201 protein-coding genes, 4 tRNA genes, 1 other RNA gene and 1 pseudogene (1 of these 207 cut by a window edge) are annotated in these 228,505 nt (G+C 67.8%); 76 read left to right on the top strand and 131 right to left on the bottom strand.

Going from position 1 to position 228,505, the window contains the following annotated elements:
- The 3 genes from thrS to ACHAA4_RS01025 all read right to left on the bottom strand — a co-directional run.
- Positions 1-539 carry the beginning of a threonine--tRNA ligase gene (gene thrS, locus ACHAA4_RS01035; protein WP_435772346.1) on the bottom strand. It extends 1,528 nt beyond the left edge of the window, so 539 of the gene's 2,067 nt are visible here — the first part of the coding sequence; the start codon lies at positions 537-539; its stop codon lies off the left edge, out of view.
- A gap of 74 nt (positions 540-613) precedes the next feature.
- Complete coding sequence (locus ACHAA4_RS01030; protein WP_435772345.1) at positions 614-1,543, bottom strand: Fpg/Nei family DNA glycosylase; 930 nt, start codon at positions 1,541-1,543, stop codon at positions 614-616.
- A 3-nt stretch (positions 1,544-1,546) separates the two neighbouring features.
- Complete coding sequence (locus tag ACHAA4_RS01025; RefSeq protein WP_435772963.1) at positions 1,547-2,020, bottom strand: ribose-5-phosphate isomerase; 474 nt, start codon at positions 2,018-2,020, stop codon at positions 1,547-1,549.
- 369 nt (positions 2,021-2,389) lie between these two features.
- Between ACHAA4_RS01025 and ACHAA4_RS01020 the strand changes: the two genes are divergently transcribed.
- Positions 2,390-2,833, top strand: a complete 444-nt coding sequence (locus tag ACHAA4_RS01020) for a globin (protein ID WP_435772962.1) — start codon at positions 2,390-2,392, stop codon at positions 2,831-2,833.
- 82 nt (positions 2,834-2,915) lie between these two features.
- Here ACHAA4_RS01020 and ACHAA4_RS01015 read toward each other — a convergent pair whose 3' ends face one another.
- Both ACHAA4_RS01015 and ACHAA4_RS01010 read right to left on the bottom strand, forming a co-directional pair.
- Positions 2,916-3,638, bottom strand: coding sequence for a DUF8185 domain-containing protein (locus ACHAA4_RS01015; protein WP_435772344.1), 723 nt, complete (start codon positions 3,636-3,638; stop codon positions 2,916-2,918).
- Positions 3,639-3,643: 5 nt separating this feature from the next.
- Positions 3,644-4,342, bottom strand: coding sequence for a FadR/GntR family transcriptional regulator (locus ACHAA4_RS01010; RefSeq protein WP_435772343.1), 699 nt, complete (start codon positions 4,340-4,342; stop codon positions 3,644-3,646).
- 187 nt (positions 4,343-4,529) lie between these two features.
- On the opposite strand from ACHAA4_RS01010, the gene ACHAA4_RS01005 reads away from it, so the two are divergent.
- Positions 4,530-5,045 carry a gluconokinase gene (locus ACHAA4_RS01005; RefSeq protein ID WP_435772342.1) on the top strand — a complete coding sequence of 172 codons (516 nt, stop codon included), beginning with the start codon at positions 4,530-4,532 and terminating at the stop codon, positions 5,043-5,045.
- Positions 5,046-5,151: 106 nt separating this feature from the next.
- The gene (locus ACHAA4_RS01000; protein WP_435772341.1) at positions 5,152-6,189 is read left to right on the top strand and encodes an acyl-CoA thioesterase; all 1,038 of its coding nucleotides are present in this window, start codon (positions 5,152-5,154) and stop codon (positions 6,187-6,189) included.
- Positions 6,190-6,217: 28 nt separating this feature from the next.
- On the opposite strand, the gene ACHAA4_RS00995 is transcribed toward ACHAA4_RS01000, so the two are convergent.
- From ACHAA4_RS00995 to ACHAA4_RS00985, 3 genes are all read right to left on the bottom strand, one after another.
- Positions 6,218-7,504, bottom strand: coding sequence for a glycosyltransferase (locus ACHAA4_RS00995; RefSeq protein WP_435772340.1), 1,287 nt, complete (start codon positions 7,502-7,504; stop codon positions 6,218-6,220).
- 78 nt (positions 7,505-7,582) lie between these two features.
- On the bottom strand, positions 7,583-9,004 hold the full coding sequence (locus ACHAA4_RS00990) for a DUF2079 domain-containing protein (RefSeq protein WP_435772339.1): 1,422 nt from the start codon (positions 9,002-9,004) through the stop codon (positions 7,583-7,585).
- A 37-nt stretch (positions 9,005-9,041) separates the two neighbouring features.
- Positions 9,042-9,114 (bottom strand) — tRNA-Arg (locus ACHAA4_RS00985).
- A gap of 253 nt (positions 9,115-9,367) precedes the next feature.
- Between ACHAA4_RS00985 and ACHAA4_RS00980 the strand changes: the two genes are divergently transcribed.
- Positions 9,368-9,898, top strand: a complete 531-nt coding sequence (locus tag ACHAA4_RS00980; protein ID WP_435772338.1) for a single-stranded DNA-binding protein — start codon at positions 9,368-9,370, stop codon at positions 9,896-9,898.
- Positions 9,899-10,095: 197 nt separating this feature from the next.
- On the opposite strand, the gene ettA is transcribed toward ACHAA4_RS00980, so the two are convergent.
- Entirely contained in the window at positions 10,096-11,778 is a 1,683-nt protein-coding gene (ettA, locus tag ACHAA4_RS00975; RefSeq protein ID WP_435772337.1) for an energy-dependent translational throttle protein EttA, read from the bottom strand.
- A 70-nt stretch (positions 11,779-11,848) separates the two neighbouring features.
- Positions 11,849-12,658, bottom strand: coding sequence for a YaaA family protein (locus tag ACHAA4_RS00970; RefSeq protein ID WP_435772336.1), 810 nt, complete (start codon positions 12,656-12,658; stop codon positions 11,849-11,851).
- 77 nt (positions 12,659-12,735) lie between these two features.
- Here ACHAA4_RS00970 and rnpB point away from each other — a divergent pair.
- The 3 genes from rnpB (at position 12,736) to ACHAA4_RS00955 (ending at position 16,177) form a co-directional block, all read left to right on the top strand.
- An RNA gene (gene rnpB / locus ACHAA4_RS00965) (RNase P RNA component class A) lies at positions 12,736-13,141 on the top strand.
- A gap of 179 nt (positions 13,142-13,320) precedes the next feature.
- On the top strand, positions 13,321-14,850 hold the full coding sequence (locus tag ACHAA4_RS00960; protein WP_435772335.1) for a glyceraldehyde-3-phosphate dehydrogenase: 1,530 nt from the start codon (positions 13,321-13,323) through the stop codon (positions 14,848-14,850).
- Positions 14,851-15,226: 376 nt separating this feature from the next.
- A complete protein-coding gene (locus ACHAA4_RS00955) occupies positions 15,227-16,177 on the top strand; it encodes a hypothetical protein (RefSeq protein WP_435772334.1) in 951 nt (316 codons plus the stop codon).
- An 84-nt stretch (positions 16,178-16,261) separates the two neighbouring features.
- On the opposite strand, the gene ACHAA4_RS00950 is transcribed toward ACHAA4_RS00955, so the two are convergent.
- From ACHAA4_RS00950 to ACHAA4_RS00940, 3 genes are all read right to left on the bottom strand, one after another.
- Positions 16,262-17,515, bottom strand: coding sequence for an amidohydrolase family protein (locus ACHAA4_RS00950; protein ID WP_435772333.1), 1,254 nt, complete (start codon positions 17,513-17,515; stop codon positions 16,262-16,264).
- A gap of 279 nt (positions 17,516-17,794) precedes the next feature.
- The gene (locus ACHAA4_RS00945) at positions 17,795-18,247 is read right to left on the bottom strand and encodes a reverse transcriptase-like protein (protein WP_435772332.1); all 453 of its coding nucleotides are present in this window, start codon (positions 18,245-18,247) and stop codon (positions 17,795-17,797) included.
- 63 nt (positions 18,248-18,310) lie between these two features.
- Positions 18,311-19,198: a Nif3-like dinuclear metal center hexameric protein gene (locus ACHAA4_RS00940; protein ID WP_435772331.1), complete on the bottom strand. Its 888-nt coding sequence runs from the start codon at positions 19,196-19,198 to the stop codon at positions 18,311-18,313.
- Positions 19,199-19,260: 62 nt separating this feature from the next.
- Here ACHAA4_RS00940 and msrA point away from each other — a divergent pair, with 62 nt between their 5' ends.
- The 3 genes from msrA (at position 19,261) to epsC (ending at position 21,483) form a co-directional block, all read left to right on the top strand.
- Positions 19,261-19,815, top strand: a complete 555-nt coding sequence (msrA, locus tag ACHAA4_RS00935; protein WP_435772330.1) for a peptide-methionine (S)-S-oxide reductase MsrA — start codon at positions 19,261-19,263, stop codon at positions 19,813-19,815.
- Position 19,816: 1 nt separating this feature from the next.
- Positions 19,817-20,752 (top strand): cysteine synthase A, encoded by a 936-nt coding sequence (gene cysK / locus ACHAA4_RS00930; protein ID WP_435772329.1) that lies wholly within the window; start codon positions 19,817-19,819, stop codon positions 20,750-20,752.
- Positions 20,753-20,895: 143 nt separating this feature from the next.
- Entirely contained in the window at positions 20,896-21,483 is a 588-nt protein-coding gene (gene epsC / locus ACHAA4_RS00925; RefSeq protein WP_435772328.1) for a serine O-acetyltransferase EpsC, read from the top strand.
- A 64-nt stretch (positions 21,484-21,547) separates the two neighbouring features.
- On the opposite strand, the gene ACHAA4_RS00920 is transcribed toward epsC, so the two are convergent.
- From ACHAA4_RS00920 to zapE, 4 genes are all read right to left on the bottom strand, one after another.
- On the bottom strand, positions 21,548-22,687 hold the full coding sequence (locus ACHAA4_RS00920; protein ID WP_435772327.1) for an NAD(P)H-dependent flavin oxidoreductase: 1,140 nt from the start codon (positions 22,685-22,687) through the stop codon (positions 21,548-21,550).
- Positions 22,688-22,732: 45 nt separating this feature from the next.
- Positions 22,733-24,193, bottom strand: coding sequence for an NADP-dependent phosphogluconate dehydrogenase (gene gnd / locus ACHAA4_RS00915; RefSeq protein WP_435772326.1), 1,461 nt, complete (start codon positions 24,191-24,193; stop codon positions 22,733-22,735).
- A gap of 234 nt (positions 24,194-24,427) precedes the next feature.
- Entirely contained in the window at positions 24,428-25,351 is a 924-nt protein-coding gene (gene ppk2, locus ACHAA4_RS00910; protein WP_435772325.1) for a polyphosphate kinase 2, read from the bottom strand.
- Between the two features lie 108 nt (positions 25,352-25,459).
- Positions 25,460-26,515, bottom strand: coding sequence for a cell division protein ZapE (gene zapE / locus ACHAA4_RS00905; RefSeq protein WP_435772324.1), 1,056 nt, complete (start codon positions 26,513-26,515; stop codon positions 25,460-25,462).
- Positions 26,516-26,603: 88 nt separating this feature from the next.
- Here zapE and ACHAA4_RS00900 point away from each other — a divergent pair, with 88 nt between their 5' ends.
- Positions 26,604-27,494: a sulfurtransferase gene (locus ACHAA4_RS00900; protein ID WP_435772323.1), complete on the top strand. Its 891-nt coding sequence runs from the start codon at positions 26,604-26,606 to the stop codon at positions 27,492-27,494.
- Positions 27,491-27,964: a SufE family protein gene (locus ACHAA4_RS00895; protein WP_435772322.1), complete on the top strand. Its 474-nt coding sequence runs from the start codon at positions 27,491-27,493 to the stop codon at positions 27,962-27,964. The genes ACHAA4_RS00900 and ACHAA4_RS00895 overlap by 4 nt, the downstream gene beginning before the upstream one ends.
- Here the strand turns inward: ACHAA4_RS00895 and ACHAA4_RS00890 are convergent.
- Positions 27,909-29,279 carry an alpha/beta hydrolase family protein gene (locus ACHAA4_RS00890; RefSeq protein WP_435772321.1) on the bottom strand — a complete coding sequence of 457 codons (1,371 nt, stop codon included), beginning with the start codon at positions 29,277-29,279 and terminating at the stop codon, positions 27,909-27,911. The two genes, ACHAA4_RS00895 and ACHAA4_RS00890, sit on opposite strands and share 56 nt — an antisense overlap.
- Positions 29,280-29,324: 45 nt before the next feature.
- Between ACHAA4_RS00890 and msrB the strand changes: the two genes are divergently transcribed.
- The 6 genes from msrB (at position 29,325) to ACHAA4_RS00860 (ending at position 35,667) form a co-directional block, all read left to right on the top strand.
- Positions 29,325-29,741, top strand: coding sequence for a peptide-methionine (R)-S-oxide reductase MsrB (gene msrB / locus ACHAA4_RS00885; protein ID WP_435772320.1), 417 nt, complete (start codon positions 29,325-29,327; stop codon positions 29,739-29,741).
- 3 nt (positions 29,742-29,744) lie between these two features.
- The gene (locus tag ACHAA4_RS00880) at positions 29,745-30,803 is read left to right on the top strand and encodes a threonine aldolase family protein (RefSeq protein WP_435772319.1); all 1,059 of its coding nucleotides are present in this window, start codon (positions 29,745-29,747) and stop codon (positions 30,801-30,803) included.
- 35 nt (positions 30,804-30,838) lie between these two features.
- Positions 30,839-31,540, top strand: coding sequence for a DUF3000 domain-containing protein (locus ACHAA4_RS00875; RefSeq protein ID WP_435772318.1), 702 nt, complete (start codon positions 30,839-30,841; stop codon positions 31,538-31,540).
- A 19-nt stretch (positions 31,541-31,559) separates the two neighbouring features.
- Positions 31,560-32,789, top strand: a complete 1,230-nt coding sequence (locus tag ACHAA4_RS00870) for a ribonuclease D (RefSeq protein ID WP_435772961.1) — start codon at positions 31,560-31,562, stop codon at positions 32,787-32,789.
- A gap of 109 nt (positions 32,790-32,898) precedes the next feature.
- Positions 32,899-35,076 (top strand): 3-hydroxyacyl-CoA dehydrogenase NAD-binding domain-containing protein, encoded by a 2,178-nt coding sequence (locus ACHAA4_RS00865; RefSeq protein WP_435772317.1) that lies wholly within the window; start codon positions 32,899-32,901, stop codon positions 35,074-35,076.
- A gap of 159 nt (positions 35,077-35,235) precedes the next feature.
- Positions 35,236-35,667, top strand: a complete 432-nt coding sequence (locus ACHAA4_RS00860; RefSeq protein WP_435772316.1) for a Rieske (2Fe-2S) protein — start codon at positions 35,236-35,238, stop codon at positions 35,665-35,667.
- Positions 35,668-35,760: 93 nt separating this feature from the next.
- On the opposite strand, the gene ACHAA4_RS00855 is transcribed toward ACHAA4_RS00860, so the two are convergent.
- The 7 genes from ACHAA4_RS00855 to dut form a co-directional block, all read right to left on the bottom strand.
- Complete coding sequence (locus tag ACHAA4_RS00855; protein WP_435772315.1) at positions 35,761-36,252, bottom strand: hypothetical protein; 492 nt, start codon at positions 36,250-36,252, stop codon at positions 35,761-35,763.
- A 2-nt stretch (positions 36,253-36,254) separates the two neighbouring features.
- Positions 36,255-38,270: a 1-deoxy-D-xylulose-5-phosphate synthase gene (gene dxs / locus ACHAA4_RS00850; RefSeq protein WP_435772314.1), complete on the bottom strand. Its 2,016-nt coding sequence runs from the start codon at positions 38,268-38,270 to the stop codon at positions 36,255-36,257.
- A gap of 212 nt (positions 38,271-38,482) precedes the next feature.
- Positions 38,483-41,302, bottom strand: coding sequence for an aconitate hydratase (locus tag ACHAA4_RS00845; RefSeq protein ID WP_435772313.1), 2,820 nt, complete (start codon positions 41,300-41,302; stop codon positions 38,483-38,485).
- Between the two features lie 126 nt (positions 41,303-41,428).
- Positions 41,429-42,964, bottom strand: a complete 1,536-nt coding sequence (locus tag ACHAA4_RS00840) for a class I SAM-dependent RNA methyltransferase (protein WP_435772312.1) — start codon at positions 42,962-42,964, stop codon at positions 41,429-41,431.
- Between the two features lie 7 nt (positions 42,965-42,971).
- Positions 42,972-43,796 (bottom strand): DUF3159 domain-containing protein, encoded by an 825-nt coding sequence (locus tag ACHAA4_RS00835; RefSeq protein WP_435772311.1) that lies wholly within the window; start codon positions 43,794-43,796, stop codon positions 42,972-42,974.
- On the bottom strand, positions 43,786-44,655 hold the full coding sequence (locus ACHAA4_RS00830; RefSeq protein WP_435772310.1) for a DUF3710 domain-containing protein: 870 nt from the start codon (positions 44,653-44,655) through the stop codon (positions 43,786-43,788). Before ACHAA4_RS00830 ends, ACHAA4_RS00835 begins: the two co-directional genes overlap by 11 nt.
- A gap of 31 nt (positions 44,656-44,686) precedes the next feature.
- Positions 44,687-45,127: a dUTP diphosphatase gene (dut, locus tag ACHAA4_RS00825; RefSeq protein ID WP_435772309.1), complete on the bottom strand. Its 441-nt coding sequence runs from the start codon at positions 45,125-45,127 to the stop codon at positions 44,687-44,689.
- Between the two features lie 60 nt (positions 45,128-45,187).
- Between dut and ACHAA4_RS00820 the strand changes: the two genes are divergently transcribed.
- Positions 45,188-45,706: a DUF3093 domain-containing protein gene (locus ACHAA4_RS00820; RefSeq protein ID WP_435772308.1), complete on the top strand. Its 519-nt coding sequence runs from the start codon at positions 45,188-45,190 to the stop codon at positions 45,704-45,706.
- Positions 45,707-45,783: 77 nt separating this feature from the next.
- On the opposite strand, the gene ACHAA4_RS00815 is transcribed toward ACHAA4_RS00820, so the two are convergent.
- On the bottom strand, positions 45,784-46,083 hold the full coding sequence (locus ACHAA4_RS00815) for a DUF4193 domain-containing protein (protein WP_435772307.1): 300 nt from the start codon (positions 46,081-46,083) through the stop codon (positions 45,784-45,786).
- Positions 46,084-46,468: 385 nt separating this feature from the next.
- On the opposite strand from ACHAA4_RS00815, the gene sepH reads away from it, so the two are divergent.
- On the top strand, positions 46,469-48,001 hold the full coding sequence (gene sepH / locus ACHAA4_RS00810; RefSeq protein WP_435772306.1) for a septation protein SepH: 1,533 nt from the start codon (positions 46,469-46,471) through the stop codon (positions 47,999-48,001).
- A 58-nt stretch (positions 48,002-48,059) separates the two neighbouring features.
- On the opposite strand, the gene ACHAA4_RS00805 is transcribed toward sepH, so the two are convergent.
- The gene (locus ACHAA4_RS00805) at positions 48,060-49,268 is read right to left on the bottom strand and encodes an alkaline phosphatase family protein (protein ID WP_435772305.1); all 1,209 of its coding nucleotides are present in this window, start codon (positions 49,266-49,268) and stop codon (positions 48,060-48,062) included.
- A 13-nt stretch (positions 49,269-49,281) separates the two neighbouring features.
- Positions 49,282-49,938 (bottom strand): DUF5998 family protein, encoded by a 657-nt coding sequence (locus ACHAA4_RS00800; protein WP_435772304.1) that lies wholly within the window; start codon positions 49,936-49,938, stop codon positions 49,282-49,284.
- A 62-nt stretch (positions 49,939-50,000) separates the two neighbouring features.
- On the opposite strand from ACHAA4_RS00800, the gene ACHAA4_RS00795 reads away from it, so the two are divergent.
- The 5 genes from ACHAA4_RS00795 to ACHAA4_RS00775 all read left to right on the top strand — a co-directional run bounded on the left by ACHAA4_RS00795 (position 50,001) and on the right by ACHAA4_RS00775 (position 56,012).
- Complete coding sequence (locus tag ACHAA4_RS00795) at positions 50,001-51,029, top strand: 3-oxoacyl-ACP synthase III (protein ID WP_435772303.1); 1,029 nt, start codon at positions 50,001-50,003, stop codon at positions 51,027-51,029.
- Positions 51,026-53,812 (top strand): alpha/beta fold hydrolase, encoded by a 2,787-nt coding sequence (locus tag ACHAA4_RS00790; protein ID WP_435772302.1) that lies wholly within the window; start codon positions 51,026-51,028, stop codon positions 53,810-53,812. The genes ACHAA4_RS00795 and ACHAA4_RS00790 overlap by 4 nt, the downstream gene beginning before the upstream one ends.
- Positions 53,809-54,831, top strand: coding sequence for an NAD-dependent epimerase/dehydratase family protein (locus ACHAA4_RS00785; RefSeq protein WP_435772301.1), 1,023 nt, complete (start codon positions 53,809-53,811; stop codon positions 54,829-54,831). Before ACHAA4_RS00790 ends, ACHAA4_RS00785 begins: the two co-directional genes overlap by 4 nt.
- 132 nt (positions 54,832-54,963) lie before the next feature.
- Positions 54,964-55,641 carry a hypothetical protein gene (locus ACHAA4_RS00780; RefSeq protein ID WP_435772300.1) on the top strand — a complete coding sequence of 226 codons (678 nt, stop codon included), beginning with the start codon at positions 54,964-54,966 and terminating at the stop codon, positions 55,639-55,641.
- The gene (locus tag ACHAA4_RS00775) at positions 55,638-56,012 is read left to right on the top strand and encodes a hypothetical protein (RefSeq protein ID WP_435772299.1); all 375 of its coding nucleotides are present in this window, start codon (positions 55,638-55,640) and stop codon (positions 56,010-56,012) included. The genes ACHAA4_RS00780 and ACHAA4_RS00775 overlap by 4 nt, the downstream gene beginning before the upstream one ends.
- On the opposite strand, the gene ACHAA4_RS00770 is transcribed toward ACHAA4_RS00775, so the two are convergent.
- A complete protein-coding gene (locus ACHAA4_RS00770; protein WP_435772298.1) occupies positions 55,999-58,734 on the bottom strand; it encodes a GNAT family N-acetyltransferase in 2,736 nt (911 codons plus the stop codon). The two genes, ACHAA4_RS00775 and ACHAA4_RS00770, sit on opposite strands and share 14 nt — an antisense overlap.
- A gap of 128 nt (positions 58,735-58,862) precedes the next feature.
- On the opposite strand from ACHAA4_RS00770, the gene ACHAA4_RS00765 reads away from it, so the two are divergent.
- The 3 genes from ACHAA4_RS00765 (at position 58,863) to ACHAA4_RS00755 (ending at position 63,044) form a co-directional block, all read left to right on the top strand.
- Positions 58,863-61,436 (top strand): DNA gyrase/topoisomerase IV subunit A, encoded by a 2,574-nt coding sequence (locus ACHAA4_RS00765; RefSeq protein ID WP_435772297.1) that lies wholly within the window; start codon positions 58,863-58,865, stop codon positions 61,434-61,436.
- A 138-nt stretch (positions 61,437-61,574) separates the two neighbouring features.
- The gene (locus ACHAA4_RS00760; RefSeq protein ID WP_435772296.1) at positions 61,575-61,916 is read left to right on the top strand and encodes a BlaI/MecI/CopY family transcriptional regulator; all 342 of its coding nucleotides are present in this window, start codon (positions 61,575-61,577) and stop codon (positions 61,914-61,916) included.
- A gap of 48 nt (positions 61,917-61,964) precedes the next feature.
- Positions 61,965-63,044 carry a M56 family metallopeptidase gene (locus tag ACHAA4_RS00755; protein ID WP_435772295.1) on the top strand — a complete coding sequence of 360 codons (1,080 nt, stop codon included), beginning with the start codon at positions 61,965-61,967 and terminating at the stop codon, positions 63,042-63,044.
- Positions 63,045-63,099: 55 nt separating this feature from the next.
- Here the strand turns inward: ACHAA4_RS00755 and ACHAA4_RS00750 are convergent, their stop codons facing one another.
- Together ACHAA4_RS00750 and fabG are read right to left on the bottom strand one after the other, a co-directional pair.
- Positions 63,100-63,861 carry an SDR family oxidoreductase gene (locus ACHAA4_RS00750; RefSeq protein ID WP_435772294.1) on the bottom strand — a complete coding sequence of 254 codons (762 nt, stop codon included), beginning with the start codon at positions 63,859-63,861 and terminating at the stop codon, positions 63,100-63,102.
- 78 nt (positions 63,862-63,939) lie between these two features.
- Positions 63,940-64,647: a 3-oxoacyl-ACP reductase FabG gene (gene fabG, locus ACHAA4_RS00745; protein ID WP_435772293.1), complete on the bottom strand. Its 708-nt coding sequence runs from the start codon at positions 64,645-64,647 to the stop codon at positions 63,940-63,942.
- Positions 64,648-64,803: 156 nt separating this feature from the next.
- Between fabG and ACHAA4_RS00740 the strand changes: the two genes are divergently transcribed.
- From ACHAA4_RS00740 to ACHAA4_RS00730, 3 genes are read left to right on the top strand one after another with little or no spacing between them, the layout of a single operon-like run.
- Entirely contained in the window at positions 64,804-65,361 is a 558-nt protein-coding gene (locus ACHAA4_RS00740) for a DUF3099 domain-containing protein (RefSeq protein ID WP_435772292.1), read from the top strand.
- Positions 65,361-65,630: an acetone carboxylase gene (locus ACHAA4_RS00735; protein WP_435772291.1), complete on the top strand. Its 270-nt coding sequence runs from the start codon at positions 65,361-65,363 to the stop codon at positions 65,628-65,630. The genes ACHAA4_RS00740 and ACHAA4_RS00735 overlap by 1 nt, the downstream gene beginning before the upstream one ends.
- Complete coding sequence (locus ACHAA4_RS00730; protein ID WP_435772290.1) at positions 65,627-66,559, top strand: SURF1 family cytochrome oxidase biogenesis protein; 933 nt, start codon at positions 65,627-65,629, stop codon at positions 66,557-66,559. The genes ACHAA4_RS00735 and ACHAA4_RS00730 overlap by 4 nt, the downstream gene beginning before the upstream one ends.
- 43 nt (positions 66,560-66,602) lie before the next feature.
- On the opposite strand, the gene ACHAA4_RS00725 is transcribed toward ACHAA4_RS00730, so the two are convergent.
- Positions 66,603-68,201 carry an ABC-F family ATP-binding cassette domain-containing protein gene (locus ACHAA4_RS00725; RefSeq protein WP_106121551.1) on the bottom strand — a complete coding sequence of 533 codons (1,599 nt, stop codon included), beginning with the start codon at positions 68,199-68,201 and terminating at the stop codon, positions 66,603-66,605.
- A 65-nt stretch (positions 68,202-68,266) separates the two neighbouring features.
- Here ACHAA4_RS00725 and ACHAA4_RS00720 point away from each other — a divergent pair, with 65 nt between their 5' ends.
- Complete coding sequence (locus tag ACHAA4_RS00720; RefSeq protein ID WP_435772289.1) at positions 68,267-68,956, top strand: energy-coupling factor ABC transporter ATP-binding protein; 690 nt, start codon at positions 68,267-68,269, stop codon at positions 68,954-68,956.
- A 24-nt stretch (positions 68,957-68,980) separates the two neighbouring features.
- Here ACHAA4_RS00720 and ACHAA4_RS00715 read toward each other — a convergent pair whose 3' ends face one another.
- From ACHAA4_RS00715 to ACHAA4_RS00645, 15 genes are all read right to left on the bottom strand, one after another.
- Entirely contained in the window at positions 68,981-70,441 is a 1,461-nt protein-coding gene (locus ACHAA4_RS00715; protein ID WP_435772288.1) for a sugar transferase, read from the bottom strand.
- On the bottom strand, positions 70,438-71,583 hold the full coding sequence (locus ACHAA4_RS00710; RefSeq protein WP_435772287.1) for an ATP-grasp fold amidoligase family protein: 1,146 nt from the start codon (positions 71,581-71,583) through the stop codon (positions 70,438-70,440). Before ACHAA4_RS00710 ends, ACHAA4_RS00715 begins: the two co-directional genes overlap by 4 nt.
- Positions 71,584-71,588: 5 nt before the next feature.
- Positions 71,589-72,578, bottom strand: a complete 990-nt coding sequence (locus ACHAA4_RS00705; protein ID WP_435772286.1) for an ATP-grasp fold amidoligase family protein — start codon at positions 72,576-72,578, stop codon at positions 71,589-71,591.
- Positions 72,579-72,583: 5 nt separating this feature from the next.
- Positions 72,584-74,071 carry a polysaccharide biosynthesis protein gene (locus tag ACHAA4_RS00700; RefSeq protein ID WP_435772285.1) on the bottom strand — a complete coding sequence of 496 codons (1,488 nt, stop codon included), beginning with the start codon at positions 74,069-74,071 and terminating at the stop codon, positions 72,584-72,586.
- Entirely contained in the window at positions 74,064-75,029 is a 966-nt protein-coding gene (locus tag ACHAA4_RS00695) for a glycosyltransferase family 2 protein (protein ID WP_435772284.1), read from the bottom strand. Before ACHAA4_RS00695 ends, ACHAA4_RS00700 begins: the two co-directional genes overlap by 8 nt.
- On the bottom strand, positions 75,029-75,772 hold the full coding sequence (locus tag ACHAA4_RS00690) for a WecB/TagA/CpsF family glycosyltransferase (RefSeq protein ID WP_435772283.1): 744 nt from the start codon (positions 75,770-75,772) through the stop codon (positions 75,029-75,031). The genes ACHAA4_RS00695 and ACHAA4_RS00690 overlap by 1 nt, the downstream gene beginning before the upstream one ends.
- 187 nt (positions 75,773-75,959) lie before the next feature.
- Complete coding sequence (locus tag ACHAA4_RS00685; RefSeq protein WP_435772282.1) at positions 75,960-77,528, bottom strand: tyrosine-protein kinase domain-containing protein; 1,569 nt, start codon at positions 77,526-77,528, stop codon at positions 75,960-75,962.
- Between the two features lie 332 nt (positions 77,529-77,860).
- Positions 77,861-80,797, bottom strand: a complete 2,937-nt coding sequence (locus tag ACHAA4_RS00680; RefSeq protein ID WP_435772281.1) for a helix-turn-helix transcriptional regulator — start codon at positions 80,795-80,797, stop codon at positions 77,861-77,863.
- Positions 80,798-80,923: 126 nt separating this feature from the next.
- Complete coding sequence (locus ACHAA4_RS00675; RefSeq protein WP_106121711.1) at positions 80,924-81,256, bottom strand: metal-sulfur cluster assembly factor; 333 nt, start codon at positions 81,254-81,256, stop codon at positions 80,924-80,926.
- Positions 81,257-81,343: 87 nt separating this feature from the next.
- Positions 81,344-81,802, bottom strand: coding sequence for a Fe-S cluster assembly sulfur transfer protein SufU (gene sufU / locus ACHAA4_RS00670; RefSeq protein ID WP_435772280.1), 459 nt, complete (start codon positions 81,800-81,802; stop codon positions 81,344-81,346).
- Positions 81,802-83,154 carry a SufS family cysteine desulfurase gene (locus tag ACHAA4_RS00665; protein ID WP_435772279.1) on the bottom strand — a complete coding sequence of 451 codons (1,353 nt, stop codon included), beginning with the start codon at positions 83,152-83,154 and terminating at the stop codon, positions 81,802-81,804. Before ACHAA4_RS00665 ends, sufU begins: the two co-directional genes overlap by 1 nt.
- Before the next feature lie 7 nt (positions 83,155-83,161).
- A complete protein-coding gene (sufC, locus tag ACHAA4_RS00660) occupies positions 83,162-83,923 on the bottom strand; it encodes a Fe-S cluster assembly ATPase SufC (protein ID WP_435772278.1) in 762 nt (253 codons plus the stop codon).
- A gap of 102 nt (positions 83,924-84,025) precedes the next feature.
- On the bottom strand, positions 84,026-85,315 hold the full coding sequence (gene sufD / locus ACHAA4_RS00655) for a Fe-S cluster assembly protein SufD (protein WP_435772277.1): 1,290 nt from the start codon (positions 85,313-85,315) through the stop codon (positions 84,026-84,028).
- Positions 85,316-85,452: 137 nt separating this feature from the next.
- The gene (gene sufB / locus ACHAA4_RS00650) at positions 85,453-86,910 is read right to left on the bottom strand and encodes a Fe-S cluster assembly protein SufB (RefSeq protein WP_435772276.1); all 1,458 of its coding nucleotides are present in this window, start codon (positions 86,908-86,910) and stop codon (positions 85,453-85,455) included.
- Positions 86,907-87,833 (bottom strand): helix-turn-helix transcriptional regulator, encoded by a 927-nt coding sequence (locus ACHAA4_RS00645; protein ID WP_435772275.1) that lies wholly within the window; start codon positions 87,831-87,833, stop codon positions 86,907-86,909. Before ACHAA4_RS00645 ends, sufB begins: the two co-directional genes overlap by 4 nt.
- A 199-nt stretch (positions 87,834-88,032) precedes the next feature.
- Between ACHAA4_RS00645 and ACHAA4_RS00640 the strand changes: the two genes are divergently transcribed.
- Genes ACHAA4_RS00640 through ACHAA4_RS00630 form a run of 3 tightly spaced genes read left to right on the top strand, consistent with a single transcriptional unit; the run spans position 88,033 to position 90,790 of the window.
- On the top strand, positions 88,033-89,004 hold the full coding sequence (locus ACHAA4_RS00640; protein WP_435772274.1) for an ABC transporter ATP-binding protein: 972 nt from the start codon (positions 88,033-88,035) through the stop codon (positions 89,002-89,004).
- The gene (locus ACHAA4_RS00635) at positions 89,001-89,762 is read left to right on the top strand and encodes an ABC transporter permease (RefSeq protein WP_435772273.1); all 762 of its coding nucleotides are present in this window, start codon (positions 89,001-89,003) and stop codon (positions 89,760-89,762) included. The genes ACHAA4_RS00640 and ACHAA4_RS00635 overlap by 4 nt, the downstream gene beginning before the upstream one ends.
- Before the next feature lie 8 nt (positions 89,763-89,770).
- On the top strand, positions 89,771-90,790 hold the full coding sequence (locus tag ACHAA4_RS00630; RefSeq protein ID WP_435772272.1) for a COX15/CtaA family protein: 1,020 nt from the start codon (positions 89,771-89,773) through the stop codon (positions 90,788-90,790).
- A 12-nt stretch (positions 90,791-90,802) separates the two neighbouring features.
- Here the strand turns inward: ACHAA4_RS00630 and ACHAA4_RS00625 are convergent, their stop codons facing one another.
- Positions 90,803-91,327, bottom strand: coding sequence for a redoxin domain-containing protein (locus ACHAA4_RS00625; protein ID WP_435772271.1), 525 nt, complete (start codon positions 91,325-91,327; stop codon positions 90,803-90,805).
- Positions 91,324-91,800 (bottom strand): DUF3052 family protein, encoded by a 477-nt coding sequence (locus ACHAA4_RS00620; RefSeq protein ID WP_435772270.1) that lies wholly within the window; start codon positions 91,798-91,800, stop codon positions 91,324-91,326. Before ACHAA4_RS00620 ends, ACHAA4_RS00625 begins: the two co-directional genes overlap by 4 nt.
- A gap of 245 nt (positions 91,801-92,045) precedes the next feature.
- On the opposite strand from ACHAA4_RS00620, the gene aceE reads away from it, so the two are divergent.
- The 6 genes from aceE (at position 92,046) to fabF (ending at position 99,988) form a co-directional block, all read left to right on the top strand.
- Entirely contained in the window at positions 92,046-94,787 is a 2,742-nt protein-coding gene (aceE, locus tag ACHAA4_RS00615) for a pyruvate dehydrogenase (acetyl-transferring), homodimeric type (protein WP_435772269.1), read from the top strand.
- A gap of 179 nt (positions 94,788-94,966) precedes the next feature.
- Positions 94,967-96,142: a PucR family transcriptional regulator gene (locus tag ACHAA4_RS00610; RefSeq protein WP_435772268.1), complete on the top strand. Its 1,176-nt coding sequence runs from the start codon at positions 94,967-94,969 to the stop codon at positions 96,140-96,142.
- Between the two features lie 91 nt (positions 96,143-96,233).
- Positions 96,234-97,157 carry an ACP S-malonyltransferase gene (locus tag ACHAA4_RS00605; RefSeq protein WP_435772267.1) on the top strand — a complete coding sequence of 308 codons (924 nt, stop codon included), beginning with the start codon at positions 96,234-96,236 and terminating at the stop codon, positions 97,155-97,157.
- 143 nt (positions 97,158-97,300) lie between these two features.
- Positions 97,301-98,305 carry a beta-ketoacyl-ACP synthase III gene (locus ACHAA4_RS00600; RefSeq protein WP_435772960.1) on the top strand — a complete coding sequence of 335 codons (1,005 nt, stop codon included), beginning with the start codon at positions 97,301-97,303 and terminating at the stop codon, positions 98,303-98,305.
- A gap of 83 nt (positions 98,306-98,388) precedes the next feature.
- Positions 98,389-98,634, top strand: coding sequence for an acyl carrier protein (locus ACHAA4_RS00595; protein ID WP_192594854.1), 246 nt, complete (start codon positions 98,389-98,391; stop codon positions 98,632-98,634).
- Positions 98,635-98,728: 94 nt separating this feature from the next.
- A complete protein-coding gene (fabF, locus tag ACHAA4_RS00590; RefSeq protein WP_435772266.1) occupies positions 98,729-99,988 on the top strand; it encodes a beta-ketoacyl-ACP synthase II in 1,260 nt (419 codons plus the stop codon).
- Between the two features lie 247 nt (positions 99,989-100,235).
- Here fabF and ACHAA4_RS00585 read toward each other — a convergent pair whose 3' ends face one another.
- The 15 genes from ACHAA4_RS00585 to ffh all read right to left on the bottom strand — a co-directional run bounded on the left by ACHAA4_RS00585 (position 100,236) and on the right by ffh (position 112,260).
- Complete coding sequence (locus tag ACHAA4_RS00585) at positions 100,236-100,742, bottom strand: DUF3145 domain-containing protein (protein WP_435772265.1); 507 nt, start codon at positions 100,740-100,742, stop codon at positions 100,236-100,238.
- A 147-nt stretch (positions 100,743-100,889) separates the two neighbouring features.
- A complete protein-coding gene (locus ACHAA4_RS00580; protein ID WP_435772264.1) occupies positions 100,890-101,849 on the bottom strand; it encodes a tyrosine recombinase XerC in 960 nt (319 codons plus the stop codon).
- A gap of 47 nt (positions 101,850-101,896) precedes the next feature.
- Positions 101,897-103,369: a DNA-processing protein DprA gene (locus ACHAA4_RS00575; RefSeq protein ID WP_435772263.1), complete on the bottom strand. Its 1,473-nt coding sequence runs from the start codon at positions 103,367-103,369 to the stop codon at positions 101,897-101,899.
- 14 nt (positions 103,370-103,383) lie between these two features.
- Positions 103,384-105,048 carry a YifB family Mg chelatase-like AAA ATPase gene (locus ACHAA4_RS00570; RefSeq protein WP_435772262.1) on the bottom strand — a complete coding sequence of 555 codons (1,665 nt, stop codon included), beginning with the start codon at positions 105,046-105,048 and terminating at the stop codon, positions 103,384-103,386.
- On the bottom strand, positions 105,048-105,203 hold the full coding sequence (locus ACHAA4_RS00565; RefSeq protein WP_435772261.1) for a hypothetical protein: 156 nt from the start codon (positions 105,201-105,203) through the stop codon (positions 105,048-105,050). Before ACHAA4_RS00565 ends, ACHAA4_RS00570 begins: the two co-directional genes overlap by 1 nt.
- A gap of 27 nt (positions 105,204-105,230) precedes the next feature.
- Complete coding sequence (locus ACHAA4_RS00560; protein WP_435772260.1) at positions 105,231-105,428, bottom strand: YraN family protein; 198 nt, start codon at positions 105,426-105,428, stop codon at positions 105,231-105,233.
- Positions 105,429-105,609: 181 nt separating this feature from the next.
- The gene (gene rnhB / locus ACHAA4_RS00555; RefSeq protein ID WP_435772259.1) at positions 105,610-106,278 is read right to left on the bottom strand and encodes a ribonuclease HII; all 669 of its coding nucleotides are present in this window, start codon (positions 106,276-106,278) and stop codon (positions 105,610-105,612) included.
- A gap of 28 nt (positions 106,279-106,306) precedes the next feature.
- Positions 106,307-106,957, bottom strand: coding sequence for a signal peptidase I (gene lepB / locus ACHAA4_RS00550; RefSeq protein ID WP_435772258.1), 651 nt, complete (start codon positions 106,955-106,957; stop codon positions 106,307-106,309).
- Between the two features lie 70 nt (positions 106,958-107,027).
- Positions 107,028-107,762 carry a signal peptidase I gene (gene lepB, locus ACHAA4_RS00545; protein WP_435772257.1) on the bottom strand — a complete coding sequence of 245 codons (735 nt, stop codon included), beginning with the start codon at positions 107,760-107,762 and terminating at the stop codon, positions 107,028-107,030.
- 44 nt (positions 107,763-107,806) lie between these two features.
- Complete coding sequence (gene rplS, locus ACHAA4_RS00540) at positions 107,807-108,202, bottom strand: 50S ribosomal protein L19 (protein ID WP_435772256.1); 396 nt, start codon at positions 108,200-108,202, stop codon at positions 107,807-107,809.
- 205 nt (positions 108,203-108,407) lie between these two features.
- Positions 108,408-109,139: a tRNA (guanosine(37)-N1)-methyltransferase TrmD gene (gene trmD / locus ACHAA4_RS00535; RefSeq protein ID WP_435772255.1), complete on the bottom strand. Its 732-nt coding sequence runs from the start codon at positions 109,137-109,139 to the stop codon at positions 108,408-108,410.
- A 14-nt stretch (positions 109,140-109,153) separates the two neighbouring features.
- Entirely contained in the window at positions 109,154-109,738 is a 585-nt protein-coding gene (gene rimM / locus ACHAA4_RS00530) for a ribosome maturation factor RimM (protein ID WP_435772254.1), read from the bottom strand.
- Positions 109,739-109,757: 19 nt separating this feature from the next.
- Positions 109,758-110,000, bottom strand: coding sequence for an RNA-binding protein (locus tag ACHAA4_RS00525; RefSeq protein WP_036476533.1), 243 nt, complete (start codon positions 109,998-110,000; stop codon positions 109,758-109,760).
- Between the two features lie 17 nt (positions 110,001-110,017).
- Positions 110,018-110,425 (bottom strand): 30S ribosomal protein S16, encoded by a 408-nt coding sequence (rpsP, locus tag ACHAA4_RS00520; RefSeq protein ID WP_435772253.1) that lies wholly within the window; start codon positions 110,423-110,425, stop codon positions 110,018-110,020.
- Between the two features lie 230 nt (positions 110,426-110,655).
- A complete protein-coding gene (gene ffh / locus ACHAA4_RS00515; RefSeq protein WP_435772252.1) occupies positions 110,656-112,260 on the bottom strand; it encodes a signal recognition particle protein in 1,605 nt (534 codons plus the stop codon).
- A gap of 97 nt (positions 112,261-112,357) precedes the next feature.
- On the opposite strand from ffh, the gene ACHAA4_RS00510 reads away from it, so the two are divergent.
- From ACHAA4_RS00510 to ACHAA4_RS00490, 5 genes are all read left to right on the top strand, one after another.
- The gene (locus ACHAA4_RS00510) at positions 112,358-115,249 is read left to right on the top strand and encodes a glycosyltransferase (RefSeq protein ID WP_435772251.1); all 2,892 of its coding nucleotides are present in this window, start codon (positions 112,358-112,360) and stop codon (positions 115,247-115,249) included.
- Positions 115,250-115,387: 138 nt separating this feature from the next.
- Positions 115,388-116,620 carry a UDP-N-acetyl-D-mannosamine dehydrogenase gene (gene wecC, locus ACHAA4_RS00505; protein WP_435772959.1) on the top strand — a complete coding sequence of 411 codons (1,233 nt, stop codon included), beginning with the start codon at positions 115,388-115,390 and terminating at the stop codon, positions 116,618-116,620.
- 105 nt (positions 116,621-116,725) lie between these two features.
- A complete protein-coding gene (locus ACHAA4_RS00500) occupies positions 116,726-117,139 on the top strand; it encodes a hypothetical protein (RefSeq protein ID WP_435772250.1) in 414 nt (137 codons plus the stop codon).
- The gene (locus ACHAA4_RS00495; RefSeq protein ID WP_435772249.1) at positions 117,136-119,829 is read left to right on the top strand and encodes a glycosyltransferase; all 2,694 of its coding nucleotides are present in this window, start codon (positions 117,136-117,138) and stop codon (positions 119,827-119,829) included. The genes ACHAA4_RS00500 and ACHAA4_RS00495 overlap by 4 nt, the downstream gene beginning before the upstream one ends.
- 114 nt (positions 119,830-119,943) lie before the next feature.
- Positions 119,944-121,290 carry an ATP-grasp fold amidoligase family protein gene (locus tag ACHAA4_RS00490; RefSeq protein WP_435772248.1) on the top strand — a complete coding sequence of 449 codons (1,347 nt, stop codon included), beginning with the start codon at positions 119,944-119,946 and terminating at the stop codon, positions 121,288-121,290.
- Positions 121,291-121,320: 30 nt separating this feature from the next.
- Here the strand turns inward: ACHAA4_RS00490 and ACHAA4_RS00485 are convergent, their stop codons facing one another.
- Positions 121,321-123,492, bottom strand: coding sequence for an acyltransferase family protein (locus tag ACHAA4_RS00485; RefSeq protein WP_435772247.1), 2,172 nt, complete (start codon positions 123,490-123,492; stop codon positions 121,321-121,323).
- 208 nt (positions 123,493-123,700) lie between these two features.
- Here ACHAA4_RS00485 and ftsY point away from each other — a divergent pair, with 208 nt between their 5' ends.
- Positions 123,701-124,900: a signal recognition particle-docking protein FtsY gene (gene ftsY / locus ACHAA4_RS00480; RefSeq protein WP_435772246.1), complete on the top strand. Its 1,200-nt coding sequence runs from the start codon at positions 123,701-123,703 to the stop codon at positions 124,898-124,900.
- A gap of 64 nt (positions 124,901-124,964) precedes the next feature.
- Here the strand turns inward: ftsY and ACHAA4_RS00475 are convergent, their stop codons facing one another.
- The gene (locus ACHAA4_RS00475; RefSeq protein ID WP_435772245.1) at positions 124,965-125,681 is read right to left on the bottom strand and encodes a FadR/GntR family transcriptional regulator; all 717 of its coding nucleotides are present in this window, start codon (positions 125,679-125,681) and stop codon (positions 124,965-124,967) included.
- Between the two features lie 230 nt (positions 125,682-125,911).
- Between ACHAA4_RS00475 and eat the strand changes: the two genes are divergently transcribed.
- The 6 genes from eat (at position 125,912) to ACHAA4_RS00445 (ending at position 133,237) form a co-directional block, all read left to right on the top strand.
- Positions 125,912-127,345 carry an ethanolamine permease gene (gene eat / locus ACHAA4_RS00470; RefSeq protein WP_435772244.1) on the top strand — a complete coding sequence of 478 codons (1,434 nt, stop codon included), beginning with the start codon at positions 125,912-125,914 and terminating at the stop codon, positions 127,343-127,345.
- Between the two features lie 121 nt (positions 127,346-127,466).
- Entirely contained in the window at positions 127,467-128,813 is a 1,347-nt protein-coding gene (locus tag ACHAA4_RS00465; RefSeq protein ID WP_435772958.1) for a glutamine synthetase family protein, read from the top strand.
- The gene (locus ACHAA4_RS00460; protein ID WP_435772243.1) at positions 128,794-129,615 is read left to right on the top strand and encodes a gamma-glutamyl-gamma-aminobutyrate hydrolase family protein; all 822 of its coding nucleotides are present in this window, start codon (positions 128,794-128,796) and stop codon (positions 129,613-129,615) included. The genes ACHAA4_RS00465 and ACHAA4_RS00460 overlap by 20 nt, the downstream gene beginning before the upstream one ends.
- Complete coding sequence (locus ACHAA4_RS00455; RefSeq protein ID WP_435772242.1) at positions 129,612-130,970, top strand: aldehyde dehydrogenase family protein; 1,359 nt, start codon at positions 129,612-129,614, stop codon at positions 130,968-130,970. The genes ACHAA4_RS00460 and ACHAA4_RS00455 overlap by 4 nt, the downstream gene beginning before the upstream one ends.
- 49 nt (positions 130,971-131,019) lie before the next feature.
- Complete coding sequence (locus ACHAA4_RS00450; RefSeq protein ID WP_435772241.1) at positions 131,020-131,796, top strand: 3-oxoacyl-ACP reductase; 777 nt, start codon at positions 131,020-131,022, stop codon at positions 131,794-131,796.
- A 160-nt stretch (positions 131,797-131,956) separates the two neighbouring features.
- Positions 131,957-133,237, top strand: a complete 1,281-nt coding sequence (locus tag ACHAA4_RS00445) for an ammonium transporter (protein WP_435772240.1) — start codon at positions 131,957-131,959, stop codon at positions 133,235-133,237.
- 187 nt (positions 133,238-133,424) lie between these two features.
- On the opposite strand, the gene ACHAA4_RS00440 is transcribed toward ACHAA4_RS00445, so the two are convergent.
- The gene (locus ACHAA4_RS00440) at positions 133,425-134,657 is read right to left on the bottom strand and encodes an MFS transporter (RefSeq protein ID WP_435772239.1); all 1,233 of its coding nucleotides are present in this window, start codon (positions 134,655-134,657) and stop codon (positions 133,425-133,427) included.
- Between the two features lie 129 nt (positions 134,658-134,786).
- Between ACHAA4_RS00440 and ACHAA4_RS00435 the strand changes: the two genes are divergently transcribed.
- On the top strand, positions 134,787-135,179 hold the full coding sequence (locus ACHAA4_RS00435; protein WP_435772238.1) for a DUF1801 domain-containing protein: 393 nt from the start codon (positions 134,787-134,789) through the stop codon (positions 135,177-135,179).
- A gap of 1 nt (position 135,180) precedes the next feature.
- On the opposite strand, the gene smc is transcribed toward ACHAA4_RS00435, so the two are convergent.
- Together smc and wecB are read right to left on the bottom strand one after the other, a co-directional pair.
- The gene (gene smc, locus ACHAA4_RS00430; RefSeq protein WP_435772237.1) at positions 135,181-138,855 is read right to left on the bottom strand and encodes a chromosome segregation protein SMC; all 3,675 of its coding nucleotides are present in this window, start codon (positions 138,853-138,855) and stop codon (positions 135,181-135,183) included.
- Between the two features lie 9 nt (positions 138,856-138,864).
- A complete protein-coding gene (gene wecB / locus ACHAA4_RS00425) occupies positions 138,865-140,037 on the bottom strand; it encodes a non-hydrolyzing UDP-N-acetylglucosamine 2-epimerase (protein ID WP_435772236.1) in 1,173 nt (390 codons plus the stop codon).
- Between the two features lie 203 nt (positions 140,038-140,240).
- Between wecB and ACHAA4_RS00420 the strand changes: the two genes are divergently transcribed.
- The 4 genes from ACHAA4_RS00420 (at position 140,241) to ACHAA4_RS00405 (ending at position 145,728) form a co-directional block, all read left to right on the top strand.
- Positions 140,241-141,368 (top strand): hypothetical protein, encoded by a 1,128-nt coding sequence (locus ACHAA4_RS00420; RefSeq protein ID WP_435772235.1) that lies wholly within the window; start codon positions 140,241-140,243, stop codon positions 141,366-141,368.
- Between the two features lie 140 nt (positions 141,369-141,508).
- Positions 141,509-143,629: an acyltransferase family protein gene (locus ACHAA4_RS00415; RefSeq protein ID WP_435772234.1), complete on the top strand. Its 2,121-nt coding sequence runs from the start codon at positions 141,509-141,511 to the stop codon at positions 143,627-143,629.
- A 147-nt stretch (positions 143,630-143,776) separates the two neighbouring features.
- Positions 143,777-144,715 carry an ABC transporter permease gene (locus tag ACHAA4_RS00410; RefSeq protein WP_435772233.1) on the top strand — a complete coding sequence of 313 codons (939 nt, stop codon included), beginning with the start codon at positions 143,777-143,779 and terminating at the stop codon, positions 144,713-144,715.
- Entirely contained in the window at positions 144,712-145,728 is a 1,017-nt protein-coding gene (locus ACHAA4_RS00405; RefSeq protein ID WP_435772232.1) for an ABC transporter ATP-binding protein, read from the top strand. Before ACHAA4_RS00410 ends, ACHAA4_RS00405 begins: the two co-directional genes overlap by 4 nt.
- Before the next feature lie 73 nt (positions 145,729-145,801).
- On the opposite strand, the gene ndk is transcribed toward ACHAA4_RS00405, so the two are convergent.
- From ndk to ileS, 4 genes are all read right to left on the bottom strand, one after another.
- Positions 145,802-146,215, bottom strand: a complete 414-nt coding sequence (gene ndk, locus ACHAA4_RS00400; RefSeq protein ID WP_435772231.1) for a nucleoside-diphosphate kinase — start codon at positions 146,213-146,215, stop codon at positions 145,802-145,804.
- Positions 146,208-146,687, bottom strand: coding sequence for a DUF4233 domain-containing protein (locus ACHAA4_RS00395; RefSeq protein WP_435772230.1), 480 nt, complete (start codon positions 146,685-146,687; stop codon positions 146,208-146,210). The genes ndk and ACHAA4_RS00395 overlap by 8 nt, the downstream gene beginning before the upstream one ends.
- An 86-nt stretch (positions 146,688-146,773) precedes the next feature.
- Positions 146,774-148,150, bottom strand: a complete 1,377-nt coding sequence (locus ACHAA4_RS00390; RefSeq protein ID WP_435772229.1) for a bifunctional folylpolyglutamate synthase/dihydrofolate synthase — start codon at positions 148,148-148,150, stop codon at positions 146,774-146,776.
- Positions 148,147-151,509, bottom strand: coding sequence for an isoleucine--tRNA ligase (gene ileS, locus ACHAA4_RS00385; protein ID WP_435772228.1), 3,363 nt, complete (start codon positions 151,507-151,509; stop codon positions 148,147-148,149). Before ileS ends, ACHAA4_RS00390 begins: the two co-directional genes overlap by 4 nt.
- Positions 151,510-152,154: 645 nt before the next feature.
- On the opposite strand from ileS, the gene ACHAA4_RS00380 reads away from it, so the two are divergent.
- The 3 genes from ACHAA4_RS00380 (at position 152,155) to ACHAA4_RS00370 (ending at position 154,801) form a co-directional block, all read left to right on the top strand.
- The gene (locus tag ACHAA4_RS00380) at positions 152,155-153,879 is read left to right on the top strand and encodes a sodium:solute symporter family protein (protein WP_435772227.1); all 1,725 of its coding nucleotides are present in this window, start codon (positions 152,155-152,157) and stop codon (positions 153,877-153,879) included.
- On the top strand, positions 153,876-154,007 hold the full coding sequence (locus ACHAA4_RS00375; protein WP_435772226.1) for a putative transporter small subunit: 132 nt from the start codon (positions 153,876-153,878) through the stop codon (positions 154,005-154,007). The genes ACHAA4_RS00380 and ACHAA4_RS00375 overlap by 4 nt, the downstream gene beginning before the upstream one ends.
- A gap of 86 nt (positions 154,008-154,093) precedes the next feature.
- Positions 154,094-154,801 (top strand): MgtC/SapB family protein, encoded by a 708-nt coding sequence (locus ACHAA4_RS00370; RefSeq protein ID WP_435772225.1) that lies wholly within the window; start codon positions 154,094-154,096, stop codon positions 154,799-154,801.
- Between the two features lie 123 nt (positions 154,802-154,924).
- On the opposite strand, the gene ACHAA4_RS00365 is transcribed toward ACHAA4_RS00370, so the two are convergent.
- Both ACHAA4_RS00365 and valS read right to left on the bottom strand, forming a co-directional pair.
- A complete protein-coding gene (locus tag ACHAA4_RS00365; protein WP_435772224.1) occupies positions 154,925-156,079 on the bottom strand; it encodes a thermonuclease family protein in 1,155 nt (384 codons plus the stop codon).
- Between the two features lie 201 nt (positions 156,080-156,280).
- Positions 156,281-158,968: a valine--tRNA ligase gene (gene valS, locus ACHAA4_RS00360; protein WP_435772223.1), complete on the bottom strand. Its 2,688-nt coding sequence runs from the start codon at positions 158,966-158,968 to the stop codon at positions 156,281-156,283.
- An 81-nt stretch (positions 158,969-159,049) separates the two neighbouring features.
- Here valS and ACHAA4_RS00355 point away from each other — a divergent pair, with 81 nt between their 5' ends.
- Positions 159,050-159,814, top strand: a complete 765-nt coding sequence (locus tag ACHAA4_RS00355) for an SDR family oxidoreductase (protein WP_435772222.1) — start codon at positions 159,050-159,052, stop codon at positions 159,812-159,814.
- A gap of 95 nt (positions 159,815-159,909) precedes the next feature.
- On the opposite strand, the gene ACHAA4_RS00350 is transcribed toward ACHAA4_RS00355, so the two are convergent.
- Together ACHAA4_RS00350 and ACHAA4_RS00345 are read right to left on the bottom strand one after the other, a co-directional pair.
- A complete protein-coding gene (locus ACHAA4_RS00350; protein ID WP_435772221.1) occupies positions 159,910-160,512 on the bottom strand; it encodes a mycothiol-dependent nitroreductase Rv2466c family protein in 603 nt (200 codons plus the stop codon).
- A gap of 146 nt (positions 160,513-160,658) precedes the next feature.
- Positions 160,659-162,107, bottom strand: a complete 1,449-nt coding sequence (locus tag ACHAA4_RS00345) for a mycothione reductase (protein WP_435772220.1) — start codon at positions 162,105-162,107, stop codon at positions 160,659-160,661.
- A gap of 162 nt (positions 162,108-162,269) precedes the next feature.
- Between ACHAA4_RS00345 and ACHAA4_RS00340 the strand changes: the two genes are divergently transcribed.
- Both ACHAA4_RS00340 and ACHAA4_RS00335 read left to right on the top strand, forming a co-directional pair.
- Positions 162,270-162,599: a putative quinol monooxygenase gene (locus ACHAA4_RS00340; RefSeq protein WP_435772219.1), complete on the top strand. Its 330-nt coding sequence runs from the start codon at positions 162,270-162,272 to the stop codon at positions 162,597-162,599.
- A gap of 65 nt (positions 162,600-162,664) precedes the next feature.
- Positions 162,665-163,450: a ParA family protein gene (locus ACHAA4_RS00335; protein ID WP_435772218.1), complete on the top strand. Its 786-nt coding sequence runs from the start codon at positions 162,665-162,667 to the stop codon at positions 163,448-163,450.
- Between the two features lie 108 nt (positions 163,451-163,558).
- Here the strand turns inward: ACHAA4_RS00335 and ACHAA4_RS00330 are convergent, their stop codons facing one another.
- The 14 genes from ACHAA4_RS00330 to ACHAA4_RS00265 form a co-directional block, all read right to left on the bottom strand.
- Complete coding sequence (locus ACHAA4_RS00330) at positions 163,559-164,167, bottom strand: MerR family transcriptional regulator (protein WP_435772217.1); 609 nt, start codon at positions 164,165-164,167, stop codon at positions 163,559-163,561.
- 193 nt (positions 164,168-164,360) lie between these two features.
- Positions 164,361-164,864, bottom strand: a complete 504-nt coding sequence (locus ACHAA4_RS00325; RefSeq protein ID WP_435772216.1) for a bifunctional nuclease family protein — start codon at positions 164,862-164,864, stop codon at positions 164,361-164,363.
- A gap of 14 nt (positions 164,865-164,878) precedes the next feature.
- Positions 164,879-165,643: a transcriptional regulator FtsR gene (gene ftsR, locus ACHAA4_RS00320; protein WP_435772215.1), complete on the bottom strand. Its 765-nt coding sequence runs from the start codon at positions 165,641-165,643 to the stop codon at positions 164,879-164,881.
- A 91-nt stretch (positions 165,644-165,734) separates the two neighbouring features.
- Positions 165,735-166,178 (bottom strand): FHA domain-containing protein, encoded by a 444-nt coding sequence (locus ACHAA4_RS00315; RefSeq protein WP_435772214.1) that lies wholly within the window; start codon positions 166,176-166,178, stop codon positions 165,735-165,737.
- Between the two features lie 36 nt (positions 166,179-166,214).
- Complete coding sequence (gene gcvH / locus ACHAA4_RS00310) at positions 166,215-166,601, bottom strand: glycine cleavage system protein GcvH (protein WP_435772213.1); 387 nt, start codon at positions 166,599-166,601, stop codon at positions 166,215-166,217.
- 179 nt (positions 166,602-166,780) lie between these two features.
- Positions 166,781-168,028: an ABC transporter ATP-binding protein gene (locus ACHAA4_RS00305; protein WP_435772212.1), complete on the bottom strand. Its 1,248-nt coding sequence runs from the start codon at positions 168,026-168,028 to the stop codon at positions 166,781-166,783.
- Between the two features lie 21 nt (positions 168,029-168,049).
- The gene (locus ACHAA4_RS00300; RefSeq protein ID WP_435772211.1) at positions 168,050-168,901 is read right to left on the bottom strand and encodes a carbohydrate ABC transporter permease; all 852 of its coding nucleotides are present in this window, start codon (positions 168,899-168,901) and stop codon (positions 168,050-168,052) included.
- A gap of 2 nt (positions 168,902-168,903) precedes the next feature.
- On the bottom strand, positions 168,904-169,914 hold the full coding sequence (locus tag ACHAA4_RS00295; protein ID WP_435772210.1) for a carbohydrate ABC transporter permease: 1,011 nt from the start codon (positions 169,912-169,914) through the stop codon (positions 168,904-168,906).
- Positions 169,911-171,221, bottom strand: coding sequence for an extracellular solute-binding protein (locus tag ACHAA4_RS00290; RefSeq protein ID WP_435772209.1), 1,311 nt, complete (start codon positions 171,219-171,221; stop codon positions 169,911-169,913). The genes ACHAA4_RS00295 and ACHAA4_RS00290 overlap by 4 nt, the downstream gene beginning before the upstream one ends.
- 136 nt (positions 171,222-171,357) lie before the next feature.
- Positions 171,358-172,650, bottom strand: coding sequence for an ATP-dependent Clp protease ATP-binding subunit ClpX (clpX, locus tag ACHAA4_RS00285; protein ID WP_435772208.1), 1,293 nt, complete (start codon positions 172,648-172,650; stop codon positions 171,358-171,360).
- 125 nt (positions 172,651-172,775) lie between these two features.
- Positions 172,776-173,444, bottom strand: a complete 669-nt coding sequence (locus ACHAA4_RS00280) for an ATP-dependent Clp protease proteolytic subunit (protein WP_435772207.1) — start codon at positions 173,442-173,444, stop codon at positions 172,776-172,778.
- A 65-nt stretch (positions 173,445-173,509) separates the two neighbouring features.
- Entirely contained in the window at positions 173,510-174,118 is a 609-nt protein-coding gene (locus ACHAA4_RS00275) for an ATP-dependent Clp protease proteolytic subunit (RefSeq protein WP_058889456.1), read from the bottom strand.
- 203 nt (positions 174,119-174,321) lie between these two features.
- A complete protein-coding gene (tig, locus tag ACHAA4_RS00270) occupies positions 174,322-175,737 on the bottom strand; it encodes a trigger factor (RefSeq protein WP_435772206.1) in 1,416 nt (471 codons plus the stop codon).
- Positions 175,738-175,777: 40 nt separating this feature from the next.
- Positions 175,778-175,851, bottom strand: a tRNA-Pro gene (locus ACHAA4_RS00265).
- 293 nt (positions 175,852-176,144) lie between these two features.
- Here ACHAA4_RS00265 and ACHAA4_RS00260 point away from each other — a divergent pair.
- Positions 176,145-176,217 (top strand) — tRNA-Lys (locus ACHAA4_RS00260).
- A 134-nt stretch (positions 176,218-176,351) separates the two neighbouring features.
- On the opposite strand, the gene ACHAA4_RS00255 is transcribed toward ACHAA4_RS00260, so the two are convergent.
- Positions 176,352-176,870, bottom strand: a complete 519-nt coding sequence (locus ACHAA4_RS00255) for a hypothetical protein (RefSeq protein ID WP_435772205.1) — start codon at positions 176,868-176,870, stop codon at positions 176,352-176,354.
- Between the two features lie 89 nt (positions 176,871-176,959).
- On the opposite strand from ACHAA4_RS00255, the gene bcp reads away from it, so the two are divergent.
- A complete protein-coding gene (gene bcp / locus ACHAA4_RS00250) occupies positions 176,960-177,427 on the top strand; it encodes a thioredoxin-dependent thiol peroxidase (RefSeq protein ID WP_435772204.1) in 468 nt (155 codons plus the stop codon).
- A gap of 130 nt (positions 177,428-177,557) precedes the next feature.
- Positions 177,558-177,641 (top strand) — tRNA-Leu (locus ACHAA4_RS00245).
- Here ACHAA4_RS00245 and ACHAA4_RS00240 read toward each other — a convergent pair.
- Both ACHAA4_RS00240 and ACHAA4_RS00235 read right to left on the bottom strand, forming a co-directional pair.
- The gene (locus ACHAA4_RS00240) at positions 177,606-177,818 is read right to left on the bottom strand and encodes a hypothetical protein (RefSeq protein ID WP_435772203.1); all 213 of its coding nucleotides are present in this window, start codon (positions 177,816-177,818) and stop codon (positions 177,606-177,608) included. The genes ACHAA4_RS00245 and ACHAA4_RS00240 overlap by 36 nt on opposite strands.
- 249 nt (positions 177,819-178,067) lie before the next feature.
- The gene (locus ACHAA4_RS00235) at positions 178,068-178,460 is read right to left on the bottom strand and encodes a Rossmann-fold NAD(P)-binding domain-containing protein (protein ID WP_435772202.1); all 393 of its coding nucleotides are present in this window, start codon (positions 178,458-178,460) and stop codon (positions 178,068-178,070) included.
- A gap of 112 nt (positions 178,461-178,572) precedes the next feature.
- Between ACHAA4_RS00235 and ACHAA4_RS00230 the strand changes: the two genes are divergently transcribed.
- The 3 genes from ACHAA4_RS00230 (at position 178,573) to ACHAA4_RS00220 (ending at position 182,641) form a co-directional block, all read left to right on the top strand.
- The gene (locus tag ACHAA4_RS00230) at positions 178,573-180,219 is read left to right on the top strand and encodes an ABC transporter substrate-binding protein (protein WP_435772201.1); all 1,647 of its coding nucleotides are present in this window, start codon (positions 178,573-178,575) and stop codon (positions 180,217-180,219) included.
- A gap of 118 nt (positions 180,220-180,337) precedes the next feature.
- Positions 180,338-181,849: a malate:quinone oxidoreductase gene (locus tag ACHAA4_RS00225; protein WP_435772200.1), complete on the top strand. Its 1,512-nt coding sequence runs from the start codon at positions 180,338-180,340 to the stop codon at positions 181,847-181,849.
- Between the two features lie 3 nt (positions 181,850-181,852).
- On the top strand, positions 181,853-182,641 hold the full coding sequence (locus ACHAA4_RS00220; RefSeq protein ID WP_435772199.1) for an alpha/beta fold hydrolase: 789 nt from the start codon (positions 181,853-181,855) through the stop codon (positions 182,639-182,641).
- A 9-nt stretch (positions 182,642-182,650) separates the two neighbouring features.
- On the opposite strand, the gene ACHAA4_RS00215 is transcribed toward ACHAA4_RS00220, so the two are convergent.
- From ACHAA4_RS00215 to ACHAA4_RS00205, 3 genes are read right to left on the bottom strand one after another with little or no spacing between them, the layout of a single operon-like run.
- A complete protein-coding gene (locus tag ACHAA4_RS00215) occupies positions 182,651-183,955 on the bottom strand; it encodes a hypothetical protein (RefSeq protein WP_435772198.1) in 1,305 nt (434 codons plus the stop codon).
- Positions 183,952-187,179: an AAA family ATPase gene (locus ACHAA4_RS00210; protein ID WP_435772197.1), complete on the bottom strand. Its 3,228-nt coding sequence runs from the start codon at positions 187,177-187,179 to the stop codon at positions 183,952-183,954. The genes ACHAA4_RS00215 and ACHAA4_RS00210 overlap by 4 nt, the downstream gene beginning before the upstream one ends.
- Complete coding sequence (locus ACHAA4_RS00205; protein WP_435772196.1) at positions 187,176-188,363, bottom strand: exonuclease SbcCD subunit D; 1,188 nt, start codon at positions 188,361-188,363, stop codon at positions 187,176-187,178. The genes ACHAA4_RS00210 and ACHAA4_RS00205 overlap by 4 nt, the downstream gene beginning before the upstream one ends.
- Positions 188,364-188,430: 67 nt before the next feature.
- Between ACHAA4_RS00205 and ACHAA4_RS00200 the strand changes: the two genes are divergently transcribed.
- Positions 188,431-189,315, top strand: coding sequence for an ADP-ribosylglycohydrolase family protein (locus ACHAA4_RS00200; RefSeq protein WP_435772195.1), 885 nt, complete (start codon positions 188,431-188,433; stop codon positions 189,313-189,315).
- On the opposite strand, the gene ACHAA4_RS00195 is transcribed toward ACHAA4_RS00200, so the two are convergent.
- The 7 genes from ACHAA4_RS00195 to clpS are packed head-to-tail and all read right to left on the bottom strand — an operon-like array spanning position 189,299 to position 194,616.
- Complete coding sequence (locus ACHAA4_RS00195) at positions 189,299-190,411, bottom strand: 3'-5' exonuclease (RefSeq protein ID WP_435772194.1); 1,113 nt, start codon at positions 190,409-190,411, stop codon at positions 189,299-189,301. The two genes, ACHAA4_RS00200 and ACHAA4_RS00195, sit on opposite strands and share 17 nt — an antisense overlap.
- A complete protein-coding gene (gene rdgB, locus ACHAA4_RS00190) occupies positions 190,408-191,046 on the bottom strand; it encodes an RdgB/HAM1 family non-canonical purine NTP pyrophosphatase (RefSeq protein ID WP_435772193.1) in 639 nt (212 codons plus the stop codon). The genes ACHAA4_RS00195 and rdgB overlap by 4 nt, the downstream gene beginning before the upstream one ends.
- Positions 191,043-191,783: a ribonuclease PH gene (rph, locus tag ACHAA4_RS00185; RefSeq protein ID WP_435772192.1), complete on the bottom strand. Its 741-nt coding sequence runs from the start codon at positions 191,781-191,783 to the stop codon at positions 191,043-191,045. Before rph ends, rdgB begins: the two co-directional genes overlap by 4 nt.
- The gene (locus tag ACHAA4_RS00180) at positions 191,780-192,613 is read right to left on the bottom strand and encodes an MBL fold metallo-hydrolase (protein WP_435772191.1); all 834 of its coding nucleotides are present in this window, start codon (positions 192,611-192,613) and stop codon (positions 191,780-191,782) included. The genes rph and ACHAA4_RS00180 overlap by 4 nt, the downstream gene beginning before the upstream one ends.
- Positions 192,614-192,631: 18 nt before the next feature.
- Positions 192,632-193,528 (bottom strand): glutamate racemase, encoded by an 897-nt coding sequence (gene murI / locus ACHAA4_RS00175; RefSeq protein ID WP_435772190.1) that lies wholly within the window; start codon positions 193,526-193,528, stop codon positions 192,632-192,634.
- Positions 193,525-194,301, bottom strand: coding sequence for a DUF2017 family protein (locus ACHAA4_RS00170; protein WP_435772189.1), 777 nt, complete (start codon positions 194,299-194,301; stop codon positions 193,525-193,527). The genes murI and ACHAA4_RS00170 overlap by 4 nt, the downstream gene beginning before the upstream one ends.
- Before the next feature lie 3 nt (positions 194,302-194,304).
- Positions 194,305-194,616, bottom strand: coding sequence for an ATP-dependent Clp protease adapter ClpS (gene clpS / locus ACHAA4_RS00165; RefSeq protein WP_435772188.1), 312 nt, complete (start codon positions 194,614-194,616; stop codon positions 194,305-194,307).
- Positions 194,617-194,768: 152 nt separating this feature from the next.
- Here clpS and ACHAA4_RS00160 point away from each other — a divergent pair, with 152 nt between their 5' ends.
- Complete coding sequence (locus ACHAA4_RS00160) at positions 194,769-196,028, top strand: nicotinate phosphoribosyltransferase (protein ID WP_435772957.1); 1,260 nt, start codon at positions 194,769-194,771, stop codon at positions 196,026-196,028.
- On the opposite strand, the gene ACHAA4_RS00155 is transcribed toward ACHAA4_RS00160, so the two are convergent.
- On the bottom strand, positions 196,021-196,644 hold the full coding sequence (locus ACHAA4_RS00155; RefSeq protein WP_435772187.1) for a helix-turn-helix domain-containing protein: 624 nt from the start codon (positions 196,642-196,644) through the stop codon (positions 196,021-196,023). The two genes, ACHAA4_RS00160 and ACHAA4_RS00155, sit on opposite strands and share 8 nt — an antisense overlap.
- Before the next feature lie 76 nt (positions 196,645-196,720).
- Between ACHAA4_RS00155 and ACHAA4_RS00150 the strand changes: the two genes are divergently transcribed.
- Both ACHAA4_RS00150 and ACHAA4_RS00145 read left to right on the top strand, forming a co-directional pair.
- The gene (locus ACHAA4_RS00150) at positions 196,721-197,701 is read left to right on the top strand and encodes an NAD(P)/FAD-dependent oxidoreductase (RefSeq protein ID WP_435772186.1); all 981 of its coding nucleotides are present in this window, start codon (positions 196,721-196,723) and stop codon (positions 197,699-197,701) included.
- Between the two features lie 73 nt (positions 197,702-197,774).
- Positions 197,775-198,419 carry an isochorismatase family protein gene (locus ACHAA4_RS00145; RefSeq protein WP_435772956.1) on the top strand — a complete coding sequence of 215 codons (645 nt, stop codon included), beginning with the start codon at positions 197,775-197,777 and terminating at the stop codon, positions 198,417-198,419.
- A gap of 109 nt (positions 198,420-198,528) precedes the next feature.
- Here the strand turns inward: ACHAA4_RS00145 and ACHAA4_RS00140 are convergent, their stop codons facing one another.
- The 6 genes from ACHAA4_RS00140 to ACHAA4_RS00115 form a co-directional block, all read right to left on the bottom strand.
- Positions 198,529-200,316: a DEAD/DEAH box helicase gene (locus ACHAA4_RS00140; protein WP_435772185.1), complete on the bottom strand. Its 1,788-nt coding sequence runs from the start codon at positions 200,314-200,316 to the stop codon at positions 198,529-198,531.
- A 23-nt stretch (positions 200,317-200,339) separates the two neighbouring features.
- Positions 200,340-200,678 carry a DUF3039 domain-containing protein gene (locus ACHAA4_RS00135; protein ID WP_435772955.1) on the bottom strand — a complete coding sequence of 113 codons (339 nt, stop codon included), beginning with the start codon at positions 200,676-200,678 and terminating at the stop codon, positions 200,340-200,342.
- Positions 200,679-200,855: 177 nt separating this feature from the next.
- Positions 200,856-202,436 (bottom strand): transporter, encoded by a 1,581-nt coding sequence (locus ACHAA4_RS00130; RefSeq protein WP_435772184.1) that lies wholly within the window; start codon positions 202,434-202,436, stop codon positions 200,856-200,858.
- Positions 202,421-203,206, bottom strand: a complete 786-nt coding sequence (locus ACHAA4_RS00125) for an ABC transporter ATP-binding protein (protein WP_435772183.1) — start codon at positions 203,204-203,206, stop codon at positions 202,421-202,423. The genes ACHAA4_RS00130 and ACHAA4_RS00125 overlap by 16 nt, the downstream gene beginning before the upstream one ends.
- Positions 203,207-203,295: 89 nt before the next feature.
- A complete protein-coding gene (locus tag ACHAA4_RS00120; protein WP_435772182.1) occupies positions 203,296-204,294 on the bottom strand; it encodes a co-chaperone YbbN in 999 nt (332 codons plus the stop codon).
- A 67-nt stretch (positions 204,295-204,361) separates the two neighbouring features.
- Positions 204,362-206,329 (bottom strand): hypothetical protein, encoded by a 1,968-nt coding sequence (locus tag ACHAA4_RS00115; protein ID WP_435772181.1) that lies wholly within the window; start codon positions 206,327-206,329, stop codon positions 204,362-204,364.
- Between the two features lie 146 nt (positions 206,330-206,475).
- Here ACHAA4_RS00115 and ACHAA4_RS00110 point away from each other — a divergent pair, with 146 nt between their 5' ends.
- Positions 206,476-207,777, top strand: coding sequence for an AI-2E family transporter (locus ACHAA4_RS00110; RefSeq protein ID WP_435772180.1), 1,302 nt, complete (start codon positions 206,476-206,478; stop codon positions 207,775-207,777).
- Between the two features lie 124 nt (positions 207,778-207,901).
- On the opposite strand, the pseudogene ACHAA4_RS00105 reads toward ACHAA4_RS00110, so the two are convergent.
- Together ACHAA4_RS00105 and ACHAA4_RS00100 are read right to left on the bottom strand one after the other, a co-directional pair.
- Positions 207,902-208,156: pseudogene (locus ACHAA4_RS00105) on the bottom strand (alpha/beta hydrolase); the annotation flags it as partial.
- Positions 208,157-208,205: 49 nt separating this feature from the next.
- Complete coding sequence (locus ACHAA4_RS00100; RefSeq protein ID WP_435772179.1) at positions 208,206-208,517, bottom strand: Rv1322 family protein; 312 nt, start codon at positions 208,515-208,517, stop codon at positions 208,206-208,208.
- 80 nt (positions 208,518-208,597) lie between these two features.
- Between ACHAA4_RS00100 and nucS the strand changes: the two genes are divergently transcribed.
- Positions 208,598-209,290, top strand: a complete 693-nt coding sequence (nucS, locus tag ACHAA4_RS00095; protein WP_435772178.1) for an endonuclease NucS — start codon at positions 208,598-208,600, stop codon at positions 209,288-209,290.
- On the opposite strand, the gene ACHAA4_RS00090 is transcribed toward nucS, so the two are convergent.
- From ACHAA4_RS00090 to ACHAA4_RS00005, 18 genes are all read right to left on the bottom strand, one after another.
- Positions 209,287-209,868 carry a dihydrofolate reductase family protein gene (locus ACHAA4_RS00090; RefSeq protein ID WP_435772177.1) on the bottom strand — a complete coding sequence of 194 codons (582 nt, stop codon included), beginning with the start codon at positions 209,866-209,868 and terminating at the stop codon, positions 209,287-209,289. The genes nucS and ACHAA4_RS00090 overlap by 4 nt on opposite strands.
- 182 nt (positions 209,869-210,050) lie before the next feature.
- A complete protein-coding gene (locus tag ACHAA4_RS00085; RefSeq protein ID WP_435772176.1) occupies positions 210,051-210,314 on the bottom strand; it encodes a F0F1 ATP synthase subunit epsilon in 264 nt (87 codons plus the stop codon).
- Positions 210,315-210,316: 2 nt separating this feature from the next.
- The gene (gene atpD / locus ACHAA4_RS00080) at positions 210,317-211,777 is read right to left on the bottom strand and encodes a F0F1 ATP synthase subunit beta (protein WP_435772175.1); all 1,461 of its coding nucleotides are present in this window, start codon (positions 211,775-211,777) and stop codon (positions 210,317-210,319) included.
- A 69-nt stretch (positions 211,778-211,846) separates the two neighbouring features.
- Entirely contained in the window at positions 211,847-212,740 is an 894-nt protein-coding gene (locus ACHAA4_RS00075) for a F0F1 ATP synthase subunit gamma (protein WP_435772174.1), read from the bottom strand.
- 57 nt (positions 212,741-212,797) lie between these two features.
- Positions 212,798-214,426 (bottom strand): F0F1 ATP synthase subunit alpha, encoded by a 1,629-nt coding sequence (gene atpA / locus ACHAA4_RS00070; RefSeq protein ID WP_435772173.1) that lies wholly within the window; start codon positions 214,424-214,426, stop codon positions 212,798-212,800.
- A gap of 89 nt (positions 214,427-214,515) precedes the next feature.
- Positions 214,516-215,325 carry a F0F1 ATP synthase subunit delta gene (locus ACHAA4_RS00065; RefSeq protein ID WP_435772172.1) on the bottom strand — a complete coding sequence of 270 codons (810 nt, stop codon included), beginning with the start codon at positions 215,323-215,325 and terminating at the stop codon, positions 214,516-214,518.
- Complete coding sequence (locus tag ACHAA4_RS00060; RefSeq protein WP_435772171.1) at positions 215,325-215,894, bottom strand: F0F1 ATP synthase subunit B; 570 nt, start codon at positions 215,892-215,894, stop codon at positions 215,325-215,327. Before ACHAA4_RS00060 ends, ACHAA4_RS00065 begins: the two co-directional genes overlap by 1 nt.
- A gap of 81 nt (positions 215,895-215,975) precedes the next feature.
- A complete protein-coding gene (locus tag ACHAA4_RS00055; RefSeq protein WP_036476452.1) occupies positions 215,976-216,179 on the bottom strand; it encodes an ATP synthase F0 subunit C in 204 nt (67 codons plus the stop codon).
- 135 nt (positions 216,180-216,314) lie between these two features.
- Complete coding sequence (atpB, locus tag ACHAA4_RS00050; protein ID WP_435772170.1) at positions 216,315-217,106, bottom strand: F0F1 ATP synthase subunit A; 792 nt, start codon at positions 217,104-217,106, stop codon at positions 216,315-216,317.
- Positions 217,107-217,392: 286 nt separating this feature from the next.
- Entirely contained in the window at positions 217,393-218,541 is a 1,149-nt protein-coding gene (locus tag ACHAA4_RS00045; protein ID WP_435772169.1) for an MraY family glycosyltransferase, read from the bottom strand.
- Complete coding sequence (locus tag ACHAA4_RS00040; protein ID WP_435772168.1) at positions 218,538-219,245, bottom strand: L-threonylcarbamoyladenylate synthase; 708 nt, start codon at positions 219,243-219,245, stop codon at positions 218,538-218,540. The genes ACHAA4_RS00045 and ACHAA4_RS00040 overlap by 4 nt, the downstream gene beginning before the upstream one ends.
- The gene (gene prmC, locus ACHAA4_RS00035; protein ID WP_435772167.1) at positions 219,233-220,138 is read right to left on the bottom strand and encodes a peptide chain release factor N(5)-glutamine methyltransferase; all 906 of its coding nucleotides are present in this window, start codon (positions 220,136-220,138) and stop codon (positions 219,233-219,235) included. Before prmC ends, ACHAA4_RS00040 begins: the two co-directional genes overlap by 13 nt.
- 4 nt (positions 220,139-220,142) lie before the next feature.
- Positions 220,143-221,225, bottom strand: coding sequence for a peptide chain release factor 1 (gene prfA / locus ACHAA4_RS00030; RefSeq protein ID WP_435772954.1), 1,083 nt, complete (start codon positions 221,223-221,225; stop codon positions 220,143-220,145).
- A gap of 143 nt (positions 221,226-221,368) precedes the next feature.
- On the bottom strand, positions 221,369-223,720 hold the full coding sequence (gene rho / locus ACHAA4_RS00025; RefSeq protein WP_435772166.1) for a transcription termination factor Rho: 2,352 nt from the start codon (positions 223,718-223,720) through the stop codon (positions 221,369-221,371).
- A gap of 310 nt (positions 223,721-224,030) precedes the next feature.
- Positions 224,031-225,134, bottom strand: coding sequence for a homoserine kinase (gene thrB, locus ACHAA4_RS00020; RefSeq protein ID WP_435772165.1), 1,104 nt, complete (start codon positions 225,132-225,134; stop codon positions 224,031-224,033).
- Positions 225,135-225,157: 23 nt separating this feature from the next.
- Positions 225,158-226,267, bottom strand: a complete 1,110-nt coding sequence (gene thrC, locus ACHAA4_RS00015) for a threonine synthase (RefSeq protein WP_435772164.1) — start codon at positions 226,265-226,267, stop codon at positions 225,158-225,160.
- Positions 226,268-226,340: 73 nt separating this feature from the next.
- Positions 226,341-227,690, bottom strand: a complete 1,350-nt coding sequence (locus ACHAA4_RS00010; protein ID WP_435772163.1) for a homoserine dehydrogenase — start codon at positions 227,688-227,690, stop codon at positions 226,341-226,343.
- A 56-nt stretch (positions 227,691-227,746) separates the two neighbouring features.
- Positions 227,747-228,505: diaminopimelate decarboxylase family protein (locus ACHAA4_RS00005; protein ID WP_435772162.1), on the bottom strand; the 759-nt coding region annotated here is incomplete at its 5' end.

The raw sequence follows: 228,505 nt of genomic DNA, 5'->3' as shown, positions 1-228,505 counted from the left end.
CCGCCGCTCGTGGCATCGCTGGCGACGCCGAGCAGCTCGAGCTTGTACGGCTCGTCTGCCATCGCGGCCTTCGCCTGGTCTTCGCTGACCACCTCGCGCTCGAACTGCTGGGTCTGGTTGATCAGCTTCTGCATGGCCTTCTCGATCTTCTTCAGATCGTCCGGCGTGAAGGGCTCGGCAACGTCGAAGTCGAAGTAGAACCCGTCGGTGATGTACGGGCCGATGCCGAGCTTGGCCTCGGGGTAGAGCTGCTGGACAGCCTGGGCCATGACATGGGCGGTGGAGTGGCGCAGCACGTTGAGCCCGTCCGGGCTGGAGATGTCCACAGCCTCGACGACGGCGCCGGCCGGAATCTCCCGGGAGAGGTCCCAGAGCTCTCCGTCGACCCGCATGACGACGGTGGTCTTGTCCGCGGCGAAGAGCGTGGTGCCGGTGGTGCCGCGCTCGATGCTCGCCGTCTCGCCGTCGCGGGTGATGCTGATGTCTTCAGCCGGCGCTGCGGCCGGGGACGGGGCTTCCGATGCTGCGTTTTCGGACACTTGGGATGTACTCCTCATGGATGTTCTGCGGACCCAGGTGATTCTACGGGAACCCCGGCGGAACTGGTGCGGGCTCAGTCGCGCTGGCACCCGGGACACCAGTAGAGTCGCCGGCCCACCAGCTCGGCCGCTTCGATGACCGCTCCGCACCGCTTGCACGGTGTGCCCTGATGCTTATAGACCCAGTGCCGACGCGAGCCGCGGGTGCGCACGGTGCGGATCCGACCCTCGGCGACGCCGTCGCGCAGCTGCTCGGTGAGCCGGTCCCAGAGCGCGGAGGCCCGTTCCGGGGCCACCTGGTTGCTGGGGGTGTGCGGGTCGAGACGCTCGAGGAAGAGCGATTCGGCGCGGTAGATGTTGCCCACCCCGGCGATGACCGCCTGGTCCATGAGGGCGGCGGCGATGCTGATCCGGCGTCGGGTGAGGTTGTGCAGGAAGGCGCCGCGCAGGTCTGCCTCGGTTCGGCCACGAAGCCCCTGACCCGGCAGCCCCGCCGGAGTTTCCTGGCTCGGCATGTCCTGACCCGGGGGTCCCTGGCGGAGCGGATCCGGCCCCAACCGGCCGATGACGGCCTGGTACTCCGCCAGATCCAGCACCGCGCAGGTGGTGGGACCGCGGAGATCCGCCCAGCCATGCCGTCCGCTGACCCGGGCGCGAACCGCCCCCTTGGGCGGTTCGGGGATCAGCCAGCCGCCGTCGTCGTAGGCCGGCTCGAAGGTCACTGCGGCGGCGCGAGGCGCGCCGATGGTGGCCTCGGCGGCGAAGTCCGCGTCGCCGCGGAAGCTGAACGCGCCGTAGAGCCCCAGGTGGACCTGCCAGACCGCGGGCCCCAGGTGCACGAACAGGTGCTTGCCCCAGGCTTCGGCGTGCTGCGGCACCTGCCCGTCCAACCGTTCCGCGCCGGCGCTGAACCGTCCCTGCGGGGAGCTGACCCGCCAGAGGTGACCGGCAAAGACCGTGTTGATCTGCGCGGCGAGCCGGTGGAGGGTGTGGCCTTCAGGCATGGATCAGTCGAGGATCTCGCCGGTGAGCTCATAGTGGGAGATCTTCCCGATCCGGCGCGCGTGGCGCTCGTCCCCGCTGAAATCAGCACCCAGGAAGGCCTCCACGATCGTGGTGGCATCCTCGAGGCTGTGCTGGCGACCGCCGAGCGCGACGACGTTGGCGTCGTTGTGCTCCCGGGCAAGGACCGCGGTGTCATGGTTCCAGGCCAGTGCGGCACGGACGCCGGCGACCTTGTTCGCGGCGATCTGCTCGCCGTTGCCGGATCCACCCAGCACGATCCCGAGCGCGTTCTTCCCGGCGCCGCGGGCGGCGACCACGGCCTCGGCGGCGCGGATGCAGAAGGCCGGATAGTCGTCCAGCGCGTCATACTCCTGGGGCCCGTGGTCGACGAGGGTGTGGCCGAGGCCGCGCAGGTGATCCACCAGGTGGGCGGAGAGCTCCATCCCGGCGTGATCGGTGGCGATGTGGACTTCCATGCTGTCTACCATGATCTCTTCTCAGACCTTTCGGGGCGAGGACGCTGGCGGCCCGGGGGCCGGGTCAATCCTACGTGGCGCGGGCCAGCATCAGCGCGATCCCGGCCGCCGACGGGAACAGGGCCTGAGCGAGTATCGTTGCACCCTGCACCGCGCAAGAGGAGGAACATGTCTGACGAAGAGTCCCAGCCCGCCCGCGAGCTCCCGAAGTTCTCGAACCGCCTGGGGGCGCCGATCGCCACCGTGCGTCCCGTGGGTCGGCCGCCGTCCCAGGTCTCGGGCCTGCCCGGCCGCCCTGCTGCGGACCAGCCGACACAGCCCGCCGGTGACGGGCCCAGCCCGGCAGACGCGGTGCCGCTCAGCCCTGCGCTGCCGCATCCCGCGCAGCCAACGGCCGGACAGCCGGGCCCCGGACAGTCAGGCGCCGAACAGTCAGGCGCCGAGCAGCAGAGCTTCTACGACGCAGTGGGTGGACGCAAGACCTTCGAGACCATCGTCGAGGTCTTCTACAGCCACGTCTCCGAGGATGAGGACTTCCGAGCGATGTACCCCGAGTCGGATCTGGAACCGGCGAAGGAGCGTCTGCTCACGTTCCTGGAGCAGTATTGGGGCGGCCCGCGCACCTACCAGGAGCAGCGCGGACACCCCCGGCTGCGGATGCGGCACATGCCCTTCACGGTGGACGCCGAGGCCCGCGACAAATGGCTGAGCTTCATGCGCGCCGGCGTCGACGCCGCCGAGCTCTCCCCCTTGCACGAACAGATCCTGTGGGACTACCTGGAGCGCGCAGCGCACTCGATGGTCAACAGCTGAGCCTCATCGGCCCGGTTCACCGCAGCCTCGGTCTACCAGAGTCTTGGTTCACCACTGCCTCGGTCCACCACAGCCCCGTTCCTCAGAGGCTCGCGGGCTCCCGGGTACTGCGACACAGGATGTAGCCGCCCTGAGAGCTGAGCCGGACCCAGCGACCCCGCCGGTGTACAGCGGTGGTGCCCCCGGCACCTTCGGCGGCGAGGAAGTTCAGCGCGTGGGCCCCGAAGGCCGCGCCCGCCGGGATGGCGGCATCGCGCAACGGCTGTGCGCCGTCGGCGTCTGCACCCTCCACCGGGTCGGCACTCGCCGCCTCCAGGTCACGGCCCCAGACCTGTTCCCTGACCTGTTCGACGACGGCGGCGCCCGCCGTCGTGGGCACGGCTTCGGTGATCTGGGCGATGCCTGAGGCGGCCTGGGCGCGCAGGTGGTCATCGGAGACGCTTCCCAGCGGCTCCCAGCCCGAGCGCGGTGGTGTCACCGCGGCCCAGGGCACGCTGAGTCGGCTCGGTGGCAGCGAGAGCTCGGTCTCGGCCGGGTTCATCCGGGCGATCCGCTCGCTGATCGAACTCAGCTCGGTGGTGACATCTGCCCGAGACTCCTCGGCGAGGGCGACGGTGCGCAGGCCAAGCACCGCCGGCAGCTGGCTCAGCAGCGATCCCGGGGTCATCACCGGCACCCAGGCGGCGAGCACCTGACCCACGGCCTGCAGCCGGATGCCCTGCTCCTGGATGCGGCGAGCTCGTTTGATGTAGGTGGAGAGGTCCTGGAGCGAGACGGCTTCAGCGAATCGCAGCGAGTCAGTCATGCGGCTCATTCTTCCAGAGCAGAGCGCACCTCATCGACCAGGATCTCCATGTAGCGCCGGGCTTCGCGCGGGTCCTTGTCCGCGATCGCCCTGGCGACGCCGTCGTGGGCGTCCAGGGCCTCTGGCATCGGTCGGGTCGGCATCAGCCCGTGCTTGGTCCGTCCGGTGAGGACCTCGGCGACGACGTCGGCCAGGGCCGCGAACATCGAGTTTCCTCCAGCCTCGAGCATCAGCCGGTGGAAGACGATGTCTGCCTCGATGAACTCGCTGAGCTGCTCGGACTCGCCGAGTCGGCGCATGGTGGCGGCCAGATCCAGCATCTGGTGGGCCTGGACCTCGGTGCGTCGGGCTGCGGCCAGAGCCGCGGCCTCGGTCTCCACCGCGATGCGCAGCTGGGTCAGCTCGATGAAGGCTCCGCGGGCGTCCGCCGAAGCAAGCCGCCAGCCGATCACCGACGGAGACATCACGTCCCAGTGCTCGGCGGCGGTCACCACCAGCCCGATGCGTCGCTTCGAGTAGAGCAGGCCGTGGGACTCCAGCACCTTCACACTGTCGCGGGCCACCGTGCGTGAGACGCCGAAGCGCTGCTGCAGCGACTCCAAGGTCAGCACAGCTCCAGCTCGATGCGCCCCGTCCACGATCTCTCGCCCGAGGGTCTCCGAGATCGTGTCCCGGCCCACGCGGGCTACGGAAGAGTTCGCCACAGAGCCTCCTTGATCCACACGGACATAAACATCACACCTTTCTGTCTGAAAGGTGCTATCTTAGCTGGGACGTGGTCCCCGTCACAGGGGACGCCGGAATTGTCCCCCAGCTCGAAAGAATTCGATGACGAATCCTCCACCTCAGCCTAGCCCGAAGGATCACGCTCTCCCTTGTCACCTCGTGGTGATGGGGGTCTCGGGCTCCGGGAAGTCCACCCTGGCCGCGGCTCTGGCTGCCGAGCTGAATCTGCCGATGGCCGAAGCGGACGAGTTCCACCCGCCCGAGAACATCGCGAAGATGGCGTCCCAGACACCGCTCACCGACGAGGATCGCTGGCCGTGGCTCGACGCCCTGCGCGACTGGATGTCCTCCCAGGCCGAGACCGGCAGCGTGATCACCTGTTCCGCGCTGCGCCGCAGCTACCGCGACGTCCTGCGCACCGCCGCCGGACGGGTGGTGTTCCTCCATGTCGATGTGGAGATTCCGCGGCTGAACACCCGACTGGCACATCGCAGCGGGCACTTCATGCCCCCCTCGCTGCTGGAGTCCCAGCTGAACACGCTGGAAGCACTCGACCCGGACGAGGACGGAGTGGTGCTCGCCAATGACAGCACGATCGAGGACCTCCTGGATTCGGCGCGCGCCTGGCTGCGCACCACCACCTCCGCTCCCGCAAGCGCTGATGAGCCGGATCCTGCCTGAGGAGCGGGCGCGCGGCATGCTGATCTGATCCGGCTCCCCCGCTCTGGGGCTGAGGGGCCGTTAGAGTGGAGGCACCTGACCCTGTCCACGCCCGAAAGGACGTCGCATGCCTGATCGCCGTTATGAGGTGCCCGCCGCCGCAGAGTCGGTGCAGCAGCTCGTGGACATGCTGCAGCTGAAGCATCTGGACCCCAGTGGCGCCGAAGCCGCGGCAGGACGCGGCGGTGAGGATCACTTCCTCGGGCCGGTGTTCAAGCAGGCCTACTGGCGGGTCTTCGGCGGGCAGGTGCTGGCCCAGGCCGCCACCGCGGCGATGGCCACCGTGGAGCCTGACCGGCTGATCCACTCCGTGCACGGCTACTTCCTGCGCCCCGGTGACGCGAACAAGCCGATCCAGGTCTCGGTGGAGCGGCTGCGTGACGGCGGCTCCTTCTCGGCGCGGCGCAGCCAGGCCTACCAGGACGGGACGCCGATCCTCTCCATGATCGCCTCGTTCCAGCGCCCCTCCCCCGGGGTGGCACATCAGCGTCGGATGCCTGAAGGGGTCCCGGATCCGGAGGATCTGGCACCGCCTCAGGAGCTGGTGGGACATGTGAAGCATCCGATCGTGCATGAGTGGGCTCACGGGCGTCCCTTCGACATCCGTCACGTGGACCGCCCGATCTACCTCGAGGCCGATCAGGACGCGCATGCGACCAGCGCCGTGTGGCTCAAGACCAAGGCCGCGCTGCCCGATGACGCGAACATCCACCGCGCGGCGATCCTCTACGCCTCCGACTACACGTTGCTGGAACCGGTGCTGCGCCGGCACGGGCTGTACTGGGCCAAGCCTGAGATGAAGGTCGCCTCGCTGGATCACGCCATGTGGTGGCACCGGGACGCCCGCGCCGACGAATGGCTGCTCTACGTCCAGCAGAGCCCGAGCGCGCAGAACGCCCGAGGCCTCGCGCAGGGCTCGATCTACAGCCGCAACGGTGCCCTCGTCGCCTCGGTGGCCCAGGAGGGCATGGTGCGACCACCCGAGGGTCTGCGCCCGAAGCTCTCCGAGAAGATGCAGCAGACCCTCGTGCACAGCTCCCGGGCCACTCGGACGATCAACAAGAAGTACTCCCAGACCTGGACCTCGCGCTACCTCGAGACCTGAGTCGGCCGGACGCACCCTTCCAGGGGGCTCAGCGGCTGCCGATCAAGCTCACGCTGCGGTAGGCCTGCAGGGTCGCGGCCGCTGTCGCGTCCCAGGAATAGGAACGGGCGAGCGTCGCCGCCGTCGTGCTGTAGCGGCTCCAGGCGCGGCGGTGCAGCACCAGCCAGCGCAGCTGCTCGGCCCACAGGGCAGGGTCCAGGCTCGGGATCAGCCGGCCGCTGCGCCGGTGGGTGATCAGGGACGAGAGGCCGCCGACGTCGTGGGCGATCACCGGGGTCCCGCAGGCCAGCGCCTCCAGGGCGACCAGCCCGAAGGATTCGCTGAACGAGGGCACCAGCACCGCATCGCTGCTGCGGAAGAGCTCGGCGAGCTCGCCATGTGGCAGCGGAGGCAGCGCCTGCACCGCGTCCGCGACCCCCGCCTGTTCGGCCAGGGCGTTGAGATCCAGCACGTCGTCGCCGCTCTGGCTGCCGGCGACCACCAGCTGCACCGGCACCTGCGGCATCATCCTGCGCAGCTCACCGAGGGCTTCGACCGCGACCTGCGGGCCCTTGTGCAGCTGGAGCCGGCCGGCGAAGGCCAGTCGCAGCGGACGCGCCTCGAGCGGACCGGAGCGTGGGTCCGGCCCGACGGGTGGATGGAAGACCTCCAGGTCGACCCCGGGCCGGACCAGCGCGATGGACGCATCGTCGAGGCCGAAGAGTCGCTTGAGATCGGCGATCTCGTGCTCGGTGTTGGCGGTCACCAGATCGGCGGTGCGCGCGATCATGGCCTCGGCGGTGCTGCGCTCTGGGTTCTCCGGTGTGGCCGGGTCGAGCTCCTGCTTCACCGCCGCGATCGTATGCATCGTGTGCACCAGCGGCGCGGACAGCGCCTGGGCCAGCTGGATCCCGGCCAGCCCAGAGATCCAGTAGTGCGAGTGAACCGTGGTCACCTGGCTGATGTCGATGGCTTCGATGCTGCGCAGCGCCCGGGATGCCAGCGCGTCGACCTCGGCGGGCAGCAGCGCCTTCTTGGCCCGTGCAGGCTTCCCCACGGCGAGGGTGTGGATCCGTCGACCGTCTTGGAGGACCGTGACGTCGTCGGCGCGGGCCGGGGTCTCGGCGTCGACGTCGGTGGTGACGATGTCCACGGTCAGCCCGGCCTGGGCGAGCGCGCTGCTGAGCGCATTGACGTAGACGTTCAGTCCCCCGGCGTCTCGGTTGCCGGCCTGGGCCAGCGGCGAGGTGTGCAGGCTGACCATGACCACGCGCGCCGAGTCCGCCTCGGTCTGCGGGGTGCCGCAGACTCCCGCGGGGACGCAGTCGGTGGACATGTGGCTCTCCATGACGCCGCGCGGCATCGCGACGCGGCTGAGGGGTGGGGCTGGTTCGTTCCTTATGCTACAGCGAGGTCATCGCCGCAGGTATTCCGCGCATTCGCTCGCCGCCGCGCGGTCTGCCGCGGTGTCGCGGTTCAGCAGCCAGAGTCCCTCGGCGTCCTCGATGACCGGTTCGAAGCCCAGCCGATCAGCGCGGGCGAAGGCCTCCTCGGGGCTCAACGGGTTCGACCCGCCGAGCTCTTCGGCCGTGTCATCGATGATGATCCAAGTCAGCGCGTCCTCATCGGTGGTGCCGTTGAGTCCCACCGAGGTGCGGTCCACCAGGTGCGGCACTGCGGTATCGGCCGCCTCCACGCAGACATCGTCGGGCACGGCGTCGGTGACCTCCTGGTGCGCCAGTGCTCGGTCGCCCATGTTCCAGTTGTCCGCGGTGACGGTGCGCTGGAGCGGGAAGACCCCGGGGAATGCGAGGGTTCCGACCAGGCCGACGGCGATGACGGTGCCGGGCAGTCCTACGGCGAGCGGCTTGAGCCGTGGCCAGCGCGCGATGAGTCTGCGCGCGACGTCGAAGCCGGCGAGCAGGAAGATCGGGGCCAGGATCGCGTCGTACTGGTAGATCACGGACCAGACGTTCTCGCGGTCGTTGAACAGCCGCGAGAGCAGTATGGGTGCGCCGAGGATCACGTAGGGCGAGGCGAAGGGCAGCAGCAGCAGCGGCAGGAAGTGCAGCGCCCAGAGACCCACCTTGGTGGGGTGGTCGAAGAGGATCACGACCGCGTTCCAGGGCTGGGTCAGCAGGAAGACGATGGCGGCGCCCGCGCTGGGCCCCAGCTCAGTGAACTGCCAATAGCCGAACTCCCCTGCGGCGGAGAAGTGCGGGATCACCAGCTCTACCGCGAACCAGTAGCCGAAGACACCCAGGACCGCGGTGACCAGTGCGGGCAGCCAGGCCCGTTTGAAGGCGAACACCAGGCTGAGCGCGATCAGCGTGACACCCATGTCCTCGCGCACCAGCAGCAGCGCGGCGCCGAGTCCCACCGCCAGCCACATTCGTTGCCGTTCGATGGCCCAGATGATCCAGGCCACCAGCGGGACGCCGAAGGCGATCTCGTGGAAGTCCCAGTTCACCAGCGCCTGGAAGGGCCAGAAGAGCAGCAGCGCGACGGCGGCGAGCAGGGCCGGCAGGTGGCTGAACCAGCCGCGCACCACCAGGTAGACCGGCAGCGCGGTGGAGACCAGCAGCGCGATCATGCCGATGTTGAGCACCCGCGGGTCGTCCCAGATCCAGTAGAGCGGGGCGAAGGCGGCGATGATGGGGTGGAAGTGATCCCCCAAGAGGTGGAAGTCCTCGCCCTTGATCGGCACGATGGGGGCCTTGAACAGCGAGTACTGGCGGACCGCCTGGTCGAAGATGCCCAGGTCGTAGCCCTTGGCCTCGAAGTTGCGGAAGCGCAGCAACGAGTGCGCGAGATACAGCAGAGCGGCCGCCGTCATAACGGCGGCCAGCTGGAGTCTATGCGATACGGACAAGTGCCTCGGGAGGGATTCGAACCCCCGACCGGCGGATTAGAAGGCCGCTGCTCTATCCCCTGAGCTACCGAGGCGTGGACACGCAGAGTCTCAGCATCCTGAGCAGGTCCAGGCAGAGAGTCTACCTGCTCGGCACGGCCCTGGTTTGCCCCAACCCGCGTCGACACGCCGCCTCCGCGCTGGTCATCCACACACTCAAGCGGTGACCCCGCACCGGGTTCATCGCCGCGAACACTGGAAGCACCCCCGTCCGACTTCCACGGCCTGCGGCGGGGCTGGGCACGCCGTGCCGAGACTCAACAGCCGTGACAGAGATGGAGGAGAGCAATGAGCGAAACGATCACCGTCCGCGGGTTCCTCGGCGGCGAGGTGGAGGAGTTCATCACGCCCCAGGGGTTGCCGATCTCGAACTTCAGGCTCGGGTGCACTCCGCGGCGCTATGACCGCAAGACCGAGCGGTGGGTCAACGGGGACACGAACTGGTACACGGTCTCGGCGTTCCGCCAGCTGGCCCAGAACGTGAAGAGCAGCCTGCACAAAGGAGACCCTGTGCTGGTGACCGGACGCCTGCGGGTCCGGCAGTGGGAGAACGACAAGGGTCAGCGCGGCACCTCGGTGGAGATCGACGCCGAGGCCATCGGCCACGACCTGACCTTCGGCTCCGGGTCATTCACCAGACTCGGCGGCGCGGGCTCTGGGCAGGAGAATTCCCGCAACGGGGCGGAGTCCCACGCGGAGTCCTCCAGCGACTCCTTCAGTTCCGCCGCGGACTCGGTCTGGAGCACAGACAACGCCGACGCCCAGGGCCAGGGCCAGGGCCAAGAACAATCCCAGGAGAAGGAGGTGGCCCCCTTCTGAGCGGCTCGGCGTCGCGGGAGCGCACCCGGGGCAGCAAGCAGGCGGCGACGGCCGACAACAGCCAGCTGGAAGGTCGTCAGGGCGTGACATGACTCGGCCCGCCCGCGATCACCAGAGGGTGTCGGGGGCGGGCCGGATCAGTGCCGCGTGCTCACGTGCGCGCTGTTCTCAATTCAGTCCGTGACTGAGCTGGAAGATCAGTCGCGGGTGAGCCTGCGGTGGGTCACGCGGTGCGGGCGTGCCGCATCGGCGCCGAGGCGCTCGATCTTGTTCTGCTCGTAGGACTCGAAGTTGCCTTCGAACCAGTACCAGTCGGCAGGCTTCTCGTCCGTGCCCTCCCAGGCCAGGATGTGGGTGGCCACCCGGTCGAGGAACCAGCGATCGTGCGAGATGACCACGGCGCAGCCGGGGAAGTCCAGCAGCGCGTTCTCCAGAGAGCCGAGGGTCTCCACGTCGAGGTCGTTCGTGGGCTCATCGAGCAGCAACAGGTTGCCGCCCTGCTTCAGCGTCAGCGCGAGGTTCAGCCGGTTGCGCTCACCGCCGGAGAGCACACCAGCCTTCTTCTGCTGATCCGGGCCCTTGAACCCGAAGGCTGAGACGTAGGCACGCGAAGACATCTCGACGGCGCCCACATGGATGAAGTCGAGTCCGTCGGAGACGACCTCCCAGAGGCTCTTCTCCGAGTCGATGCCGGCGCGCGACTGGTCGACATAGGAGAGCTTCACGGAGTCACCGACGGCGAGCTTGCCGCCGTCGAGCTCTTCCATGCCCACGATGGTCTTGAACAGCGTGGACTTGCCGACGCCGTTCGGACCGATGACCCCGACGATGCCGTTGCGCGGCAGCGAGAAGGACAGCCCGTCGATGAGCTGGCGGTCGCCGAAGCCCTTCTGAAGGTTCTCGGCCTCGATGACCTGGGTCCCCAGGCGCGGACCCGGTGGGATCTGGATCTCGTCCATGTCGAGCTTCTTGGTGCGCTCGGCCTCGGCGGCCATCTCCTCGTAGCGGTTCAGACGGGCCTTGGACTTGGTCTGGCGCCCCTTGGCATTGGACCGCACCCAGTCCAGCTCGTCGGAGAGTCGCTTGGCCATCTTGACGTCCTTCTTGCCCTGGACCTTTAGACGCGCCTGCTTCTTCTCCAGGTAGGTGGAGTAGTTGCCCTCGTAGGGGTACAGCCGACCGCGGTCGACCTCACAGATCCACTGGGCGACGTGATCGAGGAAGTAACGATCGTGCGTCACGGCCAGCACGGCGCCTTCGTAGGCGGCCAGGTGCTGTTCGAGCCAGAGCACGGACTCCGCGTCGAGGTGGTTCGTGGGCTCATCGAGCAGCAGCAGGTCTGGCTTGGAGAGCAGCAGCTTGCACAGCGCCACGCGGCGGCGTTCACCGCCGGAGAGGACGCTGACGTCGGCCTCCGGGGGCGGGCAGCGCAGTGCGTCCATGGCCTGTTCCAGCTGGGAGTCGAGGTCCCAGGCGTTGGCGGCGTCGATGGCCTCCTGCAGGGTGCCCATCTCGGCCATCAGGGCGTCGAAGTCTGCGTCAGGATTCGCCATCTCCTCGGAGATCTGGTTGAAGCGCTGAAGCTTCTCGTAGATCTCGCCGACGCCCTCCTGGACGTTGCCGAGCACCGTCTTGTCCTCGTTGAGCGCGGGCTCCTGCATCAGGATGCCGACGGAGTATCCCGGGGAGAGACGCGCCTCGCCATTGGAAGGCTCATCGAGCCCCGCCATGATCTTGAGGATCGTGGACTTGCCCGAACCGTTGGGTCCGACCACGCCGATCTTGGCACCGGGGTAGAAGGACATAGTGACGTCATCGAGGATGACCTTGTCGCCCACTTTTTTGCGGGCGCTGATCATGGTGTAAATAAACTCTGCCATGGTCCCCAGGCTAGTCGGCGGGGCGGAGAATCTGCTAATGGACTGGCTGCTGGGGCAGGCTCACCTGAGCTCAGTCGATGAGGTCCAGCTGGTGCGGGGTGCTCCCGGTGGCCGGGCGCAGCTCCACCCGCCACCGCTGGGAGGCGAGCTCTGCGACGTCGTCGATCGTCTCGGGCTCCGGACCCCGCGCACGCAGCAGCATGCCGGTGAGCAGGCCGCGGGCATGCTTGGCGAAGTGGGTGACGACCTTCCGCTTGCCGTCGCGCTCGGTGAAGCTGTTGACCATCAGGGTCTGTTCCGGTGCCGGCCGGTGCGCCTGCGCGTAGGAGCTGGAGCGGCAGTCGACCACCAGCTGATCCCCGATGAGCCGGGCCAGCGGTTCACTCAGCGCGGCCTTCCAGAAGCTGCCGAGCCGCCCGGGTGCCGGGTGCGCCGGTGCTGCTCCCGGCCCCTGGCCGCTGCCGGGGGCGCTGAGGGTCACGCCCATGGAGAGTCGGTAGGCCGGGATCCGGTCGGTCAGGGAGGTCACCCCGAAGAGCCCGGAGAAGACCAGCACCTGCTGAGAAGCGCGGTCCAGCTGCACGGGACTCAGTCCCGCGGCGTCGAGGGCTTCGAAGAGCACTCCGGTGTAGATCTCGTGTGCCGGCGCGGTCGGGGCGCTGCCCAGCTGCGCGTTCGCGCGCACCTGGGGCATCACGGTCTTGCCCACGTTGAGGATCTGCTGCGCCTGGTCTTCGCTGCTGACCTGAATCAGCGCCTCCATCACCGAGGCGCGCGCCTGGTCGAGCTCCGGCAGCGTGAGGCTGCACAGATCCACCGGCGGAGCACCGGGGTCGGTCGGAGGTGTCTTGCCCTCGGAGGGCGGCAGGAAGATCAGCACCGAGCAAGGCTAGCAAGCAGCGCGTGGACCGAGTGCCAGATGGCGGTGTCGCGATCCCGTACCATGGAGAGCCGGGACGGGTCGGTCAGACCATCGCGGCTCGAGACTGAGGCCCGCCGGAGACGGCGGATAACTGCCTCGGGCCGAGGAAAGTCCGGGCTCCACAGGGCAGGATGGTGGGTAACGCCCACTCGGGGAGACCCGCAGGCCAGTGCCACAGAAAACAGACCGCCGGCGGCGCTCGTCGTCGCAGGTAAGGGTGAAACGGTGGTGTAAGAGACCACCAGCGCCCCAGGTGACTGGGGCGGCTAGGCAAACCCCATCCGGTGCAAGGTCGAACAGGATGTGTTGGAGGGCTGCCCGCCCGAGCATCCGGGTTGATCGCTTGAGGTCCGTGGCAACACGAGGCCCAGATGGATGATGGTCCGTCTCGGTGAGCAATCACCGCGGCGACAGAACCCGGCTTATCGACAGACCCGTCCCCCACCCGCCCCACCCGCTGCTCCACTGTGATGACGGGCGTCCCGCTCCGAGCCCTCCGCTCGGGCCAGCCGGGTTCGGCTAGACTCGCCTACGGACACATCGCGGTGTTCGCTCACACCCGAGCACCCGGTGGGTCCATGTAGACAATGACGTCTAGACGAGTGAGGACACGTCCAATAATGACCACTGAAGCAGACGAACAACTGCGCAGCTGGATCGACCGAGAGTCCCAGGCCGAGGCCATGATCCCTCTGCTGGGCAAGCTCTACCGAGAGAACAATGTGGTCACCGGGATCTACGGTCGCCGACTGGTCAACCGGTCCGCCATCGAGATCCTCAAGGCGCACCGATTCGCCCGCCAGGTCGACGAGACCGAGCTTCCCGTGTCCCAGACCCTGCCTCTGGTGCAGGCGCTCACCGAACTGGATCTCGGTGCCGCGAGCATCGACATCGCCCGGCTGAACTCCCGCTACCGTGTTTCTGCCTACGCGGCCTCCGGGGACATGGACTCGTTCCTGCGCGAAGAGCTGGCCGAGGTGCTCGGCCGCGGTGGCGAAGGCATGAGCGAGCCCCGCGACGTGGTGCTCTACGGCTTCGGCCGGATCGGCCGGCTGCTGGCCCGGATCATCGTCGGCAACGCCTCCTCCGCGTCGGGTCTGCGGCTGCGCGCCATCGTGGTGCGCCAGGGCGCGGAGGACGATCTCGCCAAGCGCGCCTCGCTGCTGCGCCGCGACTCGGTCCACGGTCCCTTCGAGGGGTCTATCCGGGTGGATCAGGAGAACCAGGCGATCATCGCCAACGGCACCTTCATCAAGGTCATCTACGCCTCGGACCCGGCAGCGGTGGACTACACCGCCCACGGAATCAGCAATGCGGTGGTGGTGGACAACACCGGTCGCTGGCGCGATGAGAAGGGTCTCAGCCAGCACCTGCAAGCCAAGGGCGTCTCTCGGGTGCTGCTGACCGCGCCAGGGAAGGGAGACCTGAAGAACATCGTCTTCGGCGTCAACCACGAGCAGATCACCGCGGAGGACACGATCATCTCCGCGGCGTCCTGCACCACCAACGCCATCACCCCGGTGGCGAAGCTGATGGATGAGGCCTACGGGATCGATCACGGGCACGTGGAGACGGTGCACTCGTACACCAATGACCAGAACCTGATCGACAACTTCCACCCGGGTGAGCGTCGCGGCCGCTCAGCGGCGCTGAACATGGTGATCAGCGAGACCGGGGCGGCCAAGGCGGTCGCCAAGGCGCTGCCCCAGCTGACCGGGAAGCTCTCCGGCAATGCCATCCGGGTCCCGACACCGGATGTCTCGATGGCGATCCTGAACCTGGAGTTGGACCGCGAGACCACCAAGGAGGAGCTCAACCGGTTCCTGCGCCGAGAGTCCCTCGAAGGCCCGCTGCACAAGCAGGTCGACTACATCGACTCCGCGGAGGTGGTCTCCACCGACTTCGTGGGCACCCGGGCTGCGGGGATCGTGGACGGTCTGGCGACCATCGTCAACGGTAAGCAGGCGATCCTGTATGTCTGGTACGACAACGAGTTCGGCTACTCCGCTCAGGTGGTCCGGGTCCTGGAGCACATGACCGGCAGCGCCCCGGTTAAGTACCCGAAGGTGCAGCCGCGCGACGCTGCCAGCAACGGGGCCGCGGCGGGCTCAGCCGCCACCGAGCCGAAGGCTGCACTGTCCGCTGGCTGACCAGCGGGTTCGGAGGCGTCTAAGCCTCGACCCCCACGACGACGGCGGCTCTCCCCTGCCGCGGCGGGCCGCCGTCGTCGTACTGGCCTGAGAGGCACTCCGCACTTCTGTAGAAGCGTCTGGACCCTCAGTGCCAGATCCGAGGACACGCCAGGTGGTAACGGACATGTCTCAGGATTGTGTTCTTGAACGATGAGCTGAAGCCCACAGTGTCATCGTGCCGTTGACTGCGACCACAGGTCGGCACCGAGCCAGAGGAAAGCCGCAGCGCTGGTTGAGCTGTCGGAGTAGCAGCACCTTGCGCGAACTGTGAGAGAGAAGCATTCTGATGCGAAGGGACATCCGATACCGTGGCGTTCCGCCGAAAGGGGGCGTCATGCCAGAGACGGTTCGCCGCGCAGAGGACGCTCGCATCACTTATGTCTACCTGCGCGTTCTACTCATCCTTCTCCCAGGGCTTCTTCTCGTCGTGACGGCCGGGACTTCCATCTATCACGGGGAGTTAGAGACCTCGATCAGTGCCTACTACGGCGGCCCCGTCCGCGATGTCTTTGTCGGTTGTTTGATCGCCCTGGCGGCGTGCCTGGTGGCTTATCAAGGCATTGGCTTACTGGAGGACTACGCCCTCAACGGGGCAGGCTTTTACGCCATCTTCGTCGCCCTGGTGCCTAACAACTTCGAAGACACGATGGAGATGCTCTTGGCAGGTGGTGGACCAGATGGCCTGACAGCAGCTGACTATGTGGTCTTCCTTCGGATCACGCTTCTGTCAGTTGTCGTCCTATGCCTCCTCCTGTTCGCGCGCGAGATCAAGGTTGGCAATCTTGGCCAGCTTTACGCCTCTAACACCCGATCAGCCAAGATCGACCGACTGAACCGGGCCTTCGTCCTGGCGACAATGCTGACCCTGATCTGGTTCCTGGCCTTGGCTATGCGGCAGTTGTTTCTCGTGCCGGCTGAGGAGGTCAGGCTGCAGGGAGTTGGTCCTTTCAGCGTCCATGACATTGCAGGTATCTTTCTCATCAGTTCGCTGGTCGTGGCGGTGGCGACTAACACCTGGCCTTATTACCGCATGAGAGATCTCTGGGTGACCCGTCGATTCTCATACCTCATCATTCTCGGACTGATGACCGTCGGTGTTGTCGTGCCGTTTGCGATCGCAGAACTGATTGCTCCAGGTCACTTCGTCATCCTTCTTGAGTGGTGGGAGATCAGCCTGTTCGCAGCCTTTTGGATCTTGGAGACACTGCGTCAGCTGAAGGTCGACAAAGAGAGACCGTCGGAGAGCGCCCCGGCTGGCCTGTTGGAGGAACCCTCGCGTCACTAGACTGCGCAGCGTCACCACGGGCCCACTCAGCGATCGGGAAAGCAGCACCCATCACCAGACTGGACAACGTGGTTGGGCATCACATCACACCTCGATGCGGTAGACGGAACTCGCGACGTCGTGCGTGAGCCTTGTGGTGTCTGCATCAGAGCCCAGCACATCGGTGACGACCCGCAGCGTGGCTGGGAGGGTAAGTCCGGGCTTATCGATCGGATAGTTGGAGGCCCACATCGTCCGGTCCGACCCGAAGGAGTTGTGCAGATGACGGATCAGCGGGGCTGCTCGGTCGACGATCTCACCGACCGATGCCGCGCTGATGGGGCGCCTGGACTCACCACCCATCACCGGCATGCCGAGCCCTGAATGCTTAGCCACGACGTTGGGGTGGTCGGCAAGGGCGGCGATGTTCTTGCGCCATGCGTCGAGCTGTGCTGCTCGTTGGTCGGTGCTTCGTCCTGCTCCCTGCCCACGGGGGCCGAACATTGCGACCGGCGTCGCGTAGTGGTTCAGGACAAATGTGGTTTGGGGGTACTCGGTGACGAGCCTCAAGGCATCGGACAGCTGATGGTCGTAGCACCAGATCTCCATCGAGAGGCCCCGGTCGGCGACAGCGCTGAAGCCTTGCAGAAAGGACCGGCTGCTGAGGACGTGCGGGCCATCGGCGAAGTCGCGCACTCCGCGGTCGGGGTGGTGTGAGGCGGACAGCCGTATGCCTCGGACCAGTGGAGAAGCCTCCAGGTGGGCGTCGAGGACTGCCGCGGCATCTGACCATCTGGGGTCGACATGGGCGATGATGGCGCCGAGTTCGGGGTTGCCGTCACGACCGAATGGCAGCGTCATCAACCAGCGGGTCTCAGCGACCGTGTCCATGTGCTCGCGTTCAGGCCAGGCGGCTTCTATGTGCACGATCGCGCGAACCGGCAGCTCGGCCGCGTCGCGCCGATAGTCCGCCGGCAGGTAGGGACGCAGCACGTGGGCCGGGTTTCCCACGAACTCGCGATCGGCCTGCGGCATCGCCAGGCGCAGGGCACGAGGGATCGTGGGGAGGAATCGAAGGAGCCGCGCCATGCCCGATTTGGTGCGTCGTGTCGTGAGTGGGTCCCACTGGTGGATGTGGGGATCGATGACGCCGGTCTGCGGAACGGCCGGCTGAGCGGCAGGTGAGGTGGACGACATCTCGTTCTCCTTTGAGGTCGCCTTGACGGCACGCGCAGTGGAAGTGTGATCAGACAGCTTTCGAGAAGCCAACACCAAGGACGACGACCAACGACATAGATCAAGGTTACGCCCGGTGTCTCCGAAACAGGTCGCAAAACCCGGATTCTCCGCTGACTGCAACCCCGCAGGCTCCTGAGCCGAGACGGCGCTGCCGGGGACGCTGCGGCGATGGAGTCGTTCTACTCAGTGCGACAGAACAACGTCCTTGACCGTGCGGACCGCATTTCGGGCCCGCGTTTCCGAGGTCTGCGCAGAACGATGGCGAAAGCCACGAGAGAACCCGGATTGACTCATGACCATCACCTCGCGGCAAGGGCTCCTCGACTCGTGACGCTTATGTCCCCTCGAATCCAAATGTCGAGCGTTGCCGCGAACGCCAGGTCGACCCCGCGCCGCCAGTCAGCCCACCGGGCGGATCCGGCTGCGGCTCGGATCCCAGGGGATCCCGGCGGCGCAGGCGTCCATCGCCTCATTGCTGAGCGCGTCGGCGTCGCCGTTCTCCTTGCGCGGGATCCAGGTGTAGCGGACCTGCATCGGCGGCAGGATGGTGGAGGCCTCGGCGGCGAGTCTCTTCATGTCCTCGTGTTTGATCTTCCAGCGCCCGCTCATCTGCTCGACCACCAGCTTGGAGTCCAGCTTGACCTCTACGAAGGCCTCCGGGTCCAGGTCGCGGGCCAGCCGCAGACCCTCGATCAGCCCGGTGTATTCGGCGACGTTGTTGCTCGCCTTTCCCAGCGGGGTGGCCTTGGTGGCGAGGATCTGACCCGCCTCATTGCGGACGAGGGCGCCGGAGCCGGCGATTCCAGGATTGCCGCGGCTTCCGCCGTCGGCCTCGACGAACAGAGTGGTCATGGCTCACGCACCTTCGAGTCAGTTCAGGTCTTAGAGGTGGGGCGCCTCAGACACGCGGGCACATCAGTGGCCCGGTGTGAGCACAAAGTCCCAGGGGTCGGTGTTGATGCCGCTGACGGCAACCTCCACATCGTAGCCGCGATCGGTCAGCGCCCGGTGGAGGGCCTGCGCGGCGGTGGGCAGCCAGAGCCACTCTGAGGCGAAGTGCGAGACATCGATCAGGTAGGGGCGCCCCTCTGCCGCGGCTTCACGGGCCTCCGAGGCTGGATGATGACGCAGGTCCGCGGTCAAAAAGACGTCTGCCCCCGCGTCGGCGGCCGCGGACAGCAGGGAGTCCCCCGCCCCGCCGCACAGCGCCACCCGCTGGACCAGCCCGTCACGATCACCGGCTGCCCGGACCCCGCCGGCCACAGCAGGCAGCACCGAGAACACTCGAGCGGCGAACCCCCCAAGCGTCAGCGGCTCGGGCAGCGTGCCGATCCGGCCGAGCCCCTCGGCGGCCAGACCGTCCGCGGCGGGCGCCAGCGGCGCCGTGTCTTCGAGTCCCAGCGCTTCGGCGAGGACATCGTTGACCCCGCCGATCGCCGAGTCCCCATTGGTATGGGCCGTCAGCAGGGCACAGCCCGATTCGATCAGCCGGTGGACCATCTCGCCCTTGAACTGCCCGGCCTCCACGGAGGTGACCCCGCGCAGCAGCAGCGGGTGATGGGTGATCAGCAGGTCGGTCCCGGAGCTCGCGGCCTCCTCGATGACAGCCCGCACCGGGTCCACGGCGAAGTTGATCCGCCGCACCAGCGTGTCCCGCCGGCCGGTCACCAGACCGACGGCGTCCCAGGACTCCGCCAGCGAACGCGGCCAGAGCTCCTCGGCCGCGTCGAGCACCTCATCGAGGGTCGGGACCTGGGAGTCGGAGGTGGTTTCATCTGGGCGCGGAGCAGGGCTGGGCGACATGTCTCTTTTCTACAGGCTCCGGTTCAGGAATAGAGCCCGGGACACGGACGGTTGTGCTGGTCATGGACAACTCTCATAAGACCGTGGTGCTCGCCGCCGGATGCTTCTGGTGCCTGGATTCCCTCGCCCGTCGACTGCGCGGAGTGCATCACGTGCGCAGCGTCTACACCGGCGGCTCCGGTCCGGCCATCTACGAGGCCGTCGCCTCCGGCGGCACCGGACATGCCGAAGGCGTGGAGATCACCTATGACCCGAGCGTGCTCCCGGACCAGGTGCTCTACGACGTGTTCTTCTCCAGCCACGACCCGACCACGCTGAACCGGCAGGGCTACGACGTCGGCACCCAGTACCGCTCGGCGATGTTCTACACCGATGAGGCCCAGCACGATGAGTTCGCCGCCGCCATCCAGCGCGCGCAGAACTCCTTCGATCGGCCCATCGTGACCTCGCTGGAGCCGCTGGGCCGGGTCTTCGAAGCCGAGGAGGTCCACCAGGACTTCCACGCCCGACGTCCAGATGTCGGATACTGTCAGGTCATCATCGATCCCAAGGTCTCGAAGCTCCGCAGAGACTATGCTTCATGGTTGAAACCCGAGGAAGAAAGGTCCACACACTGATATGGCCAAGATTCTTGACAACATCACCCAGGCGGTCGGCAACACCCCCCTGGTGCGGCTGAACCGGCTCGGTGCAGACCTTCCGGGCAACATCGCGATGAAGCTGGAGTTCTACTCCCCCGCGAGCTCGATCAAGGACCGCATCGGTGCGGCCATCGTGGACGCCGCAGAGACCTCTGGCATGCTCAAGCCCGGCGGGACCATCGTGGAGGGAACCTCGGGCAACACCGGGATCGCGCTGGCCATGGTCGGCGCCGCCCGCGGCTACCGTGTGGTGCTCACCATGCCGGAGACCATGTCCACCGAACGTCGGGTGATGCTGCGCGCCTATGGCGCCGAGATCGTGCTGACCCCCGGCGCAGAGGGCATGCGCGGCGCGGTGGAGCGGGCCAAGGCCATCGTTGCCGACACCGAGAACTCCATCTGGGCCCGCCAGTTCGCCAATGAGGCCAACCCCGCCACCCACTACCGGACCACCGGTGAAGAGATCTGGCGCGACACCGACGGCGAGGTCGACATCTTCATCGCCGGCATCGGCACCGGCGGCACGATCACCGGCGCCGGCCGCCGGCTCAAGGAGTACAAGCCGGGCATCCACCTGGTCGCGGTTGAACCCGAGGACTCCCCCATCCTCTCCGGCGGCACCGCCGGACCGCACAAGATCCAGGGCATCGGTCCGAACTTCATCCCGGACATCCTGGACCAGGAGATCTACGACGAGGTATACCAGGCCAACCTGGAGAAGGCCGTCACCTGTGCCCGCGACCTCGGCACCCAGGAAGGCATCCTGGGCGGCATCTCCACCGGCGCGAACGTCGCGGCAGCCCTGGAGCTGGCTTCCCGCGAGGAGAACCGGGACAAGCTCATCGTGACCTTCGCCTGTGACTTCGGAGAGCGCTACATCTCCACGCTGCTCTACGAAGACATCCGCGGCTGATCCTCCGGCGGGCCCGTCCTGCCGCGAAGAACCAGCTGCACAGCTCCGCTGCACGCGTCACCACGTGTCCGCCCCGCACGGGACGTGGTGACGCGGACAGCACGAGCCGACACGTTCGATCCCTGTGAAAGGTTGACTCCCCCTTGGGCCCTCTGAAGCGTCTGCGCGAGGACATCAAAGCCGCGCGTGAACACGATCCCGCCGCGCGCAGCACCGCCGAGGTGGTGCTGGTCTACTCCGGGCTGCACGCGGTCTGGTCGCACCGACTTGCCCACCGGATGTGGCAGCACGGCGCGCTGAAGACCCCGGCCCGCGCGCTGTCCCAGCTGACCCGCGGCCTCACCGGCATCGAGATCCATCCCGGCGCGCAGATCGGACGGCGCTTCTTCATCGATCACGGCATGGGCGTGGTCATCGGTGAGACCGCCGAGGTGGGCGATGACTGCATGCTCTACCAGGGCGTGACCCTCGGAGGACGCTCCTTGGAACAGACCAAGCGGCATCCGACCCTGCGCGACGGGGTCGTCGTCGGGGCCGGGGCCAAGGTCATCGGCCCGGTGGAGATCGGCGCCGGTTCGGCGGTGGGCGCGAACGCCGTCGTCGTGAAGTCCTCACCGCCCAACTCGATCCTGACCGGCATTCCGGCCAAGGCCCGGGAGCGCGGCGTCGCCGAGCGCAAGCCGCACGTGGATCCCGCCGAGTACGCATTGGACCCCGCGCTGTTCATCTAGCGACTGGTCTGCCCAGTAGCCGTCCGTCCGGAGACTGCCCCGCGGGCGGCCGCCGGCTCCGCGGCTAGAGCCGGTGGCTGCCGGCCAGGCTGCGCATGATCTCTGCGGCCGGCTCCGACCTCGCGGACGCGAACCCGGTGCCCGCCCAGAGGTTGAGCCCATGGGGGTCCCCGGCCGCGCCGGCGGCCCGGCGCAGCCCGCCGCTGAGCTGATGCAGGGCGGGGAAGCCCGACGGCGAGGACCCGGTCAGCGCGTCGGTGAAGCTGTTGCGCAGCGCCCGCGCCGGCCGTCCGGAGAACGCCGTGGTGATGATGGTCTCCGGCTCCCCCGGCGGTGTCGCCAGCGCCTGTTTATGCGTCGCATGCGCCCCGCTCTCGGGACTGCGCAGCAGCGCGGTGCCCAAGACCGCGGCCTCGGCACCGGCGCCGAGTACGGAACTGACCCCTGCGGCGTCGGCGATGCCGCCGGCGGCCCACAGCGGCAGCGCGGTGACCCGGGCAACCGCGCTCAGCAGCTCGAGAAGCTCGGTGTGCTCGGGAACCCGCTGCGGCGTCCAGCTTCCGGAGTGCCCTCCGGCGGGGGACGCCTGGACGATGAGGCCGTCGACCCCGGCGCGGTCAGCGTCCTGGGCCTCCTGCGTGGAGGTCACCGTCTGGAGCACCTTCGCCCCGGTGGACTGCATCCGGGCGATGTCTCCGACGCCGGGCAGCCCGAAGGTGAGGCTGATCAGCGGGACCGGGTGAGCTTCGAGCACCGCCAGCTTCTGCTCCCAGAAGTCGTCCCAGAGATCAGCCCGGTCATCAGCCCGAACATCAGCGGAGAGGCCCTCCGCGGACCCGACCCCGTCCAGACTGGCGAGCTCCGGCAGCTTCACGGCGGCCGCCCAGGGTGCGCCGTCCTGTGCGTGGTTCTCCAGCCACTCCTGCACTGCGGCGCGATGCCGGGCGAGGGTGGCCGCGCCGATCGGGACCGGGTTGGGCACGAACAGGTTGACCCCGAAGCGCGGCGTGGAGCGCTGGACCTGTTGGATCTGTGCCGCCAGGTCCTCGGGCTTCTTGTATCCCGCCGCGAGAAAGCCGATGCCGCCTGCTTCGGCGGCCGCTGAAACGAGCTCAGGACGACTCGGTCCGCCGGCCATCGGGGCTGCCACCATGGGGATGGTGGCGCCCGAGGTGGCCAGCAGACCGGCCGTCCTGATGCTCATGGGTTCAGCTCCGTGAGGTCAGCGTCGAGTGCTGATCCGACCGGATCAGGCGTCGATCTCGCTGCGGTCACCGGACCACTGCGTGTGGAAGGTGCCTTCCTTGTCCACGCGCTTATAGGTGTGCGCGCCGAAGTAGTCGCGCAGACCCTGGGTCAGCGCGGCGGGCAGGCGTTCCCGGCGCAGGCTGTCGTAGTAGGACAGCGAGGAGGAGAACACCGGGGCGGGGACGCCGTAGGTCGCGGCGGCCGCGACCACGCGGCGCCAGGCCGGGAGGCACTCGTTGATGGCCTCGTTGAACTCCGGTGCCAGCAGCAGGTTCTGGGGCTGCTGGTCGCGGGGCGCGTCGTAGGCCTTCATGATGGTGTCCAGCAGGTCAGCGCGGATGATGCAGCCGGCGCGCCAGAGCGAGGCGATGGCCTTCAGGTCCAGCTCCCAGCCGTACTCCTCGCCGGCGGCGACGAGCATGTCCAGTCCCTGGGCGTAGGCGACGAGCTTGGAGGCGTAGAGCGCCTTGCGCACGTCTTCGACGAAGTCCTGGCGGTCCTCGGTGCTGCCGTACTTCTCCGTCGCCGAGAGGGTCTCGTCGACCCCGGCGCTGAAGGTGGCATTGGTGACCGCGCGCAGCTCGCGCTGGGAGGAGATCGAGCGGGCGAAGACGGACTCGGCGATCGCGGTGACCGGTGAACCCACCTCCAGGCCCGAGATCGCGGTCCAGCGTCCGGTGCCCTTCTGTCCTGCGGAGTCCACGACCACGTCGACCAGCGGGCGGCCGGTGGTCTCGTCCTCCTGCTCGAGCACCTCGGAGGTGATCTCGATCAGGTAGGAGGCCAGGTCGGTGGTGTTCCACTCGCGGAACACCCCGGCCTGCTCGCGGGGTTCGATCCCGGCGAGGGAGCGCATCAGGTCGAAGGCTTCACCGATGACCTGCATATCGGCGTACTCGATGCCGTTGTGGACCATCTTGACGTAGTGGCCGGCGCCGTCGGTGCCGATCCAGGCGCAGCAGGGCTCGCCGTTGTACTTCGCGGAGATCTTCTCCAGCATCGGTCCGAGGGAGTCATAGGACTCCTTGGAGCCGCCGGGCATGATCGAGGGGCCGTTGAGCGCGCCCTCTTCGCCGCCGGAGACGCCGACGCCGACGAAGTGCAGGTTCTTCGCGCGCAGGCTCTCCTCGCGGCGCCGGGTCTCCTCGTAGAAGGAGTTGCCGCCGTCGATGATGATGTCACCCTCATCGAGCAGGGGCACCAGGTCAGCGATCACCGAGTCCACCGGGGCTCCGGCCTGGACCATGATCAGCACGCGACGGGGGCGCTCCAGAGAGTCCACCAGCTCGGCAAGGGTCTCGGTGCGGACGAAGTCGCCGTCACCGCCGTGGGCGTGCAGCAGGGCGTCCGTGCGGGCGACCGAACGGTTGTGCAGTGCGACGGTGTAGCCGTTGCGGGCCAGATTGCGAGCCAGGTTGGCTCCCATGACGGCCAGGCCGGTCACTCCGATATGGGCACTCATGCATTCTCCTTCGTCGAGGTCAGTCAGACATTCTCACAGTGCAGCATGTTCCCTGCCCGCAGGCGCGGATCGCAGTGACGCGGGTCCCGCGCACCTTGCGCGCGGCAGGCGCGCTGGAGAGCTGACATGGGATCCCGCCGTCGTGAACCTCGGCGTCCCCGAGGCGAGCACTGCAACTCTACCGCTTCGGCCTGCTCGGAGGCCCAGGTCTGGCGGGGGCATTCGGATCGAGGCTCAGTCACCGACGGCGTCGCGGCCGCGGCGCACGATCAGCGGGTCGGGCTCCCCGACGATCTCGTGGTCCTTGCCCTCGTACTCGAACTGGGCCAGGAAGCACTTCATCGCATTGAGCCGGGCCCGCTTCTTGTCGTTGGATTTGATCGTCATCCACGGGGCGTGATCGGTGTCCGTGCGCAGGAACATCTCTTCCTTGGCCTCCGTGTAGGCCTCCCAGCGGTCCAGGGACTCCAGGTCCATGGGTGAGAGCTTCCACTGCCGGACCGGGTCGATCTGGCGGATCGCGAACCGGGTGCGCTGCTCCTGCTGGGTGACGGAGAACCAGAACTTGGTCAAGTGGATCCCGGCCTCGACCAGCATCTGCTCGAACTGCGGGGCCTGGCGCATGAAGAGCTCATACTCCTGATCAGAGGAGAAGCCCATCACCCGTTCCACCCCGGCCCGGTTGTACCAGGAGCGGTCGAAGAGCACCATCTCCCCGGCGGTGGGCAGGTGATCGACATAGCGCTGGAAGTACCACTGGCCCAGCTCCCGGTCCGAGGGCTTGTTCAGTGCCACCACGCGCGCGGTCCGCGGATTCAGGTGCTCGGTGAAGCGCTTGATCGTGCCGCCCTTGCCAGCGGCGTCACGGCCCTCGAAGACGATCACATGCTTGAGCCCGTAGTCCTCGGCCCAGTACTGGAACTTCAGCAGCTCCACCTGCAGGTGATACTTCTCGATCTCGTAGACGTCGCGGGAGAGCCGATGCTCGTAGGGGTAGTTCTCGTGCCAGGTCTCCACGGCGCGACCCTGCGGGTCGATCAGGTCCGGGTCAGGAGTGTGACCGTCCAGCACCGTGTACCCGCCCTCGCGAAGCTCATCGATGAACTCACGGAGGTTCTTGCGCGCGGTGCCGTCGACCTGGAAGATCGGGTCATTCATCAGATCAGCCTTTCTCGAGATGCGGCTGCTGCCAGCTCATCAGATGTCTATGAACACATTGTTAACCGTCTTGGTCCGATCTGGAAGCCTGCTCCCGACCGCGGCTGCTCAGAGCGCCTGCTCACCCATCTGCCCGGCGCGCGCGAGCGCAGTGAGCCGGGAGACCGTGCGGTGATATTTCTTCATATACCCGCCGGTCATCATCTCTTCGGTGAACAGCTTGTCGAAGGGCTTCCCGGAGGCGACGATCTTGATGTCCTGGTCGTAGAGCCGGTCGGCCAGCACCACGAAGCGCAGCGCCAGAGCCTGGCCCTCGATGGTCTCGACATCCTTGAGCACCAGCACGTCCATGTCAGTGACCAGCTGCCGGTAGCGGCTGGGGTGCACCCCGCTCAGGTGCTCACACAGTGCGCCGAAGTCGTCCACTGCGATCCGCGCCTCGGGGTACTGCTTATTGGCGAAGTCTTCGATCTCCTCCGAGCTCAGCGGTGCCGGCGCCTCGGGAAGACCGCGGTGGCGGTAGTCCTCGCCGTCGACCTTGATCACCGAGAACTGGTCCGAGAGCACCTGGATCTCACGCTGGAAGTCGGCGGCGGCGAAGCGCCCCTCCCCCAGGGATCCGGGCAGCGTGTTCGACGTCGCGGCGAGCTTGACCCCGGCGTCGGCCAGTTCCCGCATCAGCCGCGACATCAGCACGGTGTCGCCCGGGTCATCGAGCTCGAACTCATCGATGCAGACCAGCGAATAGTCACTGAGCACATCCACGGTGCGCCGGAAGGACAGGGCGCCGACGAGGTTGGTGTACTCCACGAAGGTGCCGAACGCCCGCTGGCCCTCGACCGAGTGGTACAGCGAGGCGAGCAGGTGGGTCTTGCCCACACCGAAGCCGCCGTCGAGGTAGATCCCGGCGGGCACCTGGGATTTGGCTGGGGCGCGGCCGAAGAGCTTGCCGAGGAAGCCGCCGCCGACCTGGCTGGCGCCCACCGATGCGGAGAACTCACGCAGCGCGGTGACCGCCTTCTCCTGCGACGGGTGCGCGGGGTCCGGGATGTAGGAGTCGAAGGAGACTTCGGCGAAGCGGAAGGACGGCCGCAGGCCCTCCAAGAGCTGACCGACTCCGAGCTTTGGGGTCCGCTGGCTCAGCGGAGTGGCGTTTGACGGCATATGACCACTCTACCCACGACTGCGTGTTTCACCGGCTGATTCCCTATCCTGGAAGGTGACCCAGTGACGACGGAAGGTTCTGTGCATCATGACCGAAGAAAAAGACTTCTCCCAGTACGCCCACCCCGACGCCCTGGTCTCCACCGACTGGGTGGCGCAGCACAAGGATGACCCCTCCGTGGTGCTGCTGGAATCCAACGAGGACGTCCTCCTCTACGAGACCGGCCACATCCCCGGAGCCCAGAAGATCGACTGGCACACCGACCTCAACGACCCGGTCACCCGGGACTTCCTGGGCCCGGAGCAGTTCGCGTCCTTTGCCGCGGCCAAGGGCATCACGCCGGAGACCACCGTGGTCTTCTATGGGGACAAGTCGAACTGGTGGGCGGCCTACGCCCTCTGGGTCTTCACCCTCTTCGGCCACGCGGACCTGCGCCTGATGGACGGCGGCCGGCAGAAGTGGGCCGCCGAGGGCCGCGAGCTGGTCACCCAGGTGCAGACGCCTGCCGCGGTGACCTACCCGGCGCCGGCGCAGCGCGACGACTCGACCTTCCGCGCCTTCCGCGAGGACGTGCTCGCCCACTTCGGCAAGCCCATGATCGACGTCCGCTCCCCCCTGGAGTACTCCGGTGAGCGCACTCATATGGAGGGCTACGAGCAGGAGGGTGCGCTGCGCGGCGGCCACATCCCCTCCGCCGCCTCGGTGCCGTGGGCCAAGGCCGCCAACGAGGACGGGACCTTCCGCTCGCGCGCCGAGCTGGAGGCGATCTACACCGAGCAGGCGGGCCTGGGGTCCGCCGAGGAGGTCATCGCGTACTGCCGGATCGGTGAGCGCTCCTCCCACACCTGGTTCGTGCTGCAGCACCTGCTCGGCTACGACAACGTCCGCAACTACGACGGCTCCTGGACCGAGTGGGGCAACGCGGTGCGGCTGCCGATCGCCACCGGTGAGCAGCCAGGCGAGGTGCCCGGCGCATGAGCCAGACCCCCAACCCGCAGCTTCCGGAGCAGCTCGCCGAGGTCATCGAGGAGTTCTCTGAGCTGGCAGACCGGGAGAAGCTGGAGCTGCTGCTCGAGTTCTCCCGCGAGCTCCCTGAGCTCCCTGAGCGCTACCTCAACAGCTACGACCAGATGGAAGAGGTGGTGGAGTGCCAGTCACCGCTGTTCCTGACCCTGGAGTACGACGACGCCGCCAGGACCGCCGCGATCTTCTTCGCCGCACCCCCGGAGGCGCCGACCACCAGGGGCTTCGCGGCGATCCTGCATGAGGGGCTGAGCGGTCTGCGCTACGAGGAGATCCTCGCGGTGCCCGAAGACCTCTCCGAGCGCCTAGGCCTGTCGAAGGCGATCACTCCGCTGCGGCTGCGCGGGATGACCGCGATGCTGGGCCGGATCAAGCGTAATATCCGGGCTCACCTGGCCGAGTCTGCCCCGGCGCAGGCCGGCTGAACAGGTCGGTGACCCAGTCGATCACGGATGTGTCCCAGCGCTCCGGGTCGTGGTTCCACTCCTTGACGTGGCGCGCCTGGGCGAAGCTGACATAGGTGACCTTCGGGTTCTTCCGGGCGAGATCCCGGGAGGGCCCGTAGGGCACGATGTGGTCATCGACGCTGTGCATGATCAGCACGTGGTCGCGGAGCTGATCGGCCCGGTCGATCCAGTTCATCGCCTGCAGGTCCACCGGGGCGGCCAGCCCGGTGACCCGCCGTCCGCCCGGGTTGGAGATGAACCACTGGCCCAGCCGGCCCACGAGAGTGGGGATCCGGTTGGCCTTGGCCTGGTGGGCGAGCACGTCCATCCAGTCGATCACCGGACCGGTGAGCACCAGGCCGCGGATGTACTCCGCGTAGCGTGAGCGGTCGGCGGTCTGCAGGCTGATCGCCCCGCCCATGGACCAGCCGAGCAGGATGACGTCTTCGGCGCCGCGCCCCAGCGCGTACTCGATGGCCGCCTCCACGTCCTCCCACTCGGTGACCCCGAGGCCGTACCGGCCGTCCGCGGCAGCCGGTGCCTCGCCGTCGTTGCGGTAGGAGATCAGCAGCGTTTCGGCGCCCAGCGCCGAGGTGGCTGCCAGCGCCCGGATCCCCTCGGTGCGGTTGCTTCCCCGTCCGTGGACGGCGATCACCCAGACGTTGCGCCCGGCCAGCGGGCCCTGATGCTCCGCGGGCAGACCGGCGACGGCCGGCTGCGGCGGGACGTACCAGGCCGGGGACGGCCCGCCGGGCAGGGTGATGACGACCTCTTCGCTGGCGAACCCGGCGTCGGCGGGGTTCAGGTAGACCACCGAGGTCCACCAGCCGCGCACCGCGGTGCGCAGATCCCCGCCGTAGACCTTCTCCACCGGACGGGTGACGGTGCCTCCCTTAGGTTCCAGCGCAGTGATCGGGCCGATCCGCGCCAGCGAGCGTCCGCCGTGGAAGAACAATCCATAGGTGCCGTCGACCACCGTCTCGGCGGTGATCGGCAGGATCACCTCGTCTCCTTCGGGTCCTCGGGTGACGGCAAGGATCTCGAGATCTTCAGCACGTTCGCGCACCGGGGTGACCACGGCTCGGGCGAAATATCCGGCGAGGCCGGAGGCGGCCGCGGCCAGCGTCATTCCGGCGGCGAGTCCGGTGCCCACGCCCAAGGCGGTGGCGCGGACCCAAGGGGTGTGCACCTCGGATTCGCGTCGGAACCTGCTGGTCCATGTCTGGGCCGCGCGCTGGACAAGTGCATTCGCCCGTGCCGCTGCGGCACCGGGTTCGCTCATCGTGGACGTCATGGAGCTCAGCTTACGCGGGCGCGCGGAACGTGATGAGATAGGGGTATGAGTGAGAACCAGACGAACGCGACCGGCGCCGATCAGTGGCGCGAGAAGCTCAGCCCCCAGGAGTACCAGGTGCTGCGCCAGGGCGGCACCGAGCGCGCGTACACCGGAGAGTACTGGGACAACAAGGCCGCCGGCACCTATTCGTGCCGAGCCTGCGGCGCGGCGCTGTTCACCTCCACCGAGAAGTTCGACTCGCGCTGCGGCTGGCCCAGCTTCTTCGAACCCGCCGCCGACGCGAACATCCGCTATCTCACGGATACCTCGATGGGCATGGAGCGCACCGAGGTGCGCTGCGGCTCCTGCGACTCCCACCTGGGACATCTCTTCACCGGTGAGGGCTTCAACACCCCCACCGACCAGCGCTACTGCATCAACTCCATCTCGATGGACTTCCACGAAGCCACCGAGAGCTGAGCAGTGACGACCACCGAGACTCAGCCGCGACTGCTGGACGCCTCCTTCGCCTCCGACAACGTCGCCGGGGTCTCGCCTGAGATTCTGCAGGCGCTGAGCCAGGTCAACACCGACGCCGCCCTGCCCTACGGGGCCGACCCGGTGACCGCCCAGCTGCGCGACGTGATCAAGGAGACCTTCGGCGCCCGCGCGGAGATCCTGCCGGTCTTCAACGGCACCGGCGCCAACGTGGTGGCGCTGCAGGCGCTGCTGCCCCGCTGGGGGGCCGCGATCTGCTCGGCCCAGGCCCACGTGAACAACGACGAGGGCGCCGCCCCGGAACGCCTCGGTGCACTCAAGCTGCTGCCCCGCCCGACCGCCGACGGGAAGCTGACCCCGGCCGACGTCCGCGCGGAGCTCAAGGCCCTGGGCTTCGTCCACGCGGCCCAGCCGCTTGCGGTCACGCTCACCCAGTCCACCGAGCTGGGCACCGTCTACACGGCACAGGAGATCGCGGAGGTGGCCGAGGTCGCCCACGCCCACGGGCTCGGGGTGCACCTGGACGGCGCGCGGATCTCCAACGCGGCCGCCGCGCTCGGCTGCTCGCTGGGCGAGTTCACGACCGCCGCCGGCGTCGACGTGCTGAGCCTCGGCGGCACCAAGAACGGCGCGATGGCCGCGGAGGCCGTGGTGGTGATCAACCCGGACCGCGTGGTTGGCACCGACTTCATCCAGAAGTTCTCGATGCAGCTGGCGTCCAAGCAGCGCTTCATCTCCGCCCAGCTGCTGGAGCTCTTCGGCACCGACCTCTGGCGGCGCAACGCCACTCACGCCAACGCGCAGGCGGCCACACTCGGACGCGCCCTCGCGGAGATCCCCGGGGTCACACTGTCCCGGCCCACCGAGGTCAACGCCACCTTCCCGGAGGTCACGGTGAAGATTGCCGAGGCGATCCGGGACCGGTACCTGGTCCATGTCTGGGACACCGCCCCCAACGGCAACCCGGTGCTGCGCATCATGTGCTCCTTCCAGACCACCGACGCGCAGATCCACGAGCTGGTGGACGTCGCGCGGCGCGCCTAGCACGTCAACCTGGGGGTTGTTCCTAATCTGGTGCCGTGACAGCTTTCGGTCCCCTCGGCGGACCCGACCAGCAGGGCGCGAGGCGCACAGCGCCGCGGCCGTCCCACGGTGCCACCGGCATCGAGGGACTCCCTGAGTCGTTCCTGCGCGCACTGAGCAGCCTGCGCCAGGCGTCCCCGCGCCCGGAGGCGCTGGTCCAGGAAGTTCCAGCCCCGTCGAAGCTGGCGCCCTTCGCGGTGGCGCTGCGCGCCGAGGTGCACTCGGACGGCGGCCTCGCGCTGGACGCATATCCCGTCACCCGGCTGCGGCCCCAGCCCGAGGACACCGAGGTCCTGGCCACCGGCAGGTTCATCCTGCTCCACGACCCCGCAGGTCAGCAGGCCTGGGGCGGAACCTTCAGGGTCGTGATCTATATCCGCGCCGAGCTCGACGCCGAGATGGGCAACGATCCGCTGCTGGGCTCCGTGGCGTGGACCTGGCTCTGTGATTCCCTGGCCCAGCACGGGGTGGAGTACAGTCATGCGGGCGGCACGGCCACCAGGATCCTCTCCGAGAGCTTCGGAAGCATGGAGAACCGGCTGCCGAGCAACGATGTGGAGCTCCGCGCCTCGTGGAGCCCCACCGGCACCGGTTTCGGCTCCCACCTGCAAGCATGGGCCGATATGGTCTGTTCCTTCGCAGGACTGCCGCCGCTGCCCGATGGAGTGATCGCCCTGCCACATATCAGGAGGAGCTGACGCAGTGCCGGAGACCTCGATGGACTCCCCCGAGAAGGGGCCGCCGCCGCTGCTGACCGAACCCGAGGATGGGGTTCCCTTCGTCATCGACACCGCTCGCGGACTCCAGCGCTGTGCCGACGCCCTGGCGGCCGGCACCGGCCCCGTAGCCGTCGACGCCGAGCGGGCTTCAGGGTTCCGCTACGGCCAGCGCGCGTTCCTGGTCCAGCTCAAGCGCGAAGGGTCGGGACTGTGGCTCATCGACCCAGAACCCTTCACCACCTTGACCCCGGTGCAGGAGGCCCTCGAAGACGTCGAGTGGATCCTGCACGCCGCCTCCCAGGATCTCCCCTGCCTGGCGGAGCTGGGCATGCACCCGCACAGCCTCTTCGACACCGAGCTCGCCGCGCGCCTCGCCGGGCTCCCCCGGGTCGGCCTCGGGGCCGTGGTGGAGTCGCTGCTGGGGGTCCGGCTCGCCAAGGAGCACTCCGCGGCCGACTGGTCCAGGCGCCCACTCCCGCAGGACTGGCTGCGCTACGCGGCCCTCGACGTCGAGCTGCTGATCCCGCTGCGCGAGAGCCTCACCCAGCTGCTGCGCGACCAGGGCAAGCTGGCCTGGGCCGAGCAGGAGTTCGAGCACCTGCGCACGCACCGTCCGGTCACCGTCCCGCGCAGCGAACGCTGGCGCAAGGCCAGCGGGGTCAACCGGCTGAAGTCTCCGCGCAAGCTCGCGGTGCTGCGCGAGCTCTGGGCGGCCCGGGAGAACATGGCAGAGACCAAGGACATCGCCCCGGGACACATCCTTCCCGACTCTGCGCTGGTCGCCGCGGCGGACGAGGTGCCGCGCACAGTCCCCCAGCTGCTCTCGATCAAGGGCTTCCACGGCCGCGCCGCCAAGCGCGAGGCGCCGAAATGGCTGCGCGCGATCGAATTCGGGACCAAGAACACGCAAGCGCCGGATCCGAAGCGGCGCGCGCTCGGCCCGCCGCCCCCGCGCACCTGGAAGGACCGCAATCCGCTGGCCTTCCGGCGCTACCGCACCGCCCGGGACTGGCTGAACCACCGCGCCGATGAGCTCGAACTCATGCCTGAGACCTTGCTGACCCCCGCAGTGCTCAAACAGATCTGTTGGACGCCCCCGGAGGTCCTGGACCTCGACGGTGTGAGCGCCGCCCTGCGCGCCCTCGGGGCCAGGCCCTGGCAGATCGACCAGTGCGCCGCGATCGTCACCGTCGCAATGCTGGACCCGGAGCCGCTGGAGAGCTTCTGAGGCTCGCCGGGACGGTTTCCCCCGGGGTTACTCATGGGTAGGATGTGAGCTGAGACTCATCCTCAGGCGCGCTCGTCCCGCGCCGACCCGACGCCACGGAGGCCACCACATGACACGAGCGCACTCACCCGAGATCCCCGCAGAGGCCCTGGACTTCTCCCGCTTCAGCGACCTGGCGGCCGCCTTCAGCGACGAGGTCATCACCCATTCCAGGGCCGAGGACGTGGTCCTGCCGGCCGGCGCCGGCACCCTGGTCCTGGTGCGCCTGGACAACGATCACCCCAAACGTCCCTCCACGCTGGGCCCGAGCAGCCTGATCGAGTTCGCCGAGGTCCTCGCCGCACAGCTGCCCCGCGCCCGCGCCGGAGAGATCGCGGGCATCGCCGTGATCGGGAAGCCCGGGGTGCTCGCCGCCGGTGCCGACCTCGGCGCCGCCGAACGGGTGGACTCCCGGGACCACTCCACCGCGATGGCAGACCTGGGCCACCACGCCTACCGGCTCCTGGAGGACTTCCCGGTCCCCAGCTTCGCATTCATCAACGGCACCGCGCTGGGCGGGGGGCTCGAGATTGCGCTGGCCGCACAGCACCGCACGGTCTCCACCGCTGCCAAGGGGATCGGACTGCCCGAAGCATTCTTGGGCCTGGTCCCGGGCTGGGGCGGGATCTACCGGCTTCCGCACCTGATCGGACCCGAGGCCGCCGCCGAGGTCATCTTCACCAATGCGCTGAACAACAACCGCACCCTGACCGGGCAGAAGGTCCACGCGCTGGGCATCGCCGATGAGCTCCTCGACGCCGAGACCTTCGAGGCCGAATCCCTTGCCTACGCCGCCCGGGTCATCACCGGGGACGAGACCACCACACAGCAGCTGGCCACACACCGCAGCCATGACGACTCCCCCGAGGCATGGACCCGCGCCATCGCCGCCGCCGAGCGGACCGTGGCGACCAAGCTCGGGCCCTCCGCACCCGCACCTCGTCGCGCGCTGGATCTGTTCTCCCAGGTGCCTGAGCGGACGCGGGAGCAGAGCCGGGCCGCCGAATGCGAGGCGCTGGGCGATCTGATGCTCACTGATGAGTTCCGCAACACCGTCTATGCGTTCCTGAACCTGCTGCAGAAGCGCGCCAAGCGTCCCGCCGGAGTGCCCGAGGTCCAGCCCCGGAGCATCACCAAGGTGGGAGTCGTCGGTGCAGGACTCATGGCCTCCCAACTCGCGATGGTCTTCGCCGCGCAGCTGCAGGTGCCGGTGGTGCTCACCGACATCGATCAGACCCGCGTGGACAAGGGTCTTGAGCACATCGCGGCTCAGCTCGAGAAGCAGGCCAAGAGGGGTCGGCTCAGTGCCGAACAGGCCGCCGGGCTGCGCGGGCTGATCACCGGCTCCACCGAAAAGTCCGTCTACGCCGACGCCGACTTCGTCATCGAGGCGGTCTTCGAGGAGATCAGCGTCAAGAAGCAGGTCTTCGCCGAGCTGGAGCAGGTCGTGCCCGCCGAGACGATCCTGGCGACGAACACCTCCTCGCTCTCGGTCACCGAGATGGCGGCCGACCTGGCGCATCCCGAGCGGGTCATCGGCTTCCACTTCTTCAACCCGGTGGCCGCCATGCCGCTGGTGGAGATCGCCCGGGCGCCACAGACCGCCGATGAGCCGATCGCGACCGCCTTCGCCCTCGCCGCCGGACTGCGCAAGACCCCCGTGCTCACCAGTGATTCGACCGCGTTCGTGGTCAACCGGGTGCTGCTGCGGCTGATGAGTGAGGTGCAGAAGGCCTTCGACGAGGGCACCGACGCCGCCACGGCCGACGCCGCGCTGAAGCCCATCGGACTGCCGATGAGCCCGTTCACGCTGCTCGCGATGGTCGGCATCCCGGTGGCCCAGCACGTCACCGAGTCCCTGCATGCCAGCTTCGGGGAGCGTTTCCACGTCTCGGCCAACCTGCAGCGGCTCATCGATGCCGGGGTCACCGAGATCTGGAGCACCGACGACGCCGGCCAGCCCAATGTCACCGGCCAGCCCTATATCAAGGACAGCACCACAGACCTGATGAGCTTCGGAGACTCACCGCGCACCGAGGAGGAGCTGCTCACCACGGTCCAGGATGCTCTCGCGGAGGAGATCGGGATGATGCTCGATGAGGGCGTCGTCGCTTCCCGCCAGGACGTGGATCTGTGCATGATCCTCGGGGCCGGATGGCCGCTGCACCGCGGAGGGATCACCCCGTACCTGGATCAGGTGGGCGCGAGCGAACGCGTCAACGGCCGGACGTTCAGCACGCGCGACTGAGCCGTTCCGGGACCCGCTGCAACCCTGAGCTGCGGCTCTCAGGGGCGGGCATCGGTCAGTGCGAGTCTCACGGGGTCCGGGTCCAGATGCGGTGCAGGCGCAGGTCAGCGCGCCGACACAGAGTCTGGACCCGGACCGATCACTCGTAGAATGGGCCGCATGACCTCGCCATGCTGTGACCGCCGTCGATTCCTGCACGCCTCGGCCCTGACCGCTGGCTCGGCGACGCTGCTGACCGCCTGCGGAGTCGGTGGGTCCCCCGAGTCGGCGACCCCGACCCTTGCCGAAGGCGGCACCTGGACCGATGTGATGCCGCTCGGTGAGCTGGAGGTCGGAGCGAGCAGCACAGCTGAGGTCGGCGAGACTCAGCTTCTGCTGCACCGCAGCGATGAGTCCACGATCCACGCGTTCTCCGCGGTCTGCACCCATCAGGGGTGTGCCGTGGGCACGGAGCCGGAGCGCTTTGCCTGCCCCTGCCACGGCTCCATCTTCAACCTCGAGACCGGTGCCGCCGAGGGTGGTCCGGCGAACGATCCGCTGACCCGCTACCCCGCCGAGATCAGCGGGGACACGATCAGGGTCCAGGCGTAGGCCGGACTGCTGAGAGGCTCGGCTCGCTGCCGCAGCTCCGGGGCCCGAGTGCCCTAGGGGTCCACGGCGGCCTTGGCTGCCTCGACTGCCTGCTCAGCCAACGCGCAGCTCGATCTTCGAGGCGGGCACATCGCCGCCGCGCACGGCGGCCTTCACGGCTTCCCGGGCCTTGCCCTGGTGCAGCGTCGTGATCCTCATGACCGAGGCGTGACCGCCGTCGTGGGCTTCGATCACCGGATCGCTGAGCAGACCCAGACCGCGCCAGGCCAGAATGGCCAGCACGTCACGGTGCACAGCACCGATGTTGCGCTCCTCGGAGGCGCTGGGCGTCTCGCCCTTGAGCGGGTAGAGCAGGCGGATCTCGATCTGCGACTCGGCCGGGGGTTCCGTGTAGCCGTCGGCCCGGCACTGGGCGATGAAGCTTTCGAGCAGCTGCTCGGCCTCCTCAGCATCGGCCCTCTCGGAGGTCAGCTTGCCGTTGGCGCCGAGCACCCCGTGGTGGATGACGAACTCTCCGGCCGCTTCGTCGTACCAGGCTTCGCGGTAGTTCCAGGCCTGCTCGTCGCGGCGGTAGAGAGTGATCAATGTCAGGCCTTTCGGGTACGGAGACTGGGGATCTGGCCGGTGGGGAACGGGTCCCCGGGCAGCGGGCGGGCGTAGGGCACCTTCGTGCCGAGGACCTGGCCGACGGCGTCCTGGGTGATCTTCTGGGCGGTGAGACCCACCCGTTCGAGGACTTCGCCGCGGGTGCCGTGGGCGAGGAACTCCACGGGGAGCCCGACCTCGTTGAGGCCGGTGTCCACGCCTGCCTCGCGCATGCTCTGCCGGATGCGTGAGCCCACGCCGCCGGCCTTGACGCCGTCCTCGATGCAGATGACGGTGCGGTGTCGGGCGGCCAGGGAGACCACCGAGTCCGGGACGGGCAGGACCCAGCGCGGGTCCACCACGGTGGCGCTGATGCCCTGATCGCCGAGACGCTGGGCGACGTCGAGGGAGAGCTCGGCCATGGTGCCCACGGAGACGATGAGCACGTCGTGGGCGTAGGGCTTTTGGGTCTCGGTGCTCGTGTCCGAGCTGTCGGCCGTGCGCCAGAGCACGTCGACTCCGTCCTCGAGCCGCTCGAGCGCGTCGATCTCACCGTTGACCGACCCCTTGGAGAAGCGCAGCACGGTCGGGGCGTCGTCCACGGCCACCGCTTCGCGCAGCTCCTCCCTGAGTCGGGTGGAGTCTCGCGGTGCCGCGATCCGAAGCCCCGGGACGATCTGCAGCAGCGAGAGGTCCCACATGCCGTGATGGCTGGGACCGTCGGGGCCGGTGACGCCGGCCCGGTCCAGGACCACCGTGACGCCGGCGCGGTGCAGCGCGACGTCCATCAGCAGCTGGTCGAACGCGCGGTTCAGGAAGGTCGCGTAGATCGCGACCACCGGGTGCAGTCCGCCGAAGGCGAGCCCTGCGGCGGAGGTCAGGGCGTGCTGTTCGGCGATGCCGACGTCGAAGACCCGATCGGGGTGCTTCTGTGCGAAGCTGCGCAGGCCCACGGGAATCATCATCGCTCCGGTGAGCGCGACGATGTCCTCGCGTTCATCGGCGATGGCGGTGATCTCTTCTTCGAACACCGAGGTCCAGGAGCGGGCGCCGCCGCGATGCACCGGTTCGCCGGTCTCCGGGTCGATGACCCCGACCGCGTGGAACTGGTCGTTCTCGTCGGCGCGGGCAGGAGCATAGCCCTTGCCCTTCTCCGTGAGTGCGTGGACGATGACCGGCCCGCCGTAATTCTTGGCGTCGGTGAGGGCCTCCTCCAGCGCACGCTGGTCATGGCCGTCCACCGGTCCGATGTACTTCATGCCGAGGTCCTCGAAGAGTCCCTGCGGGGCCCAGAAGTCTTTGGCGCCCTTCTTCGCGGCATGCAGGCTTCGGTAGACCATCTGGCCCATCGGTCCGCCGTTCTGCAGCTTGTGCTTGGTGCCGTCCATGATGTTCTCATAGGTCCGGTGAGTGCGGACCTTGTCCAGGAAGTTCCGGCGCAGCCGGCCCAGCTGGTCGGCCAGTCCCCCGACGGTGGGCGCGTAGGAGCGGCCGTTGTCGTTGACCACGATGATCACGCGGCGGTCTTTGTCCGCAGCGATGTTGTTCAGCGCCTCCCAGGCCATGCCGCCGGTGAGTGCGCCGTCGCCGATCACCGGGATCACACAGCGTTCGGACTCCCCGGCGAGCACCCGGGCCTTGGAGATGCCGTCGGCCCAGGAGAGAGAGGAGGAGGCGTGGGAGGACTCCACGATGTCGTGCACGGACTCGGCCCGCTCCGGGTAGCCGGCGATGCCGCCGGCCTGACGCAGCGTGGAGAAGTCCTGACGTCCGGTGACCAGCTTGTGCACATAGGACTGGTGGCCGGTGTCGAAGATGATGGAATCGCGCGGAGAGTCGAAGACCCGGTGGATCGCGAGGGTCAGTTCGACCACCCCGAGGTTGGGCCCCATATGTCCGCCGGTCTTGGAGACATTGGCGATGAGGAACTGTCGGATCTCTGCCGACAGCCTCTCCATCTGCTCGTCGCTGAGCTTGGACAGCTCCTGCGGAGACGTGATTGTCTGCAGAATACTCATTGCCGCAGTCTACCTCTCGCGCCGTGCGCGGCGGGTTCTTGACGCAGGGTGATGACACGTACACCGACTTACGACCGGCGCGGTGGACCGCTCACACGTTCTCCCACACGCAGCAGGGGCGCCCCGATCCGAAGATCGAAGCGCCCCTCCTCGCGTGAGCCGGCCGAAGCCGGTCGGCAGCCCAGCCGGTCAGCTTCGCAGGCTCATGCCGTCTACTTCTTCACCAGCGAACGCAGCACGTACTGCAGGATCCCGCCGTTGCGGTAGTAGTCGGCCTCGCCCGGGGTGTCGATGCGCAGCACGGCGTCAAAGCTGACCTCGTCGCCGTCCTCCTTCACCGCGGTGACCTTGAGCGTCTTCGGAGTGGTGCCGTCGTTCAGCTTGGTCACCCCCGAGATGGAGAAGGTCTCGAGGCCGGTCAGGCCGAGGGTGTCGGCTGATTCGCCCTCGGGGAACTGCAGCGGCAGCACGCCCATGCCGATGAGGTTCGAACGGTGGATCCGCTCGAAGGACTGCGTGATGACCGCGCGGACGCCGAGCAGGCTCGTGCCCTTGGCAGCCCAGTCACGCGAGGAGCCGGAGCCGTATTCCTTGCCGCCCAGGACCACCAGCGGAATGCCGGCCTCCTGGTAGTTGACCGCGGCATCGTAGACCGCGGCCTGCGGAGCACCCTCCTGGGTGAAGTCGCGGGTGTAGCCGCCCTCCACGCCGTCGAGCAGCTCGTTCTTGATGCGGATGTTCGCGAAGGTGCCGCGGATCATGACTTCGTGGTTGCCACGGCGGGAGCCGTAGGAGTTGAAGTCCTTGCGCGCCACGCCGTTCTCCAGCAGGTACCGACCGGCCGGGGTGTCCGACTTGAAGGAGCCTGCCGGGGAGATGTGGTCGGTGGTGACCGAGTCGCCGAGCTTCAGCAGCACCCGGGCGCCCTCGATGTCGGTGACCGCCGAGGGCTCGAGCTCCATGCCCTCGAAGTACGGGGGCTTCCGCACGTAGGTGGAGTCCTCGTCCCAGGCGAAGGTGGAGCCCTCGGGGGTCTCCAGCTCCTGCCAGCGGTGATCGCCGTCGAAGACGGTGGCGTACTTGGAGGTGAACATCTCGGTGTCGATGGACGCGTCGATGATCTCCTGGACCTCCACCGGGTCCGGCCAGATGTCGGCCAGGAAGATCGCCTTGCCTGACTCGTCGTGGCCCAGCGGCTCATTCTCGAAGTCGAAGTCCATGGATCCGGCCAGGGCGTAGGCGACCACCAGCGGCGGGGAGGCCAGGTAGTTCATCTTCACGTCCGGGTTGATCCGGCCTTCGAAGTTGCGGTTCCCCGAGAGCACCGAGGTCACGGCGAGGTCCTGCTCCTGGATCTTCTGCGAGATCTCCTCCTCCAGCGGACCGGAGTTGCCGATGCAGGTGGTGCAGCCGTAGCCGACCAGGTAGAAGCCGATGTTCTCGAGGTACTCCGTCAGGCCGGACTTCTCGTAGTAGTCGGTGACGACCTTCGAGCCCGGCGCCAGCGAGGTCTTGACCCAGGGCTTGCTCTTCAGCCCCTTCTCCGAGGCGTTGCGAGCCAGCACGCCGGCCGCCATCATCACGTTCGGGTTCGAGGTGTTGGTGCAGGAGGTGATCGAGGCGATGGAGACTGCGCCGTGATCGAGGTGGAACTCACGACCATCCGGCATGGAAACCGGGGTCGGGTTCGAGGGGCGGCCCTCGACCGGGGCGCCCGAGGTGTCCCGGGGCCTGTCGGCCTCGGTCTGCTCGTCGGTCGCATCGTGAGAGGGCGCGTCAGAGGCCGGGAAGGACTCCTCGGAGGCGTCGTCGACGGCGCCGTTGGTCACCGAGCCGTCCTGGGCGTAGTTGTAGATGTCCTTCCGGAACTGCTCCTTGGCGTCGGTGAGCTCGATGCGGTCCTGGGGACGCTTCGGGCCGGCGATGGACGGCACCACGGTGGAGAGGTCCAGCTCGAGGAACTCAGAGAAGCGCAGCTCGCGGGAGGGGTCGTGCCACATGCCCTGTTCCTTGGCGTAGGCCTCGATCAGCGCCAGCTGCTCCTCGGTGCGTCCGGTGAGCCGCAGGTAGCCCATGGTGACCTCGTCGATCGGGAACATCGCTGCAGTGGAGCCGAACTCCGGGGACATGTTGCCGATGGTGGCGCGGTTGGCCAGCGGCACTGCCGCCACACCTTCGCCGTAGAACTCCACGAACTTGCCCACCACGCCGTGCTCGCGCAGCATCTGGGTGATGGTGAGCACCACGTCGGTGGCGGTGGCGCCGGCAGGGATGGACCCGCTGAGCTTGAAGCCGACCACGCGCGGGATCAGCATGGAGATCGGCTGGCCGAGCATCGCGGCCTCGGCCTCGATGCCGCCCACGCCCCAGCCGAGCACGCCCAGGCCGTTCTCCATGGTGGTGTGCGAGTCGGTGCCGACACAGGTGTCGGGGTAGGCGCGCAGGGTGCCGTCGACCTCGCGGGTCATCACGGTGCGGGCCAGGTTCTCGATGTTGACCTGGTGGACGATGCCCATGCCCGGGGGAACGACCTTGAAGTCGTCGAACGCGGTCTGGCCCCAGCGCAGGAACTGGTACCGCTCGCCGTTGCGCTGGTACTCCATGTCCATATTGCGTTCCATGGCGTCGGAGTTGCCGAAGGAGTCGATCTGGACGGAGTGATCGATCACCATCTCGGCGGGTGCCAACGGGTTGATCTGCTCGGGCTTGCCGCCGAGCTCCTTGACGGCCTCACGCATGGTCGCCAGGTCCACCACGCAGGGCACTCCGGTGAAGTCCTGCATCAGGACTCGGGCGGGGGTGAACTGGATCTCGGTGTCGGGCTGCGCGTTCTCGTCCCACTGCGCCAGAGCCTTGATGTGCTCGGCGGTGACGTTGGCACCGTCTTCGGTGCGCAGGAGGTTCTCGAGCAGGACCTTCAGGCTGTACGGGAGGGAGTCGTGCCCCTCCACTGCGTTGAGTCGGAAGATTTCATAGTCGGTGCCGTCGACGTTGAGGACGCCTTTGGCCCCATAGCTGTCCGCATTATTCACTCGGGACTCCTTATTAGTTGCCAGTCGTGCCAGCCCGCGCAGATGACATGCGGGGCCGATGGATCGGTGTTCAGTCTACTCTTTCAGATATCTGAGACGCCCGTCATAGGGCCCCTGGCGCGCCGTTCACCTGCGATGAGGTGCGCGGAACAGCGCCACGGATTCCATGTGGTGGGTGTTGGGGTACAGGTCGAAGACCTCCAGGTCCGCGAGCTCCCAGCCACGGGCCATCAGGGACTTGGCATCCCGGGCGAAGGAGGAGGGTTCGCAGGAGACGTAGACGACCTCGCGGGCGCCGGAGGCGTCGATCCCGGCGATCACGCGCTCCCCGGCTCCGGTGCGCGGGGGATCCAGCACGATCAGCTCCCGCTGGGCGAGCTTGCCCAGGACCGCCTCCACCGGAGCCTGCAGCACCTCCACCTGGGGCGAGCCGGAGAACAGTTGGGCCGCGCTGGCGCTGGAGCCTGGTGCACCCTCGACGCTGAGCACCGATCCCTCGGGGCCGGCCAGCTGCGCGGCCCAGGCGGTGAAGAGGCCGGCTCCGGCGTAGAGGTCCGCCACGGAGGCGCCTCGAGGCACCTGGGCCATCGCGTCCACGGCCGTGACCAGGCAGCTGGGGGCGTTGCGGTGGATCTGCCAGAAGTCCTCGGGCTGGATCTCCACCCTGGACAGCGTCGGCAGGGCCGGGCCGGCGTCCGGTCCGGCGTCGGGGCCGGCTTCGGGGCCGGCTGGCAGCGGCAGCGCTTCGGTGATGGTGCGGGACCCGGCGACGACGGCGTAGCTGATCCGCTCCGGGCGCGGCGCTGCCGTTCCGTTCTGGGTGCGTGCTCCGGGGCCGGGACGCTCTCCGCGACCTCGGCGTCCGGCGCTGCGACTTCGGCTGGGCGCCGGTTCCGGCTGTGAGGTGCCGAGCACGATGTTGGCGATGTCCGGCTCGCGGCGGTTCAGCACCAGCAGCCGTTCGATGAGCTCCTCGCGCTCGGCCTCTCCCAGACCGGTCCGCGCGTGCACGACCAGGGTGACCTGCGGTCCGGCCCCGGCGGCAACAGCGTCCACTCGATCAGCACCCTTGAAGCAGTAGCCGAAGATCCCGCTCTCGTGGATCGAGGACACGGCCAGCGGCATCCCGCGCAGCTCGATGAGCTCGTTGCTGCGGTGTGGCTTCATGCTCAGCACGCCTTCGGCGCTGACCGCGAAGCTTGCCCGGGTCCGCCAGTGCAGACCGTGATAGGGCCCGTCGGAGAGCACATCCTGGACGTGGACCTCCCCATCGCCGGAGGCCAGCGGCAGGCGCTGGTCGTGGATCGAGAATCCGCCGATGCGGTGCATGGTGTCCCGGAAGACCTGGCCCTTGAGCCGACGCTGGTGCTGGTCGGTGATGTGGCCGAACTCGGCGCCGCCCACCGGGAGCCGGTCGTTCTCGTGGGCGCGCAGCGAGTCGGCGAGCTTCCAGATGTGCCGGCGGCGGTAGTCGGAGGCGTTGATCACCTCGACGACGTCGGCCCGCCAGTATTTGGCCCCGGGTCCGCCTTCGGTGACCCGGGCGCGTACGGTCTCCCCCGGGATGGCGTGGCGGACGAAGACGACGCGACCCTCGTGGCGGGCCACACAGTGGCCCCCGTGGGCCATCGGACCGATGTCCAGCGTCAGGGTCTGCGTCATCGCGGATTCACCATCTCTTCTCTTGTTCGGCCTGGTCGGCGGCGGCTGCGTCGGCCTCGTCTGCCGAGAGCACGAGCGGGCTCTGCGGAGGCCGCGAGATGAGCCAGCCGACCCACAGCGCCAGCGCGTAGAGCGGAATCCCCATGACCAGACGGGCGGTCCCGAGACCGGCCACATCGTCGGCGAGGTAGAGCGGGACCTGGATGATCAGGCGCAGTGCCGGGACGGCGAGCAGCAGCCAGGTGGCCAGCGAATACCGACGACGACGCACCGGATCCTTGCGCCAATCGAGTCCCTCGCCGCGGACGACGCCGAAGAGCAGACCGAGGAACGGCCACTTGACCAGGATGGAGACCAGGAACGCCAGCAGGTAGCCGGCATTGATCAGGAAGCCCCAGGCGTAGAAGTCCCGGGCGTCTCCGGTCCGGTAGGCCACCAGGGCGCAGATCAGGATCCCGGCCAGTCCGGCCAGGGTCTGTACCAGGGAGCCCTTCTGCACCAGCCGCGCGACGGCGAATCCGAGACCGATCACCACCGAGATGATCAGAGCGGTCATCAGCTCCTCGGTGACCAGGAAAGCGATCAGGAAGGCGGCGGCGGGCAGCGAGGACTCCACGAGTCCGCGCACTCCCCCGACCGAGGCCAGCACGTCGATGGATCCGTCATCCCCGGTGCGCACCCGCGAGGCCGCGGCCGTGGAGAACTGGGCCGCGGGATCGGGCGCGGAGTGCGGCTCCGACGCCGGGTTGTTCTGAGACCCCGTCGCCGTCCGTGGCTCCGGGTCTGTCCGCCGCTCAGGGTCCTGACCTCGCTGGCCTGGGTCAGCGGTCATCGCTCACCGGCGCTGCCGCGGGATTGGGGCTGGGAGTGTCGTCGCGGCGCTGGGCCCGGTTGCGCGGGACCACCACCCGCTTGGCACCCTCGGGGGGCTGCAGTCGGAGCAGCTCGCGCGGCGGCAGCGGGTCGTCACCGCGGACGACCACGATCTTGGCGAACAGGTCCTCGACGGCGCGTGCCGCAGTGGCATCGATCGCGCCGCGGCCCCCGACCACCCCGCGCAGGAACCAGCGCGGGCCTTCGTAGCCGATGAAGCGCGCGACTCGCCAGCCCTTGCGTCCGTCCTTGAGCACCGTGGGCACGCGGGCGGCCAGCTCTTTGCCGAAGCGTCCGTCGACCCGCTTGACCCTGCCCTCCTGCTTGATGACCGATTCTTCGATCTGCTCGAGCACCTCGTTCCAGGTGCCGCCTGACTTCGGGGCGGAGAAGGGCTGGACCTGGATGCTGGCCTGGTCGACCATGATGGTCAGCGCAACGACCCGCTTGGTCTTCTGGTCGATGTCCAGGCGGACCTGCTGGTTCTTCGCCGTGGGGATCAGCAGCGCACCGAAGTCGAGATAGCCCTTCTTGGACTCGAGCTCGCGGAAGTCCCGCGGCACCGCCAGGGGCGTGGACTCGGTGACCGGCTTCGCGACCGAGGTCACCGTCGGGCCGGGGGCGACGGCGTCGTCGGTCCCTGACGCTTGGGTCTGCGCCGTGTCGTGCTGAGCTGCCTGGCTCTGAGCTGTCTCCTGCTGGGCTGCCTCGTTCTGGGCCGCCTGGTTCTGTTCTGGTTCCGCCTGCGCAGCTGGTGCCGGGGTCGAATCTGTCTCCGGTTTCTGCGTCGCTGGGGTCTTCTTCTTGCCGAAGAGCATGCCTGTCCTCCTGGTCGGTTCTGCTGCTGTCCTATCGCCCGGTGGAGCCGAAGCCGCCTGCACCCCGGTCGCTCGTCTCGAGCTCGTCCACCAGGGTGAAGTCAGCCTGCTCCACCTTCTGCAGAAGCAGCTGAGCGATCCGGTCTCCACGGGCGAAGTGGACCGCCTCGTGGCGGTCCGTGTTGAGCAGGCACACCTTGATCTCACCACGATACCCAGCGTCCACCGTCCCCGGGGCATTGACCACTGTGATCCCGTGGCGGACCGCGAGTCCGCTGCGCGGATGCACCAGACCGACCCACCCCGGCGGGACGGCCAGCGCGACACCGGTCGGGACCAGTCGGCGCTCCCCCGGCTCGAGCGTGAACTCTTCCGCGGTGAGGAGGTCGGCCCCGGCATCACCGGGATGGGCGTAGCGCGGCACGTCGAGGTCCGGGTCCAGCTGCTTGAGAGGTACTGAGATGCGATTCACAGCCCCGAGTCTACCGTCGGGCTCAACCCCGCTCTCAGTCGGACATGCGACGATAGAGGCATGAGTGACGAGAGTGCTGAAGCTGCCTCCCCCGGGGCCGCGCGCGACGCCGCCCCGATCTACACCGAGAAGCTGTGGCCGGCCTGGTGGCTGTGGGTCGCCGGAGTCATGGTGGGAGCATCGATCTCGCTGATCTTCTTCCCGATCAGCATCACCTTCGGGGTGCTGACCATGTTCATCGGAATCGGGCTGGTGATCTTCGGGCTGGTCATCACCACCCCGACCATCGAGGTGACTCCGGGCTGGCTGCGGGTGGGACGTGCCCGGATCCAGACGGTGCACCTGGGCCGGATCGTGGCGCACAGCGGAGACGCCGCCCGGGAACAGCTCGGACCCGGCTTCGATGCGAGCTCCTACCAGTGCATCCGCGGCTGGATCGGGCCGGTCATCACCGCCCAGATCGTCGACCCCCGGGACGCCACCCCGTACTGGCTCTTCTCCACCAGAAAGCCGAACGCCGTGCTCTCCGCGTTGGGCTCCGTGGAGCCCGTGCAGGAGCACGGCGTCAGTTTCGAGTGATATGAGTTTCTGGCGACGCGGACACCCTCAGGCCGTCACTGGCTGAGGGCTTCCGCGTCAGTTCTGCTGCGAGGCGCTCAGGCCTCGCAGTCCTTGCAGAAGAACATGCCGTTCTCCTCGCGAGCCACCTGGGAGCGATGACGCACGAGGAAGCAGGATGAGCAGGTGAACTCATCCGACTGAGCGGGCAGCACGCGAACCTGCAGCTCCTCATCGGAGAGGTCGGCACCGGGGAGCTCGAACCCTTCAGCGGCCTCGGTCTCGTCCTCGTCGACCACAGAGGACTGCCGTGACGTGTTCCGGTTCTTCAGCTCCTCGATCGAATCTTCGCTGCTTTCGTCGTCGTTCTTCCGCGGGGCGTCGTAATCGGTTGCCATGAGAGGTGCTCCACACTCCGAATTCTTGAGATCGAAGCGCTCGTTGAACGGCTTCGGGTTGAAGCTGATTGAGCGCGATTTCCCTGTGCGTGACCCCCTGCCGACCCGGGCTGATGCCCGGTCCGTAGAACACGTGGGAAATTCAGGTCGGACAGATTGTGTCCTATCCGGATCACAGGACCAAATCCTGCGGACCCGTTGAGCCCTGGGCTGACACAGAGGGGCTTGCGACACAGCTGGTAGGTGGGATGAGGAGCAAAGAATGTCATGGGAGGCCCGATTGAGCAATCCTTCCAGGAGTGGTTGAGCACCACACCGGTTTTTGCACCTCCCCGCGATACAGTGTCCCGAATAACCACCAGCTCGTTCTTCGGAGGAAGCCCAAATGCAGCACCTGCGCATCGTCGGGGTCAATGACGAGGAGAACGTGGCGCAGCTCATCCTCTCCGACGAGTCAGGGCGGGAGTTCGCGCTGCCGATGGATGAAGCCCTGCGTCACGCCGCGACTCGCCCCCCGGTCCGTTCGTCCCAGTCCAGCCCCGCCACAACTCCGCTGACCCCGCGGGAGATCCAGGCCCGGCTCCGCGCCGGGGCCACCGTGGATGAGGTGGTCGCGGCGTCCGGGCTGACCGCTGCCCATGTCGACCGGTACGCCAGCCCGGTCCACGCCGAGCGGGCCTATATCGCCCAGCGCGCGCGGTCCACTCAGGTCGCGCCCGCCTCCTCCGCCGAGGCCCACCGCGCGGCCTTCGGCGATGATCCGGCAAGCCTCGATGCCATGGTCAAGGTGCAGCTGCGCGCCATGGATGTGGACCTGACCACCCTCGCGTGGGACTCCTGGCGACGTGAGGACGGCCTGTGGCAGATCACCTGCGTCTTCGACGTCGATTCCTCCTCCACCCACGGCACCGGCATCGGCCTCAGGCCCCCGGCGGAGTGGACCTTCCAGCCGGAGACCTCGCACCTGCGGGCGGCCAACCGCTGGGCCGAATCGCTCAGCGCGCTCACCGCGACGACGCCGAGCGCTTCGCACGGCAAGGGTGAGACCCAGAGCTCTGCTGCCGGTGCGCGGAGGCGGCTGAGCGCCGTGGACTCAGTCTTTGACGTGGAGACCGCCGCGGACCGCCGCGGAGGCTCCGTGCCCACCCAGGCCTCCTCGACTCCTGCGCCCGGGGCGCCGTCCGGTTCCGCCGGGTCCCGGCAGGCCGAGGCGAGCCCGCGCAGCGCTCGTACCTCCGCGCCGGGCAACGCTTCAGCGACTCGCTCCGAGACCGGCCCCCGGGGCGAGGGACGCGAGCATGAGGACCTGCTCGACGTCCTGCGCGCCCGCCGCGGCCAGCGCCTGGGCGCCGATGCCGAGGCCGACGATCGCCTCGCCCTGATGCTCAACCGGCAGGACCCGCAGGACCGCGACAGCTCCGCCGGTGCCGCAGCGACCCCGGTCAGCCCCGCGACGTCCGGGAGCTCTGCGGCCGGCGACGAGGACGAACACTCCACCGTTCCGCTGCCCCGGCTGCGCCCGGTCAAGAACCGGCAGACAGCCCAGGAAGAGGCACCTGCCGACGAGGATGGGTCTGCCGCCAGCGCACCCGACGGCCCGGCTGACGCGACAGACTCTGCAGCCGGCAGCTCCGCTGACACCTCCGAGTCGGGTGCCGAAGACTCGCCCGCCGGAGCCGGCGATGGCCGGCTCGACGCCTGGGGCTTCGCCTATGAGGGTGAGTCTGAGGAGCGCACCGGCACCACAGCCGAGGCCCCGGCAGCCGCCGCGGACGAGGCTGGGCCGAGCGAGCCTGGGCCGGGCGAGCCTGGGTCGAGTGAGCCTGAGGCCGCGGAGAAGCCGCGGAAGCGTGCACCGGCGCGTCGGGCGAGCATGCCGAAATGGGACGACATCCTGTTCGGCTCCAAGAACGACTGACGGCGGGCGCACCGTGCCATGTCACGGCCGGTCCGCTCATCAGGCCCGGCTCAGTCTCCTAGGCGCCCAGACGCAGCAGCGGCACGCGGCGTTCAGCCTCGGTGAGCGAGCCGTGCTGGCCCACCATGTCCATCGGGGCCTTGCCGACCCGGTCGCAGTGGTAGAGCGCGATATCGCTGTGGGTGGCCACCAGCACGTCCCCGATGCGCGCAGCGACCCGCTCCTCCACGGTCCCGAACCATCCCGCGGTGCGGGCCTGCTCGCGGGTGAGGATCCAGGCCTGATCCCTATACTCCTGCTCCCAGGCTGCGGCGATGGTCTCGGGCTCGGTGCCCGGCTCGGCGTAGAGCTGGACCAGGCGCGGCTCGCCTCCGGTGTGGCGGACCCCTTCGAGGAGCTGGGGCTGGGCGGAGAAGTCCAGGCGGTTCTCCGGGGCGATGTCGACCATGCCGTGGTCCGCGGTCAGCAGCACCGAGACTTGATCCCCATAGCGGCGGCGCAGATCCGTCGTGAAGCGCTCCGCCTCGGCGTCGAGCATCTCCAGCATCTCCAACCACTGCGGGGAGTCCACCCCATAGCGGTGGCCGGTCTTGTCCAGCTCGTCCACGTAGAGATACACCAGCTGGCGCGGGGCGGGCCCCTGCCGGACCGCGCCCTTAGCGGGTCGCTGGGCTTGGATCCAGTCCGTGGTGAGCCGGAAGCGAGCGTCCATCCTGGCGGCGCCGCGGAACTCGCCGCCGCTCAGCACCGCCTGGGTGAGTCCGGAGTCCACGAACTTCGGTCGGGACGCGGTGAGCACGCCGGCGCCGGCTGCCGCGGCGCGGGCCAGCACGGAGGGGTGCGGCTGCCACAGCGCCGGGTCGACCTGGGGGTCCCAGCCTCCGAGCATGTTGACCATCCGGCCCAGCTCCGGAGCCAGGATGTCGTAGCCGACGAGACCGTGCTCGCCCGGCGTGGTCCCGGTGCCCAGCGAGCCCAGGGAGGCCGCCGTCGTCGTCGGCACCCCGACGTCGAGGATCTGTGCGCTGGAGCTGCGCCACGCCGACGCCAGGAAGCGGGCGTGGCCGGAGTAGCGGGCGAGCAGCGCGTCCCCGAGCCCGTCGACCATCAGCACCACGGTGGCGGTGGCCTCGGGGAGGCTCAGCCGGTTCTCAAACCCGTCCAGGCCCAGCGAGGCGGCGGCCGAGGTCAGCACATGACGCAGGTGGGCGCCGTCGTAGTCCGGGGCAGGCGGCAGCGGGCGGGCGCGGCGGTTCTCGGGGGTCATGGCGGCGGGCAGTTCAGCGGGTGTGCTTGATGCAGGCTCGACGCAGCGCGCGGACGAATCCGCGGGCCTCGTCCACGGCTGTGTCGCCCTCGGCGGTGGCGGCGATGCGCAGGGCGATGTCCTCGGGCACCCAGTTGCCGGTGTCCCCGTGGTCGGGCACACACTCCGGGTTCCCGCATTCGGCCGGGTAGGTGTCGAACCGCGCACCTCCGGTCCAGGTCAGGTTCAACGAGACCTCAGCAAGTGATCGCTCAGGAGTGAAGTTCTCCGGAGTCCTGTGCACTTCGGACAGGATCAGCGAGCGGATCCGGCTGACCGGGACCACCTCGGTGGAGATCCGCGCCACGGTGTCGGCGCGCCGAGGATGCGGGGAGTCCCCGTGGCCGAAGGCGGGCCCGTCGTCGGCCTCGAGGTCATGGTCATCGAGATGGGCGACGACGATGATGTCCTCGGCCAGGGCGAGCACGGTGATGTGTCGGTGGACCTCCTCCATGTCGAAATGGGTGTCCACGTGCACGATCTGATGGCTGGCCTCACGCTCGTCGAGTGCCTCATCGAGGGTGTGCAGCACCAGAGAGGGATAGAAGCCGCCGCGCTCGACTGCTTCCTTGAGGCTTGAGGTCGGGGCGGGGCTGCGCTGCCCTCCGGACCCGTGCTTGCTGAACGTCATGGATTCCATGCTATCCGGTGGCGCGATTCGCGGGTGCGCCCCACATACGGGATACTGGTCCGGTGCCAGGAAACGCTACTTTTCATCACCGCAACGCCGCTCTCCTCTCCGTGACGGAGGTGCAGGCCCCGGAAGTCCTCACGTCGAAGGACCTTGACCGGCGTCTGGCGGATGCGCTCAAACGTCTCAAGCTGCCCACCGGGCTGCTCCAGCGGGTCGCGGGGGTGAAGACTCGCCGCCACTGGTCAGGACCGGGTGATGTCCGTGCCGGGACCGCCGAAGCCGGGCGCCGAGCGCTGGCCGCCGCTGGGATAGCACCCGAGGACATCTCGATGATGATCAACACCTCGGTGTCGCGGGAACATCTGGAGCCCTCCGTCGCGGTCGGGATCCACAGTGACCTCGGACTGCCCACCTCGGCGATGAACTTCGACATCACCAACGCCTGCCTGGGCTTCGTCAACGCCATCACGCTTGCCAGCTCGATGATCGACGCCGGTCAGGCCAAATACGTGCTGATCGTCAACGGGGAGGACACCCGCAAGGTCCAGGAAGCCACGATCGAGCGGATCAACTCGCTCGAGAAGATGGCCTCGCGGGAGGAGTTCATGGCGGAGTTCGCCTCGCTCACCCTGGGCTGCGGGGCCGCCGCGGCAGTGATCGGACCGGCAGATCTGCACCCGGAGGGCCACCGGATCATCGGCGGCGTCACCCGGGCCGCGACGCAGCACCACGGTCTGTGCGTGGGCGATCACAACGGCATGTACACCGACGCCCGCGGGCTGCTCGACGGCGGCATCGAGCTGGTCATGAACGCCCTTGAAGATGCCCGCGAGCACTTCGACTGGGACTCCATGGACACCTACGTCACCCACCAGGTCTCGCAGATGCACACCTCCTCGATCGTGAAGGCCGCCAAGCTGGACAAGAAGCGCGTCCCCGTCACCTTCCCGGAGCTGGGCAACGTCGGACCCGCCTCGCTGCCGATCACCCTCTCCAGGGAAGCCGACCGGCTGCAGCGCGGAGACCGGGTGCTGTGCATCGGCGTCGGCTCCGGACTGAACACCGCGATGCTGGAGATCCAGTGGTGAGCCTCTCGGACCTCACTGGCCGGTTCACCCCGATTCCCGCCGCGCCTGCGCGGCTTCCCTCTGACCGCGCCCCCGGCACGGACTTCCCCGGTCTGGACCCCGCGTGGTCCCGGCTGGTGACGGCCAAGACCGCCGACGGCGCCCGGACCTTCCACGTGCTGGACACCGGACCGGCGCTGGCCGCGCGCGGGATCACACCCACCGGCACGATCCTCGCGGTGCACGGCAACCCCACCTGGTCCTACCTGTGGCGCGAGGTGATCGTCGGATCCCTGGAGCGCGCCCACAGCGGCGCCGCCTGGCGCGTCATCGCCCCCGATCAGCTGGACATGGGCTTCTCCGACCGGCTCTCCCACCCGGTCCCGCCAGCCGCCGATGCGGTCAGCTACCGGCGGCTCCCGACCCGCCTGAGCGACCTCGACGCGCTCATGGACACCCTGGACGTTGACACCAGCTCCCGGCTGGTCACCCTCGGACATGACTGGGGCGGCATCATCTCGCTGGGCTGGGCCGTACGCCAGCGCGACCGGGTCGACGCCGCCATCACGCTGAACACCGCCGTGGACCACCCGGAGGATGATCAGGTCCCCGCCGCGCTCCGCGCCGCGATGGCTCCAGCGGTGCTCCCCGCCGTCACGGTCACCAGCGAGGCATTCCTCAAGGTCACCCTCGGACTGACCGAGCAGACGCTTCCCGAGGACGTGCGCGAGGCCTACCGGGCCCCCTACACGTCACGGAACGGGCGCGGCGGCATCGGCGGATTCGTCGCCGACATCCCCGCGGAGAACTCCCACGTCTCCCGCGCCGCGCTGACCGAGGTCTCCTCCGGCCTGCGCGAGTGGGACAAGCCCACGCTGCTGCTCTGGGGACCGAAGGACCCGGTCTTCCAGGACCGCTACCTCGCTGACCTGCAGTCCCGCGTGCCGCACGCCGACCTGCACCGCTTCGAAGGTGCCGGCCACATGCTCGCCGAGGACCGGGACCTGAGCACCCCCATCTTCACCTGGCTCGATGACCACTTCGGCCCCGGCAGAGAAGCCCGCGCGGAGCTGAAGTCTCCTGCCCCGGCGCGGAAGGTGCTCGGACTCCAGGAACAGCTGACCGAGCTCGCGCGCTCCGAGCGTCGGCTGAGCCCGGCCGTCGTCGACATGACCGCGGAGCCCGAGGCCTGGAGCAGCGCCGAGGATGCCGCCACCGGTGACCGCGCGCTGAGCTGGGCCGAACTGCGCGCGCAGGTGGATGCGCTGGCAGTGGGCCTGACCCATACCGGTGTCCGCCACGGCGACCGCGTCTCGCTGCTGGTCCAGCCCGGCGCCTCGCTGACCGTGATCCTCTATGCCTGCATGCGCATCGGCGCCGTGGCAGTCGTCGCCGACGCCGGCCTCGGCGTCCGCGGGATGACCCGCGCCGTTCGAGCCGCACGCCCCGACTGGGTCATCGGCGAGCTTCCCGGTCTGACCCTCGCGCGCAGCCTCGGCTGGCCCGGACAGCGGATCAGCGCGCAGAACCTCTCCGGCCGCCGGGCCCGTCTGCTGGGCACCGTGACCTCCGTGGAGGCGCTGCTGCGCCGCCACGAGGGCGCCACCCCGGACCAGCTGCCCGCCCCGGCCGCCGAGGACCCTGTGGCGATCCTGTTCACCTCCGGCTCCACCGGCCCGGCCAAGGGCGTCATGTACACCCACGGTCGGCTCGGCGCGCTGGTGGCGCTGCTGGTCGAGCACCTCGACATCAGTCCCGGGTCTTCGCTGATCGCCGGCTTCGCGCCCTTCGCGCTGCTGGGCCCGGCCATCGGGGCCACCTCCGTGACTCCCGACATGTCGGTGACCCGCCCGGCCACGCTGACCGCCCAGGCCGTGGCGGACGCCGCCCTGGCCGGGACCGCCACGATGTTCTTCGGCTCCCCCGCGGCGCTGCGCAACGTCGTCGCCACCGCGGGCGAGCTGAGCGCGCTGCAGCGGCGCGGCCTCTCCGACATCAGGCTGGTGCTCTCCGCGGGAGCACCGGTGCACCCGGACCTGCTCGACGCGGTCCAGGAGATCTTCCCGAACGCCGAGATCCATACCCCCTACGGAATGACCGAGGGTCTGCTGCAGGCCGACATCGAGCGCCGGCAGGTGATCGAGGCGATCACCACCGGTCAGTCCGGCGTCTGCGTGGGCACCCCGGTCGCGGGCGTGCGCTTCGCGCTGGCTCCGCTGGACGAGCTGGGACAGCCCTCGGACGAGCTGCTGGATCCCAGTGACGCCGTCGGCAGGCTTGGTGAGATCGTGGTCTCCGCCGCGCACCTGAAGGCTAGCTATGACGGGCTCTGGCAGACCGAGCGGGCTTCCCGCCGGGACACGTTGGACGGGCTGCTCTGGCACCGGACCAACGACATCGGACATTTCGACGCCGAGAACCGGCTCTGGATCGAGGGGCGGCTGCAGCACGTGCTCACCACCCCCGCCGGGCCGCTCGGGCCCGGCACCGTGGAGACCCCGGTCGATGCGCTCGAGGAGGTCGCGCGCAGCGCCGCCGTGCCGGTGGGCCCGCAGGGCACCCAGGCTGTCGTGGTGATCGTGGAGCCCGTCGCGGACCGGAGCCTGCGCACCAGCAGCTCCCCCGTGGCCGAGACCAGCTTCGCCGCCCGCGTCCGCGAGGCCGCAGGTTCGGTGCCGGTGGCGGCCGTGCTGGTGCTCGAGGAGCTGCCCACCGATGTGCGGCACAACTCCAAGATCGATCGCACCCGACTGGCCCGCTGGGCCGAGAAGGTGCTCGCCGGCGAGAAGGTCGGGACTCCGTGAGCCGGCTGATCGAGCCCGGCGCAAGGGTCCTGGTCACGGGGGCCTCGGGGCTGCTCGGCCGCAGCGTGGCCCAGCGACTCGCGGAGGAGGGCTTCCAGGTCACGGTGCTGCAGCGCGGCACCTCCGGACTGGCCGGGGTGCGCGAGGTGCGCGGCTCGCTCAGCGATTCCGCCGCCGTCGCCCGCGCCGCCGCCGGGCAGGATGCCGTGATCCACATGGCCGCCAAGGTCTCGGTCTCCGGTCGGCATGAGGACTTCTTAGAGGTCAACGTGCGTGGCACCCAGCGGATGCTCGACGCCGCAGTGGCGGCCGGGGTGACCGACTTCCTGCATGTCTCCTCCCCCTCGGTGGCCCACGCCGGAGCCTCGCTCATCGGCGCCGGCGCCGGACCGGCTGACCCGCAGCACGCCGTGGGCAGCTACGCGCAGACCAAGGCTGAGGCCGAGCTCATCGCCGAGGCCCGCGGGGGGACGGATCTCAACGTGCTGATCCTGCGCCCGCATCTGGTCTGGGGTCCCGGCGACGGGCAGCTGACCAGCCGGATCATCGACCGCGCCCGCTCCGGACGGATGCCGATCCTCGGCTCCGGAGCCGCGCTGGTGGACATGCTCTACATCGACAACGCCGTGGACGCGTTCCTCGCCGGACTGCGTCGGCTTCCGCAGATCGCGGGACAGCGGCTGGTCCTGACCAATGGCGAGCCCCGCCCGATCGCCGAGCTGATCACCGGCATCGCCGCGGCAGGCGGCGCCCCGGCACCCCGGCTCCGCCTGGCGCCCGGGCTGGCAAAGGGACTGGGCGCCGTCGTCGAACGCGTCTGGGCGCTCAGCGAGACGATCGCCGGCCCGCGCGCCGACGAACCCCCGATGACGAAGTTCCTCGCCGAGCAGCTCTCCACCGCGCACTGGTTCGACCAGCGCACCACCCAGCAGGCGCTGGACTGGACCCCGAAGGTCAGCCTGGACCAGGGCCTGGCCAGGCTGCGCGACCACATCCAGGCCACCGGCAGCGTCCTCTAACCCCTCCTGGGCAGTTGCAGATTCCGGTAGGAACGTATCCACCGGAATCTGCAACTGCCCAGGAGGAGTGGGGTTCTCCACAGTCCAGCGTCCGCTCTGGTGAGCGGGTCGGCGCCGCGGCACGGTGGAGCGATGACGCACGATGCTTCCACCGACCTCGGCGACCTCACCGTCTCCGCGCTCACTGACCCCGCGCCGATCCGGCTGATCCGGTCCGCCTGGCAGCCCGATGACCTGCACAGCGCCACCCGACTCTCCGCCCAGGTGGCCGCCGCGGAGCTGCTCCGGGTGCGCCGCGGCATCTACGTCGACGCCGCTGCCTGGGTGAGGTCCCCGCCGTGGATCCGTGCGCAGATCGCCGTGGCCGCCATGGCGCACCGTCGGCCGAACTCGCTGTTCTGCCGCGACTCGGCGCTGCTGCTCCACGGGCTCCCGCTCACGACGCCGCCGCACGTCACCCTGCGCACGCAGGACCCCAGCCTGGTCGGGATCTCTCGGCGCGAGCCGATGACGGCGTCGGCCCTGCCCGCAGTGACCGGGCCCGAGGCAGGGTACTGGGTGGAGCCGCTGGAGCTGGCGCTGCCCGACGCCGTCGCACGCCTGGACTTCCCCGAGGCCGTGGCGGTCCTGGACCCGTTCCTCGCGCAGCGCGGCCAGGCCCTGCTGGCTGCGCCCCCCGAGGTCACAACGGATCCGCTGACCTGGGGGACCCGTTCCTTGCGCAGCGGCTCAACAAGCGGTTCCGGGCCGCGCTGTGCTTCGCGGATGCGCGCGCCGAGTCCCCCGGCGAATCCGTCTCACGGGCGGTGATCCACCAGCTGGGCTTCGCCGCCCCGGATCTTCAGGTGTGGATCACCACCGAGATCGGAGACGAGCGCGTGGACTTCGAATGGACCGTGGAGAGCGGCTCGCGGTCCGGATCATCCTCACGGAGGATCGTCGGGGAGTTCGACGGGCTCGGGAAGTACTTCGACGAGGCCATGCTGCGGGGACGCTCCGCGAAGCAGGTGCACTATGCGGAGAAGCGGCGCGAGGACGCGATCCGGCGCACCGGACGCGCCGTGACCCGCTGGGACTGGACCGATCTCACCCACCCGGAGGCGCTGGCGGCCAAGCTGATCCAAGCCGGGGTCCCACGGCTCCGACCCGCACCCCAGGAGGAGGGGGTCAGTAGCGGCTGATCGCGCGGCGGGCCGAGTCGGTGCGCTGCTCGGGGTTCGCGATCTCGATCGCGGCGTGCAGCACCTGGACCCCCTCCGGTGAGGCCAGCACCGGGGTCAGCTCCAGGGACGCGACCTGGGGATGGTTGTCCTTCAGCGTGGCCACCCGCTGCAGCGTGTCCTCCAAGGCGGCGAGGTCCACCGCGGGCACGCCCTTATAGCCGAAGAGCCGCTTGGCCGCGCGGGGGCTCTGGACCAGTCCGCGCACGTCCTGATCGGTCAGCGGCGGGACGGCGTGGGCCCAGTCGTCGAGCAGCTCCACCGCGTCGCCGGAGAGCCCGAAGGAGACCACCGGACCCATCAGCGGATCCTCGATCGCCCGGATCACGCAGCCCTGCCCGGCGGGCGCCATGGACTGCAGCTCCAGGCCCGCCGCCCCGTAGTCGGCCAGCACCCGGCGCATCTCTGCGATCGCTCGGCGCAGCGCCTCGGCGTCCTCGATGTTCAGCTGCACCCCGCCGAGGTCCAGGCGGTGACGCAGGTAGGTGTTCGTGGACTTCACCGCCACCGGATAGCCGAGCGTCTCCGCCGCGGCCAGTGCCTCCTCCTCGGTGGAGAAGGCCACCGAGCGCAGCAGTGAAAGCCCGTAGGCCTCGAGCAGCTCCGCGCAGCGCTCCGGCTCGAGCTGGCGCACCTCTGCGCCGGGGACATCCTCGAGCCAGCCGTCGAGCAGCTCGTCCCCGCGCCGGGCCACGGTGGTGCCCTCGAGCCCTGCGGGCACATAAGGCTCACCGATGCCCTGGGAGCGCCAGCGCTGGTAACGCACGATCTTCGCCAGAGCGGTCAGCGACCGCTCCGGGGACGAGAACACCGGGAAGCCCTGCTGCAGCGACCCCTTCTCGATCACCGGCGCGGCGTTGCCGATGTGGTTCAGCGGCACGCTGGTGTCGAGCACCCCGATCCAGGACGCGACCATCGGCTTGGTGTGCTGGCGCGCGGTCTGCGAGATCAGCCGGCTGTGGTCATAGTGCTCCCCGGTCACCGCGGGCTGCAGGCACAGCGCCACCGCGTCCACATCTTCTGCGGTGAAGAGCGCCTCCAGGGCCCCGGCCAGCGCGGCGTCGGCCTCGGCGCGGGGAAGATCAAGATCGAGGTCTCCGACGACGTGGGTCGCGGTCAGGTCCAGGGTGCCGGCGGTGTCGGCGAGGATCCGGCTCATCGACGGCGAGTTCGAGAGGATCCCTACGCGTCCGCCGCCGGGCAGCGGCTGGGTGGCGAGCACCTGGAGCACGTCCATGAGCGAATCGTGGTTTCCCACCTGGATCACCCCGGAATGTTCCAGCATCGAGTCCACCGCGCCCATCGGCGCCCGGGTCGTGCGCACCTCATGGCCCGGGGGCAGGCTGCGTCCCATCACATCGGACTTGGCCACGACCACCGGCTTGGTGCGGGAGAGCCGGCGGGCGATCCGGGAGAACTTGCGCGGGTTGCCGAAGCTCTCCAGATAGACCCCGACGGCGCGGGTGGAGTCGTCGTCCTCGAAGTACTGCATCGCGTCATTGCCCGAGAGGTCCGCCCGGTTGCCGGCAGAGATCACCGAGGAGAGCCCGAGCTCGCGCCGGTTGGCCTGGGCGAAGAGCGAGACCCCGATCGAGGCGGACTGGCTGAACAGGCCCACGCCCCCGCGCAGCGGCATGGTCGGGGACAGCGAGGCGTTCAGCGAGACGTCTGGGTCGGTGTTCAGCAGCCCCACCGAGGCGGGACCGATCACCCGCATCCCCCAGCGTCGGGCCAGCCGGACCAGTTCCCGCTGGTCCAACCGCCGGGCGTCCTCCGCGTCGGCGTCGCGTCCCAGGTCAGGGGCGGTGACCACCAGGATCCCCTTGACCCCGTTGCGGCCGCAGTCGGCGATCACCTCGGGCAGGTGCTCAGCCGGCACGGCGACGACGGCGAGGTCCACCTCCTGCTTGATGTGCGCCAGCGAGGCGTAGGCCTCGACCCCGCCGACCTCGAAGGCCTCCGGGTTCACCGAGTGCACCCCGCCGGTGAAGTGGCCCTCGATGAGGTTCTGCACGAGGTGATAGCCCACCGAGCCGTACTCGCGCGAGGCCCCGATGACGGCGACCTGTTCCGGGGCCAGCAGCTCCGCGACGCTGCGGGACTCGGCGCGATGCTCGCGGGCCTCCATCACCGCCCGAGACTTCTCGGTCGGGTCGATGGGAAACTCCACCATCACCACGCCGTCCTCGAAGCTGCGCTGGGTCTCGTAGCCGGCCTCGGAGAAGACCCCGAGCATCTTGCGGTTCTCTGGGAGCACCTCGGCGGAGAAGCGCTCCAGCCCGCGCTCGCGTCCGGCGGCGGCGAGGTGCTCGAGCAGCACCGAGCCGAGTCCGCGACCCTGGTGCCGGTCGGAGATGTTGAACGAGACCTCCGCCTCACGGGTGCCCTCGATCCGGTCATAGCCGCCGACCCCGATGATCTCCTCGTCGAGCAGGATCACCATCGCGACCCGGTCCACGTGGTCCACCCGGGTGAACCGGGCGAGCTCCTTCTCGGTCAGCGCGGACTTGAAGGTGAAATAGCGCAGGTAGATCGAGGACTCGGACTGGGAGGAATGCAGGCGCTGCAGCCGCTCCGCGTCCTCCGGGCTGATCGGGCGCAGATGGGCCGCGGCCCCATCGCGCAGCACGACATCTGCTTCCCAGTGCGCCGGATATCCGCCGGTTCGGGGTGTCTCACCCATAGGATCAAGACTAACCACCCCCGCCCGGAGATAGATACCCACCCTCTGACCACCTCCGGCCCTCCCGGCTGCCCGGCAGTCGGGACCTGCACCCGCCCACCGAGAGATACAGGACCAGCACCCTCGCTATGGCCCGCCGTTCCAAGAGCGCCGACACTCCCCCGGTCACCCCGGAGGAGAACATCATCGACATCGACGTCTCCGCGGAGATGGAGACCTCCTTCCTGGAGTACGCGTATTCGGTGATCTATTCCCGCGCCCTGCCTGACGCCCGGGACGGCCTGAAGCCGGTGCAGCGCCGGATCCTCTACATGATGGCCGACATGGGGCTGCGCCCGGAGAAGGGCCATGTGAAGTCCGCCCGCGTGGTGGGCGAGGTGATGGGCAAGCTGCACCCGCACGGCGACGCCGCGATCTACGACGCGCTGGTGCGGATGGCGCAGTCCTTCGCGCTGCGCCTGCCGCTGGTCGATGGCCACGGCAACTTCGGCTCGCTCGACGACGGGCCCGCCGCCCCGCGCTACACCGAGGCGCGGATGACCGCCGCGGCCCTGTCGATGACGGCCGACCTCGACGAAGACGTCGTCGACTTCGAGCCCAACTATGACAACCAGCTCACCCAGCCCGGGGTGCTGCCCAGCGCCTTCCCGAACCTGCTGGTCAACGGCGCCTCCGGCATCGCCGTGGGCATGGCGACGAACATGCCCCCGCACAACATGCGCGAGGTCATCAACGGCGCCAAACACCTGATCCTGCACCCGGAGTCCACGCTCGAGGACCTGATCCGCCACATCCCCGGCCCCGACCTGCCCTCGGGCGGACGGATCGTGGGGCTCGAGGGCATCCGCGACGCCTACCGCACCGGCCGCGGCTCGTTCAAGACCCGCGCGAAGGTCTCCATCGAGCAGGTCTCGGCCCGCAAGACCGGGATCGTGGTGACCCAGCTGCCCTATATGGTCGGGCCCGAGAAGGTCATCGAGAAGATCAAGGATGCGGTGCAGGCGAAGAAGCTCACCGGCATCTCCGACGTCCTGGACCTCACCGACCGCAAGCACGGGCTGCGGATGATCATCGAGCTCAAGGCGGGCTTCAACCCGCAGGCGGTCCTGGCCCAGCTCTACCGGCACACCCCGTTGGAGGACTCCTTCGGGATCAACAACGTCGCGCTGGTCAACGGCCAGCCGCGCACCCTGGGTCTGCTGGAGATGCTGGAGGTCTATGTCGACCACCGGCTCAACGTGGTCCGCCGCCGCAGCGCCTACCGGCTGCGCAAGCGCCAGGCCCGGCTGCACCTGGTCGAGGGGCTGCTCGTCGCGATCCTCGACATCGACGAGGTGATCCAGATCATCCGCGCCGCCGAGGACACCGCGGCCGCCCGGACTCGGCTGATGACGATCTTCGATCTCAGCCAGGCCCAGGCCGATCACATCCTGGAGCTGCGCCTGCGCCAGCTCACCCGGTACTCCGCGCTGGAGCTCGAGCAGGAGAAGGAGCGCCTGGAGGCCGAGATCGCGGAGCTCGAAGCGATCCTGGGCTCCGAGGCGCGGCTGCGCAGCCTGGTCGCCGATGAGCTCGACGAGGTGGCCGCGAAGTACGGCGATGACCGGCGCACCGAGCTGCTCGACGCCGAGGCTGCCCCCGCCGTCTCCGCGCAGCCGGACCCTGCCGCGCCCGCCGCCGGCTCCAGCCTGCAGATCCCCGACGCTCCGTGCTGGGCGGTGCTCTCCAGCTCAGGACAGCTCGCCCGCACCACCAACCGCTCCTCACTGGTGCACCCGACCCGGCGCGCCCGCCACGACGCGCTGATCTCCGTGGTGCCCACCAGCGCCCGCGGCGAGATCGGCGCGGTCACCACCGCGGGCCGGATGATCCGCGTCCCGGTGGTGGACATGCCCGCCGTGGAGATGTCCTCCGGGATGGTCAATCTCAACCAGGGCGTGAAGGCCAAGGAGTTCCTGCACCTGGAGAAGAACGAGGAGCTGCTCGCCTTCGTCCCGCTGGACGCCGTCATCGCGCTGGGCACCGCCCAGGGCCGGGTGAAGCGGGTCAACCCGGACTACCCGTTGAACCGCGACGACTGGGAGGTCATCTCGCTCAAGGGCGAGGGTCGCGCCCAGGACCGGGTCATCGGGGCCGCCGTGGCCGCCGACGACGCCGATCAGCTCTGCTTCATCACCGCCGGCGCGCAGCTGCTGCGCTTCGAGGCGGCGCTGGTCCGCGCCCAGGGACGCACCGCGGCCGGGATGCTCGGCATCAAGCTGGCACCCGAGGATGCCGTGATCACCTTCTCGGTGGTGCCCGCCGCCGGAGCCCAGGACGACGCCGGAAATCAGGCTGAAGACTCCGCGCCGGGGAACCAGGGAAGCGCCGGGGCGCTGGTCGTGACCCTCGCCGCCGGGGACACCCCGCTGGAGGGCTTCGAGGCAGGCAGCATCAAGCTCACCGACTTCTCCGAGTTCCCGGCCAAGGGTCGCGGCACCGCCGGAGTGCGGGCGCATCGTTTCATGCGCGGCGAGGACCATCTGCGACTCGGATGGGCCGGGATCGGTCCGGCGCTCGGGGCCGCACGCAACGGCGTGGCACGGAATCTGCCCTCTGAGATGGTGCGCCGCGACGGGTCGGGGATTCCGCTGGAACGCGGGGTCGACGCCGTCGCCCCGAGCCCCGAGGCGCTGGCCGCCGCGGCGGTCGCCGCAACATGACACACCATTACTACAGCGTGTAGAAATCGGAGCGTCAGCAGGAGTATCCTTTCTGACATCAACTGACCGAGATGCCGCCTTGATGAGCGCTCTCAGCAGCCTTGTCGACGTGTCAACGCACTAAGGAGCCCAATCACGATGGCCACTCTCGGAGGACTTGAGCGCTCAGTCATGGGCCTGCTCTGGGACAGCGCCGAATCGCTCAGCGCGAACGACGTGCGCGACCGGCTCGGCGAGGACCTCGCCGTGACCACAGTGCTGACCGTGCTCTCCCGGCTGGAGCGCAAGGACATGGTCCGGCGTGAACGCTCGACCCGCCCGCACCGCTACTCCGCGGTCGCCTCGCGCGAGGAGCACACGGTGGAGATGCTCAACGAGGTGCTGGGCACCGCCGGGGACCGCGAAGCAGTGCTCGCCCGGTTCATCGGGGGCATCCCCGACTCCGAGGCCGCCGCGCTGCGTCGCCTGCTGCAGAAGTAGCCGGTCAGCGGCACAATCCGCCCGCGCAGCGGAGACTAAACTGGTCCGGTGACCATTCTCGCCGTCTGCCTGGCCGCGCTGGCCCTCGCGCTGGCCATCCCCGTGCCCCGGGTGCTGAGCCAGGCGAAGTTCAGGGTCCGCTCGCCCTGGGCGGCGATGCTGCTCTGGCAGGCCATCGCGCTGGCCGGGGGGCTCTCGATGGTGGGCGCCCCGATCGTCTACGGGCTCGGGCCCTTCGGTGACTCGGTGCCCGAGGCCGCGGTCTACGTGCTGCGCCTCTCTGCGGCCGCGGACTTCGCTGCGCTGACGACGCTCCAGGTCCATCCGGGCCACATCTTCGCGCTGTGCCTCGGCGTGCTGTTGGGCGCGCACCTGCTGCTGACCCTGCTGCTGACCTACACCCGGGTCCTGGGCCAGCGACGCCGGCACCGCGACGTGGTGCGGCTGCTCTCCACCCCGGTGGACGGGAACCAGGCCGCGGCGCTGGGGCGGCATCAGAACCTCTCCCCCGAGCTGCTGCACGCGCATGTGCTCGAACATGACGCGCCGCTGGCCTACTGCCTCCCCGGCCGGACCCATTCCGGCTCGGTCACGGTGCTCTCGCGGGGACTGCTGGACCAGCTCTCGGAGGCCGAGCTCGCCGCCGTCGTCGCTCATGAGAAGACCCACCTGCAGCAGCGCCACCACTTCCTCACCATGGCCTTCGAGGCCTGGTACCGGGCGCTGCCATGGCTGCCGACCACCCGGCACGGACGCGCCGCGGTCACCGAGCTCACCGAGATGCTGGCCGACGACGGCGCTCTGCGCGCCCACCACCGGGAGGATCTGGTGCGCGCCCTGGCGCTGAGCTCCGCCGGGCAGGACCACCGCGACATCCACCGGGACGGGTCAACAGCCGATGGGCCGGCGACCGAGGGGCCAGCGGCCGAGGGGCCAGCGATCGATGCAGCAGGCATCGCGGCAGAAGGCGTCGAGGGGCAGGATCAGTCGGCGCTGATCACCACCGCCCGGCTGAGCCGGCTGCTGATCCCGCCGGAGCCGCTGGGCAGGCCCGCGCTGGCCGGAATCGTCGCGATGGTCGTGGCCCTGATCCTGGTCCCGACGGCGGCCCTGCTGCTCGTCCCCTAGCCGGAGACCTCTCCGGCGGAGTTCTGCCCGGCGCAGACCTGCTCCACAAGGCCGCTCAGCCGTTGGCCGCCAGGAAGTCCTCGGCCCCGCCGACGAGCTCGGTGTGTCCCTGCTCAAGGTCCTTGCGTCCGATGAGCGCGGCTATCTCAGTGGCGAACTCCTCGACGCTGTAGAGCTTGCCGGCGGCCTCGCGGCGGGTCTCCAGCGCGCCGGGCTCGGCGCGCTCGAGCAGCGTCGCGGTGATGGTGCCCTCGATCATGTCCCCGGAGACCACGGTGAGCGTGATGCCCTTGGCGTCGAGCTCAGGGATCAGCTCCAGCAGCGCGTCCTCGCCGGCCCGCTTGGACCGGGCCACCGGCTCATAGGCGTCCATGGTGGCGGTCTGCTTGATGAAGTGCGCCTGGTGGCTGGTCACGAACACGATCTGTGAGCCTGAGGGCATCACCTCGATCGCCGTGCGCGCCATCTGCACCTGCGCGTCGCGGTTGAGCTTGAGCGCGTAGTCCTCGCCGCGGCCGGACTCCATACCTCCGGAGGCGTTGAGCACCAGCAGGTTCAGCGCGCCGAAGTTCTCCACCGCGGCATCGACCAGCGCCTGGGCGCCGGCGGCCTCGGTGAGGTCCGCGCCCACGGCGACCGCGCGGCCGCCCTCGGCCTCGATGCCGGCCACGACCTTCTTCGCTCGGGGCGCCTTCTGCCGGTAGTTGACGACGACGCCGGCGCCGCGCGCCCCGATCAGGGCCGCGGTGGCGGCACCGATGCCGCGCGATGACCCGGTGATGATGGCGCCGATGCCGGCGAGATCCTGCTCTGTCATGACTGTGTCCTCAGTTCTGCTCGTGCTGATGCGTGCTGGAAAGCTGGTGCTGCTGAAGTTCGGGGGGGGGGGGCTGGCTCAGTGACCCATGCCGAGCCCGCCATCGACCGGGATGACGGCGCCGGAGATGTAGCCGGCCTCCGCGGAGGCGAGCCAGCGCACCACCGAGGCGACCTCGGTGGGCTCCGCGAAGCGTCCCGCTGGGATGTTCTGGAGGTACCTGGCCTGCGTGGCGTCATCGAGCTCGTCGGTCATGTCCGATCGGACGAAGCCGGGCGCGACGACGTTGGCGGTGATGCCGCGACTGCCGAGCTCGCGGGTCAGCGAGCGGGCCATGCCGACCAGACCGGACTTCGAGGAGGCATAGTTGATCTGCCCCGGGGAGCCGTAGAGACCGACCACCGAGGAGATCAGCACGACCCGTCCCTTCTTCATCCGGATCATGCCCTTGGATGCTCGTTTGAGCACCCGGAAGGCTCCGGTGAGATTGGTGTCGAGCACGTCGGTGAAGTCGTCCTCGCTCATCCGCATCAGCAGGGTGTCGCGGGTGATCCCGGCGTTGGCGACGAGGATCTCCACCGGGCCGTGCGCCTGTTCCACCTCGGTGAAGGCGGCATCCACGGAGGCGGCGTCGGTGACGTCGGCGGCCACGCCGAGCGCTCCCTCGGGGGCGTCTCCGTTGCGGGTGGTGACCGCGACCTTGTCGCCGTTGGCGATGAACGCCTCGGCGATGGCGCGGCCGATGCCGCGGTTTCCACCGGTGATCAATACGCTGCGTGCGCTCATGAGTCTCCTTGTTACGGGTCTGGGTCCGAGGACGCTCCCGCGTGGATGCGGGGCCATCGGCACGGATGGTCGTCTCGGCACAGCCTATGCCAGCCGGTATGTGACCGTCGCGTCACATCGCCGTCGGCCACCAGGTTGGGCACCTAGAATGGACCGGTGAGCGACCAGGTCCACTCGATCACTGATGCTCCTCAGAAGCACAGTGACGACCAGCACTCGAGAATGGTGCGCTATGCGGTGTCAATGGGCATCCGTATGGTGTGTTTCATCCTTGCGGTGATCCTGCAGAACTGGATGACCTGGGTCCTGCTGGCCGCCGCGGTGGTCCTGCCCTACGTCGCGGTCACCACCGCCAATGTCGGCTCCGACCGGTATATGGGCCGTCGACAGTCCGAAGACCTGGACGCCCCGGGCCTGCTGACCACCACACACGAAGAGGGTGAGCCTGAGGCTGACCAGCAGTGGTGGGAACAGGACGATCCGTACGCCGAAAACGGCTACTCCAACGGCGGCGGGGAGTCTGAGGTGATCACCGGCGAGCTCGTCGAGTCCGAGGATGACCAGACGTCCGAGAGCCAGAACCGGAATGGGGTCCAGAACGGCTCTGAAGTCCAGAACGGCTCGGCGGAGTCGATGGATGCTCAGGATCCCCGCGATGACCGGGCGCAGGACAGATCGACCCAGCCCCTCGATGATCAGGACACGCACCGCTGATGGACCTACTGAACACCCTGGGCGGCGCCGACGCGCAGCCTGGACCGCAGACGCCTCAGTGCTCTCGCAAGGACTGCAGGCAGAACGCGATGTGGCAGGTGCTCTGGAACAACCCCAAGGTCCACACTCCGGAGCGGCGCAAGATCTGGCTCGCCTGCGACGAGCACCGCCCCTGGCTGGAGAACTATCTCACCCAGCGACTTTTCTGGCGCAGCACCGAGCCGCTGGAGACCGGTGCACCAGATGAGGCACCACGGAGCGACCTGTGAACCGGTACCGCTTCCTGCTGACCCCCACCTGGCTGGGCTGGCTGGGCATCTGCGCGCTCTTCGCCGTCGCCTGCGTCTTCCTCGGACAGTGGCAGATCGATCGGCGCGAGATCGCGCTGGAGGAGATCAACCGGATCGTGGACAACTATGACCAGGACCCCATCAGCTACGCCGAGGCCCGCGAGCTCTTCGACGCGGCCGAGGAGCAGGACGAATGGACCGTGGTCGAGCTCCGCGGCGAGTACCTGGCCCAAGACTCTCGGCTGGTCCGCAACCGCGGCCACAGCGGCTCGGTGGGCTACGAGGCAGTCGTCCCCTTCGCGGTGGCCGACACCGACGACGTCGTCGTCATCGACCGGGGCTGGCTGCCCACCGACAGCACCGATGGCTCCCAGCCGGCGCTGAACCCTGCCCCGCCGGAGGGCGAGGTGGACCTGGTCGCCCGGATCCGTCCCGCCGAGCCGGAGATCAACCGTGGCGCACCCGAGGGCCAGCTGGCCTCCATCGACCTGGAGGAATACCAGGATCAGCTGGGCTACGACCTGCTGACCGGCGGCTATGGACTCATGGCCGAGGAAGCACCGGCCCCCGAGGTCGCCCCGCGACAGCTCATCCGCCCCTCCCAGGATGAGGGCCCGCACCTGTCCTACTCGATGCAGTGGATCACCTTCGGACTGCTCGGCTTCATCGGCTGGGGCTACGCCGCCCGGATCCACGCCCGCAACCGGGACTACGAGGAGGCCGAGGCGCTGATCTCGGGTGCACCACACCACGCAGAGGGCACTGACGACGCGCCGGTGCATGCCGCCTCCTCGGCCCCGGCCCAGGACCGGGTCCGTGAGGCCAAGCGCCGGCAGCGGATCAAGACCGGCAAGCTCTCTGACGAAGACCTCGAAGACGCCTGGGTGGACCAGCGCCTGCACCGCTGAGGCTCACACGCACCGCTGAAGCTCGCCCTGCCGGCGAGCATGCTCAGGCGAGCGTGATCAGGTCTTCGTAGTCCTTGGTGTAGAGGTCTTCCTCGCCGTCGGGAAGCAGCAGCACCCGGTCCGGGCTCAGCGCCTCGACGGCACCGGGGTCGTGGCTGACCAGGACGACGGCGCCCTCGTAGGTGCGCAGCGCGGCGAGGATCTCCTCGCGGCTGGCCGGGTCCAGGTTGTTCGTCGGCTCATCGAGCAGCAGCACGTTCGCACTCGAAGCGACCAGCGAGGCCAGCGCCAGGCGGGTCTTCTCACCGCCGGAGAGGACCGAGGCCGGCTTGCTGACGTCGTCGCCGGAGAACAGGAAGGATCCGAGGATCTTGCGCTGATCGGTGTCGTTGAGGAACGGTGCGGCGGTCTTCATGTTCTCCAGCACCGAGCTCTCGGTGTCCAGGGTGTCGTGCTCCTGGGCGAAGTAGCCCAGCTTGAGCCCATGACCGGAGATGACCCGGCCGGAGTCGGCCTCCGCGGCACCGGCGAGCAGGCGCAGCAGCGTGGTCTTGCCGGCGCCGTTATAGCCCAGGATGACCACGCGGGATCCGCGGTCGATCGCGAGATCGAGCCCGGTGAAGATCTCCAGCGAGCCATAGGACTTCGAGAGTCCCTCCGCCATGAGCGGAGTCTTGCCGCAGGAGGCCGGGGCTGGGAAACGGATGTTCGCGACCCGCTCGGCGGCGCGTTCACCCTCGAGTCCGGCCATCATCCGGTCGGCACGTTTCAGCATGGACTGCGCGGCGACCGCCTTCGTGGCCTTGGCGCGCATCTTCTCGGCCTGGAAGCGCAGCGTGGAAGCCTTCTTCTCCGCGTTGGCGTACTCGCGCTTGCGCCGGGCCGCGTCCTGATCGCGCTGCACCAGGTATTTCTTCCACCCCATGTTGTAGACGTCGAGCGTGGTGCGGTTGCCGTCGAGGTAGAACACCTTGTTCACGGTGGATTCGATGAGCTCCACGTCGTGGGAGATCATCAGGACTCCCCCGGCGTAGCTCTGCAGGTGATCGCGCAGCCAGACGATGGAGTCGGCGTCGAGGTGGTTGGTGGGCTCATCCAGGAGCAGCGTGTCGGCGTCGGAGAAGAGGATCCGGGCGAGCTCCACGCGGCGGCGCTGACCACCCGAGAGGGTCTTCAGCGGCTGGGTGAGGATCCGTTCGGGCAGGTCAAGGTTGTTGCAGATCATCGCGGCCTCGGCCTCGGCGGAGTAGCCTCCGGCGGCGTCGAACCGGGTCTGGATCTTCCCGTACTGGACCATGGCTTTGTCGCGCACGTCGTCGTCGGTGCTCATCATGTCCTGCTCGGCGCTGCGCAGCTTCGCGGTGATCACGTCGAGCTCGCGGGCGGAGAGGATCCGATCGCGGGAGAGCTGCTCCATGTCGTCGATCTTCGGGTCCTGCGGCAGGTAGCCGATGCTGCCGCGGCGCTCCACCTGACCGGCGGCGGGCTGGGTCAGTCCGGCCAGCACCTTGGTCATCGTCGTCTTGCCCGCACCATTGCGACCGACGAGCCCGACCTTGTCGCCGGAGTCGATCCGGAAGTTGACCTCGTCCATCAGCAGGCGCGCGCCGGCGCGGAGTTCAAGATTGGATACGCTGATCAACGGTGCAGCTTCCCTTCGGGCCGAACAGAGTGCGACGGCCTGACAATTTCAGATGGGTGGGTTTGGTGGACAACCTCTCTAGTGTAACGACGACGCTCGAAGCCGTCGCATTCGACGTCGATACAGCCGAGGGTGAGAGGCGCCGGATCCTGCATCCGCTGACCCTGACGCTGCACGAGCATCGGATCGCCGTCATCGGCGCCAACGGCTCCGGGAAGTCCACGTTGCTGCGCCTGATCGCGGGGCTGGTGACGCCCACGGAAGGGTCGCTCCAGCTCAGACCCGCCGGCGTGCGCCCGGGGTTCATCTTCGCGAATCCGCAGGCACAGCTGATCATGCCGGTGGTCGGGGAGGACATCGCGTTCTCGCTGCGCCGCAGCATCAGCTCCGCCGCAGGACGGCGTGAGCGCAGTCGTGAGATCTTGGACACCATGGGCCTCGGGGACCGGGAGAACTCGAGCATCTATGACCTGTCCTCCGGGGAACGGCAGAAGGTCGCCCTGGCGGGGGTCCTCGCCGCGGAGCCCGAGCTGGTCCTGGCCGATGAGCCGACCACCCTGCTGGATCTGCGCAGCACGGTGGAGTTCACGCAGCTGCTGATGGGTCTCGAGGCCCCGATGATCGTGGCCACCCATGACCTTGAGCTCGCCGCACGCGCCGAACGGGTGCTGGTCTTCGAGGCGGGTCAGCTCATCGCCGACGACGCGCCTGGCCCTGCGATCGTCCGCTACCGCGAGGTCGCCGGCGGGGCCTGATCTGCTCAGGCCGCGCGGCCTGGGTCAGTACGCCCCGGCTCCACCGAAGACCGCCCGCACGGTGCGCAGCACGATCTGGACGTCTCCCAGCAGCGTCCAGTTCTCCACGTAGTAGAGGTCCAGCCTGACGCTCTCCTCCCAGGAGAGGTCCGAGCGGCCGGTCACCTGCCAGAGTCCGGTGATCCCGGGCTTCACCAGCAGCCGCCGGTGCGTGTGGTCGTCATAGGCGTCCACCTCATGCGGCAGCGGTGGACGTGGACCCACCACCGACATCTCCCCGCGCAGCACGTTGTAGAACTGTGGCAGCTCATCCAGGCTCAATCGGCGCAGCACGGCGCCGATGCGTGTGATCCGCGGATCTCGGCGCATCTTGAAGAGCACATCGTTTCCTTCAGACTGCGCCTTGAGCAGCGCGAGGCGTTCTTCGGCATCGACCACCATCGAACGGAACTTGAGCATCGAGAACCGAGAATGATTGATCCCGACCCGCTCCTGCCGGAAGAGCGCCGGCCCGGGGCTGTCCAACCGGACCCAGAGCGCGAGGGTGATCAGCAGCGGGGCCAGCATCAGCAGCGCCAGCGCGGAGAACACGATGTCAAAGGTGCGCTTGGTCAGCCGCGCCGTGCCGGTCAGCCGCGGGTAGGCCACATGCAGCAGCGGAACTCCGGCGACCATGTTGGAGGTGATCCGCGAGCCGGCGGTCTCCGTGATGGACGGCACCACGACGAGGTTCACATCCAGCGCGTCAAGCGCCCAGCCCAGTTCCCGCACCCCCTGGGCAGAGAACAGATCCGTCTCGGTCAGCAGCACCAGATCCGCCGCGCCGCGGGTCACGACGTCCACGACCTGGGCGACGACGCGTTCCCGGGCCTCGACATCACCACCGGTGTGATCAACGTGGACCTCATGGATCGCCGTGACCGTCGTGCCGGTCACCGATTTGGATCCCTGCACCGACGAGACCACGTGGCGGACCTTCGCCGGATGACCCACCACCACCGCGCGGTGGATCCACCGCCCTCGACGCCAGTGGGCATGCAGCACGCGGCGCCACAGCCACCGGCACACCAGCACGGCGCTCGTTCCGATCGGCAGCGACCAGTGCAGGTGTTCGCGCGGGACGGCCAGGTCGAAGGCGATCAGCGCGGTGAACAGCAGCCCGAAGCTGGTGCCCGTGGACGCCAGCACTCTCCGGTACTCCGTGACGTCAGCCCCGATATGGCGCCAGTCCCGAGACCGGCCCACGCTCAGCGCGGCGATCCAGAGCGCGCCGAGCACGGCGGTGGTGGCCATCGGCGCCGCAGGCAAGGTCAGCTGGTGGACCCCGGCGAGGACCCCGCCGATGACCGCGAGGTCGGTGACCACCAGCCGCCTGGCATAGCCTCGCTGCCAGTGCCGGGCCGTGGCGGGACCCGCGGGCGAGCCCATCCAGTCCAGGCTCGGCGCGACGCGGGCGATCTCCAGCATCGAGGGCTGGCTGGTCATGGAAGCGACTCCTCGTTCTGCGTCTGGAGACGGAGCTGGTCAACGGCAGCGAGCAGGGCACGGTCGGCAGGATGATCGAAGACGACGGCGTCAGCCAGCGTGACGGGGTGCTCCAGGACCGTGCTGTGCAACCCGACGAGGTCTCCCAGAGCGACCAGGTCTTCCAGTGCAACGGTGTTCTCCGACGCCGGGGTGTTCTCCTGACAAGCGGCGTTGGCCGAGCCGCCCGGCTCCTTCGCGACGGTGCTCTCCGACGGGGCGGAGGCGGTGATCAGACGCGGCAGCCCGTCCGGGCACTCCTTCGCGGTGTCGAGTCCCGCCCACCAGGCTCCCAGCTGGAAGTCCGCCGAATCGGGGGTGAAGGGATCCATTCCCCCGGAGGGGTACGGGGTCAGTTCACCGAACCACAGCTCACCATCGAGGTTGTAGAGATCCACTCGCATGAAGTCATAGCCGGCGCCCAGGGCCTCGGCTGCGCGCACCATCTGCTCGAAGTTCCGCGGACGAGGGGCGACCGGCCCTCGTGGGGCCTCGTTGATGAGGTCCAGCGGCTCCCACTCGCGGGTGTAGAACAGCTCCTGGAAGTTGTCGGTGAATCGTCCCGCGTCGGTGTGCAGGATCTGCATGCGCCCCCGGAAGACGTAGGTCTTGAAATCGATGAGCGGGCGTCCGTTCCCGATCCTGGGCTCGATGATGAGTTCTCGGCGCGCCTGCGTATAGGCCCATTCCCCCACCGCGATCCGGTCATAGGGACGCAGCCAGCCCCTGGTGACGCGGCGCAGCTGCTCGATCGTGGTGCTGCGATCCCCGAAGTACACGGCCTTGCATCGATGGTTCGGCTTGATTACCCACTGATCGGGCAGCTTGGAGAGGTCCAGCTCGTTGAGATCGGTGCCGCGCCACAGCGTCTCCGGCACGTTGATCCATGGTGCCTGCTCCGCGGCATAGTCCTTCATCGCCCGCTTGTCGCAGGTCCAGGCAATCTCAGGACTGCGATCTTCGAGCATCCGCTTGCTAAGGAACTCGGTGAACCGCGAGGGGCTCTTGAAGTTCCCCCACCGGCCGAACCTGCGCCGGTACATGAGCCGGCGCAGCAGCGGATCAGGGACAGGGCCCAACAGCCTGCGAAATGAGGTGTGCATGATGACTACCTTTCGAGGGGAACGGCCTGCGGGACAGGCGTCGATGCGGGTGCGCGGCGCGCTGTGCGCACGACCGGCTCCACGGTTGGCGGGGGTGTCGCAGCCCGGGGCGGCGTCTCCTCGGTCAGGTCCCGCAGCTCGTCCGGGTAGTCCTTCACCTTGTCGAATCCGGCCCACCAGGCCCCCATCTGGATGTCCACCGACTCCGGGGTGAAGGGGTCCATCCCTCCGGAGGGGTAGGGGGTGAGTTCGCCGAACCACAGCTCCCCGTCGACGTTGGAGAGATCCACCCGCATGAAGTCATAGCCCGCGCCGAGGGCCTCGGCCGCGCGCACCATGTCATCGAAGTTCTTCGGTCGTGGCTCCACGGCTCCCCGAGGTCCGCCGTTGCTGATGTCCAGCGGTTCCCAGTCCCGGTCGTAGAACACCTCGGCGAAGTACTGCCGGAAGCGTCCCAGATCGGTGTGCAGGATCTTGAACTGGCCGTGGAAGACGAAGATGTTGAGCTCCCGGAGCGGAGCTCCATCGCCGATGCGGGGCTCGATGATGAGCTCGCGGCGCGCCTGCCCGTAGGCCCACTCCCCGACCGCGATCCGGTCGTAGGGAAGCAGCCACCCTTTGGTCACCCGGCGCAGGTCCGCCAAGGTCGTGCTGCGATCCCCGAAGTAGACCGATTTGCTGCGGTGGTTCGGTTTGATCACCCAGTGATCGGGCAGCGTGGAGAGGTCCAGCTCATCGAGGTCGGTGCCGTGCCACAGCGTGTCTGGCACGTTGATCCACGGGGCCCGTTCGGCGGCGTAGGCCTTCATCGCGCGCTTGTCGCAGGTCCAGGCGATCTCCGGGCCGCGGTCCTGGAGCATCCGCTGGGTCAGGAATTCGGTGAACCGCGAGGGCGATCTGAAGTTGCCCCATCGGCCGTACTTCCGCCGGTACATGATCGTGCGGAGGAGCGGGTCGGGGACGGGAGTCAGCAGCCTGCGAAATGAGGAGTGCATGGTGGTCACCTTTCTAGGGAAGCGGCCTGCGGGGCCGGCGTCGGGGATGGTGCAGGGGGGTCGGGCGCTGCGGCCACGGTGTGGTCGTCCTCGGTCTCGACGGCCAGGGTCTGGGCGGCCTCGGGCTGGTGGACCAGCCGGGAGGCCAGCAGCAGCCCTGGGATGACCTGGGCGAGGGTCACGCCCAGGGCCATCGAGACGCCCGGTGCGGCGGGACCCAGGCCGAGCTGGATGCCGAACAGCGTGCCGGGCACCACGATGACGAGCAGAACCAGTGACATCGCCGCCTGGAGCCAGAATCCTCGACGGTCGGTGAAGAGATTCGTCTGGGTCAGATGCGCCGACTGGGCGACGAGGGCCGCTCCGAGTCCGAGCACCACTCCCCAGGACGGCACGAGGCTCCCGCCGGAGACGAGATCCGCCACGGGCCGGGCGAAGATGACGTAGCCCAGGGCAGCGGCCGCGCCGAGACCCGTGAGCATGAGATTGGCACGTCGCCACAGCTCGGGGCCCGGGTCCACCGCGAAGCGCGGCCACAGCACCGTCGCCGCCATATAGAGGACCGAGTAGATCGGCATGTAGAGCTGCAGGGCGATGGCATACTCACTCAGATCCAGCGCTGTGGCCGCGCTGGCCAGGACGAGCCGGCCATGCTGCTCGGAGAGCACCGTCCCCGCGGTGGCCAGCAGGACAGGCAGCCCGCCCAGCAGAATCAGCTTGATCGAGGTGGCCTCGGTGCCCCGCCTCCGACGATCACCGCGCGCGGCGGAGAGCGGCACCGAGGCTGCGGCGATCCCCCGGATGCCGATGCGCGGGTGCACGAAGGCCAGATAGCCACACACCCCGAGGAAGCCCAGCGTGCTCAGCGGAAGCCCCAGCGCCAGCCAGGCCACGGAGATGCCCAGCTGCCCCAGCACCAGGACCACCAGCAGGTTTCCGACCGAGGGCAGCAGCCCCAGGATCACCAGGACGTCCGCCCGGTCTCGGCCCACCAGCACGCGCTCCGCGATCCCAAGCGGGAGGCTCAGGAAGAAGATCACGAGCACCAGGCTCATCACCAGGTCGATCTGCGGTGCCAGCGCTGCGGGGACGTCGAACATCCTCGACCAGATGCCGTACACCCCGCTCAGGGCGGCAGCCGCGGCGCCGAGGAGTCCCACCACGGTCAGCAGCAGCGCGGTGCGCCGGATCAGGGTGCGCACCTCGTCCATGGCAGCCGCTGATCCGTCGGCTCGGGCCACCGCTCGGGCGACGGCCGCTCCCATGCCGAGATCCGCGAACGGCAGCGCAAGCTGCAGCTGCGCCACCAGGGTGATGAAGCCGAAGGCGAGCACTCCCGCGTAGTGCACGGTGAGCCCCGCCGTCGTGAGGGCACAGATCGCGCTGATCGGGAGCACGGCGATCCGCAGACCGGCGGTGCGCATGAACATCGCGGTCCAGCTCCGATTCGGCCCAGGCGTCGGCGGGACTCCGGCCGCTGGCGATTCAGCCATGCCCACCGACCTGCAGCATCCCGGAGATCGCGACCACGACGGCTGCCGCATGCGGACGAGCCCGCAGGCATTTCGCCAATTGGCGGGCCCCCTGGTGCCAGGATCCCGAGGCGAAGGCGTCCCGTGCCACCACTGAGGCTCGGAAGTCGGCGCGGGAGCGCGGTGAGAGCTCGGCCCCGGAGGACTCGATCGAGTCGATCCAGCGTGAGCTGGCCTGCCAGTCCGCGCTGCGCGAGATCGAGCCGTCGCTGGCCTGGTGCACTCGCACCAGCACCTCGGGCAGCATGGTCAACGTCTTGCCGGCCGCTTCGAGCCGGGCGAGCCAGTCCCAGTCCTGGTGTCGGGTCAGCTCGTCGTTCCAGGGAACCTCGAGCGCCGTGGCTCGGCTGCACAGCAGCGAGGAGGTCTGCATGAAGGTCCGTCGCAGGCGCAGCGTGGAACGGTCGAGGATGTAGTCCACCACCGGCTGCGCGTCCTCCCCGTCGGACTGGTAGAGCCGTTCGGGGACCACCCGGCTCGAGGATCCCACGAGCAGCGAGCGTGAGCTGACCACGGTGTGGTCATCGACCACCGCCATCTGCAGCGCGGCCTTCTCGGAGACCCACTCGTCGTCGTCGTCGAGGAAGGCCACATGGGTCGTGCTGGCCCTGCGCACCCCGAGGTTGCGGGCACCGGCTCCCCCCAGGCCTCCAGGGGTGATGACCATGGTGTGCGGCAGTCCGGTGAGCAGCCGCTCCACGCTCGCGGCGTTCTCGGGCCTGTCCAGCACCACCAGCACCGTGGTGTCCCAGGTCTGGCGCAAGACCGAACGCACGGCCCGCTTGAGCGAGCGGCGGCCCACGGTGGGGATGATGGCGGTCAACGAGCGGGGATGCACCGCGGCGAAGCGTGCTTCGCGCTCCGTGCGCAGCGGCACGGCGCTCCCGGTGTCGACCCGGGAGGGGGTGTCGATGCTCATCACGCCCTCCACATCAGCAGGGCTGCGAGCTTCATGGGCTCCAGCAGGTAGCGGCCGGCGAGCCGACGCGGATCGTTGGCCAGTCGCCACGCCCACTCCAGGCCCATCGCCCCGAGGCGCCGTGGTGCCAGGGACTGGGTGCCGCCGAGCTGATCCAGGGCGCCGCCCACGGTGGCGATCACCGGGACATCGATGCGGGAGGCGAGCTGATCGGCGATGCGTTCCTGCAGCGGCATGCCCATGCCGATCAGCAGCACCTGCGGGTCGTGGTCCCGGATGGACTCTGCGATCTGTTCGATGTTCTCCGTCCGCCACGGGTCACCGGGGATGGCCTGCCAGTCGACCTGCCCGCCGAGTGAGCGCAGGTGCTTGAGCACCGCGGCGCTGGCGGCTTCGGTGCCGCCGAGCAGGGTCACCCGATCGATGCCCTCCAGGTCCGCCAGGCCCTCCACCCAGTCGGTGGAGCCGATGCGATGCTCGGTGCGCAGCGGCACCTTCAGCCCGATCCGCATCAGGGCCAGCAGCGGCATGCCGTCGACGACGACGGCGCCGGCGCGATCATAGAAGTCGCGGAACTCCGGAAGGCTGTACCAGAGGTAGACCGAGTGCAGATTGTGTCCGGCGACGAGCATGCGCCGGTGTTCGCGGGCGGCGTCTCGGATGTGGGCGAGCAGCTCCTCGCGGCGCAGCGGAGTGACATCGACGTTGAGCAGTGGAACATTCAGGGACGGGATGACAGTCATCTCAGATCTCCTCAGGAATGGATCGACGGTGCAGGTGACGTGACGAGTGCAGCGCGCTGGCGCGGTGCTGGATCTGCGGTGACGCAGTGCCAGAGTTGGGCTCGGCGGCCGGGAGGGCGGCGACCTTACCGGGAGTCAGACCGGGAGCCGGAGTTGAAGTCGGGGTGGCAGTCAGCATGGGAGGCGCTCACGTCCTGTCCTGCGGCAGCCGGAAGATGTGCCCGGTGGCCGGGGCGCCCTCGGAGAGGGCCAGGGTTCCGTCGGGGAGCCGACGGCGCCGCGCCGCGGAGAGTCCCGAGGCGCGCGCGCTCAGGCCCTGTCCGGTCTGGCCGCCGGTTCCGGCCGTTCGGTCCTCGGGACCTCGACGTCGTGACCCGGGGGCGTGGCGGTCCCGCAGGCTGTCGGGCCCGCGCAGCGGGACCCCGGTGAGCACCATTCCGACCAGTCGGGCGCGTGCTCGGGTCAGCAGATCGAGTCCGGTGCTCAGCTGCACCCGGGTGACCTCGCCATAGCGTGCCACCACGATGACCCCGGTGGTGATCTGGGCCAGCAGTGCGGCGGCGGAGTGGCTTAGCAGTGCGGGGGCGTCGACGATGGTGACGTCGTAGGTCTCGGCGCAGCCTTCGAGCAAGGCAGCCATGGCGTCCATGCTGGAGGCCTCCAGGCCGTGGTCCTCCCCCCGACCGGCCGGCAGGACGTCGAGACCAGGCTCCGCATCGGCGATGACCACGTCCTCGAGATACGCCCGGCCGGCCAGCACCTCGCTCAGCCCCGCCGGAGTGAGGTCGGTGACCTGACCTCTGCTCAGTGCGCCGCCGCGGAAGAAGTGCACGATGTCCGGATTGCCGAAGTCGGCCCCGATCAGCAACGTCCGGCGGTCACCCTCCACCAGTGATCGCGCGAGATTGACCGCGACGGTGGTGCGTCCCTCCCTCTCCACCGAGCTGGTGATCACGTAGGAGCTCGGCGAGTCCGGGGACTTGTTGCGCATCAGCCGGATGCGCATCTCTCGGAACGAAGCCACCGCGTCTGCGGGACGCTGGTGGGCGCGGTCCTTCCCACGCGGAGTCCTTGGTGCTCCTCTGGTGACCCCGAGCAGCGGAGCGGCGGTGAGATCCTTGAGATCTCCGAGTGTGCGGACCGAGGTGTCTCGGGCTTCGCGCAGGAAGGCCAGGACGAGGCCGGAGAGAAGTCCGACGCCGAGGCCTGTGCCGAAGATGAGCTCCGGTCGGGGGCTCTGCTGGCGGGCCGGGGGCTCCGCCTCCTGAACCACCGACAGCTCCACGAGCTGGTCCCCTGCAGCGACCGGGTCGTCCCCCGGGGTCTCGAGCTCGTTCACCAGGTTCTGCAGGCTGGCCACCGTCGCGTTGGCGAGGTCTGCCGCCTCCTGGGGCTCGCCGGCGCTCACGGTGATCTCCAGCAGCAGGGTGTCGCGAGGCACCTGCGCGCGGATGTCCTCGGCAAGTTCGGCCCGGGACATGGCGAGTCCCAGATCTTCGATCACGGGTTCCAGCACGGCGGGGGTGGTGACGAGGTCGGCGTAGGACTGGACCCGCTGTCCGGCGACCATGCTGCCCTGTGGGAGTTCCGCGAGACTCTCACCGGTGGCAGCGGAGACATAGAGCTTGGTGGTGGCGGCGAAGATGGTCGGCTGCGATATGTAGAACACCGTCGCCAAGACCACGGCGATCACCGTCGGGAGCAGAATCGACGCCCATCGCCGGCGGCAGATGCGCACATGGTTGTGCAAGGTCATAGGTGACAACTTCCCGGTGCAAGGTCAGTGGTCACCGTGCAGACGCCCCTGGAACGGAGGGGCGTCTGTCACGGTGCGTTGCCCACGCTAGGCCGGGAGGGGTGCGCTTCATCACGGTGCTGAGCGAACCCCCGCAGGGATTACGGGGGAACCCCCGTGATTCCCCGTGGTCAGAAGCTGCGCATCGACCCTTTTCCCGCGCTGGTGCACCTCAGCGGCTTCGGGTCCCAGAGACCCGTGGCATCCGTGAGGTCAGCAGGGCGCCTCGAAGAGTCCCGGATCACGGGTTCGATGCGGGAATCCGCAGGTTCAGCAGCCCGGGCAGGTCCGGTTCAGGCGCTGCGCAGGTCTCCGTCGTCCTCATCCTGGAGCATGCGGCGCAGCGCGTGGCGCGATTCCAGTGTGAGCTTCCCCAGGGCATTGGCGACGTGATACTCCACGGTGCGCACTGAGAGGACCAGCGCCTCTGCCACGTCCTTGTTGGAAAGGCCCTGACCCACCATCAGCGCGATCTCGCGCTCACGGCTGGTCAGCGCGGTCAGCGCGAACCGTGCCTTGGAGCTGAGCCCCTCGGGCAGGTCGATCAGCCGGATACGCTCACTGCTGCCCGCTGCGGCTCCGGGCTTGTGCAGAGACCGGAAGAGCTCATCGGCCTGATGGAAGAGCCCCTCCGCGCCGCAGCCTTGGAACATCGAGGCGGCCCAGAGCAGCCACTCGGAGGTCTGCTCCACCTTGTCCTGCAGGGAGTCGATGCCGAGCAGGACACAGTGACCGAGGTCCAGGGCCAGGAGTCCGCGGTAGACGCTCAGCGCTCCGCCATCGCCGGGCACGTGCGGCGACTTCAGCGCCGGAGTGGCCGAGATCGTCGTCATCGCGGCGCTGAGGTGCTCATACGCCGCGGCGTGCTTGCCGGTGCCCATCGCTGCCAGCCCGCGCAGATGCCGCAGCACGTACTCGCGCTGTGGGGGCGCGGAGTGCTCGTCGGCGCGGACTTTGATGATCAGCGCCGGCAGCGCCTGGGCCTTTCCGCTGTGGAACAGGGACCGGCCCAGCAGCACCACCGGGGTGATGGCACGGGACCAGATGTTCAGCTCGACCTGCAGTCCGAGGACGCTGCTGACCACACGCTCGTGGTCCTGAGCGGAGGTGGCGCCCCAGGCCTCGACGAAGCCTCGCCCGGCGCGGCCGAGGCTGGTGCCGGACATCCGCTGGGTCTGCGCGTGCAGGTCGAAGGACCGGCCCAGGGCCGGCCCGCGGGCTGCGGGCACCAGGTGCGCTGCGTTGAAGGCCACCGGAGCGACATTGTCCTCGCGGATGTCGAGCACCTCTGCAGCGGCGGACTCGGCGAAGGCCTGAGCCTCGCTCCAGAGGCCGGCCTCGAAGAGCAGGTAGGTGATGTGGATCTCCGCATGGGCCAGAGCCCGCCGATTCCGTCCGGGCCAGTTCTCGATCGCGGTGATCAGGTCCCCGTAGGCCTCCGTGAGGTGACCCGCGGTGCGCAGCAGCGCGCCCCGGGCCACCAGCAGCACCATCTGAGCAGATTCGGTGCCGGGCACGCGTCGGACTTCGTCCAGGAGCTTCTGCACCTCCGCGGAGAAGGACGCAGGCTCGGTGTCGACCAGGCCTTCGAGGAGCCGCCAGAGCTGCAGGCTCACCCGCAGGCCGCGGGTCTCGGCCAACAGCTGCTCGGTGGTCGCGATCCGCGTGCGCACGGCCGGGTCGTCGGCTTCAAGCTGGGCTTCGAGGCTGAGCAGCACCTGCACGGTGCGTTCGGCGACCTTGAAGAGGTGCCAGTAGGAGCCTCGCAGCCCCGTGGTGCGCGAGGCCTGCAGCACGGTGTCGGCGTAGCACAGCAGCGCCGGGGGTGACGCGTCGGCGAGTTCCGCCCCACCGGCCAGGAAACGCAGGGTTCCTTCCAGATCGCCGCGCTCCAGCCGGTCGCGGGCCAGCATGCCCCGGCGCAGCACCGGGGGCACGTCGTCGTGGCTGTGCGCCCAGCTGATCGTCGATTCGATGTCGATCCTGGAGCCCGCGCGCATCGCGACGAAGGACAGCGTCTCCAACGTGGACCCGGAGCGTTCCACCTCGAAGGCGAGCCTGCTCAGCTCCAGGCTCTCGCCGGTGTCCCCGGTGCGGCTCGCCGTGCGCGCCGCGTCGGTGAGCGACTCGACGATTCCGGCCCGGTCCCCCACCGACGGGTCCAGCAGCGCGGCCTGCGCCAGATGTCGCACGGCGCCGGGACCGCCCTCGGTCCGGGCCAGGCGCATGTGGAGGTCCACCCGGTGCTCGCGAGGCAGGTCAGCGACCAGGCAGCGCTGGAACATCCGGTGCTGCAGCCAGAATCGTCCCGATCGCATCGACTCCTGGACCAGACTGGAGTTCCGCAGCGCCTCGACGTCGACCGATTCGGCTCCCAGCACGTCGCTGATCTCGTGGACCGCGAGCGGGTAGCGCGCCAGGGCAAGCAGCGCGAGCACCTCCTGCACGTCCGCGGAGGTCTCCTCGACGATCTGTCGGATCAGCAGCCGCTGCGCCTCGGCGGGGCCTTCTCCTCGGTCGAGATCCTGCAGCGCCGAGTCCAGGGCGGCGGCCGAGATCACCTCGTCGGGTACGGTGAGCTTCTGGATCAGGTAGTCCAGGAAGGCAGGGAATCCGCCGGTGGCATCGTGGATGCGGGCGGCGACGTTGCCGCTGATGGGCAGTCCCGTCTGCTGCTGGATCAGCTCGCGGACCTCGGTCTGGGTGAAGGGTTCCAGCACGATCCGCAGCGCCTCGCCGGCGGTGGCGGTGTAGCGGGTCAGACGCTGCAGCTCGGGTCGCGTGGTGGGACGACCCGTCACCAGCGAGAGCACCGGGACGCCTTCGAGCTCCCGGATCGTCTGGAAGATCACGGCTGCGGACACCGGATCCATCCACTGGAGGTCCTCGATGACCAGGACGACCGGTTCCCTGATGCGGTCGGCCTGCTCCTGCACCAGCACGGCGAGTTCCCGTGCATCGGTGGGCGCGCGGTAGCGCATCGGTTTGCGCAGCAGGTGCGCGGCGGCATAGCCCGGCGTCGCCTGGTCGGCGGCATCGAGGTAGACGTTCGCGCGTGACCACCCTGCGAGTCGAGACATGGCCTCGTTGAGCAAGGTGGTCTTGCCGACACCTGGTGGGCCTTCGATCAAGATGAACCGCGGCTCGGAGGAGGCGTGAACGGTCTCCGCAGTCGCCACGAGGGTTTCAAGCTGTGATTTCCGGCCCAGAAAAGCGTTACTTCGTGACATGAATGCTCCCTGGCCCAGGTGGCATCCTGTTTGCTTCAGGGTACAAACATGGACGCCACCTGCTTCGGGACAGCTTATGTCACGGTTCTTCCCAGGAAAAGACCTGGCCAGAAATTTAGTTCAAATTTAAATATTGAACCCGAGGGCGCGCATCTGCTCACGTCCGTCGTCGGTGATCTTCTCGGGGCCCCACGGCGGCATCCAGACCCAGTTGAGGCGCCATTCGTCGACGAGGGTCCCGATGTGTTGACCGACCTGCTCCTCGAGCACGTCGGTCAACGGGCAGGCTGCGGTGGTCAGCGTCATGTCGATGAGCAGCGCACCGTCCTCGGCGTAGTGGAGGCCGTAGAGCAGGCCCAGGTCGACGATATTGATCCCGAGCTCCGGGTCGATGACGTCCTTGAGGGCTTCCTCGACATCTTCCAGCGGCGTCTGAGCCGCGGTGACAGCGTCACTCATGGCGCTCTCCTTTCCTTCGAAGTTCTGCGTACGTGCGGTGGTCTGTGGTTCGATCATCTGTGGGGTGCAACACTGGAAGTCAAGGGTCTATGCCCTGCCGCGGGCCTGGACGAGTGCATCGCGCAGCGCCATCCATCCCAGCAGAGCACATTTGATCCGTGCCGGATAGCGTGCCACACCGGTGAAGGCTGAGGCATCTTCCAGCGCCTCCAGACGTGCGCCGTCGAGCTCCTTGCCGCGGGCCGCCATGAGCTCGCGGAAGTAGCCGCCGAGCTCCTCAGCCCGGCTGACCGGCTGATCGATCACGAGCTCGTGCATCACCGAGAGCGAGGCCTGGGAGATCGAGCAGCCCTGGCCGGTCCAGCCGAGCGCCTGGATCCGCTCCCCTGCCGGGTCCAGATGCACCCGCAGGGTGACCTGGTCTCCGCAGGTGGGGTTGATCTGGGAGGACTCGCCGCCGTACTCGGCGAGCTCGCCCTCGCCCTGGCGCACCCGGGCGTGGTCAAGGATGACCTGCTGGTAGAGCTGTTCCATCGCGTCGGCCATCAGCCTCGCCCCGTTCCGGACTCGGCCGTCGAAGCCTGCACGCTGACCGGCGTCTCCGGCGTGGCGAAGAACCGCACGACCTCATGGAGTCCCTCGATGAAGGCCTCGATGTCGGCGACGGTGGTGTAGACCCCTGCCGAAGCCCGTGCGGAGGCGTGGACGCCGAGTCGGCGGTGGATCGGCTGGGCGCAGTGGTGACCCACCCGCACGGCGACCCCGGCGTTGTCCAGCACCTGGCCGACGTCGTGGGGGTGCACGCCCTCCACCTCGAAGGCGACGACGGCGAGCCGGTCGGCCGCATCCTGCGGGCCCAGCACCCGGACGCCGGGCACGGAGGTGATGCCGTCGAGCAGGAGCTGCGTCATCGCGGCCTCATGGGCCGCGACCTGCTCCATGCCCAGCTCGCGCAGGTAGTCGACTGCGGCCCGGAAGCCGACGACCTGAGCCACCATCTGCGTGCCGGCCTCGAAGCGCTGCGGCGGGGGCATGAAGCTGGTGGCCTCCATCGTGACGACCTCGACCATCGACCCGCCGGTCAGGAATGGCGGCAGGTGCTCCAGCAGGTCGCGCTTCCCGTAGAGCGCGCCGACACCGGTGGGACCGACCATCTTGTGCGCCGAGAAGGCCGCGAAGTCGACGTCGAGCGCATGGAGGTCCACCGGCATGTGCGCGGCGGTCTGGCAGGCGTCGAGCACCACGTAGGCGCCGACGGCCCGTGCCCGGGCCACCAGTGCGTCCACATCGGTGATCGCGCCGGTGACGTTGGAGGCGTGGGTGATGGCCAGGACCCGGGTGCGCTCCCCGATCACCGAGTAGGTCTCGGGGTCCAGCCGGCCCTCAGCGGTGACGCCGATCCAGCGCAGCGTGGCGCCGGTCTTCGCCGCCAGCTGCTGCCAGGGGACGAGGTTGGCGTGATGCTCGGCCTCGCTGACCACGATCTCGTCCCCGGGAAGCAGCGCGAAGTGCGCCTGCGCCTCGGGCGAGACGGCCTCGGCCGCAGGGCTGCCGGGGGCGGCGGTCGCGGCGAGGCTGGCGTTGAGGAAGCCATAGGCCACCAGGTTCAGCGCCTCCGTGGCGTTCTTGGTCCAGACGATCTCATCCTCGTGGGCGCCGACGAACTCGGCTACCACGGCGCGGGAGCCCTCGTAGGCCTCGGTGGCCTCCTCTGCGATCTGGTGCGCACCGCGGTGCACCGCTGCGTTGGTCTGCGCGTAGAACGCCGACTCCGCGTCGATGACCTGCTGCGGCTTCTGCGCGGTGGCCCCGGAGTCCAGGTACACCAGGGGCTTCCCGCCACGGACCGTGCGGCCCAGCAGCGGGAAGTCAGCCCGGACGGTGTCTGGATTCAACATGGTTGGCTCAGGCCTGGACCGGTGAGAGGAAGCGGTCGTAGCCGTTGGCCTCGAGCTCGTCGGCCAGCTCGGGTCCACCCTGCTCGGCGACGCGGCCGTCGACGAACACGTGAACGTACTGCGGCGTGATGTAGTTCAGGATCCGCGTGTAGTGGGTGATCAGCAGCGTCCCCATGTCGTTCTCCGAGTGGGCGCGGTTCACGCCGTCGGAGACGACGCGGAGAGCATCGATGTCCAGGCCTGAATCGGTCTCGTCCAGGACGGCGAACTTGGGCTTGAACAGCTCCATCTGCAGGATCTCCACGCGCTTCTTCTCACCGCCGGAGAAGCCTTCATTGACGTTGCGGTTGGCGAAGTCGGCGTCGATCTTGAGCTTCTCCATGGCGCCTCGGACGTCCTTGGCCCAGGTGCGCAGCTTGGGAGCCTCGCCGTCGATGGCGGTCTTGGCGGTGCGCAGGAAGTTCGTCATGGTCACACCGGGGACCTCGACGGGGTACTGCATGGCCAGGAACAGACCGGCGCGGGCGCGCTCGTCCACTGACATCTCGAGCACGTCCACGTCATCGAGCGTGATGGTGCCCGAGGTGACCTTGTAGCGGGGATGTCCGGCGATCGTGGAGGCCAGGGTGGACTTGCCGGAGCCGTTGGGGCCCATGATGGCGTGGATCTCACCGGACTTGATGGTCAGGGTGACGCCTTTGAGGATCTCTTTGGTGCCCTGCTCGGTCTCGATGGAGACGTGCAGGTCCTTGATCTCGAGAGTAGACATTCTTTGCGTGTCCTTTGCTTGGTTCGTAAGTGCTGGTGGTGGAGCGAGCGAGTCGCAGCGGCCGGCAGAGTCGCGGCCAGTGCCTGAGGGAGGCTGGTGCGCCTAGAAGCCAGCGATCTTCAGCTCGTTCTCCAGGTCCTGGTGGATGGTGTCCTCGATCGACTCCACGCCGATGGCCTGGACGATCTCGTTGAGGAAGCCGCGCACCACGAGCTGGCGGGCCTCCTTCTCCGGGATGCCGCGGGCCATCAGGTAGAACAGGTGGTTCTCGTCGAAGCGTCCGGTGGAGGAGGCGTGTCCGGCTCCCTCGATCAGTCCGGTCTCGATCTCCAGGTTCGGGATCGAGTCGGCGCGGGCGCCGTCGGTGAGGATCAGGTTCTGGTTCTTCTCGTAGGAGTCGGTGCCCTCGGCAGCCTTGCGGATCAGCACATCGCCGACCCAGACGGTGCGGGCGTCCTGTCCCTGCAGCGCGCCCTTGTAGAGCACGTTGGAGTTGTTGCGCGGGGAGTTGTGGTCCACGAAGCTGCGGTGTTCCAGATGCTGACCGGCGTCGGCGAAGTAGAGGCCGTACATGGCGGCCTCCGCACCTTCGGCGGCGTAGCGGACGTTGGAGTTCAGCCGGACGACCTCGCCGCCCAGGGTGACCGAGACGTGCTTGTACTTGGCGTCGCGGCCGACCTCGGCGTCCTGCTGGCCCACGTGGATGGCGTCGTCGTCCCAGCGCTGCAGGGAGACCACGGTGACGTCGGCGCCGTCGCGCACGATGACCTCCACGTTGAGGTTCGCGTCGGCGGAGCCGCGGTGCTCCATGACGAAGACCACCTTGGAGTGGGTTCCGGCTTCGAGCACGAGGTGACCGTTGGCCCGGTGACCGGCAGCCTCACCAGTGATGTCGAGGTACACCGGTTCTCTGAGCTCGGTGTCGGCGGCGACGGAGATGTAGTCGGCCTGCGCGGTCTGGCTGTAGCCGACGACGGCGGCGCGATCGGCTGCGGAGAACACGGTGCCGCGCGGGGACTGGGCCTGGGCGAGCTCCGCCTGGGTGACGCCGTCCGCGAGGTTGCGCACCTTCAGCGTGACCGGTGTCTGGGTGGCGGCATCGGAGAGGACGCGGCCGAGCTTCTTCAGCGGCGAGAAGCGCCATTCCTCCTCCCGCCCGGTGGGCACGGCGAAGTCGGCCACGTTCAGGCTGGTGGTGCGGTCGGCGCGGGAGCCGCCGGACTTGGACTTGACGGTGGACTCGCCGAGGCCGCCGTGGGTGTGTTCGGTCTCTTCATGCGCGGTGGCGAGGTTCTCGCCCTCCTCGCTCATGCCTGGGATCGAGATGCGGGCTTCCCCGACCTCGACTCCTGCGACCTGTTCCGCCTGATCGGCGGACGCGGAATTCGTCATGTGTTTCTCTTCCCTTGTTTCTGATGCGCGGATCTGCGATGCGCGGTTCAACGGAGGCTGCCCAATGGGCGGCAGGCCCCAGCCGCCCGGAGTGCGTGACCCCGAGCGGCTGGGTGGACTGCGTCAGCGAGGGCCGATCAGCCGACGGAGCCTTCCATCTGCAGCTCGATGAGACGGTTGAGCTCCAGGGCGTACTCCATAGGCAGCTCACGGGCGATCGGCTCGATGAAGCCGCGCACGATCATGGCCATGGCCTCGTCTTCGGCGAGTCCGCGGGCCATCAGGTAGAAGAGCTGATCCTCGGAGACCTTGGAGACCGTGGCCTCGTGGCCCAGCGTGACGTCGTCCTCGCGGATGTCGATGTACGGGTAGGTGTCAGACCGGGAGATCGTGTCCACCAGCAGCGCGTCACAGACCACCGAGTTCGCGGAGTTCTTCGCTCCCTCGTTGATCTGGACCAGACCGCGGTAGGCGGCGCGGCCGCCGTTGCGGGCCACCGACTTCGACACGATGGTCGAGGAGGTGTTCGGCGCCATGTGGACCATCTTGGAACCGGTGTCCTGGTGCTGACCCTCGCCGGCGAAGGCCACCGAGAGCGTCTCGCCCTTGGCGTGCTCACCGGTGAGGTAGACGGCCGGGTACTTCATGGTGACCTTGGAACCAATGTTGCCGTCGATCCACTCCATGGTGCCGCCGGCGTCGACCACGGCGCGCTTGGTCACCAGGTTGTAGACGTTGGTGGACCAGTTCTGGATGGTGGTGTAGCGAACGCGGGCGTTCTTCTTCACCACGATCTCCACCACTGCGGAGTGCAGCGAGTCGGAGTCGTAGATCGGAGCGGTGCAGCCTTCGATGTAGTGGACGTAGGAGTCCTCGTCCGCGATGATCAGGGTCCGCTCGAACTGGCCCATGTTCTCGGTGTTGATGCGGAAGTAGGCCTGGAGCGGGATCTCCACGTGCACGCCCTTCGGGACGTAGACGAAGGAGCCGCCGGACCACACCGAGGTGTTCAGCGCGGCGAACTTGTTGTCGCCCACGGGGATGACCGAGCCGAAGTACTCCTCGAAGAACTCGGGGTGCTCCTTCAGCGCCGTGTCGGTGTCCATGAAGATGACACCCTGCTCCTCGAGATCCTCGCGGATCTGGTGATAGACCACCTCGGACTCGTACTGGGCTGCGACGCCGGAGACCAGACGCTCACGCTCGGCCTCGGGGATCCCGAGCCGCTCGTAGGTGTTGCGGATGTCCTCGGGAAGGTCTTCCCAGGTCTTCGCCTGCTTCTCGGTGGAGCGCACGAAGTACTTGATGTTGTCGAAGTCGATGCCGGAGAGGTCTGCGCCCCACATGGGCATGGGCTTGCGCTGGAAGTACTTCAGGCCCTTCTTGCGCAGCTTGAGCATCCACTCTGGTTCGCTCTTCTTGGAGGAGATGTCCTCCACGACCGACTCATCGATGCCACGCTTGGCGTTGGCTCCGGCGCTGTCGGAGTCCGACCAGCCGTATTCGTAGGAACCGATGCCCTGGAGCTCGGGGTTGCGCTCCAGGATGTCGGAGGTGACCCCCTGGTCCTTTTCGCGCTGGATCTGCTCGGTCATGACAACCTCTCTTGTTGACGGGGGGAGATGACGATTCGCTTTCGTCCGCCGCTGACCTTGCGCGACTGATGTGTCGCACCGTCTGCGGCGCTGATCTGTAGTTCCGCCTCGGCATGTGCCGCGGCGCGGGCCCGCTGCTCGGCGGCGAGCTTCTCGCGACCCACAGGGACGTGGGTGGTGCAGACATGGGCACCGGCCGCCTGGGTGGAGAGCCGCCTGACATCGACGTCGAGCAAGCGGGAGATCATATCGGTCTCCTCCTCACAGAACACCGGATGGGCCGCGGCTATTTCCCGGATCGGGCAGTGACCCTGACACAGCTGCGTGGACTGCATGGCCAGAAGCGGGTTGTCTCGGCCCACCAGGCGGGTGAAGCCGGCGAAGCCCTCCTCGTTGAAGAGCTCGGAGAGCCGGTCGGTGCGCGCATCGAGGTCCTGGATCTGACCGAGCTCCGCCTCCCAGCGCTGCTCGAACCCGGCGAAGTACTCGCGGGCCAGCCCGGCGGCCGCATCGGGCGCAGCCTGCTCGTCCTGGGTCTCGCTGTCGTCTTGCAGCAGCGTCAGAGCGGTCTGCACCAGACCGAGGTAGTCGTCGCCCATGGTGCGCTGTCCGCGCTCGGAGACGACATAGCGGCGGGAGGGACGGCCGGCGCCGCGACGACGCGTGGTGACGTTCTTGACCTCGAGGATTCCCTGTTCGGTCATGGCGTCGAGGTGACGGCGCACGGCGGCGGCGGTGAGCTGCAGCTCGCTGCCCAGAGCGGCGGCACTGATCGGGCCTTCCTCGACCACCAGCTGCAGGACCCGCTGGCGAGTGGTGCTCTCCGCCTCGCGGATCATCTCGCCGGGGGCGATCGGTTCAGCGGTGTCCACATCGCGTGACTGAGCAGCTGCAGAGGCAGACTCGGAAGCGGTGGAATACATGACCCTATTCTGACCTATTCAGAACAAAGCCGCCAGCAAGGTGCACCTAAGTCGACCGAGACCTTCCCCACGGGGCCTCCGACGCTGACCCCGGATCCCAGACCCTCGACCCTGCCGATTCAGACCTCTCCGAGCCCTGCTCCGCGTCGCATGCGGTCGGCGCAAACTTCTACGCGGTGTAGAAATGTAGACTGGTGAAGTGCCCCAGCATCCACCCTGTCTGACCCTGCGCCACGTGCGCTATGCCGTCGGCTCAGCTCGAAGCCCCCAGGGACTCAAAGAGATCCTCCGGGGCGTGGACCTCACCGCTCGATCGGGCGAGGTCACCGTCCTGCTCGGACCCAACGGCGCCGGCAAGACCACCACGCTCAGCTGCGCCCAGGGTCTGCTGCACCCCTCACAGGGCAGCGTCGCGCTGCTGGGCCAGGATCCCTTCCGCGCGGGCGCCGAGCTCCGCGCCCGGGTCGGCGTGATGCTCCAGGACGGCGGCATGCCGCAGTCGGTCCAGCCCCACGCCCTGCTCAAGCACGTGGCCTCGCTGCACCAGCGCCCCTGGCCCGTGGCGGATCTGGTCTCTCGTCTCGACATGGGCGACTTCATGCGCACCTCGATCCGCCGGCTCTCCGGGGGGCAGAAGCAGCGGGTCGCGCTGGCCGCCAGCCTGCTCGGACGACCCGAAGTGGTGTTCCTCGACGAGCCCACCGCCGGGCTGGACCCGCAGTCCCGGCAGACCGTCTTCGCGCTCATCGATGAGCTGCGCGAGATGGGGATGGGGATCATCCTGACCACGCACCTGCTCGAGGAGGCGCAGAAGCTCGCTGATTCGGTCTTCATCCTCAAGGGCGGCGAAGTCGTGCGGCACGGTTCCGTGGCAGAGCTCACCGGCGCGGCAGCAGGTGCAGCGGGCTCAGACGGCGCCGCGCGGCGCATGGTCTTCACCGCGTCCCGGACGCTGACCCGGGCAGAGATCGGCAGCGCCCCGGTGAGCATCGAGCTCGACGGCGGCACCGACAACGCTCCGGGCGCGGCGTGGATGACCCCGAGTCTGTCCGGGCCGAGCCAGCTGCGCGAGCTCGCCGCCTGGTGGGAGCTGATCGACATGATGCCCATGGAGGTCCGGATGGAAGCCCGCACGCTGGAAGACGTCTTCTGGGAGGTCTCCGTCTCGTGACCGCCCTCCATGCTCCACTGGCCCCTGCCCCGCGTCCGGCGATGCGCCGGATCCTCTCGCACGGGCTCTATGAGACCCGCAACGTGCTGCGCAACGGCGAGCAGCTGCTGGTCTCGCTGATCCTGCCGCTGCTGGTGCTCTTCGGCGCCCACCGCCTGGAGCTGATCACCTCCGCCGCCACCCCCAGCATCGACGTCATCACTCCCGGTGTGCTCGCACTCGCGGTGATGGCCTCTGCCTTCACCGGCCAGGGCATCGCGACCGGCTTCGAGCGTCAGTACGGCGTGCTGGCCTACCTGGCCACGACTCCGCTGGGCGCCACGGGGCTGATCCTGGGCAAGGCGATCGCGGTGCAGGCGGTGGTCGCCGTGCAGGTGCTGGTGATCGGCACCGCCGGCCTGGTCCTGGGGTGGAACCCGGACCCGGTGGGCCTGGTGTGGCTGGGCGTCGTCGTCGTCCTGGGCGCCACCGCGTTCACCGCACTGGGACTGCTCCTGGCAGGCACCGTGCGCGCCGAGGCGACGCTGGCGCTGACCAACGTCGTCTGGGTGCTGCTCGGCGCCGCGGGCGGCTCGGTTTTCCCGCTCGACCACGACGGCGCCGGCGCGCTGCTGCTGCTCCTTCCCTCTGCGGCGCTGGGCGAAGGTCTGCGCACCGCCGCGCTGGAGGGATCGTTCCCTGTTCTCGAAGCTCTGATTCTGTCGGGGTGGGCCGCACTGGCCGTCCTGGCCGCACGAAGGTGGTTCAACTGGCGATGAAATTCCCCATGAATGCGATTGAGACCTTTCGCACCAACCTGCCCACCCGCATCACCCGGGTCACCAAGGTGCTCGCCTGGGCGACGCTGATCAGCAACATCGGCATCATCCTCACCGGTGGTGCGGTCCGGCTGACCGCCTCAGGTCTCGGCTGCCCGGAGTGGCCGCGCTGCACCCCGGAGTCCTGGGTCGCGACCCAGGAGATGGGCCTGCACGGAGCCATCGAGTTCGGCAACCGACTGCTCACCTACGTGCTGGTGCTGATCTGCGCACTGATGTTCTTCGCGCTGCTGCGCCTGCGTCGCAGCCACCGCCCGCTGTTCCGGATGAGCCTGGTGATCCTCGCCGGGATCCCGCTGCAGGCGGTCATCGGGGGCATCACCGTGTGGACGAACCTGAACCCCTGGATCGTGGCGCTGCACTTCCTGCTCTCGGCGGCGCTGGTCATGATCGCCACCATGCTGCTGAACCGGATCCGGCTGGAGCTGCGCTCCGCGAAGGACGCCTCCCAGCGTGACGGGGTCCCCGGGATCCGGATGAGCCACGGCGGCTCCGACGCGGTGACCTCCGCCATGGCCCCGGTGATCCTGGTGGCCACATGGGTCTCGGTGTTCCTCGGCACAGTGGTGACTGGCACCGGACCCCACGCCGGGGACCCCGGCTCGCCCCGGCACCTCTTCGACCCGGACCTGGTGACCCGGATGCACGTGGTGCCGGTCTACGTGCTGTGCTTCGCCGCGATCGCGCTCGTGGTGCGCCAGTACCGGATCAGCACGGCCCCGAATCAGCGCCGCTCCGCATGGGGTCTGATCGCGGTCGTCATCGCGCAGGGGGTCATCGGCTACGTCCAGCACTTCACCGGGCTGCCGGTCATCCTGGTGGGGCTGCACATGCTGGGCTCGGCGCTGCTGGTGGTCACCGCCACCGCGGTCTTCGACAGCTACCGCGCCCGATACGTGACCCGCGGACTCAGCGCCGTGACGGCTCAGGCGGCCGCGCGGCAGACCGAGCCTGCACCGAGCGCCTGAGCCGCCCGGCGCTCAGCGCAGACGACCCAGCAGGCGCAGCGCCTCGTCGAGGTCGCGGGACTCTGCGGCCGGCACCGCTTGGACGTGGGCGACCCTCAGCCGGGGGTCCAGCAGGAAGCTTCTCCGGAGCGCCGCACCCTTGGTCGCATCGAAGGCCCCGTAACGCTGCGCAATCTCCCCATGCGGCCAGAAGTCGCTGACCAGATCGAAGGGCAGCTCGCGAGACTCGATCTGAGCGAAGTCGGTGGTGGTGTCCGTGGTGGAGTCGGCGGCGAGCATCTGGGCGTAGGCGCGCAGCGCGTGCATCGGGTCGCAGCTGATCGCCAGCACCCTCGCGCCCGAGGCGCGGACAGCGTCCTGGCGCGCCATCAGTGCCTGCAGCTCGGAGCCGCAGACCCGGCTGAAGGCAAAGGGATAGAACATCAGCAGCACGGGGGACCCGGCGAGCCGCGCAAGCTCGATCACCTCGCCATGGTGGGTCCGCCCGGAGAAGCCGGGCGCCTGCTCCCCTGCCACCGGGAGCGGCGAGTCGGTCACTGCTTCTTGCGCCCCATCAGGCGGGTCGCGGCCCAGTGGGTGCTCACGCCGGCCGAGGAGGTCACATGCAGACCGGCATTGGGCGCCGCGTCCTGGATCTCCACCGGCGCCACATAGCCCTCACGGCCCGAGCGCGGGGTCAGCAGCCACAGCACGCCGCCCTCGTCGAGGGTGCCCAGGGCATCCACCAGCGCATCGGTGAGATCGTCGTCGCCGTCTCGGAACCAGACCAGCACGGCGTCGACGACTTCCTGGACGTCCTCGTCAAGCAGCTCCTCATCGAGAAGGTCCTCCAGACGGTCGCGGAAGTCGTCGTCGACATCCTCATCCACACCGATCTCCTGGACCAGCGAGTCGGGCTTGAGCCCCAGCTCCTGGAGCAGGTCGCCGAGCGAGACAACATTGGTTCCGGCGTCGTTCTTGTGGTCCGTCGAGATGCTCGACTGACCCTCGGCTGCAGAAGCCTGACTCACCTGAGGTTCCCTTCCCATTCATGAACGTCTGAAGCGCAGCTCCCACCGAAGGAGGGGGCTGCCACCAGCAACGTTACGCGGACCCCTGTCGGTTCGGGAAGTACGACACCACCCGAGCGGGTAGAGTTGAGCTTAAAATCGGCCGCTGATCAACCTGTGGCAGATGACCTCGTGGGTCCCGCCCGTGGAACATCCTTGTCCGCGGACCGCATGGCCCAGACCCCTTACCCCTTGAGAGGTGACCCGTGAGCGCTGGTGAAGAGAACTCCCATATCCGCAGCGGACTGACGAACCAACTTCCGGACCTTGATCCGGAGGAGACCCAGGAATGGCTGGAGTCTTTTGACCAGCTCGTGGAATTCCACGGCACCGAGCGCGCGGAGTACATCGTGCGCTCCCTGCTGCAGCGAGCCGGCGCGAAGTCCATCGAGGTTCCGATGGTCACCACCACGGACTACGTGAACACCATCCCGGTGGACCAGGAGCCCGACTTCCCCGGCGACGAGGAGATGGAGCGCCGCGTACGCCGCATCCTGCGCTGGAACGCCGCGATCATGGTGCACCGCGCGCAGCGCAGCGACATCTCCGTGGGCGGACACATCTCCTCCTACGCGGGCGTGGCCACCCTCTACGAGGTGGGCATGAACCACTTCTTCCGCGGCGCCGACCACCCGGGCGGCGGAGACCAGGTCTTCTTCCAGGGCCACTCCTCCCCCGGCAACTACTCCCGCGCCTACCTCGAGGGGCGCCTCACCGAGGAGCAGCTCAACGGCTTCCGCCAGGAGTACTCCAAGGCCCCCAACGGCCTGAGCTCCTACCCGCATCCGCGGCTGATGCCCGAGTTCTGGCAGTTCCCGACCGTGTCCATGGGCATCGGTCCGATGAACGCCATCTACCAGGCGCAGTTCAACCGCTACCTGCACAACCGCGGCATCAAGGACACCTCCGACCAGCAGGTCTGGGCCTTCCTCGGCGACGGCGAGATGGACGAGCCCGAATCCCGCGGCCTGCTCCAGCTCGCGGCCAATGAGAAGCTCGACAACCTGAACTTCGTGGTCAACTGCAACCTGCAGCGCCTCGACGGTCCCGTGCGCGGCAACGGCAAGATCGTCCAGGAGCTCGAAGCCTTCTTCCGCGGCGCCGGCTGGAACGTCATCAAGGTCCTCTGGGGCCGCGAGTGGGACGAGCTGCTGGACCAGGACGACGACGGCGAGCTCGTCCGGGTCATGAACGAGACCCTCGACGGCGACTACCAGACCTACAAGGCCGAGTCCGGCGCGTTCGTCCGCGAGCACTTCTTCGGCCGCTCGGCCAAGACCAAGGAGCTCGTCTCGGACATGTCCGACGACGACATCTGGAACCTCAAGCGCGGCGGACACGACTACAAGAAGGTCTACTCCGCCTACAAGGCCGCCACCGAGTTCAGCGGCAAGCCCACCGTGATCCTTGCCCAGACGGTCAAGGGCTACGGCCTGGGACCGAGCTTCGAGGGACGCAACGCGACCCACCAGATGAAGAAGCTCACCGTCGATGATCTCAAGCGCTTCCGCGACACCCTGCGGATCCCGATCAGCGACGAGGAGCTCGACGCCGATCCCTACAACGTCCCGTACTACCACCCGGGCAAGGACTCCGACGAGGTCAAGTACACGCTTGAGCGTCGTGCGCACCTCGGCGGGGCCGTGCCCGAGCGCCGGACCGCGGGCGAGGGCCTGACCCTCCCCGAGGCCAAGACCTACGCACAGGCGAAGAAGGGCTCCGGCAAGCAGAAGGCCGCCACCACCATGGCGCTGGTCCGGCTGCTCAAGGACCTGATGCGAGACAAGAACATCGGTCACCGGATCGTGCCGATCATCCCGGACGAGGCGCGCACCTTCGGCATGGACTCGTTCTTCCCGACCGCGAAGATCTACAACCCCAAGGGACAGAACTACATCTCCGTGGACCGCGAGCTGATGCTGGCGTACAAGGAGTCCCCGCAGGGTCAGATGATCCACCCCGGCATCAACGAGGCAGGCGCCACCGCAGCGTTCACCGCCGCCGGCACTTCCTACGCCACCCACGGCGAGACGATGATTCCGTTCTACATCTTCTACTCGATGTTCGGCTTCCAGCGCACCGGTGACTCCTTCTGGGCCGCCGCTGATCAGCTGGCCCGCGGCTTCATCATCGGCGCCACCGCCGGGCGCACCACGCTCGCCGGTGAGGGTCTGCAGCACCTCGACGGTCACTCCCCGCTGCTGGCGGCGACCAACCCCGCGGTGAAGCATTTCGACCCGGCCTTCGGCTACGAGATCGCCCACATCATGGAGAACGGCCTCTTCGAGATGTACGGCGATCACGACGGCGATCACGACGTCATGTACTACCTCACCGTGTACAACGAGCCCGTCCAGCACCTTCCCGAGCCCGAGGGCCTGGACGTCGAAGGCGTCAAGCGCGGCATCTACAAGCTCTCCAGCTCCGAGCAGGACGGCCCCAAGGTGCAGCTGCTCGCCTCCGGCGTCGGTGTGCCGTGGGCCAAGGAGGCCGCGGAGATCCTCGCCGAAGAGTGGGGCGTCTCGGCCGACGTCTGGTCGGTCACCTCGTGGAACGAGCTGCGTCGCCAGGCCCTGCACGTGGAGCAGTCGGCGATGCTGGATCCCGAGCGCGAGCCCGAGGTTCCTTTCGTGACCCAGCAGATGGAGGGAGCCGAGGGTCCGATCATCGCGACCACCGACTTCGCCACCCAGGTCCCGGATCAGATCCGGCAGTTCCTGCCGAACCGCTTCGCGACCCTGGGCGCCGACAACTTCGGCTTCTCGGACACCCGCGCGGCTGCTCGTCGACACTTCAAGATCGACGCCCACTCGATGGTGGTGCGCGCTCTGCAGATGCTCGCCGACGACGGCGCGGTCGACGCCTCGGCCCCGGTCGACGCGATGAAGAAGTACGATCTCGGCAACGTTCGCGCCGGCACCTCCGGTGAGGCCGGCGGCGACGCCTGATATCCGACGCCCCACCTGAGGGGCATGCACCATGAACACCCAGCGGGGGCCCGGAGCATCAGCTCCGGGCCCCCGCTGCGTCTGCCGAGACGCCGCGCACCAGGGACTTTCAGGCCGGCGAGGTTTGTAGGGATCACACAACTGGCGGGGGGACCTCCACACGCTCTAGGCTCCAGAGCATGACTGCATCCGCTCCGACGACGCCCGGGCCCGTACCGGTCTCCTGGGAGGCCCTGGAGGTGCTCCGCTCCGACGCGGGCAACCTCACCCATGAGGTCAACTGCTACCTGGAGGAGACGCTCACCTGGTATCGCCACCTGAGCACCGATGAACGAGCGTCGCTGCGACTCATCGCCCAGCGCGGCATCGGCGGTCTGATCAGCTGGCTGGAGAACCCGACGTCACGCTCGCTCCCGCTGGTCAACGAGCTCCTCGGCAGCGCGCCGACCGATCTGATGCGCACCATCTCGCTGCAGCGGGCGCTCCAGCTCATCCGCAGCATCGTCGATGCGGTGGAGCAGCGACTGCCCGGACTGGTGCCACAGCAGGATCAGCAGCTGATGCTCGAGGCGGTGCTGCGGTACTCCCGTGAGGTCGCCTTCGCGATCGCCGATGTCTACGCACGTGCCGCAGAGTCCCGCGGCGCCTGGGACTCCCGCCTGGAGGCACTCCTGGTGGATGCGGTGCTGCGCGGGGAGCCGGCAGAACAGATCGCCTCTCGCGCCGCGGCCGTCGGGTGGCGCAGCCAGGAGGGCGTGGTCGTCGTCGTCGGTGAGGCTCCGGAACAGGCCGACGCGGTCTTCATGTCCCAGCTGCGACGTCAATGCATCAGATTCTCCGCCGACGCGGTGGTCGGAGTCCACGCGGACCGGCTGATCCTGCTGCTGGGCCGGGTGACCGACCTGGCCGAGGGGCTCGAGCGGATCCTGCCCCGTTTCGGACCGGGCCAGGTGGTCTTCTCCAGCTTCGAAGGCTCGATCAGCCAGGCACATGGCAGCGCGCAGTCGGCCTTCACCGGATTCACCGCCGCCGGCGCCTGGACCTCCGCACCACGCCCGGTGGCCGCCGCGGATCTGCTTCCCGAGCGCGCCCTGTGCGGGGACGAGACCGCGAAGTCCGTCCTGCGCGAGAGCATCTTCGAGGTGCTCCGCGCAACCGGCAACGGGCTTCTGGAGACCGTGACCGCCTACCTCGAGGCCGGACACTCCCTGGAGGCCACCGCGCGGGAGCTCTTCGTCCACACCAACACCGTGCGCTACCGGCTGCGCCGCGTCACCGACATCACCGGCTGGGACCCCGTCGTTCCGCGCGACGCCTACGTGTTGCAGACCGCGCTGGCCGTCGGGCGGCTGTGAACGCGCGTTGTAGGGTATCTACAAAGGCCACGGTGGAGCTTGGTGAGCCCATACCCCGTGAAAACCACCCGCAATATGGGAAGTTGGACTTGTGCTTGCCATAGTTTGCCCCGGACAGGGGTCCCAGACCCAAGGCTTCCTCGCGGAGTGGATCAGCGACGAGGCCTCCCGCGCCACACTCGACGCCTACTCCCAGCACTCAGGGACCGATCTGGTCACCCACGGAACGGTCTCTGACGCGGAGACGATCCGGGACACCGCCGTCGCCCAGCCGCTCATCGTCGCAGCATCCCTGCTCAGCGCCTCCGCACTGGACCTCACGGCGCTGGATCCCGACCGGGTCCTCTACGCCGGACACTCCGTGGGCGAGGTGCCCGCCGCCGTACTGGCCGGGGTGCTCACGAGTGCGCAGGCGCTGGAGTTCATCAAGGTCCGCGCCACCTCCATGGCCGCCGCGGCAGCCGCCGTGCCCACCTCCATGGCCGCCGTCGTCGGCGGTGTCGAGGAGGATGTCCGCCAGTCGATCGCCGACGCCGGACTGACCCCTGCCAACGCCAACGGCCCGGGCCAGATCGTCGCCGCCGGGGAGCTGGACAAGCTTGCGGCCCTGGAGGCCAACCCGCCGGCTCGGGCCCGGGTGATCCCGCTGACCGTGGCCGGCGCCTTCCACACCGAGTTCATGGACTCGGCCCAGCGGACACTCGCCGTGGCCGCGGCCGGCTTCGAGGTCGCGGATCCCCGGCACCGGCTGATCTCCAATCGCGACGGCGACTACGTCGCCGACGGGGCCGAAGTGCTGCAGCGCCTGGTGGACCAGGTGACCCGTCCGGTCCGTTGGGACCTGTGCATGGAGACCATGGCGCAGGCCGGCGTCACCGGGGTGCTGGAGCTGCTGCCCGGAGGCACCTTGACCGGTCTCGCCAAGCGCGGACTCAAGGGTGTGAAGTCCCTGGCCGTCAAGACTCCCGCCGACATCCCCGCCGCCCAGGAATTCATCGCCGAGCATGCGGGTTGAGCGGAAGGGCCCGTTGGTGAAGGCCTCAGACATCTTCTGCGCAGGCGGCATCGCCGCGCAGCTATCCCCAATGATCCATAAAGGACGTGCCTGACGTGACTGTCGCATTGAACCAGCCCACCGCCGTGGCGGGCACCCGTGTCATGGGCCTGGGCGCCTATCGTCCTGAACTCGTGATCGACAACGAGCAGATCTGCCAGTGGATCGACTCCTCCGACGAGTGGATCCAGCAGCGCACCGGCATCAAGACCCGTCATCGTGCACCCCGCGACGTCTCCGTGGTCGACATGGCCGAAGGCGCCGCCCGCGAGGCGCTGGAGCACGCCGGGATCTCCGGCGATCAGCTCGGCGGAGTCATCGTCGCGACCGTGACCCACCCCTTCGCCACGCCCTCGGCGGCCGCTGATCTCGCACACCGCCTGGGCGCCACCCCCGCCGCGGCCTTCGACATCTCCGCGGCCTGCGCCGGCTACTGCTACGGCATCGGCCAGGCCGATGCCATGGTCCGCTCCGGGCTGTCCTCCTACGTCCTGGTCGTCGGTGTGGAGAAGCTCTCCGACTTCATCGACAACCACGAGCGCACCATCTCCTTCCTCCTGGGCGACGGCGCCGGGGCCGCGATCATCGGCCCCTCCGAGGATCCGGGCATCTCACCGTCGATCCTCGGCTCCAACGGCGAGAAGTGGGAGGCCGTGGCCATGGACAGCACCCTGCTGAACTTCCGCGACGCGCTGGCCCGAGCCCGCGAGACCCAGGACGCCACCGAGCTGCTCGACGCGGAGAACCGCTACTGGCCCACCCTGCGCCAGGACGGTCCCACCGTGTTCCGCTGGGCTGTCTGGGAGATGGCGAAGGTCGCCCAGCAGGCACTGGATGCCGCAGGCATCACCGCCGATGACCTCGTGGCCTTCGTCCCGCACCAGGCGAACATGCGCATCATCGACGAGATGGTCAAACAATTGAAGCTTCCTGAGCACGTCAAGGTCGGGCGGGACATCGCGGACGCGGGCAACACCTCCGCCGCCTCGATCCCCCTGGCCATGCATCGGCTGCTCAAGGAGAACCCAGAACTCTCCGGCGGTCTCGCTCTGCAGATCGGCTTCGGAGCCGGACTGGTCTACGGCACGCAGGTCATCCGGCTGCCGTAGCCGCGGGCCCGGGACTGCTGCGCAGATCCGGGACAGATTCACCACGACCCCCAAGAACCACCCACAGAAAAGGAGTCGCCGATATGGCTGACAAGAACGAGATCCTCGCAGGCCTGGCAGAGATCGTGAACGAAGAGACCGGCCTCGAGGTCGAAGAGGTCCAGTCGGACAAGTCCTTCACCGAGGACTTGGACATCGACTCGATCTCCATGATGACCATCGTGGTCAACGCAGAAGAGAAGTTCGACGTGAAGATCCCCGACGAGGAGGTCAAAAACCTCGCCACCGTCGGCGACGCCGTTGACTTCATCGCCAACGCACAGGGCTGATCCAGCCCCGCATCGGGCGGGAGGGCTGCGGCGCATCGCCGAGCCCTCCCTTCCACTCCCCCACCTGCTGTCCCACTTTCATTGAGGTAGATCCATGACACGTCGTCTTGTCATCACCGGTCTCGGCGCCACCACCCCCATCGGCGGCGACGTGCAGACGCTCTGGACCAACGCGCTGGCCGGCACGCCAGGTGCGAAGACCCTTGAGCACGACTGGGTCGAGAAGTACCAGCTGCCCGTCACCTTCGCGGCCGAGGTCACGATCGAACCGGCCGAGGTGCTGGCGCGACCGGAGACCCGCCGGATGGACCGCTCCACCCAGCTGGGCATGGTCGCCGCCCGGCAGGCCTGGGAGGACGCCGGACTCGGCCGCCCGGGCGATGAGGGCTACGACCTGGACCCCGAGCGGGTCGCGGTCTCCTTCGCCACCGGCATCGGCGGCGTCTGGACGCTGATCGACAGCTGGGACACCCTGCGCGAGCGCGGCCCGCGCCGCGTGATGCCGATGACTGTGCCGATGCTGATGCCCAACGGCGCGGCCGGGGCGATCAGCCTCGATCTGGGCGCCCAGGGCGGGGCACGCACTGCGGTCTCCGCCTGCGCCTCCGGCGTCGAGGCCCTGGACGTGGCCCTGGAGATGCTGCGCAAGGGCGACGCCGACGTCGTCCTCGCCGGCGGCACCGAGGCGGCCATCCACCCGCTGCCCATGGCGGCGTTCGCCTCCCTGCAGGCCCTCTCGAAGCGCAACGACGACCCTGCCTCGGCGTCCCGGCCCTATGACCTGGACCGCGACGGCTTCGTCATGGGCGAAGGCGCCGGCGCTCTGGTGGTCGAGACCGAGGAGCACGCCAAGGCCCGCGGCGCGACGATCTACGCCGAGCTCGCCGGATCCGCGATCACCTCCGACGCCCACCACATCACGGCCCCGGACCCTGAGGCGCTGGGTGCCTCCCGCGCGCTGCGCCGCGCGCTGGAATCGGCAGGTGCTGAACTGAGCGACGTGACCCATGTCAACGCCCACGCCACCTCTACGCCGGTCGGGGACAAGCCCGAGTATGCGGCGCTGAAGTCGGTGTTCGGGGATCACCTCGAGAACATCTGCATCTCCGCGACCAAGTCCCAGACCGGGCACCTGCTCGGAGCCGCAGGGGCCGTGGAATCGGTGCTGACGGTCAAGGCGCTGCACGAACGGCGGGCTCCGGTCACCATCAACCTGGACAGCCAGGATCCCGAGATGCCGCTCGACGTGGTGACCGGATCCCCGCGTGACCTCGCAGACAAGCAGCAGGTGGCGCTGTGCAACTCCTTCGGCTTCGGCGGGCACAACGCCGTGGCGGCCTTCCGCTCGTACTGAGCGCCTCTGCCCGGATGCGCCCTGGGCGTGAGCGCAGACAAAGACCCCCGGTCAGGATCCTGAGGGATCCCGGCCGGGGGTCTTTGCTTGTTCACGGAGAGTATCTGCCGCACCGGGAAGCGATGGTCCGCGGGAAGGGGCTCTGCGCGGCGAGACTCTGTTCTGCGACTGCACTGGGAGGGCGGCAGCGCGCTGGGCTGCGGCCGGGCGGTGGAGGGCGCTCAGCCGGTCAGCCGTCGACCTGGGCTCAGCTGACGACCTGCTGAAGCCAGTGGACGGGTGCGCCTTCTGCTGCGTGGCGGAATGATTCGAGCTCTTCGTCCCAGGCCTCGCCGAGGGCGAGGGAGAGCTCCTGGTAGACCACCGACGGGTCACCGGCGCCCATCTCGTAGGCGTAGCGGATCCGATCCTCGGACACCACGATGTTGCCGTGCACGTCGGTGGTGGCGTGGAAGATGCCCAGCTCAGGAGTGTGCGACCAGCGTCCGCCGTCGCAGCCGGGCGAGGGGTCCTCGGTCACTTCGAACCGGAGATGATTCACGGCGCGCAGGGCTGAGGCCAGGGTGGCGCCCAGGCCGGCGGGACCCTCCCAGGAAAGCTCCGCACGGAAGTCTCCGGGCGCGGCGGGCTGGGGGTGCCATGTGAAATCCACGCGCGCGTCCACCGCCGATGACACCGCCCATTCAACATGCGGGCAGAGCGCGGCGGGCGCCGAATGGATGTGAAGCACACCTCGGGCCGTATTTTTCGACATATCCATCCTCCACTGTGCTGTTGGTACGTCTTCCCCTACGACCAGACAGCAGCCAGATGGCTGATGGTTGTGATGCTCTGTCCAGGTTAACACCTCGGGCGACGAGCATCACTACTGATGTTAACAGATCCAGGTCAGATCGCCTGCTCAGGCGCGGGGATGAGCCTGCCCGTAGGCGTCGCGCAGCCTGTCGATGGTGACATGGGTATAGAGCTGGGTGGTGCTCAACGAGGCGTGGCCCAGCAGCTCCTGGACCGTGCGCAGATCCGCACCGCCCTCCAACAGATGGGTGGCGGCCGTGTGGCGCAGCGCGTGCGGCCCACGGGCTGCGGTGGTTCCGAGCCGGGTGAGCTCCTCGTCGACGACGCGGCGGACCGTGCGCACATCGATCCGGCCCCCGCGACGGCCCAGGAAGCAGGCGTGTCCCGAGGCCGCTGTGGCCAGTGCGCTGCGTCCATCGTCGAGCCAGCGCCCCAGCGCGGTCTCCGCCGGCACGCCATAGGGGACGATCCGCTCCTTGTTGCCCTTGCCGAGCAGCCGCACCATCCGGCGCCCGGTCTCGAAGGAGGACAGGTCCAGTCCGCTCAGTTCGGAGACCCGCATGCCGGTGGCGTAGAGCAGCTCGACCATCGCCGCGTCCCGCAGCCTCATCGCGTGAGCCACCGGATCGGGTTCGGCCGCCTGAGCGTCCTCCTGCGCTGCTCCCGCAAGGTGACTGGTGAGCTGCTCCACGTGCTGATGCTGCAGCACATCGGGGAGGTGGTTGCTGCGCCGGGCGGTCCGCAGCCGGACAGACGGGTCCTCGGGCAGGTGACCGCGGCGATGCGCCCAGGCGGTGAAGGCCCTCACGGAGGCGGTCTTGCGGTTCAGCGTGTTCCGGGAGAGTCCTGCTTCGTGCAGCTCCCCGAGCCAGCTGCGGATGCCGGCCAGACTGAGCTCCTCCAGCGGCCCGCGATGCCGGGCGAGCTGCACCAGGTCGCTGCGGTAGGCGCGGATGGTCTGGGCGGAGAGGCCGCGCTCGTGGCGGAGATGATCGATGAACGCCGTGATCAGCTCGGGTTCATCCGAAGCGGCGGGTTCTGCTGATCGATCCTGCACGGGGGCCATGGCGAAAGTCTACGACCGCCGGGCGTCCCCGCAGCGCCGCCCGGATCTCATGTCCGTCCCCACTGTCCGTTGACGTCTCTGGCGTGGCCAGAGCGCTGAAGCCGGGTCAGTTCGGCGAGGACCTTGGGCAGCGGCAGACCCGCGACCGCCGAGAGCTTGCCCGGCGCGCTCAAGCCTCGTCTGGGAAGGGCATCGAAGAGCAGCCGCTGGGCCTCGTTGAGCCCGTCCTGCGGGAACTCCCGCCCGGCCGGCACAGGGAGTTCGGGGTGGCTTGCTGCTCGGGAGTCGGACTCCGCGACGCCGACGAGCGCAGGGATGTTCGGTGGCGTCCCGTCGGGACCGGACCCCTCGCTGCTCCCTGCTGGTGGGCCACCGGTGACCAGACTCAGCACGTCGGCCGCGTCACGGACCAGCTGGGCGGGGGTCTCCCGCAGCAATCGGTGGCAGCCGGCTGAGGAGGCGGAGAAGACGCTTCCGGGCACCACCCCGACCTCTCGGCCCAGCGCAAGTGCATGGTGAGCGGTGTTCTGCGCCCCGCTGCGCCAGCGCGCCTCGGTGACCACGGTGACCATGCCAAGTGCGGCGATGAGACGATTACGCTGCAGAAACCGATGCCGCGTGGGCGCCGATCCAGGCGCCATCTCGCTGAGCAGCAGCCCGTTGAAGGCCACGTCTCGCAGCAGGCCCTCGTTGCCGGCCGGATAGAACCGGTCCAGTCCTCCGGCCATGACGGCGATCGTCGGCGCGGTGCGGGCGTTCTCCGCCGCGGACGACGCTCTGTGGGACCCCGATCCTGGCGCCGAGCCGGAATCGGGGTCCGGGCCTGCGCGCAGGGCCGCTCGGTGTGCCGCGGCGTCGACCCCGTAGGCGCCGCCGGAGACCACGCAGAGTCCCGCGCGCACGAGGTCTTCGGTGAGCTGGGCAGTGACCCGGAGGCCGTAGTCGGTGGTCTCCCTGGACCCCACGATGGCCACGGTCCGGTTCGGCCCGGGGAGTCGTCTCAGCGACACGTGGTCGGCTTCCTCGAGACCCCCGCGGAACCAGAGCGCCACAGGGGCCGAGGGGCCGAGGTCCTGAAGCTGCTGCGGCCAAGCAGGGTCCTCCGGCGTCAGGACGCCCCCGCCCAGTCTGCGCATCGCGGCGATGTCCGCGGCGCCGTGGAGCTGACCACAGCGAGTGCGCCATCGCGCGAGACCGACCCGAAGATCGCGCTGTCGCGGTCCCATTCCCGCTGACTCTGCGGCCTCCGCGAAGCTCTGCCGCTCCGAGCCGGAGGGGACGTGCTCGGAGGTGATCAAGGCGTGCAGCTGGGCTGCGCCGAAGCACTCCAGCGCGAGGCCGCCGAGCAGGTCCCCGGGTTCGATCAGGCGAGACAGGTCGGCGCGGATGATCCGCTCCGGGTCAGCGGTGAGCGTGGGTACGCGTCTCGGAGCATCATCGGGTGCGCATGTGGAGCTCTGCTGCGGTGCGTGGGTCGATGGTGGGTGGGTCGATGGGACGTGGGGTGGGTCGTGTGTCATCGTATCTCCTGGATTCACGGGGTCTGCGACCTCTGGCGCAGCTGCAGGGCGGCGTCGACCTCATCGACGCCTGGGCGGTCTTCATCCATGAGGTCGGCGATGGTCCAGGCCAGTCGGAGCACACGCAGGTATCCCCGCAACGAGATGGACGCGCGGTCGAGTGCCGCGTCGATATCTCGGGTGGCCCCGGCGGGAAGCTTGAGCTCTCCGGTCAGCAACTGCAGCGGAGCCTGCGAATTCGTCCGCAGTCCCCACTTCTGCAGGCGCTGCGCCTGCCTCGTGCGCGCGGCCAGGACCCGCGCGCGGACCTCGGCGGAGCTCTCCCCCGGTGGTCCGAGTGCTGCGGCGGCCGATCGAGGCCGGTCCACCTGGATCTGCAGGTCGATGCGGTCTAGAAGCGGTCCAGAGAGACGCGCCATGTAGTTGCGTCGCTGGGCCACCGAGCATCGACAACGCGTGCCGGAGCCCACGTTGAGACCGCAGGGACAAGGGTTCGCAGCCAGCACAAGCTGGAATCGAGCGGGGTAGGTCACGCTGCCGGCAGATCGGTGCAGCGAGATCCTCCCGGTCTCCAGGGGCTGGCGCAAGGCATCCAACGCATGGCGTGGAAACTCGGGAGCCTCATCGAGGAAGAGCACTCCCTGGTGCGCCCGAGTCACGGCGCCGGGCCGGGCGATCCGGGATCCACCGCCGACGATCGCCGCCATCGAGGCGCTGTGGTGCGGGGCCTGGAACGGAGGGGTCCGGCGCAGCCTCGTCACCGTGCGCGGATCCGCTGAGATCGACTCGATCGCGGTGGCCTCCATGGCGGCCTGGTCGTCCAGCGGCGGCAGGATGCCCGACATCCGCTCCGCGAGCATGGTCTTGCCCGCGCCCGGAGCACCGATGAGCAGAAGGTGGTGGCCACCGGCTGCCGCAAGCTCCAGCGCGAACCGGGCCTCCTCCTGGCCGCGCACCTCAGCGAGGTCTGGGCCGGGCTCACTGAGCGGCAGCTCGCCGTCGCTCCCCAGACTCGGCGCACCCGTTCGCTGCTGCACTGGCCGATGCTGAACTGGTCGATGCTGCGCAGAATCTGGCTGGTCAGTGCGCTCCGTTGCGGAGACGGACTCCTCTGACCTGTGTGCAGACCAGCGTTCGACCCCGGGCGACTCGCGAACCAGAGGTTCGAGCGCCGCGGACGCGAAGGAGGTCGCGACCTGCCCCACATGGGATGCTGCGAGAACCTCCATGCCCGGCACCAGGGCGGCCTCCTGGGCGTTCTCGACGGCGACCACCACGGTCTGGGCGCCGGCGGCCTGCGCCGCCGCGACAGAGGGCAGCACGCCGCGCACCGGTCGGAGTCGCCCGTCCAGGCCCAGCTCCGCGAGGAACACGACCTCGGCGGTGCCGCGAACCTTCCCGTCGGCAGCCCAGGCGCTCATCAGGATGGCGAGGTCGAGCACCGAGCCGGACTTCGGCAGCGATGCCGGGAGCAGGTTGACGGTGAGCCGGCGTGCGGGGAGATCGATCCCGGTGTTCTTCGCCGCGGAGCGGATCCGGTCCTGGCTCTCCCGCAGTGACGCGTCGGGCAGGCCCAGCAGGATGAACGCGGGCAGGGCCCGGCCGATGTCAGCCTCCACCTCGATCAGGTGTCCGTCCATGCCGAAGAGCACCACCCCACGGGCGCGACCCATGCTCATCAGCCGACGTCCTTGAGATGCTCCACGCCGCGGATCAGATGCTCCGCAGCGTGTGCCGCCGAGGCGCCGCTCAGCACCACGGCGACCACGTCCACCCGGCGCTGTTCGTGCAGCCGGTGCTGGGCGGCGCAGTACTCGAGCAGCAGCCGGTGCACACGGGCAAGCTTCGGTCCCGTGATCGCCTAGAAGGGGTGGCCGTAGCCGTTGCCGCGACGGGTCTTGACCTCCACCGCCACCAGTTCGGCGCCGTCCCGGGTGATCAGGTCGAGCTCACCGCGCGCCCCGCGCCATCGGCGTTCCAGGATCTGATGTCCCTGCCGGGACAGATACTCGGCCGCGATCTCTTCCCCGACGATGCCCGTGACGTCCTTGGCTCGCATCTGCGCTCCTCTCGTGGAAGCACCAGCATCGGACACGTCGCGAGGACACGGCGGCGACTCTCGTGTGCTGTGCAGGACCGGCGCAGAGAGGGGCGGCAGATCTCAGTTGGGGCAAACTGCGCCAGATGACGGCCCGGGGGTGGATGTTGCGCCGGCAATGGATCAGACGCCCGGGACCGGATCAGACGCCGAGGTTCCAGCTGAGCCGGTGCTGAGCGGTGACGCCGAGCTCCAGCAGCGCGCTGCGATGGCCCTGGGAGCCGTAGCCGCGGTTGGAGTCCCACCCGTACCCGGGGTGCTCTGCGGCGAGCTCCTCCATCAGCCGGTCCCGCTCCAGCTTCGCCAGCACCGAGGCGCAGGCCACCGTGAGCGCCTTGATATCGGCCTTGACCATGGTCTGCACGCGGGGTGAGGCCCCGTGGGTGAGCCAGTCATGGGACCCGTCCAGGATCACGGCGTCCAGGGGTCTCCCGAGCTCGACCTCTACCGCGTTGAGTCCGGCCAGTCCGGCAGCGCGCAGCGCCCCATTGATCCCCAGGGAGTCGATCTCCCGCGGCGCCCGGTGCTGGACGCTGTAGGCGGCGGCGTGTTCACAGATGTGCGGGTGCCAGCGCTGCCGCGCCTTGGCGCTGAGCAGCTTGGAGTCCCGCACGCCGTCGAGCTGGGAGCAGACTCCGCTGCTCGTCGGCGTCTGCGCGAACACCGGGGAGGCGAGGTCGAAGACCACCACGCCGATGCTCACCGGACCGGCCAGGGCGCCCCGGCCGACCTCGTCGATCCCGGCGATGTAGCGGACGTTGCGCTGCGCGGCGATGGCCAGCTCGGGCAGCAGCGTGGCGTTCTCAGGCATCAGCGCGTGACTATGGCGGAACGGGTGCTCACGGGGCGGGGACCGACTCGAACGGGTCGCGCTCGGTCCCGCCGTCGCCGAAGTTCTCGAGCGGCCAGATCACCGCGCTGGATCGACCGATGACGTCGTCCAGCGGCACGGCTCCCATATCGGGCTCATCCACGTGAGACCGTGAGTCGGCGGAGTTCCCGCGGTGATCCCCGAGCAGCCAGACGTTGTCCTCCGGGACGGTCACGGCGAACTCGCCCTCGCTGGGGACGTCTCCGGGGAAGATATAGGGCTCCTCGATGGGTTCGCCGTTGACCAGGATCCGTCCCTGGTCATCGCAGCACTCGACCTCATCTCCGCCGACGCCGACCACGCGCTTGACCACATAGTGCGAGGAGGTGTCGGGCATCAGGCCGAAGAAGATCATCGTGTCCTGGAAGGCGTTCGTCTCGACCTGGGTGCCGGCGCCCCACCACTGGCGGGTGTCTTCGAAGACGACGACGTCGCCGCGCTCCACGTCCATGACCTGGGGCGCCAGCAGGTTCACGATGATCCGGTCATCGACCTGCAGGGTGGGCTCCATCGACTCGGAGGGGATGTAGAAGGCACGGAACAGGAAGGTCTTGACCACGAAGGAGATGACCAGCGCGAACACCAGGATCGTGGCGATCTCGATCAGGAAGGCGGCCACCGGGTGTCGGGCCTCACGGGCCTGCCGACGTCGCTCGCGACGGCTCTGGGACCGTGGTGCCGGAGGCGTGTCATTGCTGCTGATGGTCGGCCTCCGGAAGTTCTCGTCGTTCGTCCCAGGGCCAGAACACGCCGGTGACGCGACCCAGGATGCGGTCTTCGCTGATCATACCCCCGCCGGGTGCCCCCAGCAGTGCCCGAGAATCCACCGAATCCTCGCGGTTGTCTCCCATGACCCAGAGGCGACCGGGCGGCACCTGAGCCTCGAAGCTCAGCTCGGAGGCGGGACTCTCCGCTGTGACCTCGCGGCCCAGATAGGGCTCTTCCACAGGTTCAGCGTTGATGGTGAGCTGCCCGGAGTCGGTGCAGCAGGCGACGATGTCGCCGCCGGTGCCGAGCACCCGCTTGACATAGGTCGCAGGCGGTGTGGCGAGGCCGAACCAATGCCCGACCCGTGCCCCGAGCTGCTCGAGGGTCGAGCTGCCGCCCTCATAGGGGGTGAAGGAGCCTTCGCCGTCGAACACGATCACGTCTCCGCGCTGAACGCCGGACCCTCGGGGGTAGTCCTTCTCGACCACGATGCGCTCGGCGTCGGCCAGGGTCGGCGCCATCGAGACCTGGGAGACGGCGTAGACATCGACCACGAACAGTCGCAGCCCGGTGGCCACGAGCACCGCGATGGCGGCGGTCACCAGCACCGCCACCCAGGGACGGACGCCATGGAGACGGGGAACGTTCTTCAGACGCCGAGAACCCCGAGCCGTCGAGTCAGACTCGGAGGGCTCGGGGTTCTCTGCGCTATTCATAAGACGTACAGGCTCTCAGCGGTGCGCCGAGGCTGATCCGCAGATCAGGCCTCGGTGACCTCTTCGACCTTCTCGCCCTGCTGGCGAGCAATGGTGGACTCGCGCTTTTCCTTGATGCGTGCGGCCTTGCCATGGCGATCGCGCATGTAGTAGAGCTTGGCGCGACGGACGTCACCGCGGGCGAGGACCTCGATCTTCTCGGTCACCGGGGAGTGCACCGGGAAGGTGCGCTCCACGCCGACGCCGAAGGAGACCTTGCGGACCGTGAAGGTCTCGCCGACGCCATGGCCCTGGCGACCAAGGACGTAGCCCTTGAAGACCTGAACACGGGTGTTCTTGCCTTCGACGATGTTCACGTGCACGTTGACGGTGTCGCCGGGGCCGAACTCCGGGATGTCGGTGCGCAGGCTGGCTGAGTCGATGAAATCAAGCTTATGCATATGCTTCTCCTTGGACGGCTGCCACAGGTCACTCGTCCGGGTTGCGACCTCTTGGGGCCGGTGCGCAAGGCATCGGCCACGCCGACATCGGCGCAGGTCAAAGCGTGTGAATCCGGATCGGGATGATTTCCCTCTCCGGCGGCCTGTCTGTTGACGGTCATCCCCCATGGCAGATGACGCCGCCCAGCAGGCACGGTGGTCAATTCTATGTCAGATTCTGTTCCCGTGCGACCACGTGTTTGGCCCACAGATCAGGGCGCAGCTTCCTGGTGCGGAGGTCCTGCTGCTTCGCGCGCCAGGCGGCGATCTTCGCGTGGTCCCCGGAGAGCAGGATCTCGGGCACATCGACCCCGCGCCAGCGCGCGGGCTTGGTGTACACGGGGTATTCCAGGAGGCCGTCGGCGTGGGACTCCTCCGCCAGCGACTCCGGGTTGCCCAGCACCCCGGGGATCAGCCGGGTGATGGCTTCGACCATGACGACGACGGCGGACTCGCCGCCGTTGAGCACGTAGTCCCCGATGGACATGGGGCGCACCTGGAAGTGCTCCGGCGCCCAGTCCATCAGCCGCTGATCGATGCCCTCGAAACGTCCGGGGGCGAAGACCAGGTGCTCTGCCTGGGCGAGCTGCTGCGCGGTCCGCTGGGTGAGCACCTCGCCCGCAGGGGTGGGGATGATCAACACGGGTGGTTCCGCTGACGGGGTCTCGCGCTGGGCCAACACATGTTCCAGGGCCAGCGCCCACGGCTCGGGCTTCATCACCATGCCTGCGCCGCCGCCGGTGGGGGTGTCATCGACGCTGCGGTGCTTGTCGAAGCTGAAGTCGCGCAGCTGGTGACGGTGCAGGGTGAGCAGCTCCTCGCGCTGGGCCTTCCCGATCAGGGAGAGGTCGAGGACGTCGAAGAACTCGGGGAAGATCGAGATGAGGTCGATCCGCATGGCGCGCCTACTGCTCAGAAGAGGCCGGGCGGCGGGGTCAGCACGATGCGCTGATTCTCCACATCCACCTCGGGCACGAGCTCTTCGACGAAGGGCACCATCACCTCGTCACCGCTGCTCGCGGTGACCACGAGCAGATCCTGCGCGGTTCCGGTGATGAGCTCCTTGAGCGTGCCCAAGGGCTCCCCCGAGGAGTCCACGCAGGCGAACCCGGCGAGCTCGTGGCTGTACCAGCCGTCGTCGTCGGAGTCCTCCTCCATCGGCACCTCGACGTAGAGCGTGGAGCCGCGCAGCGCCTCGGCACTGTCGCGGTCGTTGATCTCGCGGAAGCTCAGCAGCGCGATGCTCTTGTTCCAGCGCTGTCGGGTGACGGTGAGCAGGGTGGTGATCCGATCCTGCGTCTGGTCCCCGGCGATGCGGATGATCACCGAGCCGGGCGCGAGGCGCACCTCGGGCTCATCGGTGAAGAGTTGGGCAGTGACCTCGCCACGGATGCCGTGGGGCTTGCCGATGCGAGCGACCCGCAGGCGCTCTGCCGAATCTGGCAGTGCCTGCGGGTCGGTCTCATGTGCTTCCTGGCCTGGGGCGCCAGCAGTCATGGTGCAGTCCTCGAATCCGTCAGCGGCTGCGGTCGGTATCGACCACGTCCACGCGGACATCGCCCCCACCAGGGAGGGCGGAGACCACAGTGCGCAGTGCCTTGGCGGTGCGCCCGGCCCGGCCGATCACTCGACCGAGATCATCCGGATGAACTCGCACCTGGAGGACGTCGTAGCGACGTCCGCCCTTACGGCGGACATCGACGTCATCGGGTGCGTCCACGATTCCGCGGACCAGGTGTTCGAGCGCGTCACTCAGCACTGCATCAGCTCCCATGATTACTCTGCGTTCTCCTGCGAGGCAGACTCAGCTGCATCGTCGGCAGGAGCCGGAGCCTTGGTCTTCTTCTCCTGGATGACTGAACCCTTCGAAGGAGCGAAGAACTCCTCCTTCGGGGCCTTGGTCCGCAGAGTGCCCTCAGAGCCTTCGAGGCCCTTGAACTTCTGCCAGTCACCAGTGACCTTCAGCAGTGCATTGACCTGCTCGGTGGGCTGGGCGCCCACGGAGAGCCAGTACTGAGCGCGCTCGGAATCGATCTCGATCAGCGAGGGCTCCTGCGTCGGGTCGTACTTGCCGATCTGCTCAATGGCGGCACCATCCCGCTTGGTGCGGGAGTCGGCGACGACGACGCGGTAGAACGGTGCACGGATCTTGCCCATGCGCTTCAGACGAATTTTAACTGCCACTTGAGTGGTCCACTCCTGTTTCTTGTTTCAGGGGCGCGGTCAGGCATCTGATTGCGTGGGGACGTGCTGCACAATCGATGCGACCACTTCAGAACATTGTCCCTACGGGGGGTTTAGAGGGTGCCCTCCGTCGAACAAAGTACCTGCCTATTGTGCCAGAGATCGGCCGAACACGCGATCTGAGGACTTGTCGGTCCTGATCAGCGCAGGCCGGGTCTGATCTGGCCAGCTCAGCGCAGGTACTTCTCGAATCCCTTGGGCAGGTTCAGGTCCTCGGGCTTGAGATCCTTGGTGCCGGCCCCGAAGCTGGAGCCGTCCATCCGCTTGGCCGCACCCTGGGTGCGCTTGAGCTCCGCCTCGCGAGCCTCCTGGGCCGCCTTCGCCGGATTTCCGGACTTCTTCTTGGGCTTGGGCTGGGGCTTGCGCTTCTTCGAGGCGCCTCCGCCGGCACCCATGCCGGGCATGCCGCCCATCCCCGGCATTCCGCCGCCGCCGGGCATCTGCGGCATTCCTCCGCCGCCGGCCATCTTCTTCATCATCTTCTGCGCCTGGGTGAAGCGTTCCAGGAGCTGGTTGACCTCCGAGACGTGCACGCCGGAGCCCTTGGCGATGCGCGCACGGCGAGAGCCGTTGATGACCTTGGGGACGTTGCGCTCATACGGGGTCATCGAATAGATGATGGCCTCGACCCGACCGATGGAGGATTCGTCGAACTGCTCCAGCTGCTGACGCATCCCCTGGGCGCCTGGCATCATGCCCAGCAGCTTCTTCATCGAGCCCATCTTCTTGAGCTGCTGCATCTGGCCCAGGAAGTCGTCGAGGGTGAAGTCCTCCTGGTCGGCGAACTTCTGCGCCATCTTCTCGGCCTCGCCGCGGTCCCAGTTGGCCTCGGCCTGCTCGACCAGGGAGAGGATGTCGCCCATGTCGAGGATCCGGCGAGCCATCCGGTCCGGGTGGAAGACCTCGAAGTCCTTGAGTCCTTCACCGGTGGAGGCGTACATGACGGGCTTGCCGGTGACCGAGGCGACCGAGAGCGCGGCACCGCCGCGGGCATCGCCGTCGAGCTTGGTGAGCACCACGCCGGTGAAGTTCACGCCCTCGTTGAAGGCCTGCGCGGTGGTGACCGCGTCCTGACCGATCATCGCGTCGATCACGAAGAGGGTCTCGTGGGCGCCCACGGCAGCCTTGATGTCCGCGGCCTGGCGCATCAGCTCGGCGTCGACGCCGAGACGGCCCGCGGTGTCGATGATGATGACGTCGTGGAGCTTGCTGCGCGCCTCGGCCAGACCATCGGTGGCCACCTTGACCGGATCACCGGAGGCGGACTCGAACTCGGAGGAGACACCCGGGTGCGGAGCGTAGACCGGGACCCCGGCCCGCTTTCCGCCGACCTGCAGCTGGGTGACCGCGTTGGGACGCTGAAGGTCACAGGCGACCAGCATCGGGGTGTGCCCCTGGTTCTTCAGGTGATGCGCCAGCTTCCCCGCCAGCGTGGTCTTGCCCGCACCCTGGAGGCCGGCGAGCATGATCACCGTCGGCGGGTTCTTGGCGAACGCCAGCTCACGGGTCTGCCCGCCGAGGATCCCGACGAGCTCCTCGTTGACGATCTTCACGACCTGCTGACCCGGGTTCAGCGCCTGGGCCACCTCGGATCCCAGAGCGCGCGCCTTGACCTTGGCGATGAACTCGCGGACCACCGGCACGGCGACATCGGCATCGAGCAGCGCCCGGCGGATCTCCCGCGCGGTGCCGTCGATGTCGGCCTCGGAGAGCCTCCCCTTGCCGCGGAGGTTCTTGAAGGTGGCGCTCAGGCGATCGGAGAGGGAGTTGAACACGTCTGGGATGTCCCTTTGGTCGTGGATGGTGGCTGCGCAGCGCGAAGCAGAGTGCGTCCACAGCGCAGTGGATGTACCGAGGCTCTAGAGTATCAATGTGCGATGGATAGACCTTCACCCCAGTGCCAACCTGTCCGACTTCGGCGAACCCGACACAGCCGGTGCGTCTTCGGCCGCAGACGTGGTGGACGCGGCACTTGCCATGCACCGTTCAGCCCTGAACGCCAGCGCAAGGGCGCATCTGGCTGCCGCCCACGCCTGGACCTCGACGGTCTCGACCCAGCCGGGTGGTCCGTCACCCGCCACGACTCTGCGCGAGAAGGACGCTGCCGCCCACCTGCGGCGGATGCAGTCCTTCGCGGAGCTGATCGAGGTGCTCGGGGAGCGCGGAGAATCTGCCTCGCGCGGCGGAGCCGGGCTGAGCGCCTCTGGCATCGCCGAGATCTCGGTGCCCGAGCGGACCGAGCAGGAGTTTCTCGGATCACCGGTACACGCGGTCAAGGACGCACTCGAGTCCGCGGCGGCGCTGCCCTCCCCCGAGTTCGGGGTCTCGCGGCCGCGACTGTCACTGCGTGTCGGACTGATCTCTGGCCCACGACTGAGTGCTGGCGTGTTCGGTCTTGCCGACATCTTCGAGATCGACGCCGAGAACTGGGCGGACTTCGATGAGGGCATCGACCTGCTGCTGATCGGTTCGGATGCCTCCCTCTCGGATGAGCTGCTCATCGAATCGGTCATTCCCCATTTCCGAGGGCGCGCGGTGCCCACCGCGTACTTCTCCGCCGTCGGCCCGGATGCGGTCGACGAGACCCTCGAAGTCGTGGAGACCTGCGACTGGGTGTTCGCCGTCGACCATGATGTCGCGGACCTCTATCGGGAGATCGGCAGGTCCGGCCCGCAGGTGACCACTGTCGCGCTCCCGGTGAGTCCCCAACTGCACAATCCGGTGGGAACCCGCCGGGCAGGCACTGATCTGCTGGCGTTCATCGGCCTGGACCAGGCGTACCGGCCGGCAAAGATCCGTGCCGCACAGTCGACCGGCCCGCTCTTCGACGGAGCCCTGGCGTCTGGGCGACCTGTGGCGCTGTTCCGTCCGGCTGCGGAGGAGTCTCCGCGTCCGTCGCGATGGACTGTGCCGGCAGAGTATGCCCCGTGGACGCTCTCACCCACGGAGGTGCCGGGCCTGGACGGGATCATCGAGACGGCGAAGCTGCAACGTTGCATGGACGTCGGTCTGGCGGTCAATACGGTGGCCAACTCACAGACGCTGCTGGACAGCCAGGTGCTGCAGCTGCAGGCTGCCGGGACCATGGTGCTGGCCACCTACAACCAGGGTGTGAACTCCTACTACCCGAACGTCTACATCGCGAACACCGCGGAGGACGTGGCGAAGACGCTGCAGTACATGGACGCCGAGGAGCTGCGCCGGGTTCAGGGCGATGGCATCCGACAGGTCTTCACGGCGCATCACGGCGTGGATGTGCTCGCCACGATCGCCCGCGCGATCGGCCTGGAGGTGGACATTCCCACTGATCGCGTGCTGGCGGTGGCCGAGGAGATCACCGACGAGCTCCGAGACGACATCGCGCGCCAGACCCATCCGGCGCTCGCGCTGACCACGTGGGCCGAGCTCAGCCAGTGGCACCCGGCCAGCGAGAGCTCCGTCGGCGACTTCGACATCCTCCTGCCGGTGAGCGCCTCGCGTCGGTATTCTCCGTTCTACGCCGCCGATCACGTGGCCGCCTTCCGGTACCAGTCGGCGCCCATCACCACCAAGCTGCGGGGAACTGTGAAGGAGACCGATCACGCCGCCCACCAGCACAGGTCCGGCGTCGAGGAGCTGTCGCTCTCCGCCTGGTGGCGACCTGCGACGAGCCTGCTGCGCTCCGCAGATGAGCTGGCGTCCGCGGCCTCCGGTGCGAGGGTCTACGCGATCGATCATCTCGGGCATCGTCCGCCCATGATGCGCCGCATCATCGACCCGCAGATCGGGTCCGACCTGGAGAGCGCCAAGCGGGAGTTCAGGGCCGCTGCCGAGGCGGCGAACCTCGAGCTCGCCGTGGTCGTGCCTATCTACAACAACGGCGACCACCTGCGGCACAAGGCCTTCGCCTCGCTGCGCCGATCCGAGATGTTTGATCGGATGCACATCCTGCTGATCAACGACGGCTCGACCGACGCCTCCACCTTCGACACGATCGAAGAGCTCGCACATGCGTATCCGAACGTCTCGGCCTTCCACCACGGGGCAGGCGGGTCCGGTTCTGCATCGAGGCCGCGCAACACCGGTCTGGCGCTGAGCTTCACCGAGTATGTGACCTACCTGGATCCCGACGACGAGGAGCTCGACGACGGCTACCTGGTCCTGCTCGAGGAGCTTCGTGCCCGGCCGGAGGCCGACTTCTCGCTCGGCACGATGGCGGTCTGGACCCATCGGTACAGCGTCCACGACTACCACGCGTGGTTCGCCGCAGGCGTGGAGCACCGGGACGGGCTCGTCTGGCCGCACCGCGACACCCTGCGCACGCTGAACTTCCGACCGGCCTCCATCGAGGCTCTCGTGGTCCGGACCGAATGGCTGCAGGGGCTGGGACTCGTGCAGCCGGTGGGCGCGGTCGGCCAGGACTCCTACTTCTTCCAGCAGGTGATGTACCACGCGCGGGCCTATGTCCCGGTGTACCGCCCGGTCTATACCTACTACGGGGCGGTGGACACCTCGATCGTCAATGTGGTCTCCCCCAAATACTTCCGCAAGTACCTGATCCTGGAACGTGACCGTGCTCAGTGGCTGCGCGAGGTGGGCCTCCTGGAGGACTACATGGAGCAGCGCTTCGAGCTGTTCTTCGTCTCCTGGTATCTCGAGAAGTTCGGGAAGGTCAACCCGGAAGATCGGGAGGAGGCCGCCGGCGTCCTCCGAGAGATCGCCGACGCCTACGGTCCGTTCCGCTGGAGCGACCCTCGTGCGCGGGCGTTCTTCCGGCGGTACTAGAGGGTCTCGCGGCAGCGGTCATCCGCTCAAGCCTCCGATCACGGCGCGCGGGGCCCACATGGCGCTCAGAATTACCTGCTGGGATAGACTCGCCTGCTGTCAGTCACCTTTGGCCGCCGAAGAAAGTGAATCGCCTTGATCAGCAAATCCCCCACCGTCTGTGTCATCGGACTCGGCTACATCGGTCTGCCCACCGCGGCCATCCTCGCCGATCACGGTGTGACCACGATCGGCATGGACGTCTCGGAACGCAATGTCACTGCCGTGAACAACGGTGAGGTTCCCTTCGTGGAACCGGGACTGCGTGAAGTCTTGGAACGCGCGGTGAACAGCGGCTCACTCACCGCGACGATGCAGACTCCTGCCGCGGACGCCTACATCGTCGCCGTGCCGACCCCCTTCACCTCGACTCACTCGGCTGATCTGAGCTACATCGAGGCCGCCGCTGACGGCATCGCCGCGAAGCTCTCCGGCGGCGAGCTGATCATCCTTGAATCGACGTCCCCCCCTGGGGCGACCGAGCACATGGCCGCACGCATCCTCGCGGCCCGCCCCGACCTTGGGCCGGCCGACATCCTGGTGGCGCACTGCCCAGAGCGCGTCCTGCCGGGCAAGATCATGGAAGAGATGATCTCCAACGACCGGATCATCGGCGGTCTGACACCAGAGGCTGCCGAAGCCGCGCGGGATCTCTACACCTCCTTCTGCAAAGGCGAGTTCCTGCTCACCGACGCGCGCACCGCGGAGATGGCGAAGCTCACGGAGAACAGCTTCCGCGACGTCAACATCGCATTCGCCAATGAGCTCTCGGTCATCAGCCATAAGCTGGGCATCGACGTCTGGGAGCTCATCGAGCTCGCCAACCACCATCCGAGGGTCAACATCCTGCAGCCGGGCCCCGGGGTGGGCGGCCACTGCATCGCCGTCGACCCGTGGTTCATCGTCGACGCGGCCCCCGAGCAGGCAAACCTGATCCGCACCGCGCGCCAGACCAACGACGCGAAGCCCGAGTGGGTGCTGGGGCGCATCGAGCAGGCGCTGGAGACCTCTGGCCCGACGGCGACCGTGGCTCTGCTGGGCCTGGCCTTCAAGGCCAACATCGACGATCTGAGGGAATCGCCCTCGCTGCACATCGCGGAGAAGCTCGCACAGCGAGCACCGCAGGCACGGATCCTCGCGGTGGAGCCGCACATCGAGGAACTGCCAGCCTCCCTCGGACAGTTCGAGAACGTGGCGCTCACCGAGCTGGACGAGGCCCTCCAGCGCGCCGACGTAGTGGTGCTGCTGGTTGATCACGACACGTTCAAGGCCCTGCCCGCATCTCGGCTGGGCACCGCCGCGATCATCGACACTCGGGGCATCTGGCGCTGAGGACGCCGCTCGGGCCATTCGCCCAGCACCGCGGTTACACTGAGCGCAGCCACCCTGAGGGCCGCACTGAAGCAGCAGAGACCTATTGAGCCACCGAGGAGCCTGATGACCACCGACTCAGCCACGACGCGTTCCGGCGTCTCCGGAGATCAGCCGGAGAGCGCCGCCGACGGGGACCAGTTGTCACCTGAGGAAGTGGTGGTGGCGCTGCTGCGCCAGCAGGAGACCCTCCTTGCGGAGCTTAGCTGGGCGTACGAGCAGCTCGAGCGTTCCCAGGAGTCGGAGATCGCTGCGCTGAGATCTCGGGTCTCATCACTGGAGTATCGGGTGGCGAAGAAGCTCAAAGGGCGGAGCGCCCCGCAGAACGACACCGGTCCGGTCGCCCCGCCGCACTCGACCAGCGCCCGCAAACGTCTGGATTTCGCCATTCGCCACCCGCGCCGCGCGATCAGCGCCGCAGAGCGACGGCTCCGCGCCCGCAACGAGACACCTGCCGCCCAAGAGGGCCTCACGAAGTGAACCCCCGGCGTCAACGGCAGCCCTTCGACCGGCATTCCCAGCTCGCCGTCGGACGGGCCCGCATTGAGCGGCTGCTGGCCTCACGTAACCCGCTCAAGGAGCTGCGGGACCCAGCGCTGCTGGCTTCCCTGGGCGTCTCAGAATCGTCGCCGTTCCGCGGCGGGGTCGCCCACCCCGACAACCAGCCAGAGTTCATGGGCCCCATCGGTGACCTCCCCAGGCTCGAGAGCGGCGTCGCCAAACCCGCCATGCCCGTGACCGTCGGCGTCTTCGGCGACGACTCGCTCGTGGAGGCCTTCGAGAACAGCGCGGCCATGACAGCCATCGATCCGCTCGACTGGGAGACCGGCGTCCGGAACTCTCACGTCGTGATGATCGGACCCCGCAGCACCCAGTCACGCCAGAGCCGCGGGAAGATCATCGACTACGCCCGGGAACACGCTCTGCCGCTGCTCTATGTGGACCTCGGGACCGCCGCGCCGACCGCAGAGCAGCTCCGACTCGCCGCCCGCTGTGACCAGGTCTTCACCGTCTCCGAGGAGAACGCGGTGCTGTTCCAGGACCCCGGAGCGGGTCACCCCGCCTCATCAGACGCTGCCGCCAGAGCCTGGCTGCCGGATCGAAACCCCGTGGCGATCATCGCGTCCCCGATCAACCCGCTCCGTAGGTCACCCCTCGGTTCACGCCGGGCGCGTCCTGGTCTGGTCACCTATCTGGGGGATCAGGACTCCCGGCTTCCGACCGAGGCCCTGCCAAGCCTGGAATGGATCCTCGACGGAGTCTTGGCCGCCGGTGCTGACCTGCTGATCGGTCCCGAAGCACGCGCCGAGGCCGCGCTGTCGACCAAGTACTGGCCACACGTCCAGGACTGGGTGTCCAACCACCGATGCGAGCTCGACCGGCTCACCGACATCGCAGTGGTGGCGCACACGATCAGCAGCTCCCAGACCGCATTCTCCCCTCGCGTCATCGAGCTGCAGGCTTCAGGCTCCCTTGTGCTCTCCACATACAACCAAGGGGTCAACTCCTTCTATCCGCAGGCTCACGTCGCGAATTCCACGCTGGACGTCGCGTCCATGCTGGAATCCCTGCAGAACACCGACCTGCGTCGGGCGCAGAACGACGGCGTCCGCCAGGTCTTCACGGAGAACCACGCCACTGATGTCCTGCGGCAGATCCTGCGGACCGTCGGCGTGTCTGATCCTGAACCCTCACCCCGGGTGCTTGCAGTCACGGGTGACGCTGACGACACGCTCCGCGCAGAGTTGGCCGCACAGACGGCCGGCGGCGTCGACGTCGTCACCTGGGACCAGGCCCGCGCGCATCCCGATCGATACGACCTCCTGCTCCCGGTGACGTCCGCCCACCACTACGCGTCGACGTATGTTGCGGACCACCTGGCGGCCCTGACCTACCAGTCTGCGTCTGTGGTCCAGAAGCTGGAGCCTGGCACGGCAGATCAGGGCCACCACCACGCGGAGGGCTCCCAGGGCGACCTGGGACTGACCGCGTGGTGGCAGCCCGATGCCGGGGCGGAGCTGAGCCTGGAACACCTGACCCAGCGGCTCGCCGAGGCCCGCGTCTACGTCTCAGAGGAGTCCAGCCACCGACCCCGCAGGCAGGGCTCAGGGCGCCGCACGGTGCAGGAGCTGGCCAGGGGAGATCAGTTCGACGAGGTTCGCCGCGAAGTGGCGCAGACAGTGCGTGAGGAAGACCTCAGGCTCTCGGTCGTGGTGCCGATCTACAACAATGGACCCCACCTGCTGCATAAGGCATTCGCCTCGCTGCTGCGGTCCAGCGCCTTCGCTGACATGCATGTCCTGCTGGTCAGCGACGGTTCCACGGACCCGCGGACCCTGGACACGATCCAGGACCTCGCCGAGGACCATGCCAACGTCACCGCCTTCCACCATGCCAAGGGCGGATCGGGCTCCGCATCGCGCCCACGCAACACCGGGCTCGATCTTGCGCAGACCGAATTCGTGACCTATCTCGACCCGGACAACGAAGCCATAGACGACGGCTATGCCGTGCTCTACGAAGCGATCCGCGAGCATCAGGGCGTGGACTTCGTCCTGGGCAACATGTCGCAGTGGGCCAAGCGCAGGTCGATGCAGCCCTACGCCGAGGTGCTGCAGACGGCGTTCGCCGATGACATCGATGGCGCGGGCAACATCAGCGTTCCGCCGCGTGCGCTCGAGGCTCTGCGCTTCCGGCCCATGGGAATCCAGACAGTCGTGGCTCGCACCGAATGGCTGCAGTCCCTGAACCTGACGCAGCCGGTCGGAGCCGTCGGTCAAGACTCCTACTTCTTCCAACAGATGCTCCATTATGCAAGGTCGATCAGGGCGATCGACATCGGTGTGCACACCTATTACATGGTGGTCAGCAACTCGACGGTCAATACCCTGAATCCGAATTACTTCAAGAAATACCTGCCGCTTGACAAGGCCCGCGCGCAGTGGCTCGATGAAGTTGGACTTTTGGATGCCTATAAAGCAGATCGCCTGGAACCATTCCTGGTCTCCTGGCTATTGCCGAAGCTGAAGCGAGTTAAGCGCGATGAATGGCAAGAAGCCGCCGAGAATCTGGCAGAACTTCTAGGTTATTATGGCGAGTACAAATGGACTCAGCCCACGGCCATCTCATTCTGGGAGGATCTCAACGCCGCCCGTGCACACCGCGGGTAGCCCCGCAGGGTGCACATGCCTGATGTGCCGGCCACCACGGCCTGGACGCCCTGAGGCGGGGCCCGGCCAGCGAATGCCGTGGCGGTCCCCGGACTCAGGGACGGAAGGAATCGCATGCCGCAGATCCCCAAGTCAGTGCATGACCGCATTCCCGGCATAGGGTGGCGCGACCGGAAGCTCTCCTTCCTCGAGACGAGCATCAACCAGCTTGAGCGCGCCCAGACCGCGCAGACGGCAGAGCTGCGAAAGCTCAAGACCGCTCTGGACCAGGAGCGCGCCAGGTGTGCTGCCGCCGATGCCGCGCACGCCGCGGAGCTGACACAGGTCAAGACAACGCACGACGCCCAGCGCGCCACGACGAATGCCGATCATGCGGCGGAACGTGCAGAGGCCGAGGCCGCGCACGCGGAGCAGACCGAAGGCCTCAGGTCGGAGATCGAGAATCTGCGGTCGAAGTATGAGGCGGCAGTCGCAGAGCATCAGCGATTCACGCGACCCTCCTTCAAGGCCATGCTTGTGAACCACCTCGACGCCACCGACATCGCCCGGGCGAACAACTGGCACGCCGCAAGTGCGATCGCCCAGGTCGACCATAAGCTGCACAGCTACGCTCTGGCTGACAGCCTGGGCATCAGCACACCAGAGATCTACAGGGTGTGGAACTCTCTGGAGGACATCGAGTTCAGCGACCTTTCCGTCGACCGCTTCGTCCTCAAGGCCGACGGGGGTCACAGCGGCATCGCCGTCATACCCCTGGCCCGCAACTCGACCGGGTGGCAGACGCTGACCGGCCGGGAACACCTGACTGACGGACGCCCCTCAGAGCGCATGCTGGACCGGCTGAGGCAGGGCAGAGGGCCCTATTTCGCCGAGGAGTTCCTCGAGAGCGCCAGCGAGGCCACTATCCCCGAGGACATCAAGGTCTACACCGCGTACGGACAGGTGCTCCAGGTGCTGGTGATGCGCACAGAGGGCGTGCAGGTGATCAATCGCAAGACCTTCACGCGCAAATACTTCGGTCCTGACGGCGAGGACCTCGGCCCTGTTCTGCCAGGTGCAAACTATGGACCAGACATCCCTCGACCCGCAGGGTGGGACGAGCTGCTCGCCGCGGCGGAGAGTATCTCCATCGCCAAGGGCATGCCGTTCGTGAGGGTCGACCTCTACGCGACCTCACGGGGACCGGTGCTCGGCGAACTGACCTCCACTCCTGGAGGCAGGCAGACCTACTCCCTCGACCACGACGCCCGGCTGGGCGCCGCCTGGAACGACGCCGAGGTGCGGCTGCAGCGCGACGTCGCCCGAGGAAGACCTCCGGGGACTCTCTTCGGAGCAGCCGACTACACCTGGCGGTACCCGCAGTCCGAGCTGGAAGCGCATCCCTCGAGCTGGCCGCGCCCCATCGCAGAGGCACGGCGCTGGTTCACGCCTCCGCCGCAGCAGCCGGCCACTATGGACTGACCATCGGCACACCGTCGGGCGCGGCCCAGGTCAGACCTGCCCCGAAAGCGCCGGTTCCATCCGATCTCTGATCTCAGGGACGGTGGACCGAACGAAGTCCTCCGCAAGGTGACTGTTATCCGAGTAGGTGATGGCACCGCCGATGGTGGCATAGCAGGTGTCCTCTCGGCAGACCAGATCCTCGGTGGGCACGAAGTGGTAGTTCTCCTCGTCCTCGAAGATCTCGGCGGACTGGGTCAGCCAACGATCCCCCACGCGAGTATCCTCCAGAGTCTCGTTGCACGCAGAGAGGTCATCCTCGTTCAGGGCCACACATTCGGGCACAGTCTCCTCGGACTCCTCCTCATGGACCAGACGGGGGGACTCGCCAAAGACCACCACCTCTTTCTCGGCCTCGAGCCAGGCCACGATCGGCTCGTACATCGCCAGTGCCGTCTCGCTGAGCTCATATTCCTCCGCATCCAGACCAAGGTCGCCGCTCGGTCCACCGAACGCGCCATGCATCTGGCTGGCGGCTATGACGACGGTGTCGACGCTCTCATCCTCGGAGATCTGATCGATGATCTCCGCATTGGCCTTGAGGCACTCGCTGGAGTCGTCACCGACCTCACCTCCGCGCGGCGTGCAGGCGGACCTGGTCAGCACCAGAAGCTGCTTGCCCTCATCCTGGGCGATCTCATCGAGCGCCGGGAGCCACATCGTGGCGTGGGAATCGCCGAAGACCGCGATGGTGCCGTCGGCCTCGGACTCCTCTGCCCCGAGCCAGCACTCCTGCACGCCGGGGGTCTCATTGTCTGTCTGGCACCCGGGGAAGGCCTCCTCCTGATACTGCTCCGTCACCACCGCAGGTGAAGGAAACAGACCACGATCCCCGGCGAACGCGTCGCCGCAGTCACCGATGTTCGCCAAGGCTCGGTAGCCGTAGCAGGGGTGGTCCTGCGTGATCGTGGAACCCTCCTCGCTGTTCTCCATGGTCGAGACCGCAGCGATCCCGGAGACGATGACCAGCACCATGCCGGCGCCGGCGGCGACCATCGTGCGCCAGGTGGGCAGCAGGATCTTGGCCCGGCGTATCGGGGTCTCGAAGAACCGGGTGCTGAGCGCGGAGAGCACGATGATCCCCAGGATCAGCAGGACCTTCACATACCAGAACCTGGCGGCCTCACTGATGTAGGGCGAGAAGACCACCACCGGCCAATGCCAGAGGTAGATCGCGTAGGACCAGTCGCCGATCGCCGTGGCGGGGCGCAGCGAGAGCCACCAGTGGATGCCGCTGCCAGGTTCACGTCCGCCGCAGGCCAGCACCAACACCGTTCCCAGGGTCGGTACCAGCGCCGTCCAACCGGGGAACGGGGTGGCGTCGGTGTAGAGGATCGCGGAGCCCAGGATCATCAGGAACCCGACCCAGCCCAGCAGATTTCCCCACTTCCCGGTGAACTGACGGGAGCCCAGCACCAGGGCGGCGATGGCACCGAGCGTGAACTCCCAGATCCGCGTCGGCGTCACGAAATAGGCCTGTGCCGGCGCGACCGCGGTGTAGTAGATGGAGAACATCAGCGAGAACGCCCCCAGCAGGCCGACCACCCAGAGGAACGCCCTACGGATCTGATGGTGCTCAAGGGCAGCACCACCTGACCGCCGCTGCCGGAACGCGAGGAACATCAGCGTCAGCGCAAGAAGCACCGGCCACAGGACGTAGAACTGTTCCTCCACCGACAGTGTCCAGAAGTGCTGGACGGCCGTTGCGCTCTCGTCCGCCTTGGAGTACTCCACCGCGTCGGCGGCGAGGATCCAGTTCTGCACGTAGAGCGTGGAGGCGATGATCTGGCGCAGCGTGGCCTGCCACGCGGTGCTGGGAAGAATCAGAACCGCGGAGATGGCTGTCAGCAGCAGCACGAGCAGACTCAGCGGCAGCAGCCGGCGGATGCGTCGCGCCCAGAACTGACCCAGCCGCACTCCCCCGGTCTTGACCGCCTCTTTGAACAGGTGCGCCGTGATCAGGTAGCCGGAGATCACGAAGAACACGTCGACGCCGACGTAGCCGCCGGTGAGTCGATCGGGCCAGAAGTGGTAGAGCAGCACGACGAGCACCGCCAGTGCCCTGAGACCTTGGATCTCTGGCTGGAAGTGCGCCGGCGTCTTGACCTGCGCTGGCAGCGGACGCCCAGACGGAGTGGCGGTTGCCGAGGGTATCGAAGTCATACTGGCACTGAATCTCTCACCTTGTCCTACGTTGAACGCTGATGCGCCGAACTATTCAACCTCATGGCGGACCGATCGGTGGCATATGAAACGCCGACGAGTCCAAAACTGCACCATACTCCAACCCGCTGGAGCTTCGACGCAGAACCTCATCGTCCTGCATCAGGCCTTGGCCTCCTGCTGTGCGGGTCTGTGACAGACTGGGCCCGTGGATTTTGACGTACTTATTCTGTTCATCGTTCTTGCTGTGACTCTGCTCGGCACCCTGGGATTCTTCCTGGTGCAGGGCGGAAAGCTGCTGCCCAAGGACAAGCGTGAGCAATACCTGACCCAGCGTGACCCGGATGACCTCCCCTCCGGCGGCGTGGACACCCTGGAGGCTCCCACCGAGGACCGCCCGGGGACCGCTGAACCGACCCTCGGCGACGGCGTCGACGTGGTCGAGGAGCCGACGGTCCTTGAACCGACCGTCGAGACTCCCGAGCCGGTGGCAGGTCGTCTGGCGCGGCTGCGCGCCCGACTGACCAAGTCCAACAACATCTTCGGCAAGTCCCTGCTGGCGCTCCTCTCCAGGGATGAGATCGATGAGGACGTCTGGGAAGAGATCGAAGAGGTCCTGCTGATGGCAGACCTCGGCACCGACCCCACCATGGAGCTCGTCGACAAGCTCCGTGAGCGCGTCAAGGTCGAAGGCACCAAGGACCCCGCCGTGGTCAAGGCGATGCTCACCGAAGAGCTCACCGCGCTGGTCGATCCCACGCTGGACCGTCGCCTGACCGTCACGGCCGAGGGCCGCCCCGCCGTCGTCATGGTCGTCGGCGTCAACGGCGTCGGCAAGACCACCACAGTGGGCAAGCTGGCCCGGATGCTGGTGGCCGAGGACAAGGACGTCCTGCTCGGCGCGGCCGACACCTTCCGCGCCGCCGCCGCCGAACAGCTGAGCACCTGGGGTCATCGGGTCGGCGTCCCGACGGTGAAGTCAGACGTCGAAGGCGCAGACCCGGCCTCGGTGGCCTACGAGGCCGTGGACCGCGGCATCGAGCTCGAGGTCGACGTGGTCATGATCGACACCGCCGGGCGCCTGCAGAACAAGTCCAACCTGATGGACGAGCTCGGCAAGGTCAAGCGCGTGGTGGAGAAGAAGTCCGCCGTCGACGAGGTCCTCCTGGTCCTGGACGCCACCACGGGACAGAACGGGCTGAACCAGGCCAAGGTCTTCTCCGAGGTCGTCAACGTCACCGGCATCGTGCTGACCAAGCTCGACGGCACCGCCCGAGGAGGCATCGTCGTCGCGATCCAGCGCCAGCTGGGCGTCCCGGTCAAGCTCATCGGCCTCGGCGAGGGACCCGACGATCTCGCGCCCTTCGACGCCGCCGAGTTCGTGGGCGCGCTGCTCGAAGACCGCTGAGAAGCACTCGGCCTCCTCTCCAAGGAGACCCGGCAACGTGTCCACCACGGAACTCCGCCGCGCGCTAGGACAGAAAACCGCGCAGCAATGAGGCCGTGCCCTCGAGGTGATCGATCATCAGCTGCTTCGCGCGGGCCCCGTCGCCGTCGAGGATCGCCTCGGTGATCGCCAGGTGCTGTTCGTTGGAATGCTCGAGGTTCGCCGGCAGCAGCGGGATCTCGTCCAGCAGCGCGCTGACCCTCGCCCGAGTGTCTGTCACCGCCGTGACCAGCGACTGTGACCCGCCCAGCTCCGCGATCGCGATGTGGAACCGAGAATCCCGGGCCCGATAGCTGCCTCGATCGGCACCCTCCAGATCCGCGAGACACCCCAACAGGTGATCCCGCGCCGAGGGGCTCAGCTGAGCCTGGGCCGCGAGCTCGGCGGCCGCGGGTTCCAGCACCGCCCGGAACACCAGCACGTCCTGGCGCTCGGCCGGCTCCAGCGGCACGCCCCCCTGGCGCGCGGCACTGCGCGCCTGAAGGACGTAGGTCCCGCCATAGCGTCCTCGACGGATGTCGAGGAAGCCCGCCTGCTGCAGCTCCGCGAGCGCCTCGCGCAGCGTCGCGCGGGAGACCCCGAGGTGCTCGGCCAGCTCACGCTCGGCGGGCAGCTTCTGCCCCGGAGGGAAGAGCCCGACCCTGATCGCCTGCAGCAGATGCTCGATCGTCTCCTCGAAGGTGTTGCCCGAACGCACCGGACGCAGCACCGCGTAGGGGTCGCCGAACTCTGCCGCCGTCATCTGGTTCCTCCGGTCCGGCTCGCGCCCTGGTTCACCCTCGGGACTGACCTTGCGACCAGCCCTGGCCATAGCCTACGGGCTGCCTCGCCCCCTCCCCGGGTCAGGGGGCTGCGGTCGACACCCTCTTGACGGTCAGGGGCCGAGGTGTCAGGATTCCGCACAACACCATGGACTGAAAACAGTCCATTGGAGATCTCCCCGCCGGCCCTCATCCACAGAGGTGGACTGCCATGCCGCATGACAAGACCACAGCATCCGCTGCAGATTCCAGCTATCACGAACATCGTCGACTCAAGGCCGGGGCTGCAGGGTGGATCCTGCTCGCCGGACTGGGCGTCTCCTATGTCATCTCCGGGGACTTCGCCGGGTGGAACATCGGGCTGGCCGAGGGCGGTTGGGGCGGTCTGCTGATCGCCTTCATCCTCATGGGCCTGATGTACACCTGCATGGTCTTCGGTCTCGCCGAGATGTCCTCCTCGCTGCCCACCGCGGGGGCGGGCTACGGCTTCGCGCGGCGCGCGCTGGGGCCCCTCGGCGGGTTCGCCACCGGGGTCGCGGTGCTCATCGAGTACGCGGTGGCCCCCGCCGCGATCGCCACCTTCATCGGCGGCTACATCGAGGCGCTGGGCCTGTTCGGCATGACCAACTCCTGGCCGGTCTACCTGGTGACCTACGCGGTGTTCGTCGGCATCCACCTCTACGGGGTCGGCGAGGCGCTGCGGCTGATGTTCGGCATCACCGTGGTCGCGGTGCTCGCGCTGGTGGTCACGGTCTTCGCGCTGATCCCGCACTTCGATGTCGCCAACCTCTTCGACATCGTCCCGGACGACGCCGTGGGCGCCAGCACGTTCCTGCCCATGGGCTACGCCGGGGCGATGGCCGCGCTCGTGTACGGCATCTGGTTCTTCCTCGCGATCGAAGGCGTGCCGCTGGCCGCGGAGGAGACCACGGATCCCGCCCGCGACATGCCGCGCGGGATCATCGTAGCGATGCTGATCCTGCTCGTCACCGGAGCCCTCATGCTGGTCCTGGTTCCCGGGGCGGCGGGCTCCGAGGCGATGAGCAGCTCCGACAACCCGCTGCCCGAGGCGATCCGCGCCGTCGACGGTTCCGGGAGCGCCGTGGCGAGCATCGTGAACTACGCCGGGCTCGCCGGACTGATCGCGAGCTTCTTCTCCATCATCTACGCCTACTCACGCCAGCTCTTCGCACTCTCCCGGGCCGGATATCTGCCGCGCTGGCTCTCGCTGACCGGTGGACACCGGACCCCGTGGGTGGCGCTGATCGTGCCCGGCACCGTCGGCTTCGTGCTGGCGGCTGCCACCGGCGACGGCGGACTGCTGATCAACATCGCGGTCTTCGGCGCCACCGTGTCCTATGTGCTGCTGAACCTCTCGCACATCGTGCTCCGGATCCGGGAACCCGATCTCCCGCGCGCCTACCGCACACCCGGCGGCGTGGTCACCACCGGCATCGCCCTGGTGCTGGCTGTGGTCGCGGTGGTCGCGACCTTCCTGGTCGACGTGCTCGCGGCCTCGATCACCGCAGGGGTGTTCCTGCTCTTCCTGGCCTACTTCTGGTTCTACAGCCGTCATCACCTCGTCGCCAACGCACCCGAGGAGGAGTTCGCGATGCTCGACGACGCCGACACCACGCTGCACTGAGCCCGACTCCCGGACGGCGGGGCTCCCCGAACCCGCGCAGCGCAGCTCTCCAGCCCTCACCCCTGCCACCCAAGGATCGGACCCCGTGACGACATCACCCGCACATCCTCGCAATGACCGCATGCTCACCGTGCCGGAGCTGCGCCAGGAGATCACCGAAGGGCGCATCGACACCGTGGTCCTCGCCTTCACCGATATGCAGGGCCGGCTGCAGGGCAAGCTCTGCCATGCGCAGTTCTTCCTGGACTCGATGCTCGAGGAGGGAGCCGAGGGGTGCAACTACCTGCTCGCGGTGGACACCGAGATGAACACCCCCGGCGGGTACGCGATCAGCAGCTGGGAGGCCGGCTATGGGGACATGAGCTTCGCCATGGACCTGGACACCATCCGACTGATGCCGCACAACCCGGGACAAGTGATGATCCAGTGTGACCTCACCGCCCATGACGGCGAGCTGATTCCGATGTCGCCGCGAGCCATGCTGACCCGTCAGCTCGAGCGCGCCCGGGAGATGGGATATCAGATGCTCACCGGGACCGAGCTCGAGTTCTGCGTCTACAACACCAGCTACGAGGACGCCTGGGACTCGAACTATCAGAGCCTGGTCCCGGCGAACCGCTACAACGTCGACTACAACATCCTGGGCTCCCAACGCGTCGAGCCGCTGCTGCGCGAGATCCGCAACGCGATGTACACCGCGGGGATGACCGTGGAGAGCGCCAAGGGCGAGTGCAACTTCGGCCAGCACGAGATCGCCTTCAGGTTCGACCAGGGTCTGGTCACCGCGGACAACCACGTGGTCTACAAGCTCGCCTCGAAGCAGATCGCCCAGCAGCAGGGGAAGTCGATCACCTTCATGGCCAAGCCCAACGATCGTGAGGGCAGCTCGTGTCACATCCACATGTCGCTGCGCGGACTCGACGGCGAGCTGAGCTTCTGGGACGAGGAGAAGAACGCCCGCAGCGCCGCCTACGACTACTTCATCGCCGGGGTGCTCAAGGGCATGCGCGAACTCTCCATCTTCTACGCCCCGAACATCAACTCCTATAAGCGCTTCGCCAAGGGCAGCTTCGCGCCGACCTCGGTGGCCTGGGGCATCGACAACCGCTCCTGCGCGGTCCGACTGGTCGGAAGCGGCCCGTCCGCCCGGATGGAGAACCGGCTCCCCGGCGGCGACGTCAACCCCTACCTGGCGCTCTCAGCCATGCTCGCCTCGGGCCTCTACGGCATCGAGCATCAGCTGGAGCTGGAACCCATGATGGAGGGCAACGCCTACGAGTCCGACGCCCAGGTGGTGCCCAAGGCCATGCGCGAGGCCCGCGACCTGCTCGCCGGCTCGGCGCTGGCCCGTGAGGTGTTCGGTGAGGAGGTCGTCGAGCACTACGTCCACTACGCCGATGTGGAGCTGGAGGCCTTTGAGTCCGCCGTCACCGACTGGGAGCTGCACCGTGGGTTCGAGCGGCTCTGAGGATCCGGGGAAGAGCCTGCGCCGTCGTCCTCGCATCGCGCTGACCACGTACTACCAGGAGGGATCGTGGGGAGACTGGAGCTCGGTGGCCGCGATCGTGCCCGGCGCCTACGTGGAGGGCATCGCGGCGGCAGGGGGCACCCCGCTGCTGCTGCCCCCGGTCGGCACCGATCCCTCGGTTCTTCGGCTCGTGGACGGGTTGATCGTGATCGGCGGGGTTGATGTGGATCCGCGCTTCTATGGCGCCGACCGGCACGAGCGGACCTCCTCCCAGCCGAGTCGGGACTTACACGACATCGCGCTGACCCGTTCTGCCCTGGAGATGGGTCTGCCGCTCTTCGCAATCTGCCGGGGAGCCCAGATCCTCAACGTGGCGCTGGGGGGCACCCTCATCCAGCACCTTCCCGACATCAACCCGAACGCCGCGCAGTACCAGCCCGGTCCCGGCCGCTACGGAACGGTCCGATTCAGCACCGAACCCGGCAGCCGCTGCGCCAGCCTGCTCGGCGAGAGCGCGGAGTCCCCCTGCTACCACCACCAGGCGCTGGACGAGGTCGCTGAAGGCCTCATCGTCACCGCGCGCGCCGCGGACGGCACGATCGAGGCGGTGGAGACCACGACCGGCGCCTGGACCCTGGGAGTCCAGTTCCACCCCGAGGAGAACCGAAAGGACGCGCGGCTCTTCGAGGGATTCATCGACGTCGCCCGGCGCTTCGCCGCGGAACGAGAACGCTACCCGGACCACCACAGGGGCACCGAGCAGCAGCCCCAGCACCACCGAGAGGACGCAGTGCACCCATGACCGTGACCGAGATTCTGGATCCCGCCACCGAAGAGGTCCTCGAGACCATCGAGTCGGCCTCACTGGAGGAGACCGACGCCGCCATCGCCCGGGCGCAGCGTGCGTTCTCGATCTGGCGCACCGTGGACCCAGCGGACCGCGCCCGGCTGCTGCGGCGCTTCGCCGAGGCGGTGGACGCCGATCTTGAGCATCTCGCCGCCCTGGAGGTGCGCAACGCCGGGCACACGATCGGCAATGCCCGTTGGGAGGCCGGCAACGTCCGCGATGTCCTGACCTACTACTCCGGGACCCCGGAGCGGCTCTCCGGCCGTCAGATCCCCGCCCCGGGAGGGGTGAATCTGACCTTCCACGAGCCGCTGGGCGTGATCGGGGTGATCGTGCCGTGGAACTTCCCGATGCCGATCGCGGGATGGGGTTTCGCTCCGGCCTTGGCGGCTGGGAACACGGTGGTGCTCAAGCCGGCGGAGATCACCCCGCTCACCGCCATCCGGCTCGGTGAGCTCGCCCTGGAGGCCGGCCTGCCCGAAGGGGTGTTCACCGTGCTCCCGGGCAAGGGCTCGGTGGTCGGCGAGCGCTTCGTGACCCACCCGGGGGTGCGCAAGATCGTCTTCACCGGCTCCACCGCCGTGGGCAGACGCATCATGTCCGGCTGTGCGGACCAGATCAAGCGCCTCACGCTGGAGCTGGGCGGGAAGAACTCCAACATCATCTTCGCGGACGCCGACCTGGAGCAGGCGGCCGCCTCCACCCCGGGAGGCGCGTTCGACAACGCCGGACAGGACTGCTGCGCCCGGTCCAGGGTGTTGGTGCAGCGCTCGGTGCTGGACCGCTACCTGGAGCTGCTGGAACCTGCGGTGCGCGCCTTCCAATGCGGTGACCCGCGACTGGAACAGACCGACATGGGCCCGCTGGTCTCCGCCGCGCACCGAGACTCGGTGGCGGCCTACCTCGACGACGACGCACCGATCGCCTTCCAGGGATCCGCGCCCAGCGGGCCAGGGTTCTGGTTCCCGGCGACCGTGCTCACACCTTCACCTGACTCCCGGGCCTTCCACGAGGAGATCTTCGGACCCATCATCGCCGTGGTCCCCTTCGAGGACGAGGCCGACGCCGTGCGACTGGCCAATGACACCGACTACGGCCTCTCCGGCTCCATCTGGACCCGAGACGTGGGACGGGCGCTGCGCGTCTCACGAGGGGTCGACGCCGGAAACCTCTCGGTGAACACACACGCCTCGGTGCGCTACTGGACCCCCTTCGGCGGGTTCAAGCAGTCCGGATTCGGCCGCGAGCTGGGCCCGGACGCCGCCGAGGCGTTCACCGAGACCAAGAACGTCTTCATCTCCAGCAGCTGAGCAGCCCGGGCAGAACATCCCTACACCATTCCCTCGATCAAGGAGCTCCATGCAGATCAACGCCCGACGCCTCGTCGACCGCAGCGCCGTCATCACCGGAGGTGCCAGCGGCATCGGTCTGGCCAGCGCTCGCCGGATGGCCGCCGAAGGTGCCCGCGTCGTCATCGCCGACGTCGACTCGATCGCCGGGGAGCGAACCGCCTCCGAATTGGGAGGACTCTTCGTCAAGGTCGATGTCACCAATGCGGAAGAGGTCGAGGACCTCTACGCACGGACCTACAGCGAGTTCGGCAGCGTGGACATCGCCTTCAACAATGCCGGGATCTCCCCCACCGACGACGCCTCTATCCTCGACACCGGCATCGATGCCTGGCGCCGGGTCCAGGAGGTCAACCTGACCTCCGTCTACCACTGCTGCAAGTACGCGCTGCCCTATATGCAGCGGCAGGGGAAGGGGTCGATCATCAATACCGCGTCCTTCGTGGCGGTGATGGGGGCCGCCACCTCGCAGATCTCCTACAGCGCCTCGAAGGGGGGTGTGCTCTCGATGAGCCGGGAGCTGGGCGTGGAGTTCGCCCGGCAGGGCATCCGGGTCAATGCGCTGTGTCCCGGGCCGGTGAACACGCCGCTGCTGAAGGAGCTCTTCGCCGCGGACCCGGAGAAGGCGGCCCGCCGGCTGGTCCACGTGCCGCTGGGCCGCTTCGCGGAGCCGGAGGAGCTCGCGGCGGCGGTGGCGTTCCTGGCCAGCGATGATTCGTCCTTCATGACGGCTTCCACCTTCCTGGTCGACGGCGGCATCTCCGGGGCCTATGTCACACCGTTCTGAGTCGGAGTCTCTCCCCCGGGGCGCAATATCAAGACCCCGGGGAAAGGTTTAACGTTCCGGAAACATCACGGCGCGCCCGGTGAAACACGAGCCAGCCACCATAGAACTCAGCTCGCATCGGTGAGATTCACCGATGACCTGATGTTTCCTGGAGGGACACATGGAACTTGGATCTCTTGACGTCTGGATGCTTGTGGCAAGCGCGCTTGTCCTGCTCATGACGCCTGGCCTGGCCTTCTTCTACGGCGGTCTGTCTCAGGCCAAGTCCGCCATCAACATGATGATGATGAGCTTCGCGGCCATGGGACTCGTCGCCGTGGTCTGGGCTCTCTGGGGCTCCGCCATTGCAGGTGGAGAGTCGATCGGCGGCCTGTTCGGCAACCCCGCCACCGACTTCGGCCTCTACACCACCCTCAATGAAGCACCCGAGGGCCTGATCGGCATCGGCTTCGGTGCCACCTTCGCCATCATCACCACTGCACTCATCTCCGGCGCGATCGCTGACCGCGCCAAGTTCTCCGCCTGGATGGTCTTCGTGCCGATCTGGGTCACCCTGGTCTACTGCCCGCTGGCCTTCATGGTCTGGGGCGATGGTGGACTCCTCGGCGAGGGCGGCGCCGTCGGCGACGCTGTCGGTGAGGCAGTCGACTACGCCGGAGGCCTCGTCGTTCACATGTGCGCCGGCCTCGCTGCTCTGGTCCTTGCACTGATCCTGGGCAAGCGTCGCAACTTCACCGAACGTTCCTCGCACCGCCCCCACAACACGCCGTTCGTGCTGCTGGGCGCCTCACTCCTCTGGTTCGGCTGGTTCGGCTTCAACGGCGGCGCCGCTGCCGAAGCTGGCGAAGCTGGCCTGATCTGGGTCAACACCCTGCTCGCACCGGCTGCCGCACTGGTCGTCTGGCTCATCACCCAGCGGGTCCGCGGCGAGAAGCCGACCGCTCTCGGTGCCGCATCGGGCATCGTCGCCGGCCTCGTGGCCATCACCCCCGCCTGTGCCCACGTGGACCCGGTCGGTGCCATCATCATCGGTGCCATCTCCGGCTTCGTCTGCTACCTGGCAGTGGGCCTGAAGTACAAGCTCGGCTTCGATGACACCCTCGACGTCGTCGGCCTGCACTTCGTCGCCGGCCTCTGGGGCACCGTGGCCATCGGTCTGCTGGGCCGCGCCGAGCTGATCGACGGCGAGCGCGCCGGCCTGTTCTACGGCGGCGGCATCGGTCTCATGGGCTCGCAGGTCGTCGCAGTGCTGGTGACCCTGGTCTTCACCGTAGTGATGACCGCGATCATCGCCTACGCCATCCACGCCACCATCGGCTTCCGCGTCACCTCCGACGTCGAGACCGTCGGCATCGACCGTTCCGAGCACGACGAGGATGCCTACATCTTCGAGACGGTCAATGGTGCCAGCAAGACCTCGGCTGGGGCACCACGCGAGTGATGACCTCCTAGGTCACCGCTTCGCATCACCGAAGAAGCCTGGGTCCGGTCCATCGAGCATCTCGCTCGATGGACCGGACCCAGGCTTTTTCTGTGCCACAAGGCTTCTGCGGTGCCCCGGGGGTCGGTACCTCGGGATTGGTACCCCGGGATTGGGGCGTCAGGGCCGTTGCGTCAGGGCCGGTGCGTCAGGACTGCGCGGGAGCAGCCGGCTCCTCCTCGGGTTCCAGGGTCTCGGGAGCCTGAGTCCACGCCAGCGCTCCGAACATCAGGATCACCCCGGTGACCCCGAACGCCCAGGCATAGCCGAGCTGGTCCACCAGGAATCCGGCCAGAAGCGGACCGACGATCGACCCCAGATCCTGGGTCATCTGGAAGGTCGAGACCACGGATCCGCCGTTGCGGCCCGAGCCGACGATGTCGGCGATGGCCGCCTGCTGAGCCGGGTTCATCAACCCGGTGCCCACCCCGGCGATGACACTGAGCAGCAGCAGCCACAACGGGCTCGGCGCCAGACCGAGCAGTCCTGTGGCCAGTGCCGAGATGACGAGCCCGATGATGATGGGGCGTCGTCGTCCGTAGCGGTCAGAGCGGCGCGAGAACAGCAGCACAGCCGCGACGTTGCCCGCGGCGAAGGTGGCCAGCGCGACTCCGGCCAGCTGGCTGGAGTCCAACACCCATCCGGAGCCGACGAAGGCGCTGGCGGCGAAGAGCGGAACCACGGAGTTGCGCAGCCCGAAGGTCGCCCATCCATTGGCGAACCCGGCGGTCAGCGCAGCGCGGTACCCGCGGTGCTGCCAGGCCTCCGCCAGGGTGGCGTTCTCGCGCTCCTCCTTGCGGCCGCGGTCTTCCAAGCGAGACTGGCGCAGCATGATGAACACGATCGCCGCGGCCACCACCAGCGCCCCTCCGTAGACCAGAAAGGGCACCCGGGGACCGAAGACCAGCAGCCCCGAGCCCACCAGCGGACCGGCGACGCTGCCGATCAGGAACGCCGAGGCATAGGCCCCGGAGACGCGGCCGCGGATCGTGGGCGGGGACTTGCGCGCCAGGAAGGTCATCGCCGAGACGGTGAAGAAGGTCGACCCGATGCCGCCGAGGGCGCGGAACAGCAGCAGCAGCTCGTAGCTGGGGGCATACGCGGTGGCGATCATGGACGCCGCGACGATGAGCAGCCCGATCACATAGACGGGGGTCTCCCCCAGCCACTGGGTGAGCCTGCCTGAGGCCGGCGCGAAGAGCAGCCGGAAGAGTCCGAAGGCCGAGACCACGGCGGACACGGCCATCGCGGAGACCCCGAAGTCTGAGGCGTACTGCGGCAGGATCGGCGCGACGATGCCGAAGCCGATCGCGATCACGAAGGCCGAGGCGATCATCACCTTCAGCTCAGGAGGGATCCCGATCTCCGTGCCACGTGCCATTGAGCCACTCCTGTCATTGCACCACTGCTCGTCCTCGTTGCTCAACGCAACGAACCCTGGACGCATTCCCTGTCCCGCAGAAACAACGCTGTGCCACCATGGGGGCACAGCATCACGAGAGGCGGTTCGATGGAACCCACCGGTGGCAGTCTGGAAACTTTCCTGGACGCAGTCTCCCCGAAGGTCAGGCAGCGTGACGCGCGGAGAATGGTGGAGCTGATGCGATTGATCACCGGCGAGGAGCCGCTGCTCTGGGGCAGCATCGTGGGTTTCGGGCAGTATCACTACCGCTATGAGTCGGGCCGCGAGGGGGATGCCCCCGCCGCCGGATTCGCGCCCCGGCGTGCGGCCACCACGATCTATCTGCCGGAAGGGGTCGACGCCCATGCGGAGCGGCTGGCGCGGCTCGGTGAGCACAGCACCGGGGTGGGCTGCCTCTACGTGCCGCGCCTGGAGCAGGTGGACCTCGGTGTGCTGGAGGAGATCATCGCCGACTCCTATCGGAGGGTCACGGCGTGGTGAGTCACGGCGTGGTGAGCTCTGCCGCGGCGAGCTCCTCGGTCCCCGCCAGCCGCTGAGAGACCACCCGGGTGGAGCCGTCCTGCCGCATCGACACCCCATAGAGCGCGTCGGCGATCTCCATCGTGCGCTTCTGGTGGGTGATGATGATGAGCTGAGAAGACTCGCGGAGCTCCTCGAAGATCACCAGCAGCCGCGAGAGGTTCGTGTCGTCAAGGGCGGCCTCCACCTCGTCCATCACGTAGAACGGGCTCGGCCGCGCCTTGAAGATCGCGACCAGCAGCGCGACGGCGGTCAGCGAGCGTTCGCCTCCGGAGAGCAGCGAGAGCCGACGGATCCGTTTGCCCGGTGGCCTCGCCTGCACCTCGATGCCGGTGTTGAGCATGTCCTCCGGATTGGTCAGCTCCAACCGACCTTCGCCTCCGGGGAAGAGCCGGGCGAAGACCCGTTCGAACTGCACCTTGGTGTCGAGCCAGGCTTCGGTGAAGACCTTCTCCACGGTGGCATCCACATCGGCGATGATGTCGAGCAGATCCTGCCGGGACTTCTTGAGGTCGGTCAGCTGATCCTGCAGGTAGGTGTGACGCTCCTCAAGGGCCGAATGTTCCTCCAGGGCGAGCGGGTTGACCTTGCCCAGCGCCTTGAGGTCCCGCCGGGCCTGGGCAAGCCGCTTCTCCTGCTCCGACCGGTCGAAGGGCACGCCGGGCGCGCGGGGCTCGGTGGGCTCGGCGGGCTCGGTGCTCCCCTCGGTCTCGGGGTCAGGCACCAGCTGGTCCGGTCCATAGTGCTCGATCAGATACTCCGGGGTGAGGCTGAGCTCCTCGAGTCCGCGGGCCTCCGCGGCCTCCAGGCTCAGACGCAGCTCGGTGCGGGTCAGCTCGGCCTGGTGCAGCGCCGCGGTCAGGGCCTCCAGCTCGGCCGCCTCGGTCTTGCGGTCGGCGCGCAGCGCGCGGATCCGCTCGCGGATCGCTGTCCCGGCGGTCTCAGCGGCGGCTCGGGTGCGCTGCGAGCGGTGCAGCACGGTGCTCAGCGCGTGAAAAGCGGCCTCGGCTTCGGTCTGCACGGCCTCGGCCTGGGCAGCACGGGAGCTCCGCGCGCGCGCCACCTTCTGCGCCTCTTCTCTGCGAGCCTCTTCGGCGGTGGCGCTGCGGCGCAGGGCCGCAGCGCGTTCAAGCATCTGCTTATGCTGCTCTTCCGCCGCACGCAGCTCCAGCCGGGCGTCCACCTCTTCGCGACGCTGGGCACTCGCGGCGGCCGAGAGCCGGTCGCGGTCGGCGCTGGAGGGCTCGTCCTCGGTGTCCTCCTTCTGCGCCGCCTGCAGGCGCGCCTGAGCTTCCCCCAGGAGGTGCCGCGCCTCGACGGCGGACTCCTGTGCCGCGCGGATCTCCTGATCGGAGTGTTCGATCCGTTCGGCCGAGCGGGCCAGCTCGGCGTGGAGCCGGCCGAGCTGTTCGGTGGTGGCGTGCATCTCGGCGTCGTTCGCGTGCAGCGCCTGCAGGGTCTCCTCGACCTTGAGCTCCGCCGCATTGACCTCGGACTCATCAGCTTCCGACGCAGCCGTCAGCTCCTCGAGCTCGAGCTCGAGGAGCTGCAGGGCCTCGGTGAGCTCGGTGATCTGCGCGGTGATCGCCACATCAGAGTTCTCCAGCACCGTGCCGCCGATCTGCTCTCCGGCGCGCAGCACGATGCCCTCAGCGGTCACCGCGCAGCGGACCTCCCGACGTTCCAGCAGGTCTGCGGCCTGGCGCTGGTCAGCGCAGAGCACGACGCCGGTCAGCGCGGCGTGGACCGGGACCTCGACGTCCTCGGTGACGCTGACCACCTGCTGGGCCCAGGTCGCCCCGTCCGGGAGTTCACCGGCCAGATGTCCAGAGGCGGGTGATTCAGTGTCGGTTGATTCAAACGCGGATGATTCACGGGCGGCGTGCTGGGAGGCGGTCTGCGGGCGGGTCGGATCGGACTCAGCGTCCACCGGGTGGATCAGATGCGCACGGCCGGCGTCTTCGGCGGCCAGCCAGCTCAACGCCTGCGCCGCGGTCTTCGCGTCCTTGACGGTGAGCGCCGCGTCCAGGCTGCCCAGGCAGGCCGCGATCGCGGTCTCCCATCCCGGGGTGATCCGGAGCCGCTGCGCCAGCGGCGCCTCGATGTCGGTGGCCCGACGGCGGAGCAGCGCCGCCGCCCCATCACGAGGGGTGCGGGCTGCAGAGAGGCCGGAGAGTCGAGCGCGGTGCTCACTGATGGTGGTGCGCAGCCGCTGCTGCTGGGTCCGCTGCTCGACGTGGGCGCTGCGCAGCGCCTCGAGTCGCTGGTGCGCGGCCTCGTAGGCGGCGTCGAGGTCCTCCTCGCCGGTCTCGACGCCGGCGACGCGCTGTTCGAGCTCCGCGAACTCCCCGCGCGCTCGCTGCTGCGCCGTTCGGGCGGCGTCGCCCTGTTCCTGTGCACGGTTCCGGCGCGATTCGGCGGCGTCGATGCGCCCCTGGGCGGTGTCCATGCGACCCCGGAGGGTGGCCAGTCCGGCGCGTCGATCCGCGACGGCGCGGAGCTGCTCGGTCAGCCGCGTCTCCTCGAGCTTGAGTGCCTCCTCGGCGGCGGCGCGTTCCGAAGAGGACCTCTCGAGCCGGTCCCGGGCCGCGGTGACTTCGGCCTCGAGCTCCGCGGCCTGCTCGGCCACGCTCTGGGCCTGGGCGAGGAGCGCCTCCGGGTCGCGGCCGGTCTGCTGGACGACGGCGGAGGCATGCAGGCTACGGGCGCGCTCCTCCGCCAGGGAGGCCACCGAGCGGAGGCGCTCCTGGACCTGCTCGAGCCGGTGGTGGCCTGCCAGGAGCTTCTCCGCGTGGGCGCGCTGGTCTGCCGCCTGCTGCTCCAACTGGGTGATCTCGGCATCCTGGGCTGCCAGCCAGGCGCGCAGCTGCTCGGCCTGCTCCCGCTCTTCAGCCTCACCCCGGCTGGATTCGTTCAGCGCGGTGGCGGCGTGGACCAGGTCATCGGCGATCAGTCGGGAGAGCGAGTCACGCAGATCGTGCTGGATGCGCTGGGCGCGGCGGGCCACCCGGGCCTGGCGGCCCAGCGGGGCCAGCTGCCGAGAGATCTCACTGATCAGATCTTCGAGCCGGGAGAGGTTGGTCTGCATGGATTCGAGCTTGCGCACGCTGCGTTCGCGGCGGCGGCGGTGCTTCAGGACTCCAGCGGCCTCCTCGATGAACCCGCGCCGCTGCTCCGGTGTGGCCTGCAGGATCTGATCCAGCTGCCCCTGCCCCACGATCACGTGCATCTCCCGGCCCAGCCCGGAGTCGGAGAGCAGCTCCTGGATGTCGAGCAGCCGGCATTTGGCACCGTTGATCGTGTAGTCGCTGCCCCCGGCGCGGAACATCGTCCGGGAGATGGTGACCTCCGAATATTCGATCGGCAGCGCGCCGTCGGAGTTGTCGATGGTCAGCGACACCGATGCGCGGCCCAGCGGCTGCCGCTCGGTGGTCCCGGCGAAGATGACATCCTCCATGGTGCCGCCGCGCAGCGACTTGGCGCCCTGTTCACCCATGACCCAGGCCAGGGCGTCGACCACGTTGGACTTGCCCGATCCGTTAGGACCGACCACGGCGGTGACGCCGGGCTCGAACTCGAAGGTGGTGGCCGAGGCGAAGGACTTGAATCCTCGGACCGTGAGGGTCTTCAGATGCACGGAACAGACTCACGCTCCGCCGGGCGCGGCGGAGCTCTCCTGGGGGTGGAAGTCTTCGAGCCGGTCACCGAGACCAAACATCGACGCGATCGCCGCCACGGTGCGCTTGGCCGCGTGGCCATCACCGTAGGGGTTCACCGCATTCGCCATCGCCGCGTAGGCATCGGCGTCGTCGAACAGCGCCGAGACCTCCTCGACCACCCGCTCTTCACCGGTACCGATGAGTCGCACCGTGCCGGCGTCGACGGCCTCGGGGCGTTCGGTGTTCTCCCGCATCACCAGCACCGGCTTGCCCAGCGAGGGTGCCTCTTCCTGCACCCCACCGGAGTCGGTGAGCACCACGGTGGCCAGGTTCATCAGCCGGGTGAACTCGCCGTAGGGCAGCGGCTCGGTGACGATGACGTTCTCGTGTCCGGCCAGCGCGGGAAGGATCGCTTCGCGGACCACCGGGTTGCGGTGCGCCGGGAGCACGATCAGCTTCTCCGGGTAGCGATCGGCCAGGCGGGCCAACGCACGGCCGACGCCTTCCATGGCGGAGCCCTGGTTCTCCCGGCGGTGTGTGGTCACCAGGAGCACCTCCCGGCCGGAGGCTGCGGCGTCTTCGAGCTGCGCGTCAGAGAACGGCACGTGCTTGCTCGCGACCTCGAGCAGCGCATCGATCACGGTGTTGCCGGTGACCACGATGTCCTGCGCCGGCAGCGCTTCACGCAGCAGGTTGTCCCGGGACTGCGAGGTGGGCGCCAGGTGCAGCGCCGTGATCTGACTGGTCATCTTGCGGTTCGCCTCTTCGGGAAACGGCGAGTAGAGGTTGAAGGAGCGCAGCCCGGCCTCGGCGTGGATCACCGGGATGCCGGAGTAGAACGCGGCCATCGCACCGGCGGTCGTCGTCGTGGTGTCACCCTGGACGACGACGGCGTCCGGCTTGTGCTGCGCGAAGATCGCGTCCAGACCGGTGACAGTGCGGGTGAGCACGCCGTTGAGCGTCTGTCGGGGCTGGATGATGTTGAGGTCATGGTCCGGCGCGATGCCGAACAGCTCGTTGACCTGGTCCAGCATCTCGCGGTGCTGTCCGGTCACGGTGACCTCGCACTCGAAGAGGTCGCTGGCCTGCAGCGCCTTGACGATCGGTGCCATCTTGATGGCCTCGGGACGAGTCCCGTAGATGGGCATGATTCGCTTCATGGGATGAGTTCCTCTTTCGCTGGTACCGCCCAGGTGTGACGGATTCTGCGGCTGGTGGCATGCAGCGGCGTCCGCCAGCCCACCACGTTTGGGTCCACCCTATCTGGACCGTCCGTCACGTCGGCGGAAGCTCACCGGTTCCACGGCGGCCTAGAATGGTCCCGGATCGAAGCAGACCTGGACCGATGAGGAGATTCGCAGCGATGGGCAGTGCAGGGGAACCGACCTCGTCGGCGGCGCAGGGCCGCAGCTCTGAACGACGCCGACACGCTGAGAGGTTCCGGGACCCGAGTGACCCGGCGCGCCGACTCATCTCGGAGTTCCACTCGATCGACTGGGGCTCCCCGCAGGAGTACTCGTCCCACAAATCGAACAACACCCTCCTGCTCGATGCGGCCAAGAAGGGCAAGACCGTCATCCGCGAGGTGCAGAGCGGCTATCGCACGTTCACCCGCAATGGACGCGTCATCGGCGGAGTCCATCAGTTCACGACGTCACTGACCAGCGACCTCGCGAAGTCCGCCATGCGTTCACGGCCGCTGGTCAAAGAATTCCTGGAATCAGCCAGCGTCCCGACGCCGTTGGGTCGCGGCTTCGCGGCGGCGGACCTCCCGGGAGCTCGGGACTACATGCAGGCACTGGGCGGCCCGGTCGCCATCAAGCCCGAGGTGGGCAGGCGAGGCGACGGGATCTCCACACAGGTCGCGACCGACCAGGACTTGGCCCGGGCCTGGGACTCCGCCCGGCCGCAGAAGAACACCGCTCTGTGGCGCGCGAAGAACATCCTCGTCGAGGAGTTCGTCCCGGGCATCGACATCCGGGTCTACATCGTGGGAGAACGGGTCGTGGGCGCTGTGGCCCGGCTGCCGCTGTTCATCATCGGCGATGGTCGCAGCGACGTTGCCGCACTGTCCAAGGCGGCGGTGGCTGCCCGCGGTCGCAACGCCTACCTCGCGGAGACCCCACCAGATATCAGCGCGGACGCGCTGGCGGATCTCGACCTGAACCCCTCAGAAGTCCTTGCCGTGGGCGAACTGCGGGACATCAGTGGAACCTCTCACCCCAAAGCGGGTGGCATCACGGTAGACGTCACAGCCAAGCTGGGCGAGCCGATGCGCCAGCTCGCCGTGGACGCCCTATGGGCCATCCCGGGGCTCCCCGCCGGCGGGGTCGACCTTCGGGTCAGCTCTCTCGAGAGTGATGGGACTGCCGTCGTGACCGACGTCAGCGACAGTGCGGACATGTCCATGCACCGGTACCCCGCGTTCGGCGCCTGGCATTCGCCCGCGCCCTTCGTCATCACCCAGATGCTGGCTGACTCGGCCGCGTGAGGGACGCAGGGCGTCCCCGCGAGTCGATGTCCGTGACGCCGATCTTCGACGCTGAGCTCCGGCAGGAGATGCCTCACAGCTTCTGATCTTCAGGCAAGCTTCCCCGGATCCGACGCCGCTCTCGGCTACCCTCGAGTGAAATGTCTCGATCACTCACAGCCCTGGACGCCCGCGCCTCGTTGCCCTCCGGGTCCGTCCCCGCGTCCCTGCCCCGGCGTCGGTATCGGCCGGAGCTCCACGGACTGCGCGGGCTCGCCATCGCCGGAGTGGTGTTGTTTCATCTCCTCGGCGAGGGCCGGGTGTCCGGTGGCATCGACATCTTTCTGGCCATCTCAGGCTTCCTCTTCACCGCCATGCTCCTTCGGGAGGCAGGCACCACCGGTCGCATCGACCTGATCCGCTACCTTGCGCGGCTGGCCCGCCGGATCCTCGCCCCCGCGGCGCTGGTCATCGCGGTCACCACTCTTGCGGGGCTTCTTCTGCTGCCACTCACCCAGCACGCGCAGCTGCTCACAGAGGCTCGAGCATCGTTGCTGTACTTCGAGAACTTTGAGCTCATCCGCTCGCAGCTCGCCTACGAAGCTGCGGGAGCCGAGACTAGCCCGTTCCAACATTTCTGGTCCCTCTCCGTGCAGGGGCAGTTCTACCTCATCTGGCCCGCGGTGGCGCTTCTCGCCGTCTGGCTGGCACGGCGCACCCGGTTCTCCCCCGCCGTCACCATGGCCACGCTCATCGGTGTGCTCATGGTGGCCTCGTTCACCGCAGCCCTCGTGGTCCAGCAACAGGACCAGGCGGAGGCCTATCTGCAGACCCAGACGCGCATCTGGGAGCTTGGATTCGGCGGCCTCCTGGCGCTCCTCGGAACCAGGCTCGTGCTGCCGGCTCGCCTGCGCACGCTCGCTGGATGGCTCGGACTTGCGCTCGTGATCAGCTGTGGCCTCGTCCTGGACGGGGCCGCGCTCTTCCCAGGTCCGTGGGCGCTGTGGCCCTTGGCGGGCATGGCGCTGATCCTCGCCTCGGCAGCGCCTGACGATCCAGACCAGGACCAGGCGCGAGGGGGCACGGCCGCGGCCCTGCTGGCACGAACTCCGTTCACCAGGCTCGGCGATATTGCCTACGGCCTTTTCCTCTGGCACTGGCCGCTGCTGATCTTCACCTTGGAATTCCGGGACGCCACTGCACTCGCCCCCGAAGACGCTGCGCTCGTGCTCGCCGCCTCGCTCCTGCTGGGCTGGCTGACCTTCCGCTTCATCGAACAGCCGCTCGCCCGTGCGCCGCGCTCCACGGAGGGACGAGGTCGCACGGCCGGAATCGTGACGCTGGCCCTGGCCGCCGCAACGATGGTGATCGGCGGCGTCGCGACCACGACCTACGTGCAGATGACGACCGCTCCCCAGGAGGACGGGATGGCCATGGCAGGCGTGGATCGCACGCTCTATCCGGGTGCTGACATCATCCATGCCGACGACTCGGCCCGTGACGTCGAGTTCTATCCCGAGCTCAGCGGCATCTCCCGCCGGGTGCCCGAGTATGCGCGGACCGACTGTCACCAACCCACAGGGGATCAGCCCGGGTCCGGCGAGGTCCTGGTCTGCGAGGACGCCGCAGAACCGGAGGATCCCTCCAAGACGATCATGCTCGCAGGCGGGTCCCATGCAGGACATTGGCACAACGCGTGGATCATCCTGGCCGAGAAGCACAACTGGGAGGTGCTGGTGTCGACGAAGGGCGGCTGCGTCTTCCGGGCGAATGACCCCGCGGAGCCAACGACCTGCGACGAGTGGAACGACGATTTCCCCGAGATGCTCGCCGAACGTGAACCTGACCTGGTGGTCACACCCGGCACGGCGATTCCTCAGGAACACGGGGATGAGGAGATCCACGACGGCGCGCCGGAACGTTGGGAGGAGATCACGGATGCCGGAAGTGACCTGCTTCTCCTGCGCGGCACTCCCCGCACGGAGGAGAACATCCCGAACTGCTTGGCGGAGGGCGGAGATGAGCTCACCTGCGCCCCAGACTTCGGCAAGTATGCCCACACCGATCCGCTGAGCGAGATCGACCTGCCGGAGAACACCTACAGCCTCGATCTCACCGAGCACTTCTGTCCCGAACAGCAGTGCTCGGCGATCATCGGCAATGTCTTGGTCTACCGAGACAGCCACCATCTGACGAACGAATACGTGGAGACCATGGTTCCCCACCTCGAGCGGGCGCTTCAAGAATCGGTCCCGGAACTCTTCGCAACCCATGCCAGCTGACCAGGTGGGGTTCACCGACGCTGATAGACTCGCAGGCGCTCAGCCGGTCCCGTCCAGGGACTCCAGACAGTCGGCGAAGCAAGGAGAACTGGCAATGCGAGCGAGACGGCAGACCTGCCAGATCGACGCATCAGGAAGGAAATGACCATGGCCGCACCTGCTCCAGAGCGTGCCGATGAGGACCAGGAGTTCGACGAGGTTCGCAGAGTCGCCCAGCTTGATGGCAACAGCCTCATCCGCGTGGGAGCACGTCCCGGTCTCTTTCGCTACATACGAGAGATCTGGGCCTTCCGCCACTTCTTGTACTACGACTCGCACTCACGAGTCTCCTCCGCCAACAGCTACGACTCCCTGGGCCGCGTGTGGATGATCTTAAACCCGATCCTCTTCGGGACGGCGTACTTCTTCGTCTTCGGGCTGCTGCTCAACACCGGTCGCGGCGTCGACAACTTCATCGGCTACCTGATCATCGGCGTCTTCACCTTCCGATTCTTCACCGCCGCGGTCTCGGGCGGCGCCAATGCCATCGCGGGGAACCAGAAGGTCGTTCAGGCCTTCAACTTCCCCCGCGCCTGCTTGGTCATCTCCACCACGGTTCGGGAACTCTTCTCGAGCATTCCGATGTTCTTCGTCATGGGTCTCCTGGTGCTGACCATCGGAGACATGCAGCTCGGTGACGCCGCCGACGTCCCCATCACTCTGACCTGGCACTGGCTGCTCTTCTTCCCGTGCATCGCCTTGGCTCTGATGGTGATGCTCGGGTGGTCGCTGGCGCTGGCACGAGCTGTGAACGCGCACAACGACGTCAAACACCTGATCAGCTTCAGCACACGAATCCTGTTCTATACCTCCGCCGTGTTCTTCTCCGCGGATCGATACTCCGACCTCGGAGTGGACTGGCTCGACACCGTCATGAGTCTCAACCCGCTGTTCTGTGTGCTCGACATCATCCGTCACGCCTGGCTCTACGACGGCTATGCCGACCCGGCCCGCTGGATCGTGCTGGGCTCCTGGGCGGCGGGTTCCATGCTCATAGGATTCCTGATCTTCTGGCATGGTGAAGAGAGCTACGGGAAGGAACGATGAGCACCTCGACCCCGAATGTCTCACGCCGGCAACGTGCCTCAGAGTCGGATCTGATCGCTGAAGATCTGGCGATCCAGTTCGACGATTCTGAGCAGGGCAGCGACCCCGATGGGGAAGACCACCCTTTCACCCAACAGGTGCCCGTGGTCCAGAAGGTGGATCCCGAGAATCTCTGCATGGTCGTCGACGACGCCTCCATGACCTACCGGGTGCGCTCCTCCACGGGCAACAAAGAATCCGGCGGTCGCATTGCTCGTGGTCTCAAGAAGATCACCGGTTCAGGCTGGGCAGAGGTCCATGCCCTCTCGAACCTCAGCTTCATCGTCAACCGAGGCGAATCCGTCGGGGTGATCGGGACCAACGGCTCGGGCAAGTCCACACTCATGAAGCTGCTCACCGGGAAGGTGCGCCCGACCAGCGGCGAGGTCTACGCCACCTCCACCCCCGTGATGCTGGGGGTCAATGCCGCCCTGGTGAAGGAGATCTCCGGCCGGGAGAACATCCGGCTGGGCTGCCTCGCGATGGGACTCACCCCGGAGCAGACCGCGGCGAAATACGATCAGATCGTGGAGATCTCCGGGCTCACAGATGCCCTGGAGATGCCGCTGAAGACCTACTCCTCTGGCATGTCCTCGCGGCTGCAGTTCGCGATCGCCACGTCCGTGGACCCAGACATCCTGCTGATCGATGAGGCCCTGAACACAGGTGACGCGCAGTTCCGGGCGCGCACCAAGGAACGCCTGGATGAGGTTCGGGCCAACGCCGGAGCAGTCTTCCTGGTCTCTCACTCCCTGGGGACGATCAAGCAGATGTGTACCCGGGTGATCTGGATCGAACAGGGTGAGATGCTCGCCGACGGCGATCCGCAGTGGGTCTGTTCCCAATATGAGGAATACACCTCGCATAAGTCCAACGGCCGGAAACGTGCGGCCAAGGTGGTCTACGAACGCACCCGGCTCCACCTGGATCCGATCAAGGTCGACTTCGCCAGCGGGTCCCGCCCCAAGAAGTAGGACGCCAGCCTCAGATGGCGGACAGCAACGGCGACCCCAGGAAGAACATCCCGGGGTCGCCGTCATTCGCGCTTCAGCTGAACCAGATGCCGATCTCACGCTCGGCGGACTCCACCGAGTCGGAGCCGTGGACCAGGTTCTTCTGCACCTTCTCGCCCCAGTCCCGGCCGAGGTCGCCGCGGATGGTGCCGGGCGCCGCCGTCGTCGGCTCGGTGGTGCCTGCCAGGGAGCGGAAGCCTTCGATGACTCGCTCACCCTCCAGCACTGCTGCCACGACGGGGCCGGAGAGCATGAAGTCCACCAGAGGCTGGTAGAACGGCTTGCCCTCGTGCTCGGCATAGTGCTGGGCCAGCTGCTCGGTGGTCGCGCTGAACTGCTGCAGCGCGGCGATGCGGTAGCCCTTGGCCTCCACACGGCGCAGGATCTCGCCGGTCAGTCCTCGTTCAACACCGTCGGGCTTGACCAGGATCAGGGTGCGTTCAGTCATTCTTGTTCTCCTCACTAGTGGGGTTCTCTGCCAGGGCCTCTTCGGCCCGGAATCTGTCGAGCTTCTCGTCGTCGAGCTGTTCGCCCTTGTTCAACGCGTACCACCAGCAGGCCATGAAGGCCACACCGGGGATCGCCGCCAACGGCACGATCAGGCCTTCGCTGGTCACCAGGGCCACGCCGATGAAGCCGAAGAGCATCACAAACTGCAGGACCCAGCCGACGATGTAGCCTCCGGGGCGCTGCAGGATCGCGCAGGTCAGGACCAGCACGACCGCCAGGGCGATGGAGCCGCCGAACAGCCACCAGGCGTAGGACTCGTTCTGGTTCAGCCCCCAGGCCATCAGGCTGAAGAAGAACATCAGCACCCCCTCCAGGCAGAGCACGGTGGAGGCGAACAGCGTCTTCACCGATCGTGGCGGCTTGACCTGTCCGGGGCGCCATTCGCGCTGAGCGCGGGTCTGTCTCGGCATCCTCTGCTCCTGCCTCGGGCCGCGTGCGGGCTGCGGCTCTGATTCCTGAGGTGGTTCCGGTTCGTGGTCCGGCTCGCGGGTGGGACTCATGACCCGTCAGGGGCGCCCAGCAGCGTCCGGGCCTCCCCCACCAGGGTGATCGAGCCGGTGATCAGCACCCCGCCGATCAGGCCGGGGTCGGCCTCGTCGGCGCGCCCGACCGCCCAGTCGATGGCGTCGTCCAGACGTTCGGTGACGTAGATGTCCTGCTCGGCGTAGCCGACGTCGAGCGCGAGGCTTCCGAGCTGCCCCGCGGGGATGGCTCGCGGCGAGGTGGACTGGGTGAAGCAGATGTCATCGACCAGCCCCTCATACTCCGTGAACAGCGCGGTGAGCATCTCGCGGGCGTCCTTGTCCTGCAGGATCCCCACGACCAGCACCAGCCGGGAGAGCCCGAAGCTCTCCTTGAGCGCCTGCGCGCTGGCGGTGATGCCGGCGGGGTTGTGCGCGGCGTCGACGATGATGCTCGGCCCGGTGCGCAGGGTCTCCAGCCGGCCGGGGGCGCTGATGTTCTCGGCGGCCAGGCGCAGATTCTCGATGTTCAGCTCCTGCTCTCCCCCGCCGATGAACGCCTCGAGGGCGGCCACCGCCACCGCGAAGTTCTGCGCCTGGTGGGCTCCGTGCAGGGGCAGCAGGATCTCCGGGTATCGACCGGCCAGTCCGGAGACGGTGAGCTGCTGGCCCCCGACCCCGGGGACCCGGGACTCGACGCCGAACTCCACGCCCTCGAAGCGGTACGGCACGTTCTTGTCCCGCGCCTCGGCGAGCAGCACGTCGGCCGCCGCCGGGACCTGAGCCGCGGAGATCAGGAAGCCGTCGGCCTTGATGATGCCGGCCTTCTCCAGTGCGATGTCGCGTTCGTCGTCGCCGAGCAGGTCGGTGTGGTCCAGGCTGATCGGGGTGATCACGCTGACCACACCGTCAGCCACATTGGTGGCGTCGGTGATGCCGCCGAGTCCGACCTCGAGCACCATGACATCCACCGGGGCGTCGGCGAACACCGCGAACGCCAGGATCGTCACGCACTCGAAGTAGGTCAGGGGCACCTCGTCGCGGTCGGCGAGCTTCTCGTCGACCAGGCTGATGAAGGGGCGCACCTCGTCCCATATCCGCACGAAGGTGGCGTCGTCCACCGGCTGCCCGTCGAGGCAGATGCGTTCGGTCACCGAGGACAGGTGCGGGGAGGTGTAGCGCCCCACGCGCAGATCGTGGGCCAGCAGTCCGGCCTCGATCATCCGCGCCGTGGAGGTCTTGCCGTTGGTGCCGGTGATGTGGATGACCGGCGCGGTCCGGTTCGGCTCCCCCAGCAGGTCCATGGCCTCGACCATGGGCTGCATCCGCGGTTCCATCTTGTTCTCCGGCGCGCGGGAGAGCAGCTCTGCGTAGACGCTGGCCACTGAGAACTGATCGAGTTCCTCGCTCATGCTCGAGCTCCTTCGACGACGGACACATGGATGCTCGGTTCGGTGGCAGTCTCGCAGGGAACCGGATGCAGATCCACCGTAAGGGTCTCCTCGCAGACGAGCCGCCGATGGGCCTCCAGCGCCGCGACGACGCTCGGGGATGCGGTGACCGTGGTCTCGATCCGGTCTGAGACCTGGAGGTCGGCGTCCTTGCGTGCCTGCTGGATGCTGCGGATCAGGTCCCGAGCGGTGCCCTCCATGATGAGCTCATCGCTGAGCTCGGTGTCGAGCACCAGGAATCCCCCTGTGGTGTCCAGGACCGTGACGGCCTTCTCGCCGAGCTGTTCCGAGACCGTGGTGTTCAGCGAGTACTCGCCCTCGAAGAGCTCCAGCCCTCCGGCGGTCACCACACCGTCCGCGACCGACCAGTCACCGGACTTCGCACCCTTGATCGCCTGCTGGACCTGCTTGCCCAGACGGGGGCCGACGGCGCGGGCATTGACCACCAGCTGCTGTCCGATGCCGAAGTCCTCGGCGTCGGTCACGGCGGCGTCGAGGAGCTGGACCTCTTTGAGGTTCAGCTCATCGGCGATGATCTGCTGGTAGGTGCCCTCCAGCGCCAGAGCCTGGGGCACGATCACGCTGAGCTTGGCCAACGGCTGACGCACGCGGAGGTTCGCCTGCTTGCGCAGCGAGGAACCGGCGGAGCTCACCACGCGGGTGAGCTCCATCAGCTCCACGGCGCGCTCATCGCTCAGGTAGTCCTCGGGGTCTGGCCAATCGGCCAGGTGCACCGAGCGTCCCCCCGTCAGGCCCCGCCAGATCTCCTCGCTGATCAGCGGCAGCAGCGGGGCCGAGACCCGGGCGAATGTCTCCAGCACCGTGTAGAGCACGTCGTAGGCGGCGAAGTCCTCCGCGTAGAAGCGCGCCCGGGAGCGGCGGATGTACCAGTTCGTCAGCGTGTCGGAGAACCGGCGCAGCGACTCACAGGCGGCGGAGACGTCGTAGGCGTCCAGCGAGGAGGTGACCTCACGGACCAGATCCCCGGTGGCGGCGAGGATGTAGCGGTCGAGCGGGCTGGCGACGTCGTCGGCTCCCACCGACTTCGCCTGGTAGCCGGCGCCCTGGTTGGCGGTGTTGGCGTAGAGGCCGAAGAAGTGCCAGGCGTTCCACATCGGCAGCAGCACCTGGCGGACGCTCTCGCGGATGCCCTCCTCGGTGACCACGAGGTTGCCGCCGCGCAGGATCGGCGAGGACATCAGGAACCAGCGCATCGCGTCGGAGCCGTCCCGGTCCAGGACCTCGGAGACGTCGGGATAGTTCTGCAGCGACTTGGACATCTTCTGCCCGTCGGAGCCCAGCACGATGCCGTGGCTGATCACGTTGGTGAAGGCGGGGCGGTCGAAGAGCGCGGTGGCCAGCACGTGCATGGTGTAGAACCAGCCGCGGGTCTGCCCGATGTATTCCACGATGAAGTCCGCCGGGTGATGATCGGCGAACCACTGGGCGTTCTCGAAGGGGTAGTGGACCTGGGCGAACTGCATCGACCCGGAGTCGAACCAGACGTCCAGGACGTCCTCTACCCGGCGCATCGTGGAGGCGCCCGTGGGGTCGTCCGGGTTCGGGCGGGTCAGCTCATCGATCCAGGGCCGGTGCAGGTCAGGCTCCCCCTGCGCGTTGCGCGGGTAGTCGCCGAAGGCCTCTTTGAGCTCCTCCAGCGAGCCGTAGACCTCGGTGCGCGGGTGTTCCGGGTCGTCCGAGACCCAGACCGGCAACGGGCTGCCCCAGTAGCGGTTGCGGGAGATCGACCAGTCGCGGGCGTTCTCGAGCCATTTGCCGAACTGGCCGTGCTTGACGTTGCCCGGGATCCAGTTGATCTGCTCGTTGAGCTCGAGCATCCGCTCCTTGACCTGGGTGACCGCCACATACCAGGAGGTCACCGCCTTGTAGATCAGCGGCGTGCGGCAGCGCCAGCAATGCGGGTAGGAGTGCACATAGGAGGCCTCGCGGATCAGGCGACCGGAAGTCTTGAGCTCGTTGATGATAGTGCGGTTGGCCTCGAAGACCTGGACTCCGGCGATCGCGGCCAGCGGGGTCGCGCCAGACGGAGTGGGCTGGGCGAACATCGGCAGGAAGCGGGCGCCCTCGTCCACCGAGAGGATCACCGGGATCCCGGCCTCCTCAGAGGAGCGCTGATCCTCTTCACCGTAGGCCGAGGCCTGGTGGACCAGGCCGGTGCCGTCGGTGGTGGTCACGTAGTCCTCCACCAGCACCCGGAAGGCATGTTCGGTGCCCCAGGTCTCGGTGTCGGTGTAGTAGTCCCACAGCGGCGCATACTCGAGGCCGGCCAGCTCGGTGCCCTGGTAGCGGGCGACGACGGCGGCGGCCGCGGCCTCGGCGGCGGTGCGGGGGGCGTCGGTGTCGCCCTCGCTGGTGGTTTCGGTATCGGCGTCGGTGAAGCCCAGGTCCTTGGCGTAGGCGCCGAGCAGCTCCGCGGCGATCAGGTGACGGCCGGGCAGCTCCGAGTCGGCTGGGGCCTGGACGACCACGTAGTCCACCTCCGGTCCCACGGCCACGGAGAAGTTGGTGGGCAGCGTCCAGGGGGTGGTGGTCCAGGCGAGCAGGTTGACCCCGGCGAGGGCATCGCCGTGCTTGCCGCCTCCGGTGATCGGGAAGGCCACGGTGACCGAGGGGTCCTGGCGGTCCTTATAGACGTCGTCGTCCATGCGCAGCTCGTGGTTGGACAGCGGGGTCTCGTCCTTCCAGCAATACGGCAGCACGCGGAAGCCCTGATAGGTCAGGCCCTTCTCGTGCAGCTGCTTGAAGGCCCAGATGACCGATTCCATGTAGTCCACGTTGAGCGTCTTGTAGTCGTTCTCGAAGTCCACCCAGCGCGCCTGGCGGTGCACGTAGGACTCCCACTCGCCGGTGTATCGCAGCACCGAGGCACGGCAGGCGTCGTTGAACTTGTCCACGCCGAAGGCCTCGATCTCGGCCTTGTCCGCCATGCCGAGTTCCTTCATCGCGGTGAGCTCGGCGGGCAGCCCGTGGGTGTCCCAGCCGAAGCGGCGCTCCACCCGGGAGCCGCGCTGGGTCTGGTAGCGGGCCACGAGGTCCTTGACGTAGCCGGTGAGCAGGTGCCCGTAGTGAGGCAGGCCGTTGGCGAAGGGCGGGCCGTCGTAGAAGACGAACTCATTGGCCTCACCGGACGCGTCTTCGGTGGGCCGGTTGTCGATGGAGGCCTGGAAGGTGCCGTCCTTCTCCCACTGCGCGAGCACGCGCTCCTCGATCTTCGGGAAGCGCGGGGAGGCGGGGATCCGGCGCGCACCGGAGTCGGCGGCTGATGCGCGGGGATACACGGGAGAGTTGTTCTCGGTCATGGAGGTCCGTCCTGCTGTGATGCTGAGCGATGGTCTGACGCACTCACAAGGACGCCTGCCGGGCGCGGTACCACCTTGCTTGCCCTCCGCCTGCCGTCCCCGCCCCGTGATCGAGGTGGGGGCGCCGTCGTCGGGCCTCTCCATGACTGCTGTGACGGGCTTACCCGTCCGGCTCTACTGGGGCTCCGCAGCGGTGCTGCCACGGGGCCGGTTCTTCCGGAAGCTCACCGGTGATGGCCGGGTCGAAGCTGCTGTGGATGAGTCTACTGGGTCTGCGGGTGCGGGGCCATACGGGGTCAGAGACAAGGAGCTATTCCTCGGGATCGCGCCGGTCGGGGGAAAAAGGCAGTGTGTTACGGTCTACTGCTTGTGGCCTGGTTCACCCGCTTGATGAGTGAGGGTGGACCCGGCGGGCACCAGGGGAACACCATCGCGCGCCAGTTGTACGAGCTCCGCCGAGGCTGAGGAACAGCCCGCGTCATGAGCCGGGTGCGCGACGTGAGTAAGCGCAACACCACCATGCGGCGTCTCGCAGACGCCTTGCAGGACTGCGCCCGAAAACACCCCGGACGACGACGCCCGCACATGAGCACGCACATGAGCACGCAGCCAGACGACAGATACTCAACGAGGGGAACATACGACGTGAACGAATCAAGCGCAGTCCAGTTCGGCGCCATCACGGTGGTGCTGCTGCTGGTGGTCTTCTACGGGGGGACCTATCTGATCTCGCATCGGATCAGGAAGAAGAAGGAGAACGCTGATCAGTACATGACCGCCGGCAACAAGATCGGCTTCGGGATCTCCGCGGCGTCCATGACCGCGACCTGGATCTGGGCGTCCTCGATGTACGCCTCCGCGGAGGCCGGGTACACCTACGGCATCTCCGGACCCATCCACTACGGGCTCTGGGGGGCACTGATGATCCTGTTCATCTACCCCTTCGGCAAGCGCATCCGGGCGGTGGCACCGAAGGCGCACAGCATCGCCGAGGTGATGTACGCACGACACGGCCGCTCCAGCCAGCTGATGCTCGCGGGGTCCAATGTGGTGGGCAGTCTGATCTCCCTGATGTCGAACTTCATCGCCGGCGGGGTGCTGATTGCGATGCTCTCGCCGTTCACCTTCATCCAGGGCGTGCTCACGGTGGCGGCCGGGGTGCTGCTCTACACGCTGTGGTCGGGCTTCCGCGCCTCGGTACTCACCGACTTCATCCAGGTCATGGCGATGTTCGGGGCGGTGGCGGTGATCATCCCGTTCATCTTCCTCGCCGCAGACTTTCCGTCGGCCTTCGAGACCGGCGCGCAGAACCTCTCCCCCGAGCAGCAGAGCTTCTTCTCCAGTGAGGCGTTCCTGAATCAGGGCGCGCCCTACATCGCGGCGGTGCTCGCCTACGCGATCGGCAACCAGACCATCGCCCAGCGGCTCTTCGCCGTGCGCCAGGACCTGATCAAGCCGACCTTCATCACCGCGACCATCGGCTACGGCGCCATGGTCATCGGGGTGGGCATGTTCGGCGTGATGGCCCTCTACCTGGGCTTCGAGCCCACCGACGGTGACGTCAACAACATCATCCCCGAGATGGCCGCGAGCTACCTGCCCGCAGCGCTGCTGGCGGTCTTCTTCGTGATGATCATCGGCGCGCTCTCCTCCACCGCCGACTCCGATCTGGCGGCGATGTCCTCGATCATGATGGCCGACGTCTACGGCCAGAACGTGGCCGGCAAGGGCGGCGCCAACCCGAAGACCATGTTGCTGGTGGGCCGGGTGACCATGCTGCTCGCGACAGCAGCCGCGGTGAGCTTCGCCAGCCTGGAGCTGAGCATCCTGGACCTGCTGGTCTTCGTCGGCGCGCTGTGGGGCGCACTGGTCTTCCCGGTGCTGGCCAGCTTCTACTGGAAGAAGGTCACCAACAAGGCATTCACCGTCTCGGTGCTCGCGGCCCTGGCCTGCTTCGTGCCGGTGCGCTTCGAGTGGATCCCGCTCTCAGGTGTGGTCGGGGTCTTCGTGGACCTCCTCTCGGTCATCGGCATCGCGGTGATCCTGGGCCTGATGTGCTTCGGCTTCTTCGGGATCAAGGTGGCCAAGGTGGTGGCCGTGGTCGCCGCCGTCGTCTCGGCTCCGTTCGTCGTCGGCTTCCTGCACGACTACGCCACGCTCAGCGCCTCGCTGGTCGCCTACGCGGTCAGCACCATCGTCTGCTGGTCGATGTCGGTACGCGGCAACGCCGAGTTCGACTTCACGCTGATCGCGAAGCGCACCGGCAACTTCGACGACGACGACGCAGTCCGGCCCGCAGGTGCGGCCAACACCCTCGGGCCAGACGGACCAGCACGCCATGAACCGACAACTGTGGGAGACACCCGATGAGCACCATTGCACTGACCCTGTACACCTTGATGTGGCCGTTGATCGTGCTGGCGGTGATGGTCGTGATCGGCTACGCCTTCTTCGCCGACTGGAAGAAGGCCCGCGAATCAGGGCAGGACATCATCTGAACCCACCGGCGGGGCCGCCCCGGCAGCACTGTGCTGCAGGGGCGGCCCCGCTATAGGGTGATGTGGGATATCGAGAGGAGACTGGGTTGAACATCGATGTCTGGCCGGAGACGGCCCCGACGCAGATTCTGCTCTTGACCCTCGCGTTCCTGATGTCTGCGGCCATCGGGATCGAGCGTGATCTCCGGCAGAAGTCCGCCGGGGCGCGCACCCATATCCTGGTCGGCATGGGCTCGGCCTTGTTCACCCTGGTCTCCGCCTACGGCTTCTCTCACCTGATCGGTGGGGACGTGGTCTTGGACCCGTCGCGGATCGCCGCGCAGATCGTCAGCGGGATCGGCTTCATCGGTGCCGGGGTGATCTTCGTGCGGCAGAATGCGGTGTCCGGACTGACGACGGCTGCGTCGATCTGGGTTACGGCCGCCGTCGGCATGGCCTGCGGGGCCGGGATGCCGGTGATAGCCGGCCTGACCGTGATCTTCTACCTGCTCTCGGTCACATTGGTGACGAACCTGGTGCGCCGACTCCCCCGCCATGACCGGTCCGAGCGCTACATCGTGCGCTACGCGGATGGTCACGGAATCCTGCGCGAGATCCTCGGGGCCGCCTCGCAATGGGGGTACGAGACCCGTCTGGTGCGCACCCGCCGACTCGAGGTCGGGGACGGTTTCGCGGTGGACGCCACGATGACCTTCACCCGCACCCAGCGCGTGGGACGCGAACATCTCTTCGAGGCACTCCAGGAGCTCGACGGCGTTCTGGAGATCCGCACCGTCACCGAAGAGAACGACTGACCCGGCCGCTCCCCCGGGTCAAACGGGTCAAAAAATCGTAGAGCTAGAGCCCTACGATCGGCTGCAGCTCTACGATTTCCGCAAGTCCACCGATAGGCCTTGTCGCTCGGGCGATACGCACACTCAGCAGGGCTTCCACCAAGTCCCCCCGGGAAGGAAGCACCGCGAGCCGGTGTAGCTCGTCGGTTCATCCCGGTGGATGTATCCCGCGGGTCGGTCTGAAGGTCCAAGGTTCGGTGTTCCGCCGCCTCCCCCAGATGATCCGTTGCCCGGGGCCGGTGCCGGAGCAGGTGCCGGTGCCGGAGCAGGTGCAGGGGTCGGCGCGGGGGCAGGAGCAGGGGCCGGCTGTGGAGCGGGCTGGGGAGCCGGCGCCGGTTGCGGTGCCCGGCTTGGGGCGGGCCGCGGCGCGTCCGGAGCTGGAGCCGGTGGTTGAGCAGCCTCTCTCTCCCGCTCTCGGGCGGCCTGTCGTTCTTCTGCTTCTCGCTCAGCGTTCGCCTGCTCCCGCGCGGCTTGCTCCGCGTCGCGCTCGTCGTCGATACGTTCCATCTCAGCTTCGGCTTCGTAGGCACGGCGTTCACCGGTCGTGATCGCCTGATCGAGGCTCTGCTGATACGAATCACGCTGAGATGCGTAGGCCCGGTGGTGGATCCCTGAGGCGTCTGGATCTATGGAGAGCACGAGGTCCCGTGCCTGATCGGCAAGCAGGACCGCAGCGGCAGCGGCCGCAGCAGATTCTTCCAGCGCTTCGTACTCCTCGGGCGGTTCTGTCGGCAGGCTGTCCACCGCTTCCAGAGCCTCCTCCACCTGCGCTGGAACCGTACACGGCAGGGAGTCATCGAACAGTCCCCGTCCCGCGGTCTCCGCTTCCTCCTGCGCGTCCTGGACCGGCGGGAGGAATCTATCGTTAGGTTCGAAGTAGACCGCAATGCCGAAGCCAGCCCTCGCGATGGCGGCGTTGATAAAGTCGTCTTCTTTGAACACGCCGGCAAGCAGCCGGTCGTACTGATCGGTGCGCTCCTCGTCGAACTCGAGACGGACGGAGTCGCCGGGGGCCAGCAGCTCCTTCAGGAACTCAGATGCTTCAGGTCCCAGGCACTCCACATCGCGATCAGGGTGTTTCGTCTCTGGGGTATCGATATTGAGCAGGCGAACGCTATGGCGTTCACCTGCGTACTCGACACGAATCGTGTCTCCGTCGATGACATCGACCACCTGCGCATCGACCTCGCTGTCGTTCTCGAGCGAGGCGACGTTTGCGCAGCCGCCAGTGGCGAGCAATCCCACCACTATGGCTGGAATCAGAAAAGGCCTGTTCAAACTGGACACTCCCACCATGCAATCTTGACGATACCTGTACAGACGATACAGGCGATAGCCCAGAGGATCCGGATGAAATCATCGTAGAGCTGCGCAAAAATCGTAGAGCTACAGCCCTACGATCGGCTGCAGCTCTACGATTTTTTGACCCAGGCGGGGTGATCAGATCTGGGCGGGCTGCTCTTCCTCGGCGAGCTCCACCTCGGTGACCACCACATGCTGCCCGGCCTCGGTCTGCGGGCGCAGCTGAAGCGCACGCGAACGGGTCGCCGCCTTCACGTCCGCGAGTGCGGCGTCGATGTGGGCCAGCGTGCGCTCCGGTGCGGAGACCGTCGCGGTGACCACTTCGGTGCGCTGCTTGACCTTGGCCTCGGACTTGACCTTGCGCAGCCCGGAGAGGACCTGCGCCACGGAGTCCAGCATCCCGGCGGAGCCCTGCACGGACTCCAGCCCTGAGGTGGTGGGCCACTGGGTGGAGTGCACCGATCCGTTGCGCCACCAGCGCCAGACCTCGTCGGTGACGAAGGGCAGCACCGGGGCGAAGAGCCGCAGCAGCGAATCCAGCGTGGTGGCCAGGGCGGCCAGCACCGAGTCCTGCGCCTGATCGCCGCGTGAGCCGTAGGCGCGGTCCTTGACCAGCTCCACATAGTCATCGGTGAAGGACCAGAAGAAGGACTCCACGAGCTGCAGCGCCCGTGCATAGTCATAGTCGGCGAAGTGCTTGGTCGCCTGATCCACCACGGTGCGCAGCTCGGCGATCAGGGCGCGGTCGAGGGCCTCGGTCAGGACCTGGGCCCCGGCGTCGTCGGTGATGATGTGGCCCTCGGTCACGCCGAGGTTCAGCGCGAACTTCGAGGCGTTGAGCAGCTTGATCGCCAGGCGGCGCCCGATCTTCATCTGCGCGACCTCATACGCGGTGTCGGCACCGAGCTTCGCCGAGGCCGCCCAGTAGCGCACCGCGTCGGAGCCGAACTGTTCCAGCGGCTCGGTGGGCACGACCACGTTGCCCTTGGACTTGGACATCTTCTTCCGGTCCGGGTCCAGGATCCAGCCGGAGATCGCGGTGTTGGTCCACGGCACGGAGTCGTTCAGCGAGTTCGCCCGGACCGTGGAGGCGAAGAGCCAGGTCCGGATGATGTCGTGGCCCTGTGGACGCAGGTCGAAGGGGAAGACCTTGTTGAAGAAGTCGTTGTCCTTCTCCCAGCGGCCCGCGATGTGCGGGGTGATCGCCGAGGTGGCCCAGGTGTCCAGGACGTCGGCCTCACCGATGAAGCCGCCGGCGGCTCCGCGCTGCGACTCTTCGTACCCGGCGGGGACCTGCGAGGCGGGATCCACCGGCAGCAGGGCTTCGTCGGGCAGCAACGGGTTGTCGTAGTCGGGCTCGGCGTCGCCGTTGAGCGGGTACCAGACCGGGATCGGCACGCCGAAGAAGCGCTGCCGGGATACCAGCCAGTCCCCGTTGAGGCCCTCCACCCAGTTCTCGTAGCGGGACCGCATGAAGGCCGGGTGCCAGGAGATCTCCTTGCCCCGGGCGATCATCTTGTCCCGACGTGCGGCGTCGCGGCCGCCGTTGCGGATGTACCACTGGCGAGAGGTCACGACCTCCAGCGGCTTGTCGCCCTTCTCGTAGAAGTGCACCGCGTGGGTGATCTTCTTGGGCTCGCCGTCGAGCAGGTCCGCGGCCTTGAGCAGCTCCACCACGGCCTCCTTGGCCGAGTGCACGGTCTTGCCGGCGAGCTGTGCGTAGTTGGCCCGCCCCTGCTCGGAGGTGATCCACTCGGGAGTCTCGCGGGAGAAGCGGCCGTCGCGGCCGATCAGCGCGCGGGTGGGCAGCTGCAGCTCCCGCCACCAGGTCACGTCGGTCATGTCGCCGAAGGTGCAGATCATCGCGACGCCGGACCCCTTGTCCGGCTGCGCGAGCCCGTGCGCCTTGACCTCGACCTCGACGTCGAAGAGCGGGGAGATGACGGTCTTGCCGAAGAGGTGCTGGTAGCGCTCGTCGTCGGGGTGGGCGACGAGGGCCACGCAGGAGGGCAGCAGCTCGGGCCGCGTGGTCTCGATGAAGACCTGCTCCCCGGTGTCCTTCACCGTGAAGGGGTACCGGTGGTAAGCGCCGGGGTGGTCCTTGGCCTCGAGCTCGGCCTGGGCCACGGCGGTGCGGAAGGTGATGTCCCACAGCGTGGGCGCCTGCGCGGTGTAGGCGTTGCCCGCATGGATGTCGCGCAGGAAGGCGCGCTGGGAGGCGGCGCGGGAGTCGTCGTCGATGGTGCGGTAGGTCTGGCGCCAGTCCACCGAGAGGCCCAGCCGGGAGAACAGATCCTCGAAGACCTTCTCGTCCTCCACGGTGAGGGTCTCGCAGAGCTCGATGAAGTTCTGCCGGCTGATCGCGTCCCAGTCGCGCTGGTTCTTCGCGGGCTTCTCCGGCGGGGTGTAGTCCGGGTTGTAGGGCTGCGCGGGGTCACAGCGGACGCCGTAGTAGTTCTGCACCCGACGCTCGGTGGGCAGTCCGTTGTCGTCCCAGCCCAGCGGGTAGAACACGTTCTTGCCGCTCATCCGCATGAAGCGCGCCATCACGTCGGTCTGCGTGTAGGAGAACATATGCCCCACGTGCAGGGACCCGGAGGCGGTCGGCGGCGGGGTGTCGATGGAGTACACCTGGGCGCGCTCGGTGTCCTCGTTGAAGTGGTAGATCTCCTCGGCCTGCCAGGCGGCGTGGAGCTTCTCCTCGAGGCCCTCCAGCGCCGGGCGGTCCGGGACCACGGGGGTCCTGGTCTCGGCGGTGCCGTGGGGGGAGTCTGCGGAAAGGGTCTCGGTGGCGGGCGCGTCTGTGCCCGGGGTCTGATCAGCCATGCTGGCCATTCTCTCACGGTGGGAGTGTCACATACTGAACTCCCGGTTCTCCGCAGGCACCCTGCTCACTAGGCTGTCTCCATGATCCAGACTGATGTCTCCACTCGCAGCGCCCTGGTCACCGGCGCCTCCTCCGGGATCGGCGCGGCCACCGCGCACCGACTCACGACCGAGGGCTGGCGGGTCTTCGCCGTCGCCCGGCGTGCCGAGAGGCTCGAAAGCCTGGCCGAGCAGGAAGGGATCATCCCGATCATCTGCGACGTCACCGATCCGGAGCAGGTGGCCGCCGCGCTGGAAGAGGTCGCCGAGGCCGGTGGGATCGACACGCTGATCAACAATGCCGGCGGCGCGCTCGGCATGGACTCGGTGGCCGAGGGGCGGCCCGAGGACTGGCGCTGGATGTTCGACGTCAACGTGCTGGGCGCCTTGAACGTGATCAAGGCCTTCGTCCCGATGTTGCGCGAGCATGGCGAGGGCACGATCCTGACGGTGACCTCCACTGCCGCGCTCGCCCCCTACGAGGGAGGGGCGGGCTACAACGCGGCGAAGTTCGGGGAGCACGCGCTCACCGGTGCGCTGCGCCTGGAGGAGGCCGAACACAACATCCGCGTGATCGAGGTGCTGCCGGGCATGGTGGCGACCGAGGAGTTCACCGCCAAGCGGCTGCGCGGCGACGCGGCCGCCGCCGAGGCGGTCTACCGCGGGGTCAAGCGGCCGTTGGTGGCCGAGGACATCGCCGAGGTCATCGCCGCAGCGGTGACGCTGCCCCATCACGTGAACCTCGACCAGGTCGTGGTCCGCCCGGTGGCCCAGGCCGCCCAGCACAAGGTGATCCGCGAGGAGTAATCCCTGACCTGACAGAACAGACGACGACGCCGGCGCGAGCTTCCAAGCCCGTGCCGGCGTCGTCGTGTGGTGCTGCTGCGCGGTGTCAGTCCCGATCAGTCGAAGGCTGGGGACTCCGTGCGGGAGCGCTTGAGCTCGAAGAAGTACGGGAACTCGGCCAGGGCCACAGCACCGTCGAAGACCTTGCCGGCATCCTCACCGCGCGGGATCCGGGTCAGCACGGGGCCGAAGAAGGCCGTGCCCTGGAAGGCGACTATCGGGGTGCCGACGTCCTGGCCGACCAGGGAGATGCCCTTGTCGTGAGAGGCGCGCATCTCGGCGTCGTTCTTGTCGGTCTTGGCCTCGGCGAGGAGGTCCTCCTCCAGGCCCACGGCGCGCAGCGCCTGCAGCGTGGCGGCCTCGAAGTCCTTGTTGCCGTTGTTGTGGATCTCGGTGCCGGCGGCGGTGTAGAACTCGCCGACCTTGGTCTCGCCGTGCCTCAGCGCGACGGCGGTGGCGGTGCGGGCGGGGATCCAGCGGGAGAGCTGCTCGGGATCCTCGGCGGGTGAGGGGTTCTTGTCCTCGTTGAGCACACCGAGGCTCATCACGTTCCAGTGCACCTCGATGTCGCGGACCTTCTCCGCCTCCAGGATCCAGCGTGATGTCACCCAGGCGAAGGGGCACAGCGGGTCAAACCAGAAATCAACGCGTTCAGCCATGAAGGGCTCCTCTCGGCGCGGGGCGATCAGCCTCCGCGCGCGGTTCAGTGTACGTTCGGGTCAGCTGCATCGGGTATCGAGCTTCTCCCGGGTGCAGCTGGTGCTTCTTCTCGTCACAACCGGGGCGGCGCGGGATCCATTCCTGCTCAGAGCGGGGCGTCTTCCGGGATCGGGACCTCCAGGCCCAGCAGCGCGTTCTCGGTGACCTCCATCAGCGCCGGGTGGATCCAGTACTGGCCGCGAGCCGTCGTGTAGGCGTCCTGGCCGAAGCTCATCGCCTGGATGATCGGCTGGATCAGGTTCGACGCCTGGTAGCCCATCACGTGGGCGCCGAGGATCTGACCGCTGCGACGGTCTGCGATCACCTTGAAGATCCCCTCGCCGTCCTCCATCGCCCAGCCGTAGGCGGTGTCGCCGTAGTTCTGGATCTTGGTGGTGAGGTGCTCGGCACCGATGGCCTCCGCCGCCTGGGTCTCGGTGAGTCCGACCTGAGCCATCTCGGGGAAGGAGAAGATCGCGGCCGGGATGGCCTCCTGCCGGGAGGGCCGGATCCGGTCGGGATGCTCCAGGTTGTGCGCGACGACCCGGGCCTCCTGGTTCGCCACATGCTTGAGCATCGCCGGCGAGCTGATGTCGCCGAGCGCGTAGAGGCCCTCCACCGGCTCGCCCTGAATGAGCACCCGCTGGTACTGATCCACCGCGAGGCGCCCGTCGGGGTGGACGTCGAGACCTGCCTCTTTCGCGCCGATCAGGTCGGTGTTCGGAGTGCGACCGATCGCCACCAGGACAGTGTCCACATCGTGGCGCTCAACGTGGCCGTCAGAGGCGACCAGCTCGACCCGCAGTCCCCCACCATGTTCGCTGATGTTCGTCACGGCACGCTCGAAGCGCACCGTCCAGTTCTTCTGCGCCTCGGCCGAGAAGGCGGCTGAGATGTCGGCGTCCATGGCGTTCATCAGTCCACGGCTGCGGTTGACCTGGATGACCTCGGTGCCGAAGGCGGAGAAGACTCCGGCGAACTCACACGCGATGTAGCCGCCGCCGATGATCAGCAGCTTCTCCGGCCGCTCTTCGATGCGCATGATGCTGTCCGAGGTGTGGACGCCGGGCAGGTGGATGCCGGGGACCTGCGGCAACGAGGGGCGTGATCCGGCGGCGATGACCATCTGATCGGCCTCGGCGTGGACGCCAGAGTCGGAGACGAAGGCGAAGGGCGGCTGGCTGAAGTCACCCGTGAGCGTCACCTTCTCGGACACGAGATCGACGTTCTCCAGCTCCACCTCGCGATAGTGCCGACCGCCGGCCGAGATGGCGTCGATGCGCGAGAAGATCCGGTCCCGCATGGCGGGGAAGTCCACATCGGTGGTCGCCTGAGTGACATTGAGTCTGGCCGCTTCCACCGGCCCGCGGGCCAGTGCGGCGGGGCGGACGAACATCTTGGTGGGGATGCACCCGACGTTGAGGCAGGTGCCGCCGAAGGCCGCGGTGCTGCCTGAGCCCTTGTCCGCCAGGACGACGCGCTTGTCATCCCAGAAGGGGGTGATCAGGGAGTTCCCGGAGCCGGAACCGATGATGGAGAGGTCATAGTGGGCCATGCGGCAATCCTAGACTCCTGCGTGAGGTCGTTTTTCCCGGCACCGCCTCGAAGTCTTCGCGGGAATCCCCGGACGCTCGTCTCGGTTGTCGTGGGGGAATCACCCGTCTGCGCGGGTCCGCCCGGCAGGCTCACCTCAACGATCCCCCTCAAGGAGCAGCCCATGATCTTCATCGTCGTGAAATTCCAGGTCAAGCCCGAGTTCGCCGATCAGTGGCCGGCCATCACGGCTGAGTTCACGCAGGCCACCCGATCCGAGCCCGGCAACAAGTGGTTCGACTGGTCACGCAGCCTCCAGGACCCCAACGAGTACGTGCTGATCGAGGCCTTCGACGACGACGCTGCGGGCCCCCACGTGGAGTCGGCGCACTTCCAGAAAGCCGTCAGCTCCGACGGGGCCATGGCGCAGGCCCTGGTCTCCACTCCGAAGATCATCTCTCGCCAGGTCGAGGGCGATGGCTGGGACGAGATGGGTGAGATGAAGATCGGCTGATCTGAGTCTCATGGCGCGGAGCGCCGGGGCAGGGAACACTGAAGATCATCCCTATGATGGGTAGCGTGCAGATCTTGAGCGTTTCCAGTTTGAAGGGCGGGGTCGGTAAGACCTCGGTCACCATGGGCCTTGCCTCGGCCGCTCTCCACCAGGGGGTGCGGACCCTCGTCGTCGACCTCGACCCCCACGCGGACACCACCACCGGTCTCGCGGTCTCCCGCGGCACCGGCACCGAGGTCGGGAAGCTGCTGCGCGATGCCAAGCGTGCCGACATCCACAGCCATGTGGCGCGCTCAGGCTGGGTGGACCTGCTTCCCGAGGGGCGGCGCGCCGAGGCGAAGCTCGACGTGGTCGTCGGCTCCGCGCTCTCGGCTATGTACGATCGTCCAGACATCCGGACCCGCGACATGCGCCGGCTGAAGCTGCTGCTGGACCGTGTCTCCGGCTACGACCTGGTGCTCATCGACTGCCCGCCGTCATTGTCCGGGCTGACCCGGATCGGCTGGGCCGCCTCCGCCGGCGTGCTGATGGTGGCAGAGCCGAGCCTGTTCTCCGTGGCCGGCACCGAGCGGACGATGCGCGCCATTCGGATGTTCTCCAACGAGTACGCCCCGCAGCTGACGTCAGCCGGGGTCGTGGTCAACCGAACACGCGCCGACTCCGCCGAACATGAGTACCGGCTGCTCGAGATGGAGCGGCTCTACAAGGACAAGCTGATGATCCCGGTGCTGGAGGAGAATCCCTTCTGGCAGCAGATCCAGGGCGCGGCCTATCCGGTGCACCAGTGGCCCGGCGATCAGGTCAGGGATCTGGCGAGGTCCTTCGACCAGCTGCTCAGGCAGCTCGTCTGACGAAGCAGCGGTTGGACCCTTAGAAAGACAGCAGGACACAGCAGAAGGACCGCCCCTCATCGAGGGGCGGTCCTTCTGCTGTGTCCCCTGCGGGGACGACGACGGTGCTCAGGAGGCTTGGGAGCGGCGGGCCCTGAGCTGGGCCAGCTCATCCCCGGCCGAGGAGTCGAAGGATTCGAGACCGGGAACCACCTCGGGTTCGGTGCGCTCGCGTGGGAGCTCGACCAGGCTGGCCTCCACCTCGCGCCAGACCCGACCCACGGCGATGCCGAAGACGCCCTGTCCGCCCTGCACGAGGTCGATGACCTCGTCGGCTGAGGTGCATTCGTAGACGGAGGCCCCATCAGACATCAAGGTGATCTGTGCCAGATCATCGACGCCGCGTTCGCGCAGGTGTTCGATGGCGGTGCGGATCTGCTGCAGCGAGACGCCGGTGTCCAGCAGCCGCTTGACCACCTTGAGCACCAGGACATCCCGGAAGGAATAGAGTCGCGCCGAGCCGGAACCGGCAGCGTTGCGCATGGAGGGCTGAACGAGCTTCGTCCGCGCCCAGTAGTCCAGCTGACGGTAGGTGATTCCGGCCGCCGCACAGGCGACCGGACCGCGGTATCCAAGCTCTTCATCGAGCTCGGGCAGGCCGTCGCTGAACAGGGGCTGCTGGGCAGCTGCCTGCCCTGGCCGTACACGCTCGACGTCCGCGTGCGATTCTGGACCCACCTGGTAGCCTCCTGAAGTGCTGGACTCCGCTGGGGAAGCGCATCCCTGCGCCGCGAGGGCGGCGAGGAAAGTGCATGCGAAGGCCTTGTCCCTAGACGGTATTGCCGCAGCCGCGCAGGGTCAAAGACATTTGAAATTCACTCTACGGCGTGTCGCGGGTTTGCACTAGTCGCAGGCCCGCATGCGCCCCTGTTCACTCGAAATCCTCCGGCTCCGCGTTGTCCAGGAAGCGACGGAACTCCCTGATCTCGTCTTCGGAGATCGGACGCTGGCCGGTGGCGGCGGTGCGCGGGGTGATCCCCACCCGGGTCAGCATCTCCCGGTCCATGGTGACCAGACACTGCACCCGCACAGCGACCGCGATCGCGTCAGAGGCCCTCGCATCGAAGCTGCGCCCGCTGCCCAAGGTGATGGTGCCGCGGTAGGTGGAGGAGTCCAGCATGCCGATCTCCACGGAGCGGACTCCGGAGCCGAGCCGGGTCATGACCTCCGCGAGCAGGTCGTGGGTCATCGGCCGGGGCGGGACCTTCTTCTCCATAGCCATCGCGACGGCGTTGGCCTCCGCAGGTCCTACCAGGACGGCCACGTGGAGGTTCTCCAGTCCAGGTTCGGCACCACGGAGCACCACTACAGGCTGCTTCGAGGGAAGCTCTATCCGAACCCCCACGACATCCAGCGGCACCAGCTGGCTCTCCATGGATCAAGTCTAGGTCAGTTTTTGTCCAACTGCTCGACCGAGGTGTCCATGATTGAGGCGCGCAGGTCTTTGAGGCACTGCAGCATCTCTTTGGAGGACTCTGCCACTCGGGCCCGGGCCGCAGTATCCTTGCGGGCCGCATGCGGAGCCATGGCCCGTGAGATCAGATCCAGCTCGTTGTCCGCCGAGCGTCGGATGTTGACCAGGTGCTTCGGCTCGAGCCCGTAGCGGGCCAGGACTCGGACGGCCTTGACGGCCTTCAGGTCATGGTGGCTGTAGTTGCCCTCGGAATCGGCCTGGATGATGCGGAACTTCTCCAACGTGTCGAGCATCCCGCGAGTGGCTCCGGAGTGGGCGCGCAGCTCCTTGCGGGACATCGGGCGGATCCGTCCGGTGATCTGAGCGGCCATCTCATCGGTGACCTCGCGGGGACCCACGGGAGCCGACTCCGGGAGCGCCTCGGAAGTCTCTCCCGAATCGATGGCGTCCATCGTCTGCTTGATGACGTCCAGCGGCATGTAGCGGTCCCGCTGCAGCGCGAGGATGAACCGGAGGCGCTCGACGTCGGATGCGCAGTACTTGCGGTAGCCCGAAGCGGTGCGGGCCGGTTCGACCAGGTCGCGCTCCTCGAGGAAACGCAGCTTCGAGGCGGTCAGATCAGGGAACTCGTTCTGCAGCTCGCGCAGCACTTCGGAGATGGTGAACACGTGTGTCGCGGCACGCTCGGTCGAGGTCGCGGCCGATTTCGGCTTTGGCTTCGGCGCTGGTGAAGCACTCACTGCGTGTCCCCTTTCGGGCTGGCGGGAAGGAACGAACTCCCCCTCAGGATAACGTTCCTCTCCGGTCCGCCCGGGAATCTCGTCTCACCGGTCAGTCGGATTCGCGTGACCCGGCGTAGAAGGTGAGCCGGAACTTCCCGATCTGGACCTCGTCGCCGGGCCTCAACGCATACTCATCCACTCGGTCGTGGTTCACGTATGTGCCGTTGAGGCTGCCGAGATCCCGAATCTGAAAGCCTCGTCCTTCACGGCTCAGCTCGACGTGGCGCCGGGACACAGTCACGTCATCCAGGAAGATTCCCGCCTCCGGGTGCCGGCCCACGGTGGTCAGGTCCTGATCCAGCAGAAAGCGGGCTCCCTGGTTCGCCCCGCTGTGGGCGATGAGCAGTGCCGAGTTCCTCGGCAGCGCTGCGATGGCCTGCTTGTCATCCTCTGAGAGATGAGGCTCCCCTGGGTGCGCGTCAGCGGGCGGCAACGAAATGCTCGTCGTCTCCGCCGCACTCTGACCGTTGTCATGTTCTCGCGTGCTTTCCACGTCGCCTCCTCTCGCCGGCCTGTCTGCTGGCGGCTTTCAGCCTACTTGCTTTTTGTAATCCTCGGCAGAGAGCAGCGAGTCCGATCCCGAGGTCTCCGCAAGCTTGATCTCGAAGAGCCAACCCGCCCCATAGGGCGCCGAGTTCACGGCTCCTGGATTCTCGTCCAGCTCCGTGTTGACGGCGACGATCTCGCCGGCGACCGGGGCGAAGATGTCCGAGACTGACTTGGTGGATTCCACCTCTCCGACGACATCACCGGAGGTGACAGTCGAGCCGACCTCGGGGTGCTCCACATAGACGACCTCGCCGAGGGCGTCCTGGGCGAAATCGGTGATGCCCACGCGCACCACGAGAGCATCATCGGTGGTGCCGATCCATTCGTGCTCGGCGCTGTACTTGAACTCTTCGGGGACCGTGCTCATGATTGCGCTCCACTCTTAGGCCTGGCCTTGACTGCACAGCGGCCAGCCGCCGTGCGGCTGGCCTGCTGAGTGTCAGGTCTGTCTGCGAACAACTTAGCACCCCAGGATGGCCTGGGAATATGACCTCTGCGGTCTGTTGAGGCGGTGACTGCGCCGCCGCGTCCAGATTCGGTCGCGGCTCAGCCCTGCCGGGAGACGAACCGCTCGGCGTCGCGCTTGCGGTCCTCGCGGGCTTCGCGGGTCAGTTCGGCGCCGGCCTCCTCGTCGCGGGTGAGGTTCTCGCCGGTGGCCGGGTCGAAGAGGTGCATCCTGCGAGTGTCGAGCCAGAGCTCCGCGGTGTCGCCGCTGCGGAACCGGGACGTCGCGTCGACCTCGACTACGAGCTGAGTGCGCAGCTCATCGGCATCCATCTCCTCGGCAAGGTTGCGCAACGTGTCCTGGACCCGTTCGTCGGTCTCGTAGGAGACGTAGGCATACTGCTCGTTGCCCATCCACTCGCTGTGGCTGATCTCGGCCGTGAACGTGGTGCCCTTGGACAGCTGAGCCTCGCTGAGCTGGGAGGCGTCGTCGAAGAACTCAGGCCGGATGCCGGCCAGCACGATGTCGCGCCCTGCCCCGGCCTTGGCCGCGCGGTCCGGTATCTCGATCTTGCCCAGCGGGGTGGAGAAGACGTTACCCTCCACGGTGCCGGGAAGGAAGTTCATCGACGGGGAGCCGATGAATCCAGCGACGAAGAGGTTGGCCGGCTGCTCGTAGAGCTCCCGCGGGGAGGCGATCTGCTGGAGCAGGCCCTTCTTCAGCACGGCCACCCGGTCCCCCAGCGTCATCGCCTCGGTCTGGTCGTGCGTGACGTAGACGCTGGTGGTGTTGAGCTCGCGCTGGAGCCGGGCGATCTCGGCGCGCATCTGGCCGCGCAGCTTGGCGTCGAGGTTTGAGAGCGGCTCATCGAAGAGGAAGGCGTCGGCCTCACGGACGATGGCTCGGCCCATGGCAACACGCTGCCGCTGACCGCCGGAGAGGTTCGCCGGCTTCCGGTCGAGGTGCTCGGTGAGCTCGAGCATGGTCGCGGCATAGCGGACCTTCTCGTCGATCTCTTCCTTGGTGAACTTCCCCTTGGTCAGCCGCATCGGGAACGCGATGTTCTCGTAGACGGTCAGGTGCGGGTAGAGCGCGTAGCTCTGGAAGACCATCGCGAGGTTGCGTTCCCGCGGGGCCTTCTCGTTCACTCGCTCCCCGCCGATGAGCAGGTCACCCTCGGTGATGTCTTCAAGCCCCACGATCATCCGCAGCAGCGTGGACTTTCCACAGCCGGAAGGGCCGACCAGGATGATGAACTCGCCGTCTTCGATGTCGATGGAGATGTCATTGACGGCGGGGAAGCCGTCGTCGTATTTCTTGACGAGATTCTGAAGCGTGATGGATGACATTGCAGTGGAGTCCTTATCTACTCAGCCCTTGACGGCGCCCTGGGTCAGTCCGGAGACGATCTGGCGCTGGAACAGCAGCACCAGGACGACGACGGGGATGGTCACGATGATGGCCGCCGCGGAGATCGCGCCGGTGGGCTCCTCGAACTGAGAGGCGCCGGTGAAGAAGGCCAGTGCGGCCGGAACGGGTCTGGCTGCTTCGGTGGAGGTCAGCGATATCCCATAGACGAAGTCATTCCAGGCGATGAAGAACGCGATGATCGCGGTGGTGAACACGCCAGGCATGGCCAGCGGGACGATCGCTCGGCGGAAGGCCTGCCACTGGGTGGCACCGTCCACCTGCGCCGCCTGCTCCAGATCCCAGGGGATCTGGCGGAAGAACGCCGCGAGGGTCCAGATGGAGATCGGCAGGGTCAGCGACAGGTACGGGATGATCAGACCGAGCCAGGTGTCGTAGAGCCCGATGTTCCGCCACAGGTTGAACAGCGGGGTCACCACCGAGATGACCGGGAAGATCGACACCGCCAGTGCTGTGCCCAGGATGATCTTCTTGCCCGGGAAGTTCAGCCGGGCGATGGCATAGGCGCAAAGCGTGGCCAGCACCACCGCGATGAACGTGGCGATCAGGGTGATGCCGATCGAGTTCCGGAAGGCTGTGAGGAACAGCTCCTGGGCGTCGCCGACCAGGATCATCTCGTAGTTCTCCCAGGTCCAGTTCGACGGCAGGAAGGCCGCGTTGCCAAGGTCCGCCTGCGTCTTGAAGCTGGTTGCGAGGATCGCGGCCACGGGGAAGAGCGCGTAGAGCAGGACGACGACGGTCAGCACCGTCCATCCCAGGCGCTGCTTTCCGGTGAGCTTGCCGTTGGAGGCCATCTCTACTTACCTCCCTTTGCATCGGTGCCACTGGCAAGGTCGACCTTGAAGAACTTGATCGCGATGAAGCAGATCAGCAGCACGCAGATGAACAGGATCACCGATACCGCAGAGCCCAGTCCGATCTCGAGCCGTCCGATGGAGGTCCGGTAGGCCAGCAGCGAGAGCACCTCGGTGCCTGCGGCACCATTCGTCATGATGAAGACGTTGTCGAATATTCGGAAGGCGTCCAGTGCGCGGAAGAGCACCGCGACCATGATGGCGGCCTTCATGTTGGGCAGGATCACCCGGGTCATCTGCTGACGCCAGCTGGCGCCGTCGACCTTGGCGGCCTCGACCAGCTCGTCGGGGACCTGGGCGAGGCCCGCCAGGAGCAGCAGCGCGATGAACGGAGTGGTCTTCCAGATCTCCGAGGCCATGATCACGGTGATCGCGGTGCCGAAGTTGGCGAACCAGTCGAGGTCGCTGTCGATGCCCGGGACCCAGCCGAACCAGTTGTTCACGAAGCCCGAGTTGATGTCGAACATGTAGTACCAGGCGAAGGCGGAGACCACGGTGATGATGCCGTAGGGCACAAGGATCGCGGTGCGCAGCGCTCCCCGGATCCGCAGCAGAGCCTTGTGCATGACCAGCGCCAGACCGAAGCCGAGGACGAGCTCCACGGCCACGGTGACCACGGTGACCAGCACCGTGACACCGAGGGCGGACCAGAAGACCTCCGTGTCAGAGAGGATAGTGAGGTAGTTCTGCAGGAAGACGAATGACCGGTCGTCTGGTGAGGTGAGCCGGAAGGAGAACAACGAGTCGTAGATCGCCTGGGCGATCGGGTACGCGGTGACCGCGAGCATGATGAAGAAGGCAGGTCCCGCGATGAGCCAGCCCAGACGTGCCTCGGACTTGGCGCGGTTGGTCCGCTTGGTGCCATTGCCGTTCCTGCTTCTGGCGGCCTTGCCGTTGGACGACGCGGCGGCTTCGCGCTTCTGCCGCCGAGAGGTTTCAGGTGCGGTTGTCACAGGAGACGCTCCCCTCTGAGCACTTCGACGATGAAGGCATCGGTCTGTGGAGGAGTCTGTTCGGCATCGACCCCGGAAATAGGCGTGAACTCCTGCTGGATCGCGGTAGAGATCTCGTTGTAGAAGGGAGTCTGCGGTCGCGGTGCGGCGTTTTCAAGCGCTTCACGGATCGCATCGGCCATCGGGTAGTCCTCTTCCAGGGCCGGATCATCATAGGCGGCCTCCGAGGAGGGAGGGTTGCCGTTGGTGATGAAGTACTCAGTCTGGTTCTCCGGAGCCACGATGCACTCGATGGCCTCGAAGGCGAGCTCCTGGTTCTCGGAATCGGCCCCCACGCCGAGGTTGATGCCGCCCAGCGGAGGAGCCGAGGGCGTGTCCTCATCGACCCGGGGGTACTGGGACCACCCGATGTCGTCCACGAGCCCCTCGTCGACCACGCCTTCTTCAGCCGAGGCTTTGGTCGCCGCCCAGACGAAGGGCCAGTTCACCATGAAAGACCCCTCGTCGCCCTGGAAGAGCAGCATCGACTGATTCTCGTCCATCGAGGCGACACCGGGACCGGCCAGTCCCTCGCTGCCGATCATCGAGATGACCTCCGCGGCCCGACTTCCCACCTCGGAATCGAGATTTGTCTCCAGCTCCGCGGCAGGCGCCTCGGGGTTGGCGAGGATCGACTCATCCTGAGACTCGACCAGCGCGTTGACCCAGACGGTCATGGATTCAGCGCGGATCCCCTGGACGCCGAGAAGCTTGTCCTGTTCGATCGCGGCCTCGGTGATCTGCTCCCAGGTGACGGGCTCATCCATGTCCAGGCCCGCTTCCTCGACCACGGATTCGCGGTACCAGAGCAGCTGCGTGTTCGCCCAGAACGGGACGGTGACCAGTTCCTCGTTCCACATCGCCCCGGCGAGAGCGCCCTCCAGGGTGTCTTCGGTCGTGCGCTCAGCGACATCGTCCGGGACCGGCGCAAGGAATCCCGGCTCCGCCAGTTCGGGGATGAAAGGCGGGTCCAGCGACATGATGTCCAACGAGGCGTCGTTCGCCGCCAGGCGGCGGGCCAGCTGCTCGCGCTGGGAGGGCGCATCCGCCGGGAGCAGCGAGGTCTGGATCTGATACGCACCCTCGGACTCTTCCGTGCAGAGCTGCGCGAGCGCCGCCTGGCCGCCGTCGTCCGGGTTGATATACCAGGTGAGGGACGGGGGGCCGTCACCATCTGAACACCCGCTCAGCAGGATGGCTGCCGCGAGTGCGGAGCTGGCCGCGCGAACCGTCCGTCCCCTCCTCGGGGAGCCCTGGGATTCATCCATGAATCTTCCACCTCTCGTCACCCGGCGCGATGGCCCGGTCACTTGATGTGGCCTAGGCCACTTGCGTGTGATCGAGCCTACACCTCAGCTTCCGCCCAGCAAATAGCCAGGGTCTGAAAACGGTGGAAAAGGCAGGTCAGGCGGACTTCTTGCGGAACTTCTTGGCTTCGGACAGGGTGACCAGTTCGGCCTCGGCACCTTCGCGGACCACTGCTGCGGTGATGGTCACCGACGCGATGTCATCCCGGGAGGGCAGCTCGAACATCACGGGCCCCAGCACGTTCTCGAGGATCGACCGAAGTCCGCGCGCACCGGTGCCGCGCAGCTCAGCCTGCTCCACCACGGCCCCGAGCGCCTCGGGGGTGAACTCCAGCTCGATGCCGTCGATGGAGAAGATCTTCTGGTACTGCTTCACCAGCGCATTGCGAGGTTTCGTGAGGATGTCGGTGAGGGCCGCGGCGTCGAGCTGCTCGACGGTCGCGATCACCGGGAGCCGACCGATGAGTTCCGGAATCAGCCCGAACTTGTGCAGGTCCTCTGGTTCGACGTCGCCGTAGCTGGCCTCGCTCTTGGTGATCGTCGACAGGGGTGCGCCGAAGCCGATCCCCTTGCGGCCTGCGCGGGACTCGATGAGCTCCTCCAGCCCGGCGAAGGCGCCTGCGACGATGAACAGGATGTTCGAGGTGTCGATCTGGATGAACTCCTGCTGGGGGTGCTTGCGCCCGCCCTGCGGGGCCACCGAAGCGACCGTGCCCTCGAGGATCTTCAGCAGCGCCTGCTGGACACCCTCACCGGAGACGTCGCGGGTGATCGACGGGTTCTCGGACTTCCGCGAGATCTTATCGATCTCGTCGATGTAGATGATGCCCTGTTCGGCCTTCTTGACGTCACCGTCAGCGGCCTGGATCAGCTTCAGCAGGATGTTCTCGACGTCTTCCCCGACATAGCCGGCCTCGGTGAGGCTGGTCGCGTCGGCCACGATGAAGGGCACCTGGAGCTTCCGGGCCAGCGACTGCGCCAGATAGGTCTTCCCGGAGCCGGTCGGTCCGACCATCATGATGTTGGACTTGCCGATCTCGACGTCGTCCAGCGGACCCTTCTCCAGGGAGGTGGTCTTCTTCGCCGAGCCCGTGGCCTGGATCCGCTTGTAGTGGTTGTGCACCGCCACGGAGAGGGTGCGCTTGGCCTTGTCCTGGCCGATCACATACTCATCAAGGAACGCGTAGATCTCCCGCGGTTTGGGCAGCTCGAAGTCATCGGGCTCCTGGACCTCATTGAGGTATTCCTCGATGATCTCGTTGCAGAGCTCGATGCATTCGTCACAGATGTAGACGCCGGGGCCGGCGATCAGCTTGTACCGGACCTGCTTCTGGCTCTTGCCGCAGAACGAGCACTTGAGCAGATCTGCGCTCTCACCGATGCGTGCCATGGACGTGGGATCCCCTTAAGAACTGATGTGCTTACCGGCTATAGCGTACTTCAGGGCACTGACACGTTCGGGGACGTTCCGATGGAACGTCCCCGAACGGGTCGAGCTGCGCAGCTGAGAAAGCCTCAGAGCGGAAGCTTGCGGGAGGCGAGAACCTCGTCCACCAGGCCGTAGTCCTTCGCACCGGCGGCGGAGAGGAACTTGTCTCGGTCGATGTCCTCGGCGATCTCATCCGGGGACTTCTTTGTGAGGTCTCCGAGCACGTCTTCCATCCAAGTACGAATCCGGCGCACCTCATCCGCCTGGATCTGCAGATCCGTGGCGGTGCCGCGGGTGCCGCCCACAGCGGGCTGGTGGATCAGCACCCGCGCATTCGGCAGCGCCAGGCGCTTGCCGGGTGTGCCAGCTGCCAGCAGCACGGCAGCGGCGGAGGCCGCCTGTCCGAGGCAGACCGTCTGGATGTGCGGGCGGACGAACTGCATCGTGTCGTAGATGGCGGTCATGGCCGTGAACGAGCCGCCGGGAGAGTTGATGTAGAGCGTGATGTCACGCTCGGAGTCCATCGACTCCAGGACGAGCAGCTGCGCCATGATGTCATCGGCGGAAGCGTCGTCGACCTGGCTCCCCAGGAAGACGATGCGGTCCTCGAAGAGCTTCGCGTAGGGGTCCTGGCGCTTGAAGCCGTAGGGGGTCCGCTCCTCGAAGGAGGGGAGGATGTAGCGGGAGTCCGGCATTGAGGGGCCGCTGGGCTGTGCCGAGGGGAGGCCTGGTGCCGAGTGATCAAGTGGGTTCATGTCAGATGTGCTCCTGTGGTCCTGGTGCGAATCGTGGGCTGAGGCTGGTCTGCTCCCCTGAGGGATCAGACTCCCCCGCCGCCGGAGACGGTGGAAGACCGCTGGGCGATCTTGTCGAAGAAGCCGTACTCGAGGCCGTCCTCAGCGGTGAACCACTTGTCACGGGCGTTGTCCCGCAGGATCGTCTCGAGGCTCTGGCCGGTCTGCTCGGCGGTGAGCTCAGCCATGACCTGCTTCATGTGCTGGATCAGCTGCGCCTGGATCCGGACGTCCGACTCGGTTCCGCCGATGCCGCCGGAGGGCTGGTGCATCAGGATGCGGGCGTGCGGGGTCGCGAAGCGCTTGCCCGGGGTCCCCGAGGAGAGCAGGAACTGCCCCATCGAGGCGGCGAGGCCGGTGGCGACGGTGACGATGTCGTTCGGGATGAACTCCATCGTGTCGTAGATCGCCATGCCCGCGGTGACGGAGCCACCTGGAGAGTTGATGTAGAGGTAGATGTCCTTCTCGGTGTCTTCCGCAGACAGAAGGAGCAGCTGGGAACAGATGGCGTTGGCGTTGTCATCGCGGACCTCTGAACCGAGCCAGATGATCCGCTCCTTGAGCAGACGGTTGTAGATGTAGTCGTCGCGGGACGCGGGGTCCACGCTGGACATGCTCGGCAGGCTCTGGGTCATGGACTCATCCTCCACTGGTGGGTCAAGCTGGGGTCGGCACTGGCAGTGCCCTCGGCAAGAACATTACTGGTTCTCCCGCACCAGGTGAGCCCCTGGCAGGGGACTGTTCGCTGTTGGCACACGGTTTCAACCGGGAGAGAACACCTGGACGCAGAGAAGGGCCCCACCTGTGCGGCGAAGCCCTTCTGCTGCTGCGAGCTGGATCAGCTCTGCTTGGTGTCCTCGGAAGCCTCAGCCTCGGCGGTGTCGGCGTCGGTGGTGTCGGCTTCAGCGGTCTCAGCCGCGGTGGGCTCGGACTCACCGGCTTCGACCTCGTCCTCGTCACCGGCCGGGGTCACGAAGTCGGTCAGGTCCACGAGGTTGCCCTCGGTGTCCTTGACGACGGCGAGCTCGAGCACCTTGGCAAGTGCCTTGCGGCGGCGAACCTCGCCCATGATCATCGGGACCTGGCCGGCCTGATCGAGCATCTGCGCGAACTGGTTCGGCTCCATGCCGTACTGGGAGGCGGTCGAGACGATGTATTCGATGACCTCGCTCTGCTCCACGCCGATCTCTTCCTTCTGCGCGATCTCGTCGAGGACGAGTTCGTTGCGGAAGGCGTCGGCGGTCTGCTTGGAGAGCTCCTCGCGGTGCTCCGCGGTGTCGTGATCGTCACCGGGCTCGTGGCCCTGGGAGGAGAAGTGCTGCTCGACCTGCTCGGCGACCACGGACTCGGGCACCGGCACCTCGATGAGCTCCATGAGCTTCTCCAGGACCTTGTCGCGTGCTTCGACGCCCTGCTCCACGACGAGGTTCTCCTCGGCCTTGGACTTCAGGTCGGCGCGAAGCTCCTCAATGGTGTCGAACTCCGAGGCGAGCTGAGCGAACTCGTCGTCGGCCTCGGGGAGCTCGCGCTCCTTGACGGCCTGGAGGGTGACCTTGACCGATGCGGTCTCACCGGAGTGATCGCCGCCGGCCAGAGTGGTCTCGAAGGTGGCGTCCTCGCCGGCGGAGAGACCCTCGAGGGCCTCATCGATGCCCTCGAGCATGGTGCCGGCACCGACCTGGTAGGAGAGGCCGGAGGCGGTGTCGACCTCTTCCTCGCCGACGGTGGCGATCAGGTCGATGGTGACGAAGTCGTCGTTCGCGGCGGGGCGCTCGACGTCCTTGAGCGTGCCGAAGCGGCCGCGGAGCTCGTCGAGCTGCTCCTGGACGGCTGAGTCATCCGCGGAGCGCGACTCGACCTCGACCTCGAGGCCGGAGTAGTCGGGCAGCTCGATGACTGGCTTGATGTCCAGCTCGCCGGTGAACTTGAGCACGCCTTCGTTGGTCTTGACGTCGGGGATCTCTTCGATCTCCACCTCAGGACGCGACAGTGGGGCGAGGTCGGCCTCGGCCAGACCCTGCTGGTAGAAGTCGTTGAGGCCATCGTTGATGGCCTGCTGGATGACGTACTCGCGACCGACACGCTGGTCGATGATCGGAGCCGGCACCTTGCCCTTGCGGAAGCCTGGGACCTGGACCTGCTCGGCGATGCTCTTGTACGCCGCCTTGATCTTCGGTTCCAGCTCCTCGGAAGTCACCTCGACGGTGAGCTTGACGCGGGTCGGGTTCAGATTCTCTACGGTGCTCTTGACCACGTGTGGGGCTCCTGATCGATGACTGGTGAATCGTCTGCTGTCGGGGTGACAGGATTTGAACCTGCGGCCTCACGCTCCCAAAGCGCGCGCTCTACCAAGCTGAGCTACACCCCGATTGACTGCCCAGCCTGTCGTGCGGTCTGACCGTATGCACGGTGGACCTTCGTGAGGACTTCAGGCGGACCGGTCCACAGTACCGTGTCCTCCCCCAAGGCGACGAATCCTGAACCGTGCGCCCAGGTGAGGTGCTCAGGGAGCCGTCGTCAGCGTCAGAGCCGGTGACCACAGAGATGAGATCACGGTCACCCATTCTCAATTGGCGCACCCGCAGACCTGGTGCTAGAGTTCTATGTCGTTGCCCTGCTGAGATGCAGAGCGGCGATCATCGGTACAGCGCTTGTTGATAAGGGCCTCTAGCTCAATTGGTAGAGCATCAGACTCTTAATCTGCAGGTTTCGGGTTCAAGTCCCGAGGGGCCCACTCTTCACGGGCAGGCGCAGTCCGAGGATCAGGCCGCCGATCACGAATCATTCGTGGATCGGCGGCCTTTTTCATGCCCGAATCGGACCAGATCGCTCCAGCCAGATCGGATCTCAGCTGAAGCGTCCGGATCTTCAGGCGGCGTTCATCCGCTCGACGATGTCCATGAAGTAGTCGATGAAATCGTAGAAGTCCTTCACGTCGCGGCTCTGGTGCAGCTCGACCTCGGGGAACTCGTCGAAGCGCACCTGCTCGTGGAGGTCCAGTTTCATTCGGCGCCCGGTGGAGAGGGTCAGCTCCACGAAGTTGTCTTCAGACGCCATCCCGGCGAGGTTGGTCAGATTGACCAGGGTGGGAATGGCCGCCGCCGCGGGTCCCGGCTCCTCGCCGAGGCGCAGCGCCTGCACCCGGCCCAGCGCGTCGTCCAGATCGACCGGGCAGAGCACGATCTCGACCGGCTCGCGGCGGTAGCCGACCAGCAGCAGTGATCCGCCCCAGGCCCGGGCGGCACCGATCTTCGCGGGGGCTCCCAGACGATCCACCGTGCAGAGGATGTTGTAGGACCCGAAGTTCATCACCGAGGCGTCGAAGCTTGCGCGCAGGGCGTCCACCAGGTGCTGTTCCGGCTCGCTGCGCTCGGTGACGATGACCATGGTGCCTCGACTCTCGCGGGGGCTTGGGCGTTCTATTCTACGGATAGGCTTGATCCGGCGCATCAGCCATCTCCGTTGAAAGGACTTCGATGAGCATTCGACTTGAACCCGGCGACGTCGCTCCCACCTTTACGCTGCCGGCCGCCGGCGGCGACTCGGTGAGCCTGGACCAGATGCGGGGCAAGAAGGTCATTCTGTACTTCTACCCCAAGGCCTCCACGCCCGGATGCACGACCCAGGCCTGCGACTTCCGGGACTCTCTGGACTCCCTGGCCGCCTCGGGCTACACGGTGCTGGGCATCTCCCCGGACCCGGTCTCGGCCCTGGACTCCTTCACCGAGGAGCAGTCCCTGAGCTACCCGCTGCTCTCCGACGAGGATCACGCCGTGGCCGAGTCCTACGGCGCCTGGGGCGAGAAGAAGAACTACGGCCGCGTCGTGGAGGGACTGATCCGTTCCACCATCGTGCTCGACGAGGACGGCAAGGTCGCCCTCGCGCAGTACAACGTGAAGGCCACCGGCCACGTCGCACGCCTGCGCGAGAAGCTCGCCGCCTGAACCGCGCCGAGAGTCTGCAGATCGAGTTTCGGCCCCACCCACCGGGCTCAGCGGCCCCGGGCTGGGGACGGACGCTCCTGTAGACTGAGGCGTCGCTGCTGAGAAGCTCATACGCTTCCCAGTGATCGCTGCGGGCGTGGCGGAATTGGTAGACGCGCTGGATTTAGGTTCCAGTGTCTTAGACGTGGGGGTTCAAGTCCCCCCGCCCGCACCAGGCGAGTTTGGCTCCATGCTGGGCCTGACCAGCACCGTCGATCAGGTGCTGCAGGTCCTCGGCGGTGAACAAGTCCATCGGGACCAGCACCCCGTGCAGTCCGGGCCCGCAAGGCAGCTTCTCCGCCACGGCGGCCACCACCAGGGCTGTGCATCCGTAGTCGCTGAAGCCCTGCACCGCCGACCTCCCGGTCCTGCTCGCCGCCGCGTCGTCCGCTCGCCTCCGCGCTGAGCCAGTTCCTCTCCGGCACGGACGGATCATGCCGCGGCGTGACCCTCAGGCGGCTCCTCGTGAGCAGACGCAGCAGACCCACTCTGCGCAGCGCCGCGATCATTCGGGTGAGCCGGGCATCAGACCACCCCGTGAAACAGCTGATCTCTCCCGCCCGGAGCCGTGACAGCAGAACCTCACGCTCATCGCAGCGCATCAGTCCCACCGCTGCGGTGGCCTGACCGAACTGCATCCGGCGACGCAGGACGAACCCGGGCTTCGTCCCCTCCCTGGTGGGGACCCGCCGAGCTCACGCTCAGCGGCGCGCAGCAGCGCACCCTCGTGGGAGACGTCGATGCACGGAATCCCCAGCTCGGCGCACACCCGCTGGACTCGAGGCTGGGGCTGCGGCACTGCGACCACGACGAGGTCCACCGAGGCGGCCGCGACTCGGATGCTCGTCTCCTCGCCGACATCGACCCGCAGCGCGCCCGGTGCGGAACGGGAATGCACTCCCCTGATCAGAGTCACGTCCCGATGAGTCAGCAGTGCGGCGCAGATCTGCTGACCCAGCACACCGGAGGAGCCGACCACCAGGATCCGTCTCATGGGTCGATCATGGCGCACGGATGGGTCACGCGGAAGGGGCTCAGGTAGTCTGAACCGCGACCAGCGGGCTGCGGGATCCCCGCCGGTACTGCCCCGATCGAAAGGACGCGAGATGCGGTCACCCATGCAGCGCCGTCGCTTTCTCGGCGCCATGGGGCTTGCCAGCACCGCCGGCGCCCTGCAATGGCCCAGCTCGCCCCTCAACCCCGACTCCGCTTCCCGGGCCCATGCCGACGAGGCGCCTCAGCAGACCGAGCCGCGCGGCGTCGTCCTCTCGGCGGTCTCCGCAGTGGCGTCGATGGACCCGGCGCTCTCGGTGGACACCGAGACCGCGCGGGTCTGCCGCCAGGTCTTCGAGACGCTGGTCGGGATCGACGGCCAGACCGGCGCCACCGCCCCGCTGCTGGCCACCGATTGGGAGGCGAGCCGCGACGGACTGACCTACACCTTCACGCTGCGCGAAGATGTGCGCTTCCACGACGGGAGCGAGCTGACCGCCGAGGTGGTGGTCGCGAACTTCCAGCGCTGGGGCCGGATGAACGAGCTGCTCGGCGCGGAAGCCCCCGCCCGCACCACGTTGGCCTTCGAGTCGCTCTTCGGTGGATTCTTCGACGACGAGGACTGTCTGCTGGAGTCCATCGAGGCTTCATCGGAGTTCACTGTGGAGCTGACCCTGTCCGAGCCGCTGGTCTTCCTGCCCCAGGCGCTGGCGATGCCGGCCTTCGGGATCGCCTCCGCGGAGGTGCTCTCCGACAGCGACCCCGGGCTCCTCGCCCGCGAACCTCGCGGCACCGGCGCCTACCGGCTGGTAAGCGTCAGCGCCGACGAGGTGGTGCTCGAGGCGTTCAAGGACTACTGGGACGGGGAGCCTCCGACCGAACGCGCGGTCGTGCGCACGCTTCCGCGCTCCTTCGACCGGCTCCGCGAGCTGCAGCGCGGGGAGATCGACGTCTATGACTACATCACCGCGGACAATCTGCGCTCCCTGGTGCAGGCTGGCCGACTGATCCTGCAGCGTGACCCGTTCTCGGTCCTCTACCTCGGGTTCAACCTGGACCACCCGGTCATGGGAGACCCCGAGGTGCGGGAGGCGGCCGCGCGCGCGATCAACCTCACCACCCTCGTGGAGTCCTATTTCCTGGAGGGCAGCCGGCCCGCCTATCAGTTCACCCCGGCGGCACTGGGCGTCCACTCGGATGAGTCCGCCCGCTACGGCTACAGCGTCGAAGAGGCGCAGGAGCTGCTCGCGGAGACCGGCTATGACGGTGAGCCGCTGCGCTTCTACTACCCGATGAACGCCACCCGCAGCTACTTCCCCCGTCCCGAGGCGGTGTTCGCCTCGGTCGCCCGCGACCTGACAGCCATCGGATTCAATATCGTTCCGCGCCCGGTGTCCTGGGACGACGGGTATGTGGATTCGCTGCTCGACGATGACCAGCGGGCGATGCATCTGCTCGGACGCAACGGCGGCTACCGGTCACCGCACTCGTTCTTCGGCCCGCTGTTCTCACACCAGACCCCCGAGTTCAACTACGACTCCCCCGAGGTCCGCGAGCTGATCCGCAGCGGACGCAGCGAGAACGACGAGCAGTCACGCAATGACATATATCGGGAGATCGCTGACCTCGTCGCCGAGGATCTCCCGGCGCTGCCGCTGGTGCATCCGATCTCCGGCGTGGCGCTGGGCCGGGGCGTCGCTGATTATCCGATGTCCCCGGTGCTGCACGAGCTCTTCAAGGACATCATCCCGGCGGATTAGCCCGCACCTCCGGGCGGTGATGGATTTCCCGGGCTCGCGCGGGCGCGGGTAGAGTCGATTCTTGGACATCGCGTACCACCCCCGGGTCTCATCAGGGGGAACACTCAAGGAGAATTCTGTGGCCAAGTCATCGTCGACCAGCGCTCAGCAGTCCAGCGAAGGGCAGAAGTTCGACGTCGTGCTCATCGGCGCCGGAATCATGTCCACCACCCTCGGCGCCATGCTCAAGGAGCTGGAGCCGAACTGGTCTATCGGACTGTTCGAAGCTCTCGACCAGGCGGGCCAGGAGTCCTCCGATCCCTGGAACAACGCCGGCACCGGCCACGCGGCGCTGTGCGAGCTCAACTACACACCCCGCGGAGCCGACGGCAAGGTCTCCACCGCCAAGGCCCAGGGCATCAACGAGCAGTTCACCGTCTCCAAGCAGCTCTACTCGCACTGGGTCAAAGCCGGCACGATCGGCTCCCCGCGCACCTTCATCAACGGCCTGCCGCACATCAGCTTCGTCTGGGGCGATAAGAACGCGCAGTATCTGAAGGACCGCTACGAGGCGATGAAGGCCCAGCCGCTCTTCTCCGACATCGTGCACACCGAGGATCACGCCGAGATCGCCGAATGGGCTCCGCTGCTGATCAACGGACGGGATCCCTCCCAGCGCATCGCGGCATCGAAGTTCGACAGCGGCACCGACGTCGACTTCGGTTCGCTCACCCGTCAGCTCGCAACCCACCTGGACAGCAACGGAGTGGACCTGCGCTACGGCCACGAGGTCCAGTCGATCAAGCGCGGCGTGGACGGTCGCTGGGACATCAAGGTCAAGGACAAGGCCACAGGAGACCGCAGCGTGGCCAGCGCCCGCTTCGTCTTCGTCGGCGCCGGCGGCGGCGCCCTGGGCCTGCTCCAGGGCGCTGGCATCGACGAGATCAAGGGCTTCGGCGGCTTCCCGGTCTCGGGCAAGTTCCTGCGCAGCACTGATCCAGAGGTCGCCGAGCAGCACCACGCGAAGGTCTACGGCCTGGCCTCGGTCGGCGCACCGCCGATGTCGGTTCCGCACCTGGACACCCGGTTCGTGGAAGGCCGACGCACGCTGATGTTCGGCCCCTATGCCGGATTCTCCACCAACTTCCTCAAGAGCGGCTCCTTCATGGACCTGCCGCTCTCGGTCCGCCCGCACAACCTGGTGCCGATGCTGCAGGTGGGCAAGGACAACACCGACCTGGTGACCTACCTGGTCAAGGAGGTCACCAAGTCTTCGAGCTCTAAGTTCGACGAGCTGCATGCCTTCTTCCCCAGCGCCGGATCGGATGCCTGGGAGATGATCACCGCCGGACAGCGCGTGCAGGTGATGAAGAAGAACGAGAAGGGCAAGGGGGTGCTGCAGTTCGGCACCGAGCTGATCTCCGCCCGGGACGGCTCCATCGCCGGGCTGCTCGGCGCGTCCCCGGGCGCCTCCACGGCGCCGTCGATCATGTTCTCGCTGCTCGAGCGCTGCTTCGGTGCGCAGATGGACCGTTGGCGTCCGAAGCTGGAACAGATGGTCCCCTCCTTCGGCCGGGCGCTCAACGACAATCCTGCACTGCTCTCCGAGGTCACCGCCGAGACCGTGGCAACCCTGCAGCTGCAGCCCTGATCCATGGCGCGCCTAGAGTTCCCCGCCCCAGAATCTGTCCGCACCCCAGCGGGCCTGACCCTGCACACCTGGACGCACCCGGAGCCCACGGGACCCCCGGTGCTGCTCATCCACGGCTTCGCGAGCAGCACGCTCTACAACTGGGTGAAGACCGGCTGGCTCGACCCGCTGGCGAAGACCGGGCGCAGCATCATCGCCGTCGACCTTCCCGGTCACGGCGAGTCCCAGGATCTCAATCCCGTCTCGGTCCGGGTCCGGGACATCCTCGCTGACCTCAGCGAGCACCTGCGTCAGCAGGGCCACGCCAGTGTCGCCGTGCACGGATATTCGCTGGGCTCACGTCTTGCCTGGGAGTTCAGCGCCGCGCACCCCGAGATGGTCACACATCTGATCATGGGCGGCTCCCCCACCGATGATCGTCTCGGCGCACTCAAGGCCAAGCAGGCCAGGCTCTGGGTCCAGGAGGGCGTGCGCCCGGTCGATGATCTGACGCGCAACCTCGTGACCCTCGCAGGAGCCCTGCCGGGCGCGAACGTGCCGCACACCGTGGAGCTTCTGCTGAGCCTCTCGGTGGACCCCTACGACCCCGCGGCGACCGTCCCGCCGGTGCCCACCCTGGTCGTCGCCGGCGCGGAGGATGACATCGCGGCCGAGGCAGCCACCCTGGTGCCGTTGGTCACCGCGAAGGGTGCCGTCGCGGCGTTCCTCCAGATTCCCGAGCGCAATCACATCAACGCGGTGACCTCGCGGGACTACAAGTCGGCCGTGGTCAGCTTCCTGCAGACCTCCTGAGCCGACGGCTCAGTCGCCGTCCGGAGCCGACGTGGGGCGACCCGCGCTGGACTCCGGGCTGCCCCAGAGCTGACCCGAGAAGACGACGACGCCGGCCAGCAGGCTCCCGGTCAGGGCCACCGCGGCCGGCGCGCCGAGACCGAATCCGTCCGCGCCGATCCCGGCCAGGGTCAGACCCAGCGCGATCCCCGACAGCACTCCTCCGGCGACGGCGGGTATCGCGACGGGGAGCCGAGAAGTCGGCACGCCGACGGCCAGACCGGCATAGAGCCCCAGGACCAGCCGACCCAGCGCGGCCGACTGCAGCACCGCGATCCCGCTCAGCGCCAAGAGTGAGACCAGGCCAACGGGAATCACCACGGCCAGCAGCACCAGGAGCAGGCTCAGCCCGAGCAGCGCCACGACGTGAAGCCGGCGCCGACGCAGAGCCAGCGGCTCGGCGAAGCGTGACGGCTTCCAGCGGGCGCCGAGCACGGCCGCCGCGGCCATCAGTCCGAGGGTGAGGGCGAACAGGCTGGGTCGGATCAGCGCCTGCGCCGCATCCAGCACCGAGACCCAGAGGCCGCCCAGCACGAATCCAAGCGCCGCGGCCAAGGTGATCGCCGCACTGATCCCGCGGCCCCAGTCGGGAGCGTGTGCGGGCTGCAGGTTCCGGTGTTCCATCAGCTGCTGCTGGGCGTGTTCGGCGCCTCCGAGGGGCAGCCGTGCAGACTCGGCGGGCACCTCGAGGGGGTCAGCGCGGTTCACGGCGTAGAGCGGCACTGCCACTGCGGTGAGCACCGCGGAGCTGAGCAGGCCCACGGTGGTCCCGAAGCTGAAGCTCAGCCCGACCACCAGCAGCGGTGCTGCGATGAAGGCCGCATCGTCGAGCCGACCCTCGACGCGCAGTCCGTGCCACACCGAGACGTCCTTTTCGCGTGTCCAGGTGTCGGCGCGGCTGAACGTGGCCACCGCAGGGGTGCTCAGACCGGCGATCAGGGTGAAGAGCAGCAGCAGCGTGTAGATGGTGGCACCGGAGGTCAGCGTGTCACCGCGGGTGAGCCGATCGACGCTGCTCACCATCAGCACCAGCATCAGCACATGGGCGATGGCGCTGACCAGGAGGACATTGCGGGCGCCGAACCGCTCGGCGCTCGCGCTGGCCGCCGGGGCGGAGATCGAGATGCCCACCAGGGCGGCGGCGGTCAGCGTGGCGGTGGTGAACATCGATCCGGTGCTCGCAGCGGCCGCTGCCATGACCCCCACCGGCAGCAGCGGACCCGGCATCCGCGCCGCCAGCGAGACCGCACGGGTGACTGCGGTCGGGCCGCTCATGGGATGACCATCTCGGTGGTGGATCCGGCCCGATGTCGGTGGATGCGCAGCTGGGTCGGGATCGCGCGGTGCATCTCGGTGACGTGGCTGACGAGTCCCACCCGGCGGCCCTCGCCCTGCAGCCGGTGCAGTGCGCTCATCACATGTTCCAGCGTGTCCTCGTCCAGGGAGCCGAACCCCTCATCGATGAACAGGGACTCCATGCCGATCCCGCCGGACTCGGACTGGACCACCTCGGCGAGCCCCAGCGCCATCGACAGCGAGGCCATGAAGGTCTCGCCGCCCGAGAGCGACGAGGTGGGCCGCTCGACGTCGCTGTGGTCATCGTGGACCTTCAGCTCCAGTCCGCGCAGTCCGCGCCCGCCCGATTCGTCGCTGTGGTGGAGCCGGTATCGGCCTTCCGACATGGTGGCCAGGTGCCGCGTGGCCGCTTCGGCCACACGCTCGAGCCGCGCGGCGAGGACGAAGGTGGTCAGCGTCATCTTCAGCGAGTTCTCCGGCCCCGCGCCGTTGAGCGTGGCTGCCAGTTCGCTTCTACGGCGCTGCTCCCCGAGTGCCGAGTCTCGATGACGCAGCGCCGACAGGAGCTTGACGCTGTGTCCCTGGATCGCCTCGCTCTGGGCGTCGAAGCGAAGCAGCGCGGCCGTCGCGTCACGGGCGGCCTGCGCGGCGCTCGCGCTGATCTCTGCGGCCTGGTGCAGCTCCTCGGCGGTCGGTCGGGTCTGACCCTCGCGCTGGCGACGCCGACCGGCCTGGATCAGCTCCTGTTCGGACTCGTAGTCGAGCGCTCGCTTCAGCTCGTCCCAGGTCTCGACGGTGCTCCTGCTGCTGGTCAGGGTCTCCCCCGCCAGCAGTGAGGCCTCGAGGTCTGCCTGGTCGGGGAACTCCGAGCTCTCGAGCTGGGTCGCGGCGGAACTCTGCGCGCGGTCCCGGTGGGCTCGCTGAACGGCTGACGCCTCGACCCGGGTCTGCGCGATCCGCAGCTCACGCAGCACGCGCTCCAGGTCCTCGCGACGCTCGGCCAGGGAGTCGTAGCTCCCGCGCAGCCCCTCGAGCGTCGCTTCGAGGTCGCTGGTCTGGGCGCGCTGCTGGAGGAGTGAGGCCCGTGCCCGTTCGGCCTCGTGCTGCGCTTCGATCAGGCGGGTCTGCTGGCGCTGCCGGTCCGCGGCATTGGCGTCGAGCTCCTCGCGCAGCTGGCGCTGGAGGGACCGACGCTGTTCAGCGACCCGCAGAGCTTCTCGCGCCTGCCCCAGATCGGCCTCGGTGCGGGTGATGGCGACCTCCGCGTGCTCGCCCAACTCGGCGAGCACCGAGTCATGCTGGTCGCTGACGCTGCGTAGTTGGATCTGAGCTTCGCCCAGCTCGTCCCTGGCCGTCTGCAGCTGCAGCTGGGTCTGTTCGACCTCCTCCTGGGTGATGGAGGGGTCATCATCAATGGCTGGATGGGGGTGCTCGGTGGACCCGCACACGAGGCAGGGCAGCCCGTCTTCGAGCTCCCCGGCCAGGCGCAGGGCGATGTTGCGCAGGTAGCTCTGCAGTCGCCGCTGGTGCTGCTCCTTCAGCTCAGCATGAGCCTGCTCGCGCTCGGTCTGCCGAACGCGCCAGGTCTCAGCGCGGGATGCCAGCTCATTGCGTGTGCGCTGGGTCTCCACCCGCCCCGTGAGGCTCTCGACGGTGGTGCGGGCCGCGTCCCGCGCGGCTTCAAGCTCATCCGGATCCTCCAGCCGCGCCTGAAGATCTTCATGCGTGGCATCGAGGGTCTCTTGCTGCGCGGTCAGGCGCACGTCCTCGGCCTCGGCCTGCGCGAGCTGCTGCTCGGTGCGGGATGTCTGCTGGTGAAGCTCGGTCAGCCGAGTCTCGAGCTGACCGGCATCGGACTCGGAGAGCCTGGCGCGCAGCGCGATCAGCTCCTCGATGGCGGCAGTGAGCCCCGTCGGTTCCGGCTCGAGCTGGAAGGGGGCGGCTGGTTGCCGGGTGTCTTGCTGCCCGGCGTCGGACTGCTCGGCGGCTGGGCGCTCGTCGTCTGAGCGCTCGGTGAGCAGGCCGCGAGCGGTGATCTCCTCGGGCTGCTGTGCCGCGAAGGCTTCCAGAGCTGACTCGGCCTCCTGGGTGGCGGCCACGGCGGCCGCGACAGCACTGTGGTGTTCCCGCGCGGCGTCGTCGGCGGCTGTGAACCAGGTCTGGATGCGTTGGGCGGACTCGTGCCGATGCAGCTGGGATCGCAGGGCACTGATCTGTGGCTCCTGCTCCTGGTGGGCGGCCGACCGTTCGGCGTGCTCCGCGAACCGGCGCAGCGCGTCCTCCCGGAGGCGGAGTTCGTCCTGCGCGGAGGCCGCGTCCTGCGCCGCGGACTCGGTCTCCGCTGATCCCTCTCGCAGCCGGGCGCGCCGAGCGTCGATGGCCAGCGTGACGCGTTCGATCAGCGCCTCCCCTGTGAGCTCCGACAGCTCATCCTCGGGCAGCGTCGCGGGAGCGTCGGGCTCCGCCGGCGCCTCGCCGCCCTGCGGCGCGTCGGGCCCAGCGTCAGGCGCATCCCCGGACGCTGCCGTGAACATCGCCAGCGCGGCCTGGGTGAGGTTCTCGCGATGGGCCTGGATGCGGGTGTCGCTGTCCTTGAGCTGCTGTTCGGCTTCTCGAGCGAGTTCGCGCAGATGCTTCTCCAGCAGGGTGAACCGATCGGTGTCGAAGAGCCGCTCGAGGAGCTCCTGCTTGTCCTTGCTGCTGGCGTGCAGGAAGTGCGCGAACGCGCCCTGCGGGAGCAGGATGACCTTGGTGAACTGGTGCAGGTCGAGTCCGAGCATGCGCTGCATCTCGTCGTTGGCCGCCTGGATGCCGGAGGTGTAGGGCTCCCAGGCGCCGTCCTGGAGGAACTCCACCACCACGCGCTGGCCGACCTCGCGCTGCCGGGAGGCGTCGCGCTTCTGCGGCCGTCCGTGATGCGGTGAGCGCCGGACCCGGCAGCGGCGCCCGCCCTGGGTGAACTCGAGCTGCACGTAAGGTTCGCTCTCGGCGGGTGCGTGGGTGCTCTTGAGCTGGGTCTTGTCTCGCTGGCCCGGCACGTCGCCGTAGAGCGCGAAGGTGACCGCGTCGAGGATCGAGGTCTTGCCTGCGCCGGTGCGGCCGCGCATCAGGAACAGCCCGTCGGCGCCGAGCCGGTCGAAGTCGATCAGTTCGGTGCCGGCGAAGGGGCCGAACGCGTGCAGGGTGAGCTGGTGGAGCTTCACTGTCGCACCGCCTGCAGGCTCTGCGTGATCAGGTGGGCCTCTTCGGCACTGGGTCCGCGACCGCCGCGCACGTGTTCCAGGAAGCCCTCGATGACTTCGGTGTCGGTGCGGGCCTGCTCCACCTTCGCCGAGTAGGTCCGGTGCGGAGTGTCCTGGCGGCCGGTGTGGGAGAACGACGCCATATAGGGGTAGACCTCCTGGAGGCGCTGGAACGCGCGCGCCGGGCGGATCGGGTCGGTGAGCTTGACCTGGACATAGGACTCCTGGTGCTGCTGAACCATCCCCGGGCTCAGCAGCTCCTCGAGGGTGGATTCCAGCTGCGCCAGCGGCCGCCCGATACTCCAGTCCAGCGGTTGAGCCGGCTCCCCTGAGTGTGAGTCCCAGAGCCACGCTCCCTTGGCCTGACGGGTCTCGGAGAAGGACAGCCGCAGCGGGGACCCGCTGTAGCGCACGGTCTCGGAGAGTCGCTGGCGGCCATGCAGGTGACCCAGCGCGACGTAGTCGAATCCGTCGAAGAGCTCCAGGGGCACCACCGCGAGCCCGCCGATGCTGTCCTCGTGGTGGTTCGGCTGATCTCCGGCACCGACGTCCACGCCGATGTTGCGCTCCGAGTCCGAGGCGGCCCCTGCCGCGGCGAACAGGTGTGCCATCAGCACCACCTTGGGCTCCGAGACATTCTGGCGGCGCTGCGCCACGTCCACCCAGATCCGGGCGATCACTTCGGCGGTGACCCCGGTGTGGTGGCCGCGGTCGAGTCCCAGGGTGGGGGCGAAGAGCTGCGGCTCCAGGTACGGGATGCCATAGACCAGGGTGGTGGAACCGTCGGGCTCCGGAATCTCCACCGGGGTCCAGGCGTCGCTCAGCGCGCTGCGGATGTGCACGCCGGAACCGCGCATCAGGCCGCGCCCGAAGCCAAGCCGCTGGGCGGAATCGTGGTTTCCCGGAGTGATGATCACCTGGGCTCCGCCGTCGGTCATGCGCTGCAGCGTCTCCTCTAGGGCCGCGACGGCCCATTCGGGAGGAAGCGCGCGGTCATAGACGTCTCCCGCGATCAGCACCACGTCCACCTGGTGCTCGGTCACGGCGGCGCAGACCGTCTCCAGCATCTGCTCCTGCTCGGTGCGCAGGGAGTGTCCATGGAAGCCGCGACCGAGGTGCCAGTCCGAAGTGTGTAGCCAGCGCATGTCACCACGCTATCGGCTGGCACGGACATGGCCGGAGCACCACCCCGCAGGAGACTATTCTGAAGGGGTGGAAACCGCCGAGATACTGATCAGTCGCTTCGGCCCGGTGCTGGCCGCCGCCGTGGAACCCTCGACCCCGAGCGGCCCGACCGCCCCGAAAGGCCCGACCGCCTCGGCGGACCCGGCAGACCCGACGGACCCGGCAGCCCAAGCGGAGACTGTGGTCCTGCACGCCGAGGTCCTGCACCAGCTCTGCACCGCCGACGGTCTGCTGGAGCTCCTGGACTGGAGCCGCCAGGGCCTCGGGGCCGACCCGCTGGCCTGCATGTGGCTCGGCTCGCTGCGCTGGTATCGACTCATCACCGGGTCCTACCCGGAGAATGCGCCGCAGCCGCCGGCCCGTCGACTCGATGCGCAGCTGCAGCGGCTCAGCAGCCGCGGCCGGCTCACGGTGCAGCAGGGTTCCGGGACGACCAGTCTGCGCGGACTCAGCCAGGGCCAGATGTCTTATCCCAGCGCCCCGGCACAGCCAGAGTCTACCGATGCCGCGGCGCTGCTCCGCGCCGTCCCGGTGGGTCTGGCCCCCTACATCGACGCCACGATGCGGCGAGCCTGGGCCCGCCAGACGCTGGCGCTCACGCATGGGCATCCGGACCTGAGCCAGAAGGCCGAGGACCTCGCTGACCTCGTGAACCTGCTCGCCAGCGGTGCCCCCTCAGATGCGCTGCCCGAGGCGGCGCTCGCGCAGAAGGAGAAGATCACCGCAGGACTCGACGACGACGTCGCCGCCATCCTGGACCGGCAGCTGCGTGCCGCGGCGGGAGCGGCGCCGGCTCCCCTGCCCGCATACTCGCGCCTCCTCCAGGCTGACTCCGAGCGCGAGAGCCAGCATGTCTATGGCGTGATCGGCGCGCTGGCCCAGGACTGGGAAGAGGTCACCCGCGCGCGCTGAGCGGCAGCCCCGCCTCCGTGGGTACGGCGGCCTCTGTCGGGCCAGCTGCGGGCGGTCCGCTGATCGGCCAGCGGGACCCGAGCAGGGCGCGGAACTCCTCCTCGGCGATGATCGTGAGCGGCTGACCCTCGCGCTGCCGACGCAGCGCGTCGCGCGCCTTGCTGCTGCGCAGCGGGAAGGAGTCTTCCGGATCGCGCAGTTCCCAGGGCTCGAATCCGTCCCCGACCACCAGCAGCGTGGTGCCTGCCGTGACCCGGGAGGCGGTGCCGGCGCCCAGGGCCGCGACCAGCTCCTTGGCCTCGGCGCGCGGGATCGAGAGATTTCCGGTGAAGGCAAGCTGCTGGGCGAAGAGCGGATGGGAAGGGTCGGCCACGGACGACGGGGGAAGGTTCTTGCCCTCGTCCTGCCAGCGCATCAGATCCGGCATGTGCCGCGGCTGCGGCGCGGGAAGCCGGGCGTCGAAGAGGTGCGCCATGGTGCGCACCTGGCGGGTCGCCCGCGACTCCCGGGTCCGCGGGGCCTGCCAGGACTCCATGGTGCGCGGGGCGATGCCGCTCTCCTGGAACAGTCGCTGGGTGGGCCCGACGGCGCGTCGGGCGGCGATGTCGCAGACCACTGCGGCTGAGGCGCGGGCATCGTCCAGCGCGTAGTGATGCTGGGTGAGGTGATAGCCGGCCTCAGCGGCAGCCTTGGGCAGCGCGTGCGAGGGAAGCTGATAGTTCGCTCGGGAGAGTCGCACCGAGCACAGGCAGCTCAGCCCCGGGGAATCCAGCCCGCTGACCTCCAGCGCGGCTTCGAAGACTTCGATGTCGAAGCCGGCGTTGTGCGCCACGAGCACGTCGTTGCCGATGAAGCGGTGGATCTCCGCGAAGAGCTCCCCGAAGCGCGGCGCCTGGGCCACCGCCTCGGCGGTGATCCCATGGATGGCGACGTTGTGCGGGTCGAAACGGTCGAAGCCCTCCGGGGGCCGCATCGCCGAGTAGTAGGTGTCGACCTCTTCGCCGTCGCGGACCTTGACCAGCCCGATGGCGCAGGGCGAGCCGCGGAACCCGTTGGCGGTCTCGAAGTCCACGGCTGTGAAGTTCAGGCCCCTCACGTCCTCAGCGCCTCCACGACGTGCCGGCGCAGGGCGGCGAACGCCTGGCCACGGTGGGAGATCGCGTTCTTCTCCTGCATCGAGAGCTCCGCGGTGCTGCGGGTCTCCCCCACGGGCTGCAGGATCGGGTCGTAGCCGAAGCCGCCGAGCCCCTGCGGATCGCGCAGCAGCGTGCCTTCAAGGCGTCCGGTGGTGGTGACCTCACGGATCGATCGGCCGTCGGCGTCGGGGATCACCAGGGACGCCACACAGACGAAGGCCGCGCCCCGGTGAGCCGGAGCGATGTCGGAGAGCTGCTCCAGCAGCAGCGCCAGGTTCGCCTCGTCGGAGGCCAGGGCGCCGGCCCAGCGGGCCGAGAAGATGCCCGGAGCTCCGCCGAGGACATCCACGGCGAGCCCGGAGTCGTCGGCGACGGCGGGCAGCCCGGTCTCAGCGGCCACGGCCCGCGCCTTGATCAGCGCGTTCTCCTCGAAGGTGAGGCCCGTCTCGGGGATCTCGGCGCAGCCGGCCGTGGCCGCGTCGATCACCGCGGCCTGAAGATCGAGCTCGCGCAGCTCCGGGCTGGAGCCGAGCAGGGCGCGGAATTCGCGGAGCTTGCCCGGATTGCGGGTGGCCAGAACGATCCTCGGGGTCACTGGCCCAGCGCCTCCCGCTGCAGCTGCGCCAGCTGGTTGGTCCCGCCCAGGGCGAGGTCGAGCAGTCGGTCCAGCTCCGCGCGGTTGAACGGGGATCCCTCGGCGGTGCCCTGGATCTCCACGAAGTCTCCGGCGCCGGTGACGACGACGTTCATGTCGGTGCCGGCGGTGGAGTCCTCCGCGTAGGGCAGGTCCAGAACGGCATCACCGTTCGGGAGCACCCCGACCGAGATCGCCGCGACGGAGTCCTTGAGCACCTCTGCGCGCTTGGCGACGTGGCCCTGCTGGCGCGCCCATTCCACGGCGTCGGTCAGCGCCACGAAGGCCCCGGTGATCGCGGCGGTGCGGGTTCCGCCGTCGGCCTGGAGGACGTCGCAGTCCAGGGTGATCATGTTCTCGCCCAGCGCCTTGGTGTCCACGACAGCCCGCAGCGAGCGGCCGATGAGCCGGGAGATCTCATGGGTGCGCCCACCGATCTTTCCCTTCACGGATTCGCGTCCGGAGCGGGTGTTCGTGGCGCGGGGCAGCATCGCGTACTCGGCGGTGACCCAGCCTTCGCCCCGGCCCTTGAGCCAGCGCGGCACGTTGGATTCGAAGGAGGCGGTGCACAGCACCCGGGTGCCGCCGAACTCGATCAGCGCCGAACCTTCGGCGTGGGCATTCCAGTTCCGGGTGATGGTGACCGGGCGCAGCTCATCGGCTGCGCGTCCGTCGGTCCTCAGGGTGGTGGTGGTCACTGCTCACTCTCTCCGTGGTGGGTGGTCGTGCTGGCGCCGATCTCATAGGTGACACCGGCGACGGCGACCGCAAGGTCGCCTGCGTATTGTTCTCGCGCCTTGGCGAGCAGGACCCGCTGGGAGGTCCATACCGGGATGTGGGTCAGCAGCAGCCGCCCCACGCCCGCGGATCGAGCCATGACCCCGGCGCGGTGCCCGTTGAGGTGCACGCCCTCGATGTGGTCGTCGCGGCCGTCCTCGAAGGCGGCCTCACAGAGGAAGACGTCGGCGCCCTGGGCGGCCTCGATGAGTCCGTCGCAGGCGTCGGTGTCACCGGAGTAGGTCAGCGTGTGCGCAGAACCGTCGGCCGAGGCTTCGGCGGCGATGTCGATCCGCAGCGCGTAGGCCTCCTCGATCGGGTGGCGCACCGGCACCGGGGTGATCGTGAACGGGCCAATGGTCTCGGCCTGCCGCGGCTGCCAGGTCTTGAAGTCGAAGTCCGGATGCATACCCGGGTTGGGGTCCATCCCGTAGGCGCTGGCGATCCGCTGGTCGGTGGTGGAGGGTCCGTAGACGGGCACGTGCTTGCCGGGCCAGCCGCCGGGCCGCCAGCGGATGGCCACGTGGAGTCCACAGAGGTCCATGTAGTGGTCCGGGTGCAGGTGGGAGAGGCACACGGCGTCGATGTCCTCCAGCGCCAGGTGCTGCTGCAGCTTGCCCAGGGCGCCATTGCCCAGATCCACGACGACGCGCCAGGTCCGGCCCTGATATCGGGCGGTCAGCAGATAGCACGACGCCGGGGACTCCGGGCCGGGGAAGGACCCGCTGCACCCGATGATGGTGAGTTTCATATGGTGCGTTGCTCCCCTTCAGTCATCCTGCGCTCCGGCCAGCATAGCGGGAGAGATGCGTCGGATCACGCCGGTGGGATAGGTCTCGCGCACATGATCGACCTGACGCACCGCGAGCACCTCGGGGCCGAGGAAGCGCCGGGCGAGCTGCGCGAACGCGGCGGCGTCGCCGGTGGAGAGGAAGGTGTGGCCCGCCGGCTCCAGGGTTGGGTCGGCGGCGGGCGGGCGCTGGAGGCCCTGGCGGGTCAGCGCGCGGTAGAGATCCTTGGCGGTCTCCTCGGCGGAGGAGACCAGCGTGACCTCCTCGCCCATCACGAAGGAGATCACGCCGGTCAGCAGCGGGTAGTGCGTGCAGCCGAGCACAAGGGTGTCGACGCCGGCGGCTTTGAGCGGAGCGAGATATTCCTCGGCGGCGTCGAGCAGCTCCGCGCCGGTGGTGACTCCGCGTTCGACGAACTCGACGAACCGGGGACAGGCGGCGGCGGTGATCTGCAGGGCCGGCGCGGCGGCGAAGGTGTCCTCGTAGGCGCCGGAGCTCACGGTCGCCGAGGTGCCGATGACGCCGATGCGACCAGTGCGGGTGGCTGAGACGGCGCGGCGCACCGCGGGCTGGATGACTTCGATGACCGGGATGCCGTGGCGGTCGGTGTAGCGTTCGCGGGCGTCGCGCAGCACGGCGGCGGAGGCGGAGTTGCACGCGATGACCAGGGCCTTGACGCCGGAGTCGACGAGTTCGTCCATGACACCCAGGGCATGGGCGCGGACCCGGGCGATCGGCAGCGGCCCGTAGGGGCCGTTGGCGGTGTCACCGAGGTAGGTGATCAGCTCCCCGGGCAGCTGGTCCAGGACGGCGCGGGCCACGGTGAGCCCGCCGACCCCGGAGTCGAAGATCCCGACCGGAGCGGCGGCGTTCATCGAGACGATGTCCCAGCACCGCCACTCTCGTCGGGCCCTGCAGCACCGGGCCCTGAACCACCGGACCCTGGACCGTCGGAGGCTGCGTCGGCATCCGTGCCGTCCGAATCCGTGCCGTCCGAATCAGCGTCGTGAGAATCAGCGCCGTCGGCTGCGGTGCCGTGCTCGGGGAGGAACTCGGTCATGGCGCTGAACAGGGTCTCCTGCAGCCAGGTGATGAAGGTATAGATCTCCGCCATGAAGGAGTCGGTGTCTTTCGCGCTCGGGCCGACGGCGAGCTGGTGCACCCGCTCGGCGTCCTCGGCGCTGTTCAGCTCGAGCCTGCTCGCCAGGGTCAGGCGCAGATCATTGAGCGCCCGGCCGAAGACCGGGGCCACATCCTCATCCATGCTGATCGGGGTGCTCTCGAGCAGCATCCGAGCGGTGCGCAGGTCAGCGATCTTCGCGCCGCGCAGCGAATTCTCGCTGAGCCGACGGAAATGACCGGCTTCCTCCGAGTCGGTGGAGGCATCGGGCAGCAGTCGCCGCAGCACGTCGTCTTCGGGGGGCTCCAGCGGCTCCTCGCCGCCGAGCCCGGCGAGCTCGGCACGGAAGTGCGCGAAAGCAGGATCCTCAGCGGCGTCGCCCGACCCGGCCTCGTTCAACGCTGCGTCGTCTTCGCGGCTCTCGAGAAGCTTGATCACGTCGGCGCAGAGCGAGCTGAGCAGACGACGCTCATGCTGTTCCAGGTCGGCGCGGTATCCCCTGGTGGTGGCGCGGAAAGCTGTCGCCACGGGTTACTCGGCCTCTTCCAGGGTCGCCTGCAGCCCGTACTGGTGCATCGCCGTCACGTCCTGCTCGGCCTTCTCCCGCGGCCCGTGGGCCACCACGGCGCGGCCCTCCTCGTGCACCTGCATCATCAGCTTCTCCGCCCGGGCCTTGGAATGACCGAAGTGGCTGCGGAAGACCCAGCTCACGTAGGTCATCAGATTGACCGGGTCATTCCAGACGACCACCTGGTAGGGGCGGGCAGCGGAGAGGAGCTGGGAGAACTCGGAATCGAGGTCAGTCTCCTCACGGCTGAGCGTGGATCCTTCGGCTGAACTCATGCTCCGTATTCTACGCTGGGGCTGTGACTCCTCAATCTGCCTCCGCCCAGCCCCACGCTGCGCGCGCCATCGCTTCCCCGACCGAGCACGCCGCTGCCGCTCCGTCGACGGTGCCCTCCACCGCGCTGCTCACCGACCAGTACGAGCTCACCATGGTCCAGGCGGCGCTGGCCTCTGGAGCCGCCGGGCGGCGCTGCGTCTTTGAGGTCTTCACACGCCACCTCCCCGCGGGTCGCCGCTACGGCGTGGTGGCCGGCACCGGTCGGATGCTCGAAGGCCTTGCCGCATTCGGCTTCGGCGCAGCCGAGATCGACTGGCTGCGCTCTCGCGGGATCGTGGACGAGCCCACGCTGGAGTTCCTCGCGGACTACCGGTTCTCCGGAGACATCCACGGCTACGCCGAGGGAGAGATCTTCATGCCCGACTCCCCGGTGCTGCGGGTGGAGGCGAGCTTCGCGGAGGCCTGCCTGCTGGAGACCTATGTGCTCTCGGTGCTCAACCACGACTCCGCGATCGCCTCCGCCGCCTCCCGGATGACCGTGGCGGCCGGGGACCGGCCCTGTGTGGAGATGGGGTCTCGCCGCACCCAGGAGTTCAGCGCTGTCGCCTCGGCCCGGGCGGCCGCCGTCGCCGGCTTCACCGCGACCTCGAACCTGGAGGCGGGACGCCGCTGGGGACTGCCCACCCTGGGCACCGCCGCACACGCCTTCACGCTGCTCCACGACTCGGAGGAAGACGCCTTCGAAGCCCAGGTCCGGGCTTTCGGGCCGGGCACCACCTTGTTGGTGGACACCTACGACGTGGAGACGGCCGTCCGCCGAGCCGCCGCGATCGCCGGGCCTGAGCTGGGCGCGGTCCGGCTGGACTCCGGGGACCTGGTGGAGCAGGCCGGCGAGGTGCGGGCGCTGCTGGATTCGCTGGGCAACACCGGCACCAGGATCATCGTCTCCTCGGATCTGGATGAGCACGCCATCGCGCGGCTGCAGTCGGCTCCGGTGGACTCCTACGGGGTGGGCACGAAGCTGGTCACCGGCAGCGGCTCCCCCACCGCGGCGATGGTCTATAAGCTGGTCCAGCGCACCGACGACGACGGCGCCACCGTCGCCGTGGCGAAGAACGCCCCGGGCAAGTCCAGCCTCGGAGGGGTGAAGCACCCGCTGCGCAGCCTGGATCAGTCCGGGCGGGCCGTGGCCGAGCTGATCGGGGTCGGGGCTGCGCCGCAGACCCACGGCCAGCGCACCCGCGAGCTGATGGTGCCGCTGGTGCGTGAGGGCGTGGTCGCGGCCGAACACGTCGGCGAGGCTGGCGTGGCCAATGCCCGCCGACGTCATGCCGCCTCGCTCGCCGAACTTCCTCCGGCGGCCAAGCGTCTGCAGGACGGCGATCCGGTGCTGCCCACGATCTTCAGCTGATCTCCCGCCCGGATTCTGCGGCGTCGCGGCCTGCGCGGTCAGCTGTGTGGACGGCTGCGTGAGCCTCCGCGTGATCCTCCGCGTGGGTGTTCACAGCGGCCTCGTTGAGGATGCAGATCACCTCGGCGTCCTCCGGGCCGACCGCGCTGAGTCCGTGCGGACGCAGCGTGTCGAACTCGGCGGCCTCCCCCGCCTGCAGCAGGATCTCCTCCTCGCCGAGCTGCAGCCGCAGGCGCCCGGAGAGCACATAGAGCCACTCGTATCCGTCGTGGCTGCCCAGTTCGGTGATCGGGGGGCGCGGCACATACCTGATCCTGTAGGTGTGCACCGGAGAACTCTCCGGCGACAGCGGCTGCACCAGCATCCCGTTGCGCTCCCAGGCGTCGCGCTGCACGCGAGGATCCGGGCTCGAGGCCACCAGCAGCTCATCCACGGTGATGCCCAGGCAGCGGGTGATCGGCAGCAGGAGCTCCAGGCTCGCCTGACGCTTGCCCGACTCCAGCCGAGACAGCGTGCTCGGCGAGATCCCGGCGCCGCGGGCCAGTCGGTCGAGGGTCCATCCGCGGGCGGTGCGCGCTGATCGCAGGCGCAGTCCCAGCTGGTCGAGTTCTTCCATACGAGCATTCTCGCGACTTCTTGCCAATTCGGCAAGATGTCTTTCACGTGCGCCCCCAGCGGCGCATGCTGGAGCCATGAACTCCACAGCAGAAGCAGAACTCTTCGACGCCATCATCATCGGCGGAGGCGCCGCTGGGCTCAGCGCCGCCCAGTCACTGGGCAGGGCGCTGCGCAGGACGCTGATCCTCGACGCCGGGGAACCCCGCAATCGCTTCGCCGCGCAGATGCACAACATCCTGGGACACGACGGCGCCTCCCCCGCGGAGCTTGTCGCCCGAGGGAGTGCCGAGGCGCAGCGCTATGGCGTCGAGCACCTCAGCGCCGGGGTGCACCGAGTCAGCGAGTCCACCCGCGCAGACTCGACCGACAAGACCGGACCCCGCGAGCTCGTGGTCACCCTGGACTCTGGGGTCCAGCTCTTCACCCGCACCGTGATCGCGGCCTCGGGGCTGACCGATGCGCTGCCGCCCATCCCGGGACTGGCCGAGCATTGGGGCAGCAGCGTGCTGCACTGTCCCTATTGCCACGGCTGGGAGGTCCGTGGACAGCGCCTGGCCGTGCTGGCCACCAGTCCGATGCAGCTGCACCAGGCGCAACTGCTGCGCCAGTGGAGCGACAAGCTGACCTACCTGCACGCCGGTGCCGGCGAGCTGCCCGCAGAGACGGCTGCGCGGTTGCGCTCCCGCGGCGTCGTTCTGGAGCCGACTCCGGTCACAGAGGTGCTCGGGGACGGAAGGCAGGTGACCGGCGTCGTCCTTGCGGACTCGCGGACCATCGAGGTGGACGCGATCTTCACGGCCGGCAGCCTCATCCCGCGCGACGGGTACCTGCGCGGTCTCGGGCTCGAGCGCGAGGACACCATGGTGGGCAGCTTCTTGAAGGTGGACGCGATGGGTCAGACCTCGCACGAGCGGATCTGGGCGGCCGGAAACATCGCGTCTCCGATGGCGACGGTGCCGGCCGCCATGGGAATGGGAAGCTTCGCCGGAGCCGCCGCCAACGGCGCCCTGGTCATGGAGGAGTTCGACCTCGCCGAGGCCGGGAAGAACCAGTAACGTGGTGGGTGTGCAGCTGCGAGGACCTCGCGCCGCACACCCACACCCGGAGCTTTCCGACCAGGAGGATGTAGTGGCCCAGGCGCTGATCATTGTCGATGTGCAGCAGGACTTCTGTGAGGGCGGCGCGTTGGCGGTCGCCGGCGGGGCGCAGGTGGCGAGCGAGATCAGTGAGTTCCTCGAGGACAGCTACGCAGAGTTCGACGCGATCCTCACCACGCAGGACTGGCACATCGACCCGGGGCCGCACTTCTCCGCGACCCCGGACTTCAAGGTGAGCTGGCCCGAGCACTGTGTGGCGGGCACCCCCGGCGCCGAGCTGCACCCCAATCTCGACACCGAGCACGTGGATGCTCGCTTCCTCAAGGGCCTGTACTCCGACGGCTACTCCGGGTTCGAAGGTCTGGAGGGCGACCCGGAGAAGGTCGGCAGCCTCGAAGGTGAGAACGGCACCAAGGTCGGGCCTGCCGCGGCGATCGCCGAGGGCTCGGCAGACCTCCACACCTGGCTGCGCGCCCAGGACATCGACGCCGTGACCATCGTGGGCATAGCCACCGATCACTGTGTGCGGGCCACCGTGCTCGATGCCGTGGAGAACGACTTCCGGGTCCGCGTCATCCGTGAGCTCACGGTCGGGGTCAGCACGGACTCGGTCGACGAGGCCTACGAGGAGTTCGACGCCGCCGACGTCGAGGTCGTCAGCCTCGAAGACCTCTGAGCGCTCACGACCGAGCGGTGACCCCTGAACGCTGACCCCGGAGTCCTGTCGCCTGGATGCTCGGCGCGACACCGTCCCCTCCGGCGCCTCAGCCGGTCAGCGGAGTGAGCTACTTGCGCCCGACGAACCACATCTGGATCTTCTTCAGCCGCTCTTCGAGCTGCGCCTGCGTGGCCTGACCCACGGCTGGTCCCCCGCAGGCATCGCGGAGCTTGGTGTGGATGCTGCCCTGATGCATGCCGGTCTTCGCCGCGTAGGCCGAGACCGACTTGTTCAGCGTGGCCCGCAGGGTCTTGAGCTGCCGGTGGTCGATCACCGGCTCCGCCGGCTCTGCCGAGGCGGGCTTGCGGCGCAGCTGATCAGCCTGGTGCTGGCGCAGCAGCGTGGAGACCTGCTCAGGCTCGAGCAGCCCGGGGATGCCGAGGAAATCCAGCTCCTCCTCGGAGCCCATGGCACCGCCGAGGCCGAACTCTGCACCGTCGAAGAGGACCTTGTCGAAGGAGGCGTTGGAGTGCAGCGCGGCGAACTCCCCGCGCTCAAGCTGGTCCGAACCGCGCTCCTCCTGATTGGCCGCATCCAGCAGCTCATCATCGAGGCCCTCCTCTGCGTTCTCGATCGCCGAACGCGGGACATCCAGGGCGTGGTCGCGCTCCTGCTCCATCTCATTGGCCAGCGTGGTCAGCACCGGGACCGAGGGCAGGAAGACCGAGGCGACCTCGGCCTTCTTGCGCAGCCGCACGAAGCGGCCCACGGCCTGGGCGAAGAACAGCGGGGTCGAGGTGGAGGTGGCATAGACGCCCACGCAGAGCCGGGGCACGTCGACGCCCTCGGAGACCATCCGGACCGCGACCATCCACAGCTTGGAGGGGTCTGAAGAGAATTTCTCGATCTGGTTCGAGGCGCCCTTGTCGTCGGAGAGCACCACGGTTGTCTTCTGTCCGGTCAGCTCGTCGAGCTGCGCGGCATAGGCGCGGGCGGCCTCATGGTCGGTCGCGATGACCAGTCCGCCGGCGTCGTCGATCTTGTCGCGCACCTTGAGCAGCCGCTGGTGCGCGGCCCGCAGCACCGAGGGGATCCACTCCCCCTCTGGATTCAGCGCGGTGCGCCAGGCGTGATTGGTGATGTCTTTGGTGGCGGCGGCTCCGAGCTGGGCCTCCATCTCCTCACCAGCGGAGGTCCGCCAGCGCATGTTCCCGGAGTAGGCCATGAAGACCACCGGGCGCACCACGCGGTCCTTCAGCGCGGGACCGTAGTTGTAGGCGTAGTCGGCCTTGGACCGGCGGACCCCGGCGCCGTCCTCCACGTACTCCACGAACGGGATCGGTGAGGTGTCTGAACGGAACGGGGTGCCGGTCAGCGCGAGCCGACGCACAGCGGGGTCGAAGGCCTCACGCACGCCGTCACCCCAGGACAGCGCATCACCGGCGTGATGGATCTCGTCGAAGATCACCAGGGTGCGGGCGGCCTCGGTCTTGTTCCGGTGCAGCGCAGGCTTGTTCGCGACCTGCGCGTAGGTCACCACGACCCCGAGGTACTGGCGCCCGTGGCGGCCGTCGGAGTTCTTGAAGTTCGGGTCCAGGGCAAGGCCCACCCGCCCCGCGGCATCGGCCCACTGCCGCTTCAGGTGCTCGGTGGGGGCGACCACGTAAATCCGGTTGACCTCGCCCGATTCCACCAGCAGCTTCGCCACGCGCAGCGCGAAGGTTGTCTTGCCGGCGCCGGGGGTCGCCACGGCGAGGAAGTCCTTGGGCCGCTTCTGGATGTAGAGGTCCAGCGCCTCCTGCTGCCATTGGCGCAGTGTGCCTGCGGTGCCGTGAGCGGCGCGATGCGGATAGACCGGGGGGAGGGATCGGCCGACGTCGGTGCCGACGTCGAAAAGCGTCTCAGACTGCTCCACTGTGTTCTGGGCTCAGCGCAGGTTCAGCTGCGGCCGAAGCCGAAGAAGCCGCGCTTGCCGCCGGAGTCTCCGCCGGACTTGCCGTCGCCGTCCCCGTCGCCGCCACCCATCATCTCTTCGTAGATCTCTTTGCACTCGGGGCAGACCGGGAACTTCTTGGGGTCGCGCGAGGGGATCCAGACCTTGCCGCACAGGGCCACCACGGCGCCGCCCTCGAGGGCGGACTCCATGATGCGGTTCTTGTTCACGTAGTGGGCGAAGCGCTCGTGGTCACCCGGCTCGGAGAGCTGTTCCTGGTGCTCGCGTTCGATGGTCGCCGCTCCGCCGGGCGCCGGCGCTGCGGCCGGATCAGCGGTGTGCATGTGCGCAGGCCCGCCCTGGACGGGGGTCTGCGTGCCGAAGCGGGCGTCAGCGGGCTGGAGTCCGTTCTCGATGACCATCATGGTCCATAGTCTAGCGAGCCTCGGCGAGCACATCATCCCCGTGCAGGCTTCGTGTCTGCCCCGGCCGGGCCGCGCCGAGGACTCACCAGCTCCGTCTCAGTACTGGCTCACGGTCTGGAAGAGTTCGGGCTGGCTGCGCTCGAAGACTCGGGCCCCCAGCGTGACTCCGATCCAGACCAGCCCCAGGCCCTTGAGCGCCGAGACGATCCCAAGCGTCCATCCCAGCCAGGACTCTCCGCTGATCATCCAGATGATGACCAATGTCACCTCCGGCAGCATCAGCATGACGGTGGCGACCAGCGTGCCGAGCTGGACGATCATCAGCCGTCCGGTGGAGCCGGAGGGCTGGCTCAGCGGCCCGTCTCCCGGTTTGGGGACGGGATAGGTGAAGCGCGCCGAGACCAGACAGGAGAAGCCGGCCGTGCTCAGCAACAGTCCCACGCTCACCCCCACCAGGGCGGCGGTGGTGCCGGGTCCGGTGAACATCACCGCCGGAATCAGGGCACTGAGCACCGTGATGGGCAGCCCGAAGCTCAGCAGTCCGACCAGCCGACCGACCCGGTCAGCCGTGCCGGAGACGCCGCTGGTGATGTGCAGTGCGAAGGCCGAATGGTCGTAGGAGATGTCTGCGGAGATCGCGAAGCCCAGCATCCAGCCAAAGACAGGTCCCAGCGCGAGCAGCACCCACGGCGCACCCAGCTGGGAGTACATGACCACCGCGAGGACCACGAACGCCGGCAGCAGCACGAGGGTTCCGCCGTAGCGGCTGTCCTTGAGCCAGTAGGTGCTGGCCCGCGCAGCCACCGCGCCCCAGGGAGTGGCGGGAAAGCGAGCGAACAGACCCAGGCCCTGGGCGCCCTTGGAGGCCGAGGAGCTCTGCACCGTGGGCCGCTCGGTGATCTTCACCAGCGCGGCCCGGATGGCGACGACGGCGAGGGCCGCCGTTCCCGTCAGGATCCCCAGCCGGAGTATGAACACGCCCCAGTCACCGGCCGCGGCGTCGGCCGGCAGCGCGGCCCCCGCGCCCAGCGGGGTGAGCGCAAGGATATCGACCACGGTGGGCACAGCGTCTGCCAGGGAGGAGAAGGCGCTCTGCAGCCCGATCATGATCGGGTAGAGCAGGACCATCAGACCCAGCGCCACGATGGCCAGGAAGTCACGGGACCGGCGACCGCTGAGCCATGCACTGATCATGGTGGTCACCGCCTGGGAGACCAGGCTGAAGGTGATCAGTATCAGCGGCAGCGTGATCACCGCCGTCGCCGCGGCAGCAGCGTCCCAGCGCCAGTGCAGCACCTGTCCGATCAGCCAGATCAGCGTGAGCACCGCACCGATCGAGATCAGTCCGGTCAGCGTGAGGCCAAGGATGAGTCCGCGACGCGGGATGCCGTAGGTGATGAATTGGCGCGGGTTCATCGCTGAATCCGCCCCGGAGACGAATACCGGGATGATCAGCCAGAGCAGAAAGACCGCCGAACCCATCAGCACGCTGGCGGTGCGGATGAACTCCGCATCGATGACCTCGGACCCTCCCTCCATGACCTGCAGGGAGAAGATCATCCCGACGATGCCCAGCCCGTAGAGACCGGCGAAGATCGTGCCCAGGATATGCCAGACCGACTGGTTGAAGCCGTTGAAGGTGAGGTCCTTCTTGAGTCGAATCAGAGTTGCAACCATGCGAGCTCCTGATCTCCGCCCTCGAGCCCGACCAGCTCGACGAAGCGCGTCTCCAGATCCGACCCGCCGCGGACCTCGTCCAGGGTGCCGGAGGCGAGCAGCCGTCCCTCGGCGATGATCCCGACATGGGAGCACATCCGCTGGACCAGATCCATGACATGGCTGGAGAGGATCACGGTGCCGCCGGAACCGACGTAGGACTCCAGCAGGCCACGGATGGTGCGCGCGGAGACCGGGTCAACGGCCTCGAAGGGCTCATCGAGCACAAGAAGCTCGGGAGCATGCACCAGCGCTGAGGCCAGCGCGATCTTCTTGGTCATTCCCGCGGAGTAGTCCTGGACGAGCTTCCCCTGAGCCTCCTCGAGACCCAGGACCCGGAGCAGGTCCGCGGTGCGGGACTCGACGGTCTCCCGGTCCATCCCGCGCAGCAGCCCGGCGTAGGTGACCAGCTGGGCGCCGGTGAGCTTGTTGAAGAGCAGGACCCCGTCAGCGAGCACTCCCATGGAGCGTTTGGCCTCACGCGGATGGGCCCAGACGTCGATGCCCACGACCTCGGCGGTGCCGGCATCTGGTCGCATCAACCCCGTGGCCATCGACAGCGTGGTGGTCTTGCCCGCACCGTTGGGGCCCACGAACCCATAGAAGGATCCGCGCGGCACCTCCAGATCCAGGTCCTGCACCGCGGGAGCCTGTCCGAATCGCTTGTTCAGGCCGCGCAGCCTCAGGGCCGGCGGCATCAGGGCGGGCGTGTTCACGCTGGCTGAGTCCATGCCCCGACACTATCGAGTCCTTCTCCGCGGCGCCTCACCCCTGAGAAGGACTTTTCCCGAGCCGTCCGGCAGGACCGCAGACCGACCCTCTAGAAGAGGGCGCGGGCGAGCTGCTTGCGTGAGGCGGAGACGCGGGGATCGGTGTCTCCGGTGATCGAGTAGAGCTCGACCAGGTGGGCGCGGGCTGTCTCGCGGTCGTCGCCGAAATGGGTCTGGATGAAGCGGACCAGACGGGAGAAGCCGTCTTCCACATGACCTCCGAGGACATCAAGGTCCGCGACGGCGATCTGCGCGCCGACGTCGTCCGGGTTCTCCGCCGCGGCCTGCCGGGCGGCCGCGAGATCGGCGCCGGTGGTCCGCTGGAGCAGCTTCACCTGGGCCAGCCCGATCTTGGCATCCTCGTCGTCGGGCTTCTCCTTGATGGCCTGCTCGTAGGCCTTCGCGGCGGCGGCGTAGTCGCTGTTCTCCAGTGCATCCAGCGCCTCCTGGTGCAGCGGCGGGAGCTCCGGCTCGGCCGCGGGCTCCTGGCCCTCCACGACTCGGGTGGACTGCGCGGGGAGCTTCTGCGTCATGCCGTTCTGCGTGGCCATCTGCACCATCTGCGTGACGAGCTGGGAGAGCTGTTCGGTGGGCACCGCGGCGTCGAACTCGCCGACCGGGCGCCCGCCGATGAACGCGGTGGCGACCGGGACCTGGTCGGCGCTCTGGGCGAGCTCCGGATGCGCGGAGGCGTCGATCTCGGCGAGCAGCAGGCGGCCCTGCTGAGCGTCGACGAGGTCCTCCAGGGTGGACCTCATGGTCGCCGAGGCGGCATCGGCGCCATGGATGAGCACGATCACCGGGGCCTGGGCGGAGAGTTCCACAACCTGCTGCAGCTGCTGCGGCTGCACCGCAATGGCCCAGCTGTTGGGTGCGCCCGCTGGCCCTGGCGCGCCGGAGCGCTGAGCCGCCGGGGCTGCGCTCGCCTGGCCGGCCGGTGCGGATGCGCCGGGGGCTGCTGCGGCTCCGTCGGGGGCGAAGCCGGAGAGGTCAACCGCTCCCCTGGCGTCGACTCGTCGGGGCTGGGGTTCCTGGGCGGAATCTGTCACTGCAGCGCTCCTTGCACGTCGGCGTCCATTGTTACGGTTCTGCGGATCCATCTCCGGGGAGTGGAGATCAGTCGAGTGTGTTGACCTCGTTCACAATATCGTGGACTCCGAGCACCACGACCTTCTCATCGTCTTCCGCCGGGATGTGCAGGATCATGGATTCCCGGTTGACGATGTCCACGTCGTCGGTGATGGACTCGGTGCCGGCCAGCTCGGCGGTCACACCGGAGAGGTTGATCGAGGCGCCGTCCTCAGGGCGCAGCTGGGTGGTGGAGTCGAAGCTTCCCACCGCGATCACCGAGCCGTCGGGAAGACGCATCGCGGTGCTGCCCTCTTCGATGGAGGGCCGCGTGTAGGAGATGCTGAGGTCCTCGGCGCTCTCGCTGAGCTCTTCCTGGTACGCCTGCAGGTCTTCGATATAGGCGTTGTCCTCGACGTTCATCCCGAAGTAGTACTCGCGGTTGTTCAGGTACACCGCCACGCGCTCCATGGCGTGATTCGCGGCGAAACGTGCGTCCTCGTTGTCCGGGTCGACAGGCTCCGCCCCGCCGTCCTCAGCGGCGATGGCCGGAAACTCTGTGCCGGGGACCATCAGAACGGCCTGGATGAGCTCGTAGTTCTCCCGTGGGGACTTCTGCTCGATGACCAGCACCTGCGGGATCTCGGCGTCGGCGTCCTGGGTGATGACCACGGCCTGGCGGGGGAAGTCGGTGGCAGAGGTCACGGCGGCGCTGAGGATCTCGGTGCCGATCGCGTCAGGGGTGACGTCCTCGTCGATCTCATGGTTGCGGTAGGTCAGCTCCCGAACCTCAGCGGCATTTTCCGAGACGCGCGGGGACAGCAGCTCGGCGTTGAACTCAGCGTCAGCGGCCGCGGTGGTCTCCGCGATGTCATCGACGATTCCCTGCAGCTGGGATTCCAGCAGCACCGAGTATCCGGCGTCCTCACCTTCTTCTGCTTCGACCTCCTCGGCTTCCACATCTTCGGTCTGCGCGGACTCGTCCTCGGCCGGGTCCTCTGCCGCGTTCTCCGCGTCGGCCAGGAGCACGGCCGGGCTCAGGGCCAACGCCAGAGCAGCTGCGGTCGCCACCGAGCGGCTCCGCCAGGTGCGGCCCTCTTCGGTGGTATCAGGGTCCTGCGCGTCACGGGTGCTCTCGGTGGTGGAGATCGAACCCAGCGTCCCGGTCAGCTCCTCGTCGGCGGGGTCGATGTCCTGCCGGTCTACACGGTCGTGCTGGGAATCCTGCCGGTCGGCGCGCTCGGGCCGCCCTTCGGTCTGGGTCATCTCGTCCTCGGCGGTGGTGTCGGTGGGTCCGGACGCGGCGGCGGCTCCGGTGGCAGTGGTAACTCCGGTCGCAGCGACCGGCGTGGAATCGTGGGTGGCAGAGGTCTGGACACCGCCTTGCTGGATCCCGCCTGCGCGGCGCCGTGCCACGAGCGCGCGGTAGAGCAGGAAGATCGCCACCAGGATCAGCAGCGAGCCGATCACGATCAGAACCGTGCCGAGCGGGCTGTCCTCTTCCTCCGGCAGCTCCACGGTGACGGCGCTGGGGGCGGGCTCTTCGCCGTCGCGGAAGATCAGCAGGCTCCACTCGCCGCTGTCGTCGGGGGCGCTCCAGCGGTAGCGCAGGTCGCCTTCGATGGTCTCGGTGACGGCCCAGAGGTCGGAGCCGCTCGGGTCGGGCACCGTGGCCTCCCCCTCGGTGAACTGCGTCTCGATGGTGGACGGGGCGTCATCTGCACCCTCCTGCACCGCTCCGATGGTGACGTGCGCGGCGTCGCCGACCCAGGCTTCGATGTCCTGGGTCCGTGCCAGGGCGATGGTGTACTCGCCCTCAGCGTTGATGGTGAACTCGTCACGCTCAGCGCCCGGATCGACGATCTCATCGCTGATCACGGTCAGCGGAGCGTCCTGAACCTCCTCGCTCTGGGCGGTCGGGACCTCATCGGAGGCCCAGACGGTGAGCAGTCCCACTCCGATGCCCGCCATGAGCAGACCCAGGATGAAAGCGATGATGGAAGCGGGAAAACGCACGTGTGGAATGTCCTTGATCGGAGGAGGCGATGGTTCAACCCTCAAGGATACCCAAGATAACAATAAGATCACAGTCTGGGCGTCCGCTGGAGGACTCTCCGGGAGAGGATGGTGTCCAGCCACCAGCGCGTGGCTAAGCTGACCCCGTGACAGAGTCCGAGCAGCATCCTCAGGAGCAGGGCCTCGACGAGGGGCCCGGCGTGGACGAGCAGCTCGCGCCTGTCCCCGGCCGTCGGCGCCGGTTCAGCTCCGGATCGACACCCGGACGCCTGCGCGCCTTGGGGAGCGGCGTCTTCAGCGGTGTTCGCAGCATCCGCACCGCCCGGGCACGCAGATCCACGGCCGCGCTGCCGGAGTACGACGAGTACGGGCTTCCCCCGGTGTCCGCCGAACACACCGAGAGGGTCGCCTCCTACGCAAGCCGTCCGGTCTACAACGGGTTCATGCTGGCCCTGGGCGTCGGACTCGCGCTGCTGGTGTTCTATGTGGCTCAGGCGAACACGCAGCTGCTGGTCTGGATCGCGGCAGCCCTGTTCATCGCCATCGGTCTCGACCCTGTGGTGCGCAGCCTCGAGCGGGCGGGGCTCCCCCGACCTGCCGGAGTGGCCGCCACCATCACCGCATTCCTCGGAGTCGTGGCGACGTTCATCGCCGCACTGGCCCCGATGGTCGCGGAGCAGACGTCGACCTTTGTGGGCTCACTGCCGGTGCTGGTCAACGACATCTCCGGCTCGGAGTGGTTCCAGAGCATCGAATCCGACTTCGAGATCCAGCAGATCATCGACACCGAGGTCAACCGCTTCATCTCCGATCCCACGAACATCACCAATGCGCTCGGCGGACTGTTCGGGGTCGGCACCGCCATCCTCACCACCGGACTGGGCGCGCTGGTGGTCTTCGTGCTCGCCATCTACTTCCTGTCCTCGCTGCCGGTGATGACCGCCTGGGCCTACCGGTTGGCGCCGCGCTCGACCCGGGATCGGGTTCAGCACCTCGGGGACCGGATCCTCGACGGGATCGGACACTATGTGATCGGTCAGGCCTGTGTGGCGGTGCTCAACGGACTCGTGGCGTTCATCGCGATCAGCGTCGCCGGCGTGCCCTTCGGTGTGCTCTTCGCCGTGGTGGCCGGGGTGCTGGCGTTCATCCCGCTGGTCGGACCGGTCACCGGGGGCACGATCGTCACGCTGGTGGCGCTGACCGTGGACTGGCAGACCGCCGTGACCTTTGCCGCCATCTACTTCGTGTACCTGCAGGTCGAGGCGTATCTGGTCTCACCGCGCATCATGGCACGTGCGGTGCGGATCCCCGCCGCCGTCGTCGTCATCTCGGTGATCGCGGGCGGCACCCTGCTCGGCGTCCTCGGCGCCCTCATGGCAATCCCCACCGCCGCCGCGGTGATGCTGCTGACCCGCGAAGTCCTGATCCGCCGCCAGGACGCGCGCTAGCGAGTCCCGGCGCCTCGGACCGGCTGCTCCGACCTGGAGGTCAGATCGGCTGCCCCAACCCGGGGCAAGGCAATGCCTACTCCGAGGCCATCGGTCCGGTCCAGGTGGTGGGCAGATCGGCCATCCTCGGGGAGCTGGTGCCCCGGGTGTTGAAGCGCAGCACCGCGATGTCTGCCAGCGCCGGAAGCCGGTAGGAGGCCCTCTTGTAGGTATGGGAGTCCATGAACCCGCCGTGGGTGGGCAGCGGGTGGAAGGTCACCGGCGTGGCCTCGGGGCGCGCGTGCAGCGGCAGCGCCAGCTCCCCGACCAGGGTCAGTCCGTCCTCGGTCTCCGGGGTGATGTCCTCGCGACGGGCAGGGAGCACCGATTTGGGCCCCAGCTCAGAATCGCGGACGTCGGTGTACTCAGGTTTCTCAGCAGGCGTGCCTTCAGCCTATCCGCCAGCAGTGCGTGTGCCAGTGCCGGCGTTCGGCGGCCGCGTGCTCGTCGCCGAAGATCGAGTCTGCCCGCCATGCGACCACGTGCGCGGTCCCCGCAGGCACCGGGAGGTGGCATCCCGGGCAGGTGTAGATCTTCTGCGCCGCTGAGGCGGAGATGTGCCGGACGTGGTATTCGCCGTCGCGGCGACGCACCGTCCCGGTGGAGAACGCGCCCTGGCCCAAGACGCCGGTGGACAGCGGCCGGTGACCGCGCTGCCATTTCGACGCGCGCCTTCCGGGTCCCTTCGCTGACTTGGCCATGGACCCATTGTTCCAGGTCTAAGTTTCGGGCGTCGCCGCCGGTGCGGCGAGCACCCGGAGAGCGGGTAGGATCAGGCACCGTGCGATTGGTAATTGCGACCTGTTCAGTGTCCTACTCCGGCCGGCTCAACGCCCACCTGGCCCAGGCGACGCGCCTGCTCATGGTGAAGGCCGACGGCGGCGTGCTCATCCACTCCGACGGCGGCTCCTATAAGCCGCTCAACTGGATGTCCCCGCCTGCGACGATGCGGGTCACCGCGCCCGACGCGCAGCAGCGCGAGGCCGGGATCACCGAGGTCTGGACGGTCTCGGCCACGAAGAGCGACGACACCCTGCGCATCCTGATCAGTGAGGTCCACGAGGACGTCTCCCATGACCTCGGTGTGGACCCTGGTCTCGTCAAGGACGGCGTGGAGTCCGATCTGCAGCGGCTGCTTGCGGAGCAGATCGAGCTGCTCGGCGTCGGGCACCGGCTGATCCGCCGGGAGCACCCTACCCCGATCGGTCCGGTGGACATCCTCGCCCGCGGCCCCCAGGGAAGTGTGGCCGTGGAGCTCAAGCGTCGCGGCGACATCGACGGCGTGGAGCAGCTCACCCGCTACCTCGAGTTGCTCAACCGCGACCCGTTGCTGGCCCCCGTGCAGGGGGTCTTCGCCGCCCAGCAGATCAAGCCTCAGGCACGCACGCTGGCCGAGGACCGCGGGATCCGCTGTCTGGTGCTGGACTACGACGCGATGCGCGGTGTCGACGACGCCGACTCTCGGCTGTTCTAGCCGGAAGACACCGCCGCCCGAAAGGTCGCCAGACTCACTCCTCCCGGCAACCATTCAAGACCACCGGGGTTGAAGGTGCGCCGAAGCGGCTCTGACCGGAACAGCGGAATTCCGGCACCCAGCACCAGCGGATTGATCTTCAGCTGTATCTCATCGATCTCTCCGATGAGCTGGCCAGCAAGCTCAGCGCCGCCGCACAGCCAGATGTCTCGGCCGGCTTCAGCCTTGAGCGCGCGCACCTTGCTCGTGAGATCGCCGTTGATCACTTCGAGACCCGGCGCCTCGGGCAGCGCCCAGTGCGCTGCCACTATCTGCCGAAGGTGCGGATAAGCCCCGCCCACCAGTCCGGCGTCCACCGCGGGCTGGTGCGTGCGCCGCCCCATCAGCACGGTGTCGAAGCGACGCGGTGCGCCCGTCACTCCCAGAGCCTCCCGGGCGTGAATCGGACAGGTCTCGGGGTACCGGTCGAAGAGCACCGCCAGGGTCTCTGGATCGAGTGGAAAGCTGGAGAAGTCCCCCGCAGGATCGGCGATGAAGCCATCGATGCTGGTGGCGATGTAGTAGACGAGTTCACGCATGGACGCTCCCCTGGGCCTGCGACGGTATGAGCGGGTACGGGTCGGGCCAATCTACCGCACCCGTGGACTCCCACACCCTGTGCGGGCGCACAGACAGCCGAGCACACACAGGCGGGCCCCCGGTCTCCGTGAGGAGTCCGGGGGCCCGCCTGATGATGCAGTCGATCAGTGGAGGGAGGAGCTTAGTTCTCCAGCTCCGCCTTGTCCGCGACGATGGTCACCTGATCGGAGTCCACGGAGAAGAACCCACCGCTGACCTTGGCCTTCACAGGGGCGCCCTCGACGGGATTGATGACCAGCTCGCCTTCGGCCAGCAGCGAGAGCACCGGAGTGTGACCGGGCAGGATACCGATGTCACCTTCCACGGTGCGCCCGCGCACCGACTTCGCGGCACCGGACCAGACGGCGTGGTCGCTGGCGACCACCTGAACGTCGAGTTCGGCCATGATCAGGACCTCTTCTTGATCTCGGAGTAGAGACGCTCGACGTCGTCGAGGCCGCCGACGTTGTAGAACGCCTGCTCCGGGATGTGGTCGAGATCGCCGTTGGCGATGGCGTTGAAGCCCTCGATGGTGTCCTTGATCGCCACAGTGGAACCGTCGACGCCGGTGAACTGCTTGGCGGTGTAGGTGTTCTGTGACAGGAACTGCTCGATGCGACGGGCGCGGGAGACGACGATCTTGTCTTCTTCGCCGAGCTCATCGATGCCCAGGATCGCGATGATGTCCTGGAGTTCCTTGTTCTTCTGCAGGATCTGCTTGACTCGCGTCGCGGTGTCGTAGTGCTCCTGGCCCACGTACTGGGGGTCAAGGATGCGCGAGGTCGAGCTCAGCGGATCCACAGCCGGGTACAGACCACGCGAGGCGATCGCACGGGAGAGCTCCGTGGTCGCATCCAGGTGGGCGAACACGTTCGCCGGCGCCGGGTCCGTGTAGTCATCGGCGGGGACGTAGACGGCCTGCATCGAGGTGATCGAGTGGCCGCGGGTCGAGGTGATGCGCTCCTGGAGCACACCCATCTCGTCCGCGAGGTTCGGCTGGTAGCCCACTGCCGAGGGCATGCGGCCCAGCAGCGTGGAGACCTCTGAACCGGCCTGGGAGAAGCGGAAGATGTTGTCGATGAAGAGCAGCACATCCTGGTTCTGCACATCGCGGAAGTACTCCGCCATGGTCAGCGCGCTCAGTGCCACGCGAAGACGCGTGCCTGGCGGCTCATCCATCTGGCCGAACACCAACGCGGTGTCCTTGAGGACGTTGGCCTCTTCCATCTCGACCCAGAGGTCGTTGCCCTCACGGGTGCGCTCACCGACACCGGCGAACACCGAGGTGCCGCCGAAGTTGCGGGCCACACGGGTGATCATCTCCTGGATCAGCACCGTCTTGCCCACGCCGGCGCCGCCGAACAGGCCGATCTTGCCGCCCTGGATGTAGGGGGTCAGCAGGTCGATCACCTTGATGCCGGTCTCCAGCATCTCGGTGGAGCCCTCCAGCGCGGCGAAGTTCGGCGCCGGGCGGTGGATCGGCCAGCGATCCTGCACCTCGAGCTCCGAGATCGGCATGTCGAGGGTCTCGCCCAGGACGTTGAAGATGTGTCCCTTCACGGACTCACCCACGGGCACCGAGATCGCGGATCCGGTGTCGTGCACGGGAGTGCCGCGCACCAGGCCGTCGGTGGCCTGCAGCGAGATCGCACGGATGAGGTTGTCGCCAAGGTGGGCGGCCACCTCGAACGTGATCCTGCGGGTCTCGCCCCCGAGGGTGACCTCGGAGTTGAGCGCGTTGTACATGGATGGGATGGAGTCGGCCGGGAACTCGATGTCCACGACCGGACCGATCACCCGGGCGATGCGACCAGTCGCACCCGGCTGACCGGCTCCTCCGGAGCTCTGCTCTGCAGTAGTGGCAGTCATCTCTCTCACTTCACTTGATCTTGGATGATGTCAAAACGTCTGTTGTTGGCCTGCGGGAGTACCCGTGGGCTAGCTCGCGGCCAGAGCGTCGGCACCCGCGATGAGCTCGCTGAGCTCCTGGGTGATCTCGGCCTGGCGAGCGTTGTTGCGCAACAGGGTGTACTTCTTGATGAGGTCGTCCGCGTTGTCGGCAGCAGACTTCATCGCCCGCTGGCGAGCTGCGAGCTCCGACGCCGAGGCCTCGAGCATCGCCGCGAAGATCTTGGACTCGATGTACCGCGGAAGCAGCGCATCGAGGACCTCTTCGGCGGCAGGCTCAAAGTCATACAGCGGGGTGGGCTCGTGCTTGGCATCCGCATCCTGCTCCACGAAGGCCAGCGGCAACAGGCGTCGCACCACCGGCTCCTGCTTCACCATGGACTGGAACTCGGTGTAGACGAGATAGAGCTCGTCCACGCCGCCCTCCTCCGTGGGCTGCAGGAAGCGATCGACCAGCGTGCGGCCGATCTCCTGAGCGCGCTCCACCTCGGGGGCGTCGGTGTTGCCCGTCCATACCTGGTCGTACTCCCGCTCACGGAAGTCGTAGAACGCCTGCGCCTTGCGTCCATAGAGGTAGGGGCGGATCTCTTTGCCGTCCTCCCGAAGGCGCTTGGTCAGGGCTTCGCCCCGCTTGAGCACGTTCGTGGAGTAGGCGCCGGCGAGTCCGCGGTCGCTGGTGAGGATCAGCACTGCCGCACGGGTGGGATTCTCCACCTTTGTGGTCAGCACATGATCGATGTCGTTCTGCGAGGCCACGGCGGAGACCGCTCGTGTGATGGCATCTGCGTATGGCGAGGCTGCCCGCGCACGGCTGCGTGCTTTGCCGATGCGAGACGTCGCGATCAGCTCCATCGCCTTGAAGATCTTCTTCATCGACGACGTCGATGCGATCTTCTGGCGGTAGACCCGAATCTGGGCTCCCATGCTTGTCCTTCCCTGATGTCGTCCAGCAAGTGATTCTGCTCAGCTGAGGGGTGGCCCTCAGCTGCGTGCGGGAATCTCTTCCTGGCTGATCTCGTCGGCGGACATCGCGTCGGTCTGCTCGTTGCCCACGATGGACTCGGCACCCTCGGCGTGGAATTCCTTCTTGAACGCGACCATGGCTTTCTTGAGCGCGCTGACGGTGTCGTCCTCGAGCTTGCCGGAGGAGGCGATGTTGGTCAGCACGTTGGTCTTGCGACGCAGGTAGTCCAGCCAGTCCGTCTCGAAGCGCTTGATGTCAGCGGTCTCGACATCGTCCAGGTGGCCCTGGGAGCCGGTCCAGATCGATGCGACCTGGTCCTCGATCGGGTACGGGGTGTACTGGGCCTGCTTGAGCAGCTCGGTCTGCCGCTCGCCGCGCACCAGCTGCTGGCGGGTTGCGGGGTCCAGGTCAGAGGCGAACATCGCGAAGGCCTGCATGTCCCGGTACTGCGCAAGGTCGAGCTTCAGCGTTCCGGAGACCTTCTTCATGGCCTTCAGCTGGGCCGCACCACCGACGCGGGACACCGAGATGCCCACGTCGACTGCGGGACGCTGGTTGGCGTTGAAGAGATCCGACTGCAGGAAGATCTGACCGTCGGTGATCGAGATGACGTTGGTCGGGATGTACGCCGAGACGTCGTTGGCCTTGGTCTCCACGAGCGGCAGTCCGGTCATCGAACCGGCGCCGAGCTCGTCGGAGAGCTTGGCACAACGCTCGAGCAGACGGGAGTGGAGGTAGAACACGTCGCCGGGGTAGGCTTCGCGGCCCGGTGGGCGACGCAGCAGCAGCGACACCGCGCGGTAGGCCTCAGCCTGCTTGGAGAGGTCATCGAACACGATCAGCACGTGCTTGCCGCCGTACATCCAGTGCTGGCCGATGGCCGAGCCGGCGAACGGGGCGAGGTACTTATAGCCTGCCGGGTCCGATGCCGGTGACGCCACGATGGTGGTGTACTCCAGCGCGCCGCGCTCTTCCAGGGTCTGCCGGACGGCCGCGATCGTGGAGGCCTTCTGGCCCACAGCGACGTAGACGCAGCGGACCTGCTTGGTGACGTCGCCGGATTCCCAGTTCGCCTTCTGGTTCAGGATGGCATCGATCGCGATGGCGGTCTTGCCGGTCTGGCGGTCACCGATGATCAGCTGACGCTGGCCGCGTCCGATCGGGATCATGGCGTCGATGGCCTTGATGCCGGTCTGGAGCGGCTCGTGCACGGATTTGCGCTGCACCACCGAGGGCGCCTGAAGCTCCATCGGACGGCGACCCTCCGGGGTGATCGCCCCCTTGTCATCGATGGGCGTGCCCAGCGGGTCGACCACGCGACCCAGGAATTCGTCTCCGACGGGGACCGAGAGGACCTCGCCGGTGCGGGTGACCTCCTGGCCTTCCTGGATGCTGGAGAACTCGCCGAGGATCACGACGCCGATCTCTCGGGTGTCCAGGTTCTGGGCCAGGCCCAGGGTGCCGTCTTCGAAGCGAAGAAGTTCGTTTGCCATGGTCGAGGGAAGTCCCTCGACACGAGCGATGCCGTCAGCCGCGGAGATCACGCGTCCGACCTCGACGCGCTCTGCGCTGCCGGGATCGTAGGATGCGGCGAAATCGTTCAAGGCGTTGCGGACGTCGTCGGCGTTGATGGTCAAGTCGGCCATCTGCAGTCCCTGCTCTCCTCAGTCATGGCCGCAGTGTGCGGCCGGGTGGTTCAAAGATTCACGTATGTGTTGAGCCAGTCTGAAGAAGACTAGCTGGCCAGTCTCCGGTTCAGATCATTGAGCTTGGTGGCCATGGTGCTGTCGACCACCTCATCACCGACCTGGACGCGGATGCCGCCGACCACAGCAGGGTCGACCACGACGTCGAGTTTCAGCTCCCGACCGAAGTAACGGTCCAGGCTTGCCCCGAGCCGCTGCATAGAGCCGGGGTCCAGCTCCTTGGCCACGGTGACCAGTGCGATCCAGCGCTGCTGGCGTGCCGCGATCTGCTCGGTGAAGCGCTCGACCAGCTGCGCGGGCCGAAGCCCTCGCGGCGAGGTCACAGCGCGATCGATGAGCAGCCGCGCCTCGTCGCCGGCCGAAGGTGAGAGCTGCGCACCGAGCTTCTGCTTCGCCTCAGGCGTCGCCTGGGCGTCGGTCAGCGCGCGCTGCACCTGGTGCGAGGAGGCGACGGTCCGCCGGAAGTCCAGCAACGCCGACTCCAGCTTCTCGAGTCCGGCCAGGCCTTCGCGCTCGGCCTGTACGACCACCACGGCGACGGCGAGGATCTCGACGGCGTCGCCGAGGTCGCGCTCCTTGCTCCAGCGTCGGGAGACCAGGGCATCGAGGACTTCCGTCGTCGTGCCCTTGACCTTCGCGCCGAAGAGGCTGCGCACCATCGCGACCCGGTCGCCCGCCTGGCGGGAGGGGTCGGTGAGGCTGCGTCGCAGTCCTGCCGAGGAATCGAGCACATCCAGCACAGCGAAGAGTTCGCGAGCGACTTCGAGGTCGGCCTGGGCCAACGTCGGCGCGAGCTCCTTCTGCACGGATGCGAGGGATTCGGTGGTCACCGCTGCCATTACTGTGCTGCTCCTGTCTGGCCAGCCTGGGCTGCCTGATCAGCGTCGAGGTCCGCGAGGAAGCGATCGACCACTCGCTGGGAGCGGTTGTCGTCCTCGAGCGCCTCGCCGACGATCCGGCTCGCAAGCTGCGTGGCCAGCGTGCCGACCTCAGCCTGGAGCGAGTATGCAGCCGATGCCCGCTCTGCGGCGATCTGCTGCTGGGCCTGCTCGGTGATGCGGGCTGCCTCGGCGGCGGCCTTCTCCTTGTGCTCGGCGACGATCTGCGCACCTTCGGCGCGAGCTTCCTCGCGCATCCGGCTCGCCTCGGCACGAGCGTCCCCGAGGTTCTGCTCGTACTCGGCCTTCATCGCTGCGGCTTCGGCCTTGGCCTTCTCCGCCTCGTTGAGGCCGCCTTCGATGGCCTCGACACGGGCCTGGTAGGCCTTCTCGAAGGCCGGCGCGATCCATTTCTTGACCACGAAGAGCAGCACGACGAAGCCGAGAGCCACGACCAGGAATTCCCAGAAGTTGGGAAGCAATGGGTTGGCGTCGCCTTCTGCTGCCTGGATCAGAGATGCACTGATCATGTGTTCACCCTTTTTTCAGTAGTCTGACGATCTCAGAGGACCCGGAGTGCCCGTGCCCGTCCCAGAAGAATCGGACCAGCGTCAGAGCACGAAGGCGAAGACGATGGCGAGGATGAAGACCGCCTCTGCCAGCGCGAAGCCGAGGATGGCGATGGGCTGAAGCACGCGCTGTGCCTCAGGCTGGCGGGCCACACCGTTGAGGTAGGCCGAGAAGATCATGCCGATGGCCAGTGCAGCGCCGAAGCCTGCGAGACCCATACCGACCATGTTCAGAGTGCCGTCCATATGTGTTGCTCACTTTCTGTACGAGTCCGGCGTGCGTGCCACGCGGACGGTTCGATGTCAGGCCTCCCGGCGTCTGCCGGTCCGCCGCTGCCGCTCGGTGTCCGTCTCAGGTCATCCGAACCGCATAGAGGAAAATCAGTGGGCGTCAGCCTCGATGGAGCCCTGGATGTAGATCGCTGTCAGCAGCGCGAAGACGAAGGCCTGCAGGACCATCATGATCAGCTCCAGGAAGTACAGCGGGATGGACCCGACCAGGATCAGAGCGCCCAGCCCGTAGCCGTCGAGGCCGCCCTGCTGCGCGACGAGGAACTCGACGCCAGAGCCCGCGAGCATCACGATGATGTGCCCGGCGAGCATCACGGCCATGAGTCGCAGCGAGTGCGTCAGCGGGCGGATGATGAAGTTGGAGAGGAACTCCAGGACCACCAGCAGCGGCAGCAGCCACTTGGGCACTCCCGAGGGGACCGTCATGAGCTTCATGAACTTCGGTCCGTGGGTCCTGAAGCCCAGCACGATCCAGGTGATCCAGATGATGGCGGCCAGCGCATAGGCGGGACCCGCGTGGGAGAACGTCGGGAGCTGCAGTCCCGGAATCGCGCCGAAGATGTTGTTGACCAGCACGAAGAAGAACACCGCGAACAGCAGCGGGATCCACTTCCGGAAGTGCTTCTCCCCGAGGATGTCGCGTCCCAGGGTGTGCCGGACGAAACCGTAGCCGGCTTCGGCCGCGAACTGGGTGCGGGACGGGACGAGGGACTGCTTCCGGATCGCCCACATGAAGAACCATGAGATGACGATGACCGAGAGGATGACCATCAGCATGTTCTTGCCGAAGCCAGTCCCCCACTCCGCCATCCAGGGAAAGATCTCCGGAAGATGCGTCTCAGAAATCGTGGGCGGCTGGAATCCACCTTCATTGGTGGCCATGGGCGCAAGCGAATGCAACGCTGGTCCTCTCTGCGGTGTCCGTCAGTGGGTTCAAACCCCGGGCATCGGAAGCCGGATCAACTCCGTCTCGCCTTGAATATGGACCGCCAGTCCATTTGGAGACTTCCGAATGACGGTCCACGGGCAACTCCCCCACGCAGGTGTTGGAAAACACAGATCACGTGTGGGGAATCACCGAAAGCCTACCAGAACAACGACCTCCGACTCTGCCGGGGGGTATGGCGCACGGACAGTCTCGGGCCATCTGCCGGGCGCGGCCGCCGCGTCAGCGCTCGAGCCGGTGACGCAGCGCACGCTGGGCCGCGGCCCGGTTCACCCGCAGCGCGCGACGGCGCAGCCAGGGCCCCAGCGTGAGCACCAGCGCGGCACCCAGGGTCAGCGCCATGCCCAGAGTCACCAGCCACCAGGGCAGGAAGTTGAAGGAGACCGCTCCGAAGGCGAACAGCGCGGACCAGAGGTAGAGCAGCAGCACCGCCTGCGGGTGGGAGTAGCCGCCGTCGACCAGCTTGTGGTGCAGGTGGCCGCGGTCCGGACTGAACGGAGAGGCCCCGCGTGCGGTGCGCCGGACCACCGCCAGCGCGAGGTCCAGCAGCGGGAGCAGGGTCACCGCCAGCGGCAGCAGGATCGGCATGTACGCCGGGATGTTACGGAATCTGAAGCCCTCGGCGAGCTGGCCGACGTCGGCGGTCACTGCCAGCGCCCCGGCGGCCATGACCAGGCCCAGCAGCATGGCTCCGGTGTCACCCATGATGATCTTCGAGGGGTAGAAGTTGTGCGGCAGGAAGCCCAGGCAGGAGCCGACCAGCACCGCCATCAGCAGCGTCACCAGGTTCGAGGCGTCGAAGGCGTTGATCGAGAGCGTCAGCAGGTAGCTGTAGATGAAGAACGCGGCACCGCCGAGGGCAGCGACGCCGGCGGCAAGGCCGTCGAGCCCGTCGATGAAGTTGAAGGCGTTGATGGTCAGCACCACCACGAACACGGTCAGCATCGCCTGCACCAGCGGCCCACCGACCCCGAGCCAGCCCACCGGCATCACCTCGAGCTGGATCCCGTGCAGCACCAGGATGACCGCGGCGCCCACCTGGCCGCCGAGCTTGACCATCCAGGGGATGTCCCAGGCGTCGTCGGCCATGCCGACCAGCAGGATCACCACCATCGCGGCGAACACCCCGCGCACCGGGGTGAGATCGGCGAAGATCCCGCCCAGATAAGGAATCGTGGAGGCGGCGGCCAGGCCCAGGACCATGCCGAGGAACATCGCCACCCCGCCCCACCGGGGCTTGATCTGGCGGTGCACATCGCGTTCCCGGATCGGGGTGTAGATGCGCAGCTTCAGTGCGATGGCACGCACCGCCGGCGTGAGCAGATAGGTCACCACCATGGAGAAGGCGAGGACAGCCAGGAAATAGATCATGAGTGGGAGTCGGGGGCCTCTGCCTCGGGTTCCACAGACTGAGGTTCTACAGACTCGGGTTCCACGCTGGCCACGACCGCCTGCACCTCGGCCAGCGGCAGCGCGCCGGAGCGCACCACCCGGGGAGGCGTCACCGTGGCGTCGATGATGGTCGACGCGGTGCTGGAGCTGCGGTCCCCGTCATCGAGATAGACCGAGACGGACTCGGCGAGCATCTGCTGCGCCTCGGTGACGTTGGTCGCCGCGGGCATCCCGGTGCGGTTCGCCGAGGACACCGCCAGCGGACCGGTGGCGGTGAGCAGATCCAGCGCGAGCTCATCGGCCGGCATGCGCAGCGCCACGGTGCCGTGGGTCTCCCCCAGGTCCCAGCGCAGCGAGGGCTGGGCATCCAGGATCAGCGTCAGGGGTCCCGGCCAGAACGCTTGAGCCAGGGCCCGCGCCTCCTCAGAGACGTCGATGGCCAGGGCGTCCATGACCTCGAGTCGTCCGATCAGCACCGGCGGAGGCATGGCCCGGCTGCGACCCTTGGCCGCGAGCAGCACCGCCACGGCCTGCGGGGAGAACGCGTCGGCGCCGATCCCGTAGACGGTGTCGGTGGGGAGCACCACCGCTTCCCCGCGGGAGAGCGCGTCCTGCGCCTGGGAGATGCCCTCGGCGCGGGAGGTAGGGTCGGTGCAGTCGACTATCTGGCTCACGCGCGCCATTCTTCCACGCCCGCGGCGGGTTCTCCGTCAGCGACGGCACTGGTGGCGCGGTCCCGTCCGGTAAGGTCCTGGTGCGTGCTGATCTGCGAGAGCGAGCGGTCGGCGCGGCAGTGCGCGGCCAGCGCCGCGGCCTGGACCTCGGCGTGTTCGAGGATGAACCAGCCTCCCGGCACCAGCAGCCGCTTCGCCGTGTCGATGACCGCGTGCGGCATGGTGAGCCCGTCGGCTCCCCCGCCGTAGAGCGCAAGCTCCGGATCATGCACGCGCACCTCTTCCTCGCGCGGGACCATGCCGGCGGGGATATAGGGCGGGTTGGAGACGACGACGTCGAAGCTGGACTCCCAGCCCTCGGGCACCTCACGCAGATCCCGCTGGTGCAGGGTGACCCCGAGCGGGGCGAGGTTGAGCTGGGCCCAGGCCACGGCCTGGGCGGAGAGCTCCACGGCGTGGACCTCGGCGCTCGGGTGCTCGGCGGCGATGGCCGCGGCCAGGGCTCCGGAGCCGGTTCCGAGGTCGATCACGCGGGGCCGCCAGGAGGCCGGACGCTCTGCGGCCATCCGGGCCAGTCGATCCAGCGCCACCTGGGCGACCTGCTCGGTCTCCGGGCGTGGGATGAAGACCCCAGGGCCCACCCGCAGCTCGAGGTGCCGAAAGGGCGCCAGTCCGGTGAGATGCTGCAGCGGAACTCGATCCGCGCGCTCGGCCACCAGGTCGGTGAACCGTTCCGCGTCGGCGTCGGTGACCGCGCTGCCGCTCAGGGCCATCGCGGCGAGGCGTCCGCGCGAGACGCCGAGGACATGGGCGGCGAGGATCTCGGCGTCGACCCGGGGGCTGGGGACCCCTGCGGCACTGAGCCGGGCCGTGGCGTCCTGGATGAGCTGATCGGCTGGCATGTGCTCAGCCCTGGGTGTCGTTCAGCGCCGCGAGCCGCTCCTGCTCGTCGAGCTCGACGCAGGACTGGATCACGGCCTCCAGGTCGCCATTGATCACGGTGTCCAGGTTGTAGGCCTTGTACCCGCTGCGGTGATCGACGATCCGGTTCTCCGGGTAGTTGTACGTGCGGATGCGTTCGGAACGGTCCATCGTGCGGACCTGGGACTTGCGCACCTGGGCGTTGTCGGCGTCGATCTGCTCCTGCTGGTGGGCCAGGATCCGGGAGCGCAGCACCCGCATCGCTGCTTCCTTGTTCTGCAGCTGGGACTTCTCGTTCTGCATGGCCACCACGATCCCGGTGGGCAGATGGGTGATCCGCACCGCCGAGTCGGTGGTGTTCACGCTCTGGCCCCCGGGCCCGGAGGAGCGGTAGACGTCGATCTTGAGATCGTTCTGGCTCAGCTCGAGCTCCTCGGGCTCGTCGACCTCGGGCAGCACCAGCACACCGGCGGCCGAGGTGTGGATGCGACCCTGAGACTCGGTCTCAGGCACCCGCTGGACCCGGTGCACCCCGCCTTCGAACTTCAGGTAGGCGTAGACCCCCTGGGCCGCGTCGTTGGTGGAGGACTTGATCGCCATCTGCACGTCTTTGTAGCCGCCGAGGTCCGAAGGGGTCGAGGAGATGATCTCGGTCTTCCATCCCTTGGACTCTGCGTAGCGGGTGTACATGCGCAGCAGGTCGCCGGCGAAGAGCGCCGCCTCATCGCCCCCGGCGCCGCCCTTGACCTCGATGATGACGTTGCGCACGTCGTTCTCATCGCGCGGGATCAGCATCCGCAGCAGCTTCGCGGCGGCCTCCTCGCGCTGCGCGGTGAGCGCGGGGATCTCGGCGGCGAACTCGGAGTCCTCCTGAGCGAGCTCCTCGGTGGTCGCGAGGTCCTCGCTGAGCTGCTTCCAGGTCTTGTGCGCCTCGGCCACCCCGTTGAGCTGGGCGTAGCGGCGTCCCAGCCGGCGCGCCAGGGACTGATCGGCGTGGACCGCGGGATCGGCGAGCTGCTCCTGCAGCTCGGCGTGCTCCGCGAGCAGCGTCGACACCGAGTCGAACATCCGGGCGTTGATCTCTTCGCTCATGACTGGATTCTCTCTTGTTTCCGTGGCTGACGCGCAAACGCAGCACTGGCAGACCGGGCTGGTACAGGCGAAGCCCGGGGTGAGCAGATGCTCTCCCCGGGCTTCAGCTGGTGAGGCGGCTAGTTGCCTTTGTCTCCGAGCGCGGTCTTCGACGCCAGCATCAGGAACTCGACGTTGGACTGGGTCGCCTTGAGCTTGTTGATCAGAAGCTCCAGGCCCTGCTCCTGCTCGAGTCCGGAGAGCACGCGGCGCAGCTTCCACATGATCTTGACCTCGTCCGCCGAGAGGAGGTTCTCCTCGCGACGGGTGGAGGACTCGTTCACGTTGACGGCCGGGAAGATGCGCTTGTCCGCCAGTCGGCGGGACAGGCGCAGCTCCATGTTGCCGGTGCCCTTGAACTCCTCGAAGATGACCTCGTCCATCTTGGACCCGGTCTCCACGAGCGCGGTGGCGAGGATGGTCAGCGAACCACCGTTCTCGATGTTGCGCGCCGCGCCGAAGAACCGCTTCGGCGGGTAGAGGGCATTGGCGTCCACACCGCCGGAGAGGATCCGGCCGGAGGCGGGGGCCGCGGTGTTGTAGGCACGACCCAGTCGGGTCATGGAGTCCAGCAGCACGACGACGTCCTTGCCCAGCTCGACCAGACGCTTGGCACGTTCGATGGCGAGCTCGGCGACGGTGGTGTGGTCATCTGCCGGGCGGTCGAAGGTCGACGCGATGACTTCGCCGTCGACCGTGCGCTGCATGTCGGTGACTTCCTCGGGCCGCTCGTCGACCAGGACCATCATGAGGTGGACCTCAGGGTTGTTGGCCTTGATCGACTTCGCCAGGGCCTGCAGGATGATCGTCTTGCCCGCCTTGGGCGGGGAGACGATCAGGCCGCGCTGGCCCTTGCCGATCGGCGCGATCAGGTCGATCACACGGGGGGCGATGTCCTTCGGGTCACCCTCGAGGCGGAGCCGGTCCTGCGGGTACAGCGGAACCAGCTTGCTGAACTCCACCCGCTCGGCGTTCGCCTCGGGAGGGCGGCCGTTGACGGCATCGAGCTTCACCAGCGCGTTGAACTTCGCGCGCTTCTGCGGGTTCTCGCCCTCGCGGGGGGCCCGGATGTGTCCGTGGACGGCGTCGCCCTTGCGCAGGTTGTGCCGCTTGACCTGGGCGAGGGACACGTAGACGTCGTTGGGTCCGGAGAGGTAGCCCGAGGTGCGCACGAAGGCGTAGTTGTCGAGCACGTCCAGAATGCCTGCCACCGGGACCAGGACATCGTCCTCGGTGACCTCGGTGTCATCGACCTCAGGATCGCGGCCGCGGCGGCGGTTGTTGCGATCGCCCCGGTCATTGCGGTCATTGCGATCGTTGCGATCGTTGCGGTCATTGCGATTGCGGCTGCGCCGGTTGCGGCGTTCCTCGTCACGACCACCCTCGTTGCGGTTGCCGTCGTTGCGGTTGTTGTCCCGACCGCCGTCGTTGCGGTTGCCGTCGTTGCGGCTGTTGTCCCGGCCGCCGTCGTTGCGATCGTTCCGGTTGCCGTCATTGCGGCTGCCGTCGTTTCCGCCGCGGTTGTTGTCGCTGCGCTCGTTGCGGTTGTTGTCGCGGTTTCCACGACCACCGTCGCGTCCGTTGTTGTCGCGTCCGTTGTTGTCGCGTCCGTTGTTGTCGCGGCTGTTGTTGTCGCGGCTGTTGTTGTCGCGGCTGTTGTTGTCGCGGCTGCGCCGGTTGCGGCCTTCGCCGTCGTTGCGCTGGCCGTTGTCCTGAGCCTGGTCCTGAGACTGCTCGTTGGAGCCCGACTGGGAGTTCGACTGCTGCGAGTCGGACTGCGCGGTGTTGGACTGCTGTGAGTTCGACTGCTGGGCGTTCGACTGCTGACCCTCGGCCGGAGCGGTGTTCTGCTGCGCGGCGGCGTTGTCGTCACGGTTGCGGCTGCGACGGTTGCGGTTGCGTCCGCGGGGCTGAGAATCGCCGCCGTCGTCGTTGCCGTTGCTGCTGTCGTTGGCCTGCTGATCGTTGCGGCCGTTGTCGCGAGCGTCTTCGCGACCGTTCTCGCCACGCGCGACATCGCTGCTCGGGGCGTTCTCGGCAGTCTCGGGGCTGGCGCCGTTCTGCTCTGTGGGTGCCTCGGTCGCCTTGGGCTCGGCCTTGGACCGGCGGCGGTTCGGGCGCTTGGCAGCGGGCTCCTGCGCCCCGTCTGCCTGGTTGTCGTTGCCGCTCTTGGCGGCATCGTTCTCGCCTGCGCTGGAGGACTGGTCCTGCTGCTTGTCGGCGACGGCGCCGCCGCGCTGGTGCGAGGAGATGGCCTCCACCAGGGCAGATTTACGCATCCTGGAGCTTCCGGTGATGCCCAGCTGGGAGGCAAGCGCCTGCAGCTGCGCGAGCTTCAGACCGGCAAGCCCGGAGCTCTTGGCCTCGGGTGCAGCGGACTCGGCCTTCTCGGCGCTCTGAGTCGCAGTGGTCTCAGCGGTGGTTTCTGTCACGAAGGTTCCTTCCCCCTCGTCAGGCAGGCCCGGCGGATGCGCCGTCCTGCGATGTCTTCAACGGAGCGTCAGAAGTCCGTTGGCTAATTTCAGTTTCTTTCGCGCATGAAACGTTGGAGAGTCTTCGTGCACGGTCCGCGTCCCCGGCGGGGAGTGGGATCATCGCGGGATCCTGCTGAATCACTCGTTCGAGGAGTCTGCAGCGTCCAGCGCGCTCAGGAAATAAGCGCAACTTGCGCGAAAGAACATTACGGTGATCTCTTCAGGGCCAGCTCAGTGGCCTTGGGGAGTGAGCGTGCGGGGCACGCCATCAACGCTGATGTGACTCCACTGTAACACCAGTGCCTGCGATCGGCAGGATCGCGGGGGCGAACACGTGGCCCTGCGCGTCGGGTCCGCCGAGCGCCGAGATCTGCCGCGCCGCAGCGCTGGCCTGGGCCTCAGAGTCGGTCAGCACGAGCACCGAGGGGCCCGCGCCGGAGATCACGGCGGCGAAACCGGCCTCGCGCAGGCCATCCACCAGGGCCATCGATCCGGGAAATGCGGGTCGGCGCTGCTCTTGGTGCAGAGCGTCCTCGGTGGCATCGAGCAGCAGCTCAGGCGCGCTGGTCAGGGCGTGGACCAGCAGCGCGGCACGCGCGGAGTTCCGCGCGGCGACGGCGTGGTCCACCTGGGCGGGCAGCAGGTCACGCGCCACCTGGGTGGACTGCTCGAAGTTCGGCACTGCCACCACCGTGCGCAGGTGCGGGTGCGGGATCAGCGGTGCGGTCCTGAACGCTCCGGCCAGCGAGTCATGGGCAGAGCCGTCGGCACCCTCGTCGGCAGAGGCCGCGGGGCCGGTCTCCTGCCAGGAGATCGCCACTCCCCCGCGCAGCGCGGGCACGTAGTTGTCCGGGTGCCCCTCGATCCGGGACCCGATCTGCAGCTGCTCGTCCGTGGTGAGCCCCTCGGGCAGCAGCGCGTGGGCGGTCATCACCGCGGAGGCCACGGCCGCGGCGGAGGACCCGAGTCCGCGGCTGTGCGGAATGTTGTTGACCGCGCGGACCTCGAGGTCCGGGAGGCTGAAGCCCTTCGCGTTGAGGATCTTCTCGACCAGGGTGACCACCAGGTGGGAGGCATCACGGGGCAACGTGGCTGAACCCTCGCCCTCCACGGTGATCTCGACCTGCGCGGTGGGGCCTCGCCGCGGGGCGGCGTGGACGGTGATCTCATCGAAGAGGCTCAGCGCCAGGCCCATGGTGTCGTAGCCGGGACCCAGATTCGCCGAGGTGGCCGGGACTCGGAGGTGGAAGGCCACCGGGGCCGACAGCGGTTCGCGCAGCGCGAGGTCTCCGCGTCCCGTTGCGCTCGGCGGTGTTGCGGCCGAAGGGGCCAGTGCCTGGTCCGGGGCAAGTCCCTGACCGAGCTTGTGCATGCTGGGCTGACCGCTCACAAGGATCAGAGCCCCAGCTGCCGGGCCACGGTCTCGACGTCCTGCGGGACCATGGTCGGGGTGACGTCCGAGCCGTCGGCATTCTTCAGGGCCCAGTCGGGGTCCTTGAGGCCGTGCCCGGTCACGGTGATCACGATGGTCTTGTCCGCCGGAACCTCGCCCGCCGAGTGCTTCTTGATCAGTCCGGCGACGCCGGCGGCCGAAGCGGGCTCCACGAAGACACCCTCTCGGGAGGAGAGCCAGCGGTGCGCGTCGAGGATCTCCTCGTCGGTCACCGCCTCGATGACTCCCGCCGACTCATCCCGGGCGGCTTCGGCCTTCTCCCATGAGGCGGGGTTGCCGATCCGGATGGCCGTCGCGACGGTCTCCGGCTCGGTCACCGGGTGACCCATGACGATGGGTGCTGCGCCCGCGGCCTGGAACCCCCACATGATCGGGGTGTGGCTGGCCACCGCGGCGAGCTCCTCGCCGTTCCCACCCGCGTAGGGGTTGGTCCAGGGCTCGGAGTATTCCTTGTAGCCCTTCCAATACGCGGTGATGTTGCCGGCGTTGCCGACCGGGAGCAGATGATAGTCAGGCGCGTCGCCGAGGGCGTCCACGACCTCGAAGGCTCCGGTCTTCTGGCCTTCGATGCGGGCCGGGTTCACCGAGTTGACCAGGAACACCGGGTAGTTCTCGGAGAGCTTCCGGGCCATGTCGAGGCAGCCGTCGAAGTTCCCGTCCACCTGGATCAGCTCTGCGCCGTGCGCGACAGCCTGGGAGAGCTTGCCCATCGCGATCTTGCCCGCCGGGACCAGCACCGCGCAGGTCAGTCCGGCCTGGGTGGCATAGGCGGCGGCCGAGGCGGAGGTGTTGCCGGTGGAGGCGCAGACCACGGCCTTCGCACCTTCGGCCACTGCCGCCGTGATCGCCATGGTCATGCCGCGGTCCTTGAAGGAGCCGGTGGGGTTCATCCCCTCCACCTTGAGGTAGACCGTGCCGGAGACCAGCTCGGAGAGCGCCGGGGCGTAGACCAGCGGGGTGCCGCCCTCTCCCAGGGTGATGACCTCGGTGGTCTCCTCCACGGGGAGTCGGTCTGCGTATTCACGGATGACTCCGCGCCATTGGTGCGCCACGAGTGGGTGCTCCTTCATCGTCGTGCTGGTGGGAACTGCTCGGGTGGGACTGGGCCCAGGACTGCTGTTCGGGCTACTGCTCGACTTCGACGCGCAGCACCGAGTTCACGGACTTGACCACGTCGAGGGCCCGCAGCGTGGCCACGGTGTCGGAGAGGTCCTTCTCCTTGGCCAGGTGGGTGACGACCTGCACGACGGCGCCGCGCTCACGTGCCGACTCTGTGTCCACCTCGCCGTCGGTCGAGACGCTGCCGGGCTGCCGCATGGATTCGATGGAGACGTGATGATCTGCCAGCACCCGGGCCACCTCGGCGATGACACCCTCGCGGTCGGCGACCTCCATATCAATGTAGTACTGCGTGCGGGCGTCATCCACCGGCAGCGCGCGCACCGTCTGGGAGTCTCCGTTGGTGTCGGTGGTCCCGGGGTGGTCCGAGCCGCCGTGCAGCCGTCGCGCCACCGAGACCACATCACCCATGATGGCCGAAGAGGTGGGCAGCCCGCCGGCGCCCTGGCCGTAGAACATCAGCTCTCCGGCGTTCTCGGCGACCACGAAGACGGCGTTGAAGGCTCCGCGGACGCTTGCCAGCGGGTGGGTGCGGGGCAGCAGGGTGGGGTGCACGCGCAGGATGGCGCCGTCGTCGTTCTTCTCGACGATCGCCAGCAGCTTGATCACGTAGCCGGAGGCCGCGGCGGCCTCGATGTCGGCGGAGGTGACGGAGGTGATGCCCTCGCAGTAGACGTCATGGATGTCGAAGGGCGAGTGGAAGGCCAGTGCGCCGAGGATCGCGGCCTTCGCGGCGGCGTCGTGGCCTTCGACATCGGCGGTCGGGTCCGACTCGGCGTATCCCAGCCGCTGGGCCTCGGCCAGGGCGTCGTAGAACGCGGCTCCGGTGGAGTCCATCTGGTCCAGGATGTAGTTGGTGGTGCCGTTGACGATGCCCATCACCTTGGTGATGCGGTCCCCGGAGAGGGACTCCTGGATCGGGCGCAGGATCGGGATCGCGCCTCCGACCGCGGCCTCGAAGCGCAGCAGCGCGCCGGACTCGGCGGCGGCCTGGCTGAGCTTGCCGCCCTGGATCGCGAGCAGCGCCTTGTTCCCGGTCACCACGGCGGTGCCGGCGCGCAGGGCGCGCTCCACCAGGGTGCCGGCAGGCTCAAGCCCGCCCATGAGCTCGATGATCAGGTCGGCCTCGTCCACCAGCGCCTCGGCGTCGGTGGTGAGCAGCTCGCCGGGGATCTTCCAGTCGCGCGGGGCCTCGACGTCGCGGACGGCGACGCCGACCAGCTTGATCGGGGCGCCGACGCGCGAGGAGATCAGCTCGCGCTCCTCGACCAGGGTGCGTGCAACCTGGGAGCCGACGTTGCCTGCTCCCAGCAGACCGATCTTCAGCGGCCCTGCGGTGGTCCTTGCTGCGGACATGATGACCTCAATCCCTTGTGCCTGTTCGGTTCCCGGTGCTGCGCGCGTGCTGTGTGTCAGCGTGCGGCAAAGCCGGTGTCGCGCCCGAGCATGTCCTGCTCGGTCTCTCGGCGGATGAGCACCTGGGAGGCGCCGTCTGCGACGGCGACCACTGCGGGTCGAGTCAGGTAGTTGTAGTTGCTCGAGAGCGAGTGGCAATACGCGCCGGTGGCGGGAACGGCAAGGAGATCATCCCGGGCCGTCGCCGTCGGCAAGTATACGTTTCGCACGACGATGTCGCCGGACTCGCAGTGTTTGCCCACGATGCGAGACAGGGCGTGTTCACCGGTCACCCGGCGCGAGGCGAGCACCGCCGAATAGTCGGCGTCGTAGAGCACACCGCGGGCGTTGTCGCTCATGCCGCCGTCGACGGCCACATAGCGCCGCGAGGTGGTGCTGCCGTCGGGGGCGTCGACCTGGACGTCCTTCTGCACGCCGACCCGATAGAGCGTGACCCCAGCGGGTCCGACGATGGCCCGGCCGGGCTCGATGGAGATCCGCGGCACGCGCAGCTCGTGCTCCGCGCAGGCCTGCTTCACCGTGGCGGCCAGTGCCGCGGCGATGTCTTCGGGGTGGCGCGGGGTGTCTGCCTCGGTGTAGGCGATCCCGTGGCCACCGCCGAGATCGAGCTCGGGAAGCTCCACGCCGTGGTCAGCACGGAGGCGCGCCAGGAAGGTGATGAGCTTCTGCGCCGCCAGCTCGAAGCCGGCAGGCTCGAAGATCTGCGAGCCGATGTGGGCGTGGAGTCCGCGCAGTTCAACCCCGGGCAGCTCGAG

Origin of the sequence: Nesterenkonia maliinae (genome assembly GCF_051262655.1) — a bacterium.
Classification (GTDB): domain Bacteria; phylum Actinomycetota; class Actinomycetes; order Actinomycetales; family Micrococcaceae; genus Nesterenkonia.
The sequence above is the reverse complement of the archived record's forward strand: the minus strand, read 5'-3'. Positions and strand labels throughout refer to the sequence as shown.

Bases quoted from the DNA above. Each gene is read 5' to 3' on its own strand.
- ACHAA4_RS00125 (WP_435772183.1), bottom strand. From the start codon at position 203,206: ATGGACTCAGCCAGCGTGAACACGCCCGCCCTGATGCCGCCGGCCCTG.
- fabF (WP_435772266.1), top strand. From the start codon at position 98,729: ATGACACGTCGTCTTGTCATCACCGGTCTCGGCGCCACCACCCCCATC.
- ACHAA4_RS00920 (WP_435772327.1), bottom strand. From the start codon at position 22,687: ATGAGCATCAGGACGGCCGGTCTGCTGGCCACCTCGGGCGCCACCATC.
- prfA (WP_435772954.1), bottom strand. From the start codon at position 221,225: ATGTTCGACTCGGTGTCGACGCTGCTCGCGGAGCACGCCGAGCTGCAG.
- sufD (WP_435772277.1), bottom strand. From the start codon at position 85,315: ATGACGAATTCCGCGTCCGCCGATCAGGCGGAACAGGTCGCAGGAGTC.
- ACHAA4_RS00235 (WP_435772202.1), bottom strand. From the start codon at position 178,460: ATGAGACGGATCCTGGTGGTCGGCTCCTCCGGTGTGCTGGGTCAGCAG.
- ACHAA4_RS00340 (WP_435772219.1), top strand. From the start codon at position 162,270: ATGATCTTCATCGTCGTGAAATTCCAGGTCAAGCCCGAGTTCGCCGAT.
- ACHAA4_RS00435 (WP_435772238.1), top strand. From the start codon at position 134,787: ATGGAACCCACCGGTGGCAGTCTGGAAACTTTCCTGGACGCAGTCTCC.
- ACHAA4_RS00960 (WP_435772335.1), top strand. From the start codon at position 13,321: ATGACCACTGAAGCAGACGAACAACTGCGCAGCTGGATCGACCGAGAG.
- ACHAA4_RS00570 (WP_435772262.1), bottom strand. From the start codon at position 105,048: ATGAGCATGGGTCGCGCCCGTGGGGTGGTGCTCTTCGGCATGGACGGA.
- ACHAA4_RS00475 (WP_435772245.1), bottom strand. From the start codon at position 125,681: ATGACGGCGGCAGAGTTCGGCGACCCCTACGCGGTGCTGCGTCCGGTG.
- ACHAA4_RS00630 (WP_435772272.1), top strand. From the start codon at position 89,771: ATGAATGCGATTGAGACCTTTCGCACCAACCTGCCCACCCGCATCACC.
- ACHAA4_RS00870 (WP_435772961.1), top strand. From the start codon at position 31,560: ATGGACTCCCCCGAGAAGGGGCCGCCGCCGCTGCTGACCGAACCCGAG.
- ACHAA4_RS00045 (WP_435772169.1), bottom strand. From the start codon at position 218,541: ATGATCTATTTCCTGGCTGTCCTCGCCTTCTCCATGGTGGTGACCTAT.
- ACHAA4_RS00155 (WP_435772187.1), bottom strand. From the start codon at position 196,644: ATGGAAGAACTCGACCAGCTGGGACTGCGCCTGCGATCAGCGCGCACC.
- clpX (WP_435772208.1), bottom strand. From the start codon at position 172,650: ATGGCACGCATCGGTGAGAGCGCAGATCTGCTCAAGTGCTCGTTCTGC.
- ACHAA4_RS00275 (WP_058889456.1), bottom strand. From the start codon at position 174,118: ATGACCCAGAGCCTGCCGAGCATGTCCAGCGTGGACCCCGCGTCCCGC.
- ACHAA4_RS00860 (WP_435772316.1), top strand. From the start codon at position 35,236: ATGACCTCGCCATGCTGTGACCGCCGTCGATTCCTGCACGCCTCGGCC.
- atpB (WP_435772170.1), bottom strand. From the start codon at position 217,106: ATGGCCACCAATGAAGGTGGATTCCAGCCGCCCACGATTTCTGAGACG.
- ACHAA4_RS00865 (WP_435772317.1), top strand. From the start codon at position 32,899: ATGACACGAGCGCACTCACCCGAGATCCCCGCAGAGGCCCTGGACTTC.
- ACHAA4_RS00490 (WP_435772248.1), top strand. From the start codon at position 119,944: ATGCCGCAGATCCCCAAGTCAGTGCATGACCGCATTCCCGGCATAGGG.
- ACHAA4_RS00395 (WP_435772230.1), bottom strand. From the start codon at position 146,687: ATGCCGAGACAGACCCGCGCTCAGCGCGAATGGCGCCCCGGACAGGTC.
- ACHAA4_RS00715 (WP_435772288.1), bottom strand. From the start codon at position 70,441: ATGACCAGCCAGCCCTCGATGCTGGAGATCGCCCGCGTCGCGCCGAGC.
- ACHAA4_RS00705 (WP_435772286.1), bottom strand. From the start codon at position 72,578: ATGCACTCCTCATTTCGCAGGCTGCTGACTCCCGTCCCCGACCCGCTC.
- ACHAA4_RS00085 (WP_435772176.1), bottom strand. From the start codon at position 210,314: ATGGCCGAACTCGACGTTCAGGTGGTCGCCAGCGACCACGCCGTCTGG.
- ACHAA4_RS00300 (WP_435772211.1), bottom strand. From the start codon at position 168,901: ATGGCCTCCAACGGCAAGCTCACCGGAAAGCAGCGCCTGGGATGGACG.
- ACHAA4_RS00760 (WP_435772296.1), top strand. From the start codon at position 61,575: ATGGCCACTCTCGGAGGACTTGAGCGCTCAGTCATGGGCCTGCTCTGG.
- ettA (WP_435772337.1), bottom strand. From the start codon at position 11,778: ATGGCAGAGTTTATTTACACCATGATCAGCGCCCGCAAAAAAGTGGGC.
- ACHAA4_RS00325 (WP_435772216.1), bottom strand. From the start codon at position 164,864: ATGGAGAGCCAGCTGGTGCCGCTGGATGTCGTGGGGGTTCGGATAGAG.
- trmD (WP_435772255.1), bottom strand. From the start codon at position 109,139: ATGCGGATCGACCTCATCTCGATCTTCCCCGAGTTCTTCGACGTCCTC.
- ACHAA4_RS00575 (WP_435772263.1), bottom strand. From the start codon at position 103,369: ATGACACACGACCCACCCCACGTCCCATCGACCCACCCACCATCGACC.
- ACHAA4_RS00100 (WP_435772179.1), bottom strand. From the start codon at position 208,517: ATGGCCAAGTCAGCGAAGGGACCCGGAAGGCGCGCGTCGAAATGGCAG.
- ACHAA4_RS00010 (WP_435772163.1), bottom strand. From the start codon at position 227,690: ATGTCCGCAGCAAGGACCACCGCAGGGCCGCTGAAGATCGGTCTGCTG.
- ACHAA4_RS00560 (WP_435772260.1), bottom strand. From the start codon at position 105,428: ATGCGAGCCAAGGACGTCACGGGCATCGTCGGGGAAGAGATCGCGGCC.
- ACHAA4_RS00765 (WP_435772297.1), top strand. From the start codon at position 58,863: ATGGCCCGCCGTTCCAAGAGCGCCGACACTCCCCCGGTCACCCCGGAG.
- ACHAA4_RS00665 (WP_435772279.1), bottom strand. From the start codon at position 83,154: ATGTTGAATCCAGACACCGTCCGGGCTGACTTCCCGCTGCTGGGCCGC.
- ACHAA4_RS00350 (WP_435772221.1), bottom strand. From the start codon at position 160,512: ATGGCTGAACGCGTTGATTTCTGGTTTGACCCGCTGTGCCCCTTCGCC.
- ACHAA4_RS00215 (WP_435772198.1), bottom strand. From the start codon at position 183,955: ATGAGCGGCCCGACCGCAGTCACCCGTGCGGTCTCGCTGGCGGCGCGG.
- ACHAA4_RS00410 (WP_435772233.1), top strand. From the start codon at position 143,777: ATGGCCGCACCTGCTCCAGAGCGTGCCGATGAGGACCAGGAGTTCGAC.
- ACHAA4_RS00375 (WP_435772226.1), top strand. From the start codon at position 153,876: ATGAGCACCATTGCACTGACCCTGTACACCTTGATGTGGCCGTTGATC.
- ndk (WP_435772231.1), bottom strand. From the start codon at position 146,215: ATGACTGAACGCACCCTGATCCTGGTCAAGCCCGACGGTGTTGAACGA.
- valS (WP_435772223.1), bottom strand. From the start codon at position 158,968: ATGGCTGATCAGACCCCGGGCACAGACGCGCCCGCCACCGAGACCCTT.
- ACHAA4_RS01015 (WP_435772344.1), bottom strand. From the start codon at position 3,638: ATGACTGACTCGCTGCGATTCGCTGAAGCCGTCTCGCTCCAGGACCTC.
- ACHAA4_RS00305 (WP_435772212.1), bottom strand. From the start codon at position 168,028: ATGTCATCCATCACGCTTCAGAATCTCGTCAAGAAATACGACGACGGC.
- ACHAA4_RS00180 (WP_435772191.1), bottom strand. From the start codon at position 192,613: ATGAAACTCACCATCATCGGGTGCAGCGGGTCCTTCCCCGGCCCGGAG.
- clpS (WP_435772188.1), bottom strand. From the start codon at position 194,616: ATGAGTTCAGCCGAAGGATCCACGCTCAGCCGTGAGGAGACTGACCTC.
- ACHAA4_RS00450 (WP_435772241.1), top strand. From the start codon at position 131,020: ATGCAGATCAACGCCCGACGCCTCGTCGACCGCAGCGCCGTCATCACC.
- ACHAA4_RS00675 (WP_106121711.1), bottom strand. From the start codon at position 81,256: ATGAGTGACGCTGTCACCGCGGCTCAGACGCCGCTGGAAGATGTCGAG.
- ACHAA4_RS00585 (WP_435772265.1), bottom strand. From the start codon at position 100,742: ATGTCGAAAAATACGGCCCGAGGTGTGCTTCACATCCATTCGGCGCCC.
- ACHAA4_RS00840 (WP_435772312.1), bottom strand. From the start codon at position 42,964: ATGACGCAGACCCTGACGCTGGACATCGGTCCGATGGCCCACGGGGGC.
- atpD (WP_435772175.1), bottom strand. From the start codon at position 211,777: ATGACTGCCACTACTGCAGAGCAGAGCTCCGGAGGAGCCGGTCAGCCG.
- ACHAA4_RS00090 (WP_435772177.1), bottom strand. From the start codon at position 209,868: ATGCGTGAACTCGTCTACTACATCGCCACCAGCATCGATGGCTTCATC.
- ACHAA4_RS00150 (WP_435772186.1), top strand. From the start codon at position 196,721: ATGAACTCCACAGCAGAAGCAGAACTCTTCGACGCCATCATCATCGGC.
- fabG (WP_435772293.1), bottom strand. From the start codon at position 64,647: ATGAGCGCACGCAGCGTATTGATCACCGGTGGAAACCGCGGCATCGGC.
- prmC (WP_435772167.1), bottom strand. From the start codon at position 220,138: ATGCCAGCCGATCAGCTCATCCAGGACGCCACGGCCCGGCTCAGTGCC.
- ACHAA4_RS00815 (WP_435772307.1), bottom strand. From the start codon at position 46,083: ATGGCAACCGATTACGACGCCCCGCGGAAGAACGACGACGAAAGCAGC.
- ACHAA4_RS00580 (WP_435772264.1), bottom strand. From the start codon at position 101,849: ATGGCCCCCGTGCAGGATCGATCAGCAGAACCCGCCGCTTCGGATGAA.
- sufC (WP_435772278.1), bottom strand. From the start codon at position 83,923: ATGTCTACTCTCGAGATCAAGGACCTGCACGTCTCCATCGAGACCGAG.
- ACHAA4_RS00990 (WP_435772339.1), bottom strand. From the start codon at position 9,004: ATGACGGCGGCCGCTCTGCTGTATCTCGCGCACTCGTTGCTGCGCTTC.
- ACHAA4_RS00800 (WP_435772304.1), bottom strand. From the start codon at position 49,938: ATGACGTTCAGCAAGCACGGGTCCGGAGGGCAGCGCAGCCCCGCCCCG.
- ACHAA4_RS00290 (WP_435772209.1), bottom strand. From the start codon at position 171,221: ATGGATGAATCCCAGGGCTCCCCGAGGAGGGGACGGACGGTTCGCGCG.
- ACHAA4_RS00355 (WP_435772222.1), top strand. From the start codon at position 159,050: ATGATCCAGACTGATGTCTCCACTCGCAGCGCCCTGGTCACCGGCGCC.
- sufB (WP_435772276.1), bottom strand. From the start codon at position 86,910: ATGACCGAGCAGATCCAGCGCGAAAAGGACCAGGGGGTCACCTCCGAC.
- bcp (WP_435772204.1), top strand. From the start codon at position 176,960: ATGAGCATTCGACTTGAACCCGGCGACGTCGCTCCCACCTTTACGCTG.
- ACHAA4_RS00680 (WP_435772281.1), bottom strand. From the start codon at position 80,797: ATGTCACGAAGTAACGCTTTTCTGGGCCGGAAATCACAGCTTGAAACC.
- ACHAA4_RS00695 (WP_435772284.1), bottom strand. From the start codon at position 75,029: ATGAGCATCGACACCCCCTCCCGGGTCGACACCGGGAGCGCCGTGCCG.
- ACHAA4_RS00420 (WP_435772235.1), top strand. From the start codon at position 140,241: ATGGGCAGTGCAGGGGAACCGACCTCGTCGGCGGCGCAGGGCCGCAGC.
- dxs (WP_435772314.1), bottom strand. From the start codon at position 38,270: ATGAGTATTCTGCAGACAATCACGTCTCCGCAGGAGCTGTCCAAGCTC.
- ACHAA4_RS00500 (WP_435772250.1), top strand. From the start codon at position 116,726: ATGACCACCGACTCAGCCACGACGCGTTCCGGCGTCTCCGGAGATCAG.
- ACHAA4_RS00995 (WP_435772340.1), bottom strand. From the start codon at position 7,504: ATGTCCACCGACTGCGTCCCCGCGGGAGTCTGCGGCACCCCGCAGACC.
- ACHAA4_RS00945 (WP_435772332.1), bottom strand. From the start codon at position 18,247: ATGACCACTCTGTTCGTCGAGGCCGACGGCGGAAGCCGCGGCAATCCT.
- cysK (WP_435772329.1), top strand. From the start codon at position 19,817: ATGGCCAAGATTCTTGACAACATCACCCAGGCGGTCGGCAACACCCCC.
- ACHAA4_RS00685 (WP_435772282.1), bottom strand. From the start codon at position 77,528: ATGACCTTGCACAACCATGTGCGCATCTGCCGCCGGCGATGGGCGTCG.
- ACHAA4_RS00405 (WP_435772232.1), top strand. From the start codon at position 144,712: ATGAGCACCTCGACCCCGAATGTCTCACGCCGGCAACGTGCCTCAGAG.
- ACHAA4_RS00440 (WP_435772239.1), bottom strand. From the start codon at position 134,657: ATGGCACGTGGCACGGAGATCGGGATCCCTCCTGAGCTGAAGGTGATG.
- ACHAA4_RS00895 (WP_435772322.1), top strand. From the start codon at position 27,491: ATGAGCCAGACCCCCAACCCGCAGCTTCCGGAGCAGCTCGCCGAGGTC.
- ACHAA4_RS00805 (WP_435772305.1), bottom strand. From the start codon at position 49,268: ATGACCCCCGAGAACCGCCGCGCCCGCCCGCTGCCGCCTGCCCCGGAC.
- ACHAA4_RS01030 (WP_435772345.1), bottom strand. From the start codon at position 1,543: ATGCCTGAAGGCCACACCCTCCACCGGCTCGCCGCGCAGATCAACACG.
- ACHAA4_RS00735 (WP_435772291.1), top strand. From the start codon at position 65,361: ATGGACCTACTGAACACCCTGGGCGGCGCCGACGCGCAGCCTGGACCG.
- sepH (WP_435772306.1), top strand. From the start codon at position 46,469: ATGCAGCACCTGCGCATCGTCGGGGTCAATGACGAGGAGAACGTGGCG.
- ACHAA4_RS00255 (WP_435772205.1), bottom strand. From the start codon at position 176,870: ATGGTCATCGTCACCGAGCGCAGCGAGCCGGAACAGCACCTGGTGGAC.
- ACHAA4_RS00390 (WP_435772229.1), bottom strand. From the start codon at position 148,150: ATGAGCGAGGAACTCGATCAGTTCTCAGTGGCCAGCGTCTACGCAGAG.
- ACHAA4_RS00890 (WP_435772321.1), bottom strand. From the start codon at position 29,279: ATGACGTCCACGATGAGCGAACCCGGTGCCGCAGCGGCACGGGCGAAT.
- ACHAA4_RS00055 (WP_036476452.1), bottom strand. From the start codon at position 216,179: ATGGACGGCACTCTGAACATGGTCGGTATGGGTCTCGCAGGCTTCGGC.
- ACHAA4_RS00780 (WP_435772300.1), top strand. From the start codon at position 54,964: ATGACGCACGATGCTTCCACCGACCTCGGCGACCTCACCGTCTCCGCG.
- ACHAA4_RS00485 (WP_435772247.1), bottom strand. From the start codon at position 123,492: ATGACTTCGATACCCTCGGCAACCGCCACTCCGTCTGGGCGTCCGCTG.
- ACHAA4_RS00710 (WP_435772287.1), bottom strand. From the start codon at position 71,583: ATGCACACCTCATTTCGCAGGCTGTTGGGCCCTGTCCCTGATCCGCTG.
- lepB (WP_435772257.1), bottom strand. From the start codon at position 107,762: ATGAATAGCGCAGAGAACCCCGAGCCCTCCGAGTCTGACTCGACGGCT.
- ACHAA4_RS00900 (WP_435772323.1), top strand. From the start codon at position 26,604: ATGACCGAAGAAAAAGACTTCTCCCAGTACGCCCACCCCGACGCCCTG.
- ACHAA4_RS01025 (WP_435772963.1), bottom strand. From the start codon at position 2,020: ATGGAAGTCCACATCGCCACCGATCACGCCGGGATGGAGCTCTCCGCC.
- ACHAA4_RS00610 (WP_435772268.1), top strand. From the start codon at position 94,967: ATGACTGCATCCGCTCCGACGACGCCCGGGCCCGTACCGGTCTCCTGG.
- ACHAA4_RS00060 (WP_435772171.1), bottom strand. From the start codon at position 215,894: ATGATCAGTGCATCTCTGATCCAGGCAGCAGAAGGCGACGCCAACCCA.
- ACHAA4_RS00700 (WP_435772285.1), bottom strand. From the start codon at position 74,071: ATGGCTGAATCGCCAGCGGCCGGAGTCCCGCCGACGCCTGGGCCGAAT.
- ACHAA4_RS00940 (WP_435772331.1), bottom strand. From the start codon at position 19,198: ATGTCGCCCAGCCCTGCTCCGCGCCCAGATGAAACCACCTCCGACTCC.
- ACHAA4_RS00600 (WP_435772960.1), top strand. From the start codon at position 97,301: ATGGGCCTGGGCGCCTATCGTCCTGAACTCGTGATCGACAACGAGCAG.
- ACHAA4_RS00065 (WP_435772172.1), bottom strand. From the start codon at position 215,325: ATGGCAGCGGTGACCACCGAATCCCTCGCATCCGTGCAGAAGGAGCTC.
- ACHAA4_RS00955 (WP_435772334.1), top strand. From the start codon at position 15,227: ATGCCAGAGACGGTTCGCCGCGCAGAGGACGCTCGCATCACTTATGTC.
- ACHAA4_RS00980 (WP_435772338.1), top strand. From the start codon at position 9,368: ATGAGCGAAACGATCACCGTCCGCGGGTTCCTCGGCGGCGAGGTGGAG.
- ACHAA4_RS00645 (WP_435772275.1), bottom strand. From the start codon at position 87,833: ATGTATTCCACCGCTTCCGAGTCTGCCTCTGCAGCTGCTCAGTCACGC.
- msrB (WP_435772320.1), top strand. From the start codon at position 29,325: ATGAGTGAGAACCAGACGAACGCGACCGGCGCCGATCAGTGGCGCGAG.
- ACHAA4_RS00455 (WP_435772242.1), top strand. From the start codon at position 129,612: ATGACCGTGACCGAGATTCTGGATCCCGCCACCGAAGAGGTCCTCGAG.
- zapE (WP_435772324.1), bottom strand. From the start codon at position 26,515: ATGCCGTCAAACGCCACTCCGCTGAGCCAGCGGACCCCAAAGCTCGGA.
- eat (WP_435772244.1), top strand. From the start codon at position 125,912: ATGCCGCATGACAAGACCACAGCATCCGCTGCAGATTCCAGCTATCAC.
- ACHAA4_RS00075 (WP_435772174.1), bottom strand. From the start codon at position 212,740: ATGGGAGCCCAGATTCGGGTCTACCGCCAGAAGATCGCATCGACGTCG.
- ACHAA4_RS00835 (WP_435772311.1), bottom strand. From the start codon at position 43,796: ATGACCGCTGACCCAGGCCAGCGAGGTCAGGACCCTGAGCGGCGGACA.
- ACHAA4_RS00345 (WP_435772220.1), bottom strand. From the start codon at position 162,107: ATGGCCCACTATGACCTCTCCATCATCGGTTCCGGCTCCGGGAACTCC.
- gnd (WP_435772326.1), bottom strand. From the start codon at position 24,193: ATGAGTGCCCATATCGGAGTGACCGGCCTGGCCGTCATGGGAGCCAAC.
- msrA (WP_435772330.1), top strand. From the start codon at position 19,261: ATGGACAACTCTCATAAGACCGTGGTGCTCGCCGCCGGATGCTTCTGG.
- ppk2 (WP_435772325.1), bottom strand. From the start codon at position 25,351: ATGAATGACCCGATCTTCCAGGTCGACGGCACCGCGCGCAAGAACCTC.
- ACHAA4_RS00445 (WP_435772240.1), top strand. From the start codon at position 131,957: ATGGAACTTGGATCTCTTGACGTCTGGATGCTTGTGGCAAGCGCGCTT.
- murI (WP_435772190.1), bottom strand. From the start codon at position 193,528: ATGAACGCCGCCGCTCCGGTCGGGATCTTCGACTCCGGGGTCGGCGGG.
- ACHAA4_RS01000 (WP_435772341.1), top strand. From the start codon at position 5,152: ATGCCTGATCGCCGTTATGAGGTGCCCGCCGCCGCAGAGTCGGTGCAG.
- ACHAA4_RS00040 (WP_435772168.1), bottom strand. From the start codon at position 219,245: ATGGCGCGCGTGAGCCAGATAGTCGACTGCACCGACCCTACCTCCCGC.
- ACHAA4_RS00820 (WP_435772308.1), top strand. From the start codon at position 45,188: ATGAGTGACGAGAGTGCTGAAGCTGCCTCCCCCGGGGCCGCGCGCGAC.
- ACHAA4_RS00750 (WP_435772294.1), bottom strand. From the start codon at position 63,861: ATGACAGAGCAGGATCTCGCCGGCATCGGCGCCATCATCACCGGGTCA.
- wecB (WP_435772236.1), bottom strand. From the start codon at position 140,037: ATGAAGCGAATCATGCCCATCTACGGGACTCGTCCCGAGGCCATCAAG.
- ACHAA4_RS00595 (WP_192594854.1), top strand. From the start codon at position 98,389: ATGGCTGACAAGAACGAGATCCTCGCAGGCCTGGCAGAGATCGTGAAC.
- ACHAA4_RS00205 (WP_435772196.1), bottom strand. From the start codon at position 188,363: ATGCGCTGGCTACACACTTCGGACTGGCACCTCGGTCGCGGCTTCCAT.
- ACHAA4_RS00830 (WP_435772310.1), bottom strand. From the start codon at position 44,655: ATGCTCTTCGGCAAGAAGAAGACCCCAGCGACGCAGAAACCGGAGACA.
- ACHAA4_RS00130 (WP_435772184.1), bottom strand. From the start codon at position 202,436: ATGGTTGCAACTCTGATTCGACTCAAGAAGGACCTCACCTTCAACGGC.
- gcvH (WP_435772213.1), bottom strand. From the start codon at position 166,601: ATGAGCACGGTCCCCGAAGAGTTCAAGTACAGCGCCGAGCACGAATGG.
- rimM (WP_435772254.1), bottom strand. From the start codon at position 109,738: ATGACTGCTGGCGCCCCAGGCCAGGAAGCACATGAGACCGACCCGCAG.
- ileS (WP_435772228.1), bottom strand. From the start codon at position 151,509: ATGACCGAGAACAACTCTCCCGTGTATCCCCGCGCATCAGCCGCCGAC.
- ACHAA4_RS00770 (WP_435772298.1), bottom strand. From the start codon at position 58,734: ATGGGTGAGACACCCCGAACCGGCGGATATCCGGCGCACTGGGAAGCA.
- thrB (WP_435772165.1), bottom strand. From the start codon at position 225,134: ATGCACAAGCTCGGTCAGGGACTTGCCCCGGACCAGGCACTGGCCCCT.
- sufU (WP_435772280.1), bottom strand. From the start codon at position 81,802: ATGGCCGACGCGATGGAACAGCTCTACCAGCAGGTCATCCTTGACCAC.
- ACHAA4_RS00415 (WP_435772234.1), top strand. From the start codon at position 141,509: ATGTCTCGATCACTCACAGCCCTGGACGCCCGCGCCTCGTTGCCCTCC.
- ACHAA4_RS00135 (WP_435772955.1), bottom strand. From the start codon at position 200,678: ATGCACACCGCTGATCCGGCCGCAGCGCCGGCGCCCGGCGGAGCGGCG.
- rnhB (WP_435772259.1), bottom strand. From the start codon at position 106,278: ATGCCTGAGAACGCCACGCTGCTGCCCGAGCTGGCCATCGCCGCGCAG.
- ACHAA4_RS00465 (WP_435772958.1), top strand. From the start codon at position 127,467: ATGCTCACCGTGCCGGAGCTGCGCCAGGAGATCACCGAAGGGCGCATC.
- ACHAA4_RS00220 (WP_435772199.1), top strand. From the start codon at position 181,853: ATGGCGCGCCTAGAGTTCCCCGCCCCAGAATCTGTCCGCACCCCAGCG.
- ACHAA4_RS01005 (WP_435772342.1), top strand. From the start codon at position 4,530: ATGGGGGTCTCGGGCTCCGGGAAGTCCACCCTGGCCGCGGCTCTGGCT.
- rplS (WP_435772256.1), bottom strand. From the start codon at position 108,202: ATGCATAAGCTTGATTTCATCGACTCAGCCAGCCTGCGCACCGACATC.
- ACHAA4_RS00230 (WP_435772201.1), top strand. From the start codon at position 178,573: ATGCGGTCACCCATGCAGCGCCGTCGCTTTCTCGGCGCCATGGGGCTT.
- ACHAA4_RS00160 (WP_435772957.1), top strand. From the start codon at position 194,769: ATGGTCCAGGCGGCGCTGGCCTCTGGAGCCGCCGGGCGGCGCTGCGTC.
- ACHAA4_RS00280 (WP_435772207.1), bottom strand. From the start codon at position 173,444: ATGAACCCACTTGATCACTCGGCACCAGGCCTCCCCTCGGCACAGCCC.
- atpA (WP_435772173.1), bottom strand. From the start codon at position 214,426: ATGGCCGACTTGACCATCAACGCCGACGACGTCCGCAACGCCTTGAAC.
- ACHAA4_RS00690 (WP_435772283.1), bottom strand. From the start codon at position 75,772: ATGACTGTCATCCCGTCCCTGAATGTTCCACTGCTCAACGTCGATGTC.